The organism is Mycoplasma cottewii, assembly GCF_024918975.1.
GTDB lineage: Bacteria > Bacillota_I > Bacilli_A > Mycoplasmatales > Mycoplasmataceae > Mycoplasma > Mycoplasma cottewii.
Genome location: NZ_CP103424.1, coordinates 519,043 through 749,728, shown reverse-complemented (window position 1 = coordinate 749,728; position 230,686 = coordinate 519,043). Strand labels below are relative to the sequence as shown.

General features: G+C 24.9%; 182 protein-coding genes, 3 tRNA genes and 4 pseudogenes (2 of these 189 running past the window's edge). 95 read left to right on the top strand and 94 right to left on the bottom strand.

Annotated features, from left to right (window positions below; translation table 4 throughout):
* The 25 genes from NX779_RS03215 to NX779_RS03095 form a co-directional block, all read right to left on the bottom strand.
* Positions 1-781, bottom strand: the 5' portion of a protein-coding gene (locus NX779_RS03215; RefSeq protein WP_259429986.1) for a 3'-5' exoribonuclease YhaM family protein. The gene continues 203 nt to the left of window position 1, outside the view; 781 of the gene's 984 nt are visible here — the first part of the coding sequence; it begins with the start codon at positions 779-781; the stop codon falls past the left edge of the window.
* A 30-nt stretch (positions 782-811) separates the two neighbouring features.
* Positions 812-1,471, bottom strand: a complete 660-nt coding sequence (locus tag NX779_RS03210) for a uracil-DNA glycosylase (RefSeq protein ID WP_259429985.1) — start codon at positions 1,469-1,471, stop codon at positions 812-814.
* Positions 1,464-2,393: a type I phosphomannose isomerase catalytic subunit gene (locus NX779_RS03205; RefSeq protein ID WP_259429984.1), complete on the bottom strand. Its 930-nt coding sequence runs from the start codon at positions 2,391-2,393 to the stop codon at positions 1,464-1,466. Before NX779_RS03205 ends, NX779_RS03210 begins: the two co-directional genes overlap by 8 nt.
* Before the next feature lie 3 nt (positions 2,394-2,396).
* Positions 2,397-3,713 carry a methylenetetrahydrofolate--tRNA-(uracil(54)-C(5))-methyltransferase (FADH(2)-oxidizing) TrmFO gene (gene trmFO / locus NX779_RS03200; RefSeq protein WP_259429983.1) on the bottom strand — a complete coding sequence of 439 codons (1,317 nt, stop codon included), beginning with the start codon at positions 3,711-3,713 and terminating at the stop codon, positions 2,397-2,399.
* A gap of 2 nt (positions 3,714-3,715) precedes the next feature.
* Positions 3,716-4,375, bottom strand: a complete 660-nt coding sequence (locus tag NX779_RS03195) for a copper homeostasis protein CutC (RefSeq protein WP_259429982.1) — start codon at positions 4,373-4,375, stop codon at positions 3,716-3,718.
* Positions 4,375-5,514: a methionine adenosyltransferase gene (gene metK / locus NX779_RS03190; protein ID WP_259429981.1), complete on the bottom strand. Its 1,140-nt coding sequence runs from the start codon at positions 5,512-5,514 to the stop codon at positions 4,375-4,377. Before metK ends, NX779_RS03195 begins: the two co-directional genes overlap by 1 nt.
* A gap of 246 nt (positions 5,515-5,760) precedes the next feature.
* Positions 5,761-6,534: a TIGR00282 family metallophosphoesterase gene (locus tag NX779_RS03185; RefSeq protein ID WP_259429980.1), complete on the bottom strand. Its 774-nt coding sequence runs from the start codon at positions 6,532-6,534 to the stop codon at positions 5,761-5,763.
* Positions 6,534-6,857 carry a YlxM family DNA-binding protein gene (ylxM, locus tag NX779_RS03180; RefSeq protein ID WP_259429979.1) on the bottom strand — a complete coding sequence of 108 codons (324 nt, stop codon included), beginning with the start codon at positions 6,855-6,857 and terminating at the stop codon, positions 6,534-6,536. Before ylxM ends, NX779_RS03185 begins: the two co-directional genes overlap by 1 nt.
* Positions 6,847-7,902 carry a signal recognition particle-docking protein FtsY gene (gene ftsY, locus NX779_RS03175; protein WP_259429978.1) on the bottom strand — a complete coding sequence of 352 codons (1,056 nt, stop codon included), beginning with the start codon at positions 7,900-7,902 and terminating at the stop codon, positions 6,847-6,849. Before ftsY ends, ylxM begins: the two co-directional genes overlap by 11 nt.
* Positions 7,903-8,006: 104 nt before the next feature.
* Positions 8,007-8,672 (bottom strand): phosphate signaling complex protein PhoU, encoded by a 666-nt coding sequence (gene phoU, locus NX779_RS03170; protein WP_259429977.1) that lies wholly within the window; start codon positions 8,670-8,672, stop codon positions 8,007-8,009.
* A gap of 9 nt (positions 8,673-8,681) precedes the next feature.
* Positions 8,682-9,488, bottom strand: coding sequence for a phosphate ABC transporter ATP-binding protein PstB (pstB, locus tag NX779_RS03165; RefSeq protein WP_259429976.1), 807 nt, complete (start codon positions 9,486-9,488; stop codon positions 8,682-8,684).
* Positions 9,488-11,593 carry a phosphate ABC transporter permease PstA gene (gene pstA, locus NX779_RS03160; protein ID WP_259429975.1) on the bottom strand — a complete coding sequence of 702 codons (2,106 nt, stop codon included), beginning with the start codon at positions 11,591-11,593 and terminating at the stop codon, positions 9,488-9,490. Before pstA ends, pstB begins: the two co-directional genes overlap by 1 nt.
* Before the next feature lie 15 nt (positions 11,594-11,608).
* Positions 11,609-12,853, bottom strand: coding sequence for a phosphate ABC transporter substrate-binding protein (gene ptsS, locus NX779_RS03155; protein ID WP_259429974.1), 1,245 nt, complete (start codon positions 12,851-12,853; stop codon positions 11,609-11,611).
* A 137-nt stretch (positions 12,854-12,990) separates the two neighbouring features.
* Positions 12,991-13,428, bottom strand: a complete 438-nt coding sequence (locus NX779_RS03150) for a hypothetical protein (protein ID WP_004429576.1) — start codon at positions 13,426-13,428, stop codon at positions 12,991-12,993.
* An 87-nt stretch (positions 13,429-13,515) separates the two neighbouring features.
* Positions 13,516-13,600, bottom strand: a tRNA-Leu gene (locus NX779_RS03145).
* Between the two features lie 72 nt (positions 13,601-13,672).
* Positions 13,673-13,870, bottom strand: a complete 198-nt coding sequence (gene rpmB / locus NX779_RS03140; RefSeq protein WP_004429574.1) for a 50S ribosomal protein L28 — start codon at positions 13,868-13,870, stop codon at positions 13,673-13,675.
* Positions 13,871-14,050: 180 nt separating this feature from the next.
* Positions 14,051-15,019, bottom strand: a complete 969-nt coding sequence (locus NX779_RS03135; RefSeq protein ID WP_259429973.1) for a hypothetical protein — start codon at positions 15,017-15,019, stop codon at positions 14,051-14,053.
* A 48-nt stretch (positions 15,020-15,067) separates the two neighbouring features.
* Complete coding sequence (locus NX779_RS03130; protein WP_259429972.1) at positions 15,068-16,072, bottom strand: hypothetical protein; 1,005 nt, start codon at positions 16,070-16,072, stop codon at positions 15,068-15,070.
* A gap of 111 nt (positions 16,073-16,183) precedes the next feature.
* A complete protein-coding gene (locus NX779_RS03125; RefSeq protein WP_259429971.1) occupies positions 16,184-17,881 on the bottom strand; it encodes a hypothetical protein in 1,698 nt (565 codons plus the stop codon).
* A gap of 107 nt (positions 17,882-17,988) precedes the next feature.
* Positions 17,989-19,371 (bottom strand): BspA family leucine-rich repeat surface protein, encoded by a 1,383-nt coding sequence (locus NX779_RS03120; protein ID WP_259429970.1) that lies wholly within the window; start codon positions 19,369-19,371, stop codon positions 17,989-17,991.
* A gap of 33 nt (positions 19,372-19,404) precedes the next feature.
* Positions 19,405-20,676 carry a BspA family leucine-rich repeat surface protein gene (locus NX779_RS03115; RefSeq protein WP_259429969.1) on the bottom strand — a complete coding sequence of 424 codons (1,272 nt, stop codon included), beginning with the start codon at positions 20,674-20,676 and terminating at the stop codon, positions 19,405-19,407.
* Positions 20,677-20,828: 152 nt separating this feature from the next.
* Positions 20,829-22,115 (bottom strand): BspA family leucine-rich repeat surface protein, encoded by a 1,287-nt coding sequence (locus NX779_RS03110; protein ID WP_259429968.1) that lies wholly within the window; start codon positions 22,113-22,115, stop codon positions 20,829-20,831.
* An 82-nt stretch (positions 22,116-22,197) separates the two neighbouring features.
* On the bottom strand, positions 22,198-23,490 hold the full coding sequence (locus NX779_RS03105; protein ID WP_259429967.1) for a BspA family leucine-rich repeat surface protein: 1,293 nt from the start codon (positions 23,488-23,490) through the stop codon (positions 22,198-22,200).
* Positions 23,491-23,626: 136 nt separating this feature from the next.
* The gene (locus tag NX779_RS03100) at positions 23,627-23,923 is read right to left on the bottom strand and encodes a hypothetical protein (protein WP_259429966.1); all 297 of its coding nucleotides are present in this window, start codon (positions 23,921-23,923) and stop codon (positions 23,627-23,629) included.
* An 83-nt stretch (positions 23,924-24,006) separates the two neighbouring features.
* Positions 24,007-24,489, bottom strand: a complete 483-nt coding sequence (locus tag NX779_RS03095) for a hypothetical protein (protein WP_259429965.1) — start codon at positions 24,487-24,489, stop codon at positions 24,007-24,009.
* Between the two features lie 343 nt (positions 24,490-24,832).
* On the opposite strand from NX779_RS03095, the gene NX779_RS03090 reads away from it, so the two are divergent.
* The 23 genes from NX779_RS03090 to NX779_RS02980 all read left to right on the top strand — a co-directional run bounded on the left by NX779_RS03090 (position 24,833) and on the right by NX779_RS02980 (position 49,192).
* The gene (locus NX779_RS03090; RefSeq protein WP_259429964.1) at positions 24,833-25,630 is read left to right on the top strand and encodes an MAGa4850 family ICE element protein; all 798 of its coding nucleotides are present in this window, start codon (positions 24,833-24,835) and stop codon (positions 25,628-25,630) included.
* A 322-nt stretch (positions 25,631-25,952) separates the two neighbouring features.
* Positions 25,953-27,188 (top strand): relaxase MobL, encoded by a 1,236-nt coding sequence (locus NX779_RS03085; RefSeq protein WP_259429963.1) that lies wholly within the window; start codon positions 25,953-25,955, stop codon positions 27,186-27,188.
* A 2-nt stretch (positions 27,189-27,190) separates the two neighbouring features.
* Entirely contained in the window at positions 27,191-27,427 is a 237-nt protein-coding gene (locus tag NX779_RS03080) for a hypothetical protein (protein WP_259429962.1), read from the top strand.
* Positions 27,408-28,238 (top strand): DNA methyltransferase, encoded by an 831-nt coding sequence (locus NX779_RS03075; RefSeq protein WP_259429961.1) that lies wholly within the window; start codon positions 27,408-27,410, stop codon positions 28,236-28,238. The genes NX779_RS03080 and NX779_RS03075 overlap by 20 nt, the downstream gene beginning before the upstream one ends.
* A 4-nt stretch (positions 28,239-28,242) precedes the next feature.
* Positions 28,243-28,551: a hypothetical protein gene (locus NX779_RS03070; RefSeq protein ID WP_259429960.1), complete on the top strand. Its 309-nt coding sequence runs from the start codon at positions 28,243-28,245 to the stop codon at positions 28,549-28,551.
* Complete coding sequence (locus tag NX779_RS03065) at positions 28,538-30,514, top strand: type IV secretory system conjugative DNA transfer family protein (RefSeq protein WP_259429959.1); 1,977 nt, start codon at positions 28,538-28,540, stop codon at positions 30,512-30,514. Before NX779_RS03070 ends, NX779_RS03065 begins: the two co-directional genes overlap by 14 nt.
* Positions 30,515-30,527: 13 nt before the next feature.
* Entirely contained in the window at positions 30,528-30,989 is a 462-nt protein-coding gene (locus NX779_RS03060; protein WP_259429958.1) for a hypothetical protein, read from the top strand.
* 24 nt (positions 30,990-31,013) lie between these two features.
* Positions 31,014-31,418, top strand: a complete 405-nt coding sequence (locus NX779_RS03055; protein ID WP_259429957.1) for a single-stranded DNA-binding protein — start codon at positions 31,014-31,016, stop codon at positions 31,416-31,418.
* Between the two features lie 10 nt (positions 31,419-31,428).
* Positions 31,429-31,932 (top strand): hypothetical protein, encoded by a 504-nt coding sequence (locus NX779_RS03050; RefSeq protein WP_259429956.1) that lies wholly within the window; start codon positions 31,429-31,431, stop codon positions 31,930-31,932.
* 188 nt (positions 31,933-32,120) lie between these two features.
* Positions 32,121-33,299, top strand: a complete 1,179-nt coding sequence (locus tag NX779_RS03045; protein ID WP_259429955.1) for an ImmA/IrrE family metallo-endopeptidase — start codon at positions 32,121-32,123, stop codon at positions 33,297-33,299.
* A gap of 38 nt (positions 33,300-33,337) precedes the next feature.
* The gene (locus tag NX779_RS03040; RefSeq protein WP_259429954.1) at positions 33,338-33,973 is read left to right on the top strand and encodes an Mbov_0392 family ICE element protein; all 636 of its coding nucleotides are present in this window, start codon (positions 33,338-33,340) and stop codon (positions 33,971-33,973) included.
* A 166-nt stretch (positions 33,974-34,139) separates the two neighbouring features.
* Entirely contained in the window at positions 34,140-35,672 is a 1,533-nt protein-coding gene (locus NX779_RS03035; RefSeq protein WP_259429953.1) for an MAG3960 family lipoprotein, read from the top strand.
* Positions 35,673-35,683: 11 nt separating this feature from the next.
* Complete coding sequence (locus tag NX779_RS03030; protein ID WP_259429952.1) at positions 35,684-35,902, top strand: integrative conjugal element protein; 219 nt, start codon at positions 35,684-35,686, stop codon at positions 35,900-35,902.
* Between the two features lie 94 nt (positions 35,903-35,996).
* Positions 35,997-36,218 (top strand): conjugal transfer protein, encoded by a 222-nt coding sequence (locus NX779_RS03025; RefSeq protein ID WP_259429951.1) that lies wholly within the window; start codon positions 35,997-35,999, stop codon positions 36,216-36,218.
* Between the two features lie 34 nt (positions 36,219-36,252).
* Positions 36,253-36,606, top strand: a complete 354-nt coding sequence (locus NX779_RS03020) for an Mbov_0395 family pilin-like conjugal transfer protein (protein WP_259429950.1) — start codon at positions 36,253-36,255, stop codon at positions 36,604-36,606.
* Positions 36,607-36,623: 17 nt separating this feature from the next.
* Positions 36,624-38,291, top strand: a complete 1,668-nt coding sequence (locus tag NX779_RS03015) for an Mbov_0396 family ICE element transmembrane protein (protein ID WP_259429949.1) — start codon at positions 36,624-36,626, stop codon at positions 38,289-38,291.
* Between the two features lie 31 nt (positions 38,292-38,322).
* Positions 38,323-41,139, top strand: coding sequence for an Mbov_0397 family ICE element conjugal transfer ATPase (locus tag NX779_RS03010; RefSeq protein ID WP_259429948.1), 2,817 nt, complete (start codon positions 38,323-38,325; stop codon positions 41,137-41,139).
* A 15-nt stretch (positions 41,140-41,154) separates the two neighbouring features.
* Positions 41,155-41,772 (top strand): Mbov_0398 family ICE element protein, encoded by a 618-nt coding sequence (locus NX779_RS03005; protein WP_259429947.1) that lies wholly within the window; start codon positions 41,155-41,157, stop codon positions 41,770-41,772.
* Position 41,773: 1 nt separating this feature from the next.
* Complete coding sequence (locus tag NX779_RS03000; protein ID WP_259429946.1) at positions 41,774-45,727, top strand: Mbov_0399 family ICE element protein; 3,954 nt, start codon at positions 41,774-41,776, stop codon at positions 45,725-45,727.
* A gap of 228 nt (positions 45,728-45,955) precedes the next feature.
* On the top strand, positions 45,956-46,909 hold the full coding sequence (locus NX779_RS02995) for an Mbov_0400 family ICE element protein (protein WP_259429945.1): 954 nt from the start codon (positions 45,956-45,958) through the stop codon (positions 46,907-46,909).
* A 355-nt stretch (positions 46,910-47,264) separates the two neighbouring features.
* A complete protein-coding gene (locus tag NX779_RS02990; RefSeq protein ID WP_259429944.1) occupies positions 47,265-47,639 on the top strand; it encodes a hypothetical protein in 375 nt (124 codons plus the stop codon).
* Between the two features lie 211 nt (positions 47,640-47,850).
* Complete coding sequence (locus NX779_RS02985; protein WP_259429943.1) at positions 47,851-48,072, top strand: hypothetical protein; 222 nt, start codon at positions 47,851-47,853, stop codon at positions 48,070-48,072.
* Positions 48,073-48,277: 205 nt separating this feature from the next.
* Entirely contained in the window at positions 48,278-49,192 is a 915-nt protein-coding gene (locus NX779_RS02980; protein WP_259429942.1) for a ParA family protein, read from the top strand.
* Positions 49,193-49,286: 94 nt separating this feature from the next.
* Here NX779_RS02980 and NX779_RS02975 read toward each other — a convergent pair whose 3' ends face one another.
* Positions 49,287-49,544, bottom strand: a complete 258-nt coding sequence (locus tag NX779_RS02975; protein ID WP_259429941.1) for a hypothetical protein — start codon at positions 49,542-49,544, stop codon at positions 49,287-49,289.
* Between the two features lie 40 nt (positions 49,545-49,584).
* Here NX779_RS02975 and NX779_RS02970 point away from each other — a divergent pair, with 40 nt between their 5' ends.
* Positions 49,585-50,823: an Mbov_0401 family ICE element transposase-like protein gene (locus NX779_RS02970; RefSeq protein ID WP_259429940.1), complete on the top strand. Its 1,239-nt coding sequence runs from the start codon at positions 49,585-49,587 to the stop codon at positions 50,821-50,823.
* Positions 50,824-51,284: 461 nt separating this feature from the next.
* Here NX779_RS02970 and NX779_RS02965 read toward each other — a convergent pair whose 3' ends face one another.
* The 3 genes from NX779_RS02965 to NX779_RS02955 form a co-directional block, all read right to left on the bottom strand.
* Positions 51,285-51,908, bottom strand: a complete 624-nt coding sequence (locus NX779_RS02965) for a hypothetical protein (protein ID WP_259429939.1) — start codon at positions 51,906-51,908, stop codon at positions 51,285-51,287.
* Between the two features lie 317 nt (positions 51,909-52,225).
* Positions 52,226-52,756 (bottom strand): hypothetical protein, encoded by a 531-nt coding sequence (locus NX779_RS02960; RefSeq protein WP_259429938.1) that lies wholly within the window; start codon positions 52,754-52,756, stop codon positions 52,226-52,228.
* A 98-nt stretch (positions 52,757-52,854) separates the two neighbouring features.
* Positions 52,855-53,442: a hypothetical protein gene (locus tag NX779_RS02955; RefSeq protein WP_259429937.1), complete on the bottom strand. Its 588-nt coding sequence runs from the start codon at positions 53,440-53,442 to the stop codon at positions 52,855-52,857.
* A gap of 266 nt (positions 53,443-53,708) precedes the next feature.
* Between NX779_RS02955 and NX779_RS02950 the strand changes: the two genes are divergently transcribed.
* The 5 genes from NX779_RS02950 to NX779_RS02930 all read left to right on the top strand — a co-directional run bounded on the left by NX779_RS02950 (position 53,709) and on the right by NX779_RS02930 (position 60,546).
* Positions 53,709-54,023: an Asp23/Gls24 family envelope stress response protein gene (locus tag NX779_RS02950; RefSeq protein ID WP_004429559.1), complete on the top strand. Its 315-nt coding sequence runs from the start codon at positions 53,709-53,711 to the stop codon at positions 54,021-54,023.
* 21 nt (positions 54,024-54,044) lie between these two features.
* Positions 54,045-55,697, top strand: coding sequence for a fatty acid kinase ATP-binding subunit FakA (gene fakA / locus NX779_RS02945; protein ID WP_259429936.1), 1,653 nt, complete (start codon positions 54,045-54,047; stop codon positions 55,695-55,697).
* A gap of 68 nt (positions 55,698-55,765) precedes the next feature.
* A complete protein-coding gene (gene plsX / locus NX779_RS02940; RefSeq protein WP_259429935.1) occupies positions 55,766-56,773 on the top strand; it encodes a phosphate acyltransferase PlsX in 1,008 nt (335 codons plus the stop codon).
* On the top strand, positions 56,760-57,452 hold the full coding sequence (gene rnc / locus NX779_RS02935) for a ribonuclease III (RefSeq protein ID WP_259429934.1): 693 nt from the start codon (positions 56,760-56,762) through the stop codon (positions 57,450-57,452). Before plsX ends, rnc begins: the two co-directional genes overlap by 14 nt.
* A gap of 115 nt (positions 57,453-57,567) precedes the next feature.
* Complete coding sequence (locus NX779_RS02930) at positions 57,568-60,546, top strand: chromosome segregation protein SMC (RefSeq protein WP_259429933.1); 2,979 nt, start codon at positions 57,568-57,570, stop codon at positions 60,544-60,546.
* A gap of 8 nt (positions 60,547-60,554) precedes the next feature.
* Here the strand turns inward: NX779_RS02930 and NX779_RS02925 are convergent, their stop codons facing one another.
* From NX779_RS02925 to NX779_RS02895, 7 genes are all read right to left on the bottom strand, one after another.
* The gene (locus tag NX779_RS02925) at positions 60,555-60,719 is read right to left on the bottom strand and encodes a hypothetical protein (protein ID WP_310795084.1); all 165 of its coding nucleotides are present in this window, start codon (positions 60,717-60,719) and stop codon (positions 60,555-60,557) included.
* A gap of 38 nt (positions 60,720-60,757) precedes the next feature.
* Entirely contained in the window at positions 60,758-61,180 is a 423-nt protein-coding gene (locus tag NX779_RS02920; protein ID WP_259429932.1) for a motility associated factor glycosyltransferase family protein, read from the bottom strand.
* The gene (gene rpe, locus NX779_RS02915) at positions 61,170-61,847 is read right to left on the bottom strand and encodes a ribulose-phosphate 3-epimerase (RefSeq protein WP_259429931.1); all 678 of its coding nucleotides are present in this window, start codon (positions 61,845-61,847) and stop codon (positions 61,170-61,172) included. The genes NX779_RS02920 and rpe overlap by 11 nt, the downstream gene beginning before the upstream one ends.
* 1 nt (position 61,848) lies before the next feature.
* Positions 61,849-62,757 carry a ribosome small subunit-dependent GTPase A gene (gene rsgA / locus NX779_RS02910; RefSeq protein ID WP_259429930.1) on the bottom strand — a complete coding sequence of 303 codons (909 nt, stop codon included), beginning with the start codon at positions 62,755-62,757 and terminating at the stop codon, positions 61,849-61,851.
* Between the two features lie 15 nt (positions 62,758-62,772).
* Entirely contained in the window at positions 62,773-63,906 is a 1,134-nt protein-coding gene (locus NX779_RS02905; RefSeq protein ID WP_259429929.1) for a serine/threonine-protein kinase, read from the bottom strand.
* A 1-nt stretch (position 63,907) separates the two neighbouring features.
* The gene (locus tag NX779_RS02900; RefSeq protein ID WP_259429928.1) at positions 63,908-64,666 is read right to left on the bottom strand and encodes a PP2C family protein-serine/threonine phosphatase; all 759 of its coding nucleotides are present in this window, start codon (positions 64,664-64,666) and stop codon (positions 63,908-63,910) included.
* Positions 64,667-64,781: 115 nt separating this feature from the next.
* Positions 64,782-68,372, bottom strand: coding sequence for a BspA family leucine-rich repeat surface protein (locus NX779_RS02895; protein WP_259429927.1), 3,591 nt, complete (start codon positions 68,370-68,372; stop codon positions 64,782-64,784).
* Between the two features lie 352 nt (positions 68,373-68,724).
* On the opposite strand from NX779_RS02895, the gene NX779_RS02890 reads away from it, so the two are divergent.
* Positions 68,725-70,554: a ribonuclease J gene (locus NX779_RS02890; protein ID WP_259429926.1), complete on the top strand. Its 1,830-nt coding sequence runs from the start codon at positions 68,725-68,727 to the stop codon at positions 70,552-70,554.
* Positions 70,555-70,770: 216 nt separating this feature from the next.
* The gene (locus tag NX779_RS02885) at positions 70,771-71,139 is read left to right on the top strand and encodes a hypothetical protein (RefSeq protein ID WP_259429924.1); all 369 of its coding nucleotides are present in this window, start codon (positions 70,771-70,773) and stop codon (positions 71,137-71,139) included.
* 219 nt (positions 71,140-71,358) lie between these two features.
* Here NX779_RS02885 and pgk read toward each other — a convergent pair whose 3' ends face one another.
* Positions 71,359-71,646 carry a phosphoglycerate kinase gene (gene pgk / locus NX779_RS02880; RefSeq protein ID WP_310795076.1) on the bottom strand — a complete coding sequence of 96 codons (288 nt, stop codon included), beginning with the start codon at positions 71,644-71,646 and terminating at the stop codon, positions 71,359-71,361.
* A 239-nt stretch (positions 71,647-71,885) separates the two neighbouring features.
* Here pgk and NX779_RS02875 point away from each other — a divergent pair, with 239 nt between their 5' ends.
* Positions 71,886-72,869, top strand: a complete 984-nt coding sequence (locus tag NX779_RS02875; RefSeq protein WP_259429923.1) for a hypothetical protein — start codon at positions 71,886-71,888, stop codon at positions 72,867-72,869.
* A gap of 25 nt (positions 72,870-72,894) precedes the next feature.
* On the opposite strand, the gene NX779_RS02870 is transcribed toward NX779_RS02875, so the two are convergent.
* From NX779_RS02870 to NX779_RS02840, 7 genes are all read right to left on the bottom strand, one after another.
* Positions 72,895-73,671 carry a hypothetical protein gene (locus NX779_RS02870; protein ID WP_259429922.1) on the bottom strand — a complete coding sequence of 259 codons (777 nt, stop codon included), beginning with the start codon at positions 73,669-73,671 and terminating at the stop codon, positions 72,895-72,897.
* Positions 73,672-73,721: 50 nt separating this feature from the next.
* Entirely contained in the window at positions 73,722-75,524 is a 1,803-nt protein-coding gene (gene lepA / locus NX779_RS02865; protein WP_259429921.1) for a translation elongation factor 4, read from the bottom strand.
* Between the two features lie 14 nt (positions 75,525-75,538).
* The gene (locus NX779_RS02860; RefSeq protein ID WP_259429920.1) at positions 75,539-76,492 is read right to left on the bottom strand and encodes a serine aminopeptidase domain-containing protein; all 954 of its coding nucleotides are present in this window, start codon (positions 76,490-76,492) and stop codon (positions 75,539-75,541) included.
* Position 76,493: 1 nt separating this feature from the next.
* A complete protein-coding gene (locus tag NX779_RS02855; RefSeq protein ID WP_259429919.1) occupies positions 76,494-77,156 on the bottom strand; it encodes a ribonuclease H1 domain-containing protein in 663 nt (220 codons plus the stop codon).
* 12 nt (positions 77,157-77,168) lie between these two features.
* Positions 77,169-78,593, bottom strand: coding sequence for a proline--tRNA ligase (gene proS, locus NX779_RS02850; RefSeq protein ID WP_259429918.1), 1,425 nt, complete (start codon positions 78,591-78,593; stop codon positions 77,169-77,171).
* Complete coding sequence (locus NX779_RS02845; protein ID WP_259429917.1) at positions 78,574-79,257, bottom strand: hypothetical protein; 684 nt, start codon at positions 79,255-79,257, stop codon at positions 78,574-78,576. Before NX779_RS02845 ends, proS begins: the two co-directional genes overlap by 20 nt.
* 95 nt (positions 79,258-79,352) lie before the next feature.
* Positions 79,353-79,443: transfer RNA gene (locus tag NX779_RS02840), tRNA-Ser, on the bottom strand.
* 173 nt (positions 79,444-79,616) lie between these two features.
* Between NX779_RS02840 and NX779_RS02835 the strand changes: the two genes are divergently transcribed.
* Complete coding sequence (locus NX779_RS02835) at positions 79,617-80,564, top strand: DNA cytosine methyltransferase (protein WP_259429916.1); 948 nt, start codon at positions 79,617-79,619, stop codon at positions 80,562-80,564.
* 18 nt (positions 80,565-80,582) lie between these two features.
* On the opposite strand, the gene NX779_RS02830 is transcribed toward NX779_RS02835, so the two are convergent.
* The 9 genes from NX779_RS02830 to NX779_RS02790 all read right to left on the bottom strand — a co-directional run bounded on the left by NX779_RS02830 (position 80,583) and on the right by NX779_RS02790 (position 90,877).
* Positions 80,583-81,101: a Bsp6I family type II restriction endonuclease gene (locus NX779_RS02830; RefSeq protein ID WP_259429915.1), complete on the bottom strand. Its 519-nt coding sequence runs from the start codon at positions 81,099-81,101 to the stop codon at positions 80,583-80,585.
* Positions 81,102-81,119: 18 nt separating this feature from the next.
* Complete coding sequence (gene tsaB, locus NX779_RS02825) at positions 81,120-81,683, bottom strand: tRNA (adenosine(37)-N6)-threonylcarbamoyltransferase complex dimerization subunit type 1 TsaB (RefSeq protein WP_259429914.1); 564 nt, start codon at positions 81,681-81,683, stop codon at positions 81,120-81,122.
* Between the two features lie 2 nt (positions 81,684-81,685).
* Positions 81,686-82,105 carry a tRNA (adenosine(37)-N6)-threonylcarbamoyltransferase complex ATPase subunit type 1 TsaE gene (gene tsaE, locus NX779_RS02820; protein ID WP_259429913.1) on the bottom strand — a complete coding sequence of 140 codons (420 nt, stop codon included), beginning with the start codon at positions 82,103-82,105 and terminating at the stop codon, positions 81,686-81,688.
* 156 nt (positions 82,106-82,261) lie between these two features.
* On the bottom strand, positions 82,262-85,090 hold the full coding sequence (mgtA, locus tag NX779_RS02815; RefSeq protein WP_259429912.1) for a magnesium-translocating P-type ATPase: 2,829 nt from the start codon (positions 85,088-85,090) through the stop codon (positions 82,262-82,264).
* Positions 85,091-85,381: 291 nt separating this feature from the next.
* A complete protein-coding gene (gene hpt, locus NX779_RS02810) occupies positions 85,382-85,951 on the bottom strand; it encodes a hypoxanthine phosphoribosyltransferase (protein WP_259429911.1) in 570 nt (189 codons plus the stop codon).
* A 10-nt stretch (positions 85,952-85,961) separates the two neighbouring features.
* Entirely contained in the window at positions 85,962-86,534 is a 573-nt protein-coding gene (gene hpt, locus NX779_RS02805) for a hypoxanthine phosphoribosyltransferase (RefSeq protein ID WP_259429910.1), read from the bottom strand.
* Positions 86,535-86,549: 15 nt separating this feature from the next.
* Entirely contained in the window at positions 86,550-86,978 is a 429-nt protein-coding gene (ruvX, locus tag NX779_RS02800; protein ID WP_259429909.1) for a Holliday junction resolvase RuvX, read from the bottom strand.
* Positions 86,979-87,106: 128 nt separating this feature from the next.
* Positions 87,107-88,462 (bottom strand): phosphopyruvate hydratase, encoded by a 1,356-nt coding sequence (gene eno, locus NX779_RS02795; RefSeq protein WP_259429908.1) that lies wholly within the window; start codon positions 88,460-88,462, stop codon positions 87,107-87,109.
* Between the two features lie 105 nt (positions 88,463-88,567).
* Complete coding sequence (locus NX779_RS02790; RefSeq protein ID WP_259429907.1) at positions 88,568-90,877, bottom strand: hypothetical protein; 2,310 nt, start codon at positions 90,875-90,877, stop codon at positions 88,568-88,570.
* Positions 90,878-91,332: 455 nt separating this feature from the next.
* On the opposite strand from NX779_RS02790, the gene NX779_RS02785 reads away from it, so the two are divergent.
* From NX779_RS02785 to NX779_RS02770, 4 genes are all read left to right on the top strand, one after another.
* On the top strand, positions 91,333-91,515 hold the full coding sequence (locus tag NX779_RS02785) for a hypothetical protein (RefSeq protein WP_259429906.1): 183 nt from the start codon (positions 91,333-91,335) through the stop codon (positions 91,513-91,515).
* Positions 91,516-91,523: 8 nt separating this feature from the next.
* On the top strand, positions 91,524-91,889 hold the full coding sequence (locus NX779_RS02780) for a hypothetical protein (RefSeq protein ID WP_259429876.1): 366 nt from the start codon (positions 91,524-91,526) through the stop codon (positions 91,887-91,889).
* A gap of 148 nt (positions 91,890-92,037) precedes the next feature.
* Positions 92,038-92,211: a hypothetical protein gene (locus tag NX779_RS02775; protein WP_259429905.1), complete on the top strand. Its 174-nt coding sequence runs from the start codon at positions 92,038-92,040 to the stop codon at positions 92,209-92,211.
* The gene (locus NX779_RS02770; protein ID WP_445738811.1) at positions 92,190-92,816 is read left to right on the top strand and encodes an IS1634 family transposase; all 627 of its coding nucleotides are present in this window, start codon (positions 92,190-92,192) and stop codon (positions 92,814-92,816) included. The genes NX779_RS02775 and NX779_RS02770 overlap by 22 nt, the downstream gene beginning before the upstream one ends.
* Positions 92,817-92,934: 118 nt before the next feature.
* Here the strand turns inward: NX779_RS02770 and NX779_RS02765 are convergent, their stop codons facing one another.
* The 4 genes from NX779_RS02765 to NX779_RS02750 form a co-directional block, all read right to left on the bottom strand.
* The gene (locus tag NX779_RS02765; RefSeq protein ID WP_259429903.1) at positions 92,935-95,769 is read right to left on the bottom strand and encodes a BspA family leucine-rich repeat surface protein; all 2,835 of its coding nucleotides are present in this window, start codon (positions 95,767-95,769) and stop codon (positions 92,935-92,937) included.
* 1,392 nt (positions 95,770-97,161) lie between these two features.
* Positions 97,162-98,526, bottom strand: a complete 1,365-nt coding sequence (locus NX779_RS02760; protein ID WP_259429902.1) for a hypothetical protein — start codon at positions 98,524-98,526, stop codon at positions 97,162-97,164.
* A 329-nt stretch (positions 98,527-98,855) separates the two neighbouring features.
* The gene (gene thrS / locus NX779_RS02755; protein WP_259429901.1) at positions 98,856-100,790 is read right to left on the bottom strand and encodes a threonine--tRNA ligase; all 1,935 of its coding nucleotides are present in this window, start codon (positions 100,788-100,790) and stop codon (positions 98,856-98,858) included.
* An 846-nt stretch (positions 100,791-101,636) separates the two neighbouring features.
* Complete coding sequence (locus tag NX779_RS02750; protein WP_259429900.1) at positions 101,637-101,840, bottom strand: hypothetical protein; 204 nt, start codon at positions 101,838-101,840, stop codon at positions 101,637-101,639.
* Between the two features lie 28 nt (positions 101,841-101,868).
* Between NX779_RS02750 and NX779_RS02745 the strand changes: the two genes are divergently transcribed.
* The 3 genes from NX779_RS02745 to NX779_RS02735 all read left to right on the top strand — a co-directional run bounded on the left by NX779_RS02745 (position 101,869) and on the right by NX779_RS02735 (position 105,628).
* A complete protein-coding gene (locus tag NX779_RS02745) occupies positions 101,869-102,657 on the top strand; it encodes a Fic family protein (RefSeq protein ID WP_310795083.1) in 789 nt (262 codons plus the stop codon).
* 121 nt (positions 102,658-102,778) lie between these two features.
* Positions 102,779-103,093, top strand: a complete 315-nt coding sequence (locus tag NX779_RS02740; protein WP_259429899.1) for a hypothetical protein — start codon at positions 102,779-102,781, stop codon at positions 103,091-103,093.
* Positions 103,094-103,222: 129 nt separating this feature from the next.
* Positions 103,223-105,628 carry an MAG6410 family transglutaminase-related lipoprotein gene (locus tag NX779_RS02735; protein ID WP_259429898.1) on the top strand — a complete coding sequence of 802 codons (2,406 nt, stop codon included), beginning with the start codon at positions 103,223-103,225 and terminating at the stop codon, positions 105,626-105,628.
* A 42-nt stretch (positions 105,629-105,670) separates the two neighbouring features.
* Here NX779_RS02735 and NX779_RS02730 read toward each other — a convergent pair whose 3' ends face one another.
* From NX779_RS02730 to NX779_RS02630, 21 genes are all read right to left on the bottom strand, one after another.
* Positions 105,671-106,204: a hypothetical protein gene (locus tag NX779_RS02730; protein ID WP_259429897.1), complete on the bottom strand. Its 534-nt coding sequence runs from the start codon at positions 106,202-106,204 to the stop codon at positions 105,671-105,673.
* A complete protein-coding gene (gene smpB, locus NX779_RS02725) occupies positions 106,204-106,650 on the bottom strand; it encodes an SsrA-binding protein SmpB (RefSeq protein WP_259429896.1) in 447 nt (148 codons plus the stop codon). Before smpB ends, NX779_RS02730 begins: the two co-directional genes overlap by 1 nt.
* A gap of 17 nt (positions 106,651-106,667) precedes the next feature.
* Positions 106,668-108,782 (bottom strand): ribonuclease R, encoded by a 2,115-nt coding sequence (gene rnr / locus NX779_RS02720; protein WP_259429895.1) that lies wholly within the window; start codon positions 108,780-108,782, stop codon positions 106,668-106,670.
* Positions 108,783-108,817: 35 nt separating this feature from the next.
* Entirely contained in the window at positions 108,818-109,111 is a 294-nt protein-coding gene (gene secG, locus NX779_RS02715) for a preprotein translocase subunit SecG (RefSeq protein ID WP_259429894.1), read from the bottom strand.
* Between the two features lie 78 nt (positions 109,112-109,189).
* The gene (locus NX779_RS02710) at positions 109,190-110,512 is read right to left on the bottom strand and encodes a hypothetical protein (RefSeq protein WP_259429893.1); all 1,323 of its coding nucleotides are present in this window, start codon (positions 110,510-110,512) and stop codon (positions 109,190-109,192) included.
* A 133-nt stretch (positions 110,513-110,645) separates the two neighbouring features.
* Positions 110,646-112,490, bottom strand: coding sequence for a P68 family surface lipoprotein (locus NX779_RS02705; RefSeq protein ID WP_259429892.1), 1,845 nt, complete (start codon positions 112,488-112,490; stop codon positions 110,646-110,648).
* Between the two features lie 405 nt (positions 112,491-112,895).
* A complete protein-coding gene (locus NX779_RS02700; RefSeq protein WP_259429891.1) occupies positions 112,896-113,858 on the bottom strand; it encodes a BspA family leucine-rich repeat surface protein in 963 nt (320 codons plus the stop codon).
* Between the two features lie 125 nt (positions 113,859-113,983).
* The gene (locus tag NX779_RS02695) at positions 113,984-114,784 is read right to left on the bottom strand and encodes an ABC transporter permease subunit (protein ID WP_259429890.1); all 801 of its coding nucleotides are present in this window, start codon (positions 114,782-114,784) and stop codon (positions 113,984-113,986) included.
* The gene (locus NX779_RS02690; protein ID WP_259429889.1) at positions 114,765-115,727 is read right to left on the bottom strand and encodes an ABC transporter permease family protein; all 963 of its coding nucleotides are present in this window, start codon (positions 115,725-115,727) and stop codon (positions 114,765-114,767) included. Before NX779_RS02690 ends, NX779_RS02695 begins: the two co-directional genes overlap by 20 nt.
* The gene (locus NX779_RS02685) at positions 115,720-116,928 is read right to left on the bottom strand and encodes an ABC transporter ATP-binding protein (protein ID WP_259429888.1); all 1,209 of its coding nucleotides are present in this window, start codon (positions 116,926-116,928) and stop codon (positions 115,720-115,722) included. The genes NX779_RS02690 and NX779_RS02685 overlap by 8 nt, the downstream gene beginning before the upstream one ends.
* Positions 116,929-117,096: 168 nt before the next feature.
* Positions 117,097-123,849 (bottom strand): BspA family leucine-rich repeat surface protein, encoded by a 6,753-nt coding sequence (locus NX779_RS02680; RefSeq protein ID WP_259429887.1) that lies wholly within the window; start codon positions 123,847-123,849, stop codon positions 117,097-117,099.
* Between the two features lie 158 nt (positions 123,850-124,007).
* Positions 124,008-125,186, bottom strand: a complete 1,179-nt coding sequence (locus NX779_RS02675) for a BspA family leucine-rich repeat surface protein (protein ID WP_259429885.1) — start codon at positions 125,184-125,186, stop codon at positions 124,008-124,010.
* 134 nt (positions 125,187-125,320) lie between these two features.
* Positions 125,321-126,253, bottom strand: coding sequence for a DNA-binding protein WhiA (whiA, locus tag NX779_RS02670; RefSeq protein WP_259429884.1), 933 nt, complete (start codon positions 126,251-126,253; stop codon positions 125,321-125,323).
* A 13-nt stretch (positions 126,254-126,266) separates the two neighbouring features.
* On the bottom strand, positions 126,267-127,709 hold the full coding sequence (locus NX779_RS02665) for a prolipoprotein diacylglyceryl transferase (protein WP_259429882.1): 1,443 nt from the start codon (positions 127,707-127,709) through the stop codon (positions 126,267-126,269).
* A gap of 9 nt (positions 127,710-127,718) precedes the next feature.
* Positions 127,719-128,648: a thioredoxin-disulfide reductase gene (gene trxB / locus NX779_RS02660; protein WP_259429881.1), complete on the bottom strand. Its 930-nt coding sequence runs from the start codon at positions 128,646-128,648 to the stop codon at positions 127,719-127,721.
* On the bottom strand, positions 128,632-130,215 hold the full coding sequence (locus NX779_RS02655; protein ID WP_259429880.1) for a prolipoprotein diacylglyceryl transferase: 1,584 nt from the start codon (positions 130,213-130,215) through the stop codon (positions 128,632-128,634). Before NX779_RS02655 ends, trxB begins: the two co-directional genes overlap by 17 nt.
* 14 nt (positions 130,216-130,229) lie before the next feature.
* Positions 130,230-131,180 carry an HPr(Ser) kinase/phosphatase gene (hprK, locus tag NX779_RS02650; RefSeq protein ID WP_259429879.1) on the bottom strand — a complete coding sequence of 317 codons (951 nt, stop codon included), beginning with the start codon at positions 131,178-131,180 and terminating at the stop codon, positions 130,230-130,232.
* A 134-nt stretch (positions 131,181-131,314) separates the two neighbouring features.
* Positions 131,315-131,515 (bottom strand): hypothetical protein, encoded by a 201-nt coding sequence (locus tag NX779_RS02645; RefSeq protein ID WP_259429878.1) that lies wholly within the window; start codon positions 131,513-131,515, stop codon positions 131,315-131,317.
* Positions 131,516-131,863: 348 nt separating this feature from the next.
* Positions 131,864-132,082, bottom strand: coding sequence for a hypothetical protein (locus NX779_RS02640; RefSeq protein WP_259429877.1), 219 nt, complete (start codon positions 132,080-132,082; stop codon positions 131,864-131,866).
* A 148-nt stretch (positions 132,083-132,230) separates the two neighbouring features.
* Positions 132,231-132,596 (bottom strand): hypothetical protein, encoded by a 366-nt coding sequence (locus NX779_RS02635; protein ID WP_259429876.1) that lies wholly within the window; start codon positions 132,594-132,596, stop codon positions 132,231-132,233.
* Positions 132,597-132,604: 8 nt separating this feature from the next.
* Complete coding sequence (locus NX779_RS02630) at positions 132,605-132,787, bottom strand: hypothetical protein (RefSeq protein ID WP_259429875.1); 183 nt, start codon at positions 132,785-132,787, stop codon at positions 132,605-132,607.
* A gap of 429 nt (positions 132,788-133,216) precedes the next feature.
* Between NX779_RS02630 and NX779_RS02625 the strand changes: the two genes are divergently transcribed.
* The 10 genes from NX779_RS02625 (at position 133,217) to NX779_RS02580 (ending at position 150,714) form a co-directional block, all read left to right on the top strand.
* A complete protein-coding gene (locus tag NX779_RS02625) occupies positions 133,217-139,726 on the top strand; it encodes a BspA family leucine-rich repeat surface protein (RefSeq protein WP_259429874.1) in 6,510 nt (2,169 codons plus the stop codon).
* A gap of 131 nt (positions 139,727-139,857) precedes the next feature.
* The gene (locus NX779_RS02620) at positions 139,858-140,691 is read left to right on the top strand and encodes a hypothetical protein (RefSeq protein ID WP_259429873.1); all 834 of its coding nucleotides are present in this window, start codon (positions 139,858-139,860) and stop codon (positions 140,689-140,691) included.
* Positions 140,692-140,905: 214 nt separating this feature from the next.
* Complete coding sequence (locus NX779_RS02615) at positions 140,906-142,267, top strand: FAD-dependent oxidoreductase (RefSeq protein ID WP_259429872.1); 1,362 nt, start codon at positions 140,906-140,908, stop codon at positions 142,265-142,267.
* 3 nt (positions 142,268-142,270) lie between these two features.
* Complete coding sequence (gene lplA, locus NX779_RS02610; protein ID WP_259429871.1) at positions 142,271-143,272, top strand: lipoate--protein ligase; 1,002 nt, start codon at positions 142,271-142,273, stop codon at positions 143,270-143,272.
* A 24-nt stretch (positions 143,273-143,296) separates the two neighbouring features.
* Complete coding sequence (gene pdhA / locus NX779_RS02605) at positions 143,297-144,409, top strand: pyruvate dehydrogenase (acetyl-transferring) E1 component subunit alpha (protein WP_259429870.1); 1,113 nt, start codon at positions 143,297-143,299, stop codon at positions 144,407-144,409.
* A complete protein-coding gene (locus tag NX779_RS02600) occupies positions 144,409-145,398 on the top strand; it encodes an alpha-ketoacid dehydrogenase subunit beta (protein WP_259429869.1) in 990 nt (329 codons plus the stop codon). The genes pdhA and NX779_RS02600 overlap by 1 nt, the downstream gene beginning before the upstream one ends.
* Positions 145,399-145,416: 18 nt before the next feature.
* Positions 145,417-146,691, top strand: a complete 1,275-nt coding sequence (locus NX779_RS02595; protein ID WP_259429868.1) for a dihydrolipoamide acetyltransferase family protein — start codon at positions 145,417-145,419, stop codon at positions 146,689-146,691.
* A 29-nt stretch (positions 146,692-146,720) separates the two neighbouring features.
* Positions 146,721-148,523 (top strand): dihydrolipoyl dehydrogenase, encoded by a 1,803-nt coding sequence (gene lpdA / locus NX779_RS02590; protein ID WP_259429867.1) that lies wholly within the window; start codon positions 146,721-146,723, stop codon positions 148,521-148,523.
* Positions 148,524-148,546: 23 nt separating this feature from the next.
* Positions 148,547-149,512, top strand: a complete 966-nt coding sequence (gene pta, locus NX779_RS02585; RefSeq protein ID WP_259429866.1) for a phosphate acetyltransferase — start codon at positions 148,547-148,549, stop codon at positions 149,510-149,512.
* A 20-nt stretch (positions 149,513-149,532) separates the two neighbouring features.
* A complete protein-coding gene (locus tag NX779_RS02580) occupies positions 149,533-150,714 on the top strand; it encodes an acetate kinase (RefSeq protein WP_259429865.1) in 1,182 nt (393 codons plus the stop codon).
* A 466-nt stretch (positions 150,715-151,180) separates the two neighbouring features.
* Here the strand turns inward: NX779_RS02580 and NX779_RS02575 are convergent, their stop codons facing one another.
* Positions 151,181-156,640 carry an ABC transporter permease gene (locus NX779_RS02575; RefSeq protein ID WP_259429864.1) on the bottom strand — a complete coding sequence of 1,820 codons (5,460 nt, stop codon included), beginning with the start codon at positions 156,638-156,640 and terminating at the stop codon, positions 151,181-151,183.
* Between the two features lie 152 nt (positions 156,641-156,792).
* On the opposite strand from NX779_RS02575, the gene NX779_RS02570 reads away from it, so the two are divergent.
* From NX779_RS02570 to rplT, 7 genes are all read left to right on the top strand, one after another.
* Entirely contained in the window at positions 156,793-159,921 is a 3,129-nt protein-coding gene (locus NX779_RS02570) for an STREFT protein (RefSeq protein WP_259429863.1), read from the top strand.
* A gap of 84 nt (positions 159,922-160,005) precedes the next feature.
* The gene (coaD, locus tag NX779_RS02565) at positions 160,006-160,428 is read left to right on the top strand and encodes a pantetheine-phosphate adenylyltransferase (protein WP_259429862.1); all 423 of its coding nucleotides are present in this window, start codon (positions 160,006-160,008) and stop codon (positions 160,426-160,428) included.
* A gap of 65 nt (positions 160,429-160,493) precedes the next feature.
* Positions 160,494-162,218, top strand: a complete 1,725-nt coding sequence (ptsP, locus tag NX779_RS02560) for a phosphoenolpyruvate--protein phosphotransferase (RefSeq protein WP_259429861.1) — start codon at positions 160,494-160,496, stop codon at positions 162,216-162,218.
* Between the two features lie 69 nt (positions 162,219-162,287).
* Positions 162,288-162,755 carry a PTS sugar transporter subunit IIA gene (locus tag NX779_RS02555; RefSeq protein WP_259429860.1) on the top strand — a complete coding sequence of 156 codons (468 nt, stop codon included), beginning with the start codon at positions 162,288-162,290 and terminating at the stop codon, positions 162,753-162,755.
* A gap of 220 nt (positions 162,756-162,975) precedes the next feature.
* Entirely contained in the window at positions 162,976-163,521 is a 546-nt protein-coding gene (gene infC, locus NX779_RS02550) for a translation initiation factor IF-3 (RefSeq protein ID WP_004426337.1), read from the top strand.
* 22 nt (positions 163,522-163,543) lie between these two features.
* Positions 163,544-163,738, top strand: a complete 195-nt coding sequence (rpmI, locus tag NX779_RS02545; RefSeq protein WP_004426338.1) for a 50S ribosomal protein L35 — start codon at positions 163,544-163,546, stop codon at positions 163,736-163,738.
* Positions 163,739-163,758: 20 nt separating this feature from the next.
* Entirely contained in the window at positions 163,759-164,118 is a 360-nt protein-coding gene (gene rplT, locus NX779_RS02540) for a 50S ribosomal protein L20 (protein WP_042733346.1), read from the top strand.
* Between the two features lie 76 nt (positions 164,119-164,194).
* Here rplT and NX779_RS02535 read toward each other — a convergent pair whose 3' ends face one another.
* From NX779_RS02535 to trpS, 3 genes are read right to left on the bottom strand one after another with little or no spacing between them, the layout of a single operon-like run.
* Complete coding sequence (locus NX779_RS02535; RefSeq protein ID WP_259429858.1) at positions 164,195-164,917, bottom strand: ECF transporter S component family protein; 723 nt, start codon at positions 164,915-164,917, stop codon at positions 164,195-164,197.
* A 56-nt stretch (positions 164,918-164,973) separates the two neighbouring features.
* Positions 164,974-166,248: a methylenetetrahydrofolate--tRNA-(uracil(54)-C(5))-methyltransferase (FADH(2)-oxidizing) TrmFO gene (gene trmFO, locus NX779_RS02530; protein WP_259429857.1), complete on the bottom strand. Its 1,275-nt coding sequence runs from the start codon at positions 166,246-166,248 to the stop codon at positions 164,974-164,976.
* 41 nt (positions 166,249-166,289) lie between these two features.
* Positions 166,290-167,306: a tryptophan--tRNA ligase gene (trpS, locus tag NX779_RS02525; RefSeq protein ID WP_259429856.1), complete on the bottom strand. Its 1,017-nt coding sequence runs from the start codon at positions 167,304-167,306 to the stop codon at positions 166,290-166,292.
* Positions 167,307-167,496: 190 nt separating this feature from the next.
* Here trpS and NX779_RS02520 point away from each other — a divergent pair, with 190 nt between their 5' ends.
* The 3 genes from NX779_RS02520 (at position 167,497) to NX779_RS02510 (ending at position 169,634) form a co-directional block, all read left to right on the top strand.
* Positions 167,497-167,931, top strand: coding sequence for a hypothetical protein (locus NX779_RS02520; protein WP_259429855.1), 435 nt, complete (start codon positions 167,497-167,499; stop codon positions 167,929-167,931).
* Between the two features lie 70 nt (positions 167,932-168,001).
* Positions 168,002-168,721: an SDR family oxidoreductase gene (locus tag NX779_RS02515; RefSeq protein WP_259429854.1), complete on the top strand. Its 720-nt coding sequence runs from the start codon at positions 168,002-168,004 to the stop codon at positions 168,719-168,721.
* A gap of 115 nt (positions 168,722-168,836) precedes the next feature.
* Positions 168,837-169,634 (top strand): diacylglycerol kinase catalytic domain-containing protein, encoded by a 798-nt coding sequence (locus NX779_RS02510; RefSeq protein WP_259429853.1) that lies wholly within the window; start codon positions 168,837-168,839, stop codon positions 169,632-169,634.
* Here the strand turns inward: NX779_RS02510 and NX779_RS02505 are convergent.
* Positions 169,631-170,614 (bottom strand): annotated as a pseudogene (locus tag NX779_RS02505) (DNA cytosine methyltransferase). The gene NX779_RS02510 and the pseudogene NX779_RS02505 sit on opposite strands and share 4 nt — an antisense overlap.
* A 790-nt stretch (positions 170,615-171,404) precedes the next feature.
* Here NX779_RS02505 and NX779_RS02500 point away from each other — a divergent pair.
* From NX779_RS02500 to NX779_RS02460, 9 genes are all read left to right on the top strand, one after another.
* Entirely contained in the window at positions 171,405-171,710 is a 306-nt protein-coding gene (locus NX779_RS02500) for a lipoprotein (protein ID WP_259429852.1), read from the top strand.
* 190 nt (positions 171,711-171,900) lie between these two features.
* Positions 171,901-173,652, top strand: a complete 1,752-nt coding sequence (locus NX779_RS02495; RefSeq protein WP_259429851.1) for a ribonuclease J — start codon at positions 171,901-171,903, stop codon at positions 173,650-173,652.
* Between the two features lie 145 nt (positions 173,653-173,797).
* Complete coding sequence (locus NX779_RS02490; protein WP_259429850.1) at positions 173,798-174,235, top strand: hypothetical protein; 438 nt, start codon at positions 173,798-173,800, stop codon at positions 174,233-174,235.
* Positions 174,205-175,068 (top strand): hypothetical protein, encoded by an 864-nt coding sequence (locus tag NX779_RS02485; protein ID WP_259429849.1) that lies wholly within the window; start codon positions 174,205-174,207, stop codon positions 175,066-175,068. The genes NX779_RS02490 and NX779_RS02485 overlap by 31 nt, the downstream gene beginning before the upstream one ends.
* A gap of 5 nt (positions 175,069-175,073) precedes the next feature.
* The gene (gene uvrC, locus NX779_RS02480) at positions 175,074-176,828 is read left to right on the top strand and encodes an excinuclease ABC subunit UvrC (protein ID WP_259429848.1); all 1,755 of its coding nucleotides are present in this window, start codon (positions 175,074-175,076) and stop codon (positions 176,826-176,828) included.
* A gap of 270 nt (positions 176,829-177,098) precedes the next feature.
* Positions 177,099-178,445: an FAD-dependent oxidoreductase gene (locus NX779_RS02475; RefSeq protein ID WP_259429847.1), complete on the top strand. Its 1,347-nt coding sequence runs from the start codon at positions 177,099-177,101 to the stop codon at positions 178,443-178,445.
* Positions 178,446-178,459: 14 nt separating this feature from the next.
* Positions 178,460-179,998, top strand: coding sequence for a dicarboxylate/amino acid:cation symporter (locus NX779_RS02470; protein WP_259429846.1), 1,539 nt, complete (start codon positions 178,460-178,462; stop codon positions 179,996-179,998).
* 98 nt (positions 179,999-180,096) lie between these two features.
* Entirely contained in the window at positions 180,097-180,570 is a 474-nt protein-coding gene (greA, locus tag NX779_RS02465) for a transcription elongation factor GreA (protein WP_004426369.1), read from the top strand.
* Positions 180,571-180,873: 303 nt separating this feature from the next.
* Positions 180,874-182,757, top strand: coding sequence for an IS1634 family transposase (locus tag NX779_RS02460; protein ID WP_259429845.1), 1,884 nt, complete (start codon positions 180,874-180,876; stop codon positions 182,755-182,757).
* Between the two features lie 65 nt (positions 182,758-182,822).
* Here NX779_RS02460 and NX779_RS04525 read toward each other — a convergent pair.
* From NX779_RS04525 to NX779_RS02430, 4 genes and pseudogenes are all read right to left on the bottom strand, one after another.
* Positions 182,823-184,502, bottom strand: a pseudogene (locus tag NX779_RS04525) (IS1634 family transposase).
* Between the two features lie 213 nt (positions 184,503-184,715).
* On the bottom strand, positions 184,716-186,431 hold the full coding sequence (locus tag NX779_RS02440; protein WP_259429842.1) for a coiled-coil domain-containing protein: 1,716 nt from the start codon (positions 186,429-186,431) through the stop codon (positions 184,716-184,718).
* Between the two features lie 2 nt (positions 186,432-186,433).
* Positions 186,434-187,465, bottom strand: a complete 1,032-nt coding sequence (locus tag NX779_RS02435) for a dsDNA nuclease domain-containing protein (RefSeq protein ID WP_259429841.1) — start codon at positions 187,463-187,465, stop codon at positions 186,434-186,436.
* 240 nt (positions 187,466-187,705) lie between these two features.
* Entirely contained in the window at positions 187,706-190,129 is a 2,424-nt protein-coding gene (locus NX779_RS02430) for an AAA family ATPase (RefSeq protein ID WP_259429840.1), read from the bottom strand.
* A 461-nt stretch (positions 190,130-190,590) separates the two neighbouring features.
* On the opposite strand from NX779_RS02430, the gene NX779_RS02425 reads away from it, so the two are divergent.
* The 7 genes from NX779_RS02425 to NX779_RS02395 all read left to right on the top strand — a co-directional run bounded on the left by NX779_RS02425 (position 190,591) and on the right by NX779_RS02395 (position 200,824).
* Positions 190,591-191,478 (top strand): DNA-methyltransferase, encoded by an 888-nt coding sequence (locus tag NX779_RS02425; RefSeq protein WP_259429839.1) that lies wholly within the window; start codon positions 190,591-190,593, stop codon positions 191,476-191,478.
* On the top strand, positions 191,465-192,253 hold the full coding sequence (locus NX779_RS02420; RefSeq protein WP_259429838.1) for a DNA-methyltransferase: 789 nt from the start codon (positions 191,465-191,467) through the stop codon (positions 192,251-192,253). The genes NX779_RS02425 and NX779_RS02420 overlap by 14 nt, the downstream gene beginning before the upstream one ends.
* Positions 192,254-192,268: 15 nt before the next feature.
* A complete protein-coding gene (locus NX779_RS02415) occupies positions 192,269-193,513 on the top strand; it encodes a hypothetical protein (RefSeq protein ID WP_259429837.1) in 1,245 nt (414 codons plus the stop codon).
* Positions 193,514-194,277: 764 nt separating this feature from the next.
* The gene (locus NX779_RS02410; RefSeq protein WP_259429836.1) at positions 194,278-196,644 is read left to right on the top strand and encodes an AAA family ATPase; all 2,367 of its coding nucleotides are present in this window, start codon (positions 194,278-194,280) and stop codon (positions 196,642-196,644) included.
* Between the two features lie 656 nt (positions 196,645-197,300).
* Positions 197,301-198,554 (top strand): histidine--tRNA ligase, encoded by a 1,254-nt coding sequence (gene hisS, locus NX779_RS02405; protein ID WP_259429835.1) that lies wholly within the window; start codon positions 197,301-197,303, stop codon positions 198,552-198,554.
* A 9-nt stretch (positions 198,555-198,563) separates the two neighbouring features.
* Positions 198,564-200,288 carry an aspartate--tRNA ligase gene (aspS, locus tag NX779_RS02400; protein WP_259429834.1) on the top strand — a complete coding sequence of 575 codons (1,725 nt, stop codon included), beginning with the start codon at positions 198,564-198,566 and terminating at the stop codon, positions 200,286-200,288.
* A 179-nt stretch (positions 200,289-200,467) separates the two neighbouring features.
* Positions 200,468-200,824, top strand: coding sequence for a lipoprotein (locus NX779_RS02395; protein WP_259429833.1), 357 nt, complete (start codon positions 200,468-200,470; stop codon positions 200,822-200,824).
* 134 nt (positions 200,825-200,958) lie between these two features.
* Here NX779_RS02395 and NX779_RS02390 read toward each other — a convergent pair whose 3' ends face one another.
* Positions 200,959-203,262 carry a BspA family leucine-rich repeat surface protein gene (locus NX779_RS02390; RefSeq protein WP_259429832.1) on the bottom strand — a complete coding sequence of 768 codons (2,304 nt, stop codon included), beginning with the start codon at positions 203,260-203,262 and terminating at the stop codon, positions 200,959-200,961.
* A 247-nt stretch (positions 203,263-203,509) separates the two neighbouring features.
* Here NX779_RS02390 and NX779_RS02385 point away from each other — a divergent pair, with 247 nt between their 5' ends.
* Entirely contained in the window at positions 203,510-205,177 is a 1,668-nt protein-coding gene (locus tag NX779_RS02385; protein ID WP_259429830.1) for a hypothetical protein, read from the top strand.
* Between the two features lie 190 nt (positions 205,178-205,367).
* On the opposite strand, the pseudogene NX779_RS02380 reads toward NX779_RS02385, so the two are convergent.
* Positions 205,368-206,641, bottom strand: a pseudogene (locus NX779_RS02380) (IS3 family transposase).
* 185 nt (positions 206,642-206,826) lie between these two features.
* Here NX779_RS02380 and NX779_RS02375 point away from each other — a divergent pair.
* On the top strand, positions 206,827-207,759 hold the full coding sequence (locus NX779_RS02375) for a hypothetical protein (protein WP_259429829.1): 933 nt from the start codon (positions 206,827-206,829) through the stop codon (positions 207,757-207,759).
* A gap of 43 nt (positions 207,760-207,802) precedes the next feature.
* On the opposite strand, the pseudogene NX779_RS02370 reads toward NX779_RS02375, so the two are convergent.
* Positions 207,803-208,515: pseudogene (locus NX779_RS02370) on the bottom strand (phosphotransferase).
* A gap of 8 nt (positions 208,516-208,523) precedes the next feature.
* Positions 208,524-209,225 carry a hypothetical protein gene (locus NX779_RS02365; protein ID WP_259429828.1) on the bottom strand — a complete coding sequence of 234 codons (702 nt, stop codon included), beginning with the start codon at positions 209,223-209,225 and terminating at the stop codon, positions 208,524-208,526.
* A 91-nt stretch (positions 209,226-209,316) separates the two neighbouring features.
* Between NX779_RS02365 and NX779_RS02360 the strand changes: the two genes are divergently transcribed.
* The 5 genes from NX779_RS02360 to NX779_RS02340 all read left to right on the top strand — a co-directional run bounded on the left by NX779_RS02360 (position 209,317) and on the right by NX779_RS02340 (position 214,718).
* The gene (locus NX779_RS02360) at positions 209,317-209,820 is read left to right on the top strand and encodes a hypothetical protein (protein ID WP_259429827.1); all 504 of its coding nucleotides are present in this window, start codon (positions 209,317-209,319) and stop codon (positions 209,818-209,820) included.
* 183 nt (positions 209,821-210,003) lie between these two features.
* Positions 210,004-210,633: a hypothetical protein gene (locus tag NX779_RS02355; RefSeq protein ID WP_259429826.1), complete on the top strand. Its 630-nt coding sequence runs from the start codon at positions 210,004-210,006 to the stop codon at positions 210,631-210,633.
* A complete protein-coding gene (locus NX779_RS02350) occupies positions 210,614-211,195 on the top strand; it encodes a hypothetical protein (protein WP_259429825.1) in 582 nt (193 codons plus the stop codon). Before NX779_RS02355 ends, NX779_RS02350 begins: the two co-directional genes overlap by 20 nt.
* A gap of 10 nt (positions 211,196-211,205) precedes the next feature.
* Positions 211,206-211,793, top strand: coding sequence for a ribosome biogenesis GTP-binding protein YihA/YsxC (gene yihA / locus NX779_RS02345; RefSeq protein ID WP_259429824.1), 588 nt, complete (start codon positions 211,206-211,208; stop codon positions 211,791-211,793).
* A gap of 6 nt (positions 211,794-211,799) precedes the next feature.
* Entirely contained in the window at positions 211,800-214,718 is a 2,919-nt protein-coding gene (locus NX779_RS02340; RefSeq protein WP_259429823.1) for a cation-translocating P-type ATPase, read from the top strand.
* A 38-nt stretch (positions 214,719-214,756) separates the two neighbouring features.
* On the opposite strand, the gene NX779_RS02335 is transcribed toward NX779_RS02340, so the two are convergent.
* Positions 214,757-215,674 (bottom strand): Fic family protein, encoded by a 918-nt coding sequence (locus NX779_RS02335; protein WP_259429822.1) that lies wholly within the window; start codon positions 215,672-215,674, stop codon positions 214,757-214,759.
* 245 nt (positions 215,675-215,919) lie between these two features.
* Between NX779_RS02335 and rpsO the strand changes: the two genes are divergently transcribed.
* The 5 genes from rpsO (at position 215,920) to NX779_RS02310 (ending at position 221,281) form a co-directional block, all read left to right on the top strand.
* Positions 215,920-216,186, top strand: a complete 267-nt coding sequence (gene rpsO, locus NX779_RS02330) for a 30S ribosomal protein S15 (protein ID WP_004426738.1) — start codon at positions 215,920-215,922, stop codon at positions 216,184-216,186.
* 71 nt (positions 216,187-216,257) lie between these two features.
* A tRNA-Gly gene (locus NX779_RS02325) sits at positions 216,258-216,331 on the top strand.
* A gap of 241 nt (positions 216,332-216,572) precedes the next feature.
* Positions 216,573-217,223: a DxFTY motif-containing membrane protein gene (locus NX779_RS02320; RefSeq protein ID WP_259429821.1), complete on the top strand. Its 651-nt coding sequence runs from the start codon at positions 216,573-216,575 to the stop codon at positions 217,221-217,223.
* A 9-nt stretch (positions 217,224-217,232) separates the two neighbouring features.
* Positions 217,233-219,449 carry an SF1B family DNA helicase RecD2 gene (gene recD2 / locus NX779_RS02315; protein WP_259429820.1) on the top strand — a complete coding sequence of 739 codons (2,217 nt, stop codon included), beginning with the start codon at positions 217,233-217,235 and terminating at the stop codon, positions 219,447-219,449.
* Between the two features lie 62 nt (positions 219,450-219,511).
* Positions 219,512-221,281 carry a BspA family leucine-rich repeat surface protein gene (locus tag NX779_RS02310; protein WP_259429819.1) on the top strand — a complete coding sequence of 590 codons (1,770 nt, stop codon included), beginning with the start codon at positions 219,512-219,514 and terminating at the stop codon, positions 221,279-221,281.
* A 25-nt stretch (positions 221,282-221,306) separates the two neighbouring features.
* Here NX779_RS02310 and NX779_RS02305 read toward each other — a convergent pair whose 3' ends face one another.
* Both NX779_RS02305 and NX779_RS02300 read right to left on the bottom strand, forming a co-directional pair.
* On the bottom strand, positions 221,307-221,882 hold the full coding sequence (locus NX779_RS02305) for an MFS transporter (protein WP_259429818.1): 576 nt from the start codon (positions 221,880-221,882) through the stop codon (positions 221,307-221,309).
* A gap of 41 nt (positions 221,883-221,923) precedes the next feature.
* The gene (locus NX779_RS02300) at positions 221,924-223,420 is read right to left on the bottom strand and encodes a hypothetical protein (RefSeq protein WP_259429817.1); all 1,497 of its coding nucleotides are present in this window, start codon (positions 223,418-223,420) and stop codon (positions 221,924-221,926) included.
* A gap of 353 nt (positions 223,421-223,773) precedes the next feature.
* Here NX779_RS02300 and NX779_RS02295 point away from each other — a divergent pair, with 353 nt between their 5' ends.
* The 7 genes from NX779_RS02295 to NX779_RS02265 form a co-directional block, all read left to right on the top strand.
* Positions 223,774-225,360 (top strand): hypothetical protein, encoded by a 1,587-nt coding sequence (locus NX779_RS02295; RefSeq protein ID WP_259429816.1) that lies wholly within the window; start codon positions 223,774-223,776, stop codon positions 225,358-225,360.
* Positions 225,361-225,388: 28 nt separating this feature from the next.
* On the top strand, positions 225,389-226,225 hold the full coding sequence (locus NX779_RS02290) for a DnaJ domain-containing protein (RefSeq protein ID WP_259429815.1): 837 nt from the start codon (positions 225,389-225,391) through the stop codon (positions 226,223-226,225).
* Positions 226,226-226,243: 18 nt separating this feature from the next.
* Positions 226,244-226,669 carry a hypothetical protein gene (locus NX779_RS02285; RefSeq protein WP_259429814.1) on the top strand — a complete coding sequence of 142 codons (426 nt, stop codon included), beginning with the start codon at positions 226,244-226,246 and terminating at the stop codon, positions 226,667-226,669.
* Between the two features lie 73 nt (positions 226,670-226,742).
* Positions 226,743-227,552 carry a BspA family leucine-rich repeat surface protein gene (locus tag NX779_RS02280; RefSeq protein ID WP_259429813.1) on the top strand — a complete coding sequence of 270 codons (810 nt, stop codon included), beginning with the start codon at positions 226,743-226,745 and terminating at the stop codon, positions 227,550-227,552.
* A gap of 82 nt (positions 227,553-227,634) precedes the next feature.
* Positions 227,635-229,239, top strand: coding sequence for a coiled-coil domain-containing protein (locus NX779_RS02275; RefSeq protein ID WP_259429812.1), 1,605 nt, complete (start codon positions 227,635-227,637; stop codon positions 229,237-229,239).
* Positions 229,240-229,297: 58 nt separating this feature from the next.
* Positions 229,298-229,996 carry a BspA family leucine-rich repeat surface protein gene (locus NX779_RS02270; RefSeq protein ID WP_259429811.1) on the top strand — a complete coding sequence of 233 codons (699 nt, stop codon included), beginning with the start codon at positions 229,298-229,300 and terminating at the stop codon, positions 229,994-229,996.
* A gap of 232 nt (positions 229,997-230,228) precedes the next feature.
* Positions 230,229-230,686, top strand: partial view of an Mbov_0399 family ICE element protein gene (locus NX779_RS02265; protein WP_259429810.1) — the 5' portion only. The gene runs 3,454 nt beyond the window's last position; the window shows 458 of its 3,912 coding nt (coding positions 1-458); the start codon lies at positions 230,229-230,231; its stop codon lies beyond the right edge, outside the window.

Genomic DNA, 230,686 nt, shown 5'->3' with positions numbered 1-230,686 from the left:
CCATATGTTGAAGTAAAGTGACATCACTATTAATGTTATTAGATTCATCTTTATATATATTTAGTTCTTGAGCTATTTTATTAATTTCAGCATTACCTATAGAAATGTGACCTAATAATTTCCCTTCTAAACTATAATCACTTCCACTTACATCAACTATTTCAATAACTTTACCGATATCATGTAATATAGCTCCACAAATTAATAACTCTCAATCAATTGATGCATATTGATAACTTGGTTTTAATGCTAAAGCGTTTTTTACTAATGTATAACTATGTCAGAATAATCCTCCTGTAACATTGTGATGAATACTCATTGCTGCTGGAAATGTTAAGAATTGTTCTTTATATTTTTCAATTAATTTAATAGTAATTTGTCTGTATGTATCATTTTTAATTGAAGAAAGAATATTTAATAAATTATTATATTCTCTATTTATATCTAATGGAGCTGATATAAATAGATCTTCTTTTTTAATACCATAAAAGCTTAACTGATTTTCATCAATTACTTTATAATCATCTATTTTTAACTGTAAAACACCTCTATATTCAGATACTATTGTGTTTTCTAATAAAATAATAGCATTAGGTTTTAAAAGTTCTCTATCTTGTTCAGTTACGATTCATTTTCTAGCTTCAATTCTTCCAGTTGCATCAGCTAAATGTAATATTAAATAATTTGCACCACTACTTCCTGTAGAAACAATTGCTTTTTCAATTCTTACAACAGCATTAATAGGGTTTTTATCTAATGATATTTCATTTATTTTTTTCATATATAAAATCCTTTTCTTATTTGTTTTTAACTATTTACTTCAGTCAATAGTTGTTAAGTCTAACTCTTTTAAGATATTATTAATTTTACTAAATGGTTTAGTGTTTTCAAAACCTTTTTTATAACTAAAAGGTGATGGATGAGCTGAACTAATAACGTGTTTGGGTTTAATATTTAATGATTCATAAACTTGTTTTGCATAATTTCCTCATAAACAAAATATAACATCTTGATTATGTAATATAACATTTTCTAAAATGATTTTAGTAATATTTTGTCAACCTAAATTATTATGAGAACCTGGTTTATGTGCTTGAACTGTTCAACAAGTATTAATTAGTAATACTCCTTGTTTAACTCATCATTCTAGTGAATTATTAGTAAAATGATCTATATTTAAATCTGATTTTAATTCTTTAAAAATATTTTTTAAACTTGCAGGAGCCTTTACTTGGTTAGTTACACTAAAAGCTATTCCATTAGCTTGATTATAGTTATGATATGGATCTTGACCAATTATAACAACTTTAACATTATTTAAATCACTTAGTTCAAATAGTTTTAAAACATCTTCTTTTTTAGGAAAAATAGTTTCTTTATCACTATATATTTGATCAATTAAATTATTAATTTCTTGATTTAAATTTAATTTTTCAAATAGTTCATTTCAACTTTTATTTAAATTATTCATTATTTTTAATTCAAGAAATAACTATCTTGATTTGTCCTTCTATTTTTAATGGTTCAATACCATTAATTGTAATAGCTGATTGGCCTTGTTTAAAATCAATGCCATTAATTTTTCCTTGTCCTTGAATAACTGTTAATTGTAATCAATCACACTTTTCAACTATGTTAAATTCTTTTCTTGTTTTGCAATCTAAAACATATAATGAAAACACATCAGAACTAAATAATAAACCTTCTTTTTTATTAATAATATCAATTTGAGAATCAGGAATAGTTGTACAATTTAAACAATGTTCTATATCTAATCTTCTTAGCTTTCCAGTTTTAGGATCAACTCTATTGTAATCATAAAACCTATAAGTAATATCACTAGATCTTTGCAATTCAAAAACTGTAACATTACTAGTTATTGCGTGAACTTTACCAGCAGGAACATATAAAAAGTCACCTTTTTTAATATCAACTTTTTTTAAAAATCGATCTCAATTATTGCTATTAATCATTTCAATTAATTCTTCTTTTGTTTTAGCATTATGTCCATAAATAAGTTGGGCATTGTCATCACAATCTAAAACATATCAACTTTCAGGTTTTCCTAGTTGATTGTGATGAGTTAAAGCGTAATTATCATCTGGATGAACTTGTACTGATAAATTCTCATTTGCTGAGATAATTTTTGATAATAAAGGATATTCTCCTTTAAAGTTATTAAAAAGGTGTTTATGATTTTCAAATAGTTCTTTTAAACTTAAATTATTATATTCATCATCACTAACAACATAACTTAAACCGTTTTCGTGAGCTGAAATTACCCAAGATTCACCTATTTTTTTATTTTCATCAATATCGAATCCGAATTTTTTTAAATTTTGCCCACCTCATAATCTTTCAGAAAAATGAGGTTTTAGTTTTAATATTTTCATAAACTATTCTAAATTAATTTTCATAATTTCTTTTAATTGATCTAGATATTGAGCTAATTCTTTAGATGAATTATTGTATGAATAAAATTGTTCTTGAGAGTTTTTATTATCTTGATCTAAAATTCCTAAATTACACTTCATTGGTTTTAAACTAGATATTTTTTCATTTGTTATATAGTTTGTTAATGCTCCTAAAACAGTTTTATTTGATAACGGTTTTATTTTTTTATTATTTATAAAAGCTAAAATGTTAATACCTGCTCAAATACCTGAACTAGCTGATTCGATATAACCTTCAACTCCAGTAATTTGTCCTGCAAAAAAGACATTTCTTTTTCTTTTAGTCTGTAGTTTGAAATTTAAAATCTTAGGAGAATTAATATAATAATTTTTATGCATTACTCCATATCTAACAATTTTTAAATTTTCTAATCCAGGAATTAAACTAAACACTCTTTTTTGTTCAGGTCATTTTAAGTTAGTTTGAAATCCAACTATATTATATAAACTATCTTTAGCATCATCTTGACGAAGTTGAACAACAGCATAAGGTTGATTGTTATTCTCATCTAATAAATTATTAGGTGACATAGGTCCTTTTAAAAGTAATTTTTTACTTGTTTTAGCAAGTTGTTCAATTGGTTGACAACCTTTAAAAAAGATTGATTTTTCAAAATCTTTTAATTGAACTTGATCTGCATTAACTAACTCGTTAACAAAATTATTAAACTCTTGTTCAGTAAAAGGACAACAAATATATTTACCTTTATTATGTCTTCCAGCATAATAAACCTTATTAAAATCTATTGAATCTTTTTTAACAATTGGAGCTGATGCGTCCATAAAAAATAGTTTTTGTTTTCCTATTAATCTTTGTATATCTTGTTTTAATTCATCAGTAGTTAAAGGTCCAGTAGCAATTAAAGTAATATCATTTTCATCATCAATACTATCTACATTTTTAGAAATTAATGTTATATTAGGATGATTTTTAATAGCTTGAGTTACTTTTTGAGAAAATTCTACTCTATCAACAGCTAAAGCGTCATCGCCTTGAATTTTACATTCATCAGCTATTTTTAAAACTAATGAACCTAACATTCTCATCTCACTTTTTAATATTCCAGCAGCGTTTAATAAAGATTGACTTCTAAAAGTATTAGAACAAACTAATTCACACAAATCATCAGTTTTTTGAACTTCATTATGTTTAATTGTTTTTGCTTCATATAATTCAACTTGAATATTGTTATTAGCTAAAAATCAAGCAGCTTCACAACCCGCTAATCCAGCTCCAATTATTTTTACTTTTTTTATCATTTTTATTTTTCCTTAAATGCGTTAATATTTTCAATTGAAATTTCAGAATTTAAATTTTGATCAACTCTAGCAGAAGTTGAAATATGCACATAATCTCTAGCTTTAATATATTTTTTAATATTTTGATTAGTTTCGAAATTAATTACAAATTTAATTTTAGGATAAGCACTTTTTAATTCTTTAATATCTTTTAATGATTTTTCTAAATCTTCACTAACACTTATTAATACACTATCTATATTGTGTTTTTCTAAAATATTTAATGCTTGTTTAAAATCTTTAACTTGATCAAAAGCTTGATGAAAAGTTAATTTTAAATTTGCTCTAACTTTATTTACTTGTTCTAAAAATGTTTCATTAATAGTTGATTGATTATTTAAAGCTCCAATTACAACACCATTAATATTAGATAGTTTCGAAATCATTGAAATCATTTGAATTTGTTTTCTTAATTCATATTCAGTGAAAATAAAATTATCATCTGAAGTTCTTATCATAATATCAATTGGTTTTAAAGCTATTTGATCAGCTACTAAAATATCATCAATGTTTGGAGTTAATCCATTTACATCTAAATTTTTACAAAATTGTATTTTATCTGCTTTTGAGTTATTAATTTTTCTAATATCAGTAAGACTTATTGCTACTACTTCTAAAAACATTATTTATACTCCTTTAGAATATCAGCTTTATCAGTTTGTTCTCAACTAAAATCAGCTTTACCAAAATGACCGTATTTTGATGTTTTGAAAAATACCGGTTCACGCAATTTTAAAGTCTTAATCATTCCAGATACTGAAAAGTCGAAGTTTTCTTCTACTGCTTGATATATTTTATCTAATGGTACTTTTTCAGTGTTAAAAGTTTCAATAAAAATAGATATAGGTCTAGGTAATCCAATTGCATAACTTACTTGAATTTCAACTTTATCAGCTAATCCTGCTGCTACTATATTTTTAGCAACATATCTGCACATGTATGCTGCTGATCTATCTACTTTAGTTGAATCTTTTCCAGAAAATGCACCACCACCATGACGTGCATAACCTCCATAAGTATCAACAATAATTTTTCTTCCAGTTAATCCAGTATCTCCTTGAGGTCCACCTATTACAAATCTACCTGTTGGATTAATTAAAACTTTAAAATCTTTATTCATGTTAAATTCATCAGCAACTAAATCCATAATATTTTCTTTTATGTATTTTTTAAACTCAGCTTCATTATAGTCTGGATCGTGTTGAATTGACATTAAGATAGTATCAATTTTAGGATTATTTATATCAGTATAATCAATAGTTACTTGAGATTTCATATCAGGTCTAGCTCACTTAAATAGACCTTGTTTTCTTTGTTTTGTTGCATTAAAAACTAATTCGTGAGCCATTGTAATTGCTAAAGGTAGATAAGTTTGAGATTCATTAGTAGCATAACCAAACATAATACCTTGATCTCCTCCACCAATTTCATCATTTTCTAAATCAACACCCATTGCAATATCTGGAGATTGACCTTCAACTCTAATATCAATCTGACAAGTATCAGCATTAATACCATAATCATCATTAGTATAACCAATATTTCTTAAAACGTTTCTTGCTACTTTTTCATAATCAACAACAGCTGTTGATGTGATTTGACCTGCTATTAATAAATAATTAGTTGTTGCAAATACTTCACATGCTACTTTTGAGTTTTTATCTTGACTTAAACAAGCATCTAAAATAGCATCAGACACTTGATCACAAATCTTATCTGGATGTCCTTCACTAACACTTTCACTTGTAAATAATCTTTTCATTTTTTCCTCCTTGTTCTTAATACAATTCTTATAACCTTATAAAAAACACGACATAAAATTGCCGTGTTTTAATTTGACAATCTTATTGTTACCTTATGGCCTTTATTTGAGCACCTAATCTAATAGGTTGCCATCACTTCATCAAGTTTTATCTCTCTGTGATTCTTAATAAGAATTTAATATTAAGTTTTATTACATTTTTTATTCTATCATGAATTAATATATAAGTTTATAATCTTATGTTTATTACTGTTTAATTGATAGTCTTTTTATATCTATTGCTTTATTTGTTTTATCATCAATTTCAATAACAACAGCGTTTAACACACTTCTACCGTTCGCAGGTCTAAACTTAACAGGTAGTCCTGTTTTTTGTTTAAATATAACATCATCTGGTTCAACTCCAATAACTGAATCAATAGCTCCAGTCATACCAAGATCGGTTATAAATGCAGTTGATTTAGGTAATATTCTTTCATCAGCAGTTGGCACATGAGTGTGAGTCCCTACAAATGCTGTAATAATTCCATCATAATTTCAAGCAAATGCTATTTTTTCAGCAGTTGTTTCTGCGTGAAAATCAACTAATAAAATATCATACTGATATTTTTTAGCTAAAAATTCATCCATAACTTTATAAGGATTATCACAATGATCCATAAAACTTTGTCCCATTAAATTTACAACAGCAATTTTTTTATCATTTTTATTTACTATTACATAACCTTTACCAGGAGTGTGATCGCTCATATTCATTGGTTTTAATAGATCGGCAGTTGAATTTATATATTCTAAAACTTCTTTATTTTTAAAAATGTGATTTCCACTAGTTATAACATCAACATTTAATTGTTTATAAAAATCATAATGTTTTTTTGAAAGTGATTTTCCATGAGTTGTATTTTCACCATTTACAACAACAAAATCAATATTATGTTCTTTAACTATTTTAGGTAAATGTTCAGCTAGAATATTTCTACCACAACTTGCATAAACATCACCTATCATTAATATTTTCATTAAATCACCTCTTTTATTATTTTTATAATTTCAGAATTATTAATGTTAGTATTTTCTAATTTTTCTATTAAAGAAATAAGTTTATCTTGTTTTTCTTTTAAATTAAGCTTACTTTCTCATTGGTTTAATAATTTAATAGTTTTAGTAATTGAATCATGAACTGCAGTTTTAGATATTTCAAATTCTTCAGCTATTTCATTTAAAGATAGATCTTCATTAATATATAGTGAAAAATACTCTTGTTGTTTATCAGTTAATAACTCTTTATATATTTCAAATAAATTAGATAAATTAACTGTTTTATCAATAATATTATTTTTCATTTTCCATAAACCCACTAGATAAATTAACTATATATTGATCTATATCAAATAAACTAATATCTTCAACCTGTTCACCAATTCCAATCATTTTAATAGGAATATTTAATTGATCTTTAATAGCTAGTCCAATTCCACCCTTACTTGTACTATCCATTTTAGTAAGAATAATTCCACTAACTTTAGCAACTTTACTAAACTCTTCAGCTTGAATAACTCCGTTTTGTCCTGTTGTTGCATCAATTACTAATAAAATTTCATGAGGAGCGTCTTTTTGTGTGTTTTGAATAATTTTGTTCATCTTTTCAAGTTCAGCCATTAAATTAACTTTATTTTGTAATCTTCCTGCTGTATCAATTAATAAAAGATCATAATTTTCTTCTTTAGCTTTTTTAACTGCATCAAATACAACACTAGCAGGATCAGCGTTAGGTTTATTTGCTTGAATTAAATCAACTTTATTGTTCAATCTGTGAATAATTCATTCTTCTAATTGTTTAGCAGCTCCAGCTCTAAAAGTATCAGCGGCTGCTATTAAAACTTTATAATTTTGTTCTGCATAATAATTAGCAACTTTAGCTAAAGAAGTAGTTTTACCTGTTCCGTTAACTCCAACCATCATAAAAATATTTAATCTTTTATCTTTGAAATTAATTTTATATTTACTTTTAGTTCAATCATTATCAGTATAAGCACCGTGTAGTGATTCAACTAACATTTCTTTAATATCTTCAAAACTAGAATTTGATTTAACTTTTTTTTGAACAGAATTTGAAACTTTTAAAACCATTTTCATACCCATATCAGTTTTAATTAATACTTCTTCTAATTCTTCAAAAAAGTCATCGTCAGCTTGTTTATATTTTTTAGATAATTTTTTAATATCATTTGAAAAATCTAAAGCAGATTTAGCCATTACTCTTTCTGCTTTTTTTTCTTTTTCTTTTTGTTTTTGTTTCTTTTTAAGTTCTTTTTCAGTTTGTTTTTCTGTTTTAGTTTCAGATGAAGTTGATGTTATTTTTTCTTTTAATTTAGATCAAAATCCCATAAAAATTCTCCTTTTGTCTATAACAATTTTAACAAATATAAAAAGTTAAATAAAATAAATTTTCATCACTATAAAAATAAAAAATCCTAACTAGGATTTATATTTTATTTATATTCTTTTAATTCAATAAATTTACCTGTATTTATAAATGTAACTATTTCTTGAACGTTAATTAAATGATCTCCTGCACGTTCTAAATTAATTAATTGTTTTAATAGTGCTGCCAGTTCTTTTGCTTGTTCTGATGTTTTTGCTTTTTGAATATGCTCAACTAAAATAGAGTAAAATTCTTTAAATTTAGCATCTGTTTTAATTTCTAGTTCTGTAATTTTTTTAGCTGTATCAATGTTTTGATTATTATGGAAAAGATGAGAAAAAGTATCAAGCATATCAACTACTAATTGAAATAATTCAATAATCATTTCTTCATGTTCTTGGCTTGGTTTAAATTTTGTAAAGAATTTTGAAATTGATTTTGAATAATCAGCTATTCTTTCAATCTCACGAGTAATTAAAATTCCACCGATTGCTAATCTTAAATCTTTTGCAATTAATTTTTGTTTTGAAATTTTTCAAAGTGCAACTGAAGTAAATTGATTTTGCATATCGTTAATAATCTTGTCATGTTCAATAACCATTTCAAGTTCAACTTCTTTATTTTCTTTAATAATTGCAAAACTTTCTGCATATTGAATTTTAGTTTCTTCGATCATTTCTTCGATCATATTACGTATTTGTTCTACATCTTTATCTAAAATTTTATTTATCATAACTTACACCTACTCATATCTACCTGAAATGTAATCTTCTGTTCTTGAATCTTTAGGATTAGTAAAGATCTTTTTAGTTTTATTATATTCAACTAATTCACCTTTTAAAAAGAATCCAGTGTAATCACTAATTCTTGTTGCTTGTTGCATTGAATGAGTAACCATTACAATTGTATATTCTTTTTTAAGATCTAAAACTAATTCTTCAACTTTTAAAGTAGCAATTGGATCTAAAGCAGAGGTTGGTTCATCCATTAAAAGAATTTTAGGTTTCATAGCAATTGCTCTTGCTATACATAATCTTTGTTGTTGACCACCACTTAACCCTAATGCAGCAGTGTGTAATATATCTTTAACTTCATCTCATAAAGCTGCTTTTTCTAGTGATTCTTGACATATTTGATGTAAAACATCTTTATCTTTAATTCCTTGAGATTTAGGACCATATATTACATTTTCATATATTGACATAGGAAATGGATTAGGTTTTTGAAATACCATACCAACTTCAGTTCTTAATTTAGTAATATCAGAATTATCTCCGTAAATATCTTCACCAAAAATTAGAATATCACCAGTAACTCTTGTACCATCAACTAAATCATTCATTCTATTTAATGATTTTAATAAAGTAGTTTTACCACAACCACTAGGTCCAATAAATGTAGTAATAGTACGTTCTTTAATATCCATATTAATATCAAATAAAGAGTGTTTTTTACCGTTATTGTAATAGAAATTAAAGTTTTTAATTTCTATTACAGTTGGTCTTTCTTTTTTTTGATAAGTTGAATTTTTATTAATACTTCTGTTCATTATTTTTTACCTCTTTTTTTGGTTTTTTGATATTCTTTTCTTTTTTCTATAGTTTGATTGATATTTTTAATAAATAATTTAATGTTAAATAATTTAATAATTGATTTAAATACTTTTTTAAATGATAAATTAATTTTTAAAATTATAGATTTAAATGAATTTGTATAAGTTTGACGCTTAGTTAGATTAATAAATAATGTTTTAATTTTATGCTCTGTTTTATGTTTAACTCCAACTAAAGCTGATGATATTCTACCACTTGTAAAGTTTAATGTTAAAACAAATACAATAGCTGTAAACGACATTAATCAAGCAATTTGTTCACCTTGTCCAGGTCCTGCTTCACTAGCTAACATATATATACCAGTAGTAAGTGTTGCTCCTGATGACATAAATCCTTCACTTGGCATTCTTATTGCTGTTCCTAGTGTTAGATAAATTGGAGCTGATTCACCTATAATTCTAGCCATAGCTAGAATTATTCCAGTAATAATAGCTTCCATAGCATTAGGAATAACTATTTTAAATAGAATTGCAACTTTGCTTAATCCAAGTGCTGAAGCAGCTTCACGATATGCTTTAGGAACACCAGTAATTGCATCTTCAAAGTTTTTAATTAACATCGGTAGAACAACTATAGTCATTGTAAGAGCAGCTGATAAAATACTAAATGGTAATTTTAATACTTGAATAAATACTGATAATCCAAATATACCAAAAATAATTGAAGGAGTTGAAGCAGTAATATTTAATAAGAATCTAAAGAATCTAGCAAATAATGATCTAGGTTTTGCAAATTCAGCTAAATATATAGCAGCTCCTAAAGCAAAAGGAATTGAAACTAATAAAGTACATACGATTAATAATAATGTAGTAAGCATTGCTGCTAATATTCCTGATTGACCTTCAATTTCAACAAATGCATGAGAATATTTAGTTAAAGCTGATAATCCGTGAACTGTTGTTGTTCCTATAATTCAGAATGTGAATGCAATTACAAATGCAGTTGATAATCACATTAAAGTTAACATAATAGAAGAATACATCTTTTTAAATAATTGATTTTGACTTCTATTTTTTATCATTAAATTTAATGATTCAGCATCGTATATTTTTAAATATTCAACTTTTTTATTTTTTGAGATTTTAGAATGTAACATCAATCTTATTTTTGCTGATATTTTATCTTTATTTGAAACCATTAATATTGAAATATTAATTATAAAAACTAATAAGAATAAGAATAATCCAATTGCATATAATCCAGATTCATGAATAACTCCACTATTTTCTAAAATCTCTAATCCTATAGTTGAAGATAATGTTCTAACTGAAGAGAATAAAAATCCAGATACACCATTATTCGTATTAAATCATCCAGTTGCATTTCCAGCAATCATCATAATAGCCATAGTTTCACCAATAACTCTAGCCATTCCTAAAATAACTGCAGAAATAATTTTAGGAGTTGCTGATTTTCTTACAATTGAAAATGTTGTTTTTTCTTTTGATATTCCTAAAGCTAATGATGAATCTCTATAACCTGCAGGAACTTGTTGAATAGCATCATAACTTAAACTAACCATAATAGGAATAGCCATAAATGCCATTGTAAGAGAAGCTACCATTAAATTATCATTTGTTTTTGTTCCCATAGCTTTAAATAAAATACCAATTTGTTCTCTTGCAAATAATCCAAAAACAACACTAGGAATACCAGCTAATAACTTAATAATAGTCATTGTTATTTTTTGAGATTTTTTAGATAAATATTCAGAAATAAATAATGTAGTAAATAAAGTTAACGGTACAGCAAATAACATTGATATACTCATTAAAATTATTGTCATTAATGTAATTATTCCAATACCAAATTCATTAGCTTCTGGATTTCAATTCTTACCAAAAACAAATTTTCAAAATGATTCAAAACTAAAAATATCTTTTGTTTTAAAACCAACAAAAACCACTAATAGGATCAATGTTAAAATCCCTGATAGTGTTAGAGCTCAAATTCCTGTTTTTAATGAACTTAAAGCTAGTCCATTACGTTGTTTAGGAATCTTAAAATCAATATCATTTTTTATTTCTTTTTTAAATAACATGTCTTCCTCTCAGTGCTAAACTAGTTTTTTTAAAAGATCTATGTGGTTTTTGTTTTCATTAATTAAACTATTATTTTGATTTGAATTATCATTTCTTTTTCATCTTTGAACTAATCCTAGATGTTGATAAGATGAACTAACTTCATTTGATGAAGATACTCATTGCATAAATTCTAAAATTTGTCTATTTTTATTATCATTATCTGTCATTTTATATAAAGCAATGAACGGTCTGTTTAAAGGGTAATCTTGATAATTTTCAGAATCTTCATTTATATCTCATTTTTTATTATTGCCTTTAATGATAACTGCTCTTAAATTTTTGTGATTTTTAATTTGTTGAGCATATTCCATTGATACAAATCCGAATGCTCCATCAGATTTATCTAATTGAGTAAAAATTGCACCATTTGAATTATATTGATTAACTGCTGTTCCAATTTTTGTTTTATTATTTTTAAAACCAGAAATGTGTTCAAATGAACTTCTTGTTCCTGATCCTGAGTTTGTTGAATAAGGGGTAACTTTCACATTTTTGCTTATATTATTTACTTGTTTTCCTGTTATAGCTTCATAAAATTCAGATCAACTAACTAACTTAGTTTGATCATTAACTGAATAAACTTTTTCTAATGCTTGGCTAGCTTTCTTATCAACAGTCCCTTTTTCTCCAAGATTAAAAGCGATATCCTTAGATTCTTTTTCAGTTAATCCTGTTCCTTTAATGTTATAAACAAAAACGATTGAGTCTTTTGCAAAATCAACAAAATGATAGGATTGAGATTTTCCATCTTGAGTTTTTTTCTCACTCATTATTTGTTTAAAAGTTTCTTCTTTTTTTACTTTCCCTTCTTCTATTTGTCGAAATAATATTCCATCACCATTGTTATCTTTTCTAACTAAGTTATTTCTTATTTCTTCTGGAATAGAGTTATCAGTTTCAGATTTAGAAATAAAACCAATACTATAAGTTTCATTAATAACATTTCTAGCACCAGCTCCAGATCCTGTTGATGAATAAATAAATGATTGACCAGTTTTTTGTCTATATTTATTCGTTAATTGTTGCATAATTGGATCAGCACTAGCACTTCCACCAATACTTATAGTATTATTGCTTTTTGAAAAAGTTCATACTCATAAACCACAAATAGAAGCTATTATTAAAATAAATATTAATAATAATCTTTTATTAACAATAATCTCTTTAAAATTTATACATCACCTTTTTATTTTTGATGTAGTTTGATTTTGTTTCATTTTAAATTGTTCTTCCCCTTTAAAATCAGTTATTTTTAAACTTTTAATAACTTTAAAATTATAACAAATATAAGCTAATTGTTTAAGGTTATTTTTTGTTGTTTTTATGTTATAAAATTACAACATTTTAAAAACAACTATAAGTCTTTTTTAAATGTCTTTTTAGCCATTTTATATCTAAATTTAGCATATTTAATACGTTTCTTTTTATGTTTGTATTTTCATTTAGCATTAATATATAATTCTTTTAATTGTTCTTTTTGTTCTAGATCATAACAATCTTTATAATCTTTTTTTCTTTTATCTAACTCTATTTTAGCTACTGTTTTTTCAGCATAAGTTAATTTAAGATCACTTAATGATTTTTGAAATATTTCTTGAATAGATAATGTTTTAGTGTAATTTAAACTTTCTAATAAAATATTGTCTTCTGAAAATATATCTAAATATAATTTTTCACTTTTAGCCATTTTAACAGCTGTATCAACAGCTTGAGCAAATGTTTTAAAATTACCTATTTTAATAGGCATGACAGCTATTTTATCTTCACTAATTTTTGATATACTTCAACTCATATTATTATCCTTTAATCTTTAATATTATTTTATACTAAAGCATAAATATAAAAAACTTAGATTTCTCTAAGTTTGTTGATTTCTTATTGGTGCCCTTTATCGGGGTCGAACCGATACGAGTCTCCTCGTCAGATTTTGAGTCTGATGCGTCTACCTATTCCGCCAAAAGGGCTTAACAATAATTATTATATCTTATAAAACAAAAAAAATATGACCTATAAAGGACATATCTTATTATTATTTTTTAAACTAATTTTTCTTGTTTTTTTAAAGTTCTTAAAGTTCTAGCTGAAACTTTGATGTTGAATACATTACCTTTTTCATCCATCACTCTAACTTTTTGTAAGTTTAAGTTTCATTTTCTTTTAGTTGCATTTAATGCGTGAGATCTAGAATTACCTGATAATGCAGACTTACCTGTTAATGCATCTTTTCTTGCCATAAATTTCACCTCTTACTTCTTTAAGTGTATCATACCTAAAAATATTACTATAAATAAAATAAATTTCAATAGTAAGTTCATAGATAAAGATATATTCTTATCAAATAATGAACTTAATATGAAATATATTTATGTATTTTTAGTTTTTTGTTTTTAAATTTTTACTGATATATAGTTGAATTATTGTGTTCCCGCTGGTGGTTGTGATTGTGATTGTGCTCCATCGTTTTGAGCTCTGGTTAAAATATCATTTAATGTCTGTTCTATTGTATACAATTCACCAATAGCATCTTTAACTCCACTTGAAAGATGATCTCATTCAGATTTTAAACTGGTTAAAATTGATTTGATGGTTTCAAGTTTCTTTTTTGTTTCCATCTTTTGTCAATCCTTAAATTTATCTTTAAGTGACGGATCTCTATCTACTAATATTTTAAAAAGACCTTCATTATCTAAAATTTTAAGATCATCTAGCAATTTTGTTAATTCATTTAGTTTTTTTTGGAAGAATTCTACTAATTTTTCACCACCAATTTTTACTTGCTCTAATATTTTTTTTACAACTTGATCTATTACTAAATTTTGATCAAACAATTTCATATTATTAAACTCGCCTGTTTTTATAACTTTAATTTCATCTTTTTCTTGACCATCTTCTTTTTGAACTTTAACTTGAGCTTTAATACCAGTGTTTAATAAGTTTTCTCAACTATCAGGTATTACAAGTTCTTTTTTAGATGATTCTAATTTAGTAGTTTCCTTTTTGGTTGCTTCTATATCATTATCATCAGATTTGTAATAAGCTAAATAATAAGTAACATCTTTATCATCATGATCTTTAACTTTGTAAAATGATAAACTTACAGCTTTTTTATAAACTTCTTTAGCATCATTTAATATAGTTTTACCTTGTGTGTTTATTCTATTAAGTTCATTATTTATTAGATTATTGTTATTTTTTATTGCGGTTAAATGCTTAGTTACATCACCAATTAATTTTTTAGCAGCGCTTGCTTCATTTTGAAATAATGTTCTTATTCTGTCTACTTCAGCATTATGTCTAATTGTTTTAACGGCATAAACAGATCCACCTGTTAATGCTGATCCAACAATTAAAGAACCAATTATAGGTAATAATAGTTTTTTCATTATTTTATCCTCCGTATTATAAAAATTATCAGTGTTTTATTATATTAATTAACTTACAGCTGGAGCCGTTTCTGATTCAGGTCTAGACGATCCATCACGACCACCATCTTCAGCTTCAGGTTTTTTAGGTAATTGGTCAGTATCATTTTTTAATCTATTTAAAATTTCTTCAGAATCTTTATCTAATTGTTCAAATCTTGTTAAGTTATCTTTAACTCATCCTGAAAGTTGGTCTCAATCAGTTTTTACTTCTTCTAGCAATTCTTTAATCTTTTCAAGCTTTTGTTTTGTGTTTTTTTCTTTTCAAGTGTTTTTATTAATACCAGTTTCTATTTTACCTAGTAAATTAACGAAATCTTCAACATCTATTTCTTTAAGATCGTCTAGCAATTTTGTTAATTCATTTAATTTATCTTGGAAGAATTTTATTAATTTTTCTCCACCTTGCTGAGTTTTTTCTAAGACGTCTTTAATAATTTTTTTAGTTACTTCAAGTTTATTCATAGTTGTAAATTTTTGAGCATTGTCAAATGTTTCACTTGTCAAAGGTTCATTTTTTTCCTCACCTTCAACAGTGTGTTCAACTTTAATTCCTTTATTTATTAATGCTTCTAAAGTAGCAGGAATAGGTTCTTTATTTCCCTCTAATTTAGTAGTTACTTCGTTGCCTTCAGTAACTTTTATTTCTTTATTCTGAATATCATAATAAGCTAAATAATAAGTAACATCTTTATCATCATGATCTTTAACTGTATGAGTTGTTAATTTTACAGCTTCTTTATAAACTTTTTTAGCTAATTCAAAATTGTCTTTAATTCTATCGTTGAAAGTATCAAGGTATTGTTTAATATCACGATTTTTTCCTTCAACTGCTTCTAATTGTGTTTTAAGACTTTTTATAATTTTTTGAGCGTTTTGTTTTTCTTCTTGTAATAATGCTCTTCATTGATTTATTTCTTTATTATGCATGATTGTTTGAACACCATAAATAGTTCCTCCAGAAATTCCAGAACCAAATATTAAACCAATCATGGGTAATAAAAGTTTTTTCATATATACCTCCAATTTTTAATAAATATCATATTAAAAAAGTAATACTCATATTAATTATCTAAAATTAAAAAAGAAAAAAAAGACTTGACAAATTTTTGATTATCTATCTTTTTACTTTAAAATCTTTTCTTTAAGATTATACTTTTTAAAAATATAAGATAAAACTCAAATAATTAATATAATAACTAAACTAATAACTAAACCTATTAAAAGTAGTTTTAAATCAACTATTTTAGCTTGTTTTTTATCATAACTATATAAATTTCTAGCTTGATGTTTTACTCAAAATGATTGATTAAAGTTTTTATTATTTTCTTTAGCTTGTTTTTTAGATTGAGCTAAATAATAATCTAAAATATGACCAAATTCATGATTAATAGTTTGATAAGTATGATTTGAAGCAAATCAAGATTTTAAGAAATTCTCTTGGTTAGTGTTATTAATACTAAAACTTAAAGTTCTAACTACAACAAAACTATAAATTACTGGTTTAGTATCTTTATCTCTATCTATATTTGTTTGAGCTACTCCATTAACACTTTCACTAGATATTTCTCTATTAATTTCATCTCTTATTATTATTTTTTTATGTGTAGTAAAAATTAAATTAATAAAAATATCTTTAAATTTATTATCAGTAATACTTTCTACTTTATTAAATAGTTTTAATAAATTATCTTTTAATTCATTTTTATTAAATAATTCTGTTCCAATAAAAGATTTATTATCTAAATTATCAATAGCTTTTTTTAAATTAATTGCACTATGTAATTTAAAGTTAAATAAAGAATTTTGTTTTCAATAATTATCTAAGTGATTAAAATCTTTGTAATAGTTTTTATTATTAGAATTATCAGTATTATTTTTATTATTAAAAACATTATATAACTGAGCATTACTAAAAGTTTGTAATATATCTAATATAGTTTTATTTTTATTTTCAATTTGAATAGATTGATCTATTTGATCTATTCTTTTATTTAATAGATCATTTAAGGTATTTGTATCAAATACAAGTCTAATATCATCAAGACCAATACTTGGTGCTTTATAAGTTCCATAAATATCTAAACTAATGTTTTTTAATACATCTTTTATATAACTAGTAGAAAAGAATCCAAACTCAGTATTCTTTTCATAACCTAGATCAGTACGTTTTTTATTTATTTTAGAATTATCTAAAAATAAATCATAAACAAAGAAATTATCTTGTTGTTTTCTATTAGTAAAATCTTTATCAATAATTTCTTTTATTTTATTTCATTTATTTAGTGTTAAATAAGTATTTAAATCTAATTCTTTTAATTGTTTATAAACATTATTAAAGAAATGATCTAATAAATAATAAACAGTGTTTTTTTGTTTATCATTACTTGAAATGTATCGGTTAAAACTTTCAGCAAAGAACTCTTCTTCTTTAGTTGTAGCATAATTTGAAACTACTATAGCACTAGATAAAAAACTATATTTAAATTGTTCGTTTCTAAATTCTATATTTTTATCATCTAATTTATGAGTTTGTTTATCTACTAATGCTTTTTTAATAAAAGTATTAATTATAAACTCATATATATTTTTATGTTTTTCATTTGTACTAATAGATGAGTTTTTATATAGATAATATCTTAAAGCTTTACTACCTCAAATAGGTCGATCTTGATTTTCTATTATAACTTCATCACCAGTTTGTTTATTTAATTGATAATTTAAGTTGTTAAATAATTTATTATTGTTTAAAGTAAAAACACTAGTAAATAAACTAGTTAAACTTATAAGTATTAATAAAAATATGTTAAAAGCCTTTTTCATTTATTCTCCTAGTGTTATATTTTAACAATAATAATTATAGATTATAGAAATAGTAAAGTAAAATATCCTGACATAAAGTCAGGATATGAAAATATTTTATTTTAATTTTAACCTCATATTCCTGGTTGTAAGTCATTATAACGTCCTCTAATTATTTTAGGTACATGATAATTTCATAGATCACCATTTCAAAGAGGACTAGTATGGGTAATAAAATGTAATGTAAAACACTCAGGATGTATATTTCAAGTAGACAAATCACTTTCATAATTTATTGCATCATTAAACATATGTGACATATTTCTTACATTAGAAACATTTCAATTAGATATATCTTGGTTGAATTTCTTAGCATTTTTAAACATACTACTCATATTAGTCACATTTGAAGTGTCTCAAGCAGTATATGTTGTCCCATCATCTCTTTTTACTTCTTGTGTTAAAATGGCTTGGTTGACCATTGAATCTTCAAACATACTACTCATATTAGTCACATTTGAAGTGTCTCAGTATTCTAAATTAATAATATGATTATATCTTCGAAATTTAAATCCTTTAAATGCTCCACTAAGATCTGTAATAAACCAAGGCAGATCTTTAGGTACTTTAGTAACAGGTTCTCCTATGTTTTCTATTTTACCATTTTCATCTCAACCAAATTTAAGTATTTCTGTACTTTCTGTACTTCTTACCCCTTCTCGGAAATATGGTCTTGTACTGGCTTTTTGACTTTTTTCATAAATATCTCCCATATCTAATTCAAGCTCTAATTGACCTTTTTTAACTTTAAATTTTTTATCGTTTGGACCCTTTTCTATTTTATTATTAGCTTTACTTTCATCTTGCAATTCAAATTTAAAACCTAAAGTTTTATTAAGTCTATCTAGTAAAGATTTATAAGTTTCACCACCTCAAACTGTGTCTCTCATTTTTGAGTTTCAAGCAATATGAATTATTGTTTCATATTGAATATTTTTACCTCTTGCTGTATCAATTTGAGCCTGTGTTGCACTTATTTTTCTGTTAAGTTTTTCATTTTCTTCTTCTAATCCTTTTATTTCTCTGTCTTTTAGTTCTATATCTTTATCATAACGTCTTATTTGACCTGATAATTCATCTCTGTTTTGTTCTAAAAGCATCTTTTCACTTTGAATAGTTCCCTGTGATTGTTGTTCAGTTGCAATCTTATTATTTATATCTAATATACTATCTTCTACTTCCTTTAATTTTTCTTGAGCATCATTTCTAGCATCTATAAGTCTTTGTTTTTCACCTAAAAGTTGACCAACTTTATTATTAATTTCAGTAATTTTAGTTTTTATAATTGTTATTAATCTATTTAACTCGGTAGTAATATTATCATCTTGTTGATTGTTTTGAGGATTTAATGTATGGCTTTGTTTATTTACATTACTAAAAATTAGTGCTGAAGTTGAAATTACACTAGTTGATGTTAAAAATGTTAAACCTAGTCATTTAAATAGTTTCATAGACTCACCTCCTAAATAATTTAAACAATTTAATTAACCAAATCCGTTTCCATCGGTGAAACGTTCTCTAAGAGTTGTAGGAAGATTTAATGATCGACGCGGGTTGTGGTAAAGTGGACATTGATCATTCATAAAAAATTCTGTTGTTGCTTTTTTGTCAACTCGTCAAGATGAAATGCTTTGCCTAAATCCTCTTGCATCTCAAAAAACTCATCTAAAATCTATTACCTTACTTGTGTTTCAACTTGCTATGTTATGGTTGAATGCATTTGTGTTTCTAAAAGTATTTATCATATACTTTACATTAGATACATCTCAATGTTCTAAATCTATTACAATATCTGATACTAAGTTTTGGAATGCTCCACTAAGATCTGTAATAAATCAAGGTAATTGTTTAGGTACTTTAGAACCAAAACGCATATTTTTTATTTGAACTTCTCCACCTCTATTTATAAAGTAACCTATTTGAGACACTTCAGTACCATGTTTATATTCTGGGTATCTTGGGTCATTTAATTTATAACTTCCACGTTTTTGATCTCTTTCTTTTTCATAAACATCCCCCATATCTAGTTCAAGTTTAATAGAACCTTTTTGAACTTCGAATTTTCCCGGTCTATCACCAATTTCTATATCAGCATCATTTTGATTTTCTAATTCAACGTCAATTCCAGTTGTATTTTTAAATCTATTTAATAATGAAGAATGAGTTTCACCACTTCAAACAGTGCCTTTAATGTTCTTATTTCAAGCTTCAACAATCAATTGTTCATATGCACTATTTTGTCCATTTAATGTAGAAAGCTCTTGTTCTTTTCCTTGTAATTCAGAAGTAAGTCTCGCTTTTGTTTCATTTAAACTCTTTATTCTTTGGTTCATATCTTGAATTTGTCGATTTTTTTGACCAACCTGTTCTCTAAGACTTATTATTTCTGCTTCTAAAGCACCTTTTTGTTGTAGAAGTTCTTGTGTTTCACCTTTTGCAGTTTCAAGAAGTGTATTTACATCTTCTAGTTCTCGTTGTTTTGCAGGGATTTGTCTATTATTAATATTTGATGTTTCATTTGTAAGATCTACTTTGTCTTGTTTAAGTTCTCCTATTTTATCATCAACTTCATTGATTTTAGTTTTTAAATCATTAATTTTTGTACTTAAGTTTTGTACTAAAGTATTTGCTGAGTTATTATCTTGTGAGTTTATATATTGGTTATGTTCACTTATGCTATTAGCAATTACACATGATGTTGAAATCACACTAGTAGCAGTTAATAAACCCAATCCTAGTCATTTAAACATTTTCATAAAATTGCACTCCTATATTCTTATTCTATTTTTTTTTTTTTTAGAATCAAGTATTTTTTAACAATACAAAAAATCCTGACATTAAGTCAGGATTATTAAAAATATTAATTTTCTATATTAAAATTAGTTATTTTTTTAATATCTAAATTTTGTTATGTACCTATTTTATTATATTGATTATTTCAACGATCTTTAATTTTTTGAGGAAGACAAATATCTCATAGTTTATATTTTACTCCTGTAGTTTGAACTACATATTCTTTATCTTTTCAAAGAGCTTCACTATGACCAATAAATTCAGTTGTTTTACAGTCGTCAGTTATTACTCAAGTAGATAAGTTTTGTTTATAATTTACTGCTCCTCAGAACATTTTTTCCATATGTTTTACATTTGAAGTATTTCAATTAGATATATTTTGGTTGAAATTTTTAGCATTTTCAAACATATGACTCATATTTGTTACATTTGAAACATCTCAATGATCTAAACCTTCAATTGACTCAAGCCCATTACCAGCAAATGCCCCGCTAAGATTTGTGATAAATCAAGGTAGTTGGTTAGGCACTTTAATCGCAACAGATACGACTTTCTCTATTTTTCCATTTTCATCTCAACCAAACTCAACTAATTGGTTACTATTAAGCCCTGGCTTTACATAAGGGGCTCACTTTTGTTTATTAGTTTTTGGATAAATACGTCCCATTTCTAATTCAAGTTCAATAGTACCTTTTTTAACTCTAAATTTTTTATCTCCACCGTTTTCAATTTTATTGCCAGATTGAGAATCACTTTTTAATTTGAATTCAAAGCCTGCGGTTTTATTAAATCTATCTAGTAGTGATTGATAAGTTTCGCCACCTCAGACAGTATCTTTCATTTTTTGATTTCAAACTTCAGTAACAATTTCTTTGTATGCATCATTTTGTTGTTTTATTGCACTAAGTTCAGCTTCTTTTGCATTTAATTGTTTTTTAAGTTGTTCAATATAATTTTTTAATTTTTTTATTTCTTCATCTTTTTCTTTAATTTCTTTATTAAGTTTATCTAAAACACTTGTTAAACCTGTCTTTTCAGTTTCTAATCTACCTTTTGTTTCTTGAAGTTGTTCTATATTTCCTTTTTCAGTTGCAATTAGTGTTTGTGTATTTTCTATTTCAGATTGTTTATCTCCGATTTGAATTTCAAGACTAGTTCTAGTTGATGTAAGACGTTCTTTTTCACCTAAAAGTTGACCAACTTTATCATTAATTTTAGTAATTTCATTTTTTATATTTCTTATTGTTGTATTTAACTGGTCGATAATAGTATCTGCTTGTCGATTGTTTTGAGGGTTAAATGTACGATCTTGTTTATTTACATTATTAAAAATTAGTGCTGAAGTTGAAATTACACTAGTTGATATTAAAAATGTTAAGCCTAGTCATTTAAATAGCTTCATAACTTTACCTCCTAATTTTTAATGATTTATTTTATTAGAAAATCTATAAATAATAATTTATATATGATAAATTTACGATGATTTAATTAAATGCTCTAATAAAAGGTTCTGGTTCTTGAGGGTGGTTGGTGGTATAACGAGCTCTAATGGTATGTGGCAGATTTGTGGTTCATAAAGGTTCTGCCCAAAGAGGGCAACCAGCAGTAACAAATTTAAATGTGTTTGCTTGAAATACTCATCAAGATGAAATATTACCATCAAATCCGTTTGCTCCTGAAAAAGTACCTTGAAATGATTCTACATTTCTTGTATCTCATCCACCTAAGTAGGCATTAACAAGAGATAATGAAAAAGTTTCATTCATACTAGTTACATTTGATACATCTCAATTTTCTAAACCAAAGTAGAATGGGAATTCAATTCGGTGATTATAGAAAGCTTCATCTAGATTTGTAACAAATCAAGGTAATTTACCACTTACTTTAGTCGAAATTCTACTTAGCGGTTCTATTTTAACTTCACCACTATCCAATACAGAATAACCTACTTCAGTCACCTCAGTACTTTCTGTAAACCCTCCGGTTCTTGGATTATAAGGTTTAGTTTTTTGTTTTCTTATTTTTGGATAAATATCTCCCGTATCTAGTTCAAGTTTCATTGAACCTTTTTTAACTATTAATTTCTTATTTTCACCATCACCAATTTCTTTATTGGCTTGATCTTGTTTGTCTAAATCAACTTTAACTCCAGTTGTTTTTTCAAATCTATTTAATAAACTTTGATATTTTTCTCCACTATAAACAGTATTTTTCATTTTTGAGTTTCAAATATTAGTGATCATTTGTTTATAATCATCATTTTCTGTGTTTATTTTAGTTATTTCATCTTGAGTGGATTGTAATTTTGATCTAAGATCCTTTATTTCTTTATTTTTATCACCTAATTCTTTGTTCATTTCACTAAGTTTGTTAGTTCGAGATGAAATATCAGATTTTAACGTTCCTATCTCTCTTTCTAGAACTTCTTTTTTACCTTTTATTGTTTCATGATTATTTTTTTCAGTTTCAAGTTCTGTTTTTACTCGTCCTAGTTCAGTTTCTTTTTCTTGTAAAGTTCTACTAAGCTGTGTTGTTAGATTTGTAAGATCTTTTTTTTCAGTTTCAAGACTTTTTATATTTTCATCAACTTCAGTGATTTTAGTTTTTAGTTCATCAACTTTTCTATTTAAGTTTTGAGCTAAAGTACCTGCAGAATTATTATCTTGTGAGTTTATATATTGGTTACGTTCACTTATGCTATTAGCAATTACACATGATGTTGAAATCACACTAGTAGCAGTTAGTAAACCTAACCCTAGTCATTTAAACATTTTCATAAAATTGCATCTCCTAATTTATGTTATGCATAATACTATTATTCTATTTTTTTTTTTTTTTGGAATCAAGTCTAAAGCACTAGTAATAATATTATTAATAATTAAAAAATCACTTAATTATTAAGTGATTTTAGTTTTATTCAGAAAATATTTTCATAACATTTTGATTAATAAAATGTAAATAATTATTTAATAAGTACTCACCAATTTCATCAAATGTAATTTGTTTTTCACCATTTACTAAAATAGAATAGTTTTCAAATTTAACTAATTTACGATTTTTTAAAAACATAATTCTTCTTGTAACAAAATCAAAAAACTCAAATAATTGTTGAGATATTACAACTAGATAATCATCATCATCAAGTACATTTTTAAATTTAAATTTATTAAGCATTCTTTTGACTCTTATATTATCAAGAGCTCTGTGCATTTTTCTTTCATATATTGATATTCATCAATTAAATCCTGATTTAATATAAAGATTAGAAGTTTTTTTATTCTTATAAAGAATTTCTAAATTATAAAAAGTTTTAAGTTGAGAGTATTATTAATAATTTTTTTAATTTCATTTAATTGAATTTCTCTTTTAATAATTGAACTTGTTTTAACAGATTTTTTAAATCTTGTAACACTAAAAATAAATATAACTAGTCCTGTTAAAAAATAAAGTATAAATGGAATAAATATAAATAAAAATTTAGTATCTAAAAATATTTCAATAGTTAATGAATTAGGATAAATATAAAATAATTCATAATATACAATAGGTTGATTTAACATAAAAAGAAATACTAAGAAATAAAATATAACTTCAACAATGTTTCTTGATCTAATTGAATCAAGAGTTTCTACATCCATATATTTTTGGAAATATTTTTTTAAATTATCTTTTCTTCTATACAGTATAAAACGATTAGCTATTATAAAAAATATTGTGACAATAGGCATAAAAATGTTAGATAAAACTGCAAATATTATAAATTGAGTGTTTGACATAATTAATCTTCTTTCTAATTTATTTTATAAATTTGATTTTATAACAATATCGGAACCGTAAAAAATAAGTGTGTCAGATACAAAAAAAACCGACTGGAAGAATTCCATCGGTTTTTTTAGTTTAAAGTTGACTCAAGCGGTAGACACCCTTTAAGGAAAAATTTTGTAACATAGCTTAAAAACTCAAAAAACTTCAAGATCAATAAATTTGAAAAATTAGAAAGGAAATAAAAAAAGATAAGAACCCTAAAGTTGGAAAGGAAAGGCTCTTATCTTTAATCATTCATGACAAGTTAATTATACCAAAAAATTCTTAACTTGTGAATAGTAAAGGAGAAAAAATATGTCACATATTAAGAATTGAATTCTAATGTTAGAAGATAACAATCCAAAAGAAATTGAATTGTTTTTGATGAATGAACGTTTCAACAAAACATATGAAAACAAAAAGTATGACAAGCTTTGTGAAAATACAATTTCAATTATCAAAAAAGCAAAACTTATAATTGGTGAAAGTTTTGTAGCTAAGTTAACAGGAGATAAGGTTGCAATTGAAATTTTAATGATTTTAAAAGCAATGAGTAAAGCTACTGTAACTAAAAAAACTTTATTAGAACTTGGATTCAAAAATTCAAGTATCAAATTAGCAATTAAAAAACTTTTTGAATTGAAAATACTCGATAAAGCAATTTATGAAAAATCTGGAATTTTAAAACTAACTAGAAAAGTTTTCAGAAATAAAAAAGAAAAGTTCTGAATCATTAAAGGTGAGTTTTTGATTAAGTACTTCTTGTTATATGGACTAACTAATTGCTTAGCTATGCTAGATAGTATGTATTGTTGAAAAGCAACCAAAAACAAACAGCTTGAAAATTCTAACAGTAAATTTGCTTTAGTTCAAAACAACTACTTTTTGAAACTAAATGTAAGTAGAACTAAGATTTGAAGAGCATTTAAAGCTTTGTCTGATTTTCTAGGTATTTGTTATTCAAAACTAGTTTTAATCATAAGAACAAGCGAAAAGAAATTTGATGTATTTTGAAATAAAAACGGACAACGAGTTAAAAAGTTTGTCTGTTATGAATTTAAAACTGAACGTTTACTATCGAGTGAAATTAAAAAACTTTTTCTGAAAAACTAGTTGAAGTTTAATTTCAATTAGTTTTGAGAGTTTGGAAATAAAGATAATAAACCGTCCGAACAGTACAAGTTAGGTGCAACTCCTGACCGGACGACCAATGTCTAAACTTTCCTGACTTTTAGAAATTAAACATTAACTAAAAATGTAATTTTAAGAAGAGCAGGTATTAAAAAAATATCTTTTTTGTCGTGTTTTGAATGCAAAAATTGACTAAAAATCAGTTTCTTGTTACTTTTTAAATTCATCACTAGTCAAAATTCGAAACATAAACAACTAGATAATAAACCTTTAATTAATTTCTTAATAAGTAAGGAAAATAACTATGATTATAAAAGTTGAATTTTCTAATAAGAATGTAAAGAAAAAAGAAAACAAGAAAAGTGGAAAAGTCCACGATCACGATTTTTATAAGTCTGGAACATATATCGATTACATAACAAGACAACAGGCTGTTTACATTCAAAAAGATGATGTAACTAAACAAGTTTTAAAACAAGAATATCAAGATAGAAATATTGAATGAGAAGATTTTTTAGATTCTAAATTAAAAATGAATTTCTTAACTGATGATCAATCTAAAACAGGACTTTATCGTTTGTTTGGTAAACAAGCTAATGATTTGTCAATTGAAAAGGAAAAGAAAATAGTTAAACAAATATCTGATAATCAAAATATTTGGGAAATGACTATTAATCCTGGACAACTTGGAATTGATACATTTTCTATCGATAAACAACAATGAAATGATATGTTGAATAAAAATATGAAAAGTTTTTTTAAAGCAAATAAGATTGATCCAAATAAAATAACTGGACACTGAGTAATTCACTCTAACACTAAATATCCACATATTCATTTAAGTTTCTGAGAAAAGTATCCTGATATAAATGGTAATTATAGGAAAAAAGGTTCATTTAATAAAGAAAGTGTTGAAAAACTAAAAACTATGTTTGAAACTAGTTTAACTTATCAAGAAGAATATGAAGATTTTTATGTAACTAAAAATTCTATTTGAGATTCTAGAAAAGAAATGAAACAACTGATGAAAGAACAAAACACAAAAACTGTTTTATATAACTCAGTTAAAACTATTAGAAGTTTTTATCAAGATAGTAGGAATAAAAATTATGCAGTATCTAAAAACGTCGATGAATTAAAACAAGCTGTATGAAATATTTTTGATCATATGAAAGATAACAATCCTAAATTGAATAATGAATATGAAAAATATATCAATGCAATTGAAGAAGTCAAAAACACTAACTACGAATCAAAAGAACTTCAACAACAAGCTAATGATTTTGTAAATAATGAGTTCGCTGAATTTGAAAGTCAAATTGGAAATATTATTATCAAAGACTGTTTAGGTGAACAAGCTTCTAGTTGAAGTGATGATAGTTTAGATTTAGCTTTCAACTGAAACGAATGAGATCGAATTTTTAGAGAATGAGAATGAGAGTTTGAAAATATTCAATTCTGAAAAAAAATCGAAGCATTGAAAAAATACAACAAAAACATTAAAGAAACTAAAATTTCATCTAATGTGGTAAGGAGATAGGTATGAAAATTCCAGAAAGTATTGAAGTACAAGATGCAATAAAAAGTTTTATCACCATAAACAACATTTGATATTTTTCTGATTTTGTTGATTTAGCGATAAAAGAAGAAAATGTTTTTATCTTTAAAATGAGTTGAAAATATCCTAGTTATTGTTTGCTTTTGATAAATGAAAGAAAAAGAAAAATTTTCAATTCAAAAAACAAAAAGGAGAACAAAAATGATAATCAAGGAAAATAACGAAACTGTTTATATTGTATGAGCTTTATACGATGATTCTGAAAGTAGTTATCAAAAAGCTATTAAAAAATATTTTGATAAACAGTTTGTCGTTTATTCAATAGGAATTAACGAACCTGAAAAAATCAAGTTTAAAGAATCAAATAACTATAAATACAAGCAAATTGATTTGTCTTTAACTAACGATAAGTTAATTGAACAATTAAATAAATTACCACGTCCTGATATCATTTTAGCTTCTCCACCTTGTGAGAGTTGAAGTATAGCTGATTGTGGTAAGAAAATGTTTTCTAAAATTAGTTCAACTGATGATCAACAAGAAATTTGTACTTGAGAAGTAAGAAATCGTAAATATTATGAAACTTACAATTCAACTTGTTCTGCAAATAAAAAAAGAAGTTTTTTAAAAAAAGAAATCGCAAGAATACTTGGAGTTGCAACGATTGGAGCAACTATCAATATCATTGAAACTTTTAAACCTAAAGTTTGAGTAATTGAAAATCCGACAACTTCTAAAACTTGAGAATTTCAAAAAGAACATTGAGATTTTCATACTGGTTATTTTGAAAATAAAACTTATTATTCTGCTTATAATAGCAACTTTTCATTAAAACCTACAACGTTTAAAAGTAATATTCAATTGCTTTTAAAAGCTAAAAAAGTTCCAGGAAATAAAGAACATATGAAAAAGAATAATTATTCTTTAAGAAGTTCTATTCCTGATGAATTAATAAAAGATATTATCGAACAAATTATTGCTAAACTCGAATCTATTAAAAAGTCTATGAATTTTAAATCAATAAGGAAATAATGTTATGAAAGAAATTAATGAAGAAAAAGAATTTAAAATGCAAGACTATGATTACTCAAAAGACTTCGATGAGTTTTGAAAAAAAGTTAAATACAAGAGTAATCCTTTTATAAAGCATTTAAAAAATGAAATTTCTAAGAGATTAGAAGATATAGAAGAACTTCAAGAAGATGGAAATTATTGAGAAGATATGAACTTTTTTGATAGTTGTAGACATGAGTATTGATTACTTAAAAAAATAACTTTAGATTTTGTTGCATATTTTAAAACTCTAAAACAGTCTATAGAAAGTAAAAATAATGAAAAAAAATAAAAATGAACTAAGAGATAAATTATCAACTAAATTAATGATTAATATCTTTTGCTTTGTATTATGGCCTTTAACTTCGTTTTTACTTCTAACAATTATTATGATAGTTGTTAAAGAAAAAAATTTTTCTATAATTGCAGGTTGATTAACTTATAAGAGAAATATTGCTGCTGATTTTTCTAATTTCTGAACTACTAATAGTTCTTATAGAAATTGAAGCATTGTGATTATTGTTGGTGGTATATTTGTTTTCCTTATTCATTTCAATTATGAAAAATGATGAGAATTAATTAAAAAGAAAATTTTTAAAAATAAAGATCTTACTCAAAACAATTGAGAATATAACCAATTTACTAAAGATGGTGATCTACAAGCGTTTAAGAAAAAATTTAAACCTGGTAAACCTAATTTTAGTTTAGGTATGTTTAACACTAAAACTAAAAAACAATACTTAGTAAATAACACTGATTCTCACGCAATTGTTTTAGGAATATCTGGAAGTATGAAAACCGAAAAAATTGTTCTACCTAATATTTGATATAATGCAACATTACCTGATGATAAAAAACCTAATATGGTAATTACTGATCCTAAAAAACAAATATTAGCCAGAACTGGAAAAATGTTTTTAGAAAACGGTTATAAGATTAAAGTTTTTGATTTTGATGATTCATTAAAATCTTTATATTGAAATCCTTTAGAACAAATATGAAAAACTTTACATTCAAAACCTAAAGAACAATTAGATGAATTTGATTACGGTAAGGCTTATGACAAAATCATTGAACTAGTTGATATGCTTCCTTGAACTAATGAAGAAAATTCAATGTGAGAGCAAAACGCTAAAAATATTCTTATTTTGCTTTTAAAATTCTTTTTACTATATAGCTTAGAAGAAGAAACATTCACTTTACAACACTACACTATAGCTAATTTAATTCCTACTTTAAGCACTGATTTTATTAAAAACGGTAGTTGAATTCAAACTGCTAAAAATTATCAAAACAATAATCAATATTGATTTGATTTGTGTTCTGAACAAAAACCTTTTATCGATATTGTTCCTGAAACATTGTCTGGTATTTTAACTAATGCAACAAAAGCAATAAACGCATTTTCTCAAAATTTAACTATTAAAAAAATCACTAGCAACATAACTTTTAGTATTAAAGAACTTGTTAGAGATGAATCTAGTCCGTATGTAATATTTATTTGCTTTCCAGATCATAAAAATATTTATAGCTTTTTGATGAATATGTTAATTACTCAAATCTATCAAGAAGCTGTTGATTATGCAAATACATTACCAAAACAAAAATTGAATAGAATGTTACAGTTTTACTTAGAAGAGTTCAACTCATTGTTATTACCGCAAATTCCTGATTGAATGGCGATATCAAGAAGTAGAAACATATTCTTTATGTTAATTATTCAAAGTTATGAGCAATTACAAAAATATTCAACTAAAGGTAGAGATTTTAAAGCTATAAAAGCACAAGCTAGACTTAACTTCTTATTAGAAACTAACTCTGAAGAAACTTTAAAATCATTTTCTCAATCATTAGGAGAAAAAATTATTGAGAAAAAATCAATTAATGAAAGTGATAATCATACTTCAACAACTACTAGTGAACAAAAAGAACTAATAATGAGTGTTAGTGATTTGAAATATAAAAATCCTGATATGACTATTATTACTTCTGGTGGAAGTAAACCTATTGCTATTAAACTTACTCCTGCTTTTGATTATTTACCTATTGATGAGTATATTCACCCTACAACTAATAAAACAAATGTTGTTGTAGAAAAAGTATGAGATTTTAGCACAATGAAAGAAGCTAAATTAGATAACGTTGAAGTTCAAAAACAAAAACAAATACAACAAAAACAACAAAGAGATAGAGAACTAAGAAAATCAATGAATCAAGCTAAAAAAGCAGGTAGTTTACATTTTAAAAAACAGTAAAGGAGTTGATTTTATGAATAGCAAAGAAATAACGTTTGAAGAAATTAGAGATTTATATTCTAAAGAATATGACTTATGAGTAGATGACTCAGAAATAAAGAAATATCTTAAAAACTTTAATTCTCATTTTGAGTATTTATATATTGATGAGTGAGAATCGAAACACAAAGTAGTTACAAGAATACTTTTTAAATTACCTAAGCTAGGAGAATGTTGATTAGAACGAAAAATTAAAAAGATTTTGTTTGAAAAAGATGAAAGTTTTGATTCAAGTTCTAAAAGCTTTCTAGCATTAGAAAAAGTTATTGATATTTTAAATGATAAATCTGATGAAGAATTAGATGAACTAGGTAAAAAAGATAAAAACAAATCAACATATAAACAATGATTAGAAGAACAAGAATATGAATTGAAAATTCGATGAAAAGAAGACTTGTTACAAGAATTTATTAATGGTGAAATGGACTATTTATAAAGTTATTAAAAAGGAGAAAAAGTTATGAATCAAGTTATTTTAATTGGTCGTCTAACAAGAGATGAATTTTATGAAAAAGAATTCCATAAACAAAACAATGAAAAAGGTAAATTACTTAAATTTACTTTAGCAACACTTGAAAGTAGAGAAAGTAAAACTCAATTTATAGAAGTTACTTGTTATGACAAGTTAGCTGAAATTACAAAAGAACATTTAAAAAAAGGAGATCTAATTTCTTTAATTGGAGTTGCTCAAAATAACGTATTTAAAACTAAAGACGATAAACAAACTTCTAAATTAGAAATTATTGCTAATAGAATTAAATTTTTAGCTAAAGCTGAAACAATTAACGAATTAAAACACTATAAAGAACTAGCTAAAGAACAACAAGCAGTTATCCAAGAAATTAATCAAATGTTAGATGAATAATAGGATTAATATGAAAACATTTGCAATTATATTTCTTATTGTTGTTGCTGGAATGTTTCTACATGCTTTATATTCTGTTGTTCAGATACTTATATTGTCTTTTAGATCGAATAAACAATTTAAAAAAATGCAAACTGAAACAACAATCAATCAACATAATGAATTAAAAGAAAAATTAGAAAATGAATATAAAAGTGCTAAAAAACTTTCAAAAGCAAGTTTCAAGTACTACTTATTTATAATTTTTAAATATTTATTTATATCTTCATTTATCTTATCTGTTTTATTATTTTTCATTCTTTTTTCATATATTTGATTCTCGTATGAAGAAATATCAACTAGAAGCATATCGTTATTTATTGTAGGTGCATTAATTGTTGTTCTTTTTCTATTCGTGATTCTTAAAGAAATTTATGAAGATATAAAATCTTGAGAAAAAATATTAAAAAAGAATTGAAAAATTCAGAAGTTAATTACAACAAAAACAAAAAAAAGATGAGAATGTTGCAATTAAAAAAGGAGAGAAATTAAAATGTTTGAATATTTATTATGACTGAAATGTACAAAAGATCTTTGTAAATTTTTAGATGATGATTTTGATGATTTTGATGATTTTGATGATTTTGATGATGATTTTGATGATGATTAGGATTTTTTTAATCTAAAAGCTCTATACAAATAAACAAAAAGGAGAAATAAATAATGGACGATTTTTTAACAGTTGATGAATATATCAAACAAAACGAATTAAAACAACTTCAAGATGAGTTGAGCGAAAGACTTGATGAACAAATTAAAACTGCTCAAGCAAGTTTAGAAAAAATCGAACAACCTATTCAAAAACAAGAGCTAACTTTTGAAAACAAAATTAGCGATATCGTTAAAAGAGTTGATGATAAGCTTGATGAATTTGTAAGAGATCCTGAGCAATTAGCTAACTATTTAGAATTTGCAACTAATATTAGAAATAAATATACTGCAAGAAATATTGCTATGGTTCATAAACAATTTTCAGGAGCTACAATTCTAAAATCATTTACTGATTGAAAAAATGAAAAAGTTGCAATTAAAAAAGGTTCAAAAGCACTTAAGATTTTGCAACCTACAACTGATAAATTTGTTGTAATTAATGGTGAAAAGATTTTTAAAAAACAATGAACTGATGAAATTAAACAAAAAATTAAAAACAACGAATTAGAAGTTGATGAAACAATTAAAGGCTTTAAATTAGCTAATACATTTGATATTAGTCAAACTACTTTAACTAAAGATCAATATCCTAAAAATTACTTTGCTACTTTTATAAAAGCTGATCCTGAAAATGAACAATATCATCAACAGTTATTTAGTGATTTAAAACAATTTTTAGAAACTAAAAACATTCCTGTTTATGAAACTGAAGCATTAGGACAAGTAAAAGGTTTTACTGATCATAAGTCAATTTATTTAAATGAACATAACTCAACTAAACAAAATGTTAAAACTCTTTTACACGAATATGGACATATGAAATTCAAACATTCTTATGAAGACACTTCTCGTTCTGAGTGTGAATATCAAGCTGAAATGATAAGTCTTGTATTTTCTAAGAAATTTAATCTTGATACTGAAAATTATCATCTTGACTACATTAAAGGTTGAATTGATAAAACAACTCAAAAAGAAAGAATTGATTGAATTAAACCTGTTGTTAATGTTGCTAGAGAAATTAATACCGAACTTGAATTGTTTTTAAAACAACAACAAGAAGCTAAAGAAAAACAAGAACAAGAAAAAAAGCAACAAGAACAAATTGAACAAGAAAACAAAGAAATTAGTTTTGGAATAAATGATAAGCAATTATCTAATACTTTAAGCTATATACAAAACAAGCAAAAATAATACAAAAAATTTAAATTTTATTAAAAGGAGAAAAAATTATGAAACACATTGAAGATAAAGATTTATATTGAATAACTCAATACGCTTCTGTTCATATTAGCGATCAAGGAGTTTATGAAATTATTAACAATGCTATTAGTAGATCTAATCCTGATGATCAACAAGAAATAGCAAATCAAATTATTAATCTAGTTGGAAATATGGAAAAACTAGACAATAGCGTTAATCAAAAAATTTATGACAAATTAGAATCTAGTTCATCATACTCACTAGAAGAATTAGAAAAAACTAATGAGTTTTTTGAAAATATAGATGGTAAGAAAGATATAGATGATTTAGAAGAAATAGCTACAGATTCAAGATTATGTTCTTTTGCTGATTTTTTAGAAAAAAATGAAATTGAATCATCCGATTCTTTAGAAGAAATTATAAATGATTCTTTAAAAAATGATGGTTTAGATAGCCGTTATATTAATCTAGTTGAGCCTTGAAGAAATTCAAGAGCTGAATATGTAATTGTTAATGGTTATATTAACGGTTTTACAAAAGAGTATTTCGAACACGAATATAAATTAGAAAATGAATATAAACAATACTTAATTGATGAGTTTATAGATGATTTAAATTTAAAAGATACCTTAACTTATTCAAATTCAAACACATTAAAAATGTAATTAAAAATGATATTTAACTAATAAATTAGTGTCGGTATTTGCAAAAGGTTAAGAGTTAAAAGTATCTAATTTATTTAGTTAAATGTATCAATTTTCATTTCAACACTACCTGACTAGATAATGGTTGTGTGTTAGAATTATAGTAGTTGAAAAGGAAGTGTATTTTATGAAAAAATTATTAACTGTTATATCATCAATTTTAGTTACTGCAACTCCACTTTTAACTGTTACAAGTTGTAAGTGATTTAGTAACTATAGAGCTCCAAAAGATCCTGTTCATCCTAAAAATCCGGACTATGATGATCCAATTGATAATGGTAATAATAACAATGAAAAAGTTAAAAGTTTTGAATATGAAGATATAAAATACACTATTTTTGAAGAAGACACTGCTAATCCAAGCAATGTTTATTATGCTAATCAAGTTTTAGAAAATGAAGCTAAAGAATTTAAAAAACTAATTCCAAATGCTGAAAATTATAAAACAAAAGATTTAGCAAGTCGAGATTTATTTCCTACAATCGCATTACTAAGTCAATACATTAGAAGTTTAGAACACTTTAATGCTGATGAACCTAGTTTAAGTCACTTTATGTTTAAAAATAAAGATGATAAGACTTTTATTAATTCTTCAACTCATCAACAGTTAGTTAAAAAAGTTTTAGAAATTGTTAATCAACAAAAAGAATTAAAAGCAATGATTTTTGATACTAATCCTGACTTTCCAATTCGACAATTAAGAATTTCATCTATAGACTCTGTGAGAAAACAATTAGGTTGACCTGAAGATCCTGATAAAACTGATTCAAAATTATGGGGTAAATCAAGTAGAGATTTATATGATGATAAAAGTTGAAAAGGTACATATTCTTGAGAAGAAACACCTTTCCATAAAGAGAACAAATCAAATAATCGTCTATACAATTTTGGAAAAAACAATGGTGGGTTATTAATAATTCCAACAGGTTTATGATATTTCAATAGAATTATTGAATTTGATGGTGATTTTAATAACGAATTATTCTTATCTAAAGAATTCTTTGAAAAAGATTCTAAAAGATACGATCCAAGCACAATGAGATTAGTTGGTGATACTTTCGATCAAATTCTAAGAAATAAAATTAAAGTTTATGCAATGCAAAAAGTGCAACTAGACTTATTAGTAGCATTTCTAGAACTGCAACAAGCTTTAACTGATAGTAGCTTAATTAGTGATGAGAATAAAACTTTAGTAGAACAATTTGAATCATCTGGAATTATAACCAAAATCAACAAATTTGAAAATAAAGTTTTAGAGTATCTGAAAGTAAAACAATTAGTAGGGTTCACTTTAACTGATGTTTTTAGTGGTGAAGTAGGTTTACAACTATTTCCTGGAACTGGTTATTATGAAAAATATCCAACCGATTTCCGAGCAACTTATAGATTTGCTTGAAATGAGTATCATAAAGTAATTCAACCTTTAATTACTGGACTTTTAGGTTATAACGTTGCGAAAGATAGATTTAGAAAAGACTTTTCAGATGAAACAAATAAACATTCTGAACACTACAAATTCATTTGAGCAAACATTAAAGAAGTTGATAAACTAGATGCTCCACACGTAATAACTAAACAACTAGCTGAAACTAGATTCAACAACTTTGTTAACTACTACAAAACTCAATTTAATTGAAAATTCAATAAAATCGATGAATAGGAGATGATTTTATGAGTAAAATAAGAAGCTGAGATTCATCTAAAGACTTTTATGAAAATTGTGATGAATTTGATAAACAATTCTGACTTGCTGCTGATGAAGAATATCGTAATTCGCCTGAATATATTCCTGGAACAAGAATAGTTCCTGACAATTATGACGGGTTCGAAGAAGATCTTCAAGCTTGACTAGAAGAACAAGAAGAATTAGCTAAACAACAAAATAAATAAATACTCTTAACCGATAAATTAAACTAAGCAAATACCGACTTATAAAAAGTAAGTTAGTATTTGCTTTTTTTATTTTTAGAAAGGAAGCGATTCAATGGAATTAGGTTTTGTAATGATTACAATCATATTCTCATCACTTATAGCAATTCTAAGCTTAGTATTGCTATTAACTGAATATAAAGAATGTTTTAGCAAAAATAAACTTACAAGAGCTAAAGCTAGAGCAGCCTTTAAATGGCCTTGAATAACAACTTTAGCTATCTTGGTTCTAAGTGTATGATTAGTTCTTATAATGGTAGGAGCTTATCTTATTTAAAAAAATAAATTTTATTAAAAGGAGAAAACAAAATATGTTATATACATTAAAAAATATCGTTCTAATGAACGCAACTCCACCTGGAGCTGACAAAGTAGATCAAGCTGGAAAAGCATTAGCAGATATTGCTCTTTTAATTCAAAAATATGTTGCAATTGCATTTGGTGCTTTATCTGGCTTAGCTGTTTTAGTAACAATAATATTAGCAGTTTATGCATTTTGAAAAGCTTCTAAAGCAAATACTGAACAAGAACGTCAAGATGAATTTAAAAAAGTTAAACTTTCTGGGTGTTTCATATTAGTTCTACTAGGTGCTTGGGCTATAACTGCTTCAGTTCTTGGTATTATTCAAGCTATCGCTGCCAGTGGATTATTACCAACTAATTAAAAGGAGAAAAAACATTTATGTTTAGTTGAGTTTGATGGGCTGCATTTAATGCAGGTTATATACCTCTGGTTAAATTACCTTTAAAACTTTTAGAAGCTATTATTTATTTATTTCAATTAATAGCTTTAGAACTTCCGCAATATCTAATGTTTGGTGTTAGATTCGGACAAAAATTCTCTGAAGCAAATCTACCATTTATGTTCTTAAGATTAGCAATTATTTCAATTCTTGTTTTTGCAATTTTATTTATTACGAGTGGTATTAGAATTCACTTTCAAAAACAAGGTGAAGAAAACGCTTTATCAATTGCAATGAAAAACTCACTTACTGGAACTTTATGAATAATTGCAATACCGATTCTTTTATTTCTAGGTAAAATTATCTTCAATGTTATTCTTTCGTTATTACTTGGTAATAATAGCGACGATATTTCAAAAACTATCTTTATGTCTTTAAAAAATCCAGAGAATGAGAAAATCAAAGCAACTGACTGAAATAAAATTGCAAATAACAATTTCAGTTTTGATCAAGATGTTTTTGACAAACTTGAGACTGGAGAAGGTATTTTACTAATCATTTTAGGTGGTCTTACAACAATTATGACTTTGATTCCTTTTATACTTGGTGCATTAACTTTAGTTCAAAAAATCTATCAACAATTTTTCTTATTTATAATAAGTCCGTTTATTTGTGCTGCTAGTGTTAGTGATAATGGAAAAAGATTGAAAACTTGAATTGAAAGTTATGCTGCAAAATCACTAGCTATTGGAGGAATGATTATAGGGTTGCAATTATATTCTGTATTCATTATCCGTTCTACTAGATGAGTAGGTATTTTAGGTGAAGTTAATTTCTTTGCAAAAATTCTTTTAATTCTAGCAATTGTTGCAGGTGGAGCAATAGCAGTAAATGGTATTACTAGTGAAGCAACTGCATATATAGGTGAATCTGCTAGCGTTAGAGAAACAATAGGAGAAACTAAAAACTTAATGAAAACTGGTATGGCCTTAGCAGGTGGAGTTGGTGCGGTTGCTGCAATTGCTTCAAGAATGGGTAATGCGTCAATGGGTGTTAAAGGTTTTTCTAGAAATAGAAGAAACGATAAAATACAACACGCTAAGAAAAAATACAGATCAGGACAAATTTCTAGATCTGAATATAAAGATACAATTGCTGACGCAAAAAGGGAACATAATGAAAGCAAAATGTCCTTAGCTGACGCAAAACAAGAAAGAAAAGAAATGCAACAAAATTACCAACATAACGCAATGATTACTCACAAGAAAAATAAAGATTTATACTCTGAAGAAGATCGACAACAAGCTAAAGAACAAAACTTAGGAAAAAGCGGTAGTGATTTTTGAGCACCTTCTCCTGTATTAGCTTTAGAACAAAGTTGAGCTGGTTTTAGAACTTCAAGACTTATGAAAAAACAAGAAAAATTAGTTAAGAAAAATAGAGATTTATCTTCTGATCAATATAAGAAATTAGAAAAACATAAAGCAAGATTTGCTCATCTTGAAAGCGTTCTTGATAATAAAACAAAAGGTTTACCTACTTTTTCTACAACCGCTTTAAATAGATATGGTGGAAATAAACGAGTTAAAGAAGCAACTAATACAAGACAAGTTGATCCTAAATTTAACAAAGAAGATAGAAATAGAAATAAACGAATAGGTAAATAATCAAAATTATAAATAGAAAGGAAATTAAAATATGTTGCAACCTAAAAATATAAGTAAAACTCAAAATATATTTTGAAAGAATTTTTCTTGACTTGATTTTTGTATTTTTGCTGCAATTGTTATTCTTTCAATGCTAATAGGTTTTTCATCACTACCTGAACACATTAATCAAGGTTATAAACTATTACTAACTTTTGGTGTATTTCTAGTTCTTTCAATATTTTTGGTATATTCATCTAAATATAGTTGTAGAGTTTATATTTTAATTGTTAGAATGATTAAATTCTGATTTAGTGTTAAAAAATACAATAACAAAAAAACAAGTCCTAAGTACCTAGTACCTTATGACAGTATCTTAGAAGAAAGTTTTATAAAAACTAAACAAAGTAAAGCTGGTAGTAAATATTTAGCCGTCTTAAAATTTCAAAGTAAAAGTCCTTGAAATGAAGATGAAGAAGATAGAAATTCATTTTTAGCTAAATTTACCGATTTATTAGATTCAACTGCTTTTCATATTAGTTTTATTAGAAAAAAAGAATTAATTGATTATTCAAAAAACTATCTAAATATTAAAGAAAATATGAACAAAAAACTTAAGTCTTTAAAAAAGAAAGAATTTAATGAAGAAGTATGAAATAACTATGTTTCATATTATGAAGAAGTCGTTGAAGACTTTAGTACTTTAGATACAAATCTATTGGTTGATATTTACTATGTTGTTTTATATGGTAAAAATATTTCCGAATTAAAGCAAACTATTAATGAAACAATTAATACATTTAACTCAATGGAAATTGAATACGATTTAGTTCAAGGAGTTGATTTAATTAAATTCTTAGGTTCATTAAATGATAAACAGGTTGATGAAGAATTAGCTAAGTTATATTTAATTCAACAAAATGAAAATCAACGCCAATCAATGATAAAATCTCAACAAAATCATCTAGATGAAACTATAACTCAATTTTATAAAAGACAATTAAAAAATATTTTTAAAAAATCTGGAAAAATAATTAAAAAGACTAATAAAGAAAAAAGAATTAGTTTAGATGAATTAATTAGTAACGAGCAACTTATTTTTAAAAGTAATTACTTTATTAGAGATAACAAGTACTGTTCAATTCATACAATTAGTGAATTACCTTTAGTTTTGCCTGAAGCTTGAGCAATTGAAATATTTAATTCAGATTCAACAATAGTTTGAAATTTAAGTATTTTTACTGAAGCTATTCAAGCTAGTCTATTAGATAGTACAGGAAAGAAAATGGTTGATAATTCTACAATGATAAAATCCAACTATTATCAACAATCTTCTGCTTTACAACTTGAAGCTTTGGAATATTTACAAAATCAATTACAAATTGATAAAAACGTTTTAACTGATTCAAGTTTAATGATTATTAATACTGCTGATAGTTTAGATGAACTTAGAAAACTTGAAGCTGAAAATTTTGCTAACGCTAAAAGAATCAAAATAAACATTAATCCCGTTCCTTTTAAACAATTTGAAGCACTTGCTCAATCTTGTTTAATCACTACTAACAACTTAAAAGAAAACATAGCAATGAGCAGTTATAATGTTGCTCATTCTTGACCTTTTGAAAATGAAATGAGTAATGACGGAAATATGTTACTTTTAGGTAAAACTACTTCAACAGGTGAACCTATCATTTTCGATCAATTCTATAAAAATAATTCAAGACGTGTAAATTACAATATGTTTACTGTTGGAAGTAGTGGTAAAGGAAAATCAACTGACGTTAAGAAAGCGATAATTGCTAACTTAGCACAAAACAATAAAGTTTATGTTATTGATCCACAAAACGAATATTCTAAACTAGGGCGTAAATTTGGTGCTTCAATTATAGATTTAGGTAGTGGTTATGGAACTGTGATTAATCCTTTACAAGTTCAAATTCAACTAGTAGATGAAGAAGAGTTAAATGTTGATTTAGTAATTAATAAGCATTTAGAATGATTAGAAACATTCTTTAAATTAATTAATCCTGACTGAGATCAAGATAAATTAGTATTAGTTATGGAATTTGTAAGAGATTTATATAAACAAAAAGGTTTATATAGAGTGAGAAGCTATGCCGGACTAAGTAAGTTCAACTATCCTATAATGAGTGATTTAATTAAGTTTATGAGAAGCTATAAATTTGTTGATGAATTCGAAAAAGAAAGAAAACGATTATCATTAGCTAATATTATTGATAGATTAAGTTACAACTTTGAATATAAAGGTAAATACCAACATATTTATAATGGACAAACTAATATCGATCTAAGCAATGATTTTATTATCTTTAACACTCAAAAACTATTTGGAGCTGGAAAAGCTAATGGTAATGTAGGTTTATTTGTGTTATTAAGTTTTATTCAAAATAAAATCTTTAATAACGCAATTGCTGAACCTGAAACTAATACTTGTTTAGTGATTGATGAGTTACATATGTATATCGATCCACAAAATACTGATACTTTAGATTTTGTCTACACAATGACTAAAACTGTTAGAAAATTTAATTCCGGAATGATTTTATGCACTCAAAATCCGTCTGACTTCTTAGGTTCATCAATGATTACTAAAAAAGCGGAAGCTATTTTACAAAACTGTCAATATTCAAAATTCTTTGGTTTAAAACAAAAAGATTTAGACGCAGTTAATGAAATGTTCAAACATAGCGGTGGTTTAAATAAAACTCAACGAACTCACTTATCTGATAGTGAAATTGGAAAATTACTTTTTAGTTTACATACATATTCAAAAATTAAAATGAATATTCATTATAACGACTTTGAAAAAAAATTATTTTTCGATAAAGGAGAAATTGGAAAAAAATAGATAGGAATGAGAATTATGGAAAATAAAAATAAAAATAAATCATTAATAGTAACTTTTCGATTATATGAAACTGATGATATTTTAAGATTTGAAAAATGAAAAAAAGAATTAGCTAATAGCGGAGAAAGTGTAAGTAATGCAATTAGTGATATTGTTAAACAATATTTATTAGAAAAAGATAAAAGTCGTGTATTTAACGAAGTTAGACAAGACTTATTCTATCAAATGAGAAAAGTAATGTATTCTTCTTTAGCTCCGTTTTCTGCAAATATCATAAGAGAATTATTAAAAAATAGAGTTGAAGAAATTGTTGCAAATAAAAAACTTGATGTAATTTTAAACGAATTGTTTGACGATAAACGAAATGAGTTAAAAAACCTAACTAATAATCAATTAGCTGAGTCCACTTATTTTGAAAACATAAGAACTTCATTAGAATCAAAAACTTCAACTAAAGTTGAAAAAATCAATGAAAAAGTAGCTAACGTAAAAGATAAACAAAAACAAGTTGATAAGTTATTTAAAAAAGACAACACTGATTGAGATGCTGAGATAACTACATTAACTCATCAAGAAGTTGAATATAATCCTTATGTTAATCTTGATGAAATTGATATAAATGAGTTGGTTTAGTATGAAAAAACTTTTATTATTACTATCAATATTTACGTTAGCTAGTCCACTAATTAGTGCTAATACCGTATTAAAAATGAATTTTAGTAGTTCTTTATCAACTAGATATTTTGATTTTCCTAGTAAGTATTTACAAACTGAAACAGTCTTTGAAGAAAAAGAATTCAAAACTGAAATTATTATAGATAATGGAATTCGAATGTTTACTTTTTCACCAAGTTTTTTATCTGATGCTTCTAATTTCTATAATGAACTCTCTTTAGAAAATTATTCTTGAGATAAAACTAATTCTATTAGCAACTTTGAAAGAGAGTTTTCTGGATTTACCAAGGAAATTAATACTAAGAATTATTTTGATGCATTAAATAATATTAAAAATGCTTCGCCTGCTCATTTCGAAACTATTAAAAATATAATTGAAAATCATCTAAAAAATAAGTTTAATAAAAATCACGTATACGAAATGCAAATAAAATTAATTCTTGGTAATTACTCAGTATTAAGAGAAGTAACACCATCATTTCCTATGTGACGTCATCCTGATAGAGACAGATTAAAAAAAATAATTAATAATGACGACACTTTAACAAAAATTCGCATTAATGCTAAACTAAGATCTGAAATTGTTAAAACTGATGAAAGAAGAAAATATCAAAATCCTTGAAATCAATGAAAAAATCAAATTCTAGCTAATAGTTCGTTTTTAACTATTGATTCTGATACCGGTGGTAATTTAAAAACTACTCTAAGTGAAGAACAAAAACAAAAGAAATTCAATTCTAATAAAGACTTTTTAGATAAACGTATTAATGAATTAAATGGTAATGATGAACTTAAAAATAATCCTTTAAAATTAAGTTACGCAATAACTAGTCAAGATACAATTGATTTATATTTATCAAAAGATAATGAATTTAAAGAAAAACTAGCTGAAAATGTAAAAATTGATTTTAAGGTTACTGATAGGTTCAAGAATCAAGAATTCGAAAAAAGACTAACTATTAATTTAGGTAAATGACTTGATTTTGAAAAAAACACAACTCAACTAGTTGATGATAAATTAGTTCAAGATCCAACTGTTAAAATAGTCGATAAAGGTAAAAATAGAAATGCTGGACGTTGAATTGCTCATACTCCTTTAAATTTAAGTTTTAATGCTTTAAAAGAAGAAACTGAAGTAATTAAAATCAATGGTAAAAAAATTGATGTTTTGAATCAACGATTCGAAACTACTTTAACTGATCGACGTCGTGATTCTAAAGATAATGAAAGAGAGTTTGATTACGGTTATAAACCTAAAGAAGAAAAAGAAGAAAAAACTAAAGAAAACTCACACGCTAAAAATGAATACAAAATTGAAATTACTAAATATGAACGTGGTACAGGTAATAAAGAAGTTGAGTTTACTTGAGTTAAAACTTTAGTTATTGAATCACGAACAAGCGAAATGGACTTTAAGTGATTCGCTTGAGATCCGGAAAATACTCCACACCAAAAAACACTTATTGAAGAATATGAGAAAAATTCAAAAGGTGAAATCAAAAGAGATGAAGACGGTAATCCGATCAAAAATCCTAAATACGATCCTAAAATAGATCCTAAAACTGGTACTAAAAAAGAACTAGTTTGATTTGATTTCAACACTCTTCCTGCGTGAACTAAACATTTACCACCAACTGGTCAAGAATATTGGAATATAACTCATCTTCCACCTGGTTCTAAAACATTATTTGCTCCACACGAAAATGAGAATGATATTGATCGTGGAGTAATTGCTGAAGCAGTTGTTATTAATAAAGGTGCATTAAAAGAAGTTTCTGACGGTATTAAAGGTTATCGTGTTCATAAACTTAACGAACAAGGACAATTTATTGAAATTGAAAAAGATAAATTAATTGAAGATTTAGATAAAGTTACAACTGCTGATAGTTACTATTCAACTAGCGGAGTTTGATTATTTACTAGCGAAGTTGAAAAATCAATTACTAATTTCAAAATTGTTTATATTCTTGATTCTAATGAAGAAAAAATTCCTAACGGTTATTTTACTGATTATATGACTAAGTCACTGAACACCATTAAACCGTTGTGACAAACTCAACAAGGTAAAACATTTAGAAATTACTTATTACATCAAGACTTAAAAGAAGATAAAATTCTTAACTTAAGATATGAAGAAGCTATGGAATACTATAAACAATATATGAATGACTTATGATTTAAAAATGAATGAGAAACTTATATCAATATAGTTCCTAAGTTTAAACCTTTTAATGAAGAACTAACTGTTGATGAATTCAAAAGAAAATATGTAAACAACATAAAAGCTTTTGAAGATAAATATTTAGATGAATTTAAACATAAGAAATTAGTCGGTATTTCAAAACTTGAAATAAATGACTCTAAAACTGGAGTTTATGCTTATTTCAACTTAAAAACTAGTGAAATTAAATATAATTTAATTCCTAATAAGTATCTAGTTTTAATTAAGTTTAAAGACGTTGATAATTCATCTAATGATAATCAACCTAATGGTAATGATTATAATCATAATCCATCTGATAAAAAACATACTATTAATTTAAACTTAGATTCTGAATATATTTTCAACGTAGCTAGAAATAGTAAAAAAGAAAAATTTATTGCTAATTTAAATAATGATAAGCTATTTAAAAATAGTCAAGATGATTTAAATAAACTAGAAATTTCAACAACTTTTAGTAATTTAACTAATAGATTGATTGTTAAAGCTAATTTAAAAGATGAGTATAAAAATACTCATACTATTGAACCTAGCGAAAGTTTTTCATTAATTGTAGATAGATTTAAAACTAATGAAGAAGCTAAGCTTGAAGAAAACATCTTTTCTAATGTTATTTTTGAAAATATCAACTTAGGTGGTATTAAAGAATCTGATAAAGCTAAACACTTTATTATCAATAAAGTTAAACAAGCTTTACCTAACTTAACATTAGATAGAGATTATAGAATTAGAAATCTAGATATAGTTGTTGAGAAATTAAAACATCCACAAACTAGCATTTCTGAAACTAATCCTATTAGGTATGAAACATTGATTTTAGAAGCTATTGCTCCTAAATTCGGTAATGCTACTATTGCTGTAGCTAATACAATTAATAGAGAGTTAGATAAAGATTATGATTTATCTAAAAAACAACTAAAAGATTTTGAAATTAATGAAAACAAGCTAACTGAATTGAAAAAGAAAATAATTTCTGAAATTAACAAACAATTTAGTCAAGACGGACTTGTAATTGATAAAGATCTACAAATAACTAATTTTAATCAAGGAATACAATTATTAAGTTTAGGTAAGGGCAGTCACTTTGTGTTTAACATTACAGGTTTAAATAATCATAGAATTTTAAATTCAACTACTGTTAAAGTAACTAATAATGCTAATTTTGTAGTAGATGATAACGATCCTAACTACAAACCTGGAGATGAAAACAATCCTGATAAAGCTATATTATATGATTTAAGTATTGTTAAATTAGAATTAAGCTTTACTGATCACGTTGCTTCACAGTTAAGACAAAAAATTATTAATGAAATTAAAAGTCAATTAGCTAAGAATTACCAATTGGAATATAAAAAACATTATTCAATTAATTTTGATGAATTAAATGCTATTGTAAGACAATTAATTCAAAAAAATGACTTAGCTAATACTAATACACTTAAGCTTTATCCAATTAATGGAGTTACTAAAAATATAAGTGTAATTAAAATTAATAATACTAATAAGTCACTTGATCCAATTGATGATACTGATAAACCTATTGATGATAACGATAGTAGTGAAGAAGCTAACAGAATAGTTCTAAGAAGAAGATTATTAATTCTTGTTCCTTTAGCTATTTTAAGTTTAACTGGTATCGGACTATTTAGTTGATTTATTTATGTACGTAAGTTTAAGAAAAAAATTACTTAGTTTTATCTTTAAATATATTGCAAATATTCCAGATTAAATATATTGCAAATATTAGAGGGTTGTGATATATTAATAATGTAAATATTTTTTATAAATATTTACCTATCGGCGGTTTAGTCTTAGCCAGCCCTGCTTTCCGGTGGAAAGCTAAACGTAAATGTAGGACTAGAAATTAAGCTTAGAAATAAGCTTATTTTTTTTATATTATAATAATCTCGGTGATAATATATGAAACAAAAATTAATAATAGGTAAAATTTATAAACAACGATATAAAAATAATAAAATACCGATAGCTAGAAACAAAGATGGTTCAATAATAATGGGAAATGGTATTCATAGACCTTTTATTGTATTTTTTAGTGATGATAAGGTATATTATTTAGCAACTAAAACTGTTAAAGTTAAAAATAAACGTAAAACTTCTACCGATCCACAAAATCTAACTCTTGAAACAGATTTATATGGAAAAGATGATAGAACAATATCGGTAAATTGTTCAGTTATAAATGTTATGGAGAGAAAACTTTTTGAAAGTTTATATATTTTAGATGATGAACGCAATGATTTCCAAACTGATCCTGATACTTATAATAAGATTATGAAACATTTATTCAAACATAAAGATGATCTTTCTATTTCTGAATTTGATTATTTTGATTTTGAAAATAAAGAACCTATTTTTAAAACAGATGAAATAGCTAATCGAAATAGACAAGAAGTTGAGATGATAATTGTAGGTTATAATCATTTAATAAACGAAACTCATATAATACCTGAATTAATACTTGATAAACCTGATCATTTTTATGAAGTTGTTAAAGAGTGCTTTTATGTTTCAAAATATGGAGCACAAGATGAGTTGAGTGAAGCTTATTATAAAAAGAATAGTAAATTTGATGAATTGACAGCAAATTCTATTTGAGATACTAAAAAATTTATTGATGATTTCAATAAAGAATGAGAAAGAAAGCTTCAACTTGAACAAGAAAAATATGATGAAAGACAAAAAGAAGCAGAAGAAAAAGAACAACAAGAAATTGAAGAGTTATTAGAACTATTAAAAACCCCTGAACAACCTAAAAATAATAATCAACAAGAATCTCAAAATCATCATCTAGATAATGAAGATGATGAAACTTACACACCAAAACCTACACAATCGCTTAAGCTTACAATGTAAAGTTATTAAAATGCGTTTAAATGCTATTAATAGCTTCATATCTCAACAAAAATAATTATTTAGTAAAAAACTCAATAAATAATATAATCGTTGTATATTCAACGATTTTTTTGTTAAATTCAAAAGATAAACTAGTTATTTGATATTTAATCAAATATCTTCAAAAGCTTTTAATTATTGTTTAAAGGTATTGTGTATATTTTTATTTTATTTATATTTAGTTTCTATATAGATATAATATATATAAACTATATTAAAAATATAGTAAATAATTTAATTTTATATATAATATAATTATAAAAGATATTAAAAATATATTATAAATAAATATTTATAATATTAGATAGGAGCATTTATGGAAAATTTTAATAGAACTATTTCAAATAGTATAGAAGATGATTTTGGTATGGAGTTAGAAGAAAAAGTAGCTAAGAAAACTGCAACTAGAAATAAGAAAAACGATCCTGCTAGAGATTTTATAAACAAAACTTCAATTTCAAAAAATGTTCAAATCGAACAAGACTTGTTTTCAAATAAACCTGTAGCAGTTAAATATAAAATAAAAACAATATATATGAATGAAAGAGTTCTAGAACTTCATCAAAAATTAGTTAATGATTATGTTCAAAAACGCGGTAAAGCTCCAAGTTTAACTGATATATTTATCGAAGGACTTTACTCACTACAAAATAAAATTGATAACGAACAGGGTTTTATTTATGGAAAATAAGAAAAATAACTTAAATTCGGCAATATTTGCTTACTACCGCTTTATTTTTATATTCTATTTTCTCCCAATTTTATTTTATATCTTCTTAATTATTCTTACTAATTGTGCTGTTTTTGTAACTCTTCTTAAAGATAATCCAACCAACAAAAAAGGGGTTTGAATTTTTATTATTATAATTTCTATATTTGAACTCATTTTGGTGTTTTTTGGAATGATTGTAATTAAAGCTACGACAAGAGATGAATTTAAACAACATAAACATAATTACCAATTAGCAAAAAATAAATTCAAAAAAAGAAAAAATAAAGTAATCTTAAAAAACAAAGAAAAACACTTACCTGGAGAAAATGGATTACAAAATGAACCAATTGGTTTGTATATAGTTTTAGGTTTACTTGGAATTATTATGTTGATTTTTATGATAGTCGTTTAAATTTAAGTATTTCAAAATTAAGGTATGAAAATACCTTTTTTATTTTATTTATATTTAGTTTCTATATAGATATAATATATATAAACTATATTAAAAATATAGTAAATAATTTAATTTTATATATAATATAATTATAAAAGATATTAAAAATATATTATAAGTATATAAAAACTATATAATTTTATTGAGAAAGGTATCTAAATATATGAAAAATGTTAATGTAATTAGTTTTGGTGGACTTAAAGGTGGAGTTGGAAAAACTACACTTAATTTAAATGTAGCTGGAGCTTTAGCTAAACAAGGTAAAAAGATTCTTGTTATGGACTTTGATCCGCAAGGTTCAATAACTCAAACTTTAAGAGAATCTGTTAGTCAGACAAAAGATGTTCAAGGTACTGAAAAGTGACTTTTAGATGACGTTACTAAACAGGACTTGAAAAAAACTATTGTAAAAAGCTTTATTGAAAACATTGATTTTATTCCGTCAACTCCAATTTTAGAAAAACAAAATAGACAATTAGTTTTAGAAGTTAATAGAGAAAAAAGATTAATTACTAATCTAATTAAAATTGGTGAAGAACAAGAATTACTTTCTTCATACGATCACATTATTATTGATATAAATCCTAGTTTTGATCCAATTGCTGAAAATGTTTATGTAGCTTGTGCATTTCGTGGTGGTGTTATACAAGTTGTTAACCCTGATCCTTTTTCTTTAACTGGTGCTATTAAAAACTTAAAAATCTGAGAAAAAAGGTATATGAGCGATACTTTTTCTAATATACCTAATGCATTAAAAGCTATTTTGATAAATAAGGTTAAAAATAACGCTTTATCTAAAGAAATTGTAAGCTTATTAAGTGATGATAACTTCTTATTTAAAGACTTAGTTTTAAATACAATTGTAGTTCAAAATAACGCAATAGAAAAATCAATTTTACAAAAAAACACTAAAACTGGTATAGTTAAAATTAACTTAGCTATTGATGATAAAAGACTAAATAGTTGAGAAAAAACTAAATGAATTAAAGAAAACGATAAACTTAACAGTTTAATTAAAAATGGTAATCCAATAAATAATTTAATTAATGAATTAAGAGAAAAAGAAATATTGTATTAGGGGTGATAGTTATGAGTTGAAGTAATTATTTGTTTGATAAAAAAGGTTATTCTAAAAACTATCAACTTTATAAACTTAGAAAAGAAGATTCTAACTACAATTGAACACGATGAACAAAATTCAAAACTTTTTTGTTCTTATTCTTCTGATATCCTTTTACCTTTTTAAAGTGACTTATTGCAGAAGCAATTGGTGATAATTTAATTTGAATTATCCCTTTACTTTTAATTTTAACTGTACTAGGTGGTATTATCGCTTTCATAATTATTCATTTCGAAACTGTTAAAATACTTGCATTTATTGCTTTAGCACTTGTTGTAATTTTTATTGTTTTAAAAGCTTGATTGAGCACTTAAGAGTACTAATGTACTCTTTTTTTATAAGGAGAAATTATGAAATTTAATCAAAATCTATTTGATAATAACTTAACTTTTTTAAGTGAATTATACCAACAAAAAGCAAATGAGATTAATCAACTTGAACAAGAATTTAGAGAAAAAATACGTAAAGAACTTCATCCTAATTGACGTATTTTTAGACGTTGTAAAAGAAAATGAATTACATTTGCTGGTATATTTGAACTTAACTTAACAATGTATGAAACAACCGATGAAATCACTAAAAAAGTTAAAAGATTTTGTTACTATCATCATTCTAAATTAGAAGAACTACAACATTCAAAATACGATATTGATGTTTTAAAATATGCTGTTAGAAGCTATCTTGAAAATACTAATACTCCTGTATTTTTAAAAGAATTTTTACCTAGTAAACAGTTAATTAATCACTATATAAAAACTTCAAATATTGAAGAAATAATTTATGAAAATAATCAAAAATTACTTACTAAAACTCATCAAAAATTAGTTGATTCTAATGAACAAATTTATTTAGAAATGGACGATTTTTATATTAATCATCAACAAGAAAATCTTAAAAAAATGAGAGTTAGAGAAGTAATTTTACATACTTTAGATGATGACAAAAGACAACTTAATGACGTCATTAATATCTTTTTTACTAAAAATTTAGATGAAAGAAACAATGAATTTAATAACTTAAATTATGTTTTTTGAAACATAAAAAACTTTATAAAAAGTTTTAAAAATAGGTGAAAAATTATTGTTAATGGTGACGGTGCTAAATGAATTTCTAATCTAGCTGAACATTTAGAATTGAAATTTTGTTTAGATCTTTTTCATATTAAAAAATCATTAAATACCGCTTTTTCAACTAATAAATTTGCTAGTCAAGCTAATAAAAAATACTTCAAAAATTGAATAAATAAAGAGTTTAATTTACCTTGAAAAGATGTTTTTGAGCAAGCAATTTTTAGTAAAGATAAAGAATTTTTTAAGCAAATTTATTTTGAATTTCTAGCTGAAGCACGGAAAAATAACGTACCAAGTAGCATAATTTTGAACGCTAGAAGCTTCTATAAAATGATAATAAACAACAGTAAATGACTATTTGAAAATCACAAAAAATTTAGTAGCTTTACTGAGCATTTTGTGTTCAATTCTTTCAAAAAACACATTAAAAAGTGACAAGCTTTGTTCTGTTTTAGAAACATAAAAATGAAAGTAATTTTTAAAAATTTACTGAAAAACCAAGCAACCGTTTTTCTATAAAAAAATAGGGGTGAAGCATTTTTGAAGCAGTTTTTAGACACTTTTATATATACATAGTATATATAATTTTTAGTGGTGAAGCACATTTGAAGCAAAAATGAAAAGGTGAAGCAAAATTGCTTCAACCTGATTCACTATTTTTTGAGTGTGCTATATTACTATGTAATATAGAAATTTTGAAGTTTTGCCCCCCGGTAAGGGGGTGAAGCAAAACCTTATCTTGCCTTTAAAGGGTGCACGCACGCGTAGGGGCACACTTTAAACGGTATCTGATACACGTTGAAACAAATTTTAAAAAAATGTGTATAACTCAAGAAATGTGATATAATGGAATTAGGATTTAACCAGCAATGGTCTTTTTGCTAACATACCTAAATTTTACGGTTGCACAATATCATATTTTTAGTTATAAAAATATTTTTATGAATTATTTGTGTTTTATATAATAATATCAAATGATTTTATTCTTGTTCAGGTAATATTTTTCTAATATTTTTGTCAATGTGATATAAATAATTATTTATTAAATACTCACCTATTTCATCAAATGTGATTTGTTTAGACTCATTTACTAATATAGAATAATTTTCAAATTTAACTAATTTACGATTTTTTAAAAATATAATTCTTCTTGTGAAATAGTCTATAAATTCAAACAACTGAGAACCTATCATATCATAAAAATCTTCATCTGTTCTTTTACCACTTATTTTTGAGTACACAACAGATCTAGTAAGTTTTTTTTCATATTCTCTTACTCACATTTCAAATCCAGAATTAATATAAATACTAGAACTCTTTTTATTCTTGTAAAGAATTTCTAATTTATAAAAATTAGTTACACTTTTATTATCTTTAATGATATTTTTAATTTGATTTATACATACTTCTTTTTTAATATCTAATCTAGTTATAGTAGTTTTTCAAAGTTTTATAAAACTAATGGCGAATATAATAATTGATAATAAAAACCAAACTATCATTGGAATTGCTAAAACTAAAATATATCAGTAATTTTGTAAAAATGTTATATATTGCTCTCTTGTAAAAAATGCTGTTAAAAATGAAAAAGGTTGTAATAACATAAATATGTATATAACAAAGTAAAAAATAATTTCATAAATATTTTTTAATCTTGTAGAATCTAGAAGTTCTACATCGATATACTTTTGAAAATATTTTTTTAAAAACTTCTTTCTAGTATAGGTCATAAAACGATTAGATATTATAAATAATGTTGTAATAAGAATAAAAAAAACATTAGATACGACTAGATATATTATAAAATTTCTTTCTAAATTACTATTTATCATATTTAATTCTCTCTATACTAAGTTCTCTAACTTTAATTTTGCTAATGATTGTAAATATTCACCAGTTCTTTCGATGATTGAAATATAATTTATAACTTTAACGATAGCAGGTGATGCTCATGATGTGCAATAAAATATAGCAATACTAATCGTAAGAACTGATGCAGCAAATAATATCTTCGTAAGTACTTCATTAAGTATATTTGCATAATATTTTGGTAAAAAAATTCCATATCAGCATATGTTGAAGCAATTTGCTTGAGCATACCATACACATCATATTTTGGTCCCATTTTTTTACTTATATAACTAAGAAATAAGTCCAAATGCATTACAATAAGATTCTTTAAATTTTTATTAAATTCTTTTTTTAAAAAATCTTTAATCAATTTAAATAATGTCTCTGAATTCTGTCTTTTTAGCTTTCTTTTTATTTTGTCGACTGTTTCTGTTAAGAAATTTATTTCATTTCTAGTCTCATTTGTCAATTTTGCAAGTGCTACTGCTTGACTAGTAGATGCTACAACAAAACCAATGTTAGCTCCACCCATTCATCAAGCAAATGAATAATATGCTGCAGTAGCTCAAGCAACTGCGGTTATTGCGATTTTAATTTTCATAAATCTTTTTTATGGTCTATATATTCATCTAGCCTTGATGGTAATTTTTCTAGTTTCAGTACTGATTCAATGTCATTTCTACTAATAGTTTTATTTTTTTAACTAGATCACGTTGATAAACTTTTATTTTCTTGTGTATAATTTAATTTATTTTTATTATATGTATTTTCTGATTCTGACGTATGTTTTAATTCATATAGTTTTAGATTTTTATCAAACTCTTTTTTAAAAGAAATAAACTCTTTTTTATGTGATAAAAGTGTATTTTTTACATCCTTTAATATGTCATAAACTTTTAATTCACCACTAATAATTTTTTCATAATTTTCTTTAATAGCTTGTTTTTTAGATATTTCATAGTTATTATTTGTGTTGAATTTAATTAAATTAGTATAGTTTGAATTTTTTTTAATCTGTTGATCATCATAATCATATTCTGATTCCGAATATAGATCATCAAATTTTAAGTCTTCTGAAGTTTTAAAATATTCTTTTTGTTTTTCATCAGAGAATGTGTCATATACAACTTTTGATTCCTCATCTATTTCATCATTTGCATTTTTTAAAATTTTTAAATCATTATTTTTGTTTAAGATTTTTGTATAAACATTATTTGTAGTTTGTAATCCAACAGGAACAACAAATAAGGAAACTCCTAATAACGATAGATTTCTTTTAAGTTTCATTTGATTCACCTCTAATTCTTCTATATAGTTTTGATTATAAAATGAGATATGATAATATTCTAAATAATGAAAATATATTCATTTTATGAAAAACAGCCAATTTTCATTTAATAATAAAGACGGTATTTTGTTTAATGTTCCAGACAGTATTTTTTATTGATATTCCAGAACAATATTTTTTATTGATATTCCAGAACAATATTTTTTATTGATATCTCACAGTATTTTTTTATGTTAAAATTTAATAATGAAAGTATGGTGATATCATGAATAATATAGATCCTTTCATTATTAAAACAATATATGATTCAGTAATCACAATCCCAGGAGTAGTAGCACTTGCTAACTATACTTCTAATAGTTCTGATGATTTAATTACAAATGATATATCAAAAGCCATAGAAATCGAAATGAAAGACGATATATACCAGTTTAAGATTCACGTTGTTCTTCTTAATGGAGTAAACATTTTAGATGTGATGACTGAAATACAAATTCGTATTAAATATGAACTAGAAAAAAATGTTAAAAACTTTGTTAATCATACAGTAACAGTAGCTGTTGATGATTTAATGTTATAGTGTATAGGGTGAGAATTAAAAATGCAGAATATAGAAATATTAAATAATATGATTTTAAGTGGGGTTAATAATTTATATAATCATTATCCTTACATAGATAAATTAAATGTTTTCCCTGTTCCTGATGGTGATACTGGAACTAATATGAACTTAACAGCTACTAATGGTTATGCTGAAGTTAGTGAAATCAAATTAAACAATACAACTATAGGTAAATATCTATCTACTTTTGCAAGAGGACTAATAATGGGAGCTAGAGGAAACTCTGGTGTTATTTTTAGTCAGATTATTAAAGGTTTTTCACTTGGAATGAGTGATGCAAAAGAATTATCGGTTGCTGAATGAAAACAAGGTTTTAGTAAAGCTTCAGAGATTGCTTATAAAGCTGTTATGAAACCTATTGAAGGAACAATTTTAACTGTTATAAGAGAAACTAGTGAAAAAATAAAGAAAATTGATGATTCAACTGATGTTAAAGAGTTTTGAAAACAAGTTATTCAAATTGCTAATACTAGTTTAGAAAACACTCCTAACTTATTACCTGTTTTAAAAGAAGTTGGTGTTGTTGATTCAGGTGGATTCGGATTAGTTAAATTCTTACAAGGAATGCAAGAATATCTTGAAAATGAAAAAGTTGTTGAAAAATTAGCTAAATTAGAAACTAATGAAGGTGGAAATATTGATCTTGAAACTGAAGAAGAGTTCGGATATTGTACTGAAGCTATTGTTTTACTAAATAATGAATGAATTAATAAACTTCAACCATCAACTATTAGAGATCAATTACAAATTTATGGAAATACTTCAATGGTAGTTGTTATTGATGAAGAAATTTTAAAAGTTCATACTCATGCTTTATCACCAGGTCAAGTTCTATTATTCTTACAACAATATGGAGATTTTAAAACTCTAAAAATTGAAAATATGAACTTGCAAGCTGATAAACAACTTAAATCAAGAAAAGAAAAAGCTTGAAAAGAAACTTCAAACATTAAAATTGAAAGAAAACTTGTTAATGATGTTGCAATCGTTTCAGTTGTGCCTTCTCAAAAACTAAAATCTTACTTTGAAAAAGATTTAGGTATTGATCTAGCAATTGATGCAGGTTCAAAAATGAATCCATCAACAAAAGATTTCTTACAAGCAATTCAAGAAGTTGATGCTAAAACAGTATTTATTTTCCCAAATGATAGCAACGTGTATCTAACTGCAAAACAAGCTGAAAAACTAGAAAAGAAATCTAAAGTTTATGTAATTCAAACAAGAACAATTCAACAAGGTATGGTTTGTTCATTAAGTTATGATCCTTCTCTGACTCCTTCAAAAAACAATTCACAATTATTAAAATCACTTAAAAACTTAGTATCATTTAACATTACTAAATCTGTTAAAGATACAAAAATTGATGGAGTAGAAGTTAAAAAAGATCATTTCATGGCTCTAGCTGATGGAAAAATTATTGCTTCAGAAAAAACAATAAAAGCTGTATTTGAAAAACAACTTTCTAAATACATTAATAACAAAACTGAAATCATCACCATTTTTACAGGTGAAGAAGCTGAAGAAAAAGATGTTGCTCAATTAAGAAAATTCTTAGATGAAAAATACAACGTTGAATATGAAATTATTGAAGGTGGACAAAAAGTTTACAGTTTCTTAATAGCAATAGAATAATAAAAAACCAAAAATCTCACTAAACCCCTTAAGGGGTTTTATAATATTTAATAAAGGGGAAATATTATATGTATAAAATAGCTTTCGATGTAATGGGATCTGATTTAGGATCTAAAATAGCTGTTCAAGCTGTAAGTGAATTTATTAAACAACATGATGATCTGTTTTTAGTATTAGTTGGTGATGAGTCAGAAATAAAACAAGCACTAGCCGAATTTCCTATTGATAATAATAAATATGAAATATTACCAACAAGTCAAGTAATTGATATGAACGGTTCAATTTTAGATGTTAGAAGAAAAAAAGACTCTTCAATTGTAAGAACTTTAGAACTAGTTAGAGATAAAAAAGTTGATGGTATGTTAACTGGTGGAAATTCAGCTGCTTTTATTGGTGGTAGTCATTTTATTTTAGGTGAGATCGATCAAGTTAAAAGACCTGGTTTTATGCCAACAATTCCTAATGCAAAAAATAGTGTAACTTTATTATTAGATGTTGGTGCTAATAGTGAAAATGAAGTTGAAGATCTAATTGGTTATGCTGTTATGGGAAATATTTATGCTAAAGAAATTTTAAAAAAACAAAACCCTACAATTGGATTATTAAATATTGGAACTGAAAAAAGTAAAGGTAATGAATTACAAAAACAAACATATACTAGATTAAGTGAATTAAAAGAACTTAACTTCATTGGAAATGTTGAGGCACGTGATATTTTAACTGGTAATGTTGATATTATTGTTACTGATGGATATAGTGGTAATATTGCTTTAAAAGCTAGTGAAGGGGCTGCTAAAGCTTTACTAACAGAAATTAAAAAAGAAATCACAAGTTCATTTGTAAAAAAACTAGCTGCATTAATTTTAAAACCAGCATTTAAAAATGTTGCTAAGAAATTTGATTATAAAAATCATGCTGGAGCTATTTTATTAGGTGTTAATGGAATTTGTTTCAAATCACACGGTTCAAGTGATGTTAGATCATTTAAAGCTACTTTAAACATGACTTTAAATGCAGTTAAAAATGATGTTTTAAATAAAATAGAAAGTGGATTGAAATCAAATGCCAACAATTAGAGATTTTTTAAAAACATATAATATTGAAATTAATAATTCACGTCTTTTTGATGAAGCATTGACTCACAATTCATATTCAAATGAACACCGTTTAAAATACACATACCAACGGATGGAGTTTTTAGGTGATGCGTTATTACAAATGTATGTTTCTAGATTTCTATTTTTTAATTGTCCTAAACTAAGTGAAGGAGAATTGACTAAATTAAGATCTAAATCAGTAAGAGAAGAATCGCTTTCTGAAGTTGCAAAAGATATTAAATTAGGTCAATTAATAAGACTTGGTCAAGGAGAATTAAAAACTAGAGGTTTTGAAAAACCTTCAATTCTAGCTGATGTTTTTGAAGCATTAACTGCTGCAATTTATTTAGATCAAGGTGAAGAAAAATTAATTTCATGATTAGAACAAACCTTATTTGCTTATATTCAAAAACCTGAGTTTGTAAATAAAATAAAAGATTTTAAATCTGAACTTCAACAATTATTACAATCAGAAAAAAGAAGTGATTTAAAATATGTTGTTGAACATGAAGAATTCTTTCAAAAACAAAACAAATTCTTATATACAGTAAGTGTAAATTTAGATGGACAAAAATTTGGTGTTGGTGAGGGCTGATCAAAACAAGAAGCTGAACAAAAAGCAGCTGAAAATTGTTTATCTAAAATGAAAAAAATCTAATAATTACTAAAAAATAACAAGATTAGAAAAATAATTAATAGTTTTTTCTTTTCTTAAATTGATATTGAATTTAAATAATATAATTTAGATATGTGAATATGAAAGGGGTTTTTACATGCTATTTTTAAAACAAATTAGAGCTACTGGATTCAAATCATTTGCTGAATTAACTATCATGGATTTTAATTACGAAATGATAGGTGTTGTTGGTCCTAACGGTAGTGGTAAATCAAATATTACTGATGCTATAAGATGAGCATTAGGAGAACAATCTACTAAGTCTTTAAGAGGATCTAAAATGGATGATGTAGTTTTCAGCGGAAGTAGTGATAAACCTGCTAGTAATTTTGCTGAAGTTACTTTAGTTTTTGATAATACAAATAAGCATTTTTCATCTATAAAAACTGATATTGTAGAAGTAAGACGTAAATTTGATCGTACTACTAGAGAAAGTGAATTCTATATAAACGGTGAAAAATCTAAACTAAGAGATGTTCAAGATATAGCTTTAGAAACAGGTTTAACTAGATCAAGTATTGCAATTATTTCTCAAGGAACTATTGCTAATTTTGCTGAAGCAAAACCAGAATATAGAAGAGAAATTTTTGATGATGCTGCTGGAGTTGGTAAATACAAAAAAAGAAAAAGAGAAACTCTTTTAAAATTAGAAAGAACCGTTGAAAACTTAAACCGTTTAGAAGATATTGCAAATGAAATTTCAAGAAGATTACCTAATTTAGAAAGACAAGCTAAAAAAGCTAAAAAATATCAAGAAAAGATTCAACAACTAGAAAATATTGAACTATATATTCTTACTAAAGATTTAAGAGTATTTATGCAGAAAATAGAACAATATAGAGAAGAAAAACGTTCTTTAGATATTCAAATTAAAAGATTAACTAACGATATTAATATGGCTCAAGAAGAAATTGATTTAATTTTAGATCAAAATACTTCTGCTGATGATGAATTACAATCATTAAACACTGAATTTAATAATATTTTAAAAAGAATAGCTGAATTAAAAATTAGAAAAAATGAAGTTGAATTAAAAGAAAGTCAAAATATCGATACTTCAGATCAAGATGAATATAAGGCTAGTTTAATTAAAAAAGAATTTGATGAAAAAACTATTTTATTAAATAGTGAACAAGAAAAAGTTCAAAAAGCTAGTGATGATTTATTAGAATTAAAAGATAAATATGATTATTATTCATCTAAATATAATGAAATTTACAGTGAAATAGAAACTATTAGAACTAATATAAATAAAATTAGTTTTCACATTGAAAATTTAGAACATAGCAAAAAAACTTCTTTTAGTCGTTTTAATGATGGAGTTAGTGGAATCATTAATAACTCAAAACAAATCGGTGGAGTTGTTGGAGTTTTAAAATCACTTATTACAGTTCATTCTGATTATCAAGTAGCAATTTCAGTAACTGCATCTGGACATATGAATTCAGTTGTAATGAAAACTGATCAAGATGTTAAAAAAGCAATTGAATTTTTAAAGAGAAATAATTTAAACAGAGTAACATTCTTACCTTTAAACACACTTTCAGCTAATTCAATTTCGCCTGCTCAAAAACAAATCATAGAACAATCAAATGGATTTATCGGTTTTGCTAATGAACTAGTAGAACATTCAAGTGAAATTAAAATTGCTATTGATTATGCTTTAGCTACTATTATTGTTGTTGATACTTATGATAATGCTGTTAATTTAGCTAAAAACATAGGATTTAGATACAATATTGTTTCATTAGATGGACAAAGAATTTTACCTAACGGAGCAATTATTGGTGGTTCAACAAAAAATGTTAACATTTTTGAAAAACAAGATGATAATACTAATAACAATCTTGAACAATTAAAACAAAAATTAATCTCACTTGAAGAAAAAGAAATTGAAAAAACAAAAGAACTTACTGACTACAAAACAAATAATGATAATTTAAGAGATGAAATTAACAACCTAAATTCTATTATTAGAATTTCAACTCAAACTATATCAAGCATCAAATCTAGTCTAGTTACTCTTTCAGATGAATATGAAGTATTATCTGGAGTTGATCTATTAACTGGTTTTGTAAAAAGTTCAGATGATTCTGAATCTATAAGATTATCAAAAGAAATTGTAGAATTAGAATCTAAACGAGATGAAATACAAAGCAAAATAAATTCTATTGTTGCTAATAAATCTAAAACAAGTGAAAAACAAAAAGAAATGACTAAAGTAAACGTTCAAAAAAGAGATGAATTATCTGAATTGAAAGATCGAGCAGCAGACATATCAACTGAATATAATGTTTTATTAGAAAAACAAATGAAAGTGGCTGATCGTTTAATGAATGGTTATAAAATCTCAATTGATGCTGCTTTAGAAATGGAACTTCCTGAAATTGAAGATGAAGATTTAGCTAGATCTCAAATTCAAGAATTAATTACTGAAATTCGTGATATTGGTAATGTTAACTTAGATTCTATTGCTGAATATGAACAAGAAAAATCAAGATTTGATTATTATGATAAAGAATTAAACGATGTTAAGAGTGCAAAACAAAAACTTGAAGATATTATTTTAGATATCGATATTGCAATGGAAACTCAATTCAAAAAAATCATTGATGATGTAAATGCTGCTTTACCAGAAGTGTTTGCTAGATTATTTGGTGGAGGACATGCTGAATTAATATTTACTGATCCAGATAATATTTTAGAAACTGGTGTTGATATTAAAGTAAATCCTCCAGGTAAGAAAATTACTAACCTTAACTTATTAAGTGGTGGAGAAAAATCTTTAGTTGCTTTATCAGTGTTATTTGCAATTTTAAAAGCAAGACCTTTACCTTTAGTAATTTTAGATGAAGCAGAAGCTCCATTAGATCCAGCTAACGTTGAAAGATTTGCAAGATTTATTAAGCATTTCTCAAATAAAACTCAGTTTATTATTGTTACTCACCGTGACGGAACAATGGAAAACTGTGATGCATTATTTGGTGTAACAATGCAAGTAAAAGGTATTACTAAAATAGTTAAAATTAAATTGATTGAAGCTAAACAAATGAATGAAAAAAATGGATCTCATTAGATCCATTTTTATTTACTCATTATACAAATTACATCGTTATCAGTTGTGATTGTTGCATCTTTATAAGGTATAAATGCATTAGAAAGACAGCTTGAAGCTATTGGTTTTAATAGCAATTCATTTGTTTCATATTTTAAGCCTTTGATTGTGATTTTAGTATCATCTTTTGAAATAAAACTTACATATGTAACATCTTGAAATCTATCAAATTCTAAAGTATTTTCTCCCTTTTTAATAAGAAAATAATTGAATAATCATTAATGAATTTAATATCATATTTAAAAATTAAACTAAATATTGAAAAGTTCTTTTCATATCGTCTTGTTGCATTTGCTATAAAAATTATTTTAGCTTCTTTTGAAATTTCTCTAGCCTTAATAATCGCTAACTCACCATCAAAATAATCTTTTTCAGATGGTCAAATTTCTATTTTATTTACATATTCTTTTATAACATTAAGTTCAGCATAATCAACTTTATCAAAATCACCAATTGCTAAATCTATTCTAATATTTTTATCAATTAAATGTAAACAACCTCTTTCAACACCAATAATGTAAGTGTTATCGTCATTAAAAGAATTTAGATCAATATTTGTTGAGCTAGTAACTATTAATATGTTTTTATAGTTCATCAATTAATCCTTTTGCTCTTTTTTCAAAATCATAAGATTCAAATAAATAGCTTCCTGCAACTATCATATCAACTCCAGCTTGTTTAACTAAAACTGAAGTTTCACCATTAATTCCACCATCAACTTCAATAGTGTATTTATAGTTATTTTCATCTCTTAATTTAGATAATGTTTTAATTTTTTCTAAACTAGATTCAATAAATTTTTGTCCACCAAATCCAGGTTCAACACTCATAACTAAAACGTTATCTAATTTATCTAAATATTTTGAAATAACATTAACTTCAGTTTTTGGTGAAATTGCTATAGAAGGCTTAATATTATTTTTCTTACATAATTCAATAAATTTATTAACAGTTAAGTCATCAACTAATGATTCAATATGCATTGTCATCATTTCAGGTTTTGCTGAAATATAATCTTTAAAAAAGTCTTCAAACTCACAAGTTTTAACTTTAACCATAAAATGAACATCAACTTTAATATCAATATTTTTCTTAATATCATGTAAAATTTTTGATCCAAATGTTAAGTTAGGAACAAAATCAAAATCCATAACATCATAATGAATTCATTCGATATTATTTTTTTTACATAATTCTAATTCTTGTTGTAATTTCATAAAGTTTGCAGACAACACAGAAGGAGCGATAATAAATTTTTTCATATTAATACCTACTTTCTTTTTTCTCTTTCATTTCAACAAAGACTTTTACATAATCATTATAAATAAATGTTGGAACTAAGTGTTCTGCTACTGCTTGTTTAACACTACATTTTGTTTCATGAGTATGAGTACAATCTATAAATTTACATTTATTTAAATATGGTCTAAAAGTTTCTCAAGAATATAAAATATGTTCTATATCAATATTATTTAAATCAAATGCTGAAAATCCAGGTGTGTCAGCTATAAAAATATTTTTATCTAAAAAGTATAGTTGAATGTTTGTTGTTGTATGTCTACCACGATTCAAGTTTTTTGAAATCTCATTTGTTTTAATTTGATTTTCAATTGATAGAAAGTTATTTAAAGTTGTAGATTTTCCAGCTCCAGTTTGTCCTGTAAACACACTTATTTTGTCTTCTAATATTACTTTTAATCTATCTAAAACTTTTTTCTTATCTTCATCTGAATCTTTATTATTAATTATTAAAACTTCATATCCCATTTTTTCATATCAATTAATTTTATGAATAACTTCATCATAATATTTAGTTTGTTTTAATAAATCTATTTTTGTAAAAATTAAAATAGGTTTAATCTTTTCGGTTTCTAACATCATAATATATTTATTTAATAAAAATGATGCAAATAAAGGTTCATATAAAGCAGTAACTATTAAAACTTGATCAACATTAGCTATTTTTGGTCTATGTAATTCATTTTTTCTTTCATGAATTTTAACAATATATCCATAACCATCATCTAATATATCAAAATCAACAAAATCACCTATTTTAGGTTTTAATTCTTTTTTAACATTTCCTTTTGCATGAACTTTATAAGTTTGTTTGTTTTCATTACAAAAAACATAACTTTCAACACTATCTTTTTTAATGATAATTCCTTTCACTAAAACAACTCCATCCTATTGGTTAAATATAATCACTACTATAAATAATATTAAAGATACAAAAACAATTAACAAGGTAGGAATAGTAAATCTATAAGGAAATTCTTCAATAAAATTTTTATATCTAATATTATAGTTAAGTTTCATGTTTGAAATCTTATCTGCTTCTCAATTCATTTCAGGAAAATCTTTTTTAACATCTAATTCTAATTTTGCTTTTTGTAGATCGTTTAAAAGTTCATCAAAGTTTTTATATCTATTTTTTACTTCTTTTGCTAAGCAATGCATAATAATGTTTTCAATAGATTGAGGAATGTCTGGATTAATATATCTAGGTCTTAAAACTTGTTTAACTAAATGTTTTTTAAAGTTTTCTTTATCTCTTTCTTTAACATTTGAATTACCATAATTAGTATTTAAAAATAAAGTTGTTCCTGTTATAAATTCATACATCATAACTCCAACTGAATAAATATCTGATTCATAAGAATAAATATTTTTTTTAGATTCAAAATTAATAAATTGTTCAGGAGCTGTATATCTTGGAGTTCCTGGTGAAAAATTAGCTTCATTAGTTTCATTAATAATACTTTTAATTTTAGAAATACCAAAATCTGATATTTTAGCTTTTTGATATTTAGTAATTAAAATATTTGCAGGTTTAACATCTCTATGAATAATGTTACTATCGTGAATTTCTTTTAATCCTTTAGCAATTTGTTCAAAATAATAAATAAACTCATTTGTTGAAAGAATATTGTTATAAACTGAGAATTTTTTAGATAAATCAATTCCTTCTACTAATTCCATAACAATTACGTATTTATCTCATTCAAAAACATCTTTCATATTAATAACATTTTTACTAAATGATAATTTAGCAAATGTATTAACTTCATAATTTAATCGATCGTTAATTTCTTGAGTGTTTTTTCTTTTTCCTTTTAACATTATTTTTACAGCAACAAATACATCTTCTTTATCTAAAAAAGATGCATCTAAATCTATTGCTTTAAAAACTGAAGCAAAAGCTCCTGCGTTAATAAATTCTAATATTTTATATCTTTTATTAATTAATCGATCGATAAGTTCATTATTATTAATTCCATTATCAATTTTATTATTTTGTTTTATTTGATTTTTGTTCATTCTATTTAACCTCTATGATTATGATAGATAAATTGTCAGTTGATAAGTTTCCCATTGCAAATTTAACTATATTTTTAGTTTTACTTTTTAATGAACTTCTTATTTCTAAAAAATCAACAAAAGTTTGAGAATCAACATAATCATGAACACCATCAGATGTTAAACAATACACACCTTTTATTTCATCAATCACATAATTATCAGGTTTCATTTTTTTATTTGGTCCTAATGCACTTGTTAAAATTTTTCAATAAGTCATTTCATTGAATCTTGAACCATATAGTTTTTGAGCACGTTCTTTTATTTTTTCTGGATCATAATTAGAATTCATTAAGTTTTGATCTATTGTTATTTGTTTTAAACGATTATCAGAAAATTTATAAACTCTAGAATCACCTATATTAATTACATAAGCTTTATTATTAGTAAATATTATTGCAGATAAAGTAGTTCCCATATCAGATTTTTTAGGACAATCTTGTGCAGCTACTTTCATAGCTTCTATTGAATATGATAAAGTATCATCAAATCATTGATTAATTTCTTGTTCAGATTTATTATTAAAAGTTGTTTTTTCAAAACGCTCAATAAAAGACTCAACAGCTGTTTTTGAAGCAATTTCACCTTTAGCATGACCTCCCATACCATCACATAAAATCGCTAAAAAACATCCGTCAATGCTTTTAGAATATCCTAAATAGTCTTGATTATTTTTCCTATAATTACCTTTATGAGTTAGACTACTAATTTTTATCTTCATAGAACACCTTGTTTTCTAACATATCATTATTATTTTATCATCTCATTTTATTTGACTTGGTTTTATAGAAAGTTTATTTTAATTTTCTAGTTCATTAAAAAAAGTAGAGCACTCTCTACTTTTCAATTTTATTTTTCTTACGTTTTAAAATATAAACAACAACTGCGGCAACAACAGATAAAGCACTTACAATACCAACTATTGAACCAGTAGCAATTCTTGCTGTGTGGTTAGTTTTAAAATTAATTAAAATATCTCCCATGAAACGATCGTCGTTTTTAATTCTAACTAGAATTGAATTGTGAGTTCTGTTTATAACATGGAAATTTTCTCTATTTAATCCAGGTAGTTGATCTTTATTTTTTTCAATAAATGCATTAATAATTTTATTATGATTTTCTTCTTTGAATTTTCCTGCTTGAGTGTTTATTGTTAAATCGTTAACGTTTTGTCTAATTGAATAAGTGATTGTAACTTGTCCATAAAAATCATCGTTATTTTGAACTTCAACAGTGATTGAATTATTGTTTTTAGATACAATTTTAAAATTATCTTTAGTTAAACCGTTTAATCTATGTTGATTCATTCTTATAAAAGCATCAATAATTTTATTATGATCTAACTCGTCAAACGCTCCAGCATTTGTATCTGTATTTTGTGAAATATTAGTTCTTATTGTAAAAGTAACATTAACTTCACCTGAAAAGTTTTTAGAATTTGGTTTAAATCTAATTTTTCATTTATTATTTTCTTTAACTAATTCAAGATCATTAGCATCGATTCCTGGAAGTTTTTGATTATTTAATCTAATAAATTCTTTAATAATTTCAGAATTATTATGAGTATTAAACTTACCAATATCAGTAATTAATCCATTTATTTTAGAAATAGGTTTAATAACTTTATAGTTAACTTTAAGATTATTTGCATATTCTCCATTATCAATACTTATTTCATAGAAATTTTCTTTCTTTTCAAATTTTAAGAAATGTAGATCGATATTATTATCGTTTAAAACTTTTTGATTTCTTTTAATAAACTCATTAATAAATAATTTTTCATCATTTGTTTCAATCACAATTTCTTTAGTATTAAATTCAATATTACTTAGGTCTTTCATTAAATCGAATCTAATAGTTGTTTGATTATTTTGTTGATTTGAATCAAATACTTTTGAATTAATTACTCTAATTTTTGCACTATTATTAGTTATATTTTCTACTTTAATTTCTTCATCTTTTAAAATGTTAAATACTTTTTTAAGTTGATCAATAATAGCTTGAGTTGAGTTATTTTTAACAAATCCGATGTTAGTATTTAATTCAATTACTTGATCTAATTTTTCTTTACTAGTATATGAAATTTCAATTGGTGAAGTTAACTGATTATATCTACTATTATTATTTAATGAGATTGAAATTTTATTATTAGGTTTAGCTTCTAATTTTAAAGAGTTTACATCGATATTGTAAAATTTAGCAAGTTTAAATTTAACTTGACTTTGTAATTTTTCTGGATTAATACCATACATTATTTGAGGTAAATTTGGAAGTTGTTTTAATGAACTGGGTATTACTCTATTTCACTCTTTTCAAGCAGGAGTATTTGAATCAAATCCATCATGTCTTTTTTCTTTAACATTTCAAGATCTTAAATTTTGATTAAATTCAGATGCTTGATTAAACATATTATTAAAGTTGTTAGCTCTATTAACATTTCATTTTGATATATTCTGATTAAAAACTTTAGCATTTCTAAACATTTCGCCAAAATTAGTTACATTAATAGTTCTTCAGCTAGAAATATCAGCATTAAAATTAACTGCATTTCCAAACATTAATCCCATATTGTTTACATTAGAAACAGTTCAATTTAAAGGTTTACTTGCATTATTGAATTTTGTAGCATCATTAAACATTCAAGTCATTTCTGAAACTGATCTAGTATCTCACATTGAAATATCTTGATCAAAATTTACACATCCTTTGAATAATTGTTGTAAACTTTCAATTTCAGGGAATAAATATTCAGGAACAACTTCAACATTTTTAGGTAATCTGTAAGCTACAACCGTTTTTTTATTATCATCTCAACGATTACCAATTCTTTTAATAACTTTAACATTATCAAATTTAGATTGGTGCATATCTTCACTGGTTCTTCTTTCTTTACCATTTGTGTCAATATAAATTGTTTCAATAAAGTTATTTTGTTGTTGAATATCACAATATAAATTAAAAATAGAGTTTGTTTTATGAGTATATATTATATTTTTTCCTTTAATTGTATAAACATTTGGTTTATTTGTACGGTTATAATAATCATCAATTTTAATGTTATGATACATTTTTGGAGTATATCATTTTAATTTTTGATCAAACATTTGAACAAAGTGTCTTACTTGTAAATTTGTATTTAGTGTTTGATCATTTAATAAAGAACGTGATCCATAAAGTTTATTAGCTCACACCATTCTTATTAGATCAAGATCATTAATTTTAAAAGTTACAACATAAAGTTTATTAGATATTCTATGTTTAATAATTGCACTAGCAAAATCTCTATGCATTATCATATAATCATTAACATCTTTTGATTCTAAAGAATTATTTTCTGAAACAAATTTTTTAATGATATTAGTATTAAGAGATTCTGAAATTTTATTAAAATCAGGATTATTATCTGATGAAATTTCACTCATATCAGTTTTAATATTTAGATCATTTTCTAAAACATTTCCAAATTCTAAATCAACAATAAATCTTTTATTAACTTTAATAGATATTATTTGATTTTTATTATCTTCAAGAGTTTTAACATTATCTTTTATAGATGTTAATTCTAAATTCAGATCTTTAAATTTTTCTTTAACATTTAATTTTAATAATTCTAAAATAGTTTCATATGTAGTATTTTTTAGTTGTTTATTTTTGATATTTTCATTTCAAAAACTTATAAGTTCATTTTTTAAATTAATTAAACTTGTATCATCAATTGATGATAATGCTTGATTTTCTTTTATTAAACTTTCAGTATTTTTAAATACAGTTTCTTTTAAATTTGTTTCTTTAAATTCACCAAGTGATAAATCTTGATTAAATCTTTTGGCATTTTTAAACATATTAGATCTATTAACTTCTTTATTTGTAATAAAACTTTTATCTAATTGTTGATTAAATCTTTCTGCATTTTCAAACATAGATTGCATATTTTTTACATTATTAGCAACAAATTTATCAGTTAATTGAGCGTTAAAATTCTTAGTATTATAAAACATATAACTCATATCAGTTACACTTGATGTATCTCAATTTAAAATAGTATTAAAATTTTGTGCATTATAAAATACACCACTCATATTAACTACTTTTGAAGTATCTCATTTTTCAATTCCTAAAATTGTGTGATTTGTATTATTTTTAAAAGCATAAGAAATATCAGTGATATGTTCAGGTAATTTGTTTGGAACTTTTTTAATATGTGTTGGAATTTGTTTTAATCTATAATTTCCGTTACTATTTTTTTCTCAACCTAATTGAATAATTTCATTATTTAAAATTACGTGACTTTGATGATCGTTTATTTTTAAATCATTATCAATAGATTTGTTTAAATCATAATTAATATTAATATCATTTAAATTATTATTTTGATTATTTGTTGATAATAAAGTAACAAACTTTAAAACAGTTAAAAAATTTATCATTTCTGTAACCTTTCATTCTTTATATAAGTGCGATACTTTAAAATACTATCATGAGTGAAATAAAAATCAAATGCATATTTTAAACTTAACAATTAATTATTTAGATATTAAAGCTTGAATTATTTGATCATAATCACCGCACTCTTTTTTATCAATAATAACTACACTATTATTTTCCAAAAATTTGTTAAATTATTTGTTATTGTTTTTATGTTTTTATTGTTTATGTGGTATAAATTAGTTAAGAATATACCATTTTTTAGTACGCACTTGAGAATAAAAAAAGATAATAAATTTATGCAAATAATTAATTTTATTCTGATAGTTATAATATGAAAGGAAAGAATTTAAAATGAGTAAAAGTCACAAATTAGAAGACATTAACTTAACACAAGACTTAGAAAACATAAAAGATTTTGATGATAATGGTGATGAAATTAATATTAGTATTGATGAAGAAGAATTTAAACCTTATGTTTTCAAACAAAAAGAAATAGACAGAAAATATCAACAAACTGATATTCCTACTAAAGTATTTGCTTTAGGTGGATTAGAAGAAGTTGGAAAAAATACTTATTGTATTGAATATGATGATGAATTAATTATGATTGATGCTGGAGTTAAGTTCCCTGATTCTTACATATTAGGAGTTAGTGCAGTTATTCCTGATTATTCATATTTAGTAGAAAATGAAAAGAAAATAAAAGCGTTATTTATAACTCACGGTCATGAAGATCATATTGGGGGAATTCATTATTTAGTTCAACAAGTAAAAATACCAGTTATTTATGCACCAAAATTAGCTGCAATGTTAATTAGAGATAGATTAAAAGAATATAAATTACAAGATAAAACAGTTGTTAAAGAATATGATGCTGATGATGTATGAGCAACAAAAAATATTAGAGTTAGTTTTGCTGCTTTAAACCACTCAATACCTGATGCATTTGGTATTTTAGTTAAAACTCCAAATGGAAATATTTTTTCAACTGGAGATTATAAATTCGACTGATCACCACTAGGACATTTTGCTGAATTAAATAAATTAGCTGAAATGGGAGAACAAGGGATAGAGTTATTAATGGCTGATTCAACTAACGCTGAAGTTGAAGGATATACTCAAGGTGAAAGAGATATTATAAAAAATATCGATAAATTATTTTTACAAGCTAAAGGAAGAATTTTTTTAACAACATTTGCATCAAACGTTCACAGAATTCAACATATAATCGAAACTGCTCATAAATATGGTAGAAAAATTGTTATTCTTGGTAGATCATTTGAAAGAATCATTAAAATGATTAGACAATTAGGTCACTTAAAAATTAGTGAAAAAGAATTTATTAAATCAACTGATATAGATAAATATAAACCAAATCAAATTATGATTTTAACAACAGGAAGCCAAGGTGAACCTATGGCTGCTCTTTCAAGAATTGCTAGTGGAAAACATTTATCAATTAATATTATTCCTGGTGATACAGTTATATTCTCATCATCACCAATTCCTGGAAATAGAGCTGATGTTGAAAAACTTGTAAATAAATTAACAAGAATTGGAGCTATTGTAATTGAAAACAATCCAAGTCTAAAAATACATACTTCAGGACACGCTAGTCAAGAAGAACAAAAACTATTATTCAGTTTAATAAGGCCTCATTACTTTATGCCGATGCACGGTGAATTTAGAATGCTTAAAAAACACGTTGAAACAGGTGAGAGTGTTAACTTAGAAAAAGGTAATGGATTTGTAATGGCTAATGGAGATGTATTAGAGTTATTACAAGGAAAAGCTCAAATTGGAAAACGTGTAGAAGCTGATGCTGTTTATGTTGATGGAAAAGATATGACAGGACAAGCAAGCAACGTTATTAGAGAAAGAGATATTTTATCTAAAGATGGATTAATTGCTGTTGTTGTTTCAATCGATTCTCAAACAAATACTTTAATTGCTCAACCAAGAATTATTTCTAGAGGTAGTTTTTATGTAAAAGATTCTGGATCAATTATTGGTGAATCGATATCTATAGTAACAAATGCAGTTAATGAAGTTCTATCTAGTCCCAAACCAACATTTGGAGCTATTAAAAAGGCAATAAAATCTTCATTAAGTCCATATATTTTTAAAGAAAAGAGAAGAAATCCATTAATAATTCCAGTTATTTTAAATAAAAAATCTTAATTTTGAAATCTAAATTATGCATTAGTTGAAAAACAGTTTTTACTGTTTTTTTATTTAAGGTAAGAATATTTAATAAAATCTAATGATACAAATCATATTATTCATTGGACTATTTACTATTCTTTTGTTTAATATTCTAGAAACTATTTACTATTCTTTTGTTGTAGTTTTTAATGTAATATAAATTATATAAATATATAAGAAGGAGAAATTTTTATGAACAACTACGATATCAAATCCAGCTATCAAACACCAGAACAAAGTTCAATGAATTTTGCAATATCAATGTCAAAAACTTGAATTATATTCCTACAAATATTCGGTTCAGTATTAGCTGTTATTGGATTGGTATCTGGAATGGTTTTCTTTAATTCATTAGATTACAATACAATAAATCCTAAATACAAATTAGGAGTTCCGGTATTATTTAGCATACTATCTTATTCTTTATGAAGAACTATATCTACAGCTTTTGTAATTGTTAGATTTTTGAAACAAGCAACTAATGAACAAATTGTATCAAATAGATATATTCTTGCTTCTTTAAGTTTAAATTTAGGTGGTTTTTTTACTCCTAATATTTAAAAAATTCATTAAATTTCTCCTATTGTATATCTATGTTTTGATTTTTACTGTTATTTATCATTTGTATTTTTCTGGTATTAAAATGCAATTACTGTTTTAAAAACATAACAACAACACTTAAGCACCTTACATATAGTTGTCACATATTAAAAATATCATAATACTACTCTTTATAATTAGATTATAAAACAAAAGCACCTTGTGGTGCTTTTAATAAAATTATTTATCTTGAATTGAAGCTATTCCTGGTAATTCTTTACCTTCCATAAATCCTAATAATGCTCGTCCACCAGTAGAAATTCAAGTAAAGTCTTCTTTGAACCCTAATTTAACAGCAGTAGCACTATCTCCACCACCGATTAAAGTGAATGCTCCCTTTTTAGTTTGTTCTATTTTCGTAATTTTGAATTCGAAAACTCAAAGCGAACCATTTCAAATAATTGTTTTAGCTTCTGAAATTATTTTTTTATAATATTCAATTGTTTTAGATCCTGTATCCATTCCCATTCAATCATCTGGAATATTATTTTCAAAGTAGCTTGGTGCAATATCAACAAAATCAGTGTTACATGCTATATCAATTGGAAGAATAATTTTTATAAAAAATATAGCTGCTAAAAATGTACTGTTTTTGTAGCTAAGTGAGAAACGTAGGTAAAATCTAAAGATACAAACCTATTATTCTTTTCTTGTAATTTTTAATGTAATATAAATTATATATAAAAAATATAGAAGGAGGAATTTTTATGCACAACTACGACGATATTAAAACGAGTTATCAAACATATCCAAGTTCAACAAATTTTTCAATATCAATATCAAAAACTTGAATTATCTTTACACAAATCTTTAGTTCATTGATAGCTGCTGGTGTTTCAATATATCTAATGTATTTATTAAACTCATTAGATTACAATACAATAAATCCTAAATACAAATTAGGAGTTCCATTATTATTTAGCATACTAGCTTATTCTTTATGAAGAACTATAGCTACAGCTTTTGTAATTGTTAGATTTTTGAAACTAGCAACTAATGAACAAGTTGTATCGAATAGGTATATTCTTGCCTCTTTAAGTTTAAATTTAGGTGGTTTTTTTACTCCTTGGTTATTAACAAGTTTACCTAATATAGAAACAAATTCTACAATAAAACCAAAATGATTTTTATCTAGAGTATTTTCAGTTATATCATTAGTAGGTTCTACAATATTATTATCAACTTTAGTTTGACAATTACATAAGGTAACAAATGGAGATATTTTAAGTGCTTTTAATTCTACAAATGAATATTATATTCCAACAGTTGTGTTAATATGTATTGCGATATTGTTTATATTAATAGGAATTCCAACAATAATTCTTTATTATAATAAAAATTCAAAAGAACGATTTGAAGGTGACACATCGACCGGTACTGCTATGAGAATCTTTGCTTACTTTTATTTAGTAGTAACTACAGTAGAGTTAATTATATTTATGTGCCTATCTTTACTAAGATTACTAGGTGGTTTTATAAGATTGCTAGATAGTTTTGATAGAGATAGAATTAATCCAATTAAATTAATATTTGCTTTAATTTATATATTAATGCAATTCATGTACGTTCTGTTTTTATTGAGAATGATTGCACAAACAATTAAAGGTATTTGAAAAAGAGATGGTGTAGTTAAAATTACAATTTATGATAAATTAAGAGAAAGAGAACAAAAATTATTAACTAAATGATAATAAAAATGAGTCTAATGACTCATTTTTACTTAATAATTGTTTTGATAATTTCTACTTGATCATTTCTTTCAGAATAGTATAACTTATTTTCATAATCTTCTATTCCAATTTTTTCTAACTCTTTAAATTCTAAAGTCTCATAAATTAAAATTAAATAATAAATAGTAGTTTGAACATAAATTACAAAAGTTAAAAAACTATTAGCATTAACAATTTCATATGGTAATAACTCAAAATCTCTTTCTTCAACAGCATCGATAAAATCAGATAAAATTTCTTCAGTTGAATAAACTCTATCGATACAATCAGAAACTGAATCTGTTTTTAATAACTTTGTAAATGTTTCTAAAAGTTTAATTGAGAAAAAATCAAATTCTTTTATATTTTTTGTAATTTTTAATTCTTTAATAAAAGATTTAACATAATCTATAATTAATTCGTAAAAAGAATTTCTTATTTGAATATCTACTCCAAACTCATTAACATGATCATGATTATTATCTTTTGATTGTAAATTTTGATATGTTTGTAAAAAATCTTTTACTACTTTTAAAAGTGTTCGTAACCTAACTAAAAGTAATTCGTTGTAGTCTTCATCTGGTTTATTAGATTCAGAAATAAATATGGCTTTAATTTTTGGAAATGATTCTTCAATTCATTTTTCAAATTTTTTAAAGTCATTTAGATCTTTTCATTGAGATCTTAGTGAGTACAAAAAATCAGGTTGTGATTGTGCTGTGTCTACTATAATTAGTAGTTCATCATCTACAATTTTTTTTAATGCATCATCGTATTTAAACATTTTTTGTCCTCTCTTTCTACAATATAGTATTAGGTTATTTTTTATAAAAATTAATCATCTAATTTTAAAACAGCAATAAATGCTTCTTGTGGAACTTCTACTGAACCAATTTCTTTCATTTTCTTTTTACCTTCTTTTTGTTTTTCTAGAAGTTTTTTACGTCTCGATTTATCAGCAGCATGTAGTTTTCAAGTAACATCTTTTCTATATGCTTTAATTGTTTCTCTTGCAATTACTTTATTTCCAATTGTAGCTTGAACTGGTACTTCAAAGTTTTGTCTTGGAATTAGTTCTTTTAATTTTAAAGTTAAAGCAGCTCCTCTTTGATAAGCAAATTTTTGGTTAACTATCATAGAAAATGCATCAACCATATCACCGTTTAATTTAATATCCATACGAACTAATTTTGATTCTTTATAACCAATTAATTCATATTCAAAAGAAGCATAACCTCTAGAAATTGATTTTAACTTATTGAAAAAGTCAAAGATAATTTCAGCTAATGGCATTTGATAAACAAGCACACGTCTTGTATTATCAATAATTTCCATATCTTTATAAACTCCTAATTTGTTTTGGCATAAGTTCATTAAATCACCAATATAGTCATCTGGAGTTGCTATTCTAATTTCTACAAATGGTTCTTCTATTTTTTTAATTCTTTGAGCATCAGGTAATTTAGCAGGATTATCTAATTCTAAAATTTCACCATTTGTTAGATGTACTTTATAAATAACACTTGGTGCAGTTGCAATTAGTTCAAGATTATATTCTCTTTCTAATCTTTCTTGAATAACTTCCATGTGTAGTAATCCTAAAAATCCACATCTAAATCCAAATCCTAATGCTTGACTAGTTTCTGGTTCATAAACTAAAGATGAATCTGATAATTCAATTTTTTCTAATGCTTCTTTAAAATCTTGATATTTATTAGTATCAATTGGATAAATTCCACAATATACCATTGGTTTTAATTTTTTATAACCTTCTAAAGGCTCAGCTGCTGGATTATTAACACTTGTTATAGTATCTCCAACGTTAACATCTTTAATAGTTTTAATTGAAGCTGCAATTCATCCAACTTCTCCTGCTTCTAACATTTCTTTTTTAACTATTTTTGGAGTTTTAATTCCTAAAGAGTTAACTTCATATTCAGCTCCAGTAGACATTAATTTAATTTTATCTCCAACTTTAATAGTTCCTTGTTTTAGTCTAATTGACATCACAACACCTAGATATTTATCATAATAACTATCAAAAATTAAAGCTTTTAATGGTTTATCATCTTCTGCATCATTTGGTGCTGGAATTTTTTCAACAATAGCTTCTAATACTTGTTCAACATTTAATCCAGTTTTAGCTGAAATTAAAGGTGCATCACTACAATCTAAACCGATAATTTCTTCTATTTGTTGTTTAACTCTATCAACATCAGCACTAGCTAAATCAACTTTATTAATAACAGAAATAATTTCTAAATTATTATCTATAGCTAAATAAACGTTAGCTAAAGTTTGAGCTTCAACTCCTTGAGTAGCATCAACAACTAAAATAGCTCCTTCACATGCAGCTAAACTTCTTGAAACTTCATATGTAAAATCAACATGACCTGGAGTATCAATTAAATTAAAAATATATTCTTGATTATTCTTACTAATATATTTTAATTGAACTGAGTTTAATTTAATTGTGATTCCTCTTTCACGCTCAATATCCATAGAATCTAAAAGTTGATTTTGCATTTCACGTTTTTCAACAGTATCAGTTAATTCTAAAATACGATCAGCTAAAGTTGACTTACCGTGATCAATATGAGCAATAATGCTAAAGTTTCTTATTCTAGATTTATCCATATTATTCCTTTCTGTTATATATACTTTTTATTGTATTTATCTATAAATAAATTGATGTTATCTTCTAATTCTTTATTTGCTTCTGTGCCAAATACTTTATCTTTTGTATTATCAAACATTACATAATGTGCAAAACAATCATTTTTTAATAATGTTTTTAATAAAGACTCTGACATTTTAGTATATCTTTGAGCAGTTTTGTAATCGTTGTTATTAGCTAGAATTAGAATTGGTAGGTTTTGTCTAATAAATTTTATATTATTTACATAACTATTAAATAGCATACATTTATAAACATCGCGTAATGCTGAAACACTAAATGTTTTTGTAAGTAATGGATCTTGACTAAGATCTATATATTTTTCTAAAATATCATCATTTTCAATATTACGATATTTTTTCATTACTTTAGTAAAGTTATTTAAATATGATATTTGTTTGAAATGACAAGCGTATTTTTTACCTGAAAATAATTCAATTAATAATAATAAAAGATTGTTTGATAATAAAGAAGCTAAATTAAATTCAATAAATGATGAAAATATTAATCCGTCAATTGTTTCAGAATATTTAATAGCATAAGCTTTTGCAAATACTGTTGCTAAAGAATGACTAACTAAATATAAAGGTAAATGTTTATAAGTTTTTCTAATAAAATTATTTACTGATTTTAAATCTTCAACAACAAGTTGTCAACCATTAAAATAACTGAAAAAGACATTATCATCTTGAGTATTTTTATCTTTTTTACTTTTTGAAAAACCACGTTGTTCAGAACAAACTACTATTATATTTTGCTTATTCATTCTTTTTGCAAATTCACTATAACTTTTAACTGATTCAGTACCAGTAGCAATTAAATGTATGACTGCTTTTGGTTTTTTAGTGTCATTTCATAAATAAGTTTTTATTTCACTACCGTCTACTGATTGAATTTGAAAATTATTAATCAATTGATTTGATTTCATATTATTTAACCTCTTTTATAACTAAATCAAATGTAGCATTATTAGCTAGTTGGTCTGCTAATTCATTATATTTATTATTATTGTGTGCTTTTACTCACTCAAATGAAATATTGATTTTTGATTTTTGATTATCAACAAATTGTTTATATTTTTTAGTAAAGTCAATTTTAGTTTCTCACTCTTTAGTTATTCACTTGCTAACTCCTTGATAATCATGACAAATTTTTAAGTTTTTAATATTATGATCTAAACAAAAATTAATTACTTGAATTGCAGCCAACACTTCTCCAGCAACATTTCTAAGACTAGCAGTTGTATTATCATCAAATCTTTGAGATATATGAATTTCTTTATCTTTAAGTAAAATAACAGCTCCTAAAGAATAAGTATTATCTTTAACACTATAACTACCATCAGTATAAGCAACAGCTGCAGTATCACTATTTGGTCTAATAACTTTACTTAATTTATTTGATGAATTTGATTTTTGATCTAGTTTAGTTGATGAATTTGATTTCATATATTCTAATGCTTCTTTTTCAGTTGCAAATGATTTATATTCAGCATTAGAAAAATTCATAACTTGAGCTTTGGCTTCAGATCAAGTTAAATATATTCCTGGTTTTTTTCCTTTTCTAACTGCATAAAATTTTTGTTTGCTCATAATAAAACCTCACTAGTATGCTCTAGCAAAATATACTTGTAATTCTGAATCTTGTTTACAGTTAAAGCATTTTGATTTAGTTTGTTCTACATCAAAAGCTATACATCTAGAATTTGTTGAAGTTTTTTGTTTTACTTCATTTTCACATTCAACTCTTCCACAGAATGGAACTAGAACAAATCCTTGATTTTCTTTTAATATTTCAATGTATTGTTCAATTGTATCGGCTTTAGATGTTTTGTTTTTTCTATTTTCTAAAGCTTTGCTGTATAGTGCTTTATCATAATCTTTAATCATTTGATTTACAACATTAACTACATCTTTTATATCTACTTTAACTTTATTAGTTTGTTCATCACGTCTTGAAATTGTTACTTGATTATTTTCTAAATCTCTAGGTCCTATTTCAATTCTAATTGGAATTCCTTTGATTTCAGCTTCACTTATTTTGAATCCAAAACTTTTATCTGTATCATCAATATCAACTCTATAATTAGAAAGTTGTTCTTTTAATTCATTTGAAACTTTAACAACTTCATCAGTATTTTTTACTTGAATAATTTGAACTTGAGTTGGTGAAATTAAACTTGGTAAAACTAATCCATTATCATCACTATGAGTCATAATAATAGCTCCAATTAAACGTGTTGAAACTCCTCAACTAGTTGAATAAGCGTGTTCTAATTTTCCTTCTTTATTTTGGAATTTTATATCATAAACTTTTGTAAAGTTGTCTGCAAAAAAGTGAGAAGTTCCACATTGTAAAGCTTGTCCATCAAACATTAACGATTCAATTGTATAAGTATCTTGAGCTCCTGCAAATTTTTCTTTTTCAGTTTTTTTACCTGTTATAACTGGAAGTAATAAAACATTTTGAGCAAAATCTTTATAAACTTGTAAAGCTTTTAATGTAAATTCTTCAGCTTCTTGATATGAATTATGAACTGTGTGTCCTTCTTGTCATAAAAATTCACTAGTTCTTAAGAATGGACGAGTAGTTTTTTCTCAACGCATAACGTTACATCATTGATTATAAATTAAAGGTAAATCTCTATATGAATTAACTTCTTTACTGAAAAAATCCATCATTAAAACTTCACTAGTTGGTCTTATAAATAAAGCTTCTTCTAATTGTTTATCTCCAACTCTTGTAACTGTTGCAATTTCAGGAGAAAATCCATCAATATGTTCTTTTTCTTTATTGAATAATGATTCAGGAATTAAAACTGGAAAATAAACATTTTGTACTTTCATTTTTTTAAATTCAGCATCTAAGTGTTTTTGAATTAATTCTCAAATAGCATATCCATAAGGTCTAAAAATCATTGTACCTTTAACTGGTCCATAGCTTGCTAATTTTGCATTAATTACAGTATCTGTATATCATTTTGAAAAATCAATATTACGTGGTGTTATTTTATCTAATTGTTTTGCCATTTTTTCTCCTACTTTCTTCTTTTACAATTCCATCAGTACCAAAATATAAAGTGATTTTTAATCCTGATTTATCAATTGCTTGTTGTGCTTTTCTATAAATTTCATAGTTTCTAATCATAATTCAATCTATTGCTTCAACTTCGATTTCTTCTGAAATAATAGCCATAGATTTAGATCTATCTCAAATTCAGTCTTTTTTAGTTGTTTTAGCTAAATATTTAGGATTGATACCTATTATCATAACATCTTTAGGGTTAAATCCAGAATCACTCATTCATTTTCAAAAGTGTGCTCTTGTTGAAACATCAAATTCTAATGATATTGTATGTTCTTGTTGTTGATAAGTTCACACAACATATTCTTCTTTAGGTTTTAAGATCAATTGTCTAACTGGACGAATACCATAATCTAAGATGTTGTGTCAATTTTTATGATCAGTATAGAATAAAAAATATTCAATGTTTTTCTTTTCAAATAAATCGATAATAGTTTTCTTTTCACTTTCTTTTGAGATAAAAAAAGATTTTAAAAGATTATCAAAATAATTATGTCTAATAAGGTCACTATTAGTTTTTCAAATCTTTAATCTTGATAAAAGTTCTTTTGTTTTTTGTTTATTAAATTCTTTAATTCTATATTTAAAGCGACCTTTTTTCTTATCCATTTGTTTTTACCGATTCTTTCTTTATTAATTATAATATTTTTTTAAGGTTTAAAAAATAAAAAAGACTGCTTAGCAGTCTTGTTTTTACTCTAAAATGGCGGGTTAAGAGAGACTCGAACTCTCGCGCCGGGTAACCGACCTAACACCTTAGCAGGGTGTCCTCTTCACCAACTTGAGTATTAACCCATTTTTTTTGTTACTTTATAATTATTACACAAAAAAGCATTAAATAAAACTATAAAATAATAAGTTTTTAATTTTATGCGAATTATGTACAAAATAGCTACGAAAAATATGATAGATTAAATGTTAAATATAACTTCATTAGTGATAACATTAAAATATTAAGAGGTGAAAAAATGTATAAAATGGCAAGTCTTTTTGCTGGTGTTGGTGGTATTGATCTAGGTTTTGAATCAACTAATAAATTTAAAACAATATGAGCTAATGAATATGATAAGAATGCAAGAATAACTTATGAAAAAAATTTCCATATCAAAGTAGTTGGGGATGATATAAGATCTATAGAGACTAAAAATGTTCCTGAAATTGATGTATTATTATCAGGTTTTCCTTGCACTTCTTTTAGTATTGCAGGATATAGAAAAGGTTTTGAAGATGAAAAATCTGGTGATCTATTTTTTGAAACATTAAGATTTATTGTAGCTAAAAAACCAAAAGTAATTTTTTTAGAAAATGTTAAAAATTTAGTAACTCATGATAACGGAAAAACTTTTAAAATCATAACAGATTCATTACAAGAAAACGGTTATAAGATTAAGTATAAAGTGTTAAATGCAAAAGATTATGCAAACATACCTCAAAATAGAGAACGTATTTACATTGTTGGTTTTAAAGATGAATATGCTTGAAATAAATTTGAATTTCCTGACCCAGAAAAACTAACAAAATTCATTCCTGATATGCTAGAAAAAGAAAATGTTAGCGATGAATTCTATTATTCTAACGATAAGAATGTATTTTATAAAACTTTAGAAGAAAGTATGGTTAAAACAAATGTTATTTATCAGTGAAGAAGAAAATATGTAAGAGAAAATAAGAGCAACGTTTGTCCTACATTAACAGCTAACATGGGAACGGGTGGTCATAATGTACCATTGATAAAAACTCAATTTGGTATAAGAAAACTAACTCCTAGAGAATGTTTCAATTTTCAGGGATATCCAAAAGATTTTGTTCTCCCAAAATTAGCAAAATCTCATCTTTATAAACAAGCAGGAAATTCTGTAGTAGTTCCTGTTATTAATAAAATTGCTCAAAACATTTTAAAGGCATTAGAAAGTTAAAAAAAACGATTAGGTTAGCTAATCATTTTTATTATAAAATTCATATTCTCCTGTAATCATATTTACCTTTGCATAAGGTTTTAGATTGTCTTTTTCAATAATTTTAGAGATTATAGAAAATCTAGGTCTTCTCTTTTCTTCTTGTTGTTGAGCAAATGTTTGACCTTGTTTAACTTCAATACTTTTTAAATTTTGTATTGGAATTTTATATAAATACAACAAATCGTTTTGTTGATCTAGTCTTGCAAATTCTAGTATCTCAAATTCACTTCTAGGTCCAAAAGAAGTTAAATCTGTTTTATAGTTAGATGAAGATTTTATTTGAACTTTTATTCCTTCTTTTGAAATAGCATCTTCAGATCCATTGTTGTGACTAATTTGATAATCATTTATATGACACACAATAAATTCAGAAAATATTTCATGAAAGTTAATACCACGAGCATATGATATTTTAATTTTTTTATTTAATTCTTTTCACAATGGATAAAGCGAAATTATCTCATCATATTTTTCTTTTGTTATAGTTTTTAACATATCCCACCTTTTCTAAGACTAAATAAATCCTTTTACATAAAGTGGATTAATACTGTTTATATCATCAACTAATTCAAACATTTCTTTAGTCTCTAAATAAGTATTAGCAAAATCTATCTCATAATCTTTTACAAGTTTAAAATCTTTGTATTTTTTAATATAAAAATCTAATCGATCAGCTTCAATTAACTGAACATTTTCTAAAATTTTAAATTGATCATAAACTGCAAAATAATATTTATGTCCTCTAGCATCTAATATAGAAATTGCCTTATTTTTACCAGATTGAAACATTAATGAATCAATTAAATAAACTTTAATATTATTATTTAATACTTTAATAGTTTTAACTATAGTTAATCCAACTCTAACTCCTGTATAACTTCCAGGACCTTTAGTTAAATAAAATGAGTCAATATCTTTAATAGTTAAATTGTTATTAGTTAAAAATTCTTTTAATTTTTCTATAGCTATGTCTGATATTTTTTTATTATTATCAACAATTAATTTATCTACTATTTCATTATTCTTTTCTAAAATATAAACAAGTTTTCAATTAGTAGTATCTATAAAAAGGTTCATAATTATTCTCCTATAATAAATATTCTTTTGTTTTCATCAATTATTTTAATATCAATTGTTATTTTATTTAATTTATTAAAATCTAAATTTAAGTTTTCATATCACTCAACAACATTAATACTATTGTCAAACTCATCTAAATACATATCTATTTCAGAATCATTACTTAATCTATAAGCATCAACATGATTAATATTAAATTGATCAGTTTTATATTGATTCATAATTACAAAAGTTGGAGATGATACATTTTCACTAACACCTAATTCTTTTAATAATGACTTTGTAAATGTTGTTTTACCTGCACCTAAATCACCATTTAACAAAATATAAAAAGGTAGTTGTCTATCTTTAATTTCTAAAGCTAAAGTTTTAGCAAATTGTTTTGTTTCATCTAAATTATTAATACAAATTTCTTTCATAATAACTCCTATGATTGACTATATTATTGATTTTATATCAATATTTAATATTAATATAGTTAATAAAGTTTATATCTGGAATATTAATATAGTTAATAAAGTTTATAGTTTAAATAAAAAATCTTTTCTAAGTTTAAATTAGAAAAGATTTTAGTTTTACAATCATTTATTAAATACTTTTTTATATCCCATCTTAGTTAATTCAGCTACTATGAAATATCCACTAAGTATTGCTGCGGCAATTGGTAAGAATACTCATCCAGGTGTTTTTAATTGAATTAAGCTTCCTAAATTTGATTCTTGAACAAATGTAATGAATATTGCTATAGCAGTTACTAAACCAGCAATAGTGTAAATTGGTCATGATGAACGACTTTTTACTATTGTTAAGTGTTCTGTACGTAAAACTTGGAAAACTAAAGTTTGAGATAATAATCCAATTAAGAATCAACAAGCTTGGAATTGAGCCATATACATATGTGCATCACCGGTATTATTAGCAACTGCATTGTTATAACCAGTTACAAATCCTAAAGCATATCCTGCTATTGCAAATGTAATAAGGTCAAATATTGAGCTGACTGATCCATTTATGATCGTGAATGGCAAGAGATCTTTTGAATTCCAACGTTGCGGCGTTTTTAAGAATGACGCATCAACATTATCCATAGATACTCCAAATTGAGAAAAGTCATAAATTAAGTTTTGTAATAAAATTTGAGCCGGAGCCATTGGAGCAAATGGTAGTCAAACTGTACCAATTAAAACTGATAAAGAGTTACCAAAGTTTGAAGCAGTTGTAATTTTAATATATTTTAAAATATTAGAAAACACTGTTCGTCCTTGAATAATTCCTTTTTCTAATACTAGAAGTGATTTTTCTAAAAGAATAATATCACTTGCATCTTTTGCAATATCAGTTGCGTTATTAACTGAAATTGCAACATCACTTTGTCTTAAAACAGGTGCATCATTAATTCCATCACCCATATATCCAACAACATGATCATTTTGTTTTAAAATTTGAATAATTTTAACTTTTTGTAATGGGTTTAATTTTACAAAAATATTATTATTTTCTACGATTTTTTTTAACTCGTAATCACTTGCTGCATCAATTTCTTCACCAGTTACTAAACCTTTAATTTGTAGATCTACCATCTTACAAATAGCTCTAGTAATAGGTTCGTTATCTCCTGTTAAAATTTTTAATTCAACACCATATTTATTTAATAATTTAATAGTTTGTTTTGTTGAAGGTTTTGGTGTATCTAAAAATGATGCAAATCCCATGAATATTAAATTTGTTTCATCATCAGCAGAAAATCTATTTTGATTTTTTCTGATAACTTTATAAGCAACACCTAATAAACGTTTTCCTTGTTTATTAATTTTTTGATAATATGTTTGAATTTGTCTTTTAATAGCTTCTGTTAAATTAACAACTTTTCCGTCTTGTAAAACTTTAGAACATGAGTTTAAGATTTCTTCAACACTACCTTTAGTAACCATTGTTCTTTTATCTTTGTCATCATCAAAAATAATTGTTAATTTTCTTCTATTAAAATCAAATGGTATTTCATCTATTTTAGTTATATCTTCAATAGAAAAATCGTGAATGTGTTTTTTAACATAATCAACAATAGCTTTATCCATAGGGTTTTTTAATCCTGTTTGATAATAACTATTAATATATAGATATTTTAATAATAATGGATCAGCTTTTTTATCGACTGTTAAATAATCAATAAGTTCAATCTTATCATTTGTAAGCGTTCCTGTTTTATCAGTACATAAAACATCAATTGCTCCTAAAGATTGAATAGCTTCTAATCTTTTAACAACAACTTTTTGTTTAGTCATTCTAGAAGCTCCATTTGCTAAATTAGTAGTAACTATCATCGGCAACATCTCAGGAGTTAATCCTACTGCAACTGCAACTGCAAAAAAGATCGCTTCAAATCATGGATTATCTTTTATAGTATCAAAAGTACCTTTTGCAGCAACTATTCCAATTATTGATTTTGTTAAATATACTGTTGGAACCATTACTAACATAAAAATTAATAATAGTCTTGTCACTCTTTTAATACCTTTTGTAAAACTTGAATCAGGACGTTTTTCCATAATAGTTTTACTAATTGTTGAAAAGTATGTGTCATTTCCTGTTGCTAAAACAATAGCAATAGCACTACCAGAAACAACACTAGTTCCTGTATAACAAATATTTTCTAAATCTAAAATATTATTTGTTGAATATCTATTTGTTGCGTGTTTTTCAACAGGCATAGATTCACCTGTTAATGAAGATTGATTAATAAATAAGTCGTTTGATTGAATAATTCTCACATCAGCTGGTAACATATCTCCACTTGAAAGATAAATTAAATCACCAGGCACAACTTGTCTTACATCAATTTCTTCACCTAATTTAATTAAATCTAATTGATTCTTTTTAGTAATTTTTAAATATTCATCTAACTCATCGTCATATTTATGTCTAATAATATTAGTTGTACTTCTAACGATAGTAGCAATTCTTTTAGTTACAAAATGACTTCTCAATGATTGAATAAATGAAGCAATACCACTCGCAACAACCATTGAAATTATTATGATTCCTCCTACTAAATCAAAGCTTGAACTATTATCTGTATCTTGTCCAAAACCATTTGTTCCATATGAAATAAAGTTATATAATGCAATTAAAATTAAAACAATATTAAATGGACCAAAAAACGCGCTCATAAATTCTCTAAAAATACTGTAATCTTTTCTTTTTAATTCATTAGTTCCGTATTTTTTTAATCTTGATTCATATTCATCATTAGTTAATCCAAAGTGTGTTAAATTCATCACTTGTAAAATTTCAGATTGATCTAAAGATGAAACATTTTTTATAAATCTTTCATTTCTAAATTGAGCAGGTTTTTTTTGATTTTTTAGCTTTCTAGGAGAGTATTTTTTTGTTGTAAATTTAAACATGTTTCTACTCCTTTTCAAAGTTAGCTAAACTATGTTATAAATTAGTTACTGTGCATTAAAAGTGGCATAACTTATAACATAACTTAGCTTTATATTTTTTAGTTTGTTGAGACCATGGGACTCGGGATTTTCATCTAATTTAATACAAATAGTCATAATAAAGTCCACCACCTTTGCTTCTTAAATTATACTTTAAAAATTTCTAAAAATTAAGTTATAGTTAAGCATAGTTTGAAATATTTACATCGTTTATAAAAAAAAATAGCTACTAAAAACGTGCTGTTTTTGTAGCTAACTATTAGAGTTAGTGTCATTGCTTGGTTCATATAAAGCGATGTATGGTAGATTTCTGTAATTTTCATCACAATCAAAACCATAACCAACAATATAATAATCACCAATTTCAAAACAATTTCAATCAGGAACAAAATCAATGGTATGATAATCAGGTTTATCAATTAAAGTTACAACTTTAACACTATTTGCTCCTTTATATAAAATGTTTTCTTTAACTTTATTTAAAGTTAATCCAGTATCGGCCATATCTTCAACAATTAAAACATCTCTACCAGATAAATCTAAACTACAATCTAATCTAACTTTAATTGCTCCAGTTGATTTTGTTCCATTATATGATGAAACTGCCATAAAATCCATTTGAATAGGTAAATCTAAGTTTAAAACAAATTCTGTATTAAAAATAGCGCAACCTTTTAATAAACCAACTGTTATTAACGGACCATTAACAGGAGGGTTATCTATATAATATTGTTTTACTTGTTCAGCAACTTGTTTAATACGTTTTTCAATTTGTTCTTTTGTAAAAAGTACTTTTTTAATATTTTTTAAATAATTATTCATTTATTGTTTCCTATCATTTTCAATCTTTTAATTTATCAGTATCACAAATAGCAACATAAGGTAAATTTCTAATTTTTTCTTGATAGTCTAAACCATAACCAATTACAAATTCAGGTTCAATTGTAAAGCATGCTCAATCTGCTTGAATATCAGCAGTTCTTCTGCTAGGTTTGTCTAACATAGTTAAAATTTTTACACTTCTTGCTCCACTGTCTAATAAGTAATCATAAACATATTTTAAAGTTGCACCTGTATCAATAATATCTTCAACAATTAATACATCTCGATCTCTAACATCAGTTTGTAAATCTAAAAGAATTCTTGGTTCTGTTTTTGCCATAGTAGTTCCTTTGTATGATGAAACTACCATAAATTCCATTTCCATTGTTAAATCACAATTCATGCAAAAATTAGTAAAAAATGGTACACAACCTTTTAATAAACCAAGTACAAGTAATGAATTATCGATCATATTTTTGTCTGAATAATACTTTTCAATTTCTTTAGCAATTTCTTTAGTTCTTGATTCTATTTCTTCTTTTGTAAATAATACTTTTTTAACTAGTGGATGTAATTTTTGCATAATATTTTATTCTCCTTATTTATTTGTATTTAAATACATTTCTAGTATTAATTGAGCAGCTAAACCATCTTTATTTTGTTTTTGTTTTTTTCTTGTTAATCCAGCTTCAATCATAATGTTTTTAGCCATGATTGTAGTTCTTCTTTCATCAATTTTAATGATTTGATTTTCTGAATAATTTGGATAAGTTTTTAAAAATAATTCTATTACATAATCAACCATTTCAGCACGTTCTCCGATAGTGTTATTCATATTTTTTGGATATCCAAAAACAATAACTTCTGGAGTATATTCATCTAAAAACGGTTTTAATTTATCAACTGCTTGTTGGAACTCTCATTCATCAAATCTAATTGTAGATAAAGGACTTGCAATAATTCCTTTACTATAAGCTAATCCGATAGTTTTTGATCCAACATCTAATGCTATAACATTTTTTGTCATTTCTGAAATTTATTATCCTTTTAATGTTTATGAAATGATAATATCATAATTTTATTTTTTTGTAATCTCTAAACAAGTTTAAAAAAAACACAAGAACAAGTCTTGTGTTTAAGTTTTATAAAAATTAATTATTTTTTAAGATTGTAGAAAGTTTTTAAACCATCATAAACTGCATTTTTGTCTAATTCAGATTCAATTTGTAATAATCTGTTGTATTTAGCAATTCTATCACTTCTTGACATTGATCCAGTTTTGATTTGTCCTGTGTTGAATGCTACAGCTAAATCAGCGATTGTTGTATCTTCAGTTTCTCCTGAACGGTGTGATACAACTGCAGTTCATCCAGCTTTTTGAGTCATTGTGATTGCTTCAACAGTTTCTGATAATGTACCAATTTGGTTTAATTTAATTAATGTTGAGTTTGCAGCGTTTTTTTCAATTCCTTGTTGGATGAATTTTGGATTTGTTGTAAATAAGTCATCTCCAACAATTTGAACTTTATCTCCAATTTTAGCAGTTAATTTATTAAATCCTTCTCAGTCAGTTTCAGCTAATCCATCTTCGATAGAAATAATTGGGTATTTGTTTACTAATTGTTCTAAATAAGCGATCATTTCATCAGTTGATAATGCTCATTCTTGTCCAGTAACTTCTTCAATTTTCTTGAAGTGGTATTTTTTATCTTCTAAGTATAATTCTGACGAAGCACAATCCATTGCGATCATGATTCCGTCTTTTCCTGCTTTGTATCCTGCTTTTTCAATAGCTTCAACTAATAAGTCTAAAGCAATTTCAGCTGGAGTTTTAGCTTTAAATGATGCTAAATCATTGTTTTCATATGCTCAATTAAAGTTTGGTGCAAATCCACCTTCATCTCCAACAGCAGTAATATCATTTTTAGCTTTTAATAATGATTTTAAAGCTTGGAAAGTTTCTGAAGATCATCTTAAAGCTTCAGTAAATGTTGGTGCTCCAACTGGCATAATCATAAATTCTTGGAAATCGATAGCTGAATCAGCGTGAGCTCCTCCGTTAATAACGTTTAACATTGGAACAGGTAATCTACGAGCTTGAACTCCACCTAAGTATTTGTATAATGGCATATCTAATTCACTAGCAGCAGCTTTAGCAACAGCTAATGAAACAGCTAGCATACCGTTTGCTCCTAATTTAGTTTTAAATTCAGTTCCATCTAATTCGATCATAACTCTATCAATTGTTAATTGATCTTGAGCTTCTAATCCAACTAAAGCTGGTGCAATAATATCATTAACATTTTTAACTGCTTTTAAAACACCTTTACCATTGTAACGAGATTTATCTCCATCTCTTAATTCTAAAGCTTCATTAATCCCTGTTGAAGCTCCACTAGGTGCTTTAGCACAACCATATCCACCAAATTCTGTTCAAACTTCAGCTTCAACTGTTGGTGTTCCACGTGAGTCTAAAATTTCGCGAGCAACAATTTTTTCAATTCTTGACATAAAATAATCCTTTCTAAAATTATTTAAACATACATACTATATTATTATATTATTTTGATTTCTTAATTCAATGATTTTAAGTGTTTGTTAAATATTTAAATTTTCTTATTTCTCTCCTCTGTTTTGTTTTTTATTTAAAGTTTTCATATAATTTTGAAATATTGTTAAAGTTCTTATTTTTCCATAAATAATTATGATTAAAATTAAAGAAAATATATTGAATGTAAAAAAGCTAAATATTAAGAAAAATCTAAATTCAGTTAAATTAATTATTAGCTTTTTCTTATTAAATAAATATAAGGAAATCGCCATTAAACCAATAAATGAAAAACTAAGAACACCATATATTGAGATAAGTAAAATAACACTACTTGTAAGTCTAAAATAAAAAATAAGTAATGATGAAAGTAATAGTATTAATTCTATTATTATAAATGAATATTTAAATATACTAATATAACTAGATATAGTTATGCTTATCTTTTTTCTATTTTCTTGCTTATTCTTTTTTTTATCTCCTCGACTTAATATAAATTTGTTATAGATTTTAATAATGAGTGACACTAAATTATTCGATTTATCATTTTTAGAGCTACTACATAAATACTCTTTCAAGTATTTTTCAACGTTTTCCAAACTTGTTTCAAATTTTTTAGCAACATTTTCCATATTTTCTGGATTATTAGACAAGACATATTCTATTACTTCATAATATTCATCATAGTTGTCTATATGCATATTTTCTTTTTCTCTATATTTCTCATTTTTAGAGTCTGTTATAACAAATTCCTCATTTCCTTTTTCAGTTGCCGCACCTTCTTTAATATAATTTGTTGCTGTTGATTCTCCACTCAAATCAGGTTTAAATGATACAGAAGATGATTTATAAGATTTATAAAGAGGATTAATAAAAAAGCATATTAAATTTCAAATAAAATATTCGAAAGCCATTACAGATATCCATATACAAATAAGATAAAAAGTAACTAATTGAAAGTCATTAATTTTATTAATTTTAAGTAGTATAAAAATAATTGGACAAATAAGAGGTAATATAAATTCTTTCATTATCATTATGAAATTTATTTTTCTTTCTGTTCTAATCAAATGAGTCAAAGAAATAAATCAATATAAAAATAAACTAAAACCTAAAATATTATATAAAATGTACTGCAATAATTCGTGTAAAGGTGGAATATAATTTCTGTCTTCAAATTGAGGAAACTTAGCAAAAAAATAAATTAAAATAATAAATACAAATAATGTTACTATAAGACAAATAAAAACAGGTCATGTAATCTTAAATTTTGATTTAAAGTTTTCTGGCACATTAGAAATAAATAGAGAAGATATGGAAATGATAGGGAAAGCATATATTATTCCGAATATTATGATATTATGATTTGATAAAAAATAATTAAAGGCAATCTCCAACTTTTTTATTGAAGTTATGTTAAACAAAGTAAAAATAGTTAAAAATCCAGATAAAGCAAAAACAAAAAGACTAACAAACAAAATGTAAATGAATATACCTATTAAAGATAAGTAAGTAAAATAAACAAAAATAGAAAATCATCTTTTTAAAATTTTATTTTGGTTAGATTCAGCACAGTATGATATATAAAATCAAGAGTTTTTAGAATAATATTCAACTGTTCTTTTGGCTATGGGGAATAATTCTTTTCTAGGTAGTATAGATTGTTTATTAGAAATTTCTTTATATTTTATCTCATTAATAAGATTTATTACTAAATCAATCAAATTCGAATATTCTTCTACTTCATTTTTTAATGTTTTTTTATAATAAGATTTCTCTATGTCATTAATCAATCTAATAGCATAAATAGGTTTATACTTTAATTTATCAAAATCACTTATAAAATTTGGTATTTTTTCAACGCATATATTACATTTGTGAATATCTTTTTCTTCTGATTCATTTAATAAGATTATATTTTTTAAATTTTCAAGAAATTTTATGGTCTCATCCATTTCTGAATTAAGAAAACTTCTTCTATTTTCTAAGTATTCTTTAAAATTATTAATAGGTTTAAAAATACTCTTTTTACATATGAATATGATTAATGTTAACGCTATCCCGGATAGACCAATTTTTATCCAATTTGTTAGATTATGAATGAACGAACCTCTTTCAGTAAAACCTTGAAGTTTTAATCCACTGTTATTTATGTATTGTTCTCAAATATCGATTGGTGTATTTGAATACAAATTTGTACCTAATAATCTATTTCACTCATCCAGTCAAGTTGGTGAATTCATGCTTAGTGAATAATCAACTCCATATTTTTCACCAACAATTTTGTACAAAACTATGTCATCAAGATTTGTGTGTAAGAAAAGGAATACATATGTAAATATTGATATTAAAACTAGTAAGTGAATTTTATTTTTCATATATCTCCTTTCTATGTTTATGATTAAAACTGCATATTAAATTTTTAGAGTTATCATCTATTTCAGATGTTTTTATTTATATTTAAAGTATTAATTTATATTGCACATTTTAATCAACAATAAAATATTATAGAGCAATATTCTATTGTTTAAACCTGAACTTTTCACAATTTTGTAACTAGTTAATAATAATTATGCAAAACCCTTTTAAATAAAGGGTTTTTATTTTGAAAAACGATAGATTTTTCCTTTAAATAGTGATATAATGTAACTAGTAAAAGGGGATAAAAAATGGCTTTTAAACCGGTTAAAATACCATCAAAAGATATTGTATTTAGTAGAAGAAAAACTGCACTTATGTTTACTACACAACTAAGAAAATTTTTAATAAAGAAAAGGGTTATAGTGAAAACGAAAGAGCGTGTATAGGGATTGTTTCTGATGAAAAAGAAACAATGATGATACCAAATAAAAACTACGTTACCTATTTTGGAGATTTTGGTATTTCTCTTGAAGAAAATGATAGTCAATTCTCAAGAGTTTTATCATTCGGTGCAAGATTAGTTGTTGGCAAAATATTAGAAATGTTAAACATAAATTCAATACTAAATAAAGTTTTTAAAGAAAAACTGATTTAATAAAATCTTTGATTTGCTATTTCATTGATGAACAAAGTTCTACAATTCAACATTATGAAAAATGAGCAAGAAGAAATGCTATTTTTGGAAATAAAATAGATAGCCAATCAACAATTTCAAGATTATTTAATAATGTTTTGACTGAAGATTTGATAATGGAATTCACATACATATGAAACGTTGAATTTCAGAAAAATAGTCTTTCAAGAGATATTATTTTATCTTTAGACTCAACTAACTTTAACACTTATTCAGAAAACATAAAACTTGCTGAATACGGCAAAGCAAAAGTTGATCAAGGATTAAAACAAGTCAACTTAGCTTATGTAATAGACAATGAAACTACAATGCCATTGTTTTATCAAACTTTTTAGGATCTGTTACAGATCAAACACAATGCAAAGAATTAATTAATAAAAGCATAGAATATGGGTATAAAAATCCTACATTAGTTATGGATAGAGGATTTTTAATACTGAAAATGTAAATTATCTTCAAAATGTTGACTACAAATACATAATTATGGCCAAATCAAGAAATAAATCTTTAGACGTTTTATTAGAAGAAAACAGAAATAAGATCAAGGATAATTTTAATTGTTATATAGAAAAATTTGGTTGTTATGGACTAAAACTTAGAACAAAAGTTATTGGTGAAAAGAGCAATTTGTCTACATTTATTACAATGGAGAGTTAGCTGAAAATAAGAAAAAAGCATTTTTCAGAAAAATGCAAAAAGCTAAACAAACTATTTTAGATTCAAAGTTAGACGTTGAATCTTTAAAAAAAGAATACAAAAATTTCTTTGATATTAGTCTAAATGAAAACAAACAAAAAATCATTTCTTTAAAAGAAGATGTATTTGAAAAAGTTCATAAAAATGCAGGTTTTTCAATAATAGTTTCAAACATAGATTCTGATCTAGAATTTATACTTACTCAGTACAAAAAAAGAGATCTTGTTGAAAAAGCCTTTTCAACTGTTAAAACAACTTTTGATTTAAATAAATTCAACGTTCAAGACAGATTAGTTTTAGAATCAAAGATGTTTATTTCATTTTTAGCATTAATTGTTAGATCGTATTTTAGTTATTGCATGAAAGAATTTTTATCTGACAATAGACACCATACAGTGAATACACTGTTTAGTGAACTATCAAAAATGGAACTAGCAAAATTCAATAAAACATATGTTAGTTCATATGGTTTAAGTAAGACTCAAAAAATAATTTTATCTGCATTTAAAATATCTGAAAGAGATATAAATCAATGTACAAAAGAGATTAATAAAAACCTAAACTAGTCACACACTTGTGAAAAGTTCAGGTTGTAAAATAAACTACCTAAATATAATTGATTAAATATTTCAAATTCAATGTAGATGAATATAAAAAAAATAGAGTTTAATAACTCTATTTTTACTATTTAAATTCATCAGGACGTTTTGCTTCTCAAGTACTTGTTTGCGTGTTTTTGAAAATTTTTGTTGGTAAAACTTTTTGTAATTCTTCTCAAGAAGTGTTTTCGTGACCTGAATTTAATAAGAAGTCTGTTCAACTTTTTAGTGATGATACGTTTCAACTAGAAAGATCACCTTTAAATGCACTAGCCTGAGTAAACATATTATTCATAGTAGTTACATTTCTTACATCTCAACTAGATAAGTTTCTATTAAATTTTCTGGCACCATAAAACATTTGATTCATATTTCTTACACTAGAAACATTTCAATTATCAACATTACCATTGAAAACTTCTGCTTGTTTAAACATAAAACTCATGTTTGTTACATTTCTTACATCTCATTGTGATAAATCTCTGTTAAACACCCTAGTTAACTCAAACATTTGACTCATATCAGTTACACTAGAAACATTTCAATTATCAATATTTCCATTGAAACTTAATGCTTCAGAAAACATTAAATACATTTTTGTTACATTTCTTACATCTCAACTAGATAAATCTTGGTTGAAAGTTTTTGCTCTACGGAACATTCAACCCATATCTTTTACATTTCTTACATCTCAACCTTTTAAACTACCATTGAATCTTGATGCAGAAGCAAACATAGCATTCATAGATTCTACTTTAGAGACATCTCATCTTGATAAATCACAATTGAATCAATTTGCTCCACCAAATAATCTAGTCATATCAGTTACATTTGAAACATCTCAGTCACCTAAATCTTGGCTGAAGTTAGTACAATTTTGAAACATACCAACCATACTTCTGACTCTACCTGTTTGTCAAGATGAAATATTATGGTCAAATGCACTTGATTCTATAAAAACACCATTCATAGAAACAACATTTGATGTATTTCATTTTTCTAAATTTTTAATGTTTGCATTACGGTTGGCTCTAAAAGCAGAATCTAAAATTGTAATAAAACTAGGTAATATTTCAGGAACTTCACCAGTTTTGTTATTAATTTGTTCGATACATCATTCACCTTTGTTATTTTTAAAGAATCCAATCCTTGTTAGTATTTCATCATTTGATGAGTATGTTGCTTTTAATCCAAACATAACTTTAATTGATGAAATAAATTTTTTATTATGTTCTTTTCCTGTAATTATTCCAGTGTTACCGTTTATATCGATATTTATACTATTTGGATCTAATTTTCAATTATTTTTTTCTTCTATAGCTTTTAATATTGAATTTATATCATCATTTTCTAATACATCTAAATATTCAGTAGATATTTTAAATGAATTTAGATTAATTTGAATTGAACCATAATAGTTTTCATTATTTATAACTTTAACTGTTGCAACATTATCATTTACAATTACATCTAATTGTTCACGAGTAACGTTAAATAAATTTAATTTATCATGATTTAATTCTCAGAATTTATTTAATACAGTTTCTTTATCATTGTTTTTAAGATCTTTTATTTCTTTTACAATTGCTTGAACTTGACTAAATAATTCATCTTTTGCTGTATAAGTGATTGTGATTGAACCTTGATATTTTTGATGATCAGGTTTTACTTTAATTGTTAATAAACCGTTTTCATTGCTTTCAACATCAAAACTGTCTTTAGTTAATCCAGTTAATTTGTCGTTGTTGCTTTGGATAAATTGACTAATAATTGTGTTTACATCAGTTGGATCGAATTTTCCTAAGTTTTTATTTAAATCTCTAATTTCATTAATTTTAGCTTTAATTGTAAAATTAATTATCACTTCACCTTGGAATTTAGTATTAGTATTTTTTACTTTAACAGTTAATGAGTTGTCTCTTACTTGTCCAACAAGTTCTAGTTCATTTCTAGTTAAACCGTTTAATTTGTCTTTATTTTTTCTGAAAAATTCGTCAATAATTGCATTTGCATCTTTTGAATCAAATACTCCAGCATTTCTATTTAACTCTAAAGTTGAAATATCTTTTTTTACAACTAAACTAACATCAACTGATCCTTGATAATTTTTATTTCCAGTTAAAGTAATTTTTGCAGTGTTATCAGTAACTTGAACTTGTAATTGATCACTAGTAATTTTTACATTTTCTCTTTCAAATAAAGTTTTGTTTAATTCTATAAATCTATTTAAAACAGTTTGTTGATCATTATTTTCTAATTGATCTAGTGTTTTTATTAGATTTTCTAGTGATGAAAATTGCGGAATTACACTTAAATTAATAGTAATTGAACCTCGGAATTGAGCATGATTTTGAATTGAAACTGTTGCAGTGTTTTGACTAACTTCAACTTTTAAATTATTTTTTGTGATGTTAAATGGTTTTAATATTTGTTCATTTAATTCAAAAAATCTATTTAAAACTGTTGTTTGGTTAGTATCAACTAATTGGTTAATGTCTTTTTGTAAGTTCTGGATTGTATCAAATTGTTTTTTCACAACTAAACTAACATCAACTGATCCTTGATAATTTTTATTTCCAGTTAAAGTAATTTTTGCAGTGTTATCAGTAACTTGAACTTGTAATTGATCACTAGTAATTTTTACATTTTCTCTTTCAAATAAAGCTTTGTTTAATTCTATAAATCTATTTAAAACAGTTTGTTGATCATTATTTTCTAATTGATCTAGTGTTTTTATTAGATTTTCTAGTGATGAAAATTGTGGAATTACACTTAAATTAATAGTAATTGAACCTTGATAATCAGCATGATTTTGAATTGAAACTGTTGCAGTGTTGTTGCTTACTTCAACTTTTAAATTATTTTTTGTAATGTTAAATGGTTTTAATATTTGTTCATTTAATTCAAAAAATCTATTCAAAACTGTTGTTTGGTTAGTATCAACTAATTGGTTAATGTCTTTTTGTAAGTTCTGGATTGTATCAAATTGTTTTTCACAACTAAACTAACATCAACTGATCCTTGATAATTTTTATTTCCAGTTAAAGTAATTTTTGCAGTGTTTTGACTAACTACAACTTGTAATTGATTTTTAGTAATTTTTACATTTTCTCTTTCAAATAAAGCTTTGTTTAATTCTATAAATCTATTTAAAACAGTTTGTTGATCATTATTTTCTAATTGATCTAGTGTTTTTATTAGATTTTCTAGTGATGAAAATTGTGGAATTACACTTAAATTAATAGTAATTGATCCTTGATAATCAGCATGATTTTGAATTGAAACTGTTGCAGTGTTGTTGCTTACTTCAACTTTTAAATTATTTTTTGTAATGTTAAATGGTTTTAATATTTGTTCATTTAATTCAAAAATCTATTCAAAACTGTTGTTTGGTTAGTATCAACTAATTGGTTAATGTCTTTTTGTAAGTTCTGGATTGTATCAAATTGTTTTTTAACAACTAAACTAACATCAACTGATCCTTGATAATTTTTATTTCCAGTTAAAGTAATTTTTGCAGTGTTATCAGTAACTTGAACTTGTAATTGATCACTAGTAATTTTTACATTTTCTCTTTCAAATAAAGCTTTGTTTAATTCTATAAATCTATTTAAAACAGTTTGTTGATCATTATTTTCTAATTGATCTAGTGTTTTTATTAGATTTTCTAGTGATGAAAATTGTGGAATTACACTTAAATTAATAGTAATTGAACCTTGATAATCAGCGTGATTTTGAATTGAAACTGTTGCAGTGTTGTTGCTTACTTCAACTTTTAAATTATTTTTTGTAATGTTAAATGGTTTTAATATTTGTTCATTTAATTCAAAAATCTATTTAAAACTGTTGTTTGGTTAGTATCAACTAATTGGTTAATGTCTTTTTGTAAGTTCTGGATTGTATCAAATTGTTTTTTCACAACTAAACTAACATCAACTGATCCTTGATAATTTTTATTTCCAGTTAAAGTAATTTTTGCAGTGTTAGCGCTAATTTGAACTTGTAATTGATCACTAGTAATTTTTACATTTTCTCTTTCAAATAAAGCTTTGTTTAATTCTATAAATCTATTTAAAACAGTTTGTTGATCATTATTTTCTAATTGATCTAGTGTTTTTATTAGATTTTCTAGTGATGAAAATTGTGGAATTACACTTAAATTAATAGTAATTGAACCTTGATAATCAGCGTGATTTTGAATTGAAACTGTTGCAGTGTTGTTGCTTACTTCAACTTTTAAATTATTTTTTGTAATGTTAAATGGTTTTAATATTTGTTCATTTAATTCAAAAAATCTATTTAAAACTGTTGTTTAGTTAGTATCAACTAATTGGTTAATGTCTTTTTGTAAGTTCTGGATTGTATCAAATTGTTTTTTAACAACTAAACTAACATCAATTGAACCTTGATAATCAGCATGATTTTGAATTGAAACTGTTGCAGTGTTACTGCTTACTTCAACTTTTAAATTATCTTTTGTAATGTTAAATGGTTTTAAAGTTTGTTGGTTTAATTCAAAAAATCTATTCAAAACTGTTGTTTGGTTAGTATCAACTAATTGGTTAATGTCTTTTTGTAAGTTTTTGATTGTATCAAATTGTTTTTTAACAACTAAACTAACATCAACTGATCCTTGATAATTTTTATTTCCAGTTAAAGTAATTTTTGCTGTGTTAGCGCTAATTTGAACTTGTAATTGATCACTAGTAATTTTTACATTTTCTCTTTCAAATAAAGCTTTGTTTAATTCTATAAATCTATTTAAAACAGTTTGTTGATCATTATTTTCTAATTGATCTAGTGTTTTTATCAGATTTTCTAGTGATGAAAATTGTGGAATTACACTTAAATTAATAGTAATTGATCCTTGATAATTTTTATTTCCAGTTAAAGTAATTTTTGCTGTGTTAGCGCTAATTTGAACTTGTAATTGATCACTAGTAATTTTTACATTTTCTCTTTCAAATAAAGCTTTGTTTAATTCTATAAATCTATTTAAAACAGTTTGTTGATCATTATTTTCTAATTGATCTAGTGTTTTTATCAGATTTTCTAGTGATGAAAATTGTGGAAGATCATATCTAAAGTCAACTTCACCAATATAAAAAATAGAATCAACTTTTGCCTTAACTTTAACAATTTTTTCTTGTTCATTAATTTGAATATCAAAGTTTTGTTTAATTTTTTGAGCATTAAAATCTTTGTTATTTAAAACATCTCTTTGAACTAATATTTCAACAACTTTTTCTGTACTACGAACTGAAAAAACACCAAGATTTCGACTCTCTTCTTTTATTAGAGAATCTATGTTTGGTTTGTTAAATTTTAATTCTACTGAACCTTTAATAAATTTACTTTCTTTTTTTGCTGTGATTTTCACACTAGGAATCTTTTTATTAAATTCCATTGTAACATCTTTGTTTTTTAATTGTGTGAATTGCTTATCCTTTCTTGATAAAAGTAATAAGAAATTTATTTGACTCAATATTTTTGTTTCATCTTCAGTATATAAAATACTTAAAGAACGTTTGTCTTCTGGAATATCATTGCCAAGATTAATAGTTTTTGCGTCTAGTTTTCTTTTATTATGTAACACTCCCACTGTTACTCCGGCTGCCGAACTAGATATAACTACTAATCCTGCAATAATGCTTAATAATTTACCTTTTCTTGCCATAATTAAATTTTATAATTTTTTTTTTTGGAAACATAAACACCATAAAAAGAAACTAATAAACTAAAATATAGCAGATAAAAAACATTAAACGAACAAATAACAAGATATATAAAGCATAATTCAAAAGAAGCGATACTTAAAGTTGTTGGTGAAAAAATAACACCGCCACCCCTTTTTGATATAAGTCAAGTTGATATTAGTGTTTTTTAAGCGATAGTTCTGATTATAATATCGGTAAATCAGGTGTAGATATAACGCTCAAGTTGTTGTTCTTCTTTGTTATAAATAGTTGATATAAAAAAGATTGGATGATCCAATCTTTTTTTGTCTTATTTTTTATCTTTGATTTGTTGAGTTAACATATCAATAAATTCTTGAACTAGTACAGTGATTTGTTGTTCACTTCCATATCTTCTATAAGTAATAGTATTATTTTTTACTTCGTTATTTCCTAATACTAATTGATAAGGAATTTTGTTTGTTTGAGCATCACGTATTTTGTAACTTAATCTTTCATCTCTTAAATCGATATGAGATCTAACAAATTGTTTTTTTAACATTTCAAATACTTTATTTGCATATGCTTGACTATCACTATTAACTGGAATAATTTCAACTTGACGTGGAGCTAATCATACTGGTAATACTCCTTTAGTTTGTTCTAATAAAATAGCTACAAATCTTTCATAAGTTCCAATTAATCCACGGTGAATCATAATAGGACGAACTAGTTTTTGATCTTTATCTACATAAGATAAGTTAAACTTCATAGGCATTAAGAAGTCTAATTGAATAGTTGAAACAGTGATTTCATGATTTTGAGCAGTTTTGATTTGAATATCTAATTTAGGTCCATAAAAAGCAGCTTCTCCAATACATTTTTTGTATTTTAATCCTAAATCTTGTAACACTTTTTCTAAACTTGCTTCAGCATTATTTCACATATCATCATCTTGGAAGTATTTAACTTTATCTTCAGGATCTCTTAAACTTAAACTTAGATAATCTATTTCAATATTAAATGTTTCTAATACTTCACTAATTAATTTATAAGTTCTTCTGAATTCTTCTTCAATTTGATCTGGACGTGAGAATATATGTGAATCAGTTAATTTCATACCTCTAACTCTTTCAAGTCCAGTTAATGATCCACTTGATTCAAAACGGTGTTGAATAGCGTGTTCACAAATTCTTAGTGGTAAATCACGATAACTTCTTTGTTCTTGTTTATAAACTGCAATATGATGTGGACAGTTCATTGGTCTTAAAATGAATTGTTCTCCACTTCCTTTACCACCATTAAATGGTTGGAACATATCTTCTCCATAATGATCTCAATGTCCACTAGTTTTGTATAATTCAACTGATCCAATTGGTGGAGTTTCTACTGGAATGTAATCATATTCTCATTCTTTTTCACGTAAATATTTTTCAATTTCATTTTTAAGAATGTATCCATTTGGTAATCATAATGGTAATCCTGCTCCAACTAAATTATCAAATCCAAATATTTTTAATGATTTGTTAATTGTTCTATGATCACGACTTCTTCTATCTTCTAATAATGCTTTTTTCTCATTTAATTGTTTTTCTGATATTGCACATAATCCATGAACTCTAGATAACATTAAATTGCTTGCATCATTTAATCAATATGATCCAGTTAATTGTTGAATATCAACTGCTTTAATTTGTTTGAAATCTAATAAAATAGCATTTTCTAATACCATTGTAAAATCATTAATTGAATATAGTTGAACATAATTAAATTTTTCATTCATTTTTTCAGCTAAATGTAATTGATATTTATTATCTGATAAAAGTTTTTTAGCTTCATCTAAACTAACTTGTTTTGAACTAATCACTAAATCTGAAGCTAAAATTTCACTTACTTTTTTTTGAACTTGTTTTAATTCATCTAAAACCATTCTAGGTTCTAGTTCAAATGTTGTTGAAAATTCCATTTCATCATTATTAAATAAAACTTCAGCTAATTTAGCGTTTACTTTTAATTGTTTAATAGCATATGCAGTAATAAATCCTAGTGTTGAGTTTAAAACTAATTCATAGTTTTTATGTTTAGCATCAATTAATTCTAAACTACAATCTTTATCAACAACATATTCTAAATCAACTATTTTTTTATCAACTTTAGCAGCAATTATATTTTTAGAATAACTACCTAAAATTGATTGAGATAATTCTTTAACTTTCATAGGACTAGCAAATTCTTTTACTGAATTATCTAATAATATAATTTTCATAATATTTCTCCTTTAAAAAACAAAAAACTCCTAGTAAAAAATACTAGGAGCGAAAAAACCGCGGTACCATCCTAATTCATATAACGATAGTTATATATCTTAATTTATGCTTATCGCGCACTACGTAGTGTTTTTGATATGGTAGTAATTTTAGCTATCCACTTTGACTCTCACCAACCGTCAACTCTCTGTAATGTCTTTACTAAAACCGTGTCCATAACACTAATTAATATTAAATTTATACAATTAATTTTACATATTAGATAAATTAATATCAATTGTGCGAAGTTTTTTTTTTTTTTTTAGAGAGTAAAATATAGTCTAATTTTTGTAAATTTTTAGAGAATATATGATATCAATAATAGCTGATACAAATATTGTTTTAACTTCTTCAGTTGGTTCTAAAATTGGATCTTACATAATAAAAGATCTGACTGATTAGGCATATAAAACTAGAGAAAAAATAATCGAACTAATTAAATAAAAAAACCTAACGTTAAAATTGATTTTTCTAAATTAGAACTAGATATACAAGATAATAAATTTAAAAAGTGTGATTTTAATAATCACACTTTTTTAGTCAATATAGTGGAACAATCTTAAATTCATTTGCAGACACTTTTTATTTTCTATTACTTAACCATATTATTAATTTCATCTAATCAATTAATATTTGATTGAGCTATTTTTTTTCCTATTAATTTAGCTTCATTTAAAGTTGTATTTTCAACTTTAATAAAATCATTATCAAATATAAAAGATAAACTTGCAAATTGAGCTGAATCAGTTAATCTAAGATCTTTTAATTGTTCTAAACCGTATTGTTTAATTACGTTATTATATAAATTATGTTTTTACAAAAAATAATCTTTTATTAGTTAATGTTAATAATCAAGCTTTATTTTCTATTCCTACAACTAATAGATCAATAATTTCTTCATCATCAAAAAACAGATTAACTAAATCATTAAATTCTTTTTTATTAACTAAATCTAAATTATTAGATAAATTATTTTTTAAATCATTAATAATGCTTTCTTTTGATTTCATGTCTACTCCTTATTAATATATTACATAAATATTAGGTTATAAAAACCTTTTAGAAATTATTTTAAATGATCAATTTGCTATTACACTAACAAAAAATAATATATTAAACATTCATAAAGAAATGCTTAAACTTACTAACTTTTTTCATTTATCTAAATTTAAAAAAACTCAAAATCATATACAAAAAATAACCAAAATTGATGAAAATACTTACACTAAAGAAATAATATTCACTCCTTTAGAACCTTTTCAAACTCCAACAGCTATCAAACAAATTTGTGATGAATTTAATAAATATAATAATTCAATAGATCCATTATTATTGATTCCTATTTTTATACATGATTTTTTATGTATTCACCCATTTAATGATGGTAATGGTAGAGTTAGTAGAGTGTTAACAACTTTATTGTTATTACAAAATGATATTGATATTGCTAGATATATTTCAATTGATGAAATGATATATAAAAACTTAAAAGAATATTATGATAGTTTAGCATTATCAAGCCAAAATTGAATAGATAATAATGAAGATAAATTATTTTTTATAAAATACTTTTTAAAAATAATATTGTTAAGTTATGAACAATTAAACAATCTATCTAATATAAATAATGAATCATCAGCTATGAAAATAGTTGTTAACGCTGTTAAAACTAAACTAGGAAGTTTTACTAAACAAGATATTGTAGATTTATGTGTTTCAATAAGTGTTAGTTCTGTTGAACAATGTTTGTCAACTCTTGTTAAAGAAAATAAAATAGCAACAAAAAATTCTGGTAAAAATACAATTTATTATGCTTTAGATATTTAGATAATAATTGAACTTAAAAAAGACCTGGCAATTATTTGTCCTACTCTCATTTTAATAAAAAATGAATATTTTTTTTCAACGATTTATACAAAATAAAATTATAAAAGTTAAAGGAGAATTTATGAAAATAATTGGATTTTGAAGAAGAGTAGCAATAGGTTTTTTAACAACATTATTAGTTGCAGTTACAGGTGGAATTTATTTAATTTTTTTAATAATTGCTTTTATTAAAGGAAAACCTAATTTAGCAATGAGAGCACTTGATACAACATATAGTAATCCAAATAAAATGTTTAGTTTATTTATCTTTTCATTACTATCAATTTTAATTCACGCAACTGTTATAGGAGCTATTATTGATCTTTTTAGAATTATTATGAAAAAAGGTACATTCGCTGAAAAATGATCAAATAACTACTATATTAAATCAAACTAAATCTTGGATTTTAAAAATCTTGGAAATCCAAGATTTTTATTTTTTTAAAGTTAAATAACAAGATTTTTTTATGTTTTTAATTTAAATAGTAATATAATATTTTTTGTAAATATTTAAAAGGAAGATAAAATGAATAGATTATTAAAATTATTATCAACATTATTAACTGTAAGCTCATCATCAATTCTAACAACTAGTATTGTTAGTTGTACTGTTTCAAATAATCAAAAAGTAAATGATGAAACTAAAAAAGATGATGATTCTAAATCAGATGGTGAAGCTAATAACAGTGATCAAAGCAGAGATGACTCAAACAATCAAAATGGTAATGAACCTAAAACAGATGATGAAAATAACAACGTAAATCCGACTCCAAATGATAACGATCAATCAGATAGATCTGATGAAAATCAAGAACCCAATTCTGATAAAGATGGTGATTCAAACATTAATCCAGGTAATGATAACAGAACAGATGACGAAAACTCTAATGTAGATCCAACACCAAATGAAGAAACAAAGCCAGATGAATCAAATGATAATTCGAATGACGAATCTTCTTCTGATCCGAATCCAAACAAAGTTATTGATCTAAGTAAAATTTCAGATTTAAATGAATTAAATAACGTTTATTTCAAACAAACTATTGATAATTTTAAAGAGATAAAAAATTCTAAGACAAACATAGAAAAAATGATCTTAAATAGAGACTTACCTTCTAATTTCTACTCACATAGTGATTTTCATTTAGATAAAAGTGAAATTATTTTAGATGAACACGATAATAAAAGTGTTTCATTAAAACTTATGAATAAAAATGGATCAGAAATTTCAAATTCTGAAATTAAATGATATCAAAGAACATTGGTTCCTTATGACAAAGTTTTTGAGGTTAATCAAAATAATGATAAAGAAGTTACTTTTAATTTATTAAGTGGTGGAGAAATTCAATGAAAAGATAATACTGATCCAGATAGATTAAGTGCTCAAGAAGCCACTCAAGCTAAAATATATGCTGAGTACAAAGGTTATTTATTTTCAGCTAATGTTAAAGTTTTACATAAAGCTTATAGTGATTTACAACATAAAAACAATCTTGCAATGCAAGAAGCTAAAAAAATAGTTGATCAACACAATTGAAGAGAATTACCTACTTTAGAACGTTTAAAACAAGCTTATAAATGAATAACTAAAAATGTTGAATACGATTTTGATAAAAGAAATTTATTCGAAAATCAAAATGCTCATACAGCATTGATCGGAAGAAAAACAGTATGTACTGGTTATGCTAAAGGGTTAAAAATGTTATTAGAAGAACTTGATATTCCTTGTAAATTTGTTGAAGGAGAATCTACAAGAGAAAATGGAGCAAAACACGCATGAAACCAAGTTCAAATTGATAATAAATGATATTATGTCGATGCTACATCAGATAGAGTTGATAAAAATAAAGGTCAACAAGAAACAGAGTTTATTTACTTTTTAAATACTGATGATGATTTTTCTTTAACTGATAGATTTACTCGTAACAATGATAATAAAGATGCTCATTTAAGAAACTTACTTTCTAAAAATTTTGTTAGTACAAAAGAAGATTTTATCGGATTTATCGATAACAACTATAATGTAGAAACTAAAAAAATAGATAGTTTTACTATTTATATTCCAAATGGTGATGCTAATAAAAACAAAAAACCAGATTTCAGTGTTGTTCATAATGCAGTTAAAGAAAGAGGAAATTTTGATTATGAATCAAAACAACTTTCTTCTATAGGTTCATTTTATGTTTTTAGATATTCTTTCCCTCAAACTCCTAAAACACCAGATCACCAATTTAAAGAAGTTGACGTTGTGAATATCAAAAAAATAGATGATAAAAACTCTATTGAAGTTGAATTTGATCAACAAGTAGATGGCTTAAATGCTAAAAACTTCAATATAACAAATGCATTAATTAAAAATGTAGAACAAAAAGGTAAATCATATATTTTAAACTTACACCATTTTAATTCATTTGGTAATGTAAAAGTAAAACTTGAATCAGTAAAAAGAAAAGATTATAAATTTAATATTTCAAAAGATTTATTAGTTGAATTTAATTTAACTAAACAAAATTTACCTAACATTAAAGCAAAAATAATTGATGATAAAAAAGTTCAATTAATAAGTGATGATAAAGACTTGCAATATAGTTTTGAATATTCAAAATGAAGTGATGTTAAAAAAGATCTTATTATTGAACTACCTGCTCAACAAGGAAAATTATTTGTAAAAAGTAAAAACGATTTAATTGCCGAAACTAAAACAATTGAATTTTCTAGATTGAGTTTATCAGACAATCAATTAAAAGTATTTAATAACTCTATTGTTGGAGTTAATGATTCTATGGAATATAGAGAAAAAAATACCAGTTCATGAAAAGCTATAAATAAAAATAAAATAACTAATTTGAAAAAAGGTTCAACTTATGAAGTTAGATACAAAACTAAAGATCTTGTATTTGCTTCAGAATCAGTATTTGTTACTATTGCTTAAAATTACATATTAAAAAAATCAAGATCATTTCCGATCTTGATTTTAATTTAGTCCAGTTGATTTAGCATTAACTATTGATAATCAACTATTAAAAGAGTGATCTAGTTCTTCAACGCTTTCAGCTTTATCTATAACAATAAAAATGATATCTTCTTTTTTAAAGTTCATTTTTTGCATATATTCAAAAAACTTTTTATAGTTTTTCTTAGTTTCTAAATCTTTTTTAAAATCTCAAATACTTTTTGAAAAATCTAAAGATTTTAAAAGTAATACTGGAATTGAATCAGGAGAATAAACTGCATTTTTAAATGATACTCCAATAATCATTAATCCAGATTCTTCAGCTTCACTAACTTCGATTCAGTTATAAGTTTTTCTTGTACTTAGAATTCTTTTAACTTTATTAGAATCTTTGTTTTTAGCATTTAAAATTTCTCTTCAAGAAAAACCTGATTTTGCTCCTCATAAAGCTACAATAACACCAATTATTCCTAAAATAAAAATAATAACTATCAATCATACTGGCATATTAGTAGATGCTTTATTTACATTATTTGTTTCAGTTAATAAAAACATTATTTATAACCTCTTAATTCTTTTCTTTCTGCGTCTCTTTTTTTGATAGCTTCTCTTTTATCGTATTTTTTCTTTCCTTTAGCTAAAGCAATTTCTAACTTAATATAATCACGTTTAAAGTAAAGTTTAGTTGGAATAATAGTTAAATTTTCTTGTTTTACTCTATTTAACATTCTAATAATTTCTTTTTTATGTAACAATAATTTTCTTGTTCTTAAAGGTTCTAATCCTTTAATATAATTAGAAAACTCATATTTTTTAACATTCATGTTTAAAATATAAGCTTCTTGTTTTCTAATAATTATAAAAGATTCATTAATAGAAACATCATGATTTCTAATTGATTTAACTTCAGGACCAGTTAGTACCATTCCTGCTTCATAAGTTTGAATAATTTCATAATTAAAATAAGCTTTTTTATTTTTAGTAATTAAATGTTCACCCATTTGATCACCTCTTTTTATTATTGTACTAAAACAAAATCAATAGCTCTTTTTTTAACATCAGCATTAATTAATTTAACTTTAACTTTTTGACCCATTCTATAATAAGTATTATCAGGTTTAATTAGTATTTTATTTTCTTCATCATAAACTAAATTGTCATCCATATTAGAAATATGAACTAAACCTTCAACCATATTATCTAATTGAACAAACATTCCAAATTTTAGAACCGCAGCAATAGTTCCAGTGTATGTTGAATTAACTTTATCTGCCATAAATTCAGCCATACATGCTTTAATAACTTCTCTTTCACAATCAACACTAGTTGTTTCAGTTTCATTAATAATGTTGCATGCTTTTGTAATAAAGTTTTGATTAGATTCTAAAACAAATTTTCTAGTATCTTTTTCTAAAAGATATTGTTTTAAATAACGATGAACCATTAAATCGCTATAACGTCTGATTGGAGAAGTAAAGTGTGTATAACATTCACTAGATAATCCAAAATGACCAATATTTTCTAATCCATACTTAGCTTTATCCATGTATTTTAATAGTGAAATATTTAATAATTCTACTTCTACTGGATCTTTAATTTGTTTTTCAATTTGATTTAAAGTACGGTTTATATTTTTTGGATCTAACATTTCAAGTGGAGTTAGTTTTGGATCGATTCCAAATGATTTTAAAGATTGATATCAAGTAATTAATTCTTGTTCATCTGGTTTTCCGTGATTTCTGTAAATAAAAGGTAGTTCTTTTTCATAAATTAACTCAGCAACCGCTTCATTAGCACTTACCATAAATTGTTCTATTAATTTTTCAGATTCTCCTGTTGTTCTTGCTGTAATATCAATAACTTTAGAATCTTTATCCATAATGATTTTAGGTTCTCTTACTTCAAAATTAATTGTTCCTCTTTTAACTTTATATGCTTCAATTTTTTTATAAAGTTCATAAGCATTATCAATCATTTGTTTACTTTCAACATCATGATTTCAAGTTTTATTTTCAAAGTACTCATTAACTTCTTTATAGTTTAATCTAAATTTAGAAATAATAACTGTTTCATAAACTTTCTTAGTCAACATAATTCCGTTACTATCAAATTCCATTTCACAAGCCATAGCGAATTTTTTAGTGTTTGGATTTAATGAACATAAATCATCAGATAATACTTTTGGAAGCATAGGTATTACTTTATTAGCTAAATAAGTTGAATTACCTCTAAATAAAGCTTCGTTATCTAAACTAGTTTTAGGTTTAACATAATAACTAACATCAGCAATAGCGACATAAAGTTTATAGTGACCATTATCTAATTTTTCAACACAAATAGCATCATCTAAATCTTTAGAATCAATTCCATCGATTGTTACTATCATCTTATCAACTAAAGAATTTTTTTGACGTTTTTTTAATTCATCAGTTTGTTTATCAACTGGTATGTTTACTAGTTCAGCATCTTTTAAAGTATTGTGATTGAATTCAGTTTTAATTTCAAATTCTTCAGCAATAGCAATAATTCTATCACTTGCTTTTCTAATATCACCAACTACTTTTTGTAGTCTGATAAAGATTTTTCTATCTTTAACATTAATGATTTTTGCTTTAATTAATTGATATTCTTCATATTTAAATTCAGCTTTATTTAAAATTACAAATCTAAAATTATCAAATGATTTATCAGTAGGAATAAAATCTAAGAATTTTTTATCATATGATCTAACTATTTCACCAATTAAAAAGATTTTTTCTCTTTTTATTAGTTCACAAATAACAGCTTTAGTTCTATTATCTTGATCATCAACAACTGTATAAACAACTTGATCAGTTCCAAAACAACCATTTAAATCAACAGGTGCAACAAAATAATCTTCTTGATCTTCATTTAATAAGTCATTAACAAAACCGAATCCTTTTGGATTCAATTTTAAAATACCTTGTTTATACTTATCATCTATTAAATAGATGTGATTAGAATTTGAAATTGCTATTTTATTTTCTTCAACTAAATTATCTAAACTGTTTTTAACATCAACATGATCAATTGTTTTAAATTTAGATAATAATTTATCTAACATAATTTTATGATTATGTTTTTTTAATATCTCTATAATTTTAGATTCCATAATTTCTCCTATCTATTAATAATAAAAAAGAAACACTATACAAGCATAGTGTTTGTGATAATACAAATTGTTAAAGCTAGTATGAAAAATATAATCCCTAAACTTAACATTCACATAGATAATGTTTTATCTAAACCACGTTCTTTTGAGTTAGAAAATAATTCTTCATTACCCCCGTTTAAAGCACTAAGTCCAGTTTGAGATTGTTTATTTTGAATTAAACCAACAAAAATCATTATTATTGAAATTATCATAGCTAATATTTCAAAAGCTAATATTATTTTTCTACCAATTTCCATAGTATCTGCTGAAACTAGAAACGATAACATAAATTCACCTCGCATAACTAATATAATGATATATTAAAAACATACTAAAAACAAAGTAATAATTAATATATGTTCTTATTATTTTTTAGAATAATGTTTTTTAATAAAGAATGTTGTACCAACAACTATCGCAATAAATAAAATTGCTGCCGAACTTGATACTCCTACTATAAACGCTTTAGATACTTTACTTAAGGTTCTATTTTTAGCTTGAATTACTACAAATTTAGTTTCACCTTTTAAATGAGTAGAATTTTTTGTTGCTTTAATTTCTACTTTAATAGCTGATATTGTTTTGTCTCTAATAAATTCTATTGTGTAGTCAGTATCTTCTTTAACACCAGGTCTTAATTGTGATAATTTGTTTTTAATTTGATCTTTAACTTTACTTTGATGATCATTTATTTCTTGATTGCTGTAAAGTTTAAAAAATGTTTTACTTTTTAAAACTTCAACATTACTAAAATCAATTAAATCAATAGGAAATTGATAATTGTTTCAATTAGCAAATTCATTTAAAGTTAAAGCATTTAATCTTTGAAGATTTATATTTTTAAATTCATCATTATTTCAGTTTTTATAACCGTTTTGTTTTGCTGCATCAATAATTAATTGTCCATTTTTACTTTCATTAAAATCTTTTAACGGTTTAACATTTTCATCAGAACTTACTTGTAAATAAATTTCATTTGTTTTTACTAAATTTGAAGTGTGTAAAGTAAATGACATTTGAACTAAATAACGTCCTTGATAAGCTGATAAATTATTAGTTGGAGATAGTTCTAAACCTGATTCATTTATTTCAATACCTTCACCTTTTGATTTTCAATTTTCATCTAAAGCAAATAATGTTGCTTTAAAACTATCTTCTTTATTAACTTCTTGAATTTTTAATTTAATATTTTTTGATGAATAACTATATGAAACTCATTGACTATCAATCTTTTTATCATCTAATTGAACTTTTAGATTTTTAAATTTCTCATCTATTCCATCAATATCAATTTTTAAACTAGAATCAATTAATTTTTCAGGTTTAATGTTGATTGTTACTTTTCCTTCTTTATATCTAGTACTTCCTGTTTTTACTTTTATACGTGCAGTTTGTTCAGTTATTTGATCAAATTCTAGATCATGTCAAAATAACTTATCTTTATTAGCTGAATTACCATCAATTACAGCTTTTTGAATAGAAGCAATTGTATTATCTTTAATTTCAAATCCTTTTTGATTATCGTTGTTTCCTGTATTTGTAATAACTTGATTTATATCTAATGTTTTACTTTCACTTTTTAAAATAACATTGTTATTGTTATTGTTAGGCTTGATATTATTTGTTAAAAAGATTGTGCTTAATGGAGCAATAAAAACTAAACTAGATAATAATAATTTTTTATTCATGCTAAAACTTCCTTAAATACTTTTATTTATTAATTATATAAGTTAAAAACAAGAGTGATTAAAATTAGATAAAAAAATCAAGATTTTAAATAACAAAATCTTGATAATAATAGAGTGTTTAATTGAAACTTTATTATTGTTGTTTAATTGTATTTAAAGTTTGTAGTAATTGATCAAATGTTTTAGATTGATGTTTTTCATCTCTAGCTTGAACAAATAATCCAGAGTTGATTTCAGCTACCATTTGAGCTGATTTATCATCAGTTACCATCGCTTTAGCAATTGTGTTTTCATCATTTAATTTTAACAATGAATCAAGTGAAATTGATGCAGATCTTAACATGTTTAATTCAAAATGTAATTTTGCAGTTGCATCATCATCTGTTAATTGTTGGTTTGTTTTATCTTTGATTTTTGCTTCTAAATCAGAAATCATTTGTTTGAATTTAGTTTGTTGATCTTTTGAAACAACATCTTTTAAAGGCATTACATATCCTGAAGTTTTAGCAAGAGTAAATCAGTTATTTTCTTCAGTTAATCCTATTTTATTATTACCTTTATATAGTCATTCTAAGAATTTTTTTGTAGCTTTATTTACTTTATCATGTTTTGAAGCAACTGGTATTATACTTGAACCACCTTCGTTAAAAATACTATATTTTGAACCTTTACTTTTAATTACTTGAGTAGTCATTAATACATCTTTTTCACTTGCATTGTTTTTGTAGAATGATGCTTCTTGACCTTTTTCAACTTTTCCTAAGTAAGGGTGATTTTTTGAAAATCTAGTAATTTTATTTTGATAAGCTCCAACTGAAGCTGCAAAGCTTACTGCACTTTGGAATTTAAGAATTTCTCATGATCCTCACTCTTCTTTACCATTTTTCATGTATTTAATAGAGTGGAATGCTTTTGTTGAAACTGCACCTTTTTCTTTAATTTCTTTTCTAAATACAGTTTTATATGTATCTGAATAACTCTCTCAAAGTGATTTGAATTTTGATTTAACATCATCATCTTCAATTAAGTTATATTTAACTTTTTTATTTTCATCTAATTGAAAGGCTGCTTTTTTCTCATCTTCAATTTTAGTGTGTAATTCTTTTAAGAATGCTTGATCTTGATAATCGATTGATAACACTTCACCAGATAGTGTAGAGGTTGTTATTTTTTCTTCATTTTTTATTTCGATATTTTCAGAAAATTTCTTTGCAAGTTCTCTAATACCATCTAATGTTTTAAATGTTTCATCATCAACTGTATAACCCTCAAAAGGTTTTGGATTTTCTTGTGTAGTTTTAAGATCAACATATGCTCAAATTGAAGTTGTAGGAATTTCTTTAGTTTCAATAGCTAAAGCTTTTTTAATAACTTCAGATTCTCCAGTTACAGTTCCTCCACCTCGTTGAATTATTTCAAACATTTTATTTAATAATCTTAAGTTGAAAACAGCTGAATCAACATCGGCATTATCAAACGGAATATTAAAGATCTTGTCTGTTTGTCCTTGACCAGCTAAAACTGAGTGTAGATTTGCAATTTTATCAAAGAATAAATTTTTTGTAATTCCTTTGTCAGATAGATCTAATAATCTTCCTTCTTGATTGATTACATAAGCTCCTGATTGAGCTCCTAAAATAATATTTGGAACTTTTTTAAAATCTCCTGATTCAATATTAGATTTAGCATCTTTAATTAAGCCAAACTCACTAAATGACTTATGACCTTGAATTTTTTCACCATCAACAACATAATCATCTTGGAATTGAAGTTTTACTTTCATAAAATCTTCAGTATCTTTGAATGTTTCATTGTAGTATTTAACAAATGGTTTTAAAGCAGTAGCCAATGGAAACGCTTGACCTTGAGCTGCTTGAAAAACTATACTTGTAGGTTGTTGGTTATAACAAGAAACAACACTTATAGCACCTGATGAACTGATAAATAATGAACTTAATCCTAATAATAATTTTTTCATTTACTCACTCTCCTTTTTATACTTAAATTTAAAATTAAGTATCCAATAAGATTATTGCACTATTTGAACAATTATCACTATTTTTTTTAAAAAAGATTCAGTGTTTTTAAAATTGATAAATTTATTAGAATTTTGAAAAATAAAAAAAGTAAAAATGAGATTTTTACTTTTAATTAAATCTAATTATATTCTTATTTTTTTGTTGATTTGGTGCGGATGTTTAAAACTAAAATTTAACAGGTTTATTAATCTCCATCTTTAATAAACTCTTGAGTATCATTATATCTTTTTTGAATTGTTAATGGTACATATCAATCTCAATATGGTTGATGTCAAATTCCTGTGTGTCTATCTATAAAATTACCCGTTTGTGCTTGTGCTATTCATCAAGAAACTAAACTTTGTTTAAAATTTTTTTGCTCCTGCTAGAGTGAATTTCATAAGCGTTACATTTTTAGTATACCAATGTCCTATATGTTGATTAAAATTTTCTGCTTTATGAAACATATAACTAATGTTGGTTATATTTGTTAAATCTCAGTTATCTAAATTTGTTATATGCTCATTTTGGTTATTTTCAAACATTCTCTGTAAACTGTTAATAAATCAAGGAAGAGTTGGGGGAACTTTATTTATATGTACACTTACAGGAGTTGCACCACCATTTTCATTTCAACCAAATTCAACTAATTCATTACCTTTTTCAACTTTTGATTTTATTTTTGGAAAAACATTACCCATATCTAGTTCAATTTCTACTGAATCTTTTTTAACTTTAAATTTCTTATCTCCACCATCATTTATTTTATTATCAGCTTGGCCATTATTTGCCAATTCAAATTTAAAACCTAAAGTTTTATTAAGTCTATCAAGTAAGGATTTGTATGTTTCTCCACCTCAAACAGTGTTTTTCATCTTTTCATTTCAAGCTTGTGTAACAATTTCTTTATAGTTAGTAATTTGTCGAGATGCTGTTTCAAATTCTTGTTGTAATTTTTTTAGTTTCTCTTCTTTATCTTCTAACTGTTTTTTTAATTGAACTATTTCAGTATCTTGACCTATTTGTCCTTCTAATTCTGTTATTTTAGCTTGATTAGCAGTAGCTGTTCTATCAAGTGCAGCTTTATCTAATTCTAGTTGATTTCTTTCACTTATAAGTTTTTTAACCTTTGTATCAATTTCACCGATCTTTTGTTTTATTTCTCGAATTATTCTACTTAAGTCATCAATTATTGTGTTTGATGGCGAATTTGATTGATTATTTAAAATATTTTGATCATTTTTTAAGTTATTAACAATTAAAGTTGAAGTTGAAATTATACTAGTAGAAAAAAGTGTTGCTAAGGATAAACATCTTAATAGTTTCATAACTAACTCTAGTCTCCTTTAAAGGTTATTTAGATATGAAAATTATACTTGCAAAAAAAAAAAAAAAAAGACTTGACAAAAATTGCAAAGTGTATTAACAAGATAAAAGTAAGTGATATATGTTATTAATTAAACCTAATTATTTTTTTAGAAAATATTGCATAAATACTTAATGGTATAGTTAAAGCAATGACTGCTCCTGCTGCTTTTATGTTTATAAAATTACCTTCAACACTACTTGCTAAATCTAAATATCAAATTGATATATTAGTATAACCATCAGTTAATAAAAATCTAGGTCATAAATAATCATTTCAAACTGAAATAAATGAAAAGATAATTAATAATAAATATCCTAATTTCGTTTTAGGTAAATATACATAAAATAGTTTTTCATGTAATTTTAAATTATCATTTTTCATAACTTTATGTTTATTTTCATAAACACTTTTAGCAATATTAAACATATAAGTAAAATTGAAAAATGAAAATAAAGAATTAGTAACATAACTAAACATTAAATCTCTAAAACCAATAAAGATAAGTACTCTTTTTAAACTTAAATAAATACTAAATTCAGGTATTAAACTAATGATTAAAAAGAAATATAAAAAGATTTTTTGATATTTTAAATTCATTTTTAATAATCCCGCTATTGCTAGAGAATAAACTAATAATCTAAAAGAAATTAAAATACTTGCAAATAACAATGTTTGATAAATAGCTGGAAAAATATTACTTTTAAAAGCTTGACTAAAATTAGATCATTCTCATTCTTTTATAAATATAAATGTTTTATTACTTACTAAAGAACTTGTTGAAACTAGTGATTGTAATAATAAATAGTATAAAGGAAATAGCACTACTACTAATAATATTCCTATTAATAAATATTTAATTAATTCTTTAATTATTTTGATGATCATGATTTTTATTACCTTTCAATTTAATTATTTTAAAATAAATACTTTTAATAGTTTTTATTCTTAATAATTGAATAATACATAGTAGTGATAATAAATAAGCAAAACTAAAGAAAGCTGATGCATATCCTTTTTCAAATTTTAATGAAGAATTATTTGTTGAACCTAAAAACTTAAGAGTATAACTAGTTAAAGTATGAGCTAGATTAGAATCAACACTATAAGTTGGTTCTAAAATTGCTTCAGGTAATAAAAGTGTTGAAAATATAAAGTTAGTAAATAATATAGAAAATAATACTTTAGATATTTCATTAGCATAAACAAATCTAAACCTTTGAAACATTGTTAATTTATCATTTCTCATTAATCTATAATATTTAGCTTCAGCTCTTGATAAACTTGCTGCAAATAATACTAAGTTAAAAGGTAGAGATCTTCATAATTGAAATATAGAATAATAAATTCAAATAGGTAGTTTATGATCTCCTAACATAAAACTATATTTGTCTAATCCTAAAATATAAAAGAATAAGTTTTTAGAACCAAAAAACATACTAAATGCAATTCCTATAGCAAATCCTGAAATGAAAAATTGTGAATATATAATTGATATAAATATTCTTTTACTTGTTTTAAACAATAATGAATTAATTAATAAAGCAAATAACAATGCTAGTGTGATTGAAAAACCACTTCCAAATATTAACACTAATGTACTATTTAAAACTGCATGTTGAAATAACTTATCACTTAAAATATTGTTGTAGTTATTAAAGTTAATTTCATAACTAGTTCTATCTGCTTCATTTGGCAAAAATCTTAACGATTTTACAAAAGTATGAAAAATAGGAATTAAAGTAAATAATAAAACACAAATTAGTAAGGGTAGTAATAATAAAGATGTTTTAAAAACATTAGCTGAATTTTTTTTAATTTTGTTATTCATAGATTCTATTACCTTTACTATCGAATACTAAAACATCTTTATCAGAATAGTTTATGCTTATGCTTGAACCTATTTCTATATTATTTTGATCCATTAAAACAGATCAAGAGTTATCATTAGAATAATTTATTATATATAGTGTTTTATCACCTAAATTTTTTCTATCAATTATTTTATATTTACCATTTAAATCTGGTGCGATTTCAACTTTATTATGTCTTATATAATAATGTTTATCATCTTTAATTCCAATGTAGTTAATTTCAGGATAACCAATAAATTTAGCAACAAATAAATTATTAGGATTATCATACATTTCACTACCTGATGAATATTGTTGAATTTCTCCTTTATTTAATAAAATAATTTGATCACTAATTTTTAATGCATCTTGTTGATCATGAGTAACAATAATTAAACTCAAGTTAAATTCTCTTTTAACTTTAATTAATCATTGAATTGTTGATTCTTTTATTTTTGCATCTAATGCTGAAAAAGGTTCATCCATTAATATTAAATTAGTTTTTTTAATAATACCTTTTGCAAATGCAACACGTTGTTTTTGACCACCACTTAATTCATTAACATTTTTATATAATAGTTGGTCTATATCTAATTTTTTAACTATTTTTTCTATTTCAATTTTAAATAGATTTTTTAATTTAACTTCTTTTAAAAATTTAAATTTATTTTTAACATCTTTGTTAAATAAGAAAGTGAAAATTAATTTAAGATAGTTAATTTTTGTTTTTGATTTATTAAATGAATGTATACTGTTTTTATAATCATCAAATAATTTAATTATCTTTTGATCATTAAGATTATTTTTGTTTATGTAATTTTTAAAAAAATGAATTCTAACTGAATTAACTCATTTATCATAGTTTTTAGCACTTAAATAAACATTGTTAAAAACTGTAGTATTTTCATACACTGAATTTTCTTGCATTATGTATGATACTTCATGAATTGAAGGGTTGTTTTTAATTTTAATTTCTCCACTAGTTGGTTTTATAAATCCTAAAATTAAGTTTAATAATGTAGTTTTACCACTACCTGATGGACCTAATAAACAGATAATTTCGTTCTTATTTATTGTTAATTCTCCTATATTAACATCATCGAACTTTTGTTTTTTAGAATACTTAAAAATTAGGTTTTTTATAGTGATTAGATGTTCGTTTTTTGGTTCACTTTTCATAACAATTTTATTTTATTACAAAATCATTTATTCTAAACAAAGATTAAAAATAAGTAAAAAGAAAAAAGACATTATGTCTTTTTTACGCTTTATGAAAATTCTGATTTGGATCTATTTTGGTTATTTCAAAGTAATTTTGTAGCGGTTTTTCAAATCTTGTAATTACCGTTATTTTTTCTTACGTCTTCTAATAACTGATAAAATAGCTCCAATAATACCAAGTCCGCCAACAGCACTAGCCGATGAAGCTATGATAACTGTTTTATTATCTTGTTTTTCTGGTTGTTTATTATTGGTTTCATCTTGATTTGTTTGAACAGTAAAGTTAATTGTAATTGTTCCTTGGTATTTTTGGTGATCATCTTTTACTTTTAAAGTGATTGAATTATTAGATCTATCTTCAGTAAAATTGAAATTATTTCTATTTAAACCATCAAGTTTTGTATTATTGTTTCTAATAAATGCGTTGATAATTTGTTCAGCGTTATATGAATTAAATGCTCCTGCATTTGGATTTAAATCTAATGTTGAGATGTTTGTTTTAACTGAATAGTTAATTGCAACTTGACCAAATCAATTGTTGTTGTCATCATTTACTTTAATTGTTAAAACGTTGTTTTGATTATTTACAACTGTAAAACTATTTCTTGTTAAACCTAATTCATCAAGTTTTTGTTTATTATCTTTAATGAATTTTTCAATGATTGTGTTTGCATCATCTGAATTAAATGCACCAGCATTTCTGTTTAAATCTAATGTTGAAATATCAGTTTTGATTGTAAAGTTAATTGTAATTGTTCCTTGGTATTTTTGGTGATCATCTTTTACTTTTAAAGTGATTGAATTATTAGATCTATCTTCAGTAAAATTGAAATTATTTCTATTTAAACCATCAAGTTTTGTATTATTGTTTCTAATAAATGCGTTGATAATTTGTTCAGCGTTATATGAATTAAATGCTCCTGCATTTGGATTTAAATCTAATGTTGAGATGTTTGTTTTAACTGAATAGTTAATTGCAACTTGACCAAATCAATTGTTGTTGTCATCATTTACTTTAATTGTTAAAACGTTGTTTTGATTATTTACAACTGTAAAACTATCTCTTGTTAAACCTAATTCATCAAGTTTTTGTTTATTATCTTTAATGAATTTTTCAATGATTGTGTTTGCATCATCTGAAATAAATGCACCAGCATTTCTATTTAAATCTAATGTTGAAATATCAGTTTTGATTGTAAAGTTAATTGTAATTGTTCCTTGGTATTTTTGGTGATCATCTTTTACTTTTAAAGTGATTGAATTATTAGATCTATCTTCAGTAAAATTGAAATTATTTCTATTTAAACCATCAAGTTTTGTATTATTGTTTCTAATAAATGCGTTGATAATTTGTTCAGCGTTATATGAATTAAATGCTCCTGCATTTGGATTTAAATCTAATGTTGAGATGTTTGTTTTAACTGAATAGTTAATTGCAACTTGACCAAATCAATTGTTGTTGTCATCATTTACTTTAATTGTTAAAACGTTGTTTTGATTATTTACAACTGTAAAACTATTTCTTGTTAAACCTAATTCATCAAGTTTTTGTTTATTATCTTTAATGAATTTTTCAATGATTGTGTTTGCATCATCTGAAATAAATGCACCAGCATTTCTGTTTAAATCTAATGTTGAAATATCAGTTTTGATTGTAAAGTTAATTGTAATTGTTCCTTGGTATTTTTGGTGATCATCTTTTACTTTTAAAGTGATTGAATTATTAGATCTATCTTCAGTAAAATTGAAATTATTTCTATTTAAACCATCAAGTTTTGTATTATTGTTTCTAATAAATGCGTTGATAATTTGTTCAGCGTTATATGAATTAAATGCTCCTGCATTTGGATTTAAGTTTAAAGTTGAGATGTTTGTTTTAACTGAATAGTTAATTGCAACTTGACCAAATCAATTGTTGTTGTCATCATTTACTTTAATTGTTAAAACGTTGTTTTGATTATTTACAACTGTAAAACTATTTCTTGTTAAACCTAATTCATCAAGTTTTTGTTTATTATCTTTAATGAATTTTTCAATGATTGTGTTTGCATCATCTGAATTAAATGCACCAGCATTTCTATTTAAATCTAATGTTGAAATATCGGTTTTAAGTGTGAAGCTAATTGTGATTGTTCCTTGGTATTTTTGGTGATCATCTTTTACTTTTAAAGTGATTGAATTATTAGATCTATCTTCAGTAAAATTGAAATTATTTCTATTTAAACCATCAAGTTTTGTATTATTGTTTCTAATAAATGCGTTGATAATTTGTTCAGCGTTATATGAATTAAATGCTCCTGCATTTGGATTTAAATCTAATGTTGAGATGTTTGTTTTAACTGAATAGTTAATTGCAACTTGACCAAATCAATTGTTGTTGTCATCATTTACTTTAATTGTTAAAACGTTGTTTTGATTATTTACAACTGTAAAACTATCTCTTGTTAAACCTAATTCATCAAGTTTTTGTTTATTATCTTTAATGAATTTTTCAATGATTGTGTTTGCATCATCTGAAATAAATGCACCAGCATTTCTATTTAAATCTAATGTTGAAATATCAGTTTTGATTGTAAAGTTAATTGTAATTGTTCCTTGGTATTTTTGGTGATCATCTTTTACTTTTAAAGTGATTGAATTATTAGATCTATCTTCAGTAAAATTGAAATTATTTCTATTTAAACCATCAAGTTTTGTATTATTGTTTCTAATAAATGCGTTGATAATTTGTTCAGCGTTATATGAATTAAATGCTCCTGCATTTGGATTTAAATCTAATGTTGAGATGTTTGTTTTAACTGAATAGTTAATTGCAACTTGACCAAATCAATTGTTGTTGTCATCATTTACTTTAATTGTTAAAACGTTGTTTTGATTATTTACAACTGTAAAACTATTTCTTGTTAAACCTAATTCATCAAGTTTTTGTTTATTATCTTTAATGAATTTTTCAATGATTGTGTTTGCATCATCTGAATTAAATGCACCAGCATTTCTATTTAAATCTAATGTTGAAATATCGGTTTTAAGTGTGAAGCTAATTGTGATTGTTCCTTGGTATTTTTGGTGATCATCTTTTACTTTTAAAGTGATTGAATTATTAGATCTATCTTCAGTAAAATTGAAATTATTTCTATTTAAACCATCAAGTTTTGTATTATTGTTTCTAATAAATGCGTTGATAATTTGTTCAGCGTTATATGAATTAAATGCTCCTGCATTTGGATTTAAATCTAATGTTGAGATGTTTGTTTTAACTGAATAGTTAATTGCAACTTGACCAAATCAATTGTTGTTGTCATCATTTACTTTAATTGTTAAAACGTTGTTTTGATTATTTACAACTGTAAAACTATTTCTTGTTAAACCTAATTCATCAAGTTTTTGTTTATTATCTTTAATGAATTTTTCAATGATTGTGTTTGCATCATCTGAATTAAATGCACCAGCATTTCTATTTAAATCTAATGTTGAAATATCAGTTTTGATTGTAAAGTTAATTGTAATTGTTCCTTGGTATTTTTGGTGATCATCTTTTACTTTTAAAGTGATTGAATTATTAGATCTATCTTCAGTAAAATTGAAATTATTTCTATTTAAACCATCAAGTTTTGTATTATTGTTTCTAATAAATGCGTTGATAATTTGTTCAGCGTTATATGAATTAAATGCTCCTGCATTTGGATTTAAGTTTAAAGTTGAAATATTTGTTTTGATTGTAAAGCTAATTGTAATTTCACCTTGGAATTTATCACTATTTATAACTTTAACTTTTATTGAATTATCAGCTCGATCTCCTACAAGTTGAAAGTTATCTTTAGTTAACTCTCTTAGCTGTGGATTCTTTCTGATAAATGCATTGATGATAGCATCTTTATTAAATTCATTAAATGAACCTACATTTGTAATGTTTACAACTGTATTAATAGGAGTTCTTAATGAAAAATTAATAGTAACTTCACCTTGGAAATTTTCATTATTATTTCTAACTCTAACTCTTATTGAATTGTCTTGATCTTCAACAACTTCAAAATCATCTTTAGTTAAATTTTGTAATTGTGGATTTTTACTAATAAATGTACTAATAATTTCATCGTTATTTTTTGAGTTAAATGCTCCTGCATTATTGTTAATGTTTGGAATTTCATCAATTTTTGTTTTGATTGTAAATTTAATTTCAATTTCACCATGGAATTTATCACTATCTTTAATTTTAACTTTCATTGAATCGTTAGTTGTCTGACCAACAACTTCAAAATCATTTCTAGTTAGTCCAGGCATTTTACTATTGTTGTTATCAATAAAAGCATCAATAATTGCATCTTTATTAAATTCATTAAATGATCCAGCGTTAGGATTTAATTCTAAAGTTGAAATATTTGTTTTAAGTAAAATTGAACCTTGATATATTTCATGATCATCTCTAACTTTTAAAGTGATTGAATAATCAGAATTTTTATTACCTAAAAGATCATTTCTATTTAAACCTTCTAATTTTGTTTGATTAATTCGAATAAATTCTTCAATAATTTGCTCAATACTTTTATTTTTAATATCGCTAATATCAGTTATAAGGTTTTGTATATTATTAATATTAGTTAAGAATTTATAAGTAATTGTTACTTCACCTTTATATCTTTTAAATCTTGCTGATTGTTTTGATCTTAATACAGCAACTCCTGGAGATTTAATTACAATTTCTAGTGAATCTCAATCTAAATTAGAATATTTAGGTTTAAGTGTATTTAATATATTTTTAATTATTTCTTGATCATTTGTTGCTCTTATAAGACCTAGTTTAGTATCTTTATTGTTTATAATTTGTGAAATATTTTTTATGTATTTTGAAGGAATTCTAATTGGTTTATTAGAATCAACTCACTTGTTAGCATTTTTATCAAAATTATCCATGTTAACATTTTCTTCAATAACTCAGTTGATTATATTTTGATTAAATGATTCAGCTCCTTCAAAAATACTACTCATATCAGTTACTTTTGATACATTGAAATTAAAAACTGATTGATTGAATTTCTTAGCATTTTTAAACATGGCTTTCATGTTAGTTGCTTCTGAAGTTGTTCAATTAAGATCGTTATTAGCATTATTAAAAGCTTGAGCATTTTCAAACATAGATTCCATATTTGAAACTTTTCCTGTATTAAGAGAGTTTAAATTTTTATTAAAGACTTTAGTATTTTTGAACATAGATTTCATATTAGTTACTTGTCTTGTATTAAAAGCTACTTCTTGGTTGAAAACATTTGCACCTTCGAACATAGATTCCATATTTGTAACATTTTGAGTGCTTCAATTAGAAACATCTTGATTGAAATTTTTAGTATTTTTGAACATGAAACTCATATCACGAACATTAATAGTTTTATCTTGTCATCTAATGCTTTGATTTTCATTGTTAAAAGCTTGAGCACCTTGAAACATTGAGCTCATATTTGTTACTTGACTAATATTTCAATTTGAAACATTTTTATTAAAAGCTTTACTATCTTTAAATAAAGATTTCATGTTTTTTACTTTTGAAACGTTTCATTTAAGTTCGTTATTTGCATTATTAAAAGCTTCTGCTCCTTCAAACATACCTTGAATACTTTCTGCACTAGATAAATCTAAAGAGCTTATTTCACTATTAAATTTTTTAGTATTTTTGAACATGAAACTCATGTCTTTAACATTTATAGTTTTTTTGTTGAAATGTAAAAACCCTTGATCTGCATTATTAAAAGATTCAGCACCTTCAAGCATACTGCTCATATCAGTTACTTGTGACACATCTCATCTATTTAAGTCTTGATCAAAACTTTTAGCATTTTTAAACATAGATTTCATGTTTTTTACTTTTGAAACGTTTCAAACACGAACATTATTATCAAATTTTAAAGCTCCTTCAAACATGCTTTCCATGTTTTCAACATTAGATGTGTTTAATCTTCTTACATCCTTGTTAAAGTTTTTTGCATTTTTAAACATGGTTTTCATGTTTTTTACTTTTGAAGTTTTATTTTCTCAATCTAAAACACTTGCTCCACCATTGTTAAAAACTTCAGCACCTTGAAACATAGATTCCATATTTTCTACATTAACTACGTTTCAATTATTAATAGGACGGTTGAATGTCTTAGTATTTTTAAACATGGCTTTCATGTTTTTTACTTTTGAAACATTTCAAGAACTACCATCATTTTTTGATAAATCATTATTAGCAGCTATATCTCTATTAAAAGCAATAGCACCTTCAAACATAGATTCCATATTTTCTACATTAGAAACATCAAAGTTTTCAAATTTTTGATTAAATTGTTTAGCGTTTCTGAACATAAAACTTGTATTTGATAATTTTGGCGTAACATTATGATTGACTTCTGCTAATCATTTAAAACTATTAAGTCCACGACCACCATTTACATAACTCTCAGCACCATCAAACATATAACTTGCATCAACAACATTTGACGTATTAAAATTGTTTATACTTTGATTAAAGTTTTTAGCATTTCTGAACATAGCTTTCATACTTGTTACTCTAGAAGTATTTCAGCTCATAATACCTTTTATAGATTTGTTTTGATTATTTTCAAAAGCTGAAGTTAAATCAGTAATATGTTCAGGTAAGAAAAACGGAACTTCATCTACATTAGGTGGAAAAGGTACAATTTTATTTCCTACAGAAGCTATTTTGATAACTTTATTTGGATTTGATTTGTCAAATTCATGTTTTGGTAAATTAGTCAGATTATAGTTTGTTAAATTATTTTCACTTTTATTTATTAATTCTATTTTGTCATTATTTTCTATTTCATTATTATGATTATTAGCATTTATAGCCATAACTGCTTTTAAAATTTTTAATAAATTCGTCATTTAAACACCTCTATATAATTCAAAACATTCTCTTATATTTTAAAATATTTTTTAATAAATTAATATTTTTAACCTAATAAAAGTTCTAGTAAAAATTAAATAAAAAACTCTCAATGAGAGTTTATCAATATTATATTAAATATATTATGAAATAAATGTTATGGGTTTAAAATTCTTCCATCTTCAAATCCTACACCACGATTTCCACCTCTATAAGAATTTACAACAAGTTCAGGGAGATATAACCTTCAATGATTTAGTGAATGTCTTCAAATAGGACATTCTTTATTAATAAAATCAAGTAGTGCTATACCCTCTCCTCTTACAATTTTTTTTATTCTCCAAGACTTTATACTTTGCTTAAAATTACTTGCTGAAAAAAACATTCTCTTGAAATTTACTACGTTTTCAATATTCCAATTCGCTATTGAATAATCAAAATTAGAACCCTCAAACACACCCTCCATACTTTTCACATTAGACGTATCTCACTTTTCTAAATTAATAATAAATGTAGATCTTGATTTATAAAAAGCATAATCAAGACTTGTAATAAATCAAGGTAAATATTCAGGTACTTCTGAAATGTTATCACTCATTTTCTCAATTCTGCCTTCGGCACTTCAACCAAACTCAATTAATTTATCTCCTTGTTCGACTTTAGATTGAGAATTTTTATAAATTTTTCCCATTTCTAATTCAAGTTCTATTTCACCTTTTTTAACTTTAAATTTTTTATCTCCACCATCATTTATTTTATTATTAGCTTGGCTTGTGTCTTTTAATTCAAATTTAAGTGAAATAGTTTTATTAAATCTATCTAATAAATTACTATAAGTTTCACCAGCTCAAATGGTGTCTTTTGTTTTTTTATTTCAAATATCAATAACAACTTCTTTATAGGTATTAATTTGTTGGATTGATGAATTGAGTTTTTTTTGTATTTCTTGTAACTCTTGTTGTTTAGCTTCTGCCTCTTGTTTATATTGATTTTTTTCACCTTCTAATCTTGTGATTTCCTTATCTATTTGTTCTATTCGTTCGTTTAATTTTGTTATTTTACTCATGTTTTCTTGAACTATCATATCAAGTTGAGTTTGCAAGTGTTGCTTTTGTTTTAAAATAGCACCAATCTTAGTATCAATTAAATTTATCTTATTTTTTATTTCTTGAATTATTGTGTTTAAATCATCTATTATTGTCTTTTGTGAATTATTTGTTTGATTATTTTGAGTATGATTTTGATCATTTTTTAAGCTATAAGCAATTAAAGTTGAAGTTGAGATTAAGCTAGTAGAAAATAATGTTATTAAAGAGAAAAATCTTCGTAGTTTCATAATTAATCTTACACTCCTTGAAAAAGACTCTTGCTTATATGAATTATACTCGCAAAAAAAAAAAAAAAGACTTGACAAAAATTGTCAAGTATGAATCTTTAATTTATAAAAAAGGTACTCTTAACTGTCTTACATTATTTTAAATATTTATCCATTGTTCTAAATAAATTACTTACTCCAGATTTTGTAATACTATAACCTTTTTGTTTCATTTCTTCAACCAGTTCAATATATGAATAATCTGGATTTTCTATTCTTATTTCAGCTAAAACTTGAGCTTTCTTACTTAGTAAATGAAATTGATTAGATTCTTTTAAATAGTTAATCATTTCAACTTGTTTTTTACCTGCTTTTAAAACTTTAGTTTGATTTGAAATATCTATATTATTAACCCTATTAATACTGTTATAAACATCACGTGAAATTCTTTCATTTTCAAAAGCTAAAACAGAATTACTTGCATCAATTAATTTTAAAAAATCAGACACCATAATTGATCTTTTTAAATAACAAATAAATCTGTTTGCATTACGTTCTAACAATTTAAAATCGAAACCTAAATCTTTATTTAATATCATAAAACGATCAGCATCAATTAAACTTTTAAATTGTAACTCTAAATGATAATTACTTGTTTTTGGAGAATTAACTGATCCAACTGCTGTAAAAATTCCTGCAATATAAGCTCTTATAATTGAAGTTTTATCTTTGATTGATTCATCAACTTGATAATCATAGATTTTTTGATTATCTTTGTTATAAATTTTTAGATCTTGTAAGAATTTATCAACATCCCCAATTAAAGTTAAAACAAATGTTTTATTCTTTTTTAATACTTGAGATTGAATAATTGATATTTCAACTTCTCCATTAAAAAACTCTTTTGTAAAACTTAATAATGTTCTTGCTATTTTATTACTTATTGTTGAAAATCTTATTTTTTGAGCTTGATTAGAAAAGATAATATCAGAGCTATATCTAATAAATCCGGAAAGATAAGCTAGTTTTTGATCATGATTAAAACTATGAGTAACTATTTCTTCTTTAACTTCTAAAGCAAATGACATATCTTTCTCCTTATTAAACTTCAACAATACTAAAATATTCTACTTCGTATAATCAATTAGGCTTTCTAAATAATCTACAAAATACATATTGAGAACATACAATTCCAATAAAACCAATAACAACTGATAAGCCTATGATAGCTAATGATAAATCTTTATTATTTGAAATAAATAGATTATCATTTGATCTAGTTAATTCTAAAACATATCTAACAACATTTCATAACATAAAATAACTAAACATAGCTACTCCACTTTTAGTAATAGCATAATTATTTTTATTATTTAAATCTAATAAAAGTTGATTAGTTTGTCATTTTTTAACTATAAAGTTTTTATTAGCTAATTTTATTTGTGATGCTTTTATTTTAAATTCTTCAACAGCATTTGATTTTGTATTATTTGATAAAGCTTTTTTTCAAGCGTCTTTGCTACTTATTTTTTGATCAGTTGATTTAACTCAAGGTTTGAAAAATTGAACAAAACTAAATAATCAATCAATTTTAATTACATTATTATTAGCATCAATTGGTTTAGAAAATAGTTTATAAATATTAGGAATAATAAAAGTAATTACAACTCAACAAGTTAATAATAAAATTGATTCATAGAAAAAGATTGGAGAAAGTAATACTAAATTACCTTGTGATAATTCAACTCCATTAATTGTATCTGTTGCTCCGTTATAAACTGATAATGAATTTTTTAAAATGATATCTGGTAATCATAAAGGTCTAGCATTATTTTGTAAAAATGCTCCAAATAATTGATCAATATCTGCATCAGTATAATTTCTAGAAATTGAATTAGCTATTTTTGCAATTGGATGACCTAATACTTCGTGATTGAAAAAGTTTCCTCATCTTCCAATTACTTGACCTAATAAAATATTTGGAATAATTGCATCACCATAAACTAGTATAGAAGTTTTAGTTCTTCGTCCTACTATACAGAAAAATATTATTCCTACAAAAGTTCCAGCAAATACTCCACCATGAATTGCTAATCCACCTTCTCAAAATGCAAATCTTTCAAAAAATGGCATATTTGTTTGATCTATTTTTCCAAAAAATGAAGCACCTAGTAATGAAGCAGGAATAATAAAAATTACTGAAAGTGATAAGTCATTTATTGATAATCCTTTTTTATAAAAATTAACTAAACCATAAGCAATTGATAGCATCATTCCAACAGTCATTGTTAGAGAATATATTCTTATTTTTCCATATTCTGGTTTTACATTATTATAAGTTAAAGAAGTGTGATTACTATTTGATGGATCAGAAAATGAATTACCATCAGTTCAGTTTTGACGTAGTAATGAAGTTGTTAAAACTAAAAATAAAACTACACATAAACTTAATAACACTCATAAACTAATAGCAATAATTGATTTATTTCTAACTAGTTTTAACTTAAGATTATAAGCTGATTTATTTGTCTTTTTTTCTGTCATAAAATCACCTTACTTTACTTCTTGAACATATTCAACAGCCATCTGACCAGCAATAGCTCCATCACCACAAGCAATAGCAATTTGACGTAAAGGTACATCTCTAACATCACCAGCAATATATAATCCTTTAATTGTTGATTCCATTTTATCAGTTGTAGGAATATATCCTTTTTCGTTTTCTAAATGTAAATCTTTAACTGATTCAATCACAGGAGTTGATCCAATGTAAGGGAAAATTGCATCAACTTTTATTGTTTTTTCTCCTTCTGGAGTATTTACTAAAATTGATTCAACTTTTTCTTCACCATTAATTTGTTTAACTTGAGATTTTAAAATAAATTCAACGTTGTTTTGTGCTTTTAATTTTGCAACTTTATTAGCATCGGCTCTAAACACATCTCTTCTTACAATTAAATAAACTTTATCTACTAATTGAGATAAATACATAGCTTCTTGAACAGCAGAATATCCTCCACCTACAACTGCAACTGGTTTATTTTTATAAAATGCACCATCACAAACTGCACAATAACTTACACCTTTACCGTATAATTTATCCTCACCAGGAATACCTAATTTATTTTCTTCAGTTCCACTAGCCAAAATAACTGAAATAGCTTTTTTAATTTCACCATTTGATAATTCTACTTCAAATAGATCTTCATTTTTTACAATTTTACTTACACCATAAAATTGAATTTCAGCTCCTAAACTCATCGCTTGCATGTACATTTTCATAGCTAAATCAGGTCCGGTAATTGTTTCAAATCCAGGATAGTTTTCAATTAGATCTGTTTTAACTAATTTTCCACCTGGAGCTGAATGTTCAAACACAGCTGTTTTTAATCCTGCACGTGTTGTATAAATAGCTGCAGTTAGTCCAGCAGGACCTGCACCAACTATTAAAACGTCATAAACTTCATTAGTAAGATTTTTCATATAATCAACCTATCTCTCTTCATTTATAAGGCGCTATAAATTGCGCTATTAATATTATTGCAATTCCACTTAATAAAATTAAACTTAAAATAATAAAATTTATTACTGAATGATTTTGAATAAAATATTCTGTTGGTTTTCTAAATGATTCTAAAATAATTCTAATAATTAAATAACCTGTAATAAAACACCCAGTAGCAACACCACATCTAATAACTAAATAATTGTGTGGATTATGTAACTTTTCTAATTCTTTTGAATATGGATTTACATTAAATATTTTATTTCAAATACTATATGTTTTATAGTAATTGTTTTGTTTTTGTTTAAAGATTTCTTTTTCTTTATCTAATTCTTGTTTTAATAAATTTAATAATTCATTATATTGATCTGAGTTTTTATTTAATCTAGATAATTTTAAATCATAATCTTTTTGAATTTTAATTAGTTTATTTTTATGTTGAATTTTGATTCTTTTAAATTGTTGTTCAGCATTATATTTTGAATCAAAATAATTAAAAATTTGTTTTTCAATTTGATTTACACTATTTTGATCAGGTTCATATCAATAAAACGCTTTATTTCAAGCTTGATAAAATGAAAGTTTTAATTCAATTTCTTGATCATCTTTATTTATAATAACTTTTTTATATTTAACAGGAACTAGTGTTTGAATATCTTTAATATCACTTTCTTTTAATGATTTGTATTGTTTATTAAATCAACCTGGAAATGCTTTTGGTTCTAATTCTCAAGGTTTAGGTTTTGAAAATCACATACCTATATTTCTAATAACAAAAGTAATTAATATTCATAATATAAAATTTAAAAATGATTCAAATAAAAATAATGGTTGATTGTAAGTTATTTTTTGATTTAAAACTTGATCAAAAGTTTGATTGTTATATTCACTGCTTATAAAATGTTTAATTTTATCATAAACATCACTTCCAACTATTCATCATCCATCGTGATTGATTAATAGATCATTAACATTATCAGGATTATGAAAAGTACCAAAACTAGGAAAGTAAAATAATTTATTTTTAATAAATTCAGGTAAATAATAAAGTGATTCATAACTAACTTGAGGACCTAATATTTCGTGATTATAAAAATTACCTCATCGACCAATCATTTGACCTAATAAAATATTTGGAATTATACAATCAGCATAAACTCATAATGATATTTTAGTTACTTTAGATCTTTTTAAAAAGAATGCTATACCAAATAACGTACCAAATAATAAAGAACCAAATAAAGACATACCAGGATCTCAAAAGAAAAATATTTTATATCAAGTATTTGGTTGTTGATAAAAAGGTAAAAATATTTTTCCAAAAATAGTTGCTCCTAAAATACCAGCAGGAATAATTATAAAAATTGAAGTTTCAAATTCTTTTAATGGAATTCCTTTTCTTTTTAAATGAACAATACTAGCAATTATTACTAAAATAATTCCAATAAACATAAAAATTGGATAAGCTGGCACTACTCCAAAAAGATTTCTGGCTTTTGATGGATCACCATTTTGTTCTAGTCATTGATAGTACGTATTTGGCATTTAATTTTTCCTTTCTAATCGTCTGATTCTTGAATAAATTTAATAGTTCTTTCTTCTAGTAAATCATCTATGTTTTCTGCTTGATCTGATTGATTAATTTTAAATTGACCAACTGCTGCTTGAATAATATTTGTAACGCTTCGTCCAGCACTAACTGGAATAGAAATATGTTTAACTTTAACTCCTAAAATATCAATTTCATTTCATTCAAAACCAAGTCTTTCAGTTGAATCAATTCCATTTTCTCTAAATGGTACAAGATCAATAACTAAATCAACTGGTGATTCTTCCATAATAATTTGATATCCACTAGCTTTAGCTATATCAAAGATTCCGATCCCTCTAACTTCAACTAAGTTTTTTAAAATAGGGTGAGATTTTCCATAGATTGTATTTGCTTTTTGAGTAAGAATTATTCTATCATCACCAACAAATAAGTGGTTGTTTTTTACTAATTCTAAAGCTATCTCTGATTTCCCGATCCCCGATCTTCCTTTAATTAAAACTCCTTTTCCAAAGATATTTAATAAAGTAGCATGTTCTTCAATTGTTGGACAGAAAAAAGTATCATAAACATCTAAAAATCTTCTTATTAATTGTGCTGTTGATTCATATAAAATTTTTACTAATGGTTTATTTAATTTTTTAGCTACATCAACTAGAACTTCATCATCAAAATTCTTAGTAATAATAATTAAAGGTGGATTTACATTGATTAGATCAGTATATTTTTTCATTCTAGTTTCTTTATCAAACATTGACATATATTGTTGTTCTTTTGTTGATAGTAAAACAACTCTTCTATAAGTTTTATCATCTAATTCTCTAAAAAATCCAGTTAATTCTAAACCTGCACGATTTAATCCATAACTTTTAATTTCATTATCTAAATTATTTTCTCCAGCTAAAATTTCACAATCTAATTTTAAATTATCAATAAGTTTTTTAACGGTTAATTTTTTCATAAACTCTCCTTTATCACTAATATTTATTTTACTCTATATTAAGTAATTAATTAAAAAGTAAATATTTTTAAAATTCTTAAAACACTAGTAATTTATCATTTTAAACCTGAACTTTTCACAAGTGTGTGACTAGTTTAGGTTTTTATTAATCTCTTTGTACATTGATTTATATCTCTTTCAGATATTTTAAATGCAGATAAAATTATTTTTTGAGTCTTACTTAAACCATATGAACTAACATATGTTTTATTGAATTTTGCTAGTTCCATTTTTGATAGTTCACTAAACAGTGTATTCACTGTATGGTGTCTATTGTCAGATAAAAATTCTTTCATGCAATAACTAAAATACGATCTAACAATTAAGGCTAAAAATGAAATAAACATCTTTGATTCTAAAACTAATCTGTCTTGAACGTTGAATTTATTTAAATCAAAAGTTGTTTTAACAGTTGAAAAGGCTTTTCAACAAGATCTCTTTTTGTACTGAGTAAGTATAAATTCTAGATCAGAATCTATGTTTGAAACTATTATTGAAAAACCTGCATTTTTATGAACTTTTTCAAATACATCTTCTTTTAAAGAAATGATTTTTTGTTTGTTTTCATTTAGACTAATATCAAAGAAATTTTTGTATTCTTTTTTAAAGATTCAACGTCTAGCTTTGAATCTAAAATAGTTTGTTTAGCTTTTGCATTTTTCTGAAAAATGCTTTTTCTTATTTTCAGCTAACTCTCCATTGTAATAAATGTAGACAAATTGCTCTTTTTCACCAATAACTTTTGTTCTAAGTTTTAGTCCATAACAACCAAATTTTTCTATATAACAATTAAAATTATCCTTGATCTTATTTCTGTTTTCTTCTAATAAAACGTCTAAAGATTTATTTCTTGATTTGGCCATAATTATGTATTTGTAGTCAACATTTTGAAGATAATTTACATTTTCAGTATTAAAAATCCTCTATCCATAACTAATGTAGGATTTTTATACCCATATTCTATGCTTTTATTAATTAATTCTTTGCATTGTGTTTGATCTGTAACAGATCCTAAAAAGTTTGATAAAACAATGGCATTGTAGTTTCATTGTCTATTACATAAGCTAAGTTGACTTGTTTTAATCCTTGATCAACTTTTGCTTTGCCGTATTCAGCAAGTTTTATGTTTTCTGAATAAGTGTTAAAGTTAGTTGAGTCTAAAGATAAAATAATATCTCTTGAAAGACTATTTTTCTGAAATTCAACGTTTCATATGTATGTGAATTCCATTATCAAATCTTCAGTCAAAACATTATTAAATAATCTTGAAATTGTTGATTGGCTATCTATTTTATTTCCAAAAATAGCATTTCTTCTTGCTCATTTTTCATAATGTTGAATTGTAGAACTTTGTTCATCAATGAAATAGCAAATCAAAGATTTTATTAAATCAGTTTTTCTTTAAAAACTTTATTTAGTATTGAATTTATGTTTAACATTTCTAATATTTTGCCAACAACTAATCTTGCACCGAATGATAAAACTCTTGAGAATTGACTATCATTTTTTTCAAGAGAAATACCAAAATCTCCAAAATAGGTAACGTAGTTTTTATTTGGTATCATCATTGTTTCTTTTCATCAGAAACAATCCCTATACACGCTCTTTCGTTTTCACTATAACCCTTTTCTTTATTAAAAATTTTCTTAGTTGTGTAGTAAACATAAGTGCAGTTTTTTCTTCTACTAAATACAATATCTTTTGATGGTATTTTAACCGGTTTAAAAGCCATTTTTTATCCCCTTTACTAGTTACATTATATCACTATTTAAAGGAAAAATCTATCGTTTTTCAAAATAAAAACCCTTTATTTAAAAGGGTTTTGCATAATTATTATTAACTAGTTACAAAATTGTGAAAAGTTCAGGTTACAAAAATAGTTGTTTTATTACACTTAATATTAAAAAATAGTTTTAAATAATTGAACCTTAAAATTTGTAAAATTCTTAATGTTACTGTGTTAAAAAAAAAAAAAAAAGAAGTAAAATAAAATTGTTATGGCAAGAAAAGGTAAATTATTAAGTATCATTGCCGGGTTATTAGTTAGTTCTAGTTCAGTAGCTGGAGTAACGGTAGGAGTGTTACATAATAAAAGAAAACTAGACGCCAAAAATCTTAACCTTACCAATGATATTCCTGAGAGCGTACGTTCTCTAAAAATTCTATACACTGAAAATCAACAACTTATATTAGATCAAATAAATGTACAACGCAAGATTTTAAGAACAGAAAAATCACATATAGAGATCGAACTTAAAAATGTTGAATTTAAATTTAACCCAAGTGTTCCTAGTGTGACAATTTCTGCTAAAAAATCAAGCAAGTTTCTTAAAGGTTCAGTAGAAATAAAATTTAACAAACCAAACATCAGTTCTCTAATAAAAGAAGAGAATAAAAATCTTGGTGTTTTTGAAGTGCGTACCATAGAAAAAGTTATTGAAAGATTAGTTGAAAGAAATCTTTTAAATAACAAAGATTTTAATGCTGAAAAAATCAAACAAAACTTTGATATTCAAATTAATGAACAAGAAAAAACTATCAAAGTTAAAGCAAAATCAGATTCTATTTTTTATGTTGGTGAAGTTGTGTTTAGATACAATCTGCCTCAATTTTCAACACTTCTTAAATCAACTGAAGATCATAAATCAATTCAATCTCATATAAGTGGACTTGTAGATGATCAACCAGACACTATTTTAGATAGATTCTTTGAAATAAATAAAGAAATATTAGAACAAGATACAGTAAAAATTACTCGTGAACAATTAAAATTTGAATTAGTTGAAAATGAAGCAAAAATTACTGTTGAAAATAACATAAATTATGAAGGTTCAATTAATGTTTCTTATTCAATTAAAACTGATATTGCAAGTTTAGGATTAAACACTAATGCTGGAGCATTTAATTCAAATGAACAAAACAAAATCATTGAAAAATTTATTAAAGATAACGAACAAAAACTTCCTGGATTTACTGTTGAAAGTTTTAATGTTCTTTCAAATCAAAATGGAAAATTAAAAATCCAAGTTAAATCTGATAACGCTCAATATCAAGGTACTGTTGAAATTAATTATTCAATTAAAACTGATATTGCAAGTTTAGGATTAAACACTAATGCTGGAGCATTTAATTCAAATGAACAAAACAAAATCATTGAAAAATTTATTAAAGATAACGAACAAAAACTTCCTGGATTTACTGTTGCAAGTTTTAATGTTCTTTCAAATCAAAATGGAAAATTAAAAATCCAAGTTAAATCTGATAACGCTCAATATCAAGGTACTGTTGAAATTAATTATTCAATTAAAACTGATATTGCAAGTTTAGGATTAAACACTAATGCTGGAGCATTTAATTCAAATGAACAAAACAAAATCATTGAAAAATTTATTAAAGATAACGAACAAAAACTTCCTGGATTTACTGTTGCAAGTTTTAATGTTCTTTCAAATCAAAATGGAAAATTAAAAATCCAAGTTAAATCTGATAACGCTCAATATCAAGGTACTGTTGAAATTAATTATTCAATTAAAACTGATATTGCAAGTTTAGGATTAAACACTAATGCTGGAGCATTTAATTCAAATGAACAAAACAAAATCATTGAAAAATTTATTAAAGATAACGAACAAAAACTTCCTGGATTTACTGTTGCAAGTTTTAATGTTCTTTCAAATCAAAATGGAAAATTAAAAATCCAAGTTAAATCTGATAACGCTCAATATCAAGGTACTGTTGAAATTAATTATTCAATTAAAACTGATATTGCAAGTTTAGGATTAAACACTAATGCTGGAGCATTTAATTCAAATGAACAAAACAAAATCATTGAAAAATTTATTAAAGATAACGAACAAAAACTTCCTGGATTTACTGTTGCAAGTTTTAATGTTCTTTCAAATCAAAATGGAAAATTAAAAATCCAAGTTAAATCTGATAACGCTCAATATCAAGGTACTGTTGAAATTAATTATTCAATTAAAACTGATATTGCAAGTTTAGGATTAAACACTAATGCTGGAGCATTTAATTCAAATGAACAAAACAAAATCATTGAAAAATTTATTAAAGATAACGAACAAAAACTTCCTGGATTTACTGTTGCAAGTTTTAATGTTCTTTCAAATCAAAATGGAAAATTAAAAATCCAAGTTAAATCTGATAACGCTCAATATCAAGGTACTGTTGAAATTAATTATTCAATTAAAACTGATATTGCAAGTTTAGGATTAAACACTAATGCTGGAGCATTTAATTCAAATGAACAAAACAAAATCATTGAAAAATTTATTAAAGATAACGAACAAAAACTTCCTGGATTTACTGTTGCAAGTTTTAATGTTCTTTCAAATCAAAATGGAAAATTAAAAATCCAAGTTAAATCTGATAACGCTCAATATCAAGGTACTGTTGAAATTAATTATTCAATTAAAACTGATATTGCAAGTTTAGGATTAAACACTAATGCTGGAGCATTTAATTCAAATGAACAAAACAAAATCATTGAAAAATTTATTAAAGATAACGAACAAAAACTTCCTGGATTTACTGTTGCAAGTTTTAATGTTCTTTCAAATCAAAATGGAAAATTAAAAATCCAAGTTAAATCTGATAACGCTCAATATCAAGGTACTGTTGAAATTAATTATTCAATTAAAACTGATATTGCAAGTTTAGGATTAAACACTAATGCTGGAGCATTTAATTCAAATGAACAAAACAAAATCATTGAAAAATTTATTAAAGATAACGAACAAAAACTTCCTGGATTTACTGTTGCAAGTTTTAATGTTCTTTCAAATCAAAATGGAAAATTAAAAATCCAAGTTAAATCTGATAACGCTCAATATCAAGGTACTGTTGAAATTAATTATTCAATTAAAACTGATATTGCAAGTTTAGGATTAAACACTAATGCTGGAGCATTTAATTCAAATGAACAAAACAAAATCATTGAAAAATTTATTAAAGATAACGAACAAAAACTTCCTGGATTTACTGTTGCAAGTTTTAATGTTCTTTCAAATCAAAATGGAAAATTAAAAATCCAAGTTAAATCTGATAACGCTCAATATCAAGGTACTGTTGAAATTAATTATTCAATTAAAACTGATATTGCAAGTTTAGGATTAAACACTAATGCTGGAGCATTTAATTCAAATGAACAAAACAAAATCATTGAAAAATTTATTAAAGATAACGAACAAAAACTTCCTGGATTTACTGTTGCAAGTTTTAATGTTCTTTCAAATCAAAATGGAAAATTAAAAATCCAAGTTAAATCTGATAACGCTCAATATCAAGGTACTGTTGAAATTAATTATTCAATTAAAACTGATATTGCAAGTTTAGGATTAAACACTAATGCTGGAGCATTTAATTCAAATGAACAAAACAAAATCATTGAAAAATTTATTAAAGATAACGAACAAAAACTTCCTGGATTTACTGTTGCAAGTTTTAATGTTCTTTCAAATCAAAATGGAAAATTAAAAATCCAAGTTAAATCTGATAACGCTCAATATCAAGGTACTGTTGAAATTAATTATTCAATTAAAGAACAATTTAATACAATTCAAGGAATCGCAAAAGATATAAACAATCTTAAAAACAACAATACTCAAAGTGTGTTAAACAGTTTTATTGAATTAAATACTGATTTATTAAATTTAAATAAAATTACTCGTCAACAATTAAGAGTTCAAGTAAATGATAAAGTTGCAACAATTACAGTTAATGGTAATGATAAATATCAAGGTTCAATTCAAGTGAATTTAAGTCTATCAAAACAAACTCATGATTATTTAAATGTGCTATCAGATGTTAAACATGACACTATATTAAGAAGAATAAATGAACTAAACAATTGAAACTTGAGTTTAAATGATCTGAATATAGAAATTAACGGTAAAGATATAAGAATTACAGGAAAAGAAAATAAAACCAAAGGACTTATTGGAACAATTAATTTTGAATTTGGTGTAAAAGCTACTTATAAAGACAAAAATAAAGAGTTAACAAGAATTGGATTCTTTAAAAATTCTTTTGGAGAATGACAAATAGAAGCAGTTAATGCTGATACAAATAAAGTAGTTCCAATACTACCTACATTTATAAATAGTTTAGAATCTGCATTCACAAGAAATAGAAACACAACAATTTCAGGATTAGAAAGTTGAGATACTTCTAATGTTACAAACATGAAGTCTATGTTCCAACACGCAACTAAATTCAATCAAGCATTAGGAGATAAATTCAACACTTCAAAAGTAACTAATATGAGTTTTATGTTCAACAGAGCTTATTCATTTAATAGCTCTTTAGGTATTAACTTTGACACTTCAAAAGTAACAAACATGGAAGCTATGTTTAAAGAAGCAAAAAGATTCGATCAAGTATTAGGTGAAAAATTCAACACTTCTAAAGTAACTAATATGAAAGAAATGTTCTATCAAGCTCACAAATTTAATAAATCATTAGGCAATCTATTTGACACATCATTAGTTACAACAATGGAATCTATGTTTGGTGAAGCAAAAGTATTCAATGGATCTTTAGGTGATAAATTCAACACTTCTAAAGTAGCTAATATGAGCTGAATGTTCTGAAGAGCGGAAAAATTCAACCAATCATTAGGTAATTCATTTGATACTTCAAAAGCTACAACAATGGAAGGTATGTTCCAAGAAGCAAGAGCATTCAACCAAGTGTTAGGTGATAAATTCAACACTTCAAAAGTAACTAATATGAGACGAATGTTCTACTATGCAAATTCATTTAATAAATCATTGGGAGATAACTTTGACACTTCACAAGTTACAAACATGGAATCTATGTTTGGTGAAGCAAGAGCATTCAACCAAGTGTTAGGTGATAAATTCAACACTTCAAAAGTAACTGATATGAGCTGAATGTTCTGAAGAGCAGAAAAATTCAACAGTTCTTTAGGTAATGACTTTGACACTTCACAAGTTACAACTATGTTAGGTATGTTCAATGAAGCAAAAGTGTTCGATCAAGCATTAGGAGATAAATTCAACACTTCAAAAGTAACTAATATGGAAAAAATGTTCTATCAAGCTCACAAATTTAACAAATCTCTAGGTAATCTATTTGACACTTCACAAGTTACAAATATGAAGTTGATGTTTGGTGAAGCAAAAGCATTCAATGCATCTTTAGGTAACATATTTGACACTTCAAAAGTAACCGATATGAGCTGAATGTTCTGAAAAGCAGAAAAATTCAACAGTTCATTAGGTAATGACTTTGACACTTCACAAGTTACAACAATGGAAGGTATGTTCTCTGGTGCTAGTTCATTCAACCAATCTCTAGGAGATAAATTCAACACTTCACAAGTAACTAATATGAAAGAAATGTTCTTTAGTGCAAATGTATTTAACAAATCATTAGGTAATTCATTTGACACTTCAAAAGTTACAACAATGGAATATATGTTTAGTAAAGCAAGAGCATTCAACCAAGTATTAGGAGATAATTTCAACACTTCTAAAGTTGAAAATATGAAGGATATGTTCTCTGGTGCTAGTTCATTCAACCAATCACTAGGAAATAAATTCAACACTACAAATGTAAGAAATATGCAAAGTATGTTCTCTGGTGCTAGTTCATTCAACCAATCACTAGGAAATAATTTCGACACCACAAATGTAAATAATATGAGAGGTATGTTCCATCAAGCTAGAAACTTCAACCAATCTCTAGGAGATAAATTCAATACCTCAAATGTAACAGACATGACAAGCATGTTCCATCAGGCTGTTAGATTCAATGGATCATTAGGTAATAATTTCAACACTTCTCAAGTTACAAGTATGGTATCTATGTTTGATAGTGCATATGCATTCAACCAATCTCTAGGAGATAAATTCGATACTTCAAAAGTAACAAGTATGGAACAAATATTCTATGACGCTAGAAACTTCAACCAATCTCTAGGTAATAACTTTGACACTTCACAAGTTACAAATATGCGTTTAATGTTCTACAACACACCATTCAACCATTCATTAGGAGATAAATTCGATACTTCAAAAGTAACAGATATGCGACGTATGTTTTTAAATGCAAAAGCATTCAACCAATCTCTAGGAGATAAATTCGATACTTCAAAAGTAACTAGAATGGAACGAATGTTTGCTAATGCATCAAGTTTCAATCAAGACATATCACACTTTAATACTTCACAAGTTACAACTATGGAACAAATGTTTGCTGGTGCATCAAGTTTCAATCAGAACATTAATACTAAAGAAATAGAAAAAGCAGATGGTTCAAAATACACTGCTTGAGATGTTTCAAAAGTAACAGATATGACTAAGATGTTCGAAAACGCAAGAGCATTTGATCAAGATATTTCTAAATGAAATGTAACAATAAGTGATACTAAAAAATTTGAAAACTTTAACAATGGAGCTAACCCTGCATTTAAAGATCAAAAACTACCTGAAAAAATTAGAAATTCTTTGAGAACTAATAGTTAATAATTTAAAACATAAAATAGAGTTTATTTAATAGACTCTATTTTTATTTTTATATTGTAATAACTCTCTTTTGATATAAAATTTAAATAGTAAACATTGTCTTATAAGTTTATTAGAAAGCGAGAAAAACTATGAAGAAATTTTTAAGTGTATTAACAGCATCAGCAATCTTACTAACTACTGGTTCTTTTGCTTTGATAAACAATAACAATTCTAAAAATAATATCATTTTAAAACAAACAACTAATATTGCATCAAACTCTGAAACAACCACTGAAACTAAAAAAAACTTATCTGAGTTAGTTGTAGACAAAAATATAGGTGAAATTCTTAAAGATTCAGATCAAGAAATTATTGTAGCTATAAATAGAAAAAATAAAAATGCTAGTTTAGATATCAATCAATTAAAAATTGAAAAAAACCAAGATGGTAAAAAAGCTAAAATTTCAGCAAAAGATGATAGTAAAAACTATCAAGGATCAGTTGAAGTTGAATTTATTGTTAATAAAGAAGCTAAATTCGATTTAAAAGATTTAATTATAAAAACAAAAGATATTAAGATAAAATTACCAAAAAATGTAGATATTAAAAAAGCAAAAAAAGATATTTTAAGAGCATTAAGTATTGCAAATATAAAAACAACTTCAGCTTTAGATGCTAACCAATTAGAAATGACAAAAGCTGAAATCACTTTTGAAAAAGAAAAATACAAATCTGTATCTGTAACTTTTAAAGCTATCGAACCACAAGTTGATTCAAATAAAAAACAATCAAAACAAGATGAAAAGAAAACTGTAATAAACTACAAAGGAGAAATAACTGCTAAATTTAATATTGAAATTAAACCAGATCAAAAACCTGACAACAAAGGAGTTATTATCGCTTTATCTATTGCTTCAGCTTCTGTTTTAGCAGGAACTGCAATCCTAGTTACTAAAAAATATAAAAAAGCACCAACTAACTAATAAGAAATTAAAACCAAATTAAGTTTGGTTTTTTATTATTTTAAAGCAGAATAATTAAGCATTATTTAGTCAAAAAGTGGTGCTTAGTTAAAATTTAATAATATTGTCAATATTAGCTATAATAAGTTAAAATATATATTAGGAATAATTAATAATTTATATTAATTCATTTTTATTAAAAATTATTCACTAATAATGAAAAGGAAGGACTTGTATGAAAGTTATAGTATTAGGTACTAACCACGCTGGTACTACAGCAGTTAGAACATTAAAAAGATTAGACCCAACTTGTGAAGTTAATACCTATGATAAAAATGATGCTATTTCATTTTTAGGATGTGGTATTGCTTTATGAGTTAAAGGGGAAGTAAAAGACCCAAATATGTTATTTTACGCTACTCCAGAAACTTTAAAAGAAGAAGGAATTAACGTATTTATGAATCATGACGTTTTATCAGTTGATGATAAAACTAAAACAGTTACTGTTAAAGATTTATTAACAGGTGAAGTAAAAACTGATAATTACGATAAATTAATCGTTGCTACTGGAACATGACCACTAATTCCTCCTATCCCAGGAATCGATTTAGATGGTGTTCAAATTTGCAAAAACTACCACCACGCAAAAAAAATTCTAGAACACAACTTAGATAAAAATTACAAAAAAATCGCAGTTGTTGGTGCAGGATACATCGGAGTTGAATTAGTTGAAGCATTCAACGAATTTGGAAAAGATGTTACTTTAATTGACGTTGCTGACAGAATTATGCCAGTTTACTACGATAAAGAATTTACTGATTTAATGCAAGAAAAAATGACTAAAGCAGGTGTTAAATTAGTATTAGGTTCAAAAGTTACTGAATTTAAAGGTGAAAACGGAAAAGTTACTCAAGTTATTACTGATAAAGGTTCAATCGATGTGGATTATGTAATCTTTTCAGTAGGAGTAAGACCACAAACTAAAATTCTTGAAGGAGTTTGTGACTTAGACGAAAGAGGAGCTATTGTAACAAACGATTACATGCAAACAACAAATGCTGATATTTATGCAGTAGGAGATTGTGCTCAAGTTTACAACAAAGCTTTAAACAAAAGTGTTCCAATCCAATTAGCTACAACTGCAGTTAGAACAGCTGTTACAGCTGCAACAAACATTGTTAGAGGAAATGTATTAAAATCACCTGGATATACTGGTGCAAACGGTATTTCAGTATTTGATTTCCATATGGCAAGTGTTGGAGTTTCGGTAGAAGCTGCTAAACGTTTAGGAATGGAAGTAGAATCAATCAATTTCCACGATTTAGATAGACCTGAATTCATGTCATCAGCACACGATGTATGATTCAAAGTTGTTTGAGACAAAAACACAAGAAAAATTGTTGGAGCTCAAGTAGCAAGTGAAAAAAATCATACAGAAGTAATGTACATGTTAGCTTTAGGAATTCAAAAAGACTTAACAATTGATGAATTACCACTAGTTGATATTTTCTTCTTACCACACTTCAACAAACCATTTAACTTCATTTCATTAGCTGGATTAGAAGTTTTAGGTTTAAATTACTTTAAAAAGAAATAGTTTATGATTAATTTATTAATTTCAAAATACCATGATCCAGCTATTAATTTAGCGATTGAAGAATACTTAACATATCATTGAAAATCAAAAGATCCAATTGTGTTTTTCTGACAAAATGCTAATACTATTGTTGTTGGACGTAACCAAAACACATTTGCTGAAATTAATTTAACTGAAGCTTGAAAAGACGGAGTGAAAATCATCAAAAGAAATACTGGTGGTGGAACTGTTTTTCAAGATTTAGGTAATGTCTGTTATTCATTGATTGTAGATAATTCAACTGATGATGTAGATTATCAAAAAGCTTTACAACCAATAATTACTTATTTAAATGACAATAAAATACCTGCTGAATTTTCAGGTAGAAATGACATGGTAATTGATGGATATAAAGTTAGTGGTAATGCTCAATTAAAAACTAAAAATAAAACTTTAGTTCACGGAACATTATTATTTGATGTTGATTTATCTAAAATAGCTAAATATCTAATTGTTGATCCAGAAAAATTAAAACACCAACAAGTTAGATCAAAACCAGCTAGAGTAAGAAACATTAAAGATTTCTTCAAAGATCTAAATATCGATATCGATTTAGATACATTTATCGGTAATGTAATTGATTCATATGTTAAAAATGAACAAATTCATTGAATTGAATTAACAGATGAAGAAATTCAATCAATTAATAGATCTAAATTAGAAAAATATGATAGATGAGAATGAAACTTTGGTCGCAATACAAATTTCTCTTTAAATAAAAAGAAATATTTAGAATCTAAAGGATTTATCCAAATCAGTTTAGATGTAGATAACGGAACTATTAAAGATATTAAAATTTATGGTGATTTTTTAGGAACTCAAGGTACTGAAGAATTAGAGAAATCTTTAATAGGAGTTTCATTTAAACAAGAAGACATCGAAAAAGTATTAGATAGTTACGATTTAGAAGAAATCTTTGCTAAAAACTTTACTAAAGAAGATTTCATAAATTTATTATTTGAATAATTTATTATAGAAAGGAAAATATAGATGAATTATTTAGGAAAATTTGATCCATTAAAAGACGAATGTGTTCGTATAATGGATAAAGATGGGAAAATTATTAACCCTAAATTAATGCCTAAAATTTCTAATGAAGAAATTATAGAAGCATACAAAACAATGAATCTTTCTCGTAGACAAGATATTTATCAAAACACAATGCAACGTCAAGGAAGATTACTATCTTTCTTATCATCAACAGGTCAAGAAGCTTGTGAAGTTGCATACATTAATGCATTAAACAAAAAAACTGATCATTTTATAAGTGGTTATAGAAACAATGCTGGATGACTAGCAATGGGACAAAAAATCAGAAACATTATGCTTTACTGAGTAGGTAATGAATTAGGAGGAAGATCACCTGAAGGTGTTAACAGTTTACCTCCAAACATTATTATTGGTTCACAATACTCACAAGCTGCTGGTATGGCGTTTGCTGAAAAATACAACAAAACTGGTGGAGTTGTTGTTACAACAACTGGTGATGGAGGAACTAGTGAAGGTGAAACTTATGAAGCAATGAACTTTGCAAAAATTCATGAAGTTCCAGCTATTTTTGTATGTGAAAATAACCAATGAGCTATTTCTACTGCAAGAAGTGAACAAACTAAATCATTAAACTTTGCAGTTAAAGCTATTGCGAGTGGTATGCCTTCAATTAAAGTTGATGGAAATGATTACTTTGCATGTATAGCAGTATTTAAAGAAGTTGTTGAATACGCTAGAAAAGGTAATGGACCAGTATTTGTTGAGTGTGAAACATATAGATTAGGTGCACACTCATCTTCAGATAACCCAGATGTATACCGTCCAAAAGGTGAATTTGAAGAAATGCAACAATATGACCCATTAGTAAGATTAAAAAAATGATTAATCGAAAACAAATTATGATCAGATAAACAACAAGAAGAATTAGATGCAGAACAAGATAAATTTATTGCTGAAGAATTTGCTTGAGTTGAACAAAATAAAAACTATGGATTAGAAGAAATTTTCAAATATCAATATGCTGAAATGGATTCATTCTTAAAAGAGCAATATGAAGAAGCAAAAGCATTCTTTGAAAAATACCCAGAAGCTGCTAAAGGAGGGCACCACTAATGGCTATTGTTAATAATATTAAAGCTGTAACTGACGCTTTAGATTCTGCAATGGAAAAACACAAAAATATTGTGGTTTTTGGAGAAGACGTAGGAACTGAAGGGGGAGTTTTCAGAGCTACTCAAGGTTTACAAGCTAAATATGGAAATGAACGTTGTTTTAACGCTCCAATCAGTGAAGCTATGTTTGCTGGTGTTGGTTTAGGTATGGCTATGAATGGTATGAGACCTGTTATCGAATTACAATTTGAAGGTTTAGGATTACCAGCTTTACAAAACATTATGACTAACATTTCAAGAATGAGAAACCGTAGTAGAGGAAAATATACTGCACCTATGGTTATTAGAACTCCAATGGGTGGAGGAATTCGTGCACTAGAACACCACAGTGAAGCTTTAGAATCTGTATTTTCTCACATTCCTGGAATACAAGTTGTTTGTCCATCTACTCCATATGATGTTAGAGGATTATTACTAGCAGCTATTGAATCACCAGATCCAGTTATTTTCTTAGAACCAACTAAATTATATAGAGCTTTCAAACAAGAAATCCCAGATGATTACTACACTATTAAAATTGGTGAAGGATACAAAATTCAAGAAGGAAACGACATAACTGTTGTTACTTATGGAGCTCAAACTGTTGATTGTCAAAAAGCAGTTGCAATGTTAAAAGAAAGTCATCCAAATGCTACAGTTGACTTAATTGATTTACGTTCAATTAAACCATGAGATAAAAAAATGGTTGTTGAATCAGTTAAAAAAACTGGAAGACTATTAGTTGTTCATGAAGCTGTTAGATCATTTTCTGTTTCTTCTGAAATTATTGCTAGTGTAAATGAAGAATGTTTTGAGTATCTAAAAGCACCTTTATCAAGATGTACAGGTTATGATGTTGTTACACCTTATGATAGAGGTGAAGCATACTTCCAAACTAGTCCATTAAAAGTTTTAGACAAAATGAAAGAACTTTTAGATTATAAATTTTAGAAAGAAAGGATAGAAAATATGTATCAAGTTAAATTTGCTGATATCGGTGAAGGACTAACTGAAGGAACAGTCGCTGAAGTTTTAGTTAAAGTTGGAGATACTGTAAAATCAGGTCAAGCTCTATACTTTGTTGAAACTGATAAAGTTAATAGTGAAATTCCAGCTCCAGTTGATGGAAAAATTGCAGTAATTAATATTTCAGCTGGTCAAGAAATTAAAGTTGGAGACGTTGTTATGGAAATTGATGACGGATCTGGACCTTCAGTTTCAACTCCAGCTAAACAAGAAGCTAAAGTTGAAGTTATTGAAGAAAATGCTAGTGTTGTTGGAGCAACTCCTGTTTCAAACGAATTAATTACAAGAAATGTATCAACAACTGTTTCATCAACTCAACAAGTAAAAGCAACTCCATTAGCAAGAAAAGTTGCAGCTGATTTAAAAGTGGATCTATCTTCATTAAAAGGTACTGGTCCAAATGGAAGAATTTTAGTAGCTGATGTTAAAAACGCTCAATCATCTAACGTTCAATCTGAACCAGCTGCTTCAAGTCAAGAAAAACCAGTTGCATGTAAAAAAACACCAGATATTGATGCTCCATTATCATGAGACACAATCAACATGAATGGAATCAGAAAAGCAACAGTTAAAGCTATGGTTAAATCACATACTGAAATTGCTGCATTTACTGGTATGAAAAATGTTGATATTACTGAAACTCACAAATTAAGATCTGATTTAAAAGATTACGCTGCATCAGAAGGAGTTAAATTAACTTACTTAGCATTTATTATCAAAGCTTGTGCTAAAGCATTACGTGATATGCCAAATATTAATGCAAGAGGAGATTTTGCAAACAACAAAATTCAATACATGCACAATATAAACATTGGTATTGCTGTAGATACTCCTCAAGGATTAATGGTACCTGTAATTAAAGGTGCTGACTTGTTAAGTGTTTTTGAAATCGCTAACAAAATTTCTGAATTAGCTAAAAAAGCTAAAGAAGGAAAATTAAGTATGAAAGAAATGACTGAAGCAACATTTACAGTTTCAAACTTTGGTTCAGTCGGATTAGATTACGCAACTCCAATTATTAATTCACCAGAATCTGCTATTTTAGGAGTAGGAACAATGACTCAAACTCCAATGTACATTAACGGTGAAATTAAACCTAGGTTCATAATGCCATTCTCAATGACTTGTGACCATAGAATTATTGATGGTGCTGATGCAGGAAGATTCTTGATCAAAGTTCAAGAATACTTAGCAAAACCAATAGTATTATTTGTCTAAAAGTTTAATAGAGAGGGTAGAAAATAAAAATGTATAAAGTTAAATTTGCTGATATCGGTGAAGGACTAACTGAAGGAACAGTCGCTGAAGTTTTAGTTAAAGTTGGAGATACTGTAAAATCAGGTCAAGCTCTATACTTTGTTGAAACTGATAAAGTTAATAGTGAAATTCCAGCTCCAGTTGATGGAAAAATTGCAGTAATTAATATTTCAGCTGGTCAAGAAATTAAAGTTGGAGACGTTGTTATGGAAATTGATGATGGATCATCAACTTCTGATTCTGCTTCATCTAAAAAAGAAGCTGCTGAAGAAAACGCTAGTGTTGTTGGAGCAACTCCTGTTTCTAACGACTTATTACCAAGACGTAGTCATTCTGCAACTTCAGCTCCAGCTCAAGAACCTGCTAAAGTTGATGTAAATGTTGAAGATACATTTGATGTTGCTGTAATTGGTGCTGGAATTGGTGGATATGTTTGTGCTATTAAATGTGCACAATTAGGATTAAAAACTTTAATAGTTGAAAAAGAATACTATGGTGGAGTTTGTTTAAATGTTGGATGTATTCCTACAAAAACATTATTAAAAACTAGTCACGTATATCATGATATTTTACATAAAGCTAAAGAATTAGGTATTGTAGTACCTAACACAGAAAAAGTTGTTATCGACTGAGCTCAAGCTTTAGAAAGAAAAAACGGAGTAGTTAAAAAATTAACTGGTGGAGTTAAATATTTATTAGATAAAAATAAAGTAACTCAAATTAAAGGTAATGCTGTTGCGTTAGATAAAAACACTATTAGTGTAAATGGTAAAAATTACCGTGCAAATAATTTAGTAATTGCAACTGGATCAATTCCTAACCACTTACCATTGCCAGGATTTGATGAAGGAAGAAAAGCTGGAGTTGTTATTGACTCAACAGGTATTTTATCAGTACCTAAAATTCCTGATTCATTAGTTGTTATTGGTGGAGGAGTTATTGGTATCGAATTTGGATGTTTATTTGCAAGTTTAGGTACTAAAGTTACTGTTTTACAAGCATTACCAACTGTTTTAGAAATGTTAGATAAAGATGTTATTGATGTAATGACAAAAGAGTTAAAAACTACTTACAACATGAACGTTATTACTAATGCAAGTGTTAAAGAATTTAAAAACGGAGAAGTTGTTTACGAAGTTGATGGAAAACAACAAACAATTAAAGGTGAATATGTTTTAGAATCTGTTGGACGTAGAACAACTTTAGATGGATTTGAAAACATTGGATTAGAATTAACACCACGTAAAGGTATTGAAGTTAACCAATATCAAGAAACTAACCTTGATTCAGTATACGCTGTAGGAGATGTTATTGGTAAAGCTATGTTAGCTCAATCAGCAGTTAAAGCAGCTATTGTTACTGCTAACAGAATTGCTAAAAAAGCTAACAAAGCTCATGCTGAAGATATCACAATGGACTTTAACAAAGTTCCATCATGTATCTATACTCATCCAGAAGTTGCTATGATCGGAAAAACTGAACAACAACTTAAAGCTGAAAATGTAGAATATAAAGCCTTTAAATTCCCATTCTCAGCAATTGGTAAAGCTTTAGCTGATGATGATACAACTGGATTTGTAAAAATTATCGTTGAACCTAAATACAAAACTGTTTTAGGAGCTCATATAATCGGAAATAGAGCAACTGAAATGATTTCAGAAATTACTGCTGTTATTGAGTGTGAAGGAACAATCACTGAGATTGCAAACACAATTCACCCTCACCCAACAATGAGTGAAGCTGTTGGAGAAGTTGCTGAGGCACTAGAAACTGGAAAAGCAATTCACTTCTAATAAATAAATTTGGAGAAATTAATATGTATTCAATACAAGATATTAAAAATAGATTATCTGAAAATGCAGATAAAAAAAGTATTGTTTTTCCAGAAGGAGAAGCAAGTATAATACAAAATGTAGCTAAAACATTAGTAGAAGAAAAACTAGGAAATCCAATTTTATTATTTAAAAATGAAGCTGATATTCCTAGTGATTTAAAAAATCATAGTGATATTAAAGTTATTGCTATTGATAAACTAGACACAACTGCACTAGAAGAAAAATTTGTTGAAATAAGAAAAGGTAAAGCAACAATTGAAGTTGCTAAACAAATGATGCAACTTCCAAACTATGTTGGTGCAATGTTAGTTAAAATGAATCAAGCTGATTGTATGTTATCAGGACTAAACAACACAACAGCTGACACAATAAGACCTGCATTACAAATAATTGGTACAAAACCAGGTTATAGTATTGCAAGTAGTGTATTTATTATGAGTAAAGGTGAAGAAAATTACATTTTTACTGATTGTGCACTAAATATTAGACCAACTAGTCAACAATTAGCAGATATGACAGACATGGCTGCTGATTTTGCTAAAACTTTAAATGTTAAAAATGTTGAAGCAGCCTTATTAAGTTATTCAACAAACGGATCAGGTAAAGGTGAAGATGTTGATAGAGTTCATGCTGCTGTTGAAATTCTAAAAAATAAAGAAAAAGATTATTTAGCAGATGGAGAAATCCAATTTGATGCAGCATTTGATAAATCAGTTAGAGATAAAAAATTCCCTAACAATTTATTAACAAAACAAACACCAGATATCTTTGTTTTCCCTGATATTAATGCTGGAAATATTGGTTATAAAATTGCTCAAAGAATGGGTGGATTTGAAGCTATAGGTCCATTTGTTCTAGGGTTAAACCAACCAGTAAACGATTTAAGTCGTGGAGCTACTTTAGTTGATGTTTTAAACACAGCAATTATGACTTTACATTTATCTTAATAAAATAAAGGAGAGATTATATGATTCTTGTAGTTAACTCAGGAAGTAGTTCAATTAAATTTAAGTTATTTGAAACAACAAACGGTGTTGAAGCGATTCTAGATGGTCTAGCTGAAAGAATTGGGATTGATGGTAGACTAAAATTTGAACACAATGATCAAAAATACGTTTATGATGATGAATTAAAAGATCATGAATCTGCAATTAAATTTATCTTAGATAAATTAATTGAATTAAAAATCATTGATAATGTTGAACAAATAACTGGTGTAGGATTTAGAACAGTTCATGGTGGTGAAATTAGTCAATCTACTTTAATTGATGAAAATGTTCTAAATAAAATAAAAGAAAATATTAAACTAGCACCTTTACACAATCCAGGAGCAATCGTTGCTATTGAAGCTGTTTCTAAATTAATGCCAAAAGCTAAATTAGTTTCATGCTTTGATACAGCATTCCACCAAACAATGCCTGAAGTAAATTACTTATACTCAACGCCATATTCATGATATGAAAAACACCGTGTAAGAAAATATGGTTTCCATGGTATAAGTTATCAATACATTACTTCAAAATGTGAATCAATTTTTAATAAAAAATCTGAAGATCTAAACTTAATCGTTTGTCATTTAGGAAACGGAGCAAGTATTTGTTGTGTTAAAAACGGTAAATCACACGATACATCAATGGGTCTAACACCTTTAGCAGGATTAATGATGGGAACAAGAAGTGGTGATGTTGATCCATCTATTGCTGAATATATGGCAAAAGAATTAAATACTGACATTTTTGAAATCACTAAATCTTTAAATAAAGAATCAGGATTATTAGGAATGAGTGGTATTTCTGCTGATATGAGAGATGTTACTGATGCTTATTTAAAAGGTGATAAAAGAGCTATTTTAACTATTGAAAAATATGCTCAAACTGTTGCTGATTTCATTGTAAAATATGCTAACTATTTAGATAACGTAGATGGTATTGTATTTACAGCTGGAATTGGTGAAAATTCAAGCTTAATTAGAAAAATAATTATCGAAAAAGTTAAATTATTGCAAGTTAAAATTGATGAAAATAAAAACACTTCTAAATACGATGATTTCATGTTAATTTCAACTGATGATTCAAAAGTTCCTGTTTATGCAATTAGAACCAATGAAGAAAAAATGATTTGTTTAGATACTTTAAAACTTACAAAATAATTAATATAGATGATCCAAGTAATTGGATCATTTTTTTATTTAATAATGTTTTTATGCTTAAGTGGGAAGCGTATGTAATATTCTTATGATACATTAGAAACGCTTTATGTGTATAGTGTGCCTTTTATTAGTTATGATATTGAATCTGAAACGTGAGTCAAAAAATTTTTGTAATATTAAGCAAAATGAACCTTTATATTTAAAAAGTTGTTGCACTTTTTACTTTAGCACAACAACTGTAAAACTCGGGAATAAGCACTAAGAATGCATTTAAGAGTGTTTTAAGCATTTTTATAGTTAAATAACTTTTTATTAATAAATAGCCCTATAATGCGTATAATTTAAAGTTATAACACACTAATACACTACCTAGACAATGAATTAAGATATGGTGATACTTTTATAACTTAAAACTTATAAATAGTAATAAAAAAGATCTGATTAGAAACCAGATCTTTTTATAATATTAATCATTTGCATGTATAGCTACACTAATATCTGTTTTACGTATTTTTCTAGTTGATAGTCATAATGAACTAAAGAATGATGAGAAAATCATAATTAATGATATAAGTGGTGCTAGTCAACTATATCCAATTGGAAGAACGAATCCTTTTGCATATAGTATTAAGTTTATAATACTTATTATTCCAAATACCATTACAACAGTAAGCACAACTACTATTAAACTTACAAAGACTGATATTCGAACTGTAAAGTCAACAATTTGAGAATTAGTATATCCCATAGATTTAAGCATTATCATAAATGATTTATATTCAGCTATATAAATATCAACAACTAACATAATTAATAATGCAGCAGCTAATGCTATAGATAAAATTATAATAATAGCTATATAAACAGCAGTTTTTGCTAATTGATCTAATAATTGTTTTATTTCAGCTATAAACTGTAGATTTGTGATTGAAGCTTTATAATCACTAAATTCAGTTATATCTAATATAGAATTACCAATTTTTTTATCAGTAACAATTGATATAGCACTTGAAATTCCTAGTGGTTCTTTAACATTAGAATACAAAGTATTAAAGTAGTAATGCGGTGAATAACTATAAGCATCTTGTGAACCTATGAAACTATCTTTTCAAGCGTTATTTGTTGAAACTTTATTTCATGTAGTTGCTTTATATTTTTTAAAGTATTTACCAGTAGATTCAACTTTTGAAGTATCAAATGGTTGGTAGTTATAGTTTGTTGATCTTGAAATATCATAACCATAAATTAAGTTTGCTAGATCTGAATCAACTATAGCCATTGCTCTTCCATATAATTCTAAGTCAGCTACTTTTTTAAATTTAATTTTTAAATCTTTGTTAACGTATCTAACTTGTCTATTTTCATTTTTCAATATTGGAGCAACATTATGTCTTTGACCTAGTGCTCTTCTAAAGAAATGTGAAACTCCATCTAATACTAAATTATCTAGTAATTTATTAGATACTTGTTTTTTAACACCTAATATTTTTCCATCTTTATCAAAAACAAAATATTCAAATGCTTTATCATTATCGTTATTATTATCTCTTTTTTGATTTAATGAAAAATCATAAGGTCTAATTGCAATATAATCAACTTTTTCAACTTTATTATCTAATGTAGAAGTTCAAGCATCTTTAACTGATTTAGGAACCATATTATTTGATATTACACTTACTGATGGTTGTTTTATGTTTCTGATTTTGTCATTAGTTGAATCTAGATCAGTTAAATAATCTTTATCAACAGTAGTTACATCATCATGTTTATTTCATTTACTTGCATATGCTGCATATTCTTGTCAGCTAACGCCATCATGTTTAGGAATAAATAATAATAAGTTTCTCATTTGATAATAAGGTCTTATAAATGAACGAATAATAGAACCATCATTTTTTATAACAAAGTCTCCAAATAATGGTGAGTCTTTAACAATTCCATCATGTGAAAAATCAATTTGATTTAAAAGATTTTGATCTTTTTGATCATTATTAGGTTTGTCTGATTCACTTGCTTCACTATTAGGTTTATTAGGATCTTTTGGTGAATCATTTGTTAATCCTGATTTTTCAGCTTTAGTTTTTTCTGATCAAAGATCTATAACTTGTTTTTGAGTAAATTTATTTGTATCTAAATTATAAGGATTTAAATAGTATTTTAATTTATCTGATGATCCTACAACTTCATAATTGTTTATAGTTTCATGATCATTAGTGTTTTGCATTGCTTTATTAAATGATGTGCTTTTTACATAAGCTGTATTTACATAATCAGTGTCATCATAAATTCATGCTTGACGAGGTAAATTATTAAAGTTTCCATTTTTATCTTTAAATGTTAATTGGTTATTATTTGTTGAAATATTTTCTAATACTTTATCTGAATTTGAATCAATAATTGAAGCTAGTGGTTTATTTATAATTGTTGGAACAATAACTGTATTAGTTTCATGATCATAAATTTTTACTCCACTATTTAAATAAATATCATGATCAACTGAACCTTTAGGTTGGTTAAACACTTTATTTATTTCTTTAGAATCTCTAGTTTGTAAAAATACTTTATCTTTATCTTTTTTTCTTATATTTAATGAATCTTCAGTTCTATCTAATCCTAAAACATTATATGAAGTTTTTGAATTATTAGATAAAGGAGTAAACATTGTAGCTAGTTGATCTTTTTTAGGAACAATACTTTGAGTTTGAAAACCAAAACTTAATTGTTCTTTTCTAGACTCAGTTGTTAAATATGATTTAACAAGTGATGGAGTATAAGCTAATAAGAAGTCTAGCATTGTTTGTCTTCAATCATCAATTTTAGCATCTTGTATTTTAAACATTTGACTAATAGCTTGACCTGCAATAGTAGTTAAAGGTGTTGCAGCGTCATTTACTTCTGTAATTCTATCATCATCACTATTAAATCTATCATCTCAGTCAACGTCATTTAAAAAGTAACTATATAACTGTTCAACTGTTCCAATTGATAGTGCTCGACCATTAGCAATTGTAAATTGATAACTTAATCAACCTAACAATTTATCAGGTAGATCAGCATTTCCAGTTTTCATATATTGATTTACATAAAGTTTTATAGGATTGATGATTTCTGCTTTAGTTAAATCTTTATCAATTGAATCAACATTATAAATAAGCGAAGGTAAAGCTGAGTTGTTTGAAATATTTCTTAGATAATCATTTGGATTTTCATAATATTCAATACTTCTACCATTTAAATTAGTTGCTTTTGAAAATTTTGATAAACTTTCATGACCATATCACATATTAATAGAATCTTTTCCTAAAGGAGTATTTGTTAAACTATCAGTTAAATTGTATTCGTTATTATATTTAATATTTTTAAAGTATTTATCTTTAGCGTTTAACGCAACACTTGGCAGAGCAACCGCAACTGAAATAAATAATGTAGCAACAAATAATAATCCAGTTAATAACATTAATGGTTTTTTACCTGCTTCAGCAATTTTAAAAGTTATTATTCTAGTAAAACTTACTTTTTTAAATACATGTTCACTTAATCAATTAGTAATAACAGGCTTACTTCATTTATCAGTTCTATTAATAATATTTAATACAGGTTTTCTAATATTTAATAAAGCTATTAAATAAGAAAATATTCCAAGTATCACACCAAATATTAATATAGTTATTAAAATTGAAGAACTATTATAAGCAATAATATTAGATTTCAATCCAAAATAATCTTGTAAAATACCTACAAAAGGAACTTGTAAAACTGTTCCTAACATTCATCCAAGTGGAATAACACTTACAGTTAAAATTATTGAATATGATAAATATGAAAGTGCAATAACTTGAGCATACATCCCATTAGCTTTTAAAATACCAATTTGTTTTGCATTATTTTTAATAGATTTATAAACTCCATAAAATACTGCTAAACTTGTAACCATAGCAATTATAATAGCTGATAGTAATGTTGTTAAATTATAATAATAACTAACTCTTTCATATAAAATTCAGTTTAATGAATAAAATGAATCTTTAAAGCTAAATTGAGAATAGAAAGTTTCAGCTTGACTAGAAGTATTAACAATATTGTTATATATTTTTGAAGAATCAGCAAATTGATCTAGATATACTTGATTTAAATTAGAAGCATCTTTTTGTTTATATAAAAAGAAGTTAAACATTGAAGTATTATCATTATTATCTGCTTTATCTTGTTTACCTAATATATTAGTAATAGTTGATCTTTTTGCATAAACTATTCCACCAGATTTTGATTTTGGTAATGGTACTTTAGGATCTGAAGTTGGAAAGAATGAATAAGTGTCAGTTGAATATCCTGTAATTAATAATGAAGATTGTTGACCTAGTGAAATATTTCCACCGATCTTAATTTTATTTGCTTTTGCAAATTGTTTACTTACAGTTATTTCACTTGGACTTGCTGATTCTTCTCCTTTTAACATTTCATAATTAGTAAATTCAGTATTTGTTATGTCAACAATTCTATAAGTTTTTTTAGTAACATGATCGGTAAAAATGATCTCAGGTCTTATATATAAACCGTACCCATTAGCATTAGCTGCTAGTAAATTATGAGTTAAAAATGCAGAAGTAATTGTATATTGTCTAGCTACAGGAACTAAGAAATCATTATCACCTTTTTCTAAAGTAGAATAAAAGTTAACAGCTTTAGATCCAATATTTGCAAATTCATCAGCATTAACTGCTAAAAAGTTAACAAGTCCACTAGTTTTAAAAGCTTCGATTTTATCTACATTCTGAACATATTTATTAAGATCAGATAATTTACCTTCTAATTCATTTGTTTGATTTCATCATTCAACTTTTTCAATTTCTTCATCTGAACCTTTAATATAAAGTGGTCTTAAAACACCTTTAAAACCTTTTGAAACAATAAGTTCAAAAAAGTCATCATCTTCAGTGGGTTGTTGATTTTTATCTTTATTAAGAGTGATTATATCGTTAAATTCAAAACCAGGTTCTTTATTAAATTGTAGTGTATATTTATTTTCATCATTAGTTATGTATTTTTCTTCGATCTTATTATCTTTATCTCATTGTTTACCAAAGAAAAATTCATAAAATAATTTAGCAGTTTTTTCTCTAGTATTAAGGTCTTTTTTTATTTTATCTAATAGTTCTGATTCTTGACTCATGAAATACCTAACATTTTTAAAAAGGTATTGACTAACTGATTCAAAAGCATAATATGAGTAGTTATAAATTTTTAAATTTTGATTTTTAGTATTTCTTAATGTTTCAAATTTTGGATCACTTATAAATTTTGATCAATTACTTTTATTGTTATCTATTAAATAATCTTTATATCAATCTTTATTTTTTTGAGTGTATTTATAAATAACAGTATCTTGAATACTTTCATCATCACTATTTATAAGATCAATCATTGTATTAAAAAAAGCATCATCAATAGCAAAATCGAATTTTTCTTGATTTTCAGCTACTTTTGCGTCACCATCTTTATTACTGTTTTTAATATCAAACATTTCTAAATAAGATGTTCAAGCTGTTTTAAATTCATTTGATTCAATAGTTTTAGTTATTAAAGTTTCATAACCATAAATATTATTAAAAACTATATTATAGTTATTTGATTCTTTCATACCAGTTCAATCTTTTTTAATAAAATCAAATATTGGTAAGAATAATGTACTATTTTTTTCAGGTTTTGCTTTACTTCCAACTGTAATATTATAAGTTGAATCGAATTTAGGTGTTTTTTTTGTATTAACTACTGTGTTGTATTCTTTTTCTAGTCTTTGATTAGTTGTAAATGAAATAGTTAAAATAGTTGAAGCTATAAAAGTTAAAAACATAATAATAATTAATTGTAACTTTAAATTATAGATTCATTTCATTCCTTGTTTAATCATTAAAAATAAATTTCTCATACAACCACCTTTAAAAACGTTTTTTTGTTAATGTACAAATTACATGCTTATATTATATAATATTAGTATTGAAAAGATAAACCTAATAAAATATTAAATGCAAATTTATTTGTTTATCTTATAAAAACTAAAAGGAGAGTAGGTTTAATCTAATGGCTAAATTATGAAAATCATTAAAAGATTATAAAAAATGATATGTACCTATTTTAATGCTTTTAGTTGTTATAAGTGCTTTTTTAGGTTTTACTTCTAGTTATGTAGATAATAAAAAAAATAAATTTATTAATAGTGTTGAAAATTATATTAAACTAAGTTCTTATGCTGTTAAAGGTAAAATTTTAAATGATGAAGAAGGAATTGATGCTAATTATATTAATCAACGTTTAGCAAATAAAAAAGTAATTGATGAATTAGGAACTAATTTTATATGAAAACCAGATAACGATAGTTCAGTTAGTGATACTAAAATTGGTGATGTTTTAGAAAGTTATTTTGGTAAAAGTAGTGATCTTTTTAATAAAGAAATTCAATATATAGATAAAAATGATAATAATCAACTTAAAGATATAACTAAAAAATCACCTGATTCAATCGTTCCAGATAGTATTGAACCTTTAATTAATCAACTATCTATTGTTCAAAATACTTTAGCAAGTGTTTCATCTCAAACTTTAGGATTGGGAATTGATTTAATTCAAAAAAATGTTTTAACAACAAATAAACTTATTGATAGCATTAAACACAATGATATTGTAAAAAAAGTAATAGAATTTATTGTTAATAATGAAAAAACACTTAAAAGTATAGGTGAATTTTTAATTAATAACCATAAATTAAATCCTAGTTTTTATAAAAACTTAAACGTAAGACAATTATTTAATAAAGAATTAAATAGTATTTCAACAGCTATTACAGGGCAAGAGCATTTTAATCATAATACTGATAATTTAGCAGAAGATTTATCAAGTTTTATTTTAAAAACAGCTTATCAAGTAATTGCAACTGAGTTTGGTAAAAAAGATGTTGAATTTTTAGATAAAATAAAAAACGTTTTTAATGAATTTAAAAACGTTTTTAACCGTGAAATGTTAATTAAAATACTACCTGAACTTTTAAGATATATAAAAAGTGAATTATACTTTTCAATGTATTATGTAGTTAATGAAAATTTAAGTATAAGTGAACTATTAAATAAAAGAGTTGAGTCATTTAAAATTTTAGCTGATGACAAATTAGATCTTTTAGTTTTAATTAAAGGTTTAGCTAAAGTAATGCAAGAAGAAAAATACGCTAACAGATTTTTAGATTTCATGTTTAAAAGAGTAGATAAATCTAAAGTTTATTTTGATGCAAAAAATAAACCAAATAGTATTGGAACTTCTAATTTATTTTTCGATCTTATTAACTCAGTTCAAAATTTAATACTTTTCTTATCAAATGCTTTAGAACATGTAGTTCCTATAATTGAAAAATACGTTAAAACTCATCAAGATAATATTCAAAAATTAATAACTGATCAAATTAATAAATTATTTGAAAAAGTTAGCGCAGGTCATAAAAAAGCTTATTTTAATGGTAATAAATTAAATATAGAAATTTGATCTGGTACAAGATTTTTTGACATTAACTATGTAACAGGTCATGTTCATATTTTTGGTGAAAAAGGAATTATTACTACAGTTATAAATGCTTTAAAAAATTTATTTTCACTTTATTCTAATGTTGGTGCAACATTATTGAATTTTATAAAACATATTTTTTATAGAGATAAAGAATTTAATTTTACTTTTAAAGATGCGTTTATAAATATAAGTAATATTTGAAAATTATTTAGTGATATATTAGATATAAGATATATTGATGATAATAAAAGAGAGTTAGCACTATATTTAGGGTTAGGTCCTGGAAAAGTCATTGAAGCGTGATCTATATATGATGTAATTAATCTTCCTAATAGAGGTATTGTTAACAGTATAGGAAGTATAGTAAAAGATATCAATAAAGTTTTAGACCCTTTAAGAACAATATTAAATAAATTAACTGAATATAAATTTATAAATTCACCTAGTGAATTTGTAGACAGTCAAAGTTCAGGGATAAATAAAACAAAATGATTCCCAGCATATTTAGAAAACGCTGGAAAATACTTTGAAAAACAATCAGATATTGAAACTCCTGAATATGATCTAATTAAAACTTTATATGATGAGAATGGAAATTTTGCAACAGAGTTTACTCAAAAATGAGCTGAATTTATTATTCCAGATATTAAAGATAACTCTAATCCACTTATTCCTATTGTTAAAGCAATAACAAACAATAAACCAGTAAAACAAAAAGGTAAAGATCAACCTGCTGTTATTAATTCTCTAGCTGATATTAAAAATGCTATAGAAATTTCTGGAGAATCATTAATTTCAAATACTGCATTTTATAGAAACATTCCGTCATTAAAAAATATAAATGTGCCATTATCTAAATTAAAAGCACTAGGTATAGATGGAATTAATGATGAAACTTTAGATAAATTTTTATCTAGAATTGGAACATCAGTTGAACAATACTTAGATAAACACCCTAAAGAATCTATTGGAATTGATGTTTCAGCAATAGGTTATATTTTAAAATCTTTATACATTAAAGTGACTGCGACTTCATCAGATCCAAAATCAGAAAAAGTTGAAAATAAAAATATTCTTCAAACTATTATTGATTCACTAGATTCTCGTGAATCAAATGATAGTTCAACTAAACCTGATTATTCTTATTTCTTATGAGATAAAATTAAATTTACTTTAGATGGTCAAGATTTAACTAATGAAATTACAATGGATAAATCAGTTTCTCCTTTAAGATATTTAATAGGAATAGATCAATCAACATTTATTAAAAAATCTATATCACATAGTTTATGTATTTTATTAGGTGGATTAAATATTCATGATGAATTTTACAATGTAAGTGTAAATAATAAAAAATCAGTTACCTCATTATTTGAAGCTTTAAGTTTTGTTTTAAATAATAAACAAAAAGAACTGAACCAAAAAGAAAAAGAAATTATTGGTCAATACTATGAAAAAGATGCTTGAACAACTAAACATATTAGTTCATCAAAAAATAAAATTAAATATAAATTAATAAGAACTAAGTTCTCAAATTCTCAATTTAATAATATTATTGGTCAAGAATTTGAAGTTACACTTGAAAAACAAGAAAATAATAATTCATATTGAGAAATTAAAAGTGTTATAGCTTTAAACTATACAAATTTATTACAGTAACAGTCGTTACTGTTTTTTTGTAATATTAATTTCAAAATTTGTATTAATTAACTATAATTAATATGTGAATTAAAAGAGGTTGTTATGAAGATTGCTATTTATCCTGGAAGTTTTGATCCATTTCACGATGGTCATTTAAATATAGTAAAAAAAGCAAGTTCTTTATTTGATAAATTATTTATAGTAGTTAGTAAAAATATTAATAAATCTAGTTTATTAAGTTTTGAAAAAAGAATTGAAATTATAACTAATTTAACTAAAGATTTAGATAATGTTTCGGTTATAGCAAATAAAGATCAATTAACAACTGATATAGCTAAAAAATTAAACGCTAAATATATTGTTAGAGGTTTAAGAAGCCAACAAGATTTTGATTATGAATTAAACTATTATGATGGATTTAAAAGTTTAGATCCAAATATAGAAATAGTTTATTTTATAAGTGATTTAGAAAAAAGACAATTATCATCTAGTGCAATTAAAGAAATAAAATTTTATAAAAATTAATTATTGTTTTATTTTCTTAAAAAAATTACAATTAATATTAAATTATTAGAATAAGGGGATTGATTATGAGTAAACAACTTAAAGCAATTGGTGCTAGTGAAGGTATAGCGGTAGCCAAAGCTCTTATAATTAATGAAGAAGAAATTATAGTTAATAAAATAGAAATTAAAGATGTTGATGCTGAAATTAAAAAATTAGAAGATGCAATTTTACAATCAGTTAATGATCTAGAAAATTTAAGAAAAATTACATTTGAAAAACTAGGAGAAGAAAAAGCTGCAATTTTTGATGCACACAAAGATATTGCAAATGATCCAATGATCAAAGAAGAAATCATTTCTTTAATTAGTTCAGAAAAAGTTAATGCTGATTATGCAACAAAAGAAGTTACTAATAAATATTTTGAAATGTTTAGCATGATGGATGATGCTTATTTTAAAGAACGTAGTGCTGATGTTAAAGATGTTGCATCAAGAATTATTAAACACATTTTAAATATTAAAATTATTGATCTTTCAACAATAAATCAAGAAGTTATTATTGTTGCTGAAGATCTAACTCCAAGTCAAACTGCTCAATTAGATAAAAAATTTGTAAAAGGATTTTTAACAAACATTGGTGGACGAACAAGTCATGCTGCTATTATGGCTAGAAGTTTAGAAATTCCAGCTGTTTTAGGATTAAAAACAATAACTAGTCAAGCTAAAGATGGAGAAATGATCGCTTTAGATGGTGCAAGTGGAATTGTTGAATTAGAGTTAAATCAAACTGATATTGAAAAATACCAACAAAAAGCAATTGAATATAAAAAACTACAAGCTGAATTAAAATTATTTAAAGACAAAGCTTCTCTTACAAAAGATGGTGTTGAAAAATTAATTGAAGCAAATATCGGTTCGCCTAATGATGTTGAAGGAGTTTTAGCATCAGGAGCTGAAGGGATTGGATTATTCCGTAGTGAATTTTTATACATGGACAACGATCATTTCCCAACTGAAGAAGAACAATTTGAAGCTTATAAAAAAGTTTTAGTTGATATGAATCAAAAACTAGTTATCATTAGAACACTAGATATTGGTGGAGATAAAAAATTATCATACTTTAACTTCCCTGAAGAAATGAATCCATTTTTAGGTTATAGAGCAATTAGATTCACACTAGATAGAAAAGATATTTTTAAAGATCAAATTCGTGCTTTATTAAGAGCTTCAGCGTTTGGTAAACTAGGAATAATGTTTCCTATGATTGCTACAATTGATGAGTTTAAAGCTGCTAAACAATTTGTTGAAGATTGTAAAAAACAATTAGATGAAGAAAATATTAAATATGATAAAGATGTTCAAATTGGTATGATGGTTGAAATTCCAGCGGCCGCAGTTAATGCTGATCAATTTAGTAAGTACTCTGATTTCTTCTCAATTGGAACTAATGATTTAATTCAATATACAATGGCAAGTGATAGAATGAATCAAAACGTGTCTTATCTATATCAACCAACTAATCCATCTATTTTAAAATTAATTAAAATGACAATTGATGGTGGTCATAAAAATAATAAATGAGTTGGTATGTGTGGTGAGATGGCAGGAGATGTTCAAGCATTACCGATATTATTAGGATTAGGATTAGATGCATTTTCAATGAGTGCAACTTCAGTTTTAAGAGCAAGATCATTAATGAGTAAAATTGATATGAATTCAGCTGTTGAATTATCAAACAAAGCTTTAGAATGTGAAAACGAAAATCAAGTTTTAGAATTAGTTGATGAATTTTTAAATAATTTAAAATAGAAATATCTATAAACTTAAATAAAATAATTAAATGTTAAAATTAAAATAGTAGATAAAAGAGGGATTAATATGTGACCATTTAAAAAGAAAAATATTGAAATATTAGCACCTTGTGATGGTGAAATTGTTAGCTTAGATAAAGTAGAAGATGATGTTTTTAGAGAAAAAATGATGGGTGATGGTTTTGCTATCATTCCAAGTTCAAATGATTTTTTTGCTCCAATTGCAGGAAAATTAATGACTGTTTTTCCTACAAAACACGCTTATGGAATTCAAACTAAACAAGGAGTTGAAATTCTAATTCATATTGGATTAGATACTGTTAATTTAAACGGAGAAGGATTTGATTCAGTTGTTGAACAAGATCAAATGATTAAAGCTAATGAAAAATTAGTAACAGTTGATCTTAAAAAAATTGCTAAAAAAGTGCCTTCAATTACAACTCCAATTGTTTTTACAAATCCAATGGAAAAATCAATTGAAGTTGTTAAATTTGGTAAAGTAAAACAAGGTGAAGTTGTAGCTATTTTAAAATAATTATTAGATATGCATTGCATATCTTTTATTTTTGAAAAATTTTGTAATTTACACTTTATATTTATTAATAAATAATATACAATTATCTTGTTTAAAGAAGAAGCACTCGCTCACCATTAGCAATTAGGCAAAATGGTAATAACTTTTTTATGATGGTTATATGCAATAAGTGTGCTTTCTAATTCTTTAATGGCACATTTTTTATTTTAAGGAGAAATACATGGATAACAGACAAAGAAATTCAAGACCTATGAAAAATCAAGAACCAATAAATGAATTCATTAGAGCTAGTCAAATTTTAGTGATTGATGAAAATAAAGAAAAACTAGGTGTTATGTCTAGAAAAGAAGCATTAGCTTTAGCTAGTTCAAAAAACTTAGATTTATATCAAGTTGGTGTTCAACCTGATGGAGTTGCTATTGCTAGAATAGTAAATTACGGTAAGTTCAAGTATGAACAACAAAAGAAATTAAAAGAAGCTAAAAAACACCAAGCTAAAACAGAAAACAAAGAAATTAGATTAACAGTTAATATTGGTCAACATGATTTAGAAACTAAAGCAAGAAAGGCTAAAGAATTTTTAGTAGAAGGAAACCGTGTTAAAGTTTCATTAAAATTTAAAGGTAGAGAAATTGCATATGTTGATTTAGGACAACAAACTTTAGATAGATTCTTTGATTTAGTTAGTGATGTAGCTAAAATTGAAAAAGAAGCTAAATTAAATTCTAGATTTTTAGATATGTATATCGTGCCTAAGAAAAATTAGTTAAGACAAGGAGTAAAACATTATGGCAAAAATGAAAACAAAAAAATCTTTAGCTAAACGTGTTATTGAAAAACCAAATGGTTCTTTAAAAAGAGGTAAAGCTTATAGATCACACCGTGCAACAGGTAAAACTACTAAACAAAAACGTCACTTAGAAAAAATGACAGTAGTAAGTAAATCAGATATGAAAAACTTAAAAGGTTTATTACAAGGATAATATAGGAGGATAACAGAAATATGGCAAGAGTTAAATTTGGAAAAGTAACTAGAGCAAGAAGAAAACGTTGAATTAAACGTGCTAAAGGTTACTACGGAACTAAAAAATCTTCATACAAAAAAGCACATGAACAAGTAATTCGTTCTATGGCTTATGCATTCGTAGGACGTAAAGAAAGAAAACGTAACTTTAGATCATTATGAATCGTTCGTATTAATGCAGCTGTTAGACCAGAAGGATTATCATACTCAACATTTATGCACGGATTAAAATTAGCTAACATTGAAGTAAACAGAAAAATGTTATCTGAATTAGCTATTAACAATGCTGAAGAATTCAAAGCATTAGTTGAAGTTGCTAAAAAAGCTTTAAACAAATAGTTATTAAAAAATCGCTTTATGCGATTTTTTTTATTATTCTTAATAATTCTTTATAGTTTGGTACTAAAAAAACTACTTATGCAGTAGTTTTTTGTAAATTAGAGCTTATATTTTTAGATCTTTTCTTTGAAAATAAGTGATCTAAACTTCCGAATCTAGTTGCTCAAGTTTTTCCTTCAACAGTAGGGTTATTTTTTAATAATAATAAACATACTTCAAAACAAGGAATAATAAGAAGTGGTTCTATTAGTACGTCTAAAGGAAACACTATGAATTTTTTTGGAAGTAACATTCATTGTCAGAATGTTCTTTCTCCACCAACACTCGCTCATGATGCAATTGGAAAGGCTACGAATGTCATTAGAAAACTTGCTATAGCTAAGAATGAATATACTAAGATTACATAAGTTAGTTTTGATTCTGATTTAAATAAGAATACTAAAGAACCTAACATAGCATATAAAACATACATTGCTAAAATTGAAGCGTGAATAAATGTTTGAATAAATCCTAGTCCTATTAATCAACTTAATGTTCCAACAATCGCTCCTCCAACAGGACCAAACATCATACCTGATAAGAATAAAACGAAGTTTCCTAACATTAATCTAGTATTGAAAAATATACCAGAGTTACCTATACAGTTAGTTAAAATAACAATTAATGCAATAAGCATTCCCATTAATGTAATACTACTTGTATTAATTTTTTTCATAAATTTACGATCCATTAGATATGCTATAAAATATAGTGATATCAAAATAAATATAGCAACTGCAGTAGTTATTGCGTAAACCATTTCGACCTCCAAAATAATTTATTTTATTTACTTTATTATACCAAGCAAGCAAAATATTAACAATTTTTATTAATTTTAGAAATGTATTTTTCAATAGATTTTATAGCTTTATTTGATAGTTTTTGTTTATCAATTAAACTAGTTGGCATTTTTGTATTTTTTCCAACAATTGCTCAATTAATTTTAATTGGTTGAAAAATTTGATCAGTAGTTTTATGTAAATAATTACATAATGCTCCAATTGTTGAATCAACACTTGGAATAATTATTTTTTTATTATTTAAATATCGGTCAAGATTTATTGAACTAATAATAGCACTTGCTGTTGATTCGACATATCCATCAACTCCAGTAATTTGTCCTGCAAAAAATATATTAGGATGATTCTTTAATTGAAAACCTACATTAAAAAGTTTTTTACTATTAATATAATCATTTTTATGCATAACTCCATATCTTAATATTTCTGCATTTTCTAGTCCTGGTATGCTTTTAATTATATTTTTTTGAAATGGTCATTTAATACTTGTCTGAAAACCTACTATATTGTAAATATTATCTTTAACACTATCTTTTTTTAATCTAACACTAGCATAACTATTTTTAATTGGCTTAAATATTGTTTTTAATAATAACTCTTTATCTTTAGCAATTGATTCAAGAGATTTTAAACCATAGTCTTCAACCATTTGTATTTCATTATTAAGTGGTGATATAAAAATTTCAGCATCAATTATTTGTTTATAAATATTTTCAAATTGTTGTTTGTTTAATAGACAATAAAGATCATCATTTTCTTGATACATTAAATTCATATTAATTGATTCTTTTCACACCATAGGTTCAACTGCATCAAATAAATAAAAATTTTCTTCACCAACTAAATCTCTAATTGAATTTTCTAAATTAGTAGTTGTAATTGGTCCAGTTGCTATTATAGTTGGTATATTCAGATCAATTTCAACATATTCTTGTTTAATGATTTTTAAATTTTTTTGAGATTGTAAAAAGTTTGTAATATATTCTTGAAATTTAATTCTATTTAAAACTAACGAGTTATTAGTGTCTTCAGTTGAACTAAATTCTGCAGCTTTAATTACCAATGAATCTAATAACCTCATTTCTTGTTTTAATGTGCCAACTGAATCAGTTAATAAATTAGATCTAAAAGAATCAGAGTAAGCTAAATTAGCAAATAAATCATTATGTTGAATTGGATTTTTCTTTAAATATTTAACTTCATATAATTCTACAAAATAATTTCTTTTTAATAATTGATAACAAGCTTCACAACCTGCTAGTCCAGCTCCAATAACTCTAACTGTTTTCATAATCTTCTCCTAATAAAAAAGTAACTAAATAGTTACTAAAATTATTTTCTATTATAATTTAAACCTAATAAGTTTTGAACTTTATTTAATTTTTTATTAGCTATTTTTCTAGCTCTTTCTGCTCCGATTTCTAATCATTGTTCAACTTCTTTTGAATTATATAATTCTTTAAAACGTTGTTGAATCGGATCAATTAAATTAATTAATACTTCAGTTACATCATCTTTTAAATCTTTATAGTTTTTATTTTCTCAACGTTTTTCAGCGTCACTTATACTTGTATTTGTTAATTCACAATAAATAGTTATTAAGTTTGAAACACCAGGTTTATTTATTGGATCGTATTTAATTAAATCTTCAGAATCAGTTAAAGCAGCTTTAATTTTTGATCTAATTTGATCAGGTGTATCTAACATTGTAATAATTGATTTTGGATTAGTACTTGATTTACTCATCTTTTTAGTAGGATCTTGTAGATCCATAATTTTTGCAGTTTTTTCACTAATTAATGGTTCAGGTATTTCAAACATTTTTCCATATTTATTATTCATTCTCACAGCTAAATCTCTTGTAAGTTCTAAGTGTTGTTTTTGATCAACTCCAATCGGAACAAATTTTGCATCATATAATAAAATATCACTAGCCATTAATGCTGGATAAGCAAATAATCCTGTTGGAATATAAGATTTACCATTTATTGATTCAGCTTTAACTGATTTATCTTTAAATTGAGTCATTCTAGATAATTCACCCATTGTAGTATGAGTTGTTAAAATTCAACCTAATTGACAATGTTGAGTTACATCAGATTGTAAAAAGATAGTTGATTTATTAATATCAAGTCCACAAGCAAAATATAATGCAGCTATTTCTTTTGTATTTTTTCTTAGTTTTTCTTTATCTTGAGGTAAAGTTATCGCATGTAAATTAGCTATGAAAATATATAAATCATGTTCATTTTGAAATTCAATAAAACGTTTAACAACACCTAAATAATTACCTAAAGTCATAGTTCCACTTGGTGTAATTCCACTTACCATTATTTGTTTATTATCCATAATTTCTCCTTGAAAGTTCATAATATTATTATACTTTTTATATTTTAATATCAAAAGTATTTTATTGTTTAATTATTCTACTTTAGTTTTTCAATTTTAATTATACATATTTAATTGTTTACTATAATATTAGTGTAGATATATGACAGATGACTTTTGCAAAATCTTTATTTTGTAGAAAGGATAAAATATGAGGTTTTGAAGAAAGTTAATTTTATTTTTCTCACTTAGTTCAATGATGAAAGTTTCATTTACTGTAGTTTCTTGTGCTTGTCCGACAAATTCAACAACAAATAGTATGAAAGAAGAAATTCATCTATTTCAACAACAACTAATTAAAAAAGAAATTGATTTATTACGTAAAACTAAAAATTTATCATCTAGTGAAACTAAATTACATTACTCACATCAAAATGTTTCTTTTTTCAGACAAAAATTAGAAACTGAACTTTTAGATAATGAAAACCTTATTGTTAAGTTATTAGAAATTACAAATATTAATGACTGAAAAAACTCTAATTTTAAACAAAAAATAATTTGAATCCATCAAGCTATGTTATTAACAAATCAAATTGATAAACAATGAGAATCAAGTGTTAATGATATCTTAAATTTTGTAAATTAAATTAATAATAATACTATAGAATAAGTTTATTAGTAAGCTTATTTTCTTATATAATATTTTTGGTGATAACATGAAAAAATTAGTAGTAATTACAGGAGCAAGTAGTGGTATTGGATTAGAGTGTGCTAAGTTATTTTCTAGTTTAGGTTATCCATTACTAATTATGGCTAGAAGAAAAGAACTATTAGATAATTTAAATTTAGATAATTGTATGACAGCACGAGTTGATGTTAGAAATTTAGATGAAGTTAAAAATGCAATTAAAATAGCTGAAGAAAAATTTGGCCCAGTTGATTTATTAATTAATAATGCAGGAATTATGATTTTAGATAAATATATTGATCAAAATATTCAACAAAAATATGACATGATCGATATTAACATTAAAGGTGTAATTAACGGAATGGACGCAGTATTACCTAGTATGATCAAACAAAATCATGGAACTATAATTAATATTTCGAGTGTTGCAGCTAGATATACATATACTGATCATGCAGTTTATAATGGAAGCAAATTCGCAGTTAATGCAATTACAGAACAAACAAGACGTGAATTAGCTCATACAAATATTAGATTTAGTTTAATTGAACCAGGGACAGTTGCAACTAATTTATTAAATTCAACTAAAAAAGAAATTTTAGATGAACATATGCAATTTATTAATGAAATTGATGGTGGATTAGCTGCAGTTGATATTGCTAGAACTATTTTATATGTTTATCAATTACCACAAAATATTTCAATTAAAGAGTTAATGATAGCTCATACTAATGAAACAGAAATTTAGATAATTCTCTAACTGTATTGTTAGAGTTTTTTAATCTTAAATTAAAATATAAGTAAAGTTTAGACAAGTTATTTCTAATCAAATGTATATAATAACAATTAAGGAGCTGATTGATATGAAATACAGTTTAGTGACAAATAGTTATGATAAAACAAATAATATTAAAAATGATTTAATTGAATTATTAAATAAAAATAATTTTGTTGAAGATGAAAAGAATCCTGATATCGTTTTTGTAATTGGAGGTGATGGTACTTTTTTAGTAGCCATTCACAAATATCAACATTTATTAGATAAATTAGTTTTTGCTCCAATTAAGTTTGGTGGAATTGGGTTTTATACTAATAAAAATAGAATTGAAGATTTACAAGAAGCAATTTGTTGTGATTTATTAAAAAATGCAAATGTTACTCAACTTGCTTTATTAGAAGTTAATTTTAATGACAAAAAAGTTTATGCAATAAATGAAATAAAAGTTATAAATCACACAAGACCATTAACAACAAAAATTTATATTAATAATGAACTTTTAGAAGAATTTAAAGGAACAGGTTTAGTTTTTTCAACACCAAGTGGATCAACTGGATTTATGAAATCAGCTCATGGTGCAATTATTTATCCCGAAGTGTCATTATATGAAATGCAAGAGTTAATGCCTGTTTCAACTAACAAATTTAGAACATTAAACGCTCCTGTTATTTTTTCAGATCAACAACAAATTAAATTAGAATTAGAAAGTTTAGATAAAGTAGGATTAAGTGCTGATACTTTTGAATATGATTTAGAATCAAAAAACTTATTAGTTAAATTAAGTAGTAAAAAAATTAGATTATTAAATTTAAGCAAACATAAAATTAGTAAAACTGAAATATTAAATGATATTTTTGTTTTAAATGATAAGACTAAAAATTAAATAAAATTATAATCGTGATTTAAAGTCTTAGATATATTAATTGTTATATATTGTAAAACATCAACAACCACAGAGTTTCCAAATTGTTTATATGTTTGATTAAAAGAATTATCTATTTTATATCAGTCTGGATATCCCATTAATCTAGCACATTTTCTTGGATGAAGTTTTCTTGTTTTTAACTAGATAACCTCCAGTTTTTGAAAAAACTCCACCACCATTTGCTGATAGTGTAATAGCTGTTCCTTTAACACTGTATATTCTTTCTCCTTGTCCGCCTTTTCCAACTGCTCCGATGACACTGATTTAACAGAATTTGTGTTAGAAATTTGATTTTTTAAAGATAAGTCAGATCTTTTTATAACAAGATTTTCAGTTTCTTTATCTTCTAATAAAATATCTTCAACAAATTTATTTAATTTAAAAGGTTTTGGAAAATTAAAAGAGTTAATATTTAAATCTTTTCTAAAACAAACAATATAAATTCTTTCTCTTTTTTGTGGAACTCCAAAATCTAAAGAGTTCAAAACATCACTATAAAAATCATAACCTAATTCATCTAAAGTGTCTTTTACTACTTGAAGAGTTTTTCCATTGTCATGAAATGCAAAATTCTTTACGTTTTCTAAAAAGATAACTTTAGGTTTTTTCTTTTTAACTATTCTTGCAACATCAAAAAATAACGTACCTCTTGTATCATTAAAACCCTTTTGTTTTCCGCTTATCGAAAATGCTTGACAAGGAAAACCAGCACATAATATATCATGATCAGGAACACTTGCTTCATCAACTAATGTAATATCATTATCGGGATAATCATTAAAATTATTTTGATAAACGGCTTTTACATGTTTATCTTTTTCGTTTGAATACACACATTTTGCTCCTAAAGACTCTAATGCAAGTCTAAAACCACCCAATCGAGCAAAAAGGTCTATGAATTTAATGCTCTTTAATTGTTTGTCTTTTATGTTTATCATTAGTTCTCCAAAATGTATATAAATATAAAATAATTATATTAAATATCCTAAAGAGTATTTAATATAAATTCATACAATTGCAAGTTAATATACCAATCACATGTAACACTTATTTGTAAAAAGTTAAATGTTGTTTTTTATTTAGAACACGTAAAGTTTCAAATAAAAAAAACAACTTCATTTAGAAGTTGTAATGGTTCTATTTCCTTATTTCGCCATCTCAAATGGTAGGCAGGGCCGGCTAGAACCTGTCCGCCAATCTATAAATAAAATATTTATAAAAATATTTACATTATTAATATATTACAAATAATATCTATTTTCAATAATTTATAATCTGGAATATCTATTCTGAATATTTTATAGCTCTTTCAAAAGAGTTATTTTTATTTAAAGTATTTTTAGTGTCCATTATTTTATATATAAAAAAACAACTTCATTTAGAAGTTGCAATGGTTCTATTTGCTTATTTCTACAGGTCATAAATTCGTAGGAACGGCCGGCTAGAACCTGTCCACCTATATCTATAAATATAAAATATTTACATTATTAATATAATCACAAATTATATCCATTTGTATAATTCCAATATTAGGTTTATTTTAATAATATTTTCTATGCTAACTCTTAAAATTTTAATGACTATGTCTACTAATTATGTAAAACGCTTGAACAAAAAAAAAAAAAAAAAATAGAATAAAGTTAAGTACTGCAAAAGTGAAAATCTATACTTTAGTTGTACTTATTTAAATTCAAAATATATTTTCGATTTAGAGAAGGATACAAACAAATGAAAAAATTACTAACAATTTTAGGATCAGTTGCAATGGTTGCTACAACTGGTGCAGTTGCAGTTGCATGTAAAACTGAAGCTAAAAAACCAGCCGAAGATAATAAACAACCTAACGAAGGACAACCAAGCGGTCAACCAGAAGGACAACCAGAAGGACAACCAGCAGGTCAACCAGAAGGACAACCAGAAGGACAACCAGAAGGACAACCAGCAGGTCAACCAGAAGGACAACCAGAAGGTCAACCAGCAGGTCAACCAGAAGGACAACCAGCAGGTCAACCTGGTGAAAAACCAGCTGCTTAATAATTCACACCAAAACAAGTCTTATGACTTGTTTTTTATATTCACAAGAAAACTACTAAAACACCTCTATTATTCAATAATAAAAATTTATAAGTTAAAATATATATTAAGAAGTAAACTTTTAACTAATCTAACGATTAAACGCGATTAGTGAGATTTTATAATATTTAAAATGAAAGGATTTTTTATAATGCCAAATATTAGATTTACAGCTCTTGGTGGACAAGATGAAAAAGGTAAAAACCTTTACGTCTTAGAAATCAATGATGAGATGTTTATATTAGATGCTGGATTAAAATATCCAGAAAAAGGTATTTTAGGAATTGATACTGTAATTCCTAAATTAGACTTTATTAAACAAAATAAGAAAAAAATTAAAGCAGTATTTTTAACTAATCCTAGTGCTTATAATATCGGTTCATTAGGTTATTTATTAAAAGAAATAGATGTTCCTGTTTATTGTAATGAAATCACTGAATTAATTGCAAAAATCAAAATCGAAAGAATGAGATTAAAACATAAAGAAAAAATGTTTAAAACAGTTAAAGATAAAGATGTAATTAAAGTAGGAAATGTAAAAGTTGAAGTATTTAGAACAACTTCTTCATCACCTCAATCTCTTGGTTATGCTTTTAGTACTGATTTAGGTTCTATTATTTATGTTGGAGATTACATAATTGATGGAAAAGAACAATCTTATTTTTCAACTGATTTTGCTTATATTTCAGAAGTTGCTAAAAAAGGGGTTCTAGCATTTATTTCAGATGCTGAATTTGCTTCACGTCAAGACTTTACTGTTCCAAATCATAAAATTGATCGTTATATAGCTGCACCATTTAAAGAAAAGAAAACAAAAATAGTAGTAGGAATATTTGAAGAAGATATTTATAAATTAAGTGAAATTTGTATGGCTGCTATTGAAAATAATAGAAAAATTGCAGTTTACGGAAGAACAATGGATGCAGTTTTAAAATCTAATTTAATTCATGAAAACTTAGTAATTAATAAAGATTCATTAATTAGCATTCAAGAATATATGCAATCAGATGATGGAGTATTAATTATTTCAGGTAATGCTGATGATCTATATTCTAAATTAATGAAAATAGCAACAGGAAATGATCATGTTGTTGAATTTACTGAAAAAGATGTAATTATTCTAGCAACTCCACCAGCTGCTGGAATTGAAAAAAGACACGCTCAAATTTTAGATGAACTAGCTAGAACTGATGCAAAATTAGTTGCTTTAAGTGATAAAAATATTTGATCAATGAGAGCAAGTTATGAAGATATTAAAATGATGACTTCATTATTAAAACCTAAATATTTTATTCCAATTAAAGCATTATATAAAGAATGTTTAAAAGCCGAAAAAGCAGCAATAGAAGCAGGAGTAGAACCTGGTAATGTTGGAATTATTGATAATGGTGAAACACTAGTATTATCTAAAAAACATTTAGCAATATCTGAACATATAGCTGATGAAGGTAATACTTATGTTGATGGTGTTGGAATTGGTGATGTTGGTTCTATTGTTTTAAATGAAAGAAAACAACTAGCAACTGATGGAGTAATTATAGTTGGTGCAACAATTGATTCTAGAAATAAAGAATTAGTTTCATTAATTGATACTCAAATGCGTGGAGTGTTATACATTCAAGAAGATAATCCAATCTTTAAAATAATTCAAAAAGAAGTAACTAATTTAATTTTAGAAGGTCAAACTTTATTTAAACAACATCCTAATAAATACGATTTAAGTGAAATTAAAAAAGAAATAACAAATAAAGTAAGAAGTTTAGTAAGACAAGAATCAGGAAAAAATCCTATTGTTTTAGCTATTATTAATGAAACTGATGGAAAAGTATTTGTTGCAAAACAAACTAAAAAAAGACATAACAATCAAGCTAAAACTAGTTCAAAACCTAAAAAAGTTCAATAATTAAAAAAGCGTTTAACTCTATTTAAAATAGAAAAAACGCTTTTATAGTCAACTATTAGATTTGTAAAAATAAGATTGTTAAAATATATAAAAAGAGTCAAACTAATATTAGATATAATAAAAAAGTAATAAAGGAATTAGAAAAATGCAAGATCAAAATGTAATAAAAAATAAACAACAACTTTATAATGAAAATAAAACTATTATTTTTAAAAGACATAAAAAAAAGTATAAACAAGATTCAGTTGCTTGAGTAGTAAACGGTTTTTTATTATTACTTTTTATTTCAATTAGTTTTGCTCGTATTACTATTATAGGTCAATTAATTGATGATCTTTTATTTAGTTATATTTTTGGTTGAGTTAAATATTTAGTTTATTTAATATTATTAGTTTTTGATTTATGTATTTTTATTCAAATAAAATTTAAGTTTAAAATAAGATTTAAATTAATGCTTTTAGTTGGTTTTATTATAATTTTATGTTTAACATCTTTAATTTTATTTACTGTTATGTATCAAACTAATTCTAATATTTATAAAATAAATTCTTTATGACAAAAAATATTTTTAATGAAATTATAAAAACATACAATCAACAATGAATTAATCACTCAGTATTTAATAAACAAAATTATAAAGTTTTAACACATTATTTAATTAATCCTGATGGATATTTCAATCCTTATTTAGGTGGTGGAATTATAGGTAGTTTTATTATTGCTGTTTTATTATATACTTCACTTCCAACTACTTATATAATTGTGATTTTTATTATATTTATTTACTTTAATTGAATTTTAACTGGTGATGGATTTTATTTATTTAAACCTAAACATAAAAAAAGAGGTAAAGCATTAAGAATTCTATATTTATCATCTAAAGATACTCCAATTTATGCTGAACTATTAAATCAAATACAAATAAATGATCAAGATCTAAAAGTTAATAATAATTTAAATAAAATAGATAATTTAAATACTAATTTATTATTTGATAATAAAGATATTAATAATAGTGATCTAATTATTCAACTACCATCATATGTCAAAGCTAAAAAAGAAGAATTAAAAGATTTTAAAGCTATTTTAGAAGATGATTATGATTTAAAATATGATCTAGAAATTGATCAAACTGAAATGATAGATGATGTAAATATTGATGATGTAATTATTGAAAATGAAGAAGATGATGGTCAAGATGATGAAGAAGATTTTGATAAAGAACTTAATTTAATTAATATTAAAATGAATCAAAAAGATGTTCCAATCGAACAAGCAAGAGAACAATTTTGACAACAAAGAGATATTAATCCTTTTGGGTGAAATAAAAATCAACAAACTGAAGAAAATGAAAACAAAAACAATACTTTAGATAAATTATTATCAGATGATGATACACTTACTTTTAACAAATAAAGATTATGAAACTAGAACAAAAAATTAATTTATTACCTAATAAAGCAGGTTGTTATTTATATTTAAATAATTTAAAACAAGTTATATATGTAGGAAAAGCTAAAAATCTTAAAAAAAGAGTTAGTTCTTATTTTAATCGTGCTCATAATATTAAAACTACAAGATTAGTTCGTGAAATTGATGATATTAATTATTTTGTTGTAAATAATGAAAAAGAATCTTTAATTTTAGAAGAAAATTTAATTAAAAAATATCGTCCTAAATATAATATTTTATTAAATGATGATAAAGCTTATCCTTATATTGTAATTACTAATCAAAAAGATCCAACTTATAAATATGAAAGAAAATATAATAAAAAAGCTTTAAGAAATTATGGACCTTTACCATTAAAAAGTAATGCTAGAGCTATTTTATTAACTTTACAAAGATTGTTTCCTTTGAAAAGGTGTAAAGGTAATTTAAATAAACCTTGTTTATATTATCATTTAAATCAATGTTCTGGAGCTTGTTTTAAACAAGTTGATGAGAGTTATTATTCAAATCAAATAAAACAAGTAGATAAGTTTTTTAAAGGTGATATTAGTCAAGTTAAAACTAATTTAATTAATCAAATGAATAAAGCAAGTGAATTGTTACAGTTTGAACAAGCTCAAAAAATTAAAGAGCAACTTGCTAGTTTAGAATTTATTACAACAAAGCAAAATGTTGAGTTTAATAGTGATAAAAATATTGATGTTATTAATTATTATTTAGATGATAATAGAATTTGTTTTGTGATTTTATTTTATAGAAATGGTCAATTAACTTTTAAAGATGAGTATGTTCAAAATTATGAAAGTCAAGAAGTAGTTGAATTATTAAATAGTTTTTTACAACAAATTTATGATAAGAATATTACTCCTGATATTTTATTAATTCCTAATGAAATTGAACTATTAGATATTGATCAAAACATTTTAAACTTTACAAGTCACAGTTTAAATAAACAAGATCAAATTCTAATTAATTTAGCAAAACAAAACGCTATTGAACTATCTAATAAAGCTAAATTATCAAATAATGTTAATCTAGGAAGTGAAGATGAAATTTTAACTACACTTCAACAAATATCAAATATTAGAACATATCCAAGTTATATTGAAATGTTTGATATTTCAAATATTTATAACCAATTTATAACTGGAGCTTGTGTTGTATATAAAAATGCTAAAGCTATTAGAAGTGAATTTAGAAAATATAATATTGATTCAACTAACACTTCTGATTTTGATCGTATGAAATTTATGATTAAAAAAAGATTTACTAAAAAATTAGAAACTAATGATACATTACCTGATCTAATTATTGTTGATGGATCATCAGCTCAAATAAAAGCTTGTAAACAAGTTTTAGAACAATTAAATTTAGATATTGATGTAATTGGATTAGTTAAAGATGATCATCATAAAACTAGAGCATTAATTGATATATTTGATCAAACTGTTGAAATAAAACAATTTAAAAAACTATACAATTGATTGTCTGGCGTTCAAATTAGAGTTGATGAATATGCTAAATCTGGATTTAGAAAAAAATATCATAATCAAATTCAAGATCAATTATTAAATATTAAAGGAGTAGGTAAAAAAACTAGTCAAGAATTATATAAACATTTTAAAACTATTGATAATATTAAAAATTCTAATTTTGATGAGTTAAATAAAGTAGTTAAAAATAAAAAGATTACTCAATTAATATTAGATTATTTGAATGATTAAATATTTTGTGTTATATTGATATAGCAAGTATTCATTTTAGAATATTTGGATCGGCGGTTTAGTCTTAGCCAGCCCTGCTGACCTTGAGGATGCTTAACGTAAATGTAGGACTAGAAAATTAAGCTTAGCAATAAGCTTAATTTTTTTATGTATTTCTGAAGTGTGAAGTTCATTAAAACTTAGTAAAATGTAATATAATTTAAATTAGAATTAACTATATTAAAGAAAAAATAATTTCTTTTTTATTTTTATAAACTTTAGGAGGTAAAAATGAGAGTAGTTATTATTGGTGGTGCTGCTAGTGGGATGACTGTTGCTAGTAGAATTAAAAAACTATCAAATCAAACTGAAGTTATAGTTATTCAAAAAGAAGATTATGTTTCACTTGGTGCATGTGGATTGCCTTATTTTGTAGGTAATAAAGATTTACAACCAAACAATTTACTTGCAAGAAGTGTTGAACAATTTAGTGAACAAAATATTGTAATTCATACTAAATCGGTAGTTGAAAAAATAGATGATCAAAATAAAAAGATTTGATATAGAAAAGATGATAATTTAATTGAGTTATCATATGATAAACTAGTTATTTCAACAGGAGCAAAACCTATTGTTCCTCCAGTTAAAGGAATTGAATTAGATAATATTTTCACTTTAACAAGATTAGAAGACGGTATTAAATTAAAAGAAAAATTACAAAATGATTCTATTAAAAAAGTAGCTGTTATTGGTTCTGGATTTATTGGTTTAGAATGCTTAGAAATGCTTGCTGAATTTAATAAAGAAATTACTTTAATAGAAAAAGAATCACAATTAAACAAAAGAATATTTGATAAAGAAATTACAGATTTATTAGAAGAAAATCTAATTAAAAATAATATTAATATTATTAAAAATAATGGTTTAGCTTATTTTGAAAAATCAGATTCAAATAATATTAATATAGTTTTAGAAAACAATTCAAAACTAGAAGTTGATTTAGTTATTTTAGCTATTGGATTTAGACCAGCTACTCAATTTTTAAATGATTCAAATATTGAAATGTTAAAAAATGGAGCAATTGTAGTTGATAATAAAGGAAGAACTAACTTAGCTGATATTTGATCTTGTGGAGATTGTGCTACTTCAATTCATAGAATCACAAAACAAAATACTTATACTCCACTAGCTACAGTTGCTAGAAAATTTGCTAAAGTTGTTGCTGATGATATTTTAACAATTGATAATCAATATCAAGGAACATTACAAACTGCTATTGTAAAATCATTTGATTCTGAATTAGCTTCAACCGGAATTAATGAATCAACAGCAAAAGAATTAAACTATGAATATAAAACAGTATTTATTAAAGATTATGATCACCCTTCATATTATGCTAATCCAAATCCAACACCTTTAGCATTAAAACTAATTTTAAATACTAAAACTAATACATTAATTGGAGCTCAAATGTATGGAAGTAATTTATCAGTGATGAGAATTAACTTTTTAATTAGTTTAATTTGAAATGAAATTAAAATAGATAATTCATTAACTCAAATAGATTTACCATATGCTCCACCATTTTCAAGAGTAGTAGATATCATACATATTGCTTTAGAAAAATTATTAAAATAAGGAGGTTAAAATAAATGATATTAGCTGATAAAAAACCTAATGTTTTACTTGATAAATTTTTAGCAATCAGTAGTTGACAAGCACTTGTTTCAATACTTGTTTTTTCACTTATTAGTGCTTTGTTATGATTTGGATTTAAAAAATATAAAATAAAGTTTATTTATAGAATTTTAATAGCATTAGCTTTAGGATTAACTTTTGGTATTCTAATTCAAGCAATAAATAATTTTCCAAAAGAAGGATTAAGTAATGTATCATGAGCAGTTCAATTAGATATATGAGTTTCATTATTTAAAAAGATCTTTATTAATGGAATTTTATTATTAACTGCTCCAGTTGTATTTTTAGCTATTTTTAGAGTAGTTTCAAAACCAGGAAAGAAAAATATTGCTAGAATTTCAATTAAAGCAACATCGCTATTGCTTTTAAATACTGCTTTTGCATTTATTGTTACATTTTGAATAGGTATTTTATTAAATGTAGGAAAAGGTGTTCATCTACAACCTATTGGAGAAACTGCTAATAAGAAGTTTGAAACTCAAGCTTTACCAACTATTATATGAAATTATTTCCCAGCTAATTTTGTTCAACCATGATTAGCAAATGCTGTTGTTCCTTTAATGGTATTAGGATTTTTATTTGGTAGTTCAGTTAAAATATTATCTAAAAAAATGCCTGAAGAAATGGAAAAAATTAGAAAAGGTGCCGATGTAGCTTGAAAATTAGTTATTTCTGTTTTAATGACGTTTATGAAAATAATGCCACTAGCTGTGTTTTCAATGATTACTAGTTCAATTATTTCTAAACCTATTGGTGCTTTAGGTTCAATTGGAAAAGCTATTGGAGTTGGTTATATTGGACTAACTATTTCACTAGTTTGAATTACTTTAATGTTACTTGCATTTAAAATCAATGTTATTAATTGATGAAAACACTCTTTTAAAGTTCTAATTCAAGGATTTGCAACTCAATCATCAAACGCGACATTACCAATGCTAATCAATACTTTAAAAGATGATATTAAAGTTGATGATAGTGTTGTTTCAACAGTTGCACCACTTTCAACTACATTAGGTTTAATGGGATGTGCCGGAGTTCAATCAGGGGTTATCACAAGCTTTTTATGAACTGGAGCTCAACATGACAATAATCTAACAAGTATGGGATTAGTAGTATTTTTCATTTTAGCTTTATTTATTACTTTAGTAGCTTCTCTGGGAATTAGTGGAATTCCTGGAACTGCTGGAGTAGTTACAGCTGGAGTATTAGCAGGATTAGGATTTGGTGCTTACTTTCAAGGAGTTTATTCAATCATTGGAGCTTTAGATGGTATTTTTGATATGGGTAGAACTGCAGTTAATGTAACTTCAGGAACTGCTATTAGTACAATTGTAGGTAAAACCGAACATTTAATAGAAGATAGTACAACTGTAATTTCAGAATCTGAAAAACAAAGAATGGAAATCTCTTTAGATAAAAAACTTAAAAAACAACAAGAAAAAGAATTAAAAATTAATAAACAAGAACAAGTTGTAAATAATAATAAAAATTAACATTTAATATTATTTATTATCGTATTTAAGTTATAAATATATCTATAGAACTTTAAATTTCAATATTATATAATTTAAAAGATATAAGGAGAGAAAACATGTCACAAGAAATCATTTTAACTCAAGAAGGATTAGAAGAATTAAAAGTTGAACTTAAACACTTATTAGAAGTTGTAAGACCTAAAGTTATTGAAGAATTAGTTGAAGCACGTAACCAAGGAGATTTAAGTGAAAACGCTGATTATGATGCTGCTAGAAATAGACAAGCTGAAGTTGAAGCAAGAATTAAAGAAGTTGAATCATTAATTAATAGAGCTAAAGTTATTGAAGATTCAAGCGATTCAAGTAATGAAGAAGTTAAAATTGGTTCAACAGTAGAATTTGTTTCTAACTTAGATAAAAAAGTAAGAGAAATCAAAATTGTTGGAGCTATTGAAGCAGATCCTTTTTCAAATTTAATTTCAAATGAATCACCAATTGCAAAAGCTATGTTAGGTAAAAAAGCTGGAGTAACTGTTGAAATTAAAGACATTGCAAAACCATATAAAATTACAATTAAAAAAATTAAATAATATTAAATAAAAAATCTAGCGTGAGCTAGATTTTTATTGCTTAACTTTCTTTTGTAATTTCTTCATCAATTCATTTATTAGAATCTGAAAACATTTCAACTATTTTATCACCATCTAATTCATTATATTGTTCATTAGACAATAATTTACCTTTTTTATCTAAAAATACCCGAGTTTTGCAGTTGTTGTGCTAACAAATAAATAAAAAAGATGAAAAGTTCAGATTTTAAGGGCTTTTTCATCTTTTTTCTTATGCCTATTTACTTTTTCCAAAGTTATGCTAAAATATTTATAGGAGATATTATGATAAAACGAGATGAGATAAAATTTAAAGACGGAACCGTTAAGACATATTTTAGAGTTGTTAGAGGATATCGAGACAAAGACGGAAAAGTTAAACAAGAAATCGTTAAAAGTTTTGGATATCTAGAAGATCAACTAGATCAAGATAAATTCATAAAAGAGGTTGAAGAGTTTAACAAAAACGCACTTAAAGGACCTAGAATAACTTTTAGTGAAATTAAAGATAAATCATTTTTAGATGATCCAAGTTCAAGTTCATATAATTTTGGTTACAAATATTTAGAAGCAGTATATCAATTCTTGGAATTAGATGATTTTTTTGCTAGCTTAAACTACAAAACAACATATTCTATAAATGAAATTTTCAAGTTTTTAGTTCTGCAAAGAATAATGTCACCAGCGTCTAAGAGATCTACATATAAAAAGATAGAATCCTTTTATAATAAAGAACTTAATTTTTCTATTTATGCTGTTTACAGGTGCTTAGATTACATTGATAAGCACTCAGATGAACTTCAAAAACATTTAAATAAGGTTATTTCATCAAAAATAGGAAGAAATGCAGTTGAAACATTCTTTGATTCAACAAATTTTTATTTTGAAAAAGACTTTGAAGATGCAGATGTTTATGAAGAAGTTTTTCCACTTGAAACTAATAAAAAAATCATAAATGATCAACAAATGATTTCAATTAAAGACGGTAATACAGAAAAACAATACAAAAAAATTACAGGTTTATTAAAACGTGGAGTTAGTAAAGAACATGTTGTTGATCCAATTGTTCAGTTGGGACTTATGATGGATTCGAATGGAATTCCAATAAGCTATAAGATTTTTCCAGGAAATACTTCAGATTCAAAAACTCTTTTACCTATTTTAAATGAAGTAAAAAGTAGCTATAACTTAGAACGAACTGTAATAGTTGCCGATAAAGGAATAAACTGTCAAGAAAACATAAAATCTATCGTTAAAAATGGTGATGGTTACTTATTTTCACAAATTCTAAAAGGTAAAAAAGGTAAAAAATACCAAGAAAAAATGTTTGATGAATCATTGTATAAAACAGTTTCTTCAGACTACAAATACCAAGAATTTATCGAACCATTTACTTATTTTGATGAAAATAACAAAAAAGTTACAGTTAAACAAAAAGTTTTAATTTGATGAGATGGAAAAAGAGCAAGAAGAGATATTAGAAAAATTAACGAAAAAGTGCTAAAAGCACAAAATGCAATTAAATATGGGGTTGCTAATCTTACACATAGCTACACAAAATATATAGCAACACAAAATTATTCATCAATAACAGGTGAAATAGCTGATAAAAAACAACTTGTAATTGATGTAGAAAAAATAGAAAAAGATCTAAAATTTGCAGGTTATTCTTGTATTGTGACTTCAGAACTTGAATATGATCACAAAAAAATCCGTGATTTATACCACGGATTATCAAAAATAGAAGATGCTTTTAGAATAACAAAAAACGATCTAGCAACAAGACCGATGTTTGTTAGAACCAAAGAACACATAAATGCTCACATTTTAATATGTTATGTTTCACTGGTTATACTTAGAATAATTTTTCATAAATTAAACGGAAAACTTAGTGTAGAAAGAATTATTGAAGCACTTAATATGTGCTCTTGCAGTAACATAAGTGGTGGAATTGTTTATGTTTACAAAAACGATGAAAAACAAGGTTTTGAAATAAAACAAGATCAAAATGGAAAGGATTATTCAACTACAAAAATAATTAATGATAGTTCACAAACTGTTGAAGATTTTAAACTTTTATCGCAACTATTTGAAAAAACAAACACGATAAAATCGCTAATGACAGATGTTGAATTTGATAAAATTTTGAATTCTATAAGATTTAAATAGCACTTAAAAAGTTGTTGTACTTTTTCCTACGTTTCCCACTTTAAGCATAAAATAACAGTTTAAACTTATAAACCCAAATTTATAAGCCGACTGTTATTTTTTAAAATTTCTAAAATAGTATGATAAGTATCTCAACTTTCTTTTAACTCATCATTAAACACTTGTATTGTTTCTGTTTTTTGTTTGTTTACAAATACCTCAATTTCTTTAACATCTTTAATAACGTTAATCATTTTATGTTCAGTAATTCTATCTTTACCTTGCAATTCTAATCTAGAATTTAAAAGATAAATTACATAATTTAAAAACACTAAAGATACAAAACATAGACATATATATCCAACAATATGATTTCATGTTGATAAATACATCGGACGAAGTGACAATTTACCTTTTAATGTTTTAAAATTAGATTCAATTTGTCACTGTTTTGAATATAAGTTCACAATATCAACTACAGCTAAATCAGTTCTATTTGTTTCATAAACATAATATCCATCGTATTTTTCATCTTCTTGTATTTTGGCTAAATCCAATTCATAAAAAGCACCTTTATTTATAGGTTTGAAAAACTTATATTTTTTTGAACCAGCTAAATTTTCATAAGAAACTAGATTATCTTTGTTCATTTTTTTGACAAAATTTTGAACTAAGATATCTCTATCATTTTTGTCTTTTATTGCACGTTTTTTACTATAAGTTATTATCTGTTTTCTGAAATGACCGTTTGGTCGTTTTTATTGTAAAAGAAGCTATATCACGAACTTTGTATTTAAAAGTTCCATCTGTTATATAATCTTTTCATCTAAAACGTACTCTTTAAATTGTTTGCTACCAGATTTCATTCTATAAGAGATTATGTAGTTTCAATTTTTAGATTCTAAGAATCTAATATTTTTGTTAATGCTCATACCTTTATCAGCGATGATAGTTACTGTGTTTATTTCATAAAGGTTGGCAATTTCTAACATAAAAGGGATAAATGTATTTGAATCAGCACTATTTCCAGGAAAAACTTTGTAATGTAATGGAATTCCATTTTCATCAGTTGCCATTCCTATTACAATTTGATATTCTTTGAATTTTCCATCTTTTGAATAACCAGGTTTTTAAAACCTTCTCTTGAGAATGTTTCAAAATATGCGGTTGTCGCATCAAATCACAATACATCAATTTTTCTGTTTGTGTTATCACAAATTTTCTTGTTTAAGTTTTTAAAATCTCATCTTTGTTTTTTGCAATGTAATCTAATGATCTATAAAATGAATTTTTTGAGTGAGTGTCAATTCTTTCTTTTTTATTGTTTTGTAAGTGTTAAATACGCTAATTGGATTTTTAATTCTTTGATAAATTAACTGCATAATAACATCTTTTAGTGTTGTTGATCTTGTAGTAGTGCAATTATCGAAAATATCGAAATAATCAAAGAGTTTTTCAATAATCTCGTAACCTTTATACCTTTCTATAACCTCTTTTTTAACGATTTTTCTCTTTGAAAATTTCATCTAACTTTGTCTTAGCTTGTTCTTTTGTTCAAGATAGTGGGAAGTTTGCAATAACTGCTTTAATCACAGTTAGTGGATCATCATGATATTCTTTCAATTCATGTAAATAACCATAACCAAATCTGAATTCATACCCCTTGTTATCTCTTCTTGGTACCCTGATTGATAAATATTCACCCTTTTTAACCCTTGCTATTGATGTTCTTCATTGTCTTTTGTATCTTTTCTTGACTTTTTCATATTTGTATTATATCATATTTAAGCATAAAAGTATAGATATTTATATTTTTTTATAAAAAAATATAGCTACTAAAAACGCACTGTTTTTGTAGCTAAGTGGGAAACGTAGGGCACTTAAAAAGTTGTTGTACTTTTTACTTTAGCACAACAACTGCAAAACTCGGGTTAAATAATATTAAATAAAAAATCTAGCGTGAGCTAGATTTTTATTGCTTAACTTTCTTTTGTAATTTCTTCATCAATTCATTTATTAGAATCTGAAAACATTTCAACTATTTTATCACCATCTAATTCATTATATTGTTCATTAGACAATAATTTACCTTTTTTATCTAAAAATATTCTATTAATATTATCTTTATTATTAGTATACTTATCATAGTCGACAGTTGATATTATTGTTTGATTATGAATTTTATTTTCACTTATTAATGATAATATCCTTTCACTTTCTGAGTCCGATGCTTCTTTTGACCTAGGAGAGTCTACTATGAATGGGAATTTTATTATTTCTTTTGATGTGTTAATCAATTCGTGCAAAGTAAAATAATATGCTAGTGTCATCTTAACGGTTTGGAATCCTTGTAAAAAGTATGGTTTATCAATTTTTATAGCAACTTCAAATATTTCTTCATTATCTATTTCTAGCTTATCAAATCATTTTTTTGCTATCTCATCATATTTTTCATTTATCAATTCCTTTTTAGATTTCAGAGTTTTGTTCAATTGTTTTTTTAATTCTTTAATTTTATTATCTAGTGGTTCTATTTGTTGATTTTTAATGTCATTTATTTTTAAATCGAGAGTTTTGTTAATTTTATCAAATAGAATAGTCTGTAAGAAATCATGAAATTCAGTTTTCTTTTCAATTTCAATCTTTTTTTCATTTAGACTTAAATATAATTCTTTATAATCTTCTTTGCACTTTTTAATTTCTTGTTGTGTTTGATCGATCATAGATTGTATCTGAGGCATTGATGTTTCAGCTATGTTTAGAGAATAATTATATTCGATAATAGATCTGTAGTATTCATCATAAAACATTAATTTATAATGATTACAGTTAGGACATTGTAGTGTTATGTATTCGCTATTATCTACTTTGCGTTCTAATATGTTCAATGTATTTTTAAGAATAGAATTTTTTTTATGTAGTTCACTTAATTTATCTTGATTTTCATTTATTTGCTGAAGTTTTTTACTTACATCTTGCTCTATTTCTTGTATCTCTTCTTTCAACTCTTTTTCACTAAGCACTTCAGAATTATTTTCTTCCTCTAGAATTCCAATTGTTGTTTCGTATTTTTCTTTCAATTGTCAAATATTTTTTAAATCTGTTTCCAGGTCTTCTATTTCAATTTTGTTATTAATAATTTCTTTGTTATAAATACCAAGATGACAAAATAGAGACTCCATTCTATCTTTTTTGTTAAATTGTGCAAGTCTTTCAAAATTATTATATAAATCATTATTTCAACCTTTTTCTTGGTCAATATAGTATGGTAAAAAGAAAAATGCAGGGGGAGCTAGGACTAACTTTTTATCTTCCTTACTATTTAAAAAAATTTCAAAATCAAATATTGAACTTAAAAAAGTAGATAACTTAGTTATATTTTGAGTTCCTTTGTAGAGAACACTTCCATTTTCATTATCAGTTACTAAAAAGGAGTTTCTTAACCTATTAATTTTATATGTTCGATCATTTATAGTAAAAATAACAGATGTTAGTTTTGTTTCTTTATTTCATTGATTATCAAAATTTAGATCTGCACCAAACGCATAGTAAATAGATTTAATTAGCGATGACTTCCCCACGCTATTTTGATTACTAGTTATTATATTTATCCCTTTTTCAAATTTAGTTCAGAAAGCTTGTTTCTTTTCAACATCATATATTTCTACTTGTTTAATATAAAATTTTTTCTCCATAATTAAACCCCCTTCTTACACAAGATTGTTATTGCAATAACTTCAACAAAATAATTATCAAGAACGACATATCGATTTCATGAATTCTCACATTTTATATCACTTATAAACTGTAATGTTGAATCTTTAAAATTGTCCATTTCATACTTATTATTTTCTTTAATATCAATCGCTGATCTAAAAATTTCAAAATAGTCTTTGTCCATTTTTTTAATTGAATCATGAATCATTGAAAAGGCTACTGCTATTTTATTAATACTTCAATCTGGAAAATGGTTTTCTACAATACTTTCCAAATATTCAAATGTAATTGGATCACAATAGTTTGCATAGGATATTATATTAGAAAATTCCTTTCGGGTAACACCTTTTTCTTTTGTTATAACTTCTAGATTGTTGTTTCTATACTTATCTTGTTCTTTTGATTGTTTTAATGAGAGTATATCCATTATAGATTTGAATGTGTTTTTTGCTGATCCAATTCCTATACTAGGATTTACTTTACATAAGAAATCGATAAATTTATTTTCTGCAATATTTAGATGAGAATCGTTGGTTAGATCTGTTTTAATTATTGAAAAATTAGTAAGTTCTATATTTTCTATATTTTTCTTTTTTAATGCATTAATAATTTGATTTTGTATTTCTGTTGTTATTTCAGAAAAATCTATTTTTCCAGCTTTACTAATTATATCCTTAATTGGAAAATTAACAATAAGACAAATAGATGATACATTAAACTCATAATTTGCTTTATTATGATTATGAAGTTTTTCAATTATTGATTCCTTTTCTTTTTTTCCTTTCAACAACTGATTAATGCTTATTTCTTTTTCTCCTGTTTTTACTTGATACATTTCAGCATTTAAATCTATTTTATTTGAATTTGGAAATATAGCGATATCATCATAGTGTTCTAGTAATATTAGAAAATCTTCAGTTTCGTTAAATTTATCTATTATAAGTATAAGTGTTTGACTTGTTTGTAATGAATATCTATTGTAAGATATTGCACCAGAATATTTATCTATCAATATTAACCTCCTATATAAAACAAAAATTTAAAAAAGTTTTTTAGTGAAATTAGATTTATTTAAATATTTTGTTATAAAAAAATAATAAAATTCTTTTTCTGATATTTATTTATAAAAAAATAATATAAAAACTTAACCCCTCTTTTATATTTTATAATGGATATTGATAAGAAAAGTTATAAATTAATTAATATCAAAAAAAGCTAAATTTATAGATTTAACAAATAATATATGTGAGAATTATTTTTTCTTCTCGAATTCCTTTAATTTTTCATATATTTGATAAAGTTCTTCATATGTTATTGGATATAAAATGGAATTATTTCCTTTATGAAGTTCTTGCGAAAGTTTTGAATAGCATTCTCTTAGGGTATTAATTTCTTCGTTGCTCACTCCTATTTTAGATAATTTATCCCATCTGATATTTTGTTGATTTCCTTTCATTGTATATCTTCTAGGTAACTGATTATTCAAAATTATTTCATCAATAATAGATTCAATAGCTAATCTTAATACTAACGAGCATTCTTGTATATTGATTTCTTTTGGTTTATTTAATTTTTTTCTAGCATTTTTCATATAAGATTCGAAGTTATCATGAGCACTTTCTATAACAATGCCCTTTTGAATTTTATTAAGATTTTGAATCATATTTATATTAATATCTCTATCCCCTTCTTTTTTGCATACCAACATTAAATCAACCAAGAATATATTGTGGGTGAATATAATAATTTGATTACTTAATCCTAATATAATTTTGCAAAATTCTTTTATCATAAAATTATCAAAACTAGTAACAGGATCATCAAATATTATAGGGTTATTATTATTTCATGTTTTTATTTCTGCAAAAATCAATGATAACATAATAGCTTTCATTTCTCCCTCGCTAAATATTTCAACAATTTTCACATTATTGTGAGATGTATTTAAAAACAGATCACTATTAATTTCTCCTTTTTGAACATTTGGACTTTTAAATTTAAGGGAGTTATTTTTTTTATCAAAAATTCCCATATAATACTCGTAATTTTTAGTAAATTCTTCAGAAAAAAAGTTAGCGTAATTTTTATTAAAAAAAGTACTTAGATTCTTTGTGTTGATTGCTGAAACTTTAGATTTTAAATTTAATAATTTTTTTCTATTTTTAATATATTCTGACACCTCTGCAAAATTTTGGTTTATGCTTTCTACAATGTTAATCTTTTTTGTCATTTCATTGTAAAGTTGGTGATCAAATTGTTCGCTTGCGTTGTATAATGAATCTACATGATTTTTTAATTCTTCTAATCGATTAAAATCCATTTCTAATCTAGGAAATTCATTTATTTGTAGGTTAAAAATAGATAAATTACTTTTTATAATATTTATAAACTCAACAAGTAATTGATCTTTATCTATAATTTCCGGTAGATCAACATATTTGTCTTTCTGGGAAATTAAACTTTCAATAATACCTCTTATATCATCAGAAACTTTTTCTATTTCAGTTTGTAATGTGTCTTCAAGAAGTGATGAATATGTTTTTACAATTTTTAAAGACTCATTATCGTATGCTCTTTGACAATAAGGACACCTTTCTTTATACAAAGAATTTTCTTCTGTTAAAATATGGGCTGCTTTTATTAATTGGTTTCACGAATCAGTTTTAAATCCTGCTATAGACTTTATATTATCTAAACTTTCAAGAACCTTTTCCTTTTGAAGGGAAAGTGAATCATATTTATTAAATAGAGATCAATATTCCTTCAATTTTGCTAATGAATTAATTAAATAATTTGATATTCTTTTTAGATTATATCAATCATTGTGATTAATCAATGCATCCTCTGATGTCTGAATATAACTATCAGTGAAAACTTTTTTATTATAATTTTTGATTAATTCATATTTTGTTTCATTTATATTTTCTATACCTTTTGTAAGTTCTAAAATAATATCATTACCCTCTAAGACTTCTTCTTTTAATATTTCTTTTAATATTTCGTTATTTTCTTTTATTTTTTCAGATATTTCATTATTTATATTTTTTGAAATGTAATCTATTAAAACAACAAGATCTTTGATTATGTAGAAGTCACTAGGATAGATAGCATATTTATTTTTTTCTATTTTAGAAAAGATTTGATTTTGTTTATTTGTATCAAAAAATATCATATTTGTATTTAGCAACTTCTTATAATCACTATATTTATACTCTTGATATTGGCCGTTTTTTGTCCACTTAATAACGAAATCTATATCTTTTAAATTAGATTGTGGAATGTGTATATTTGGCAATATATTAATATCTGTCCCACTAAAAGCTTTCTTTAGAATTCTAAAATAACTTGATTTTCCCGAACCATTTGCTCCATAAATTAAATTCACATCTTTGCAAAAATTTATATTTTCATTTTCTATTAGTGCATTACATCCAGAAATATGATTTAATTCTTCTATTGTTGCTTTAATGTTTTTATTTTGCTTATTGTTGCTTATTAAAAGTGAATCAAAATCAATATTTGGAAAAGATTGGTCTAAGAAAGAATTTACTAAATATTTACTCTGTTCTTCGTTAATTTTACAATCATTATTTAGATAGTAGAAAATTATAAATTTTATAAAATTATTTTTTTCATTTTTAGCATAATTTATTAAGTTATTAATAATAGATATCATGTCTAACCTCCTGGCTTAATTTATTTATAAAAATATATCTTTTATATTTTTAAATAATTTATAAAAGTTAATCAACCTTTTTTATAAATAATATTTGTTTTATCTAAAACAAATATTCAATTCGATTACAATATCTAGGTAATATAGAAACCTTTAAAATACAGAGTTTTTTATATTATAATTTAATAGTTATAATATAGTTACAAAACATTTATTTATAATCTATGTATGTGCAATAAATTATTTAATTATACATAAAATTGAGTTAATAAAAAGATACATATTTCCGACTGTAACAAATAACATTGATATAATTATGTAACTATTATATAGTATCAATTTGCAAAATATTATGCATTATACAATACTTGCATAACATTTTATTGTTAGCATTATTTATAATCATATATAAAGAAAACTCTGTCATAACTTATATGGAATATTAGAAAGTGTCACTAGAAATGAAAATAACAAGTAAAAAAAATATAAAAACCAATATTGTATATTATCACAGCTCAAAAAAAATGAAAGAATTAACTGATGAGTCTGTAGATCTAATAATAACAAGTCCTCCATATTTTAATATAAAAGATTACTCTAAAGATGGTTACCAAAAAGATAATCATAGTGAAAAAATAAAAGGTAATGTTGGAGATATAAAAGAATTTAACAAATACATTTCAAATTTATTAGATGTTTGAAAAGAATGTTACAGAGTATTAAAACCTAATGGAAAATTATGTATAAATGTACCTCTTATGCCTATGTTAAAAAGAGAATATAATAGCCATTACAACAGACATATATATGATTTACAAAGTGAAATACAACACAGCATTCTTTATAAAACAAATTTTTTCTTATTAGATATTTTTATTTGAAATAGAACAAATTCCACAAAAAGATTGATGTTTGGTAGTTATCCCTATCCTAAGAACTTTTATGCACAAAATACTGTAGAATTTATAACTATTTTTGTTAAAGATGGAAAACCAAATAGTGATATAGATGAAGAGAGAAAAAAAGATAGCAGGTTAACCCAAGACGAATGGTTAGAGTATACAAAACAGATATGAAATATTCCAATACCAAATAAAAAAGATATAGCATTTGGAAAACATTCAGCTATAATGCCAGAAGAAATAGTAAATAGACTAGTTCGTTTATATTCATTCGTGGGAGATGTTGTTCTTGATCCATTTACCGGAAGCGGAACAACACTTAAAAAAGCATATGAATTGGATAGAAAATATATAGGATACGAGATATACCCACATTACAAAGAAATAATAGATAATAAAATAAAATCAGTCGATGCTATGAAGGAGCTAAAAAATGAAATTAAATAATGTTTATAATCTTGACATAATCGATTTTTTAAAAAAAATAAAAAATAAATCAGTAGACTTAATAATAGCAGACCCTCCATACAACCAGAGAATAGATTATTGAGACGACTTTGTTAATGAAGAAGAGTATATGAAATTTATGAGAAGGTGAGTCAAATTAGCGTGTAAAAAATTAAAAGATAGTGGAAGTATTTATATTTTTAATAACGCTTATAACTCAGCCTTAACCGTACAAATTTTGAATAAAGAAGGGCTAATATATCAAAACTGAATAATTTGATATAAAAAGGATGGTTTTAATAGTTCTAATAGGAAATATGTCAATAACCAAGAAACTATTTTATTTTTTACAAAGACAAATAAATATACATTTAATTATAATGACATAAGATGTGAATATAGTTCTAAAGAAAGAATCAAGGCAGCTCAAGAAAAAGGTATAATAAAAAATGGAAAAAGATGATTTCCAAATCCTAATGGAAAACTATGCACTGACGTTTGAGAAGTACCATCAGTGAGATTATCTAATAAAGTAAATGGAAAAACAGTTAAAACCGCTCATCCTACTCCAAAACCCAATAAAATAATAGAAAGAATAATAAAGGCTAGTTCAAATGAGGGAGACTTAGTTCTTGATTTATTTAGTGGGAGTGGAGTAACTTCTATTGAATGTATCAAAAATAAAAGATTATTTTTAGCATGTGAAAAAGATCTTAATTTTTATAATTTAATAAAAGAAGAATTAGAAGAATTAGAAAAAATAATATGTAATTAATGGGGGATATGTTATATGAATGAATTAAAACTTATTGAAATAGATCGTTCAAAGAGATGTCTTAAATTTTTGGAAAAAAGAGTTTTATCAGATAATTATAGAGGTATTCAGATATCACAACATAATAGATACACTTTGGAAAAAGTATTAGTTTTATTAAAAGAACTTTATAATATCGCCGGAACAGAAAAATTAGAAATAAGAACAACCGATCTTTCTAAAAGGGTAAGGAATAATATAAATGAAATAAAATACTCTCAGTATGTTAGTAATGTTAATAACCATATCAAAACAGGCACTCAGGATAGTATTAGAAAAAATTTATTCGTTGATCTTCATAGAATGGGACTTATTAATAGGTTTAATGGAGAAAAAATTATTCAACCCGATGAAAGAAAAAAGGTTACAAGTGTATCTATAACCAAAAAAGGTATTGAACTAATAGAGGAAAAAAATATCAGACAACAGACAATGCTTTTTTCTGAACATTTGAACATATTAATGAAAAATTTGGTTGAATATTTAATAAATATTTTTAAAGTTTTTAATAATATAAATATTGATGAATTTGTTTTTTTTATAACATTTATAAATCAAACTTTAGATGGTATTTTTTATGGTGAAACAGAAATAATTGAGTTAATTGATGAATATAGAACTTTATCTATCATTACAAAAAATGAAGTAATAAAGCGAATTAAAGAATACGCTGACCCTAAGAATTTTAGTGGTAATAAAAAGAATAAAAGAGACTATCATAATTGACTTAATGAGTCTCAACAAATATTATTTTTATTAAATCAAACTTCTTTTTTTGAATATGATAGCAAAAATAAAAAATTATTAATAAAAATTAATGATATCGACTCATTCTTTGATGAACATAGCATCACTGAATTTAGAAAATTTATTAAGAGGTCTCCAATCGAAAAAGAAAATTATTTTAAGAAACATAATGTAGAAAAGAAGCCTGGATATCATTTACATCACATAATACCTATTTTTAGAGCAAAAGATATTCATCACTTTAAATTGATTGATAAATGAGATAATTTATTATACATAGATGCTAAACACCACGATATAATCACAAGAGATAATACTAGAAAAATGGAATTAAACATATTAGAAAATGAAAACGTTATTTTAAAGGATTATTCAACGCAAATAACTTTAATAAAAAACGACAATGTCTTTTATTCAACAAAATGGAAAAATAAAATGTTATCAATAAATAAAAAGTTATTAAAGACACTTTAAGATATATATCAACAAAACATCTACTTATTTTTAACAATAAGAAACAAATTTTAGAGCTTAATTTTTAAAATTATTAAATAGTTAATGATATGAAAGAAAATTTTAATATAAAAAAGTTCTAAATCGATAGTCTAGAATTTTATTCTGGATTTTTTATTCTATTGCATCTTATTTTTCATCTAAGGTTTAAATTATTTGTTTTTGATTAAGTTATGTCAACAAATAAAGTTACATATTCACCACATATAAACATCCATTTTACTGTGTTGTTTTTTTATTTATAAATGAATAAAAATATTTTCTACTATGAAAACAATATGCTTAAACTAGAATCCAAATATAAAATAGAATATTTGTAAATTAAAATTGGAGATATATAAAATTAGAATAAGGACGATTTAGATATGATTAATATTGACGAAAGTATTTATCTTTTTAATAAAAAAATTTGTGATGCTCTGAATAAAATACATATTTATGGCAGACAAAAAGCTTCTTCAGAAATAGTTTGTGCTGATCTAAGGAATTTTTTAGAACACATAATACTTAAAATATATATGGAGGAGACTAAAAAAGAAAATGTTATTGAATATAATAATATACAAACCGCTAAATGTTGAGTATTTAAAAAACCACAGTTTGAAGAAATAAAAAATTTTTATAATAAGTTACAATCTACAGTCTCTCACTTTATACTAAAAGAAGAAAATAAAGAAAGGTTAATGTCTCTCTTTTATAAATATTTTCACTTTATTAGAAGTGAAATGAAAAGATATAATTTAAATTTGTTAGAAAATTTAGAAAAGTACGAACTGTACACAAATCCTCAAGAAGAAGAATATTATAAAAAAGTATCAGAAAAAATAGATGAGATTAGTGGTAAATTCAATAATCTAAAAAAAGAGCACGTGTATATTCATAATGTAAAAGAATTTTACATAAACAACAAAGTCTACTATGAAATCGTTTTTTCTAAAGCAAATGATCATTTTAAAAAAACTGACACAACAATAGCCTTTACTGATAAGAAAATAACTTCAAATTATGCAATAGAATTATTTTTAATTGAAAGCTCAATAGATATTTTAGGTAATAGTGTCGCTGTATTAATAATCGATTCCTTTAATATTAAAATAAGAAAGTGTGAATTCGACCATTTTTGCAAAATTCTCCATGGTTCAGACTTTACTGAAGAATCAGGTAATGTGTATGAACTTAAATTAATTAACCAATATTTAACAAAACATAAAATTGATTTATTAGATCTAATGATACAAGATGAATTAATTAAAGAAATTAAAAATGAAGTTCTTACAAAAGCAAAAATTCATAAAAAAACACCCTTTTTAGATGTGTTATTAAAATGTAGAGAGAAGATAGATGGATGTATAAAGGGGTATAAAATTATTAAGTATTTACTATTTAAAATGAGAAATGTTATTATTAAAAAACAAATCTCCATTACCCCGAATGAAAATATTTCTAATTTATTTTTGAAAAATCAATGTATCCCATTTGAAAATAAACCATTTTATTTTTCTTTAGTAAATCATAATACATCAACTTCTGATCTTGCAAAAATTTTCAACACAGACGAACATAAAGATGAAATTTTAGCAAGACAAGTGAAAGATAATGCAGAATCTAATTTTATAATATTCAATGAAATTGAAAACGAAAATATAAGTACAGTCAAAAAAATGATCGATTCTTTTAATAATAGCTTGTGATCTGGTCATATAAGTGACTGTGAAATAAAAATATATAAAAATCATTTATTTATGAGTAAATACGTTAATGAGTTTAACTGTATAATAAAAAAACTTAATGATTATGCAAAAACAGGATATTCAGACTACTCTAATTTTTCAAAGAAGTGGTTGAATGAAAATAATTTAGATTCAGAAGAGAAGAAAAAAATATTGAGAAAAATTTTTATAAATACCAAAGTTGCGTTTGTATATGGTTCAGCAGGCTCAGGAAAAACAACTTTAATAGAGCAAATGTGCAGAATGTTTAATGATAAAAATAAAATTCTATTATCGCATACAAATTCATCTGTAAACAATTTAAAAGAAAGAATAAAGTCACCAAATACAAAATTTATGACTGTTACAAAATATATTAATTCTAAGCAAGTTTTAGACTGTGATCTTTTACTTATAGATGAATGTAGTGTAATAACAGATAGCGATATTAACAAAGTTTTAGAAAAAAATAATTCTGAATTATTGATATTAGTGGGCGATGTTTTTCAAATTGAATCTATAGGGTATGGAAAGTGATTTGAGTATTGTAAAGAATTGATGCCTAAAAAAACCATAAATGAATTGAATGAACAATATAGAACAAACAATAAATCCTTGCATAAAATATGAAAAGACGTAAGAGAAAAGAAAAAAAATTCTATTCTTACTCTTAACAGATTTGGTATCTCACAAAGCATTGGCAACACTATATTTGAAAGAAAAAATAATGATGAAATAATTCTTTGTCCAAATTACAACGGTTTATATGGAATAAATAATATAAATAGAATTTTACAGGAATTTAATAATAATAAAGCTATTCCCTGAGGAACACAAAAATTTAAAGTAGGGGACCCTGTACTTTTTCACAGTCCAGAATTACTGGGACCAGAAATTCATAATAATTTAAAAGGCAAAATTTCAAAAATTACTAAAGACAGTAACAATAAGTACATCGAATTCCATATAGAGTTAGAAGTAAAACTTGTGCCTGATCAGAACAATTCAAAATATGATTTATTGAATAATGATGATAAATCAGAAAAATCAATAATATCTTTTAAAGTACACAACTCTAATAATACAGATTCAGATAAATATGATCATTCAACTATTATTCCTTTTCAAACTTCCTATGCAATTTCAATACATAAAGCACAGGGTTTAGAATATAATTCTGTTAAAATTGTTTTCTCAAATACGCTAGAAAATTTTACGCATAACATATTTTATACAGCTATAACAAGAGCTAAAGAAAATTTACAAATTTATTGAGAAGGTGATTTAGAAAAACAATTTTTTGCATCATTAAAATCAGATAATTACAAAAAAGACATGTGATTATTAAAAAATATAATTTCTGATAAAAACAAGCAAAACTAAAGCTAAAATTGATACTAAAAATAAGTAGTTTTTCAAACCATTATTATAGTAATTACTTAATGAAAATTATCTTCATATTAATAATCTTGAAAAATTTAGGGTAATTTTACCCTTTTTTCTTCAAGTTATATAATTAAATAGTGTTCAGAAAAGTTTTTAATAACAAATTATATGTTGTATTTAATGTAAATAATGAACTTACAGGAGCAAAAAACATGGAATTCCATACTTTTTGTTCCTGTTTTTTATAATTTTTTACAAAAACTCGAAAAATTTAGGGTAATTTTACCCTTTTTATTTCAAGTTTTTACTTTTTTACTGTTTATAAGTCATATTAATAGCTTAAAAAATACTGTATTATTAACAGTCTTGAAAAATTTAGGGTAATTTTACCCTTTTTCTTTCAAGTTATATAATTTAAGTAATTTATGATATATTAATAATGTAAATATTTTATATTTATAGAGATATTGGCAGTTTGGTTCTTGCTGACCCTGGGTGACGCTTGAGATCCCGAAATCCCGAGATTGAACCTTAACAACCTCATAAAGAGGTTGTTTTTATATAATTTAATATTCTAGATTTTATATAATTTAGTTATCTTAATAAAATTGTTTAGTTTATAATTTAATTATTATATATTAAAGGAGCGTTATATGATTCAAAAACCAAGAGGAACTCAAGATATATTTTTAAAAGAAGCAAAAAAATGAAGAGTTTTAGAAAACAAATTAAGAGAAATATTAAGTTGTTATAATTACTCAGAAATAAGAACTCCAATTTTTGAATCAAAAGAATTATTTGTAAGAAGTGTTGGAGAAACTAGTGATATTGTTTCTAAAGAAATGTATGAATTTACTGATAAAAAACAAAGAGAATTTGTATTAAAACCTGAAGGAACAGCACCAACTGTAAGAGCATTAATCGAAAACAAATTATACAATCAAGAAAACTTACCATTTAAAACTTATTATATATCACCAATGTTTAGATATGAAAGACCTCAAACAGGAAGAAACAGACAATTCCACCAATTAGGAATTGAAAGTTTTGGAAGCGATGATATTCAACAAGATGTTGAAGTTTTATCAATTGCTTATGATATTATTTCGAAATTACAATTAGCTGATAAAGTTGAAATAGTAGTTAATTATTTACTAACAGGAAAAGAAAGACAAGCTTATATTGTTGAATTAAAAAAATATCTACAACAATTTGATTTATGTAATGATTGTCAAACAAGAATTAATAAAAACACTTTAAGAGTTTTAGATTGTAAAATTGATAGCGATAAATTTGATAACGTAGTTAAAATGAAAGACTTTTTAAGTGATGATCAAAAACAAAGATTTGATCTTACAATTAAAACTTTAGAACAATTAAACATTAAAACAGTAATTGATGATAAATTAGTTAGAGGTTTAGATTATTACACTGGATTTATTTTTGAAATTAAATATGTAAATAAAGGTTTAGGTAGCCAACAAACTTTAATTGCAGGTGGAAGATATAATAATTTAGTTTCAGAAATAGGAAATATAGATATACCTGCTTGTGGCTTTGGAATGGGATTAGAAAGAATTCTAATTACTTTAGATGAAAATAATATAGATATTGATAATATTGATGATAGTTTAGATTTATACACTATTTGTTTAAATGATGATGCTATTTTATTAAATCAACAAATCTTAAAATCAGCTAGATTAAATAATTTAAAGTGTGACACAAACAATATGCATAAATCTTTAAAATCAGCATTTAAACAAGCTGACAAATTTAATTCTAAAAACGTTATTGTTTTAGGAAGTAAAGAAGCAGAAACTAATAGTTTTATAGTTAAAAACAAACAAACTAATGATCAAATTAGTTATACTTTAGAAAAATGAATTAGTGAAATGAAAAAATAGGTGAAAATTATGAAAAGAACTCATACGTGTGGTCAATTAAATATTTCTAATGTTAATCAAAAAGTATTATTACAAGGTTGAATTAGAAAAATTAGAAAAATGGGAGCTATGACTTTTATCGATCTAAGAGATAGATATGGTATAACTCAATTAGTTTTAGATGATTCTTTTAAAGAACAACTAATTAATCTTAAAACTGAATATGTAATTGAAATAACAGGACTTGTAGTTGAAAGACAATCAAAAAATCTTGAATTACAAACTGGAGAAATTGAAGTTAAAGTTGAAAATATTTCAGTTATTAATAAATCAGAATTAACTCCTTTTATGATTGAAGATAATATTTCAACTACTGAAGAAACTAGAATGACTTATCGTTATTTAGATCTAAGAAGACCTGAAATGCAACAAAATTTAATTACAAGAGCTAAATTAAACCATGTTATTAGAAACTTTTTAAATAGTAATGATTTTTTAGAAGTTGAAACTCCTTATTTTGCAAAATCAACTCCAGAAGGAGCAAGAGATTTTTTAGTACCATCTAGATTAAATAAAAATAAATTTTATGCTCTACCTCAATCACCACAACTATTTAAACAATTATTAATGATTTCAGGAATTGATCGTTATTATCAAATAGTTAGATGTTTTAGAGATGAAGATTTAAGAATTGATCGTCAACCAGAATTTACTCAATTAGATTTAGAAATGAGTTTTGCAACTGGTGATGATGTTATGAATCTAGCTGAAAAATTAATTAAAAAAGTTTTACTAGATATTAAAGGTTATGAAATAAAAGATGATCTTTTAAGATTAAGTTATAAAGACGCAATCGATTTATATGGTATTGATAAACCTGATTTAAGATATGATTTAAAAATTCATACTTTAAACGATATTTTTAAAAATACTAATGTAAAAATGTTTGCAAATATAGATGATCAAGTTATAAGAGCAGTTTGTATAGATAAATTATTAACTAAAAAACAAATTGAACAAGCAGTTCAACAAGTAAGACAATTTGGATTTAATTCTTTAGGATTTGTAAAAATCGAAAACAACTCTTGATCTGGAAGTTTAGCAAGTCAATTATCTGATCAAGAAAAACAAGATTTAATTAAAGAATTTAATATTCAATCTGATGCGACTATTTTAATGAACTTTGGAAAATATGATAAAATTTCTCAAGCTATGGGAGCTGTTAGAATTTGTTTAGCTAAAATGTTTGATTTAGCTAGTGCTGATGAATTTAAATTATTATGAGTTGTTGATTTTCCTTTATTTGAATACAGTGAAGAAGAACAACGTTATGTTGCAGCACATCACCCATTTACAATGCCTAAAACTGAATCTTTAAATGATTTTGATACTAACAAAAAAGACGCTTTAGCTTATGCATATGATTTAGTTATGAACGGATTTGAAATTGGTGGAGGAAGTCAACGTATTACAAATCCAGATATTCAAAAAAGAATGTTTGATGCAATTAAATTAACTCCTGATAAAGTAGAAATGAACTTTGGATGATTTATGAACGCTTATAAATATGGTGCTCCTTATCATGCTGGTATTGCTTGAGGTTTAGATAGAATTGCAATGATTTTATCAAACACTAATTCAATTAGAGATGTTATTGCGTTTCCTAAAAATACATCTGGAGTTGACCCTATGAGTAATGCTCCTGATTATGTAAGTGATAATCAATTAGAAGAATTAAATATTAAAATTAAATAATCATAAAAGTTATAAATAATTATTATAACTTTTAATTTTTTTATATGCAATACGAATTATTTGTAAAATGCTTGAATCAAAAAAAGAAAAAAATAGAATAAAGTTAAGTACAGCAAAATGATGTTTGTACTTAATTTAAATTCAAAATATATTTTAGATTTATGAAAGGCACAAATTTTATGAAAAAATTATTAACAATTTTAGGATCAGTTGCTATGGTTGCTACAATTGGAGCAGTTGCTGTTGCATGTAAAACTGAAGCCAAAACACCAGTTAAACCTGAAGAAAAACAACCAGCTGATCAAGGTGGAAAAGAACCAGGAAAAACTGATGGTGAAAAAGAAGGAGAAGGAAAAGAAGAAGGAAAAGACGGAGATTCATCAACTCCAGGAAGTGACGGAGCTAACGGAGGAATGAAACCAGGTAATGGAGGAACTGGTGGAGGAACACCTAACGGTGCCGGAACAGGAGATGGTGCAGCGTCAAATACTGCACCTACACACACACCTACTGAACCTGCTGGAACAATGTCTTAATAGTTAAATAACTTAACTATATAAAATAGAAACTCACAAATATTTTGTGAGTTTTTCTTTCTTCAAGTAAAGATGAATTAATAGCATATAAAAAAAGGACTAAACGTCCTTGTTAATTTTTGATTACGTGTTCTTTATTTTATTGTACCTACGTCTAAAACAACTTCGAATTTTTTGGTTTTATATTGAACTTCGATTCTTATTCCTAAATGAGATTGAGGTTTAGAATTGATGTCTTTAACACCTAGTAATTGATTTATTATAACGCCTTGTAGTTTATTTTTAGATTTGAATTCTTCAAAAATATCTTTATAAGTTTTATCTGAAGTAATTTTGTTTTTAAATTCTTTTTCAAATAACTCTGTTAATTCTATTTTAATAGCTTCTATAGCAAATCTTTTTGGTAATTTAGTATGATCTAGTTCATCATGTGCTCTTTCACTAAATTCTTTGAAGTTCTTAACATTATTAACATTTCAACTTGATATGTCTTGATTAAATGCTTTAGCATCTTCAAACATACTTGACATATCTTCTACTCTTAATGTATCTCAGTTAGATATATTTTGATTAAATGCTTCTGTTTTAGCAAACATTAAATTCATATCTTTAACTCTAGAAACATCTCATGCTTTGTATTTTTTATCATTTAATTTAATATCTTTAGCTGATATATCTTGATTAAATGCTTTTGCTACGTCAAACATTTGTGCCATATTAGTTACGTTTGATGTATCTCAACTTGAAATATCTCCATCAAATTTTTCAGCGTTTGCAAACATTGAGTTCATATCAGTTACTTTAGAAGTGTCAAAATGATTTAATGATTGATTAAAATTAGGTGTTTCACTAAACATTCCAGTCATATTAGTTACATTTTCAGTGTTTCATTTTTCTAATCCATTTATTTGTGCACTAGCATTTCCTTCAAACACTCCTGTTAGATCAGTAATGAATCAAGGTAGATATTCAGGAACTTTATTGATATTCTTGCTTGCTGCAGTCACTTTTCCATTTTCATCATAACCAAATGCTTTTAATTCATTGTCTTGTTCTTGTTTATCTTGTTTTAAAGCATAAACTTTTCCAAGATCTAATTTAATTTCTGTAAAGTTATTTTTAATTATTAACTCTTTATCTGATGATTTAACTTTTTCACTAGCTTTACTATTATCAGCTAATTTATATTTCAATTCTATATCATCTCTTTTATTTAACTCTTTATTAAATCTATTAAATAAGTTTGAATAAGTTTCATTTTCTCATGCGGTGTTTTTAATAGTTTCATTTCAAACCCTTTGAACTTTTTCTTGTTCAGATGTTATATTACCTTTTATAGAATTTAGTTCTGCTTCTAATCTTTGAAATTTTTGTTGTTCTTGTTCTAGAGTTCTTCTCACACTAGCTAAGTTAGAATTTGCAGTTGATAATTCTTGTCTAGCTGTATTTCTTTCTCTTGTAACTGTATCTAATTGTTGTTTTGTTGAAGTAAATTGAGTATTTAAAGCTTCTCATTTTCTGTTTAATTCTTGATTTTGAGTTTCAAGTTGTCCTGCTCTAGTACTTAATGTTGATAGTTCTGTGTTTATTCTCTGAATTTCAGTAGTTTTTGAACCTAATTCGCTTTCTAATCTTTGTTTTTCTCTTTGAAATTCAGTTTCTTTTTGTTGTAATTGTTGAGTTAGTTGTGATATTTGTTGTTCTAGAGCTTGTTTAGTTCTAGCTGATTCTTGTGTTGCATTATTTAATTGAGTTTCTAAAGAACCTTTATCTTGTTCAAGTTGAGAAATAGTAGATCTTAAAGTAGAAATTTCGCCTTCTAGTCTTGTTACTTTTCGATTAGCTTCTGTTAAATCGGTGATATTTTGAGCATTTTGAGATCTAACACTGCTTAATTCTGATTCTAAAGATGACTTATCATTTGTTAATTGTTGGTTTAAATGAGTTAAATCAGTAATTTTTAGATCTTTTGATTCAATTCTTTGGTTTAACTCAGCAATAGTATTTCTATGCAATTGTAAAAATACCATAGATGAAGTTTGATATTTTTCAATTAATTTAACATATTCTTCTAATGCTTTAGTTATTTTTTCAACAACTTGTTGGTTTTCAATAACTTCTTTATCATATTGTTTTTCAATTTTTACAATTTCATCACCAAGCAATTTAGTTAATTCACCATTTTTTTGAATCATTTCTTGATAATCATTAATTTCTTGTTTTTTAGTTTGTAATTGCTTTTCAAGTTGAACTTTATCACTATTTAATTGTTTGATTTGTTTTAAGTGTTTTTCTTGTTCTTCTTTTAATTGTTTAATTTGTTCTTCTACATTTGTTTTAGAATCATCTTTTTGAGTATTAATTGGTTGACAAGCAGTAGGTAATATTGCTAAAGATGTTCCCATAATTGAAGATAGAATACATAATAATTTTTTCATGGTATCCTCCTAGTGTATAATTTAATTTCATCAAAAATAACAAAAAATACAAGTAGTTTAAAAATAGTGATATTATAATTGCTAATTGAATGTAAATCTTATATTTACATACTTATTATTAATATTAAATAACTTTACTAAACTAAATTTATCTAGATTAAGTTTTTCGAGGTTTTACTTTATAAGATGTATAATTTATAATTTAATTAACACTAAATCATAAACACTTACGTTACTAGGAGAATAAATGAAAAAAATCTTTAATTTATTTTTATTAATATTTATAAGTTTAGCTAGTTTATTTTCTAGTAGTTTTAATATAACTAAAAACGCATTTAATTCAAATTATCATATAACCCAAAACACAGATTTAAATAAAAATGATTTTGACCAAAACAAGCACGTTACTTGAGGTGGACGTGCTTTAAGATATTTTTTATATAAAAATTCATCAGCTAGTTATGATAAAGATCATAGAAAAAAATATGATCTTCTTATTAATACATTAATTGATTTAGGATTAGAAGGTAGAAAAAGAATAATAGATAAAGATGATTTAGATGCTAAAAACGAAGAATTTAAATATGCTTTTCTTTCAAGTGCTATAGTTGTTTCAAAATATGGAAGCACAGAACCTGAAGAATTTTTTGCCGAAAGTTTTAGTAGATATATTTCAAGTAATGAGAGTCAGAAAAATACTACTTATTATTTATTAGAACATTTCTTTAATACTACTTTTAAAAAGTTAAAATCAAAAAATCTTGGTGGAGTATTAGATAAAGATAAATGACTTAAGATTAAAAAGATAATTGATCAAGACTCAGATGAAGTAAATAAAGATATTAAATATAATATTAATTTGGATGAAGAAAAACAAAATTTAAAACATGATGAACATTTAGGTTATGGAAAAGATAAAAATTTTGGATTCTTTTCACCTAAATATATATCTAGTGTATTAGAATACATTACTTTAGATATTTATAAGACATATGAACAAAAAACACACCTTTCTATAATTCCAAAATATGTACCATTTTTTAATGTAGATATTTGAAAAGCAACAATAGAGATTAGTGATGATGAATTATCAAAAATCAAATTTGATGATGAATCAACTTTAGGAACAATATTCAAAATTCGTTCAATGCTAAGAAATCTTGCTAATGCTCAATTATATAATCCTTTTAAAGATGTGAAAATTGATAAAGAACAAGAAAATCAAAAACCTCGTTATGAAGATTTTAATCATTTAAATAATCATTGAAAACAGAATTCGTCATTTAACTTTAAATTACACAGTGCAATTAATTTAGAAAAAACTATTAATAACTTAAACAATAAAACACTTTCAGATCAAAAAGAGTGATTTAGTAAAGATAAATTGAAAAAAACTTTAGTTAAATTATTTAATAAAGTAGAAAGTATTACTAATAATAACTTTAAAGATATTTTTATAAATTTAATTATTACAAATCATAAAAATATAGATTTAGGTAAAAGATCAAGTCAAGGCGTTAATGGAGTTACATTAACTAGAATTAGTGATGAAAAAAATTCACCAATTTTTAGCTATGTAGTTATTAGAACAAAAAGTTTTATTGAAAAAGACACAAAAGAAAGTTTTTTAGATTCTTGATTTTCTTCAAATCATGTTTTTCAAACTATTAATCATGAATTTGGTCATATTTTAGATTACTTTTTAGCTCAAACTAAACAACAAGCTGATGCAAATAAAAAATCATTTAATGAAACTTTTTGAGCAACACATCAACCTAGAAATTTATATAGATCAGATAGAAGTCAAACTAGAATAATTAATTTAAAAATGGTTCTTTTTATAAGTCTTATTATAGTTTCTTCAAGTAGCATTGTTGCTTTAATATTTGTTATTCATAAACGCAAAAAAGACTAATTTTATAATAATTGTTGAATTCTAATATATGATTAACAATCATATATTTTTTTCTTTTTCACTGTAAAATTTACTCTCACATTTCGTTTATTTTTTAATATATAGAAATCGGTCTTTTTTATTTGTTTTACTCTCAAAAGTTGTTTTTATTACTTTTATTCAGAGTGCACATGAAACCGGGACAAAATTATTAGACTAAATAGTTATGTTTATTATACACACCTCATAGTTCTTGAGGTGTTTTTCATTTGAATTTTTTAATATTCTTTCATTGTTATATCACTCAATGAAATTTTTAATACATTCTTTTAGTTCACTAAAAGTCATTTCTTTACTTTCTTTTCAAAGTTATAAAACATTTCTGATTTTAAAATTGAAAAGAAATATTCAGCTTCTCTATTGTCTAGAGAGTTACCTATTCTTGACATTGACACCACTCCACCTCGTTGCTTTATATACTCAAGATATTCATTCGATGAATATGTTACACCATGGTCTGTGTGAATAATAAAGTTTTTAGGAAATTTTGTTTTTCTAATGTGAGTCATAATTAAATTAGTGTCATTATATATGGATAAATTATAACTAACAATTTTCTTTGTTTTGTGATGAATTACGATAGATAAATAAACATGTCTTCCTTCTACATCTATTGGAGCAGGAATGTAACTAACATCACTTGCATAAATATCGTTTTGTAGTCCATTATAATCTCTATTAGCAATATTTGGATAATACACGTTAGTATTTTTTGATTCACGCTTTTTCTTGCACGTTGTTCTTACGTGACAGAAAAGACCTAATTTATTCATTGCTCTTCCTAGTGTTCTAGGGTTAATAATAATGCCATATGTCTTGAAAATATATGCTGATAGCCTTTCTCTACCATATCTTCCGTTTTGTTTTGCAAAAGCTTCTCTAATTATTTCTGCGTGTTCTATAACAGCTTCTTTCTTATCTTTTGATTGTTTCTTGATTTTGTAGTAAAAGTTGATTTAGGTATTCCAAGAATTTTCATTATTTCCTTGTTAGAAATATTTTCTCCAAATTTTTCTTAATTTTTTCTATCAGTTCATCTAGATTGTCAACCTTATTTTTCTTTAAAATATCTTCTTTAAAAGGTCTGTTATTAACCATTCTAAAACTTCGCGATCAATCTCTTTAATCACTTCGTTTCTTTGTTTATCATATTCTTCTTTGTTCTTTCTAGGTCTACCTGATCCTTTACCTTTTTAGGTGCTTTTCCTGTTTGTGATTCTTTTAGTTCCATACCTAAATTATAATCTTTATATTTTCTAGATAAATATCAGAAGGCTTCTTCTGAAAGTAAATAATTTTCAGAATTTCTAATTTTGCTATAAATATAACAAAATTCTTTTTAGTAATATTTTGAGATAAATATTCTTTGTAGTGCTTAAATACTTCTAACCACTCACTTACACTTAGTTGCTTTCCTCTTTTCATAAATACTCCTTTTTTGAAAAAAATAGACCCCCTAGGGGGTCTATCCCTTAGGGAGTCTAATAACTTTGTCCTACTCTCCATTTTAAGACTTGGTTTTTTTTTTTGGAGAAAATTAAAAAGTAAGTGGCATTCTTACGCAAAACTTAATATTAAATAATATATTTTGTAAAGGAAATAATGTGCATATGAAACTAAAATTTTTAATTCCACTATTTTCTGGATTAACTGTTGGTGGATCAGTAGCTGGTGGAACCATGTATGGTATTAAAACAATGAATAGTAATTCTCAAATGTCAAATTTAGTAATGCAATTTGAAAAGAAATTACGTGAGTGTGAAAGATTAAAACAAGATCTTATTTCAAAAGTGAGTGAAACTAACAGAATAAAAGGTGAGTTAGAAAAAGAACTTAAAAAAACTGTTGAAGCAGCACAAGATAACTTAGCTTCTGCAAAATCTATTTATGAAAATGTTGTTAAATTAACAAAACAAACTACTAGTTTAGAACAAAGTAACGTTACTTATTATCTAGTTTATTTAGGTGTTACTGGTAAAAGTGTTGAATTAAAATCTAGTGAAAGTGTTAAAACAAAACTAGAAGAAAACGAAAAAGAACTACCTACGACAATTGAAAATCTATTATCATCAGGTTTTGATTTCAAAACTTTAATGAGTGTAGAAAAAGATTATGATAAATTAATACTTAGAGATCAAATTAAAGCAGTATTAACTATTTCAAACAGTGTTTTAACAAAAGTAGAACAAGCTAATGCAAAATTAATTAATTACTTCCAAACTCAAATAAATGAGTTAACTAAACTAAAAAATGATATTACTGTTTTCAATAGTCCGGATTTTATTGAACTAATTGGAAAATTAGAACCACAAATCACTAAACAAGCTTGAGAAGCAATGAGTCCTTTAGAAAAATTTATCAAAATTAAAACTTTATTCGCTCAATTAAAAATTGATTATGATGTATTGTCTAAAACAATGATAGATCGATCTGCAGAATTGCAAAGACTGAATGAAAGATTACAACAAATTTTAAACGGTTTTGGAACTGATACTTTAATAACACCAAATCCATCAACAGATGAATCAACTAGAAATTCTTAATATTAAATAGAAATTATAAAAATGGGCTTCGAGAAACCCCTTTTTATAATTTACTTGCTAAATCATAAATTCTTTCTTCAAACATTTTTGTATTATGAGGCGCAGCAGTTTGAGTTCTAACTCATAAAATTATTATATAATTTACAAAAATTTTGCATAACAATAATTTTTAGAATCATAATCTTTATAAATTTCTAGTAACTTATCTTCACATTCTTGATTCATTTGAGATGTTTCTATTAAATAAGCTAATTCAAAATGTTTATCTCCCATAGTTGCATATTCTCAATCAATAAAATAAATTTTATTGTCATTTGTTTGAATCATATTAAAAGGAAATAAGTCATTATGTAACGGTGTATTATGTTCCATAGATTTTAAAATATCATCAATCAAATCATAATAATCATCTAACACTTTAGTATTAGTATTTAACTCTTTAATTTTTTGTCTATAATGTTCAACTCTTTTAGTTAAATTAAATTCAGGAAATTTTAAATTTGAATTATGAATTTGCTTAACTTGATTAGCAACCAGTTCGATATTTGATATATCTATAATAGGTTCAACCCCATCAATAAATTCTCATTCCATTTCTTTATCAGTATTTCTAATTAGTTTAGGTACAAAATCAAATATTTTTAATAATGAATAATCAATATTATGATTAAAAGAATTATATTTTTTTATTTGTAAAAACTTATCATCAACTTTATAAGAAATATTAGTTCCACCTTTTGTAATTTGTTGTTTCATATTTACTCCTAAACTAGTTTATTTACAAATTCTTGTAATAAAGATATATAAGATCTATTAAAATCATTTTCTAAATAACATAAATATAATATTTTTAAATAATCTTTTTGATTAATTTTTTCATTTTTAAATAATCTTGAAGCGTATTTAGCTGTTCATTTAACAAATTGTTTAGAGTTAAAAAAACTATTATGAATTTCAATTTTTTCTGAGTATAAATCTTTTAAATTATTTTTATATTCATCAGGAATTAATTTAAGTACTTCAATTGTATATCTTTCAAATTTTTTATCTAAAACTTCATTACCTATTAAATATACTGTTTGTTGTTTATTTAAAATTGTTTCTTTATCTAATTTCTTATAAAAATCAATCATAGTGTTAATTGCATGACACATACCAACTAACATCATATAGTTTCTAATTGAATTACTGAACTTTTTAAATAGTTGTTTTTCAGTTATTATTTGTTTAATTTTAGGTTTAAAAAAGTTTAAATAATTATTAACATCTTTAAATACTTTATCTAATTTAACTTGACTAATATCATCAAAAGTTATGTAATCATTTGGGTTTAAATTAAAGTTTAAGATTAATTTTTTATTTTTTAAAATTAACTTATTTAATCTATTTTTAAATCAAGGATTAATGTGTGAATATGCTTGTAAATCATAAGAGTTTAGATCTTTTAATTTATAAATTTCTATCATTGTCTACCTCGTTTCATTTTCTATTATATATAAAAAAGACTATTTATATAAGTTATAATTAAATTAATATTTTTATTAAAGGAGAAGTAAAATGTCAAACAATCACCAAGAAGTTGAATTAGATTTTTTTGAACCTAGTTTAGGTTTAATTATTGCTAATTTAGATAATGTTTTAGATGAATTAAATAAAGATAATAACACCTACATTCAGTTAGAAAACTTAATTAATGAATTTGAAAATATCGAAAGTTTAGATAATTGAGATCAGTTAGTAAATAAATTAGAAAAACTAGAAGATTTAATTATAAATGAATTAGTAAATATTAAAGATAGTAGTGTATTTAATTTAATAAGTAGTTTACAAATTAGTAAACATTTAGCTTTTTTATTAAAACAAAATAATTTTGTATTTAAACAATTAGATGAATTAGAAAATAACACTAATGCTATGAAGTGAAATCACCAACAAGATTATATTGATTTTTACAAACAAGTTATAGTTGAAAAATCTAATCAACTTTTAAAAGAAAATAAACAGTTATTTGAACAATTAAATTCACAAAAAGATGAATTTAAAAAGTTTATAATGTTTTAATAAGTGAACATGATTTTGATGATCTATTAGAAGGAAATAAACTTTTAATTGATATTTTAAAATTAAATATTAATTTCAATGATATTTTAGATTTAAAAAGATTAGATATTTTAAATAAATTACAAGCTTATTTAGAATTTATTAATTTTTGACAACAAACAATTAACTTAGAAGAAGAATAATATGGATAAAATAATTGCTTTTATAGTTTTTTTAATAATTTATTTTATTTTACTTATTGTAATGGGTTTATTAGCTTATTTATATCAAATTAAAAATCAAGCTTTTATTAATTACAATAAACAATTTTTTAAAAAATGAAATGAATATAAACTTAAACATAAAAATGATAATTTAAATCAAACAACGTTTAAATTTGAACTTCCTGTTGATGAAATTGCTTTATTAGAAAAAGAATTTTTAGTTTCAGTTAATGATAAAAAGAATTTAAATAAAACTAAACTTAAAAGAGAAACTAAACAAAACTTAATTAAAGACTTTTTATATGATGATTATTTATTTTTAAAAGAAAATGTTAAGTTAAAAAAACAAGTTGATTATCAATTACAACAAGCAACAATCTATCTAACAAATAAAAGAGTAGTTATTAATTTGTTAGATTCTTATTTTAAGATTTTAATAACTGATATTAAATCAATTTCAGTTTGTGTAATTAGAAAAAATGATCAATTTTTAGATTCTTGTTATCTAACAACTAATAAACAAGAAATTCAAATTACAGGTGAAGTTTTTGATTTTGTTTTAACAATTCAAAAATTAATTAGAAAAAGAGATGAAAATAATGATAAGTAATAATATTAGTTCGGCTTTGATTTCTTCAATAGTTTTATATGTTTTGATTTTATGTTTGTCAATATTTATATTTATTAGTAATTTTTATTTATTATTTCAAATTAATGTTAGATTAAAACTTATTAGAAAAGAAAATCTTTTATATTTATACAATCAGAAAAATTATTTAATAGTTTTATTTAATAGTTTATTTGATTTTGTTTTATTAATAATAGTGAGTGTAATTTTTAGTTTATATATTAATCAAAACATTTCTAATAAATATTATCTGTTTGAAATATGTGTGATTATTAAAATTATTAATGTTATATTATTATATTTTTTAAATCCTAAACTTATTAAAACAATATTAGTAATTAATACAACAAAATATTTAATTTTTTCTAATACATTAATAGAGTTAGAAAAAATCTTTTCTATTAGATTTGAAAATAAAACATTTAAAAAAGTAGTTATTAATTATTTTGATCAAAACAACAATAAAGAACAAATTAAACTTTATATAAATAAAAATTTAGAAAAATGATTTAAAGATAATTTAAATAAATATATTAAAGATTAGGAGAGTATTTATGATTAAACAAGCCGTATTTATTAAATCAGCAGCTGATAGAAGTGGATGAATTAATGATGATATTAGTGAAATTTGTTTTGTTGGAAGAAGTAATGTAGGTAAATCTAGTTTTATCAATTCTTTAACAAATAATAATAAGTTGGCAAAAGTTGCAAATACTCCAGGTAAAACTAGGTTGTTAAATTTTTTTGATATTAATAAATCTCAGTTTAGATTAGTTGATGCTCCAGGGTATGGGTATGCAAAAATTAATGATGCTACTAAAATTCAATTTGCTAAAATGATGCAAGATTATTTTGTAAATAGAAAAAATTTAAAAGGTGTTTTTATGCTAGTTGATCTGCGTCATAAACCAACAAAAGATGATATTCAAATGTATGAATTTTTAAAATACTATAATATCAAAGTTGTGATTGTTGGAACTAAATTAGATAAACTAAAAAGAAATGAATATAGTAAAAATGAACAAATGATTAAACAAACATTAGGATTTGTTTCTAGTGATAGTTTTATAAAAATATCGAATTTAAACAAAACAAATATAAGTGAATGTTATGATAAAATAAACGAACTTTTAGAGGAGTAAATTTGTATGAACGATTATAAAACTCAAAGTTTAAGTGAAGTTGAATCCAGTTTAAAAACAGATTTTAAAAATGGATTAACTGAAGCTGAAGCTAATTTGAGATTAACTAAAAATGGTAAAAATGTGTTATCTGTAAAAAAACCAACTCCTGCAGTTGTGTTATTTTTAAAAGCATTAGCTAGACCTATTCAAATAGTTTTATTTATTGCTGCAATAATTTCAATAATTGCTCCTTTAATAGCTAAACATACATTAAAACCTCATTTTGAAGATTTTATTGATTTTATTGTGATTATGTTTGTTATTTTATTAGATGCTACTTTAGAAACTGTTCAAGAAATTAGAGCAAGAAAATCAGTTGATGCATTAAAATCTTTATCTCAACCTAAAGCGATAGTTATAAGAGATCAAATAAGTCGAGAAATTGATGCTACTGATTTAGTAGTTGGTGATATTGTAGTTTTAGAAGCAGGAAAATATGTTCCAGCTGAATTACGTTTAATTGAAACTAGTGATTGTATGATTGATGAATCAATTTTAACTGGTGAATCAGTTAGTGTTGAAAAAACTTCAGATGCTATTAAAAAAACTAAAATATTATCTGATATGAAAAACATTGCTTTTATGTCAACTTTTATAACTTCAGGACGAGCAATTGGAGTTGTTGTTGAAACTGGAGTTAATACTGAGATTGGTAAAATAAGTAAAGCAGTTTCAGAAAATGAAGATCAAACTACAAGTTTAGGAAGAAAGATTAATAAATTTAGTTATTTAATTTCTTTTATTGCTGTTGTTATTAGTGCATTTATATTCTTATTATTCTTATTTACAGGAAACAAAAATAGTTGATCAAGTTATTTAATGGTAGCAATTACTTTAGCAATTGGAGTTATTCCTGAATCACTATCAGCTATTGTTTCGATCACTTTATCATTTTCAACAAAAAGAATGGTAAAAGAAAATGTTATTGTTAAAAAATTAGAAAGTATTGAAACATTAGGTTCAGTTAATGTAATTTGTACTGATAAAACTGGAACATTAACTCAAAATAAAATGACTATTGAAAAAGTTATTTGAAATAATAAAGTAATTAATTCAGATGAGTTTATTAATTTAAAAGCAAATGATGCTAAAAAAATGTTTTTAAAAGCATTAGTTTTACCAAATGATTCAATTACTGAAAACGGTGAAAGAATTGGTGATCCTACTGAATTAGCATTAGTTGATTTTGCTGAAATGATGAACGTTGATGAACAAAAATTTAGAAAAAAATATAAAAGACTTGATGAAATACCTTTTGATAGTGAAAGAAAATTAATGACAACAGTTAATAGTTTAGAAAATAATCAAAAAGTTGTATTTACAAAAGGTGCATTAGATGAATTATTAAAAAAATGTAAAAAAATATATTTAGATAATAAAATTGTTAAATTAACTTCAGATCATAAAAAAGAAATTAAAAAAGCAACTTCAACATTAAGTGATGATGCATTAAGAGTTTTAGGTTATGCTTTTAAAATAATTAGTGATGATGATAAAAATTATGAATCAGATTTAATTTTTATAGCTGCAACTGGAATGATAGATCCAGTAAGACCTGAAGCAGTGCAAGCAATTAATGAAGCTAGAAAAGCGGGAATTAAAGTTGTGATGATAACTGGTGATCATGCAATTACTGCTTTAGCTATTGGTAAAGCTTTAGATTTAGCTTATACTCCTTATGAAGTTTTAACTTCAGATAAATTAGAACAATTTTCAGATCAAGAATTAGCAAGTGCAATTGATAATATTAAAATTTTTGCAAGAGTTAATCCAGAGCATAAAGTTAGAATTGTTCAAGCATTACAAAATAAAGGTTATATTGTTTCGATGACTGGAGATGGAGTTAATGATGCTCCAAGTTTAAGTAAAGCTGATATTGGTGTTGCTATGGGAATCACTGGAACAGATGTAGCAAAACAAGCAGCTGATGCAATTTTAACTGATGATAATTTTAAAACAATTATTAAAGGTGTTGTTGAAGGAAGAAACGTATTTCAAAAAATTAGACGTGCAATCGTTTTATTATTAGGATTTAATTTAGCAAATGTTTTAAGTATAGTTTTAATTTCATTATTTTTAAAAGTTTCACCTTTTGAAGCTTCAAATATTTTATTTATAAACTTAGTTGTTGATTCATGTTTAGCTTTTGGTATTGGAATGAGTCCTTTAGATAATTCTTTAATATTATTAAAACCTCAAAAGAAAAATGATGGAATTTTAAAAGATATTGTATGACCAATTTTTCAAATAGGGTTATCTCTATCAGTTGCTCAAATTATTAGTTTTATCATTGCAATGTCAGCAACTGATATGAATTATTGAATGAATCAAACTAAAACTAAAGCAGATAATTGATTCTTATTTATTCAAAATAACAGAAATTACTTTTTAACAAATCCGACAAAATTAAATGAATTTATAATTTTTGGTAGAACTGCAATGTTTATTACAAGTGTTGTAGCTCCAACAATATTTAGTCATTTAATTAAATTAACTAATTGAAAAGAAACTAGAAAAATAGATTGAACAGTTTCAAAACCGCTAATAGTTGGATCATCAATTGTTTTAATTGTTTCAATGCTTGCATTTGTAATTCCTGGAGTTAATGACACAGTATTTGGATTATTATCAGTTAATAAACAAAATCATTTAAGTTGAAATAGTAATAATTTCTGAATATTATTTACTAGTTTAGCTTGTGCTTTAATTCCAACATTATTTATGACTATAACTGATTTAATTCAATTCTATTCATATCATTTAAGTTCTAGAAGTTGAGAAAATAATCAAAAATTAATTGCTCAATTAGTTGAACAAGATAACAAAACACAAGTTTTAGAACAAGATAAAAAGAAAAAACAAATAAAATCAAAAACAAATTAGTAAGTTAAAAAAGACTCATAAGAGTCTTTTTTTTGATATTATTCTTTTCTTTGTTTAATAAGTTTTTCTCTGTCATAAAGTATTCTTATAAAATAATTTATTCTTAATAATTCATAATTAGCTATTAAATTAAGCATTGTTGATAGATCGTTTTTTGAATGATAATCATGAAAAGCTTGATAGTATAGATTTCTATTTATATATTTGATATCTATTGGATAATAACCATTTTTCATTAATTCAAAATTAATTAAAAGTCTACCTGTTCGTCCATTACCATCAATAAAAGGATGGATTGCTTCAAAATCTAAGTGAAACTTTGCAATCTTTTTGATTATGTGTTCATTTGAATTGTAATATCAATCTAATAGTTGTTGCATTTTTACTTGTATCATATATACATCAGCAACATCATGTTTAGAACCAAAAATAACTACAGGAACATTTCTATAAACACCAGCATTTCTTCAATCATGAATTAAAACTAAATTATGTATTTTTTTGATTTCATCTTCAGTTAATAAACTATGTTTATTTTTAACCAGATCAAGAACGTATTCAAATGCTTGTTTATGTCCGATTACATCTAAATGATCTTTTAAAGGTTTTCTATCAATTACCATTCCTTTAAAAATAAAATAAACTTCTCTTAAACTTAGAGTATTTCCCTCAATAGCATTACTGTTATAAGCATATTCAATAGCAAAATCTTTGTTAATACGATTAAGTTCGTGTTCTTCAAGAGGAGTAAAAGATTCGATTACTTTCATTCTTTTATCAATTAACTCTAATAAATCAACATCAATTAAATCTAAAGGATTATCTAAGTCCATAGGTATTTTATATTCGTTATTTTCTTTGATAAATCCATATATTTTGTTTTGATTAATTAAATCTAATATTTCTTGTTCTGAAATATTTCACTTATCACTAGTTTGTTTAATTGTTAAATACATAATGTTATCCCTTTAGATTTTCTAATTTATTAGTTGATTTTATCATATGATATTAAATTATTAATTTATTACAGATAAGCTATTCTTAAATATTAAAAAATATCATTTCAGAGAATTTTAAAAAATATTATCATTTTTCTACTTTAGTGTTATAATATTTTAGTTGATAGTTTACCAAAGGTATTATTCATCCCAAATATATCTTTGATAATACATTAATAAATCACAAAAGAGGGAGCTATATCATGATATCAAAACAAGATAAATTAGCTTTAATTAAAGAATTCGGTGGATCAGAAAAAAACACTGGTTTAGCTGAAGTTCAAATCGCAATTCTAACTAAAGAAATCGCTAACATGACTGAACACTTAAAAGTTCACAAAAAAGATGTTCCAACAAGAAGAAGCTTATTAAAAAAAGTTGCTCAAAGAAGACATTTCTTAAATTACTTAGTTAGAAAAGACGTTAACAGATATAAAGCTATTATTGAAAAATTAGGAATTAGAAAATAATTCAAAAAATTTTAAAAAAGTTATTGACACTTAGAAATATATGTATTATTATATAAGAGTGTCAAGTTAACGCAGGTGTAGTTTAATGGTAGAACTTCAGCCTTCCAAGCTGACTGTGAGGGTTCGATTCCCTTCACCTGCTCCATATGAAAATAACAAACACTAGAATTTACTAGTGTTTTTTTATTTTTATTTTAAAAAGATATATAATATTAATGTGTACGTAGTGCACGCAAAATGTCATTATTTAAGTTATATATCTTTTTACAGAAGAGATTCTCTTCTATGCACAATTTATTGGAGTAAAACTCCATAACTAAGCACCTATTAAGGTGCTTTTTTATTTCTATTTGATATACTTAAAATTAATTAAAAGGAAAATAATTATGCAAGAACAACAAAAACAAAGATTATTAAATGAAATTAAATTTCAAAATTCTAGAACTCCTATTTGAATAAATTTTTTAGTTCAAATTCTAACTGTAGTTAGTTTATTTTTAGTTATTTTATTTTTAGTAGGTGGAGATTTACAAAACTTTAACTTTAATTATTATAAAAAACTAGGTAAATTTGCTTATTTATATTTAGCATTAATTTGTTTAGCTTATTTAATACTAGTAACTTTTATTAATTGAATATTAATATTATTAAACATTCAAAAATCAGATGCATTAAGTTATTGTCTAGGATTAGCTATGCTTTGTGTTTCAATAATTTATACTGGAGATTTAATGTATAACTGAACTGCATCATATACTGTAAAATCATTAACTAGATTTATTATAGCTATAGTTAGTGGTTTAATCGGAGTTATTATTGGCACATTATTAAGCATGTTACAAAGAAATAAAGAATATCAAATCGAAGAAGAAAATAAAATTATTTTACTAGCTTATCAAAATGGTGAATTAATACCTACAAAAAAACAATTAAGAGCAATTAAAAAATTAGAATATAAATATAAAAAAGAACAAGAAGAATTAGAATTAATAGAATTTAAAAATAATTTATACAAAAACAAAAATACTAATCAATAGAAAGAAATTATGGAAAAACAAATAAAACTAAGAGGATATATTTCAAAATTTATATATTTATCAGGCAATTGAGGTCTTGCTATTTTTACTAGTGAAGAAAATGAGAAAAAAACAATCAAAATTAAAGGTCAAATTGGTTTGATGAAAACTAAAGTTTTATATGAAATCACAGGATCAGTTAACACTCATGCTAAATATGGAGCTAGTTTTGATGTGGTTCATTTTGATTTTGCTCAAATTGATAGTAAACAACAAATTATTAATTTCTTAAAATCTGATGTTTTTCCTGGTATTGGTAATTTAACAGCTAAAAAAATAGCTGAACATTATTCTGAAAATTTTATTCAAGAAATATTAGATGATAAAGAAAAATTTTTATCAATTCAAGGTATAAATAAATCAAAACTAGAACATATTTATGACATTATTTATGATATTAATCAAAATAATTCTTTAACAAGTGAATTTATTAATAATAAGTTAAATTTAAATATTTTAGAAAAAGCTCAATGATATGTTAATAGTCAAGAAGAACTTATTAATATATTTACTAATAATTTTTTTGAATTCGCTTTTCAAAGAAATTTAGGAAATATCGAAGATATCGATAAAATATGACTTCATTTTTCAAAAAACCCTAATGATATTAATAGAATAGCTTATTGAGCTTTTCATTGTTGTGATGATATTTTATTTTCAACTGGAGATAGTTATACAAATAAAGAAGCATTATTTAGAAAAATTAAAGAATTTATTAATATAGATATCAATGAAAATAAAGACTTATTATTATCTAGTCTTTTACATGCTAAAGATCATAATTTATTAGTATTTAAAGAAAATAAAATTTATACTCATAATTCATATTATGATGAACAAGAAATTGCTTTAAGCTTAGATTATCATTTAAAAAATAATTTAAATAATTCAATTGATGAACAAACTTTAGATAAATATATACTAGAAATAGAAAATGAAATTGCAAGTTCTAAAAATATTAAAGATTTTAAATATGATAATTCTCAAATTAATGCTTTAAAAACTTTTGCTAAAAATAATATAACAATTATTACTGGTGGTCCTGGAACTGGTAAAACTACAATTATTCAAGCTATTGTTAAGTTAATGCAAAAAATGTATAAAAAATCTAAATTCTCTATCTCAACACCAACTGGAAGAGCTGCTGCTAAAATTAGAGAAAGCTTTATAGAATCAGAAGCTACAACTATTCATAGATTATTAGAATATGATGGTGATGAAAACAGATTTCTTATTAACAAACAAAATGCTTTATCATTTGATTTACTAATAGTTGATGAGTGTTCAATGATTGATAATCGTTTATTTAGTCAATTTTTACAATCTAGTTTAAAAGCTAAAAAAATAGTTTTAGTAGGTGATCCAGAACAATTACCAAGTGTTAATTATGGAAATGTCTTTTTTGATATTATAAAAACAAATACTATTCCTACAATTAATTTAGAACACATTCACCGTCAAAAAGAAAACAATGGAATTATTGATCTTGCTTATATGATTAAAAACAATACTTTTGATATTACAAAAGTTGATCAACTAAATAATGTTAAATTTATTTTTAATACTGATAAAGAGTATTGTTTAGAACAAATTAAAACTAATTATGCAAAAGATCTAGATTTTAATAATCCTTATAATACTCAAATAATTTGTCCAATGTATGCAGGAACTTTAGGGATAAATAATTTAAATGATCTAATTCAGTCTAATTTCAATTTCAATATTAATGATCAACAAAAAAAATATCAAAGAGCAAAAAATAAATATATCGAATCAGATAAAATCATGTATTTAAAAAATGATAGTAAATTAAATATTTCAAATGGTGATGTTGGAATTATTGATTCAATTATTTATAAAAATAATAAATTTGATTTTGCAATTGTAAATTTTAATAACACTATTTTAGAGTTTAATAATCAAAATTTTGATGATTTAACTTTAAGTTATGCATGTAGTGTTCATAAAACTCAAGGTAGTGAATATGATAAAGTTATTTTAGTTTTAGATGCTACTCATTTTAATCAGTTTATAGATAAAAAATTATTGTATACAGCTATTACTAGAGCTAAAAAAGAATTAATTATTATTACAAAAGAAGATATATTTATTCAAGGTATTAACCGAAGTTCTAAAAAAAGAAATACAACACTTCAAGAAGTTATAATTTCAACTTTAAACAAATAGATTTTTTATTATTTTAAAAGTTTGATATTATTATTTAGTAAATATAAAAATAGGAGAAAATCGTGAAAAAACTTTTAACATTTATTTCATTATTAACTATATCTTCAACTGCTTTATCAAGTAGTTTAGTTTTTCAAACTAATAAATCAGATAATATTTTAGTTTTAAAACAAGTTGAAAAAAAATCACAAAAAGCTGAATATAAAACTGAAAAAGGTAAATTAATTTGTACTAAAATTGGATATTTTACAAATGATAAAGGTGAAATCCAAATAGAAAGATTTTTACCTAAAACTGAAAAAGTTCCTGAAATATTACCTGAAATTATAACAAACTTAACAGATGCTTTTAGAAGTGTTACTTCAAAAGAAATTAAAGGTATTGAAAAATGAAACACTGAAAAAATAACTAGTATGAATCATACTTTTTATAATTCTTCAATTTCTAATATTGATTTATCAAATTGAAATACTTCAAATGTAAAAGATATGAGTTATATGTTTGCTAAAACAAAAGTGTTTAATAATGACATTTCTAATTGAAATACTTCAAATGTAATCAATATGAATTCTATGTTTGAAGAATCTGAAGCTTTTAATCAAAATATAAATACTAAACCAGTTGAAAAAGGTGAGTTAAAATACACTGCTTGAGATGTTTCAAAAGTTACTAGTATGAGTAAAATGTTTGCTAATACCAAAGTTTTTGATGGTGATATTTCTAAATGAAACACTGAAAAAGTAACTGATATGAGTGGTATGTTTAGCAACACAAAAGCATTTAATAAATCATTAAAAGATTGAAATTTAAATAGTGTAACTAATTTAAGCAGTATGTTTGATTCAGCTGAATTATTCAACCAAGAAATAGGAAATTGAGATACTTCAAATGTAACTGATATGAGTAAAATGTTTTCAAGAACAAAAGCATTTAACAAAGATATTTCTTCTTGAAATACTTCTAAAGTTCAAAATATGAGTGGTATGTTTGAAAATGCTCAATCATTTAATCAAGACATTAAACAAAAAGAAATTAAAAAAGATGAACAAACATACACTGCTTGAGATACTTCAAAAGTAACTAATATGAGTAAAATGTTTGCTGATAACAATATCTTTAATAAAGATATCTCATCATGAAACACTTCAAATGTTACAAATATGAGTTATATGTTTAGTTCAGCATCTAAATTTAATAATGATGGAAAATCATTAAATACTTGAAACACTTCAAAAGTAAAAGATATGAGTTTAATGTTTGATGCTGCTAAAGAATTTGATCAAGATATATCGAATTGAGATACTTCAAGTGTAATTAATATGAACGGTATGTTTCAAAATGCACAATCTTTTAATCAAGACATTTCTAAATGAAACACTTCAAAAGTAACTGATATGCAAGCGATGTTTAATAAAGCTTCAAGATTTAATAAAAGCATAAATACTAAACCAGTTGAAAAAGGTGAGTTAAAATATACTGCTTGAGATGTTTCAAATGTAACAAATATGCAAACTATGTTTAGAGAAGCTGTTAAATTTAATCAGGACATTTCTAAATGAAATACCGAAAATGTAACTAATATGTATGCGATGTTTGAAGGTGCTGTAGCATTTAACCAAAACTTATCTGAATGAAATGTTTCAAAAGTGACAAACTTTGATAACTTCGCTTCTGTATCTAGTTTAGGACAAACAAATTGACCAAAATTTAATGTTCCTGATGAAAAAACAAATAAAATTAAATGACAAACAATAGTATTTATAGTCGCTTCTGTGCTTGTATTGATTGCTGTAGTCTATATGTTTATTGCTTCAAGAAAAAAGAGAAAATAAAAATGCAAATCTAATTTGCATTTTTTTAGTCTTTGAATGGATTTTCGGGATCATCTAATTTTATTTGTGATTCATTATTATTTGTTGTTTTTGTAAAATCAACTTTGATTTTTGTTTCATTTTCTTTTTCTATTTTTTCATTTTCTTTTTTATATAAGAATAATTGCTCATTAATTCTAGATAATGTTTCAAAAATAGAAGCTACAATCATAAGTAAAAATGTAATTGGTAAAAGTACATAAAATAAGATTTTAATACTATTTTGATTATTTATTAATAAACTTAATACAAAATATATTGTAGTAATAAAAATTGTTGAACCATATAAACTAAAACCAGTTATTAAATAAATAATATCTTTTTTAGTATATTTATAATCACTTTTATTTTTTCATTTTCACCTAATAAGCATATAACTTATTAAAAATAGTGAACCTAAAATTAAAAGAATGATTTCTAAAGCTATATAAGGTTGTAAACTATTAAAAATCTTTTTATTATCTTGACCTTTTTCTAAATAAATTATTAATAGTGATATTGATAAAATAACACTTCCAATAGTTGCTAGATATTTTAAAAACTTGTGCGACTTATAATTCATAACCTATCCTTTCATTCTTTTAATTTTACATAATTATATTTTTAACAACAACATTTACATGCACACATACGACGAAGTGCAGTTGTTTTATTTTTCTCAACTAAAGCATAAACATCTTTTACAGGAGTGCTTCCTTCATATAATTCAGCTTGTTGAGTTTGTTTATAATCAACTGATGAAAATCCTTTTAAACGTTTTTGTTTAGAAAGATAAGCATCTAAAACATGACCAAATTCATGATGTAATGTTTGAAATCTATTATTACTTGAAAATCATGATAAATTAAACTGATGTTGATTCATTTCTTTTTCAAAACTTTCGTTTCTAATTATTACAAAACTAAATATAGTTGTTGTTTCATCTGTTAGTGATTGAGTTGAAGTTATACCGTTAACTCCTGATGAATCACCTATACCTTGAATTTGCTTATCATTAGTTAATATTAAATTTATAAATATTTTTTTAAAATCATCACCAGTTATTTTATAAATAGTATTAAATAATTTTAAAGCTTCATTGTATAAATCTTCTTTTTTAAATTTTATTCTAATTTCATTTAAGCTATATTTATATAATTCATCTAGATTTTTTTTAATTTGAATAGAGCTTTTTTCTTCACCATTATTAGTTTTAAATTTAGAAGTTTTTAATCAATATTGATCTAACTCATCAATATTTTTAAAACGATTATGATCGTTTTTTATTGTTTTTTGTCTATTTTTATATGGATTGTATAAAGTTGAAGACATAAGTTTTTTTCTAAAATTATCAAATTTTGTTGTTCCAATTCTATTTATTGAATTTATATTGAATCTAAAGTTTGGAGAAAATATTTGTCTTCCTAAATTTGTAATAGTATCAATCATGTAGTTAACATTAAAAAATCCATATATATAAGTAGTATTTTGAGTTCTAATATTATAACCTAGATCTGCAGGTGTTAAATTTTGTTTTTTTGGTTCTAAATTAATATCATATTTAATATCTTCATGTACTTCTTTTGAATCTAGATCGATTATCTTTTTAATCTTATCTCATTTATCTTTAACTAATATTCCACCTGAAAAATTATCTTTTAATTCTATAAAAGTTTTAGAAAAGAAATGATCTAGTAAATATCAAGTTAAATTTTTTTGATTTTCATTTGAACTTACATATTTACTAAAACTTTCAGCAAAAAACTCTTGAGCAGAAGTTGAACCATATTCTGAAGTAACCATAACACTTGAAATAAGTGAATATTTAAAATCTTGATGTTGAACAAGACTTGTTGAATGTAAAGTTTCTTTTTCAATACTTTTAATAAAATCTTCATATGCTATATTATCTTTATCAAAAGCTGATGAATTTCTATATAAATAATATCTTAAAGCATGACCGGCTCACATTAATCCATATTTACGGTTATATTTAGTATGATAATCATTAACATTAGTTAATCTAGGTTCGTTATCAGGTTTATTTAAATAAATTTCTGATGCAAAAACTGCGACAATCAATGCAATTAAAATTCAAAGATAACGTGATATTTTTCTCATAACTTTCACCTTCAATCTAGATTATTTATAGTTTTATTTTCTATTTATATTATTCTTAATTTAATTTTACTCTTATCTATTAACTATATAAGTTATTAAACTTAATATAATAAAAAATCAAAAAATTTTTAAATTTATAATCAATTGTAAAAAATGTTTCTAACAAACATTTTAAATATTAAATATTATTAATCATTTATTATAATTAATTAGTAACTTATAAATAAATAAGATATTTAATTAAACTAGTACTATTTTAGTATTAGAGAAATTATTTTAATATTTTTTGATTAAATATATTTATAGTAAATAGTTGGGAAAGATTATATGTCAAGTAAAAACTTAAAGATTTTATGACTAATACGATTTTAGAAAAGATAAATTATTATACTTCTAAGAAATTCGATCTAAACACTATAAAAGAAATGTTAGCAATTGATTTAATTGATATTGATGATGATTTAATTACTTTGGTTGATAAATATATAATGTATGTTATTTGATTAGAAAATAATCATAAAAATAAAGCGAATGCTTTTATTAAGTTTTTAAATAAATTAGATAATAGTGAAAAACAAGTTTTTGATCAATCTAGTAGAATTCAAAAACAACAAGATAATTTAGTTGAATATGAACACCGTAAACAAGATCAAGAAAAAATAGATCACTATTTATCTAAAATTTTTGATAAATATAAAACTAATATTGATCAATATAATACTTATCAGCAAGAAAATATTAAAAATCAAATTAAAGATGATCAACAGATTGAAACAAATCAACAATTTACTCCTAATTTAGAAAATCAATTAGATAATAGTTTAATTGATAGTGAGATTAAAACTGAAGAGTTAATAATTGATGATAAAGATTTAATTGCTAATAATTTACAAGTTGAAACCGATTTATCAATAATAGAAAATACAGTAAGTTTAGATAGTGAATCTGAAATTGAAATAGAAAACAAAACTCAAGTTGAAGAAATTGATTTAGATGACGATTTAATTGATGATCAAGAATTAGAATTAGCCAAAACCATTGATGATATTAATGGTGATCTGATTACTCATGATCCAGAAGAATTTGCAACTGCAACAGTAAATTGAAATACTTATATTGATGATCAAACAAGTGAAAAAGAAAATGAAAAAGAATTTCTAGACAATGAAGATGAAGATTTTGAAATAGAAGAAGAAATTACAGCTATCGATGATTTAGAACAAGATTTTGATGATATTGATCAAACTGATAATCAAGAATTACTATTAGCTAAAACAATTGATGATATTAACGGTGATTTAATCACTCATGATCCAGAAGAATTTGCAACTTCAACAATTAATTGATTAGATTTTACTGATAACAGTGAAATTGAAAAAGACGAGGAAAAAGAAGATTTCAAATCAAAAGAAGAAATAATTTCAGAAGAAAATGAAAAAGAAATTGCATCTATTGATAATTTAGATAATGATTTTGAAATTCAAGAATTAACTGCTGAAGAAATTGAACAAGATTTTGATGATATTGATCAAACTGACAATCAAGAATTATTACTAGCTAAAACCATTGATGATATTAATGGTGATCTGATCACTCATGATCCAGAAGAATTTGCAACTGCAACAGTAAATTGAAATACTTATACTGATGGTGAAGAACAAGTTTTGGGAGAAGAAAATTTAAAAGACAATTTAATTGATTCTAAAATTGATGAAAATCAAGTTGAAGCTTTAATAGATCAAGTTGAAGATGAGTATGTTTTAGAATTAACTCACTCTCCAAAATTAGGTGAAGAAATTAATTATAAAGATAAAAATTATTCTGTAGTTGGCATGAGTATTCAAAAAGATGAAAATGGAAAAGACAAACCTATTATTAAACTAGTTTCTAATGAAAGTTCAGAGCAAGCTGTTGATATAACATTTGTTAAAAAATATTAAATCTAGATAACAACTTCTATAATTGAAGTTGTTTTTTTATATTTCTATAACAATTGTAAATTTATTATGAAGAAGCTTTTTTACAATTATTTCTTTAACAACTTTAATTTCATCATTACTTTCAATATCATTAATTCTTATCTATTATTTCAAAGATAAGCAAATCAATGTTTTAATAACTACATTTAGTTGTTTATTTATTATCTTGTTTATTTCATTATTTACAATATCAATTATCTTTTATTTCAAACAAGAAAACATATTAAATAAATACATCACTTTTTATGATAAAAAAGAAATCAAAAAAGAAGTTAAAGAAACTATTTTAAACAATAAAAGAATTAAAAAATCTAAAAAACTTCAAAGAAACAAAGAAATAAGTGAACAACTTCAACAATCTAAACGAGATAAATTAGAAAGAATAAAACAAGAAAAACAATTAGAATTAGAAGAACACAAATTTAATTTACAAAACCAAAGAGATTGAGAACAACTAAATTTAGAACACGATCAATTCTTACAAGAAATTAAGAAAAAACGTCAATTGTTAGAACAAGATGTTGAATTTATAAATGATTTAAATCAAACACAAACTTCACCTGAAACAAACACTTTTGCTATTTCAATTCCAAATTTAGCTCAACAATTAAAACAATCATCTGATGAAGAATTCTATAACATACTTGGTGTTTCAAAAGACGCAAGCTTTGAAGAAATTAAAACTGCTTATAAGAAAAAAGCAAAAGAATTTCATCCTGATTTAAATAAAAATCCTAACTCATCAAAACAAATGAGTTTAATTAATGAAGCATATGAAAACATAAAAAAAGATAAAGAAAATAACTATTCAAAAGATAACAAATAATCAGAAAGGACAAAAACTATGAAAATAATTTTTAAAGATTTTATTAATGGAAATATTTTAGATTTTTTAACACCAAAACTACCTCCAATACTAAACCTTATTGAAGTAAAACTTGATTCTGAACAAAGAATTATCCTTGTTCAATCTCCACAACAACCTTTAAGAATTGGAGAGAATGTGAAACTTAGAAAGACCGGAGATAATGTTGATGATGATCCCATTTATGAAATAATCGAAAGAACTGAAGGAGAAGAACAAGAATCAGAAATATGTTTCCATAGGGAGCTTGATAAGTCAACTCTTTCTTTTGAGAATTGAGATGACAATGATAAGTTTGGGTTTATTGCAGAGGTTGTATGTAAGGAATGTGATGAAGGTGTTTGAGTAAGGTGTAAACCTACAGATATTGAAATAATTGAACAAGTAGATGAGGACAATTTATAATGAATAAAATAAAATATTGTTTACATGAAAAAAACATATTTCTAAATCTAAAAAATAGAAAGGAAAGATAACTATGATAGAACCTATTATAAAAGAACCAATTTATAATGATGATTTAACTGAATGCCTAGAAATTGGATATTTCACTACCGACAAAGGGGAAGTTCAAATATATCCATTTCCTGAAACAATTAAAAAAGTACCTAATGATCTACCTAAAGAAATTACAAGTCTTTTTGGTGCTTTTGAAAATAACAAAAACACTGAAATTGATGGTATACAAAATTGAGATACTTCTAAAGTTACAAATATGAGTTGTATGTTTTTATTTGCTACAATATTTGATCAAGATATCTCAAATTGAGATACTTCAAACGTAACTGATATGAGCTGTATGTTTTATTATAATTTTTGATTCAACCAAAATATAGGTAATTGAAACACCTCAAATGTAACAGATATGAATGCTATGTTTAAACACACACATAGATTTAACCAACCTATAGGTAATTGAAACACCTCAAATGTAACTAATATGGGTTCAATGTTTGCTAAAGCTTCTGAATTCAATCAAGATATCTCAAGATGAGATACTTCAAAAGTAACTAATATGAGTTTTATGTTCAATAAAGCAATAAGCTTTAATCAAAACATTTCAACCAAAACGATTATAAAACCTGATAATTCATCTTACATTGCTTGAGATGTATCAAATGTAAAATACATGTATGCTATATTTGATAATGCTTTTGAATTTGCTCAAAACATATCTAACTGAGATGTTAAAAATGTAAAATACGCTGCAAGATTTAGATGAATGGCTCCACATTTAACAGATGAAAAAGTTCCATTTAAGTTTAAATTCAAATTGCAAGCACCATAATTTAGAATAACTAAAAATGTTATATAACATATATACCTTATATAACTTATATACCTACCAAATAGAAAGGATTTATAGATAAATGAAGAAATTATTAACTTTTTTCTCAACTTTAACAATAATTTCAACACCTTTAGTTTCTTCTTTTAAACCTGTATATAATATAATTAATTTATCTAGTTCAAAAATCGAAAATATTTTAAACACTTTAAGACCAGCTGAACTAGAAATAGCAAAAGAATTAGAAAATACTTATGAGCAACGAGCTGAAGTTTTAAAGAAAAAATTAGAATTAATGCAACAAGAACTAGAAAAACAAAAACAAGAAATTCAAACTCTTAATAACAAATTAAAAGAAAAACAAACTGAACTTGCAAATCTAATATCAGGATCAACCTCAACCTCAGAAGAACAAAATGCTCAAACACAAGAATTAGTTAAACAACTAAAAGACTTGATTAGTCAACAAAACCAATTAAATAAACAAAAAGAAGAATTAAACAATCAAGTTAATCAATTAAATCTAGATAATGCAACAATTCAACATGAAATTGGAAAACAAAAACTAAAGATAAATACTTTAAGAAGTTCAATTCACAATTTAGAAAAACAAATTGAAGATGTTATTAAAACTAAGGAAGAAAAAATAAAAAGTCTTACAGAAGATCTTAACAATATTAAAAATAGAATTGAACATTTTAACAATTCAAAATCACAACTTGAATCTGAAATACAAGAAAATAAAATTCAAACTAAAAATCTAGAAGAATCAACTCAACAAAAAGAACATGAACTTAGTCAATTGAATTTAACTTTTGATTCTAATAAAACTAAACTAGAGCAATTGCAAAGAGAAAATCAACAACTAACTCAACAAATTGCAACAACTGGAATCAATGAAGTTATTGAAGAACAAGAAACTCTTAGAAATGCTGTTAATCAATTAAAACACCTTAAAAACACTAGAAAAGTAGGTTCATTACATGCTGATTTTAAAGAATATAACCACTTAATTTTAGGTGGTTCTCATTCAAGAGATGATAAAGCATATTTCTTTAATTGGTCTGATTCAAGAGTAAAACCCAACTCTTATATTCAACTACAAAGCTATAAAACAACAAAAATTATAAAAAACTATGGTAACTTTAAAATTACTGATTATGCTGATAACTGAGATGATTTTGTAAACAAATACAAAACAATCAACATTAAAATCAATTACTTTCACAATTGAGGTTGAGATAAAGGATATCACGGAGTTGATTGACATTGAGAAATGAATCAAAGTCAAGATAAAGTTGAACATCATTGAAAACGTGAAGATTGATTCCTTGACTATAGAACCAATTTTCATCACAATCTAGCAAGATCAACAAAATCTATACAAAAAACATTTAACCTAAAAACTGACACTAATAACTTTTGAAATGATATTTATAATTATGATATATATTCTGGTTATGCAAGTTGTGGTATAGAACTAGGTTTAGTTAGACAAGAAAACATTTTATCTTTTAAAGTTGCTCCAAAAGTTAATATGTATGTTGGTGGTAGTTATAATTACTTATTTATTATGTACATACCAAGAGTTGAAATAACTCTTCAAGCAGATCCTTCATATATAACTAAAAAAGTCGATTCAAATAAAAATAAAGTCAATGCTATAATTAATAAGTATAAAAACTAAAACTTTAATTAAATAGTATATAAGTTATATACCCACAAACCAGAAAGGATAATTAAAAATGAAGAAAAAAACTTGAACAATTTTATTATCAACATTAGGTGGTCTTTCAATTGCTGGAGCAGTTGGAGGAGTAGTTGCTTATAAAAAAATGATGAATAAAGTACCTTTTTTTGAACGTGAATTAACTCGTGAACATTTAGAATACGTTAATAAAATCATCAGAGAAAACAACCTTTCACCTGACTTGTTCAAATTAGATTCTGATGGAGGAATTGAGCTAAAATCAGTTTTTACAATTCAAAAATCTGAATACATAAATGATGAACAAGGTAGACCAATTGAATGCACAAAAATTGGATACACATTAACAACTACTAAAGAAATCCGAATAGAACGAATGCCTAAAACCGTTAAAAAAGTCCCTAGTGTTCTTCCTAAAGAAATTAGTAGTTTAAGTCGTGCTTTTGAAAATAACATAAACACCGAAATTGACGGTATCCAACACTGAGATACCTCAAACATAACTAATATGACTGATATGTTTAATGGAGCTAAAAACTTTAATCAAGATATAAGTAACTGAGACACTTCAAAAGTGATTAGAATGTATGCAATGTTCCAAGAAGCAAAACTTTTCAATCAAGACCTATCCAACTGAGATGTATCTAAAGTTAAAGGGTTTGCCGGTTTTAATGAAGACGCCCACCCAGAATTCACAGGAGATAAACTTCCGAAATTCATTATTAAAATTAAATAGTAGATCACTAACTCTCAACCTATGAGAGTTTTTCTTTTACTCAAAATCCCCACTTCTTCCAACCATTTCGATATAATTAATATTAGAAAAAACAAACACAAAAAGTCAATATGACAACTATCGGGTAAATTTACTTGATAGATTTTTAACGTTCATAGAAAATATCAAGATTTACCTAACTATCTAGTGTGAAAATAAACAAACATTTACACAAATAGAAAGGTATCTTATTATGAAACTTAATTTTTTAAAAACAATTTGTCTATTTTCAACCCTATCAACTCCATTGATAGCAAATACACTCACAACTAAAAACAACATTGAAATAAACAATCTCAAATTTCAAAAACAAAATTTAACTTCAACCCCATCAACTTTAGAAGACTTTGTTAATCCAAAAACTGTAAGACCTTTAAGCATTAATTTTATTAATCAAAAAGTTTTTAATAATATAGGTTATTTTTTCTCAAAAGAAAAATTTTTAAAAAGATTTCATTATTTACCTGAAGAAAAATATACAAGATATGTTGTTCCTAATTATCCTTTAAATAATCCTATTGAAAATACAAGCTTTAATCCAATTTCACCAACAATCAAAAAAATACTTTCTTTTCAAATCAAAGATCATGCAAAATCCTGAAATGTCTTTAAACAAAAATATCCAACATTAACTTTTAAATTTGACTTTGA